This is a genomic window from Cupriavidus metallidurans CH34 (assembly GCF_000196015.1).
GTDB classification, from domain to species: Bacteria; Pseudomonadota; Gammaproteobacteria; order Burkholderiales; family Burkholderiaceae; genus Cupriavidus; species Cupriavidus metallidurans.
The window spans coordinates 1-230,686 of the sequence record NC_007974.2 but is presented as its reverse complement, the minus strand read 5'-3'; the positions used below and the strand labels follow the sequence as shown (position 1 = coordinate 230,686).

General features: G+C 64.5%; 201 protein-coding genes, 2 tRNA genes and 3 rRNA genes (1 of these 206 cut by a window edge). 90 read left to right on the top strand and 116 right to left on the bottom strand.

All coding sequences use genetic code 11. From position 1 onward, the window contains the following. From RMET_RS19175 to RMET_RS19115, 13 genes are all read right to left on the bottom strand, one after another. Nucleotides 1–263, bottom strand: the 5' portion of a protein-coding gene (locus RMET_RS19175; RefSeq protein WP_008641041.1) for a chemotaxis protein CheW. The gene continues 232 nt to the left of window position 1, outside the view; 263 of the gene's 495 nt are visible here — the first part of the coding sequence; its start codon is at nt 261–263; the stop codon falls past the left edge of the window. Between the two features lie 24 nt (nt 264–287). After that, nucleotides 288–2,303 carry a chemotaxis protein CheA gene (gene cheA / locus RMET_RS19170; protein ID WP_011518211.1) on the bottom strand — a complete coding sequence of 672 codons (2,016 nt, stop codon included), beginning with the start codon at nt 2,301–2,303 and terminating at the stop codon, nt 288–290. 60 nt (nt 2,304–2,363) lie between these two features. Beyond that, nucleotides 2,364–3,341 carry a flagellar motor protein MotB gene (gene motB / locus RMET_RS19165; protein ID WP_011518210.1) on the bottom strand — a complete coding sequence of 326 codons (978 nt, stop codon included), beginning with the start codon at nt 3,339–3,341 and terminating at the stop codon, nt 2,364–2,366. Between the two features lie 13 nt (nt 3,342–3,354). Further along, complete coding sequence (gene motA / locus RMET_RS19160; protein WP_008647547.1) at nt 3,355–4,218, bottom strand: flagellar motor stator protein MotA; 864 nt, start codon at nt 4,216–4,218, stop codon at nt 3,355–3,357. A 122-nt stretch (nt 4,219–4,340) separates the two neighbouring features. Continuing rightward, on the bottom strand, nt 4,341–4,946 hold the full coding sequence (flhC, locus tag RMET_RS19155) for a flagellar transcriptional regulator FlhC (RefSeq protein WP_011518208.1): 606 nt from the start codon (nt 4,944–4,946) through the stop codon (nt 4,341–4,343). Next, nucleotides 4,943–5,260: a flagellar transcriptional regulator FlhD gene (gene flhD / locus RMET_RS19150; protein ID WP_008647543.1), complete on the bottom strand. Its 318-nt coding sequence runs from the start codon at nt 5,258–5,260 to the stop codon at nt 4,943–4,945. The genes flhC and flhD overlap by 4 nt, the downstream gene beginning before the upstream one ends. Nucleotides 5,261–5,658: 398 nt before the next feature. Then, nucleotides 5,659–6,411 carry a DUF4088 domain-containing protein gene (locus tag RMET_RS19145; protein ID WP_011518207.1) on the bottom strand — a complete coding sequence of 251 codons (753 nt, stop codon included), beginning with the start codon at nt 6,409–6,411 and terminating at the stop codon, nt 5,659–5,661. A 108-nt stretch (nt 6,412–6,519) separates the two neighbouring features. Further along, the gene (locus tag RMET_RS19140) at nt 6,520–8,361 is read right to left on the bottom strand and encodes a methyl-accepting chemotaxis protein (protein ID WP_011518206.1); all 1,842 of its coding nucleotides are present in this window, start codon (nt 8,359–8,361) and stop codon (nt 6,520–6,522) included. 38 nt (nt 8,362–8,399) lie between these two features. Beyond that, nucleotides 8,400–10,058, bottom strand: a complete 1,659-nt coding sequence (locus tag RMET_RS19135; protein ID WP_011518205.1) for a methyl-accepting chemotaxis protein — start codon at nt 10,056–10,058, stop codon at nt 8,400–8,402. Between the two features lie 117 nt (nt 10,059–10,175). Further along, nucleotides 10,176–10,664: a chemotaxis protein CheW gene (locus tag RMET_RS19130; protein WP_017513142.1), complete on the bottom strand. Its 489-nt coding sequence runs from the start codon at nt 10,662–10,664 to the stop codon at nt 10,176–10,178. Between the two features lie 150 nt (nt 10,665–10,814). Beyond that, on the bottom strand, nt 10,815–11,198 hold the full coding sequence (locus RMET_RS19125; protein WP_011518203.1) for a response regulator: 384 nt from the start codon (nt 11,196–11,198) through the stop codon (nt 10,815–10,817). Between the two features lie 159 nt (nt 11,199–11,357). Next, nucleotides 11,358–13,340, bottom strand: a complete 1,983-nt coding sequence (locus RMET_RS19120; protein WP_011518202.1) for a putative bifunctional diguanylate cyclase/phosphodiesterase — start codon at nt 13,338–13,340, stop codon at nt 11,358–11,360. A gap of 136 nt (nt 13,341–13,476) precedes the next feature. Then, nucleotides 13,477–15,294 (bottom strand): methyl-accepting chemotaxis protein, encoded by a 1,818-nt coding sequence (locus RMET_RS19115; RefSeq protein WP_011518201.1) that lies wholly within the window; start codon nt 15,292–15,294, stop codon nt 13,477–13,479. Nucleotides 15,295–15,845: 551 nt separating this feature from the next. On the opposite strand from RMET_RS19115, the gene RMET_RS19110 reads away from it, so the two are divergent. After that, complete coding sequence (locus RMET_RS19110; RefSeq protein ID WP_011518200.1) at nt 15,846–16,154, top strand: H-NS histone family protein; 309 nt, start codon at nt 15,846–15,848, stop codon at nt 16,152–16,154. Between the two features lie 201 nt (nt 16,155–16,355). On the opposite strand, the gene galE is transcribed toward RMET_RS19110, so the two are convergent. Beyond that, a complete protein-coding gene (gene galE, locus RMET_RS19105) occupies nt 16,356–17,375 on the bottom strand; it encodes a UDP-glucose 4-epimerase GalE (protein ID WP_011518199.1) in 1,020 nt (339 codons plus the stop codon). A gap of 92 nt (nt 17,376–17,467) precedes the next feature. After that, nucleotides 17,468–18,544, bottom strand: coding sequence for a tyrosine-type recombinase/integrase (locus tag RMET_RS19100; protein WP_011518198.1), 1,077 nt, complete (start codon nt 18,542–18,544; stop codon nt 17,468–17,470). A gap of 180 nt (nt 18,545–18,724) precedes the next feature. On the opposite strand from RMET_RS19100, the gene RMET_RS19095 reads away from it, so the two are divergent. Beyond that, nucleotides 18,725–19,714 (top strand): NAD(P)H-dependent flavin oxidoreductase, encoded by a 990-nt coding sequence (locus tag RMET_RS19095; RefSeq protein WP_008645355.1) that lies wholly within the window; start codon nt 18,725–18,727, stop codon nt 19,712–19,714. 33 nt (nt 19,715–19,747) lie between these two features. Here RMET_RS19095 and RMET_RS19090 read toward each other — a convergent pair whose 3' ends face one another. Beyond that, entirely contained in the window at nt 19,748–20,317 is a 570-nt protein-coding gene (locus tag RMET_RS19090; protein WP_011518197.1) for a PadR family transcriptional regulator, read from the bottom strand. 326 nt (nt 20,318–20,643) lie between these two features. Between RMET_RS19090 and RMET_RS19085 the strand changes: the two genes are divergently transcribed. After that, nucleotides 20,644–20,853 (top strand): hypothetical protein, encoded by a 210-nt coding sequence (locus tag RMET_RS19085; RefSeq protein WP_011518196.1) that lies wholly within the window; start codon nt 20,644–20,646, stop codon nt 20,851–20,853. A gap of 196 nt (nt 20,854–21,049) precedes the next feature. On the opposite strand, the gene RMET_RS19080 is transcribed toward RMET_RS19085, so the two are convergent. The 21 genes from RMET_RS19080 to RMET_RS18980 all read right to left on the bottom strand — a co-directional run bounded on the left by RMET_RS19080 (nt 21,050) and on the right by RMET_RS18980 (nt 46,257). Further along, nucleotides 21,050–22,054: a Bug family tripartite tricarboxylate transporter substrate binding protein gene (locus RMET_RS19080; RefSeq protein WP_011518195.1), complete on the bottom strand. Its 1,005-nt coding sequence runs from the start codon at nt 22,052–22,054 to the stop codon at nt 21,050–21,052. Between the two features lie 103 nt (nt 22,055–22,157). Further along, nucleotides 22,158–22,889: an SDR family NAD(P)-dependent oxidoreductase gene (locus tag RMET_RS19075; RefSeq protein WP_008645350.1), complete on the bottom strand. Its 732-nt coding sequence runs from the start codon at nt 22,887–22,889 to the stop codon at nt 22,158–22,160. Between the two features lie 259 nt (nt 22,890–23,148). After that, on the bottom strand, nt 23,149–24,351 hold the full coding sequence (pcaF, locus tag RMET_RS19070) for a 3-oxoadipyl-CoA thiolase (RefSeq protein WP_008645349.1): 1,203 nt from the start codon (nt 24,349–24,351) through the stop codon (nt 23,149–23,151). A 28-nt stretch (nt 24,352–24,379) separates the two neighbouring features. Continuing rightward, the gene (locus RMET_RS19065; protein ID WP_008645348.1) at nt 24,380–25,027 is read right to left on the bottom strand and encodes a 3-oxoacid CoA-transferase subunit B; all 648 of its coding nucleotides are present in this window, start codon (nt 25,025–25,027) and stop codon (nt 24,380–24,382) included. Nucleotides 25,028–25,055: 28 nt separating this feature from the next. Beyond that, the gene (locus RMET_RS19060; RefSeq protein ID WP_008645347.1) at nt 25,056–25,745 is read right to left on the bottom strand and encodes a 3-oxoacid CoA-transferase subunit A; all 690 of its coding nucleotides are present in this window, start codon (nt 25,743–25,745) and stop codon (nt 25,056–25,058) included. A gap of 500 nt (nt 25,746–26,245) precedes the next feature. Beyond that, entirely contained in the window at nt 26,246–27,682 is a 1,437-nt protein-coding gene (locus RMET_RS19055) for a M20/M25/M40 family metallo-hydrolase (protein WP_011518192.1), read from the bottom strand. Nucleotides 27,683–27,926: 244 nt separating this feature from the next. Then, a complete protein-coding gene (locus tag RMET_RS19050) occupies nt 27,927–30,980 on the bottom strand; it encodes an AAA family ATPase (RefSeq protein WP_011518191.1) in 3,054 nt (1,017 codons plus the stop codon). After that, the gene (locus RMET_RS19045) at nt 30,977–32,122 is read right to left on the bottom strand and encodes an exonuclease SbcCD subunit D (RefSeq protein ID WP_011518190.1); all 1,146 of its coding nucleotides are present in this window, start codon (nt 32,120–32,122) and stop codon (nt 30,977–30,979) included. The genes RMET_RS19050 and RMET_RS19045 overlap by 4 nt, the downstream gene beginning before the upstream one ends. A gap of 96 nt (nt 32,123–32,218) precedes the next feature. Continuing rightward, entirely contained in the window at nt 32,219–33,583 is a 1,365-nt protein-coding gene (locus RMET_RS19040; RefSeq protein WP_011518189.1) for a sigma 54-interacting transcriptional regulator, read from the bottom strand. A gap of 11 nt (nt 33,584–33,594) precedes the next feature. After that, complete coding sequence (locus RMET_RS19035; protein WP_011518188.1) at nt 33,595–35,322, bottom strand: TadG family pilus assembly protein; 1,728 nt, start codon at nt 35,320–35,322, stop codon at nt 33,595–33,597. An 8-nt stretch (nt 35,323–35,330) separates the two neighbouring features. Further along, a complete protein-coding gene (locus tag RMET_RS19030) occupies nt 35,331–35,699 on the bottom strand; it encodes a DUF3613 domain-containing protein (protein WP_011518187.1) in 369 nt (122 codons plus the stop codon). Next, nucleotides 35,696–36,517 carry a tetratricopeptide repeat protein gene (locus tag RMET_RS19025; protein ID WP_011518186.1) on the bottom strand — a complete coding sequence of 274 codons (822 nt, stop codon included), beginning with the start codon at nt 36,515–36,517 and terminating at the stop codon, nt 35,696–35,698. The genes RMET_RS19030 and RMET_RS19025 overlap by 4 nt, the downstream gene beginning before the upstream one ends. Further along, on the bottom strand, nt 36,518–37,627 hold the full coding sequence (locus RMET_RS19020; protein WP_011518185.1) for a type II secretion system F family protein: 1,110 nt from the start codon (nt 37,625–37,627) through the stop codon (nt 36,518–36,520). A 9-nt stretch (nt 37,628–37,636) separates the two neighbouring features. Beyond that, on the bottom strand, nt 37,637–38,563 hold the full coding sequence (locus tag RMET_RS19015; protein ID WP_029309957.1) for a type II secretion system F family protein: 927 nt from the start codon (nt 38,561–38,563) through the stop codon (nt 37,637–37,639). After that, nucleotides 38,556–39,872, bottom strand: a complete 1,317-nt coding sequence (locus RMET_RS19010) for a CpaF family protein (protein ID WP_011518183.1) — start codon at nt 39,870–39,872, stop codon at nt 38,556–38,558. Before RMET_RS19010 ends, RMET_RS19015 begins: the two co-directional genes overlap by 8 nt. 1 nt (nt 39,873) lies before the next feature. Continuing rightward, nucleotides 39,874–41,112: a response regulator gene (locus RMET_RS19005; protein ID WP_011518182.1), complete on the bottom strand. Its 1,239-nt coding sequence runs from the start codon at nt 41,110–41,112 to the stop codon at nt 39,874–39,876. A gap of 11 nt (nt 41,113–41,123) precedes the next feature. Next, nucleotides 41,124–42,545 (bottom strand): type II and III secretion system protein family protein, encoded by a 1,422-nt coding sequence (locus tag RMET_RS19000; RefSeq protein WP_011518181.1) that lies wholly within the window; start codon nt 42,543–42,545, stop codon nt 41,124–41,126. A gap of 13 nt (nt 42,546–42,558) precedes the next feature. Beyond that, on the bottom strand, nt 42,559–43,518 hold the full coding sequence (cpaB, locus tag RMET_RS18995) for a Flp pilus assembly protein CpaB (protein WP_011518180.1): 960 nt from the start codon (nt 43,516–43,518) through the stop codon (nt 42,559–42,561). Nucleotides 43,519–43,592: 74 nt separating this feature from the next. Then, the gene (locus tag RMET_RS18990; RefSeq protein ID WP_011518179.1) at nt 43,593–44,054 is read right to left on the bottom strand and encodes a TadE family protein; all 462 of its coding nucleotides are present in this window, start codon (nt 44,052–44,054) and stop codon (nt 43,593–43,595) included. A 337-nt stretch (nt 44,055–44,391) separates the two neighbouring features. Continuing rightward, nucleotides 44,392–44,583: a Flp family type IVb pilin gene (locus RMET_RS18985; RefSeq protein ID WP_011518178.1), complete on the bottom strand. Its 192-nt coding sequence runs from the start codon at nt 44,581–44,583 to the stop codon at nt 44,392–44,394. 444 nt (nt 44,584–45,027) lie between these two features. After that, the gene (locus RMET_RS18980) at nt 45,028–46,257 is read right to left on the bottom strand and encodes a collagen-like triple helix repeat-containing protein (RefSeq protein ID WP_011518176.1); all 1,230 of its coding nucleotides are present in this window, start codon (nt 46,255–46,257) and stop codon (nt 45,028–45,030) included. 505 nt (nt 46,258–46,762) lie between these two features. On the opposite strand from RMET_RS18980, the gene RMET_RS18975 reads away from it, so the two are divergent. Both RMET_RS18975 and RMET_RS18970 read left to right on the top strand, forming a co-directional pair. After that, complete coding sequence (locus RMET_RS18975; protein WP_011518175.1) at nt 46,763–48,346, top strand: collagen-like triple helix repeat-containing protein; 1,584 nt, start codon at nt 46,763–46,765, stop codon at nt 48,344–48,346. Between the two features lie 151 nt (nt 48,347–48,497). Continuing rightward, complete coding sequence (locus RMET_RS18970; protein ID WP_011518174.1) at nt 48,498–50,174, top strand: ShlB/FhaC/HecB family hemolysin secretion/activation protein; 1,677 nt, start codon at nt 48,498–48,500, stop codon at nt 50,172–50,174. Nucleotides 50,175–50,225: 51 nt separating this feature from the next. Here RMET_RS18970 and RMET_RS18965 read toward each other — a convergent pair whose 3' ends face one another. Next, the gene (locus RMET_RS18965; RefSeq protein ID WP_008646861.1) at nt 50,226–50,432 is read right to left on the bottom strand and encodes a dodecin; all 207 of its coding nucleotides are present in this window, start codon (nt 50,430–50,432) and stop codon (nt 50,226–50,228) included. Nucleotides 50,433–50,737: 305 nt separating this feature from the next. On the opposite strand from RMET_RS18965, the gene RMET_RS18960 reads away from it, so the two are divergent. After that, complete coding sequence (locus RMET_RS18960; protein WP_011518173.1) at nt 50,738–51,157, top strand: hypothetical protein; 420 nt, start codon at nt 50,738–50,740, stop codon at nt 51,155–51,157. 187 nt (nt 51,158–51,344) lie between these two features. Next, nucleotides 51,345–52,055, top strand: coding sequence for a dienelactone hydrolase family protein (locus RMET_RS18955; RefSeq protein ID WP_011518172.1), 711 nt, complete (start codon nt 51,345–51,347; stop codon nt 52,053–52,055). 75 nt (nt 52,056–52,130) lie between these two features. On the opposite strand, the gene RMET_RS18950 is transcribed toward RMET_RS18955, so the two are convergent. Together RMET_RS18950 and RMET_RS18945 are read right to left on the bottom strand one after the other, a co-directional pair. Beyond that, nucleotides 52,131–52,871, bottom strand: coding sequence for a glycine zipper 2TM domain-containing protein (locus tag RMET_RS18950; protein WP_011518171.1), 741 nt, complete (start codon nt 52,869–52,871; stop codon nt 52,131–52,133). Between the two features lie 159 nt (nt 52,872–53,030). After that, a complete protein-coding gene (locus RMET_RS18945) occupies nt 53,031–53,498 on the bottom strand; it encodes a MarR family winged helix-turn-helix transcriptional regulator (RefSeq protein ID WP_029306904.1) in 468 nt (155 codons plus the stop codon). A 191-nt stretch (nt 53,499–53,689) separates the two neighbouring features. Between RMET_RS18945 and RMET_RS18940 the strand changes: the two genes are divergently transcribed. Next, nucleotides 53,690–54,241: a YggT family protein gene (locus RMET_RS18940; RefSeq protein ID WP_008646869.1), complete on the top strand. Its 552-nt coding sequence runs from the start codon at nt 53,690–53,692 to the stop codon at nt 54,239–54,241. Between the two features lie 212 nt (nt 54,242–54,453). Beyond that, nucleotides 54,454–54,726 (top strand): hypothetical protein, encoded by a 273-nt coding sequence (locus RMET_RS18935; RefSeq protein WP_008646871.1) that lies wholly within the window; start codon nt 54,454–54,456, stop codon nt 54,724–54,726. Nucleotides 54,727–54,797: 71 nt separating this feature from the next. Here the strand turns inward: RMET_RS18935 and RMET_RS18930 are convergent, their stop codons facing one another. Next, nucleotides 54,798–55,709: a LysR family transcriptional regulator gene (locus RMET_RS18930; protein WP_017510831.1), complete on the bottom strand. Its 912-nt coding sequence runs from the start codon at nt 55,707–55,709 to the stop codon at nt 54,798–54,800. 215 nt (nt 55,710–55,924) lie between these two features. On the opposite strand from RMET_RS18930, the gene RMET_RS18925 reads away from it, so the two are divergent. Next, nucleotides 55,925–56,746: an IclR family transcriptional regulator gene (locus RMET_RS18925; RefSeq protein ID WP_024569351.1), complete on the top strand. Its 822-nt coding sequence runs from the start codon at nt 55,925–55,927 to the stop codon at nt 56,744–56,746. A 28-nt stretch (nt 56,747–56,774) separates the two neighbouring features. Here RMET_RS18925 and RMET_RS18920 read toward each other — a convergent pair whose 3' ends face one another. The 4 genes from RMET_RS18920 to RMET_RS18905 form a co-directional block, all read right to left on the bottom strand. After that, entirely contained in the window at nt 56,775–57,050 is a 276-nt protein-coding gene (locus RMET_RS18920) for a 2Fe-2S iron-sulfur cluster-binding protein (RefSeq protein ID WP_029310185.1), read from the bottom strand. An 80-nt stretch (nt 57,051–57,130) separates the two neighbouring features. After that, the gene (locus tag RMET_RS18915; protein WP_011518165.1) at nt 57,131–57,451 is read right to left on the bottom strand and encodes a hypothetical protein; all 321 of its coding nucleotides are present in this window, start codon (nt 57,449–57,451) and stop codon (nt 57,131–57,133) included. Between the two features lie 39 nt (nt 57,452–57,490). Continuing rightward, a complete protein-coding gene (locus tag RMET_RS18910; RefSeq protein WP_008646885.1) occupies nt 57,491–57,793 on the bottom strand; it encodes a 2Fe-2S iron-sulfur cluster-binding protein in 303 nt (100 codons plus the stop codon). A gap of 52 nt (nt 57,794–57,845) precedes the next feature. Next, a complete protein-coding gene (locus RMET_RS18905; protein ID WP_011518164.1) occupies nt 57,846–59,384 on the bottom strand; it encodes a hypothetical protein in 1,539 nt (512 codons plus the stop codon). Nucleotides 59,385–59,652: 268 nt separating this feature from the next. Between RMET_RS18905 and RMET_RS18900 the strand changes: the two genes are divergently transcribed. The 7 genes from RMET_RS18900 (at nt 59,653) to RMET_RS33645 (ending at nt 65,763) form a co-directional block, all read left to right on the top strand. Further along, complete coding sequence (locus RMET_RS18900) at nt 59,653–60,582, top strand: ornithine cyclodeaminase family protein (protein WP_029310186.1); 930 nt, start codon at nt 59,653–59,655, stop codon at nt 60,580–60,582. A 149-nt stretch (nt 60,583–60,731) separates the two neighbouring features. Continuing rightward, complete coding sequence (locus RMET_RS18895) at nt 60,732–61,448, top strand: TenA family transcriptional regulator (protein ID WP_008646888.1); 717 nt, start codon at nt 60,732–60,734, stop codon at nt 61,446–61,448. A gap of 75 nt (nt 61,449–61,523) precedes the next feature. Next, entirely contained in the window at nt 61,524–62,972 is a 1,449-nt protein-coding gene (locus RMET_RS18890) for an aldehyde dehydrogenase family protein (RefSeq protein WP_011518161.1), read from the top strand. Between the two features lie 24 nt (nt 62,973–62,996). Next, nucleotides 62,997–63,476, top strand: a complete 480-nt coding sequence (locus RMET_RS18885; RefSeq protein WP_008646896.1) for a GlcG/HbpS family heme-binding protein — start codon at nt 62,997–62,999, stop codon at nt 63,474–63,476. 17 nt (nt 63,477–63,493) lie between these two features. Next, nucleotides 63,494–64,498 (top strand): 2Fe-2S iron-sulfur cluster-binding protein, encoded by a 1,005-nt coding sequence (locus RMET_RS18880; protein WP_011518160.1) that lies wholly within the window; start codon nt 63,494–63,496, stop codon nt 64,496–64,498. Nucleotides 64,499–64,630: 132 nt separating this feature from the next. Next, complete coding sequence (locus tag RMET_RS18875; RefSeq protein WP_011518159.1) at nt 64,631–65,371, top strand: GntR family transcriptional regulator; 741 nt, start codon at nt 64,631–64,633, stop codon at nt 65,369–65,371. A gap of 224 nt (nt 65,372–65,595) precedes the next feature. Beyond that, nucleotides 65,596–65,763 (top strand): hypothetical protein, encoded by a 168-nt coding sequence (locus RMET_RS33645; RefSeq protein WP_008646901.1) that lies wholly within the window; start codon nt 65,596–65,598, stop codon nt 65,761–65,763. Between the two features lie 103 nt (nt 65,764–65,866). Here the strand turns inward: RMET_RS33645 and RMET_RS18870 are convergent, their stop codons facing one another. Continuing rightward, a complete protein-coding gene (locus RMET_RS18870; protein ID WP_011518157.1) occupies nt 65,867–66,712 on the bottom strand; it encodes a phytanoyl-CoA dioxygenase family protein in 846 nt (281 codons plus the stop codon). A 253-nt stretch (nt 66,713–66,965) separates the two neighbouring features. On the opposite strand from RMET_RS18870, the gene RMET_RS18865 reads away from it, so the two are divergent. From RMET_RS18865 to RMET_RS18845, 5 genes are all read left to right on the top strand, one after another. Next, nucleotides 66,966–67,892, top strand: coding sequence for an AAA family ATPase (locus RMET_RS18865; RefSeq protein ID WP_011518156.1), 927 nt, complete (start codon nt 66,966–66,968; stop codon nt 67,890–67,892). 24 nt (nt 67,893–67,916) lie between these two features. Beyond that, nucleotides 67,917–68,930 carry a DUF58 domain-containing protein gene (locus tag RMET_RS18860; protein ID WP_041240723.1) on the top strand — a complete coding sequence of 338 codons (1,014 nt, stop codon included), beginning with the start codon at nt 67,917–67,919 and terminating at the stop codon, nt 68,928–68,930. Then, the gene (locus RMET_RS18855; protein WP_011518154.1) at nt 68,927–70,942 is read left to right on the top strand and encodes a transglutaminase TgpA family protein; all 2,016 of its coding nucleotides are present in this window, start codon (nt 68,927–68,929) and stop codon (nt 70,940–70,942) included. Before RMET_RS18860 ends, RMET_RS18855 begins: the two co-directional genes overlap by 4 nt. An 86-nt stretch (nt 70,943–71,028) precedes the next feature. Then, nucleotides 71,029–71,526: a MarR family winged helix-turn-helix transcriptional regulator gene (locus RMET_RS18850; RefSeq protein WP_008646910.1), complete on the top strand. Its 498-nt coding sequence runs from the start codon at nt 71,029–71,031 to the stop codon at nt 71,524–71,526. Continuing rightward, nucleotides 71,523–73,100 (top strand): MFS transporter, encoded by a 1,578-nt coding sequence (locus RMET_RS18845; RefSeq protein WP_011518153.1) that lies wholly within the window; start codon nt 71,523–71,525, stop codon nt 73,098–73,100. Before RMET_RS18850 ends, RMET_RS18845 begins: the two co-directional genes overlap by 4 nt. Nucleotides 73,101–73,224: 124 nt before the next feature. Here the strand turns inward: RMET_RS18845 and RMET_RS18840 are convergent, their stop codons facing one another. Both RMET_RS18840 and RMET_RS18835 read right to left on the bottom strand, forming a co-directional pair. Further along, a complete protein-coding gene (locus RMET_RS18840) occupies nt 73,225–73,548 on the bottom strand; it encodes a hypothetical protein (protein WP_011518152.1) in 324 nt (107 codons plus the stop codon). Nucleotides 73,549–73,773: 225 nt separating this feature from the next. Next, nucleotides 73,774–75,237: a DegQ family serine endoprotease gene (locus RMET_RS18835; RefSeq protein ID WP_011518151.1), complete on the bottom strand. Its 1,464-nt coding sequence runs from the start codon at nt 75,235–75,237 to the stop codon at nt 73,774–73,776. A 245-nt stretch (nt 75,238–75,482) separates the two neighbouring features. On the opposite strand from RMET_RS18835, the gene RMET_RS18830 reads away from it, so the two are divergent. Beyond that, entirely contained in the window at nt 75,483–75,971 is a 489-nt protein-coding gene (locus RMET_RS18830) for a MarR family winged helix-turn-helix transcriptional regulator (RefSeq protein ID WP_011518149.1), read from the top strand. Between the two features lie 61 nt (nt 75,972–76,032). Then, complete coding sequence (locus tag RMET_RS18825) at nt 76,033–76,455, top strand: organic hydroperoxide resistance protein (RefSeq protein ID WP_008646921.1); 423 nt, start codon at nt 76,033–76,035, stop codon at nt 76,453–76,455. 53 nt (nt 76,456–76,508) lie between these two features. Here RMET_RS18825 and RMET_RS31810 read toward each other — a convergent pair whose 3' ends face one another. The 6 genes from RMET_RS31810 to RMET_RS18800 all read right to left on the bottom strand — a co-directional run bounded on the left by RMET_RS31810 (nt 76,509) and on the right by RMET_RS18800 (nt 82,096). After that, entirely contained in the window at nt 76,509–76,805 is a 297-nt protein-coding gene (locus RMET_RS31810) for a GIY-YIG nuclease family protein (RefSeq protein ID WP_011518148.1), read from the bottom strand. Nucleotides 76,806–76,944: 139 nt separating this feature from the next. Next, nucleotides 76,945–77,058, bottom strand: a 5S ribosomal RNA gene (gene rrf, locus RMET_RS18820). A 118-nt stretch (nt 77,059–77,176) separates the two neighbouring features. Further along, nucleotides 77,177–80,055 (bottom strand): 23S ribosomal RNA (locus RMET_RS18815). A gap of 282 nt (nt 80,056–80,337) precedes the next feature. Then, nucleotides 80,338–80,413 (bottom strand) — tRNA-Ala (locus tag RMET_RS18810). Nucleotides 80,414–80,424: 11 nt separating this feature from the next. Beyond that, a tRNA-Ile gene (locus RMET_RS18805) sits at nt 80,425–80,501 on the bottom strand. Nucleotides 80,502–80,564: 63 nt separating this feature from the next. Continuing rightward, a 16S ribosomal RNA gene (locus RMET_RS18800) occupies nt 80,565–82,096 on the bottom strand. Together the 16S, 23S and 5S rRNA genes with 2 tRNA genes alongside form the textbook arrangement of a ribosomal RNA operon. 587 nt (nt 82,097–82,683) lie before the next feature. Between RMET_RS18800 and RMET_RS18795 the strand changes: the two genes are divergently transcribed. From RMET_RS18795 to RMET_RS18765, 7 genes are all read left to right on the top strand, one after another. Further along, nucleotides 82,684–83,073, top strand: coding sequence for an OsmC family protein (locus RMET_RS18795; protein WP_011518147.1), 390 nt, complete (start codon nt 82,684–82,686; stop codon nt 83,071–83,073). 386 nt (nt 83,074–83,459) lie between these two features. Beyond that, nucleotides 83,460–84,284: a hypothetical protein gene (locus tag RMET_RS18790; RefSeq protein WP_029308649.1), complete on the top strand. Its 825-nt coding sequence runs from the start codon at nt 83,460–83,462 to the stop codon at nt 84,282–84,284. Nucleotides 84,285–84,599: 315 nt separating this feature from the next. Next, the gene (locus RMET_RS18785) at nt 84,600–85,232 is read left to right on the top strand and encodes a response regulator transcription factor (RefSeq protein WP_008645493.1); all 633 of its coding nucleotides are present in this window, start codon (nt 84,600–84,602) and stop codon (nt 85,230–85,232) included. Continuing rightward, nucleotides 85,229–85,645, top strand: a complete 417-nt coding sequence (locus RMET_RS18780) for an Hpt domain-containing protein (RefSeq protein ID WP_011518144.1) — start codon at nt 85,229–85,231, stop codon at nt 85,643–85,645. Before RMET_RS18785 ends, RMET_RS18780 begins: the two co-directional genes overlap by 4 nt. A 127-nt stretch (nt 85,646–85,772) precedes the next feature. Next, nucleotides 85,773–86,747, top strand: a complete 975-nt coding sequence (locus tag RMET_RS18775; RefSeq protein ID WP_011518143.1) for a DedA family protein/thiosulfate sulfurtransferase GlpE — start codon at nt 85,773–85,775, stop codon at nt 86,745–86,747. Nucleotides 86,748–86,834: 87 nt separating this feature from the next. Beyond that, complete coding sequence (locus RMET_RS18770; RefSeq protein ID WP_011518142.1) at nt 86,835–89,642, top strand: hypothetical protein; 2,808 nt, start codon at nt 86,835–86,837, stop codon at nt 89,640–89,642. A 144-nt stretch (nt 89,643–89,786) separates the two neighbouring features. Beyond that, a complete protein-coding gene (locus RMET_RS18765) occupies nt 89,787–90,803 on the top strand; it encodes an LLM class flavin-dependent oxidoreductase (protein ID WP_035821656.1) in 1,017 nt (338 codons plus the stop codon). Between the two features lie 37 nt (nt 90,804–90,840). On the opposite strand, the gene RMET_RS18760 is transcribed toward RMET_RS18765, so the two are convergent. Beyond that, entirely contained in the window at nt 90,841–92,403 is a 1,563-nt protein-coding gene (locus RMET_RS18760) for a methyl-accepting chemotaxis protein (protein ID WP_011518140.1), read from the bottom strand. A gap of 156 nt (nt 92,404–92,559) precedes the next feature. Here RMET_RS18760 and RMET_RS18755 point away from each other — a divergent pair, with 156 nt between their 5' ends. Next, a complete protein-coding gene (locus RMET_RS18755; protein WP_011518139.1) occupies nt 92,560–93,300 on the top strand; it encodes a lipoate--protein ligase family protein in 741 nt (246 codons plus the stop codon). A 6-nt stretch (nt 93,301–93,306) separates the two neighbouring features. Here the strand turns inward: RMET_RS18755 and RMET_RS18750 are convergent, their stop codons facing one another. Next, nucleotides 93,307–93,867: a DUF3047 domain-containing protein gene (locus RMET_RS18750; RefSeq protein ID WP_029308655.1), complete on the bottom strand. Its 561-nt coding sequence runs from the start codon at nt 93,865–93,867 to the stop codon at nt 93,307–93,309. A gap of 300 nt (nt 93,868–94,167) precedes the next feature. Here RMET_RS18750 and RMET_RS18745 point away from each other — a divergent pair, with 300 nt between their 5' ends. The 4 genes from RMET_RS18745 (at nt 94,168) to RMET_RS18730 (ending at nt 98,059) form a co-directional block, all read left to right on the top strand. Next, nucleotides 94,168–94,392 carry a hypothetical protein gene (locus RMET_RS18745; protein ID WP_152560301.1) on the top strand — a complete coding sequence of 75 codons (225 nt, stop codon included), beginning with the start codon at nt 94,168–94,170 and terminating at the stop codon, nt 94,390–94,392. A gap of 184 nt (nt 94,393–94,576) precedes the next feature. Further along, nucleotides 94,577–95,494: a polysaccharide deacetylase family protein gene (locus RMET_RS18740; RefSeq protein ID WP_231138537.1), complete on the top strand. Its 918-nt coding sequence runs from the start codon at nt 94,577–94,579 to the stop codon at nt 95,492–95,494. 103 nt (nt 95,495–95,597) lie between these two features. Next, a complete protein-coding gene (gene fusA / locus RMET_RS18735) occupies nt 95,598–97,706 on the top strand; it encodes an elongation factor G (protein ID WP_008645473.1) in 2,109 nt (702 codons plus the stop codon). A gap of 101 nt (nt 97,707–97,807) precedes the next feature. Continuing rightward, a complete protein-coding gene (locus tag RMET_RS18730) occupies nt 97,808–98,059 on the top strand; it encodes a GlsB/YeaQ/YmgE family stress response membrane protein (protein WP_011518135.1) in 252 nt (83 codons plus the stop codon). A gap of 53 nt (nt 98,060–98,112) precedes the next feature. On the opposite strand, the gene RMET_RS18725 is transcribed toward RMET_RS18730, so the two are convergent. The 3 genes from RMET_RS18725 to argG form a co-directional block, all read right to left on the bottom strand. Further along, entirely contained in the window at nt 98,113–101,181 is a 3,069-nt protein-coding gene (locus tag RMET_RS18725) for a transglycosylase domain-containing protein (RefSeq protein WP_011518134.1), read from the bottom strand. 226 nt (nt 101,182–101,407) lie between these two features. Next, complete coding sequence (locus RMET_RS18720) at nt 101,408–102,433, bottom strand: aldo/keto reductase (protein WP_011518133.1); 1,026 nt, start codon at nt 102,431–102,433, stop codon at nt 101,408–101,410. Nucleotides 102,434–102,585: 152 nt separating this feature from the next. Next, nucleotides 102,586–103,911, bottom strand: a complete 1,326-nt coding sequence (argG, locus tag RMET_RS18715) for an argininosuccinate synthase (RefSeq protein WP_008645466.1) — start codon at nt 103,909–103,911, stop codon at nt 102,586–102,588. A 289-nt stretch (nt 103,912–104,200) separates the two neighbouring features. Between argG and RMET_RS18710 the strand changes: the two genes are divergently transcribed. The 3 genes from RMET_RS18710 (at nt 104,201) to RMET_RS18700 (ending at nt 105,597) form a co-directional block, all read left to right on the top strand. Next, nucleotides 104,201–104,629, top strand: coding sequence for a VOC family protein (locus RMET_RS18710; protein ID WP_008645464.1), 429 nt, complete (start codon nt 104,201–104,203; stop codon nt 104,627–104,629). 91 nt (nt 104,630–104,720) lie between these two features. After that, nucleotides 104,721–104,924, top strand: coding sequence for a SlyX family protein (locus RMET_RS18705; RefSeq protein WP_008645462.1), 204 nt, complete (start codon nt 104,721–104,723; stop codon nt 104,922–104,924). Between the two features lie 91 nt (nt 104,925–105,015). After that, nucleotides 105,016–105,597: a DUF1439 domain-containing protein gene (locus RMET_RS18700; protein ID WP_011518132.1), complete on the top strand. Its 582-nt coding sequence runs from the start codon at nt 105,016–105,018 to the stop codon at nt 105,595–105,597. Here the strand turns inward: RMET_RS18700 and RMET_RS18695 are convergent. From RMET_RS18695 to RMET_RS18685, 3 genes are all read right to left on the bottom strand, one after another. Continuing rightward, entirely contained in the window at nt 105,594–106,451 is an 858-nt protein-coding gene (locus RMET_RS18695) for a DMT family transporter (protein WP_029309837.1), read from the bottom strand. The two genes, RMET_RS18700 and RMET_RS18695, sit on opposite strands and share 4 nt — an antisense overlap. A 282-nt stretch (nt 106,452–106,733) precedes the next feature. Continuing rightward, nucleotides 106,734–107,567 (bottom strand): NAD-dependent protein deacetylase, encoded by an 834-nt coding sequence (locus RMET_RS18690; RefSeq protein WP_011518130.1) that lies wholly within the window; start codon nt 107,565–107,567, stop codon nt 106,734–106,736. Beyond that, the gene (locus tag RMET_RS18685; protein ID WP_035821166.1) at nt 107,564–107,782 is read right to left on the bottom strand and encodes an oxidoreductase-like domain-containing protein; all 219 of its coding nucleotides are present in this window, start codon (nt 107,780–107,782) and stop codon (nt 107,564–107,566) included. The genes RMET_RS18690 and RMET_RS18685 overlap by 4 nt, the downstream gene beginning before the upstream one ends. A gap of 242 nt (nt 107,783–108,024) precedes the next feature. Here RMET_RS18685 and RMET_RS18680 point away from each other — a divergent pair, with 242 nt between their 5' ends. Both RMET_RS18680 and RMET_RS18675 read left to right on the top strand, forming a co-directional pair. Beyond that, entirely contained in the window at nt 108,025–110,277 is a 2,253-nt protein-coding gene (locus RMET_RS18680) for a patatin-like phospholipase family protein (protein WP_011518128.1), read from the top strand. Between the two features lie 295 nt (nt 110,278–110,572). Beyond that, nucleotides 110,573–111,427, top strand: a complete 855-nt coding sequence (locus tag RMET_RS18675) for an IclR family transcriptional regulator domain-containing protein (RefSeq protein WP_008645453.1) — start codon at nt 110,573–110,575, stop codon at nt 111,425–111,427. A 58-nt stretch (nt 111,428–111,485) separates the two neighbouring features. Here RMET_RS18675 and RMET_RS18670 read toward each other — a convergent pair whose 3' ends face one another. Together RMET_RS18670 and RMET_RS18665 are read right to left on the bottom strand one after the other, a co-directional pair. Next, on the bottom strand, nt 111,486–112,280 hold the full coding sequence (locus tag RMET_RS18670) for a flagellar brake protein (RefSeq protein ID WP_011518126.1): 795 nt from the start codon (nt 112,278–112,280) through the stop codon (nt 111,486–111,488). Between the two features lie 246 nt (nt 112,281–112,526). Further along, nucleotides 112,527–113,387 carry a LysR substrate-binding domain-containing protein gene (locus RMET_RS18665; protein WP_011518125.1) on the bottom strand — a complete coding sequence of 287 codons (861 nt, stop codon included), beginning with the start codon at nt 113,385–113,387 and terminating at the stop codon, nt 112,527–112,529. 147 nt (nt 113,388–113,534) lie between these two features. On the opposite strand from RMET_RS18665, the gene RMET_RS18660 reads away from it, so the two are divergent. Next, on the top strand, nt 113,535–114,149 hold the full coding sequence (locus RMET_RS18660; protein WP_011518124.1) for a LysE family translocator: 615 nt from the start codon (nt 113,535–113,537) through the stop codon (nt 114,147–114,149). A 132-nt stretch (nt 114,150–114,281) separates the two neighbouring features. Here RMET_RS18660 and thpR read toward each other — a convergent pair whose 3' ends face one another. Genes thpR through RMET_RS18645 form a run of 3 tightly spaced genes read right to left on the bottom strand, consistent with a single transcriptional unit; the run spans nt 114,282 to nt 116,913 of the window. Then, on the bottom strand, nt 114,282–114,848 hold the full coding sequence (gene thpR, locus RMET_RS18655) for an RNA 2',3'-cyclic phosphodiesterase (protein WP_011518123.1): 567 nt from the start codon (nt 114,846–114,848) through the stop codon (nt 114,282–114,284). 17 nt (nt 114,849–114,865) lie between these two features. After that, a complete protein-coding gene (locus tag RMET_RS18650) occupies nt 114,866–115,414 on the bottom strand; it encodes a methylated-DNA--[protein]-cysteine S-methyltransferase (RefSeq protein ID WP_011518122.1) in 549 nt (182 codons plus the stop codon). Then, complete coding sequence (locus tag RMET_RS18645; RefSeq protein WP_011518121.1) at nt 115,411–116,913, bottom strand: DNA-3-methyladenine glycosylase 2 family protein; 1,503 nt, start codon at nt 116,911–116,913, stop codon at nt 115,411–115,413. Before RMET_RS18645 ends, RMET_RS18650 begins: the two co-directional genes overlap by 4 nt. Before the next feature lie 188 nt (nt 116,914–117,101). Between RMET_RS18645 and RMET_RS18640 the strand changes: the two genes are divergently transcribed. Together RMET_RS18640 and RMET_RS18635 are read left to right on the top strand one after the other, a co-directional pair. Then, nucleotides 117,102–119,975: a M16 family metallopeptidase gene (locus RMET_RS18640; RefSeq protein ID WP_011518120.1), complete on the top strand. Its 2,874-nt coding sequence runs from the start codon at nt 117,102–117,104 to the stop codon at nt 119,973–119,975. Nucleotides 119,976–120,080: 105 nt separating this feature from the next. Next, complete coding sequence (locus RMET_RS18635) at nt 120,081–120,452, top strand: hypothetical protein (RefSeq protein ID WP_011518118.1); 372 nt, start codon at nt 120,081–120,083, stop codon at nt 120,450–120,452. Between the two features lie 158 nt (nt 120,453–120,610). Here RMET_RS18635 and RMET_RS18630 read toward each other — a convergent pair whose 3' ends face one another. From RMET_RS18630 to RMET_RS18620, 3 genes are all read right to left on the bottom strand, one after another. Beyond that, a complete protein-coding gene (locus RMET_RS18630) occupies nt 120,611–121,186 on the bottom strand; it encodes a hypothetical protein (RefSeq protein WP_011518116.1) in 576 nt (191 codons plus the stop codon). Nucleotides 121,187–121,246: 60 nt separating this feature from the next. Then, a complete protein-coding gene (locus RMET_RS18625; protein WP_011518115.1) occupies nt 121,247–122,404 on the bottom strand; it encodes an acyl-CoA dehydrogenase family protein in 1,158 nt (385 codons plus the stop codon). Between the two features lie 126 nt (nt 122,405–122,530). Further along, nucleotides 122,531–122,854, bottom strand: a complete 324-nt coding sequence (locus RMET_RS18620; protein ID WP_011518114.1) for a hypothetical protein — start codon at nt 122,852–122,854, stop codon at nt 122,531–122,533. Nucleotides 122,855–123,251: 397 nt separating this feature from the next. On the opposite strand from RMET_RS18620, the gene RMET_RS18615 reads away from it, so the two are divergent. The 3 genes from RMET_RS18615 (at nt 123,252) to RMET_RS18605 (ending at nt 126,111) form a co-directional block, all read left to right on the top strand. Continuing rightward, nucleotides 123,252–124,565 (top strand): MFS family transporter, encoded by a 1,314-nt coding sequence (locus RMET_RS18615; RefSeq protein ID WP_011518113.1) that lies wholly within the window; start codon nt 123,252–123,254, stop codon nt 124,563–124,565. 84 nt (nt 124,566–124,649) lie between these two features. Next, entirely contained in the window at nt 124,650–125,603 is a 954-nt protein-coding gene (locus tag RMET_RS18610; protein ID WP_011518112.1) for a LysR family transcriptional regulator, read from the top strand. Between the two features lie 34 nt (nt 125,604–125,637). Beyond that, on the top strand, nt 125,638–126,111 hold the full coding sequence (locus RMET_RS18605; RefSeq protein ID WP_011518111.1) for an aminoacyl-tRNA deacylase: 474 nt from the start codon (nt 125,638–125,640) through the stop codon (nt 126,109–126,111). A gap of 18 nt (nt 126,112–126,129) precedes the next feature. Here RMET_RS18605 and eutC read toward each other — a convergent pair whose 3' ends face one another. Together eutC and RMET_RS18595 are read right to left on the bottom strand one after the other, a co-directional pair. Further along, nucleotides 126,130–126,900: an ethanolamine ammonia-lyase subunit EutC gene (gene eutC, locus RMET_RS18600; protein ID WP_011518110.1), complete on the bottom strand. Its 771-nt coding sequence runs from the start codon at nt 126,898–126,900 to the stop codon at nt 126,130–126,132. Between the two features lie 17 nt (nt 126,901–126,917). Next, entirely contained in the window at nt 126,918–128,300 is a 1,383-nt protein-coding gene (locus tag RMET_RS18595; protein ID WP_011518109.1) for an ethanolamine ammonia-lyase subunit EutB, read from the bottom strand. Between the two features lie 202 nt (nt 128,301–128,502). On the opposite strand from RMET_RS18595, the gene RMET_RS18590 reads away from it, so the two are divergent. Further along, nucleotides 128,503–129,597 carry an AI-2E family transporter gene (locus RMET_RS18590; RefSeq protein WP_011518108.1) on the top strand — a complete coding sequence of 365 codons (1,095 nt, stop codon included), beginning with the start codon at nt 128,503–128,505 and terminating at the stop codon, nt 129,595–129,597. A 71-nt stretch (nt 129,598–129,668) separates the two neighbouring features. On the opposite strand, the gene RMET_RS18585 is transcribed toward RMET_RS18590, so the two are convergent. Then, nucleotides 129,669–130,367: a FadR/GntR family transcriptional regulator gene (locus tag RMET_RS18585; protein ID WP_011518107.1), complete on the bottom strand. Its 699-nt coding sequence runs from the start codon at nt 130,365–130,367 to the stop codon at nt 129,669–129,671. Nucleotides 130,368–130,504: 137 nt separating this feature from the next. Here RMET_RS18585 and RMET_RS18580 point away from each other — a divergent pair, with 137 nt between their 5' ends. The 4 genes from RMET_RS18580 to RMET_RS18565 are packed head-to-tail and all read left to right on the top strand — an operon-like array spanning nt 130,505 to nt 135,198. Next, nucleotides 130,505–131,290, top strand: coding sequence for a (Fe-S)-binding protein (locus RMET_RS18580; protein WP_011518106.1), 786 nt, complete (start codon nt 130,505–130,507; stop codon nt 131,288–131,290). Next, nucleotides 131,287–131,997 carry a LutC/YkgG family protein gene (locus RMET_RS18575; RefSeq protein ID WP_011518105.1) on the top strand — a complete coding sequence of 237 codons (711 nt, stop codon included), beginning with the start codon at nt 131,287–131,289 and terminating at the stop codon, nt 131,995–131,997. Before RMET_RS18580 ends, RMET_RS18575 begins: the two co-directional genes overlap by 4 nt. Continuing rightward, on the top strand, nt 131,994–133,439 hold the full coding sequence (locus RMET_RS18570) for a LutB/LldF family L-lactate oxidation iron-sulfur protein (RefSeq protein WP_011518104.1): 1,446 nt from the start codon (nt 131,994–131,996) through the stop codon (nt 133,437–133,439). The genes RMET_RS18575 and RMET_RS18570 overlap by 4 nt, the downstream gene beginning before the upstream one ends. 58 nt (nt 133,440–133,497) lie before the next feature. Continuing rightward, on the top strand, nt 133,498–135,198 hold the full coding sequence (locus tag RMET_RS18565) for a lactate permease LctP family transporter (RefSeq protein WP_008646178.1): 1,701 nt from the start codon (nt 133,498–133,500) through the stop codon (nt 135,196–135,198). 74 nt (nt 135,199–135,272) lie between these two features. Here the strand turns inward: RMET_RS18565 and RMET_RS18560 are convergent, their stop codons facing one another. The 3 genes from RMET_RS18560 to RMET_RS18550 form a co-directional block, all read right to left on the bottom strand. Further along, nucleotides 135,273–136,412: a CaiB/BaiF CoA transferase family protein gene (locus tag RMET_RS18560; RefSeq protein ID WP_011518103.1), complete on the bottom strand. Its 1,140-nt coding sequence runs from the start codon at nt 136,410–136,412 to the stop codon at nt 135,273–135,275. Between the two features lie 23 nt (nt 136,413–136,435). Next, nucleotides 136,436–137,434 carry a Bug family tripartite tricarboxylate transporter substrate binding protein gene (locus tag RMET_RS18555; protein WP_029309838.1) on the bottom strand — a complete coding sequence of 333 codons (999 nt, stop codon included), beginning with the start codon at nt 137,432–137,434 and terminating at the stop codon, nt 136,436–136,438. A 109-nt stretch (nt 137,435–137,543) separates the two neighbouring features. Continuing rightward, nucleotides 137,544–139,340 carry an acyl-CoA dehydrogenase family protein gene (locus RMET_RS18550; protein ID WP_011518101.1) on the bottom strand — a complete coding sequence of 599 codons (1,797 nt, stop codon included), beginning with the start codon at nt 139,338–139,340 and terminating at the stop codon, nt 137,544–137,546. Nucleotides 139,341–139,483: 143 nt separating this feature from the next. Here RMET_RS18550 and RMET_RS18545 point away from each other — a divergent pair, with 143 nt between their 5' ends. From RMET_RS18545 to RMET_RS18530, 4 genes are all read left to right on the top strand, one after another. After that, nucleotides 139,484–140,377 carry a LysR substrate-binding domain-containing protein gene (locus RMET_RS18545; protein ID WP_011518100.1) on the top strand — a complete coding sequence of 298 codons (894 nt, stop codon included), beginning with the start codon at nt 139,484–139,486 and terminating at the stop codon, nt 140,375–140,377. A 338-nt stretch (nt 140,378–140,715) separates the two neighbouring features. Continuing rightward, entirely contained in the window at nt 140,716–141,018 is a 303-nt protein-coding gene (locus tag RMET_RS18540) for a FeoA family protein (RefSeq protein ID WP_011518099.1), read from the top strand. 23 nt (nt 141,019–141,041) lie between these two features. After that, nucleotides 141,042–142,904 (top strand): ferrous iron transport protein B, encoded by a 1,863-nt coding sequence (gene feoB / locus RMET_RS18535; RefSeq protein ID WP_011518098.1) that lies wholly within the window; start codon nt 141,042–141,044, stop codon nt 142,902–142,904. A 15-nt stretch (nt 142,905–142,919) separates the two neighbouring features. After that, nucleotides 142,920–143,240, top strand: a complete 321-nt coding sequence (locus RMET_RS18530; RefSeq protein WP_011518097.1) for a DUF6587 family protein — start codon at nt 142,920–142,922, stop codon at nt 143,238–143,240. Nucleotides 143,241–143,532: 292 nt separating this feature from the next. Here the strand turns inward: RMET_RS18530 and RMET_RS18525 are convergent, their stop codons facing one another. Continuing rightward, nucleotides 143,533–144,918, bottom strand: a complete 1,386-nt coding sequence (locus tag RMET_RS18525; protein WP_011518095.1) for a hypothetical protein — start codon at nt 144,916–144,918, stop codon at nt 143,533–143,535. A 272-nt stretch (nt 144,919–145,190) separates the two neighbouring features. Here RMET_RS18525 and RMET_RS34005 point away from each other — a divergent pair, with 272 nt between their 5' ends. The 3 genes from RMET_RS34005 to RMET_RS18515 all read left to right on the top strand — a co-directional run bounded on the left by RMET_RS34005 (nt 145,191) and on the right by RMET_RS18515 (nt 148,159). Then, a complete protein-coding gene (locus tag RMET_RS34005) occupies nt 145,191–145,340 on the top strand; it encodes a hypothetical protein (RefSeq protein ID WP_011518094.1) in 150 nt (49 codons plus the stop codon). 108 nt (nt 145,341–145,448) lie between these two features. Next, a complete protein-coding gene (gene leuA / locus RMET_RS18520; protein WP_196776433.1) occupies nt 145,449–147,146 on the top strand; it encodes a 2-isopropylmalate synthase in 1,698 nt (565 codons plus the stop codon). 350 nt (nt 147,147–147,496) lie between these two features. After that, nucleotides 147,497–148,159 carry an OmpW/AlkL family protein gene (locus tag RMET_RS18515; RefSeq protein ID WP_375198994.1) on the top strand — a complete coding sequence of 221 codons (663 nt, stop codon included), beginning with the start codon at nt 147,497–147,499 and terminating at the stop codon, nt 148,157–148,159. A 126-nt stretch (nt 148,160–148,285) separates the two neighbouring features. On the opposite strand, the gene RMET_RS18510 is transcribed toward RMET_RS18515, so the two are convergent. Continuing rightward, nucleotides 148,286–149,776 (bottom strand): AMP nucleosidase, encoded by a 1,491-nt coding sequence (locus tag RMET_RS18510; protein ID WP_011518091.1) that lies wholly within the window; start codon nt 149,774–149,776, stop codon nt 148,286–148,288. 226 nt (nt 149,777–150,002) lie between these two features. Between RMET_RS18510 and RMET_RS18505 the strand changes: the two genes are divergently transcribed. After that, nucleotides 150,003–150,392 (top strand): GNAT family N-acetyltransferase, encoded by a 390-nt coding sequence (locus RMET_RS18505; RefSeq protein ID WP_008646522.1) that lies wholly within the window; start codon nt 150,003–150,005, stop codon nt 150,390–150,392. Nucleotides 150,393–150,452: 60 nt separating this feature from the next. Here the strand turns inward: RMET_RS18505 and RMET_RS18500 are convergent, their stop codons facing one another. From RMET_RS18500 to RMET_RS18485, 4 genes are all read right to left on the bottom strand, one after another. Further along, nucleotides 150,453–151,202, bottom strand: a complete 750-nt coding sequence (locus tag RMET_RS18500) for an NADPH-dependent F420 reductase (RefSeq protein ID WP_011518090.1) — start codon at nt 151,200–151,202, stop codon at nt 150,453–150,455. Between the two features lie 119 nt (nt 151,203–151,321). Then, a complete protein-coding gene (locus RMET_RS18495; protein ID WP_011518089.1) occupies nt 151,322–152,308 on the bottom strand; it encodes a Bug family tripartite tricarboxylate transporter substrate binding protein in 987 nt (328 codons plus the stop codon). A gap of 42 nt (nt 152,309–152,350) precedes the next feature. After that, nucleotides 152,351–152,695, bottom strand: a complete 345-nt coding sequence (locus RMET_RS18490; protein WP_011518088.1) for an AtuA-related protein — start codon at nt 152,693–152,695, stop codon at nt 152,351–152,353. A 12-nt stretch (nt 152,696–152,707) separates the two neighbouring features. After that, the gene (locus RMET_RS18485; protein ID WP_029309839.1) at nt 152,708–154,069 is read right to left on the bottom strand and encodes an acyclic terpene utilization AtuA family protein; all 1,362 of its coding nucleotides are present in this window, start codon (nt 154,067–154,069) and stop codon (nt 152,708–152,710) included. A 123-nt stretch (nt 154,070–154,192) separates the two neighbouring features. Here RMET_RS18485 and RMET_RS18480 point away from each other — a divergent pair, with 123 nt between their 5' ends. After that, nucleotides 154,193–155,092 carry a LysR family transcriptional regulator gene (locus tag RMET_RS18480; protein WP_011518086.1) on the top strand — a complete coding sequence of 300 codons (900 nt, stop codon included), beginning with the start codon at nt 154,193–154,195 and terminating at the stop codon, nt 155,090–155,092. 22 nt (nt 155,093–155,114) lie between these two features. On the opposite strand, the gene RMET_RS18475 is transcribed toward RMET_RS18480, so the two are convergent. The 8 genes from RMET_RS18475 to RMET_RS33640 all read right to left on the bottom strand — a co-directional run bounded on the left by RMET_RS18475 (nt 155,115) and on the right by RMET_RS33640 (nt 163,593). Next, complete coding sequence (locus RMET_RS18475; RefSeq protein ID WP_011518085.1) at nt 155,115–155,894, bottom strand: SDR family oxidoreductase; 780 nt, start codon at nt 155,892–155,894, stop codon at nt 155,115–155,117. A 30-nt stretch (nt 155,895–155,924) separates the two neighbouring features. Next, nucleotides 155,925–157,064 carry an ABC transporter substrate-binding protein gene (locus RMET_RS18470; protein ID WP_008643458.1) on the bottom strand — a complete coding sequence of 380 codons (1,140 nt, stop codon included), beginning with the start codon at nt 157,062–157,064 and terminating at the stop codon, nt 155,925–155,927. Nucleotides 157,065–157,347: 283 nt separating this feature from the next. Continuing rightward, nucleotides 157,348–157,860, bottom strand: a complete 513-nt coding sequence (locus RMET_RS18465) for a hypothetical protein (RefSeq protein WP_008643456.1) — start codon at nt 157,858–157,860, stop codon at nt 157,348–157,350. 168 nt (nt 157,861–158,028) lie between these two features. Beyond that, nucleotides 158,029–159,501, bottom strand: a complete 1,473-nt coding sequence (locus RMET_RS18460) for an acetate kinase (RefSeq protein WP_011518084.1) — start codon at nt 159,499–159,501, stop codon at nt 158,029–158,031. 108 nt (nt 159,502–159,609) lie between these two features. Beyond that, the gene (locus tag RMET_RS18455) at nt 159,610–160,749 is read right to left on the bottom strand and encodes a flagellar biosynthesis protein FlhF (protein ID WP_011518083.1); all 1,140 of its coding nucleotides are present in this window, start codon (nt 160,747–160,749) and stop codon (nt 159,610–159,612) included. A 13-nt stretch (nt 160,750–160,762) separates the two neighbouring features. Beyond that, entirely contained in the window at nt 160,763–161,461 is a 699-nt protein-coding gene (locus tag RMET_RS18450) for a C39 family peptidase (protein ID WP_011518082.1), read from the bottom strand. Further along, on the bottom strand, nt 161,458–161,919 hold the full coding sequence (locus tag RMET_RS18445) for a hypothetical protein (protein WP_011518081.1): 462 nt from the start codon (nt 161,917–161,919) through the stop codon (nt 161,458–161,460). Before RMET_RS18445 ends, RMET_RS18450 begins: the two co-directional genes overlap by 4 nt. Before the next feature lie 192 nt (nt 161,920–162,111). Beyond that, nucleotides 162,112–163,593, bottom strand: coding sequence for a hypothetical protein (locus tag RMET_RS33640; protein ID WP_011518080.1), 1,482 nt, complete (start codon nt 163,591–163,593; stop codon nt 162,112–162,114). 699 nt (nt 163,594–164,292) lie between these two features. On the opposite strand from RMET_RS33640, the gene RMET_RS18435 reads away from it, so the two are divergent. From RMET_RS18435 to RMET_RS18420, 4 genes are all read left to right on the top strand, one after another. Beyond that, nucleotides 164,293–165,075: a GntR family transcriptional regulator gene (locus RMET_RS18435; RefSeq protein ID WP_011518079.1), complete on the top strand. Its 783-nt coding sequence runs from the start codon at nt 164,293–164,295 to the stop codon at nt 165,073–165,075. 100 nt (nt 165,076–165,175) lie between these two features. Continuing rightward, entirely contained in the window at nt 165,176–166,216 is a 1,041-nt protein-coding gene (locus tag RMET_RS18430) for a tripartite tricarboxylate transporter substrate binding protein (RefSeq protein ID WP_011518078.1), read from the top strand. Next, a complete protein-coding gene (locus RMET_RS18425) occupies nt 166,213–167,535 on the top strand; it encodes a 3-isopropylmalate dehydratase large subunit (RefSeq protein WP_011518077.1) in 1,323 nt (440 codons plus the stop codon). The genes RMET_RS18430 and RMET_RS18425 overlap by 4 nt, the downstream gene beginning before the upstream one ends. Beyond that, nucleotides 167,532–168,044: a LeuD/DmdB family oxidoreductase small subunit gene (locus tag RMET_RS18420; RefSeq protein ID WP_011518076.1), complete on the top strand. Its 513-nt coding sequence runs from the start codon at nt 167,532–167,534 to the stop codon at nt 168,042–168,044. The genes RMET_RS18425 and RMET_RS18420 overlap by 4 nt, the downstream gene beginning before the upstream one ends. 10 nt (nt 168,045–168,054) lie before the next feature. On the opposite strand, the gene RMET_RS18415 is transcribed toward RMET_RS18420, so the two are convergent. After that, complete coding sequence (locus RMET_RS18415; protein WP_011518075.1) at nt 168,055–168,837, bottom strand: phosphoribosyltransferase; 783 nt, start codon at nt 168,835–168,837, stop codon at nt 168,055–168,057. A gap of 339 nt (nt 168,838–169,176) precedes the next feature. Here RMET_RS18415 and RMET_RS34000 point away from each other — a divergent pair, with 339 nt between their 5' ends. Continuing rightward, entirely contained in the window at nt 169,177–169,341 is a 165-nt protein-coding gene (locus tag RMET_RS34000) for a hypothetical protein (protein ID WP_011518074.1), read from the top strand. Between the two features lie 78 nt (nt 169,342–169,419). Here the strand turns inward: RMET_RS34000 and cynS are convergent, their stop codons facing one another. Next, entirely contained in the window at nt 169,420–169,863 is a 444-nt protein-coding gene (gene cynS, locus RMET_RS18410) for a cyanase (protein WP_029308686.1), read from the bottom strand. Nucleotides 169,864–169,960: 97 nt separating this feature from the next. Then, nucleotides 169,961–170,101, bottom strand: a complete 141-nt coding sequence (locus tag RMET_RS33635) for a hypothetical protein (RefSeq protein ID WP_017510937.1) — start codon at nt 170,099–170,101, stop codon at nt 169,961–169,963. A 518-nt stretch (nt 170,102–170,619) separates the two neighbouring features. Here RMET_RS33635 and RMET_RS34380 point away from each other — a divergent pair. From RMET_RS34380 to RMET_RS18375, 6 genes are all read left to right on the top strand, one after another. Next, a complete protein-coding gene (locus RMET_RS34380) occupies nt 170,620–170,751 on the top strand; it encodes a hypothetical protein (RefSeq protein WP_008647799.1) in 132 nt (43 codons plus the stop codon). 62 nt (nt 170,752–170,813) lie between these two features. Next, nucleotides 170,814–171,122 (top strand): YXWGXW repeat-containing protein, encoded by a 309-nt coding sequence (locus RMET_RS18395; RefSeq protein WP_011518071.1) that lies wholly within the window; start codon nt 170,814–170,816, stop codon nt 171,120–171,122. Between the two features lie 808 nt (nt 171,123–171,930). Next, nucleotides 171,931–172,860, top strand: coding sequence for a helix-turn-helix transcriptional regulator (locus RMET_RS18390; RefSeq protein WP_011518069.1), 930 nt, complete (start codon nt 171,931–171,933; stop codon nt 172,858–172,860). 179 nt (nt 172,861–173,039) lie between these two features. Continuing rightward, nucleotides 173,040–174,245, top strand: a complete 1,206-nt coding sequence (gene gmd, locus RMET_RS18385; protein ID WP_011518068.1) for a GDP-mannose 4,6-dehydratase — start codon at nt 173,040–173,042, stop codon at nt 174,243–174,245. Further along, on the top strand, nt 174,229–175,230 hold the full coding sequence (locus tag RMET_RS18380; RefSeq protein ID WP_011518067.1) for a GDP-L-fucose synthase family protein: 1,002 nt from the start codon (nt 174,229–174,231) through the stop codon (nt 175,228–175,230). The genes gmd and RMET_RS18380 overlap by 17 nt, the downstream gene beginning before the upstream one ends. A 38-nt stretch (nt 175,231–175,268) precedes the next feature. Continuing rightward, the gene (locus tag RMET_RS18375) at nt 175,269–176,708 is read left to right on the top strand and encodes a hypothetical protein (RefSeq protein WP_011518066.1); all 1,440 of its coding nucleotides are present in this window, start codon (nt 175,269–175,271) and stop codon (nt 176,706–176,708) included. A gap of 132 nt (nt 176,709–176,840) precedes the next feature. Here RMET_RS18375 and RMET_RS18370 read toward each other — a convergent pair whose 3' ends face one another. Continuing rightward, nucleotides 176,841–178,244 carry a polysaccharide biosynthesis protein gene (locus RMET_RS18370; RefSeq protein WP_011518065.1) on the bottom strand — a complete coding sequence of 468 codons (1,404 nt, stop codon included), beginning with the start codon at nt 178,242–178,244 and terminating at the stop codon, nt 176,841–176,843. A 322-nt stretch (nt 178,245–178,566) separates the two neighbouring features. Between RMET_RS18370 and RMET_RS18365 the strand changes: the two genes are divergently transcribed. The 4 genes from RMET_RS18365 (at nt 178,567) to RMET_RS18350 (ending at nt 183,010) form a co-directional block, all read left to right on the top strand. Next, nucleotides 178,567–179,829, top strand: a complete 1,263-nt coding sequence (locus tag RMET_RS18365) for a glycosyltransferase WbuB (protein WP_011518063.1) — start codon at nt 178,567–178,569, stop codon at nt 179,827–179,829. A 142-nt stretch (nt 179,830–179,971) separates the two neighbouring features. Continuing rightward, entirely contained in the window at nt 179,972–180,592 is a 621-nt protein-coding gene (locus RMET_RS18360; protein WP_011518062.1) for a putative colanic acid biosynthesis acetyltransferase, read from the top strand. Nucleotides 180,593–180,728: 136 nt separating this feature from the next. Then, entirely contained in the window at nt 180,729–181,781 is a 1,053-nt protein-coding gene (locus tag RMET_RS18355; RefSeq protein ID WP_231138538.1) for a glycosyltransferase family 4 protein, read from the top strand. Next, nucleotides 181,778–183,010 (top strand): glycosyltransferase family 4 protein, encoded by a 1,233-nt coding sequence (locus tag RMET_RS18350; RefSeq protein ID WP_011518060.1) that lies wholly within the window; start codon nt 181,778–181,780, stop codon nt 183,008–183,010. The genes RMET_RS18355 and RMET_RS18350 overlap by 4 nt, the downstream gene beginning before the upstream one ends. 34 nt (nt 183,011–183,044) lie before the next feature. On the opposite strand, the gene RMET_RS18345 is transcribed toward RMET_RS18350, so the two are convergent. Further along, on the bottom strand, nt 183,045–183,806 hold the full coding sequence (locus tag RMET_RS18345) for a ChbG/HpnK family deacetylase (RefSeq protein ID WP_011518059.1): 762 nt from the start codon (nt 183,804–183,806) through the stop codon (nt 183,045–183,047). Between the two features lie 337 nt (nt 183,807–184,143). Here RMET_RS18345 and RMET_RS18340 point away from each other — a divergent pair, with 337 nt between their 5' ends. From RMET_RS18340 to RMET_RS18330, 3 genes are read left to right on the top strand one after another with little or no spacing between them, the layout of a single operon-like run. After that, complete coding sequence (locus tag RMET_RS18340) at nt 184,144–185,232, top strand: polysaccharide biosynthesis/export family protein (protein ID WP_008647828.1); 1,089 nt, start codon at nt 184,144–184,146, stop codon at nt 185,230–185,232. A 3-nt stretch (nt 185,233–185,235) separates the two neighbouring features. After that, nucleotides 185,236–185,730 carry a low molecular weight protein-tyrosine-phosphatase gene (locus RMET_RS18335; protein ID WP_011518058.1) on the top strand — a complete coding sequence of 165 codons (495 nt, stop codon included), beginning with the start codon at nt 185,236–185,238 and terminating at the stop codon, nt 185,728–185,730. Further along, the gene (locus tag RMET_RS18330) at nt 185,730–187,976 is read left to right on the top strand and encodes a polysaccharide biosynthesis tyrosine autokinase (RefSeq protein WP_011518057.1); all 2,247 of its coding nucleotides are present in this window, start codon (nt 185,730–185,732) and stop codon (nt 187,974–187,976) included. Before RMET_RS18335 ends, RMET_RS18330 begins: the two co-directional genes overlap by 1 nt. 81 nt (nt 187,977–188,057) lie before the next feature. Here RMET_RS18330 and RMET_RS18325 read toward each other — a convergent pair whose 3' ends face one another. Further along, nucleotides 188,058–189,260 (bottom strand): glycosyltransferase family 87 protein, encoded by a 1,203-nt coding sequence (locus RMET_RS18325; protein WP_029309703.1) that lies wholly within the window; start codon nt 189,258–189,260, stop codon nt 188,058–188,060. Between the two features lie 171 nt (nt 189,261–189,431). On the opposite strand from RMET_RS18325, the gene RMET_RS18320 reads away from it, so the two are divergent. Further along, nucleotides 189,432–190,277, top strand: a complete 846-nt coding sequence (locus RMET_RS18320) for an SDR family NAD(P)-dependent oxidoreductase (RefSeq protein WP_011518055.1) — start codon at nt 189,432–189,434, stop codon at nt 190,275–190,277. 20 nt (nt 190,278–190,297) lie between these two features. On the opposite strand, the gene RMET_RS18315 is transcribed toward RMET_RS18320, so the two are convergent. The 4 genes from RMET_RS18315 to RMET_RS18300 form a co-directional block, all read right to left on the bottom strand. Continuing rightward, the gene (locus RMET_RS18315; protein WP_011518054.1) at nt 190,298–191,908 is read right to left on the bottom strand and encodes a hypothetical protein; all 1,611 of its coding nucleotides are present in this window, start codon (nt 191,906–191,908) and stop codon (nt 190,298–190,300) included. Nucleotides 191,909–191,959: 51 nt separating this feature from the next. Further along, entirely contained in the window at nt 191,960–193,807 is a 1,848-nt protein-coding gene (locus tag RMET_RS18310) for an alpha/beta fold hydrolase (RefSeq protein ID WP_011518053.1), read from the bottom strand. Between the two features lie 107 nt (nt 193,808–193,914). Then, complete coding sequence (locus RMET_RS18305; RefSeq protein ID WP_035820283.1) at nt 193,915–196,248, bottom strand: polysaccharide biosynthesis tyrosine autokinase; 2,334 nt, start codon at nt 196,246–196,248, stop codon at nt 193,915–193,917. A gap of 70 nt (nt 196,249–196,318) precedes the next feature. Continuing rightward, nucleotides 196,319–197,815 carry a mannose-1-phosphate guanylyltransferase/mannose-6-phosphate isomerase gene (locus RMET_RS18300; RefSeq protein ID WP_011518051.1) on the bottom strand — a complete coding sequence of 499 codons (1,497 nt, stop codon included), beginning with the start codon at nt 197,813–197,815 and terminating at the stop codon, nt 196,319–196,321. A gap of 374 nt (nt 197,816–198,189) precedes the next feature. On the opposite strand from RMET_RS18300, the gene RMET_RS18295 reads away from it, so the two are divergent. Continuing rightward, complete coding sequence (locus RMET_RS18295) at nt 198,190–199,242, top strand: DUF1839 family protein (protein WP_011518050.1); 1,053 nt, start codon at nt 198,190–198,192, stop codon at nt 199,240–199,242. A gap of 80 nt (nt 199,243–199,322) precedes the next feature. On the opposite strand, the gene RMET_RS18290 is transcribed toward RMET_RS18295, so the two are convergent. The 11 genes from RMET_RS18290 to RMET_RS18240 form a co-directional block, all read right to left on the bottom strand. Further along, complete coding sequence (locus RMET_RS18290) at nt 199,323–200,051, bottom strand: Crp/Fnr family transcriptional regulator (protein ID WP_008650019.1); 729 nt, start codon at nt 200,049–200,051, stop codon at nt 199,323–199,325. A 398-nt stretch (nt 200,052–200,449) separates the two neighbouring features. Continuing rightward, entirely contained in the window at nt 200,450–203,020 is a 2,571-nt protein-coding gene (locus RMET_RS18285; RefSeq protein ID WP_011518049.1) for a glycosyl hydrolase 2 galactose-binding domain-containing protein, read from the bottom strand. Continuing rightward, nucleotides 203,017–204,000 carry a DUF1839 family protein gene (locus tag RMET_RS18280; RefSeq protein ID WP_011518048.1) on the bottom strand — a complete coding sequence of 328 codons (984 nt, stop codon included), beginning with the start codon at nt 203,998–204,000 and terminating at the stop codon, nt 203,017–203,019. The genes RMET_RS18285 and RMET_RS18280 overlap by 4 nt, the downstream gene beginning before the upstream one ends. Next, on the bottom strand, nt 204,001–204,966 hold the full coding sequence (locus RMET_RS18275) for an amino acid--[acyl-carrier-protein] ligase (RefSeq protein WP_011518047.1): 966 nt from the start codon (nt 204,964–204,966) through the stop codon (nt 204,001–204,003). A gap of 11 nt (nt 204,967–204,977) precedes the next feature. Continuing rightward, a complete protein-coding gene (locus RMET_RS18270) occupies nt 204,978–206,180 on the bottom strand; it encodes an acyl-CoA dehydrogenase family protein (protein WP_011518046.1) in 1,203 nt (400 codons plus the stop codon). Continuing rightward, nucleotides 206,177–206,428 (bottom strand): acyl carrier protein, encoded by a 252-nt coding sequence (locus tag RMET_RS18265; protein ID WP_008650026.1) that lies wholly within the window; start codon nt 206,426–206,428, stop codon nt 206,177–206,179. The genes RMET_RS18270 and RMET_RS18265 overlap by 4 nt, the downstream gene beginning before the upstream one ends. 125 nt (nt 206,429–206,553) lie before the next feature. Beyond that, nucleotides 206,554–207,960, bottom strand: a complete 1,407-nt coding sequence (locus RMET_RS18260) for an undecaprenyl-phosphate glucose phosphotransferase (RefSeq protein WP_011518045.1) — start codon at nt 207,958–207,960, stop codon at nt 206,554–206,556. A 112-nt stretch (nt 207,961–208,072) separates the two neighbouring features. Beyond that, nucleotides 208,073–208,753 carry a phosphatase PAP2 family protein gene (locus tag RMET_RS18255; RefSeq protein ID WP_011518043.1) on the bottom strand — a complete coding sequence of 227 codons (681 nt, stop codon included), beginning with the start codon at nt 208,751–208,753 and terminating at the stop codon, nt 208,073–208,075. Nucleotides 208,754–209,106: 353 nt separating this feature from the next. Next, nucleotides 209,107–209,385, bottom strand: coding sequence for a hypothetical protein (locus tag RMET_RS18250; protein ID WP_011518042.1), 279 nt, complete (start codon nt 209,383–209,385; stop codon nt 209,107–209,109). Nucleotides 209,386–209,480: 95 nt separating this feature from the next. Further along, nucleotides 209,481–210,074, bottom strand: a complete 594-nt coding sequence (locus RMET_RS18245) for a response regulator transcription factor (protein WP_011518041.1) — start codon at nt 210,072–210,074, stop codon at nt 209,481–209,483. Between the two features lie 154 nt (nt 210,075–210,228). Continuing rightward, nucleotides 210,229–211,059, bottom strand: a complete 831-nt coding sequence (locus tag RMET_RS18240) for a helix-turn-helix transcriptional regulator (protein WP_011518040.1) — start codon at nt 211,057–211,059, stop codon at nt 210,229–210,231. Nucleotides 211,060–211,704: 645 nt separating this feature from the next. On the opposite strand from RMET_RS18240, the gene RMET_RS18235 reads away from it, so the two are divergent. Both RMET_RS18235 and pstS read left to right on the top strand, forming a co-directional pair. Beyond that, a complete protein-coding gene (locus RMET_RS18235; RefSeq protein ID WP_035820294.1) occupies nt 211,705–212,517 on the top strand; it encodes a DUF1653 domain-containing protein in 813 nt (270 codons plus the stop codon). A 176-nt stretch (nt 212,518–212,693) separates the two neighbouring features. Then, nucleotides 212,694–213,695, top strand: a complete 1,002-nt coding sequence (pstS, locus tag RMET_RS18230; protein ID WP_011518038.1) for a phosphate ABC transporter substrate-binding protein PstS — start codon at nt 212,694–212,696, stop codon at nt 213,693–213,695. 185 nt (nt 213,696–213,880) lie between these two features. Here the strand turns inward: pstS and RMET_RS18225 are convergent, their stop codons facing one another. Then, nucleotides 213,881–214,558, bottom strand: a complete 678-nt coding sequence (locus RMET_RS18225; RefSeq protein WP_008646397.1) for a hydrolase — start codon at nt 214,556–214,558, stop codon at nt 213,881–213,883. 413 nt (nt 214,559–214,971) lie between these two features. Between RMET_RS18225 and RMET_RS18220 the strand changes: the two genes are divergently transcribed. From RMET_RS18220 to RMET_RS18200, 5 genes are all read left to right on the top strand, one after another. After that, nucleotides 214,972–216,528 carry an acyl-CoA synthetase gene (locus tag RMET_RS18220; protein WP_011518037.1) on the top strand — a complete coding sequence of 519 codons (1,557 nt, stop codon included), beginning with the start codon at nt 214,972–214,974 and terminating at the stop codon, nt 216,526–216,528. Between the two features lie 67 nt (nt 216,529–216,595). After that, a complete protein-coding gene (locus RMET_RS18215) occupies nt 216,596–217,780 on the top strand; it encodes a lipid-transfer protein (RefSeq protein ID WP_011518036.1) in 1,185 nt (394 codons plus the stop codon). 65 nt (nt 217,781–217,845) lie between these two features. After that, the gene (locus RMET_RS18210; protein ID WP_029309705.1) at nt 217,846–218,673 is read left to right on the top strand and encodes an SDR family NAD(P)-dependent oxidoreductase; all 828 of its coding nucleotides are present in this window, start codon (nt 217,846–217,848) and stop codon (nt 218,671–218,673) included. Between the two features lie 16 nt (nt 218,674–218,689). After that, nucleotides 218,690–219,682 carry a Bug family tripartite tricarboxylate transporter substrate binding protein gene (locus RMET_RS18205; protein ID WP_011518034.1) on the top strand — a complete coding sequence of 331 codons (993 nt, stop codon included), beginning with the start codon at nt 218,690–218,692 and terminating at the stop codon, nt 219,680–219,682. Nucleotides 219,683–219,727: 45 nt separating this feature from the next. Then, complete coding sequence (locus RMET_RS18200; RefSeq protein WP_011518033.1) at nt 219,728–220,615, top strand: TauD/TfdA dioxygenase family protein; 888 nt, start codon at nt 219,728–219,730, stop codon at nt 220,613–220,615. 62 nt (nt 220,616–220,677) lie between these two features. Here the strand turns inward: RMET_RS18200 and RMET_RS18195 are convergent, their stop codons facing one another. Beyond that, nucleotides 220,678–223,422, bottom strand: a complete 2,745-nt coding sequence (locus RMET_RS18195) for a LuxR C-terminal-related transcriptional regulator (protein ID WP_011518032.1) — start codon at nt 223,420–223,422, stop codon at nt 220,678–220,680. A gap of 1,170 nt (nt 223,423–224,592) precedes the next feature. Between RMET_RS18195 and RMET_RS18190 the strand changes: the two genes are divergently transcribed. Then, nucleotides 224,593–226,173 carry a phage integrase family protein gene (locus RMET_RS18190; RefSeq protein ID WP_011518031.1) on the top strand — a complete coding sequence of 527 codons (1,581 nt, stop codon included), beginning with the start codon at nt 224,593–224,595 and terminating at the stop codon, nt 226,171–226,173. A 67-nt stretch (nt 226,174–226,240) separates the two neighbouring features. On the opposite strand, the gene RMET_RS18185 is transcribed toward RMET_RS18190, so the two are convergent. Continuing rightward, the gene (locus tag RMET_RS18185; RefSeq protein ID WP_011518030.1) at nt 226,241–227,257 is read right to left on the bottom strand and encodes a ParB/RepB/Spo0J family partition protein; all 1,017 of its coding nucleotides are present in this window, start codon (nt 227,255–227,257) and stop codon (nt 226,241–226,243) included. A gap of 5 nt (nt 227,258–227,262) precedes the next feature. Further along, nucleotides 227,263–227,919, bottom strand: a complete 657-nt coding sequence (locus tag RMET_RS18180; RefSeq protein ID WP_008646379.1) for an AAA family ATPase — start codon at nt 227,917–227,919, stop codon at nt 227,263–227,265. A 421-nt stretch (nt 227,920–228,340) separates the two neighbouring features. Here RMET_RS18180 and RMET_RS18175 point away from each other — a divergent pair, with 421 nt between their 5' ends. Next, nucleotides 228,341–228,544, top strand: coding sequence for a cold-shock protein (locus tag RMET_RS18175; RefSeq protein WP_006159056.1), 204 nt, complete (start codon nt 228,341–228,343; stop codon nt 228,542–228,544). Between the two features lie 102 nt (nt 228,545–228,646). Here RMET_RS18175 and RMET_RS18170 read toward each other — a convergent pair whose 3' ends face one another. Beyond that, the gene (locus tag RMET_RS18170) at nt 228,647–229,741 is read right to left on the bottom strand and encodes a replication protein RepA (RefSeq protein ID WP_011518029.1); all 1,095 of its coding nucleotides are present in this window, start codon (nt 229,739–229,741) and stop codon (nt 228,647–228,649) included. Nucleotides 229,742–230,686: the final 945 nt, after the last annotated feature.

The following is a 230,686-nucleotide window of genomic DNA, read 5'->3' as shown; positions in this document are numbered from 1 at the left end:
ACCACGGTCTGGTGGTCATAGCGCACGTTGCCGAGCTTGAACTTCAGGCGCAGGTCGACGATCGGCACGATCACGCCGCGCAGGTTGGTCACGCCCTTGAGGAAGTCTGGCGCGTTGGCGATGCGCGTCACCGTCTCGTAGCTGCGGATCTCCTGCACTTTGAGGATGTCGATGCCATATTCTTCCGTCCCCAGCGTGAAGACCAGGTACTCCTGACCCGAGGCTTCGCTGCCCTGGGTATCGATATGTCCGATGCCGGCCATGTCCGTTCTCCTTGCTGTCGATTACTACGCGGCCATCGGGGCCTGGCGGCGCACACCGGTGCGCTGCAGCGCGCCGACGTCCACGATCAGGGCCACGCTGCCGTCACCGAGGATGGTGGCGGCGGAAATGCACGGCACCTTGCGATAGTTGGTCTCGAGGTTCTTGAGCACCACCTGGTGCTGCCCGATCAACTGGTCCACCAGCAGCGCGAAGCGCTTGCCTTCGGCCGCCAGGATCACGGCGATACCCTGCGTGGGCTCCTGCACCGCGTTGGCCACGTTGAAGACCTTGTGCAGTTCCAGCAGCGGCAGGTATTCGCCGCGCACGTTCATCACCCGCTCGCCGTTGGCGGCGGTGTGCACGTCGTCGGCCAACGGCTGCAGCGACTCCATCACGCAGTTCAGCGGCAGGATGAAGGTTTCTTCGCCAGTGCGTACCGACATGCCGTCCAGAATCGCCAGCGTCAGCGGCAGCACGATGCGGGTGGTGGTGCCCAGCCCGGCGCGCGAGCTGATTTCCACGTGGCCGCCCATCTCCTGGATGTTCCGCTTGACCACGTCCATGCCAACGCCCCGGCCGGAGACATCGGTAATGACTTCGGCCGTGGAGAAGCCCGGCGCGAAGATGAGCTGCCAGACTTCGTCGTCGGGCATGCTCTCGGAGACCGGCAGGCCGTTCTGCATCGCCTTGGCCAGGATGCGCTCGCGGTTCAGGCCGGCGCCGTCATCGCTCACCTCGATGACGATGTTGCCACCCGCGTGCTGCGCGGAGAGGATCAGTTGTCCGGTCGGCTCCTTGCCGGCGGCGATACGCTTCTCTGGTGTTTCGATGCCGTGGTCGAGACTGTTTCGTACCAGATGGGTCAGCGGATCGATGATCCGCTCGATCAGGCCCTTGTCCAGTTCCGTTGCCTTGCCGAACGTGACCAGATCGATCTGCTTGCCGAGCTTGCCCATCATGTCGCGCACCAGACGCGGGAAGCGCGAGAACACGTAGTCCATCGGCATCATGCGGATGGACATCACCGCTTCCTGCAGATCGCGCGCGTTGCGCTCGAGCTGGCCCATGCCGGAGAACAGGCGGTCGAACAGCACCGGGTCCAGCGACGACGCGGTCTGCGCCAGCATCGACTGCGTGATGACCAGTTCGCCCACGAGGTTGATGATCTGGTCGACCTTCTCGGTCGGCACGCGGATCGAACCGGCATCCGGACTGTGCGCGGCGGCGGGCTTGGCCTTTTCTTTCTCCTTGGCAGCCACCGGTGCGGCGGCGGGCGCGACAGGCGCGACGGCTGCCGGCGCGGCTACGGGCGCGGGCGTCGGCGCACCGACCGGTGCCGCCGGTGCCTCACCTGGCGTTACCGTTTCCACGGCGATCTGCTTCTCGTCGATCACAAAGCAGCAGACCGCGATGATGTCGTCGGGGCTGCACTGGCTGTTCAGCCAGATGATCAGGTCGCCGTCCGATTCCTGTTGACCGGTGATCTCGCCCAGGTTGGCAAGCTCCTCGCGCAGCAGGGCCTGGTCGGCGGCCGATACCTTGATCAGGCTCACCTTGAGATTGCCGCCAGCCGGTGCGGCAGCGGGCGCGGATGCAGCCACTGGCGCCGGTGTGGCGGCAGGCGCGGGTGCCGCCTCGCCGCTGGCTTCCTGGGCCAGTTGCTGCAGCACGGCGCAAATGCGCGCCAGCGTTTCCGGATCGGGTTCGGTGCCGTTACGGTAGGCGTTGAGCTGATCGTGCAACACGTCCTTGGTTTCCAGAAAGGTGTCGATGATGACGCGCGAGAGAGCTAGTTCCCTCCGACGCGTGCGGTCCAGCAGATTCTCGAAGATGTGCGTGGTTTCGGTCAGCGCCGTGAAGCCGAACGTCGCGGCGCCGCCCTTGATCGAATGCGCGGCACGGAAGATCGCGTTGAGCGCTTCCGCATCGGGGGATTCGATATCCACCTCGAGCAGCAGCTGCTCCATTTGTACGAGCAGTTCCTCCGCCTCCTCGAAGAAGGTCTGGTAGAACTGCGTGATATCGATATCGACAGACATGGTCGTCCTGACTCGCTAGATTGCCCTGGAAGATGCGCCGCCCTGTTCAGGCGACACGCGTCATTCCCCCTTGCCCTTGCCTTTGCTTTCGCCCGCGCCGGCAGCCGAGGCGCTCCCCAGCTGCGCCTGCACGTCCTGTGCCGCCTGGCCCTTCTGAGCCTGCACGGTGACATCGGCGGCGCTGGCGTTCTCGGCCTCGAACTGGGCCTGGGCGCGCTGGTTGAGCACGACGATGCTGATACGGCGATTCACCGGTGCCAGCGGATCGTTCTTCTCCAGCGGCATCGTATCCGCCAGACCCAGCACGCGTAGCAGCTTGCCTTCCTCCATGCCGCCTGCAACCAGTTCCTGCCGTGACGCATTGGCGCGGTCAGCAGACAGTTCCCAGTTGCTGTAGGCACGCTGGCCCATCATGTATTTGGCCGAGTCGGTATGTCCGGAAAGACTGACCTTGTTCGGCAGCTCGTTGAGCACCGGGCCGATCTCACGCAGGATCGTGCGCATGTACGGCTCGACCGCCGCGCTGCCGGTGCGGAACATCGGACGGTTCTGCGTATCGAGAATCTGGATGCGCAGACCTTCGCTGGTGATGTCGAGCAGCAACTGCGGGCGGAACTGGCGCAGTACCGGGTTGTTTTCGATGATCTGTTCCAGACGCTTCTTCAGGCCGCGCAGCCGTTCGCTCTCGATCTGGTCGCGGCGGCGCTGGGCATCCGCTGCCGGATCGTTGGTCTGCGCCTTCATGATCTCGCCATCCTTGGCCGTCACGTCCTTGCCGCCGCCAGGAATCACGCTCGTCGAAAGGCTGCTCTTGTCGCCGCCGGCAATCGCCACCTTGAGCGGCGTGCGGAAATACTCGGCCACGCCGACGAGGACCTTTGGCGATGAGGAACTCAGCAGCCACAGCACCAGGAAGAGCGCCATCATGGCCGTCATGAAGTCGGCGTAGGCGATCTTCCAGCTATGGTTGCCATGCGGCTTGGCATGTGATTTCGCCTTCTTGATGACGATCGGACGCAGGTCCTGGGCGCTGCTCATGACTGCTCTCCCGTCAGGTCAGGCTCTTGACTTCGCGGACGTGGTCGTCGAGCTCGAGGAACGACGGACGTACCGTGGAGTACAGCACCTTGCGGCCGAACTCCACCGCCACCAGCGGTGCGTAACCATTGAGCGACGCCAGCAGCGTGACCTTGATGCATTCGTACATCTTGATGCTCTCGGACACCTGGTGTTCGACACGCGACGCCAGCGGCGACACGAAGCCGTAGGCCAGCAGAATGCCCAGGAACGTGCCGACCATCGCGTTGGCGATCAGCGCGCCGAGTTCGGCCGGAGGCAGGTCCGCGGAAGCCAGCGCGTGCACCACGCCCATCACCGCGGCCACGATGCCGAAGGCGGGCAGGCCGTCGCCGACGCGCGAGAGCGCATGGGCCGGAATCTCGGCTTCATGACGGACGGTTTCGATTTCGTGGTCCATGAGCGCCTCGATCTCGAACGCGTTCATGTTGCCGTTGACCATCATGCGCAGATAGTCAGTCAGGAATTCCATCATCTTGGCGTCGGCCAGGATGCGCGGGTACTGACTGAAGACACTGCTCGATGCCGGATCGGCGATTTCCTTTTCGAGGAACAGGATGCCCTCGCGACGTGCCTTGGACAGCAGCACGTACAGCAGCGCCATCACGTCCAGGTACAGTTCCTTCTTGTACTTGGAGCCCTTCAGCAGCGAGGGCATTGCCTTCATCGTGGCCTTGATGGCCTTGCCGCTGTTGGAGCTGATGAATGCGCCAACCGCGGCACCGCCGATGATGATGAGCTCCGCCGGTTGATAAAGCGCGCCCATGTGGCCGCCGGTGAGGGCGTAACCGCCCAGCACCGCCACGACTACGACGACATAGCCAAGAACTACAAGCACGATCGGATCCCCGTCTGAAAAACACGCGTCAGGCACGCATCGGGGGCATCCCGCGCGGGCGAGAGGGGTCACCGCTCACCAACCCAGGGCCCACCTCCTGCGCGGACGTTGGGCCAGATGGATCAGGCTTCGGTCTGCGCGGCTGCGGCGTCCTTCGAGAGCTTCTTCACCTTTCCGGCGCGCGACGGCGGACGGCACAGGCTGCACACGAAGTTCGTGTGCGGCTCATAAGCGTGCGTGACGAACTGTCCACCGCAACACGTGCACGAGGAAAGCTGCAGCATGTTGCTCTCGAAAAACCTTACTAACGTCCAGGCACGGGTGAAACTTAAGACGATTTCGCCACCGAGCAACGAGACGTGCTCGAGATACAGGCGATAGGCCGCCACGACCGCGCGAATGCCAGACGTCTCGCCTTCCTGCACCATGAACTGGTACGCGGAAAAGAACAGCGACGAATGGATGTTCGGCAGCCAGGTAGTAAACCAGTCCGTGGAGAACGGGAGCATGCCCTTGGGCGGCGACGCGCCTCGGAGCTCCTTGTACAGGCGGATCAACCGGTCGCGCGAGAGCGTGGTCTCGGCTTCAAGCACCTGCAGTCGCGCGCCCAGGCCGATCAGCTCGATGGCGAGCTGCGTCTGGTTCGCGTCCTGCAGGACGCTCTTGCGGTTGGGGATGGGGGTGGCCGCAAAGCTGCGGGCTGGCGAGGCCTGGAGGAGCGCGGTCAATTGAGCGACTCCACAGGTTGCCGGGCCAGCAGGATAGCAGCGTGGATCTGCTGCATATCGTGGCTCTTGGCCGTGTGTGTGAGAGTGGAAAGCAGCGCGTGATCGTCGAAGCGGAAACGGCACAGCACCATATTCGATGCTGCCAGCTTGACGAGTTGCGCCGAGGTCAGTTTGGCGAGGATCTCAGCAATTTCCTTGCTGACGCCGAGCCTGAACATGGCTTCCACCTGGTTTTCGCGCACCAGTCGTTGCGCGAGCAGAAGATAGGCGAGATTGACCTCCCGGATCTCCTGGAGAACTTCACTGCTTTCCAATTTTTCCCCGCTACCAAAAAAACCCTCGACCGCTTGTCCGGCGCTTACCGGCAGATGCTGCTTGCCGGCGACCAGATCGATAAGTTGCGTGTGCGATGGGTACGACGTACTACGAAAGTGACTGCGCCTGGTAACACCGCTTCTCTGAAACGTTACAGATGTTACAGAGTGTAAGTGAAACTGTTACGTTTATATCGGCTTTCCGCCTCGTATGCCAATCCCTACTTGAGTTGGGGGGAGACAAATGTCGTACAGATCAGACAAAGGCCGCGAATTTTGTAACAGGCTTAAGAACTGACTTCTGATTTACATCAATATTGTTACAGCCGCGAACCGAATAGACACTCTAGTTTTGCGCAGCACACGTCACTGACTGACTGATCGACTGCCGAATTCCACTATTGACGAACAAGCGCGCCTTGACTAAAGACGCGCCGCAACCACGCTGCCAAGCGGGCAAATACATCGTCGGGCGCCTCCCTGAACAAATGCGGACACGCGCGTTCCACCTGTTCCAGCACGCGAGCAGCCTCTTCGGCGCCGATGGAGCCGTACTCCAGCGCCAGGCCCAGCAAGACGCGCAACTCTCCAACCTTGCTGCGCCCCAGCGCTTCGCTCTGCTCCGTCTGCAATCCGTACATGACGTCGTACGCGCGCTGCCGAAGACCATCGGCAACCCGCCACGCAGGCGTCTTCATGCGTTCTTCCAATGTGCGAATATCGACGGCGCTGGCCGATATCTGCGCGGCCAGCGCTTCCGTGAAGGCGGCGTCAGCGCCCGCCTCGGAGAGAATCTGCGTGGCCCACTGGCGCGCGTGCTCGACGCGTTGCTGCGGCGTCCAATCGGGCTGCACGGCCAGGCCAAAGCCGAAGCGTTGCGCATCGCGCATCAACGCGGCCAGCGCATTGGGTAATTGCTTGTCGAAGACCTTCTTGGCCCATCCATATTCGCCACTGGCCAGCAGGCGCATCACGGCGCGCTCGGTCAGCGGACCATCCTGCTGCATCAGTCGTGCACGCAGGAAGTCATCGAACGCGGGTGGGATGAACTGGGCATCGAGGCCCGTGGAGACCTTTACGAAGGCATCGAAGTCCGCGCGCAGCCGCGCAGAGGCTTCGGCCGACAGGGACAGGCTGATGTCGGTGTTCATGGTGTCGTTGGACGAAAAAGCGCCCCGGCGCTGGCTGGCTCGATGCCTGGCGCCGGGACGTGCGTCACCCTTCCTTGCGGTGCCGCCAAGCGGCTACCGGAAGTCCGGTCAGAAGGCGCTCCAGTCGCCGTTGTCGGAGGCGCTGATCGTCGTGCTCGCTGAAATTGCCGGGCGCTTCAACTGGCTATCGGCAGCTTCGACCGATTCCTCAACAGCGGCGGCGGCACCCGATGTGGCGGCAAGCGCAGTGCCCGCGGCCTTGGCAGCCGTCTTCCTGACCGGGCGCGCCGGGGCAGGCAGGCGCTTCGCGCCCGACGGCCGGGCGGCCGGGCGCACTGCGGGAGCCGGGGCAGCCAGTGCCGGCACGGCGTCATCACCGTGGGACAGGCGGAAGCCCGACACCGACGCCATCAGGCGGCTGGCCTGATCCTGGAGCGAACCTGCGGCAGCGGCGGCCTGCTCGACCAGCGCCGCGTTCTGCTGGGTGACTTCGTCCATCTGCGACACGGCCTGGTTGACCTGCTCGATGCCCGAACTCTGCTCGGCCGAAGCGGCGCTGATCTCGCCCATGATGTCGGTCACGCGCTTCACGGCCTGCACGATCTCGTCCATCGTCGTGCCGGCCTGCGACACCAGTGCGGCGCCGGTGTCCACCTGCGCCACGGAGTTGTCGATCAGCGTCTTGATTTCCTTCGCGGCGTTGGCGCTGCGTTGCGCCAGGCTGCGCACCTCGCCGGCCACCACGGCAAAGCCACGGCCCTGCTCGCCCGCCCGCGCGGCTTCCACGGCGGCATTCAGCGCCAGGATGTTGGTCTGGAACGCGATGCCCTCGATCACGCCGATGATGTCGACGATCTTGCGCGACGCGTCGTTAATCTCGCCCATCGTCTGGACCACGCGGCCCACCACCTCGCCGCCACGGACAGCCGTCTCCGACGCATTGGCGGCCAGCCCGCTGGCCTGACGCGCGTTATCGGCGTTCTGGCGCACGGTGCTGGTCAGCTGCGCCATGCTCGAGGCTGTTTCCTCGAGCGATGCTGCCTGCTGTTCCGTGCGTTGCGAAAGGTCGTTGTTGCCGGCTGCGATCTCGCTCGATGCCGAGCCGATCGATTCGGCGGACACCTTGAAGTCACGCACCATCCGCGAGAGTTGCTGCTGCATCTGGTCCATGGCATGCAGCAGGCTGGTCCGGTCGCCGGCACGCAGGTTCACGGCGTCCGAAAAGTCGCCCTCCGCGATGCGGGCCGCGATGGCCGCGGCATAGCCCGGCTCGCCACCGAGCTGGCGCGAAAGCTGGCGTGCCAGGAAGCCACCCAGCAGCACCGACACCGCCAGGCCGCCCAGCACCAGCGCCAGCATCAGCACGCGCGAGTGGTTGTAGACGCTGGTCGATTCATCCATGTTGGCCTTGGCGCGCTCGTCGCGGCGCTTCACTATCTTGAGCAGAAGGTCTTCAAGTGCGCGGCTGTCCTTGATCAGTTCGGCGCTCTCAGTGAACACGATGCTTTCAAACTGCGAGGTGTCCAGCGGCTGCTTGCCGATCAGCTCGACGTACTTCTGCATCCGTTCCCGGAACGGCGGCAGCAACGTCTCGTACTGTTTGAACAGCGCCTGGCCTTGCGGTGTCGTGAAGGAATCCCTAGCCGACTTGACGCGGGTCTCCAGCGTGCTTAGCGACTTCTCGATCTGCTCCCGCTCGGTAGCGCGCTCGCCCATCGTCGACGCGGACAGCAGCGCGATCTGCGCGCGGCTGGCATAGACCAGGTTGATGTTGCCGTCCTGGACGGCCTTGAGCGCCTGCAGGTCGCTGTTGTAGATCTTGCCGGTCCATTCCGTCATGCGCCCCATGTTGACGACACCGAGCAAGCCAATGATGGCGCCGATGACGGATACAACCAGGAAGCCAGCAATCAGCCTGGTTGTCACGCGTAGTTGATTGAACCACTGCATAGAACTACCCCCTCCTTCCATTTGAATAGACCCGAAGCTCAGGCGTTGACCAGCCCGGCTTCTTTCCCCGTTTCACCCATCGTCGCCACCTGTCGCTTGCGCGGCGGCCGAACCTCGGCCTGCATACTCACGCGGAACGTGGAGATCGACTCCCGCAGGCGCTCGGCCTGTTCTTCGAGCGAGCCCGCCGCGGCAGCGGCCTGCTCCACCAGCGCAGCGTTCTGCTGCGTCACATCGTCCATCTGCGTCACCGCCTCATTCACCTGCTCGATGCCTGCGCTCTGTTCCGCCGATGCCGAACTGATCTCACCCATGATGTCGGTCACGCGCTTCACGGCCTGCACGATCTCGTCCATCGTGGCGCCAGCCTGACTCACCTGTTCCGCGCCGCTTTCCACGCGCGCCACGGTATTGCCAATCAGCCCCTTGATCTCCTTGGCCGCATTGGCGCTGCGCTGCGCCAGGCTGCGCACCTCGCCGGCCACCACCGCGAATCCGCGGCCCTGCTCGGCCGCGCGCGCCGCTTCCACCGCCGCGTTCAGCGCCAGGATGTTGGTCTGGAACGCGATGCCCTCGATCACGCCGATGATGTCGACGATCTTGCGCGAGGCCTCGTTGATCTCGTCCATCGTCTGGACCACGCGCCCCACCGCCTCACCGCCGCGCACGGCCGTCTCGGAGGCATCGGCCGCCAGCCGCGTGGCCTGGTGCGCGTTGTCGGCGTTCTGCCGGACCGTGCTGGTCAGCTGCTCCATGCTCGAAGCCGTTTCCTCGAGCGACGCCGCCTGCTGCTCGGTACGCTGCGAGAGATCGTTGTTGCCGGCGGCCACCTGGTGCGTGGCCGCCGAGATGCTGGCCATGCCGCCCTGGATATCGTTGACCACCGACTGCAGGCTGCGCTGCATCGTGCGCATGGCACGCGACAGTTCGCCGACTTCGTCGGCTGACCGGTGTTCGAAGTTGCTCGTCAGATCGCCCGCGCCCATACGCAGCGCGAAGTCCAGCATCTCGCGCACCGGGCGCTCGACACGCGACACCAGCATCGAACCCGCCATGAACGAGGAGAGCACCGCGAATCCAAATGCGCCCCACAGCCACGGCCAGAGTTGCGCGGCCTGCTCCTCTGCCAGCCAGTGCACGCCGGCGATAGCCGCCAGGAACCACACCAGCCCCGCAAGCTGGGCCCAGAGGATGCGTCGCTTCAGGGTAATCCGCGTCACGCGGCCAACCAGACCTGCCAGGCCAGTACGCACCACGGCGCCATCGCGAATCGCCAGGCCGCCGGCCCGGTTCTCGCGGAAGCGCCGATATGCGGCGTCGGCCGCGCCGATCTGTTCGCGGCTGGCCATCGAGCGCACCGACGTATAGCCGACGACGCGGTCGCCGACGCGTGTCGGCGTGACCGTGGCCTGCACCCAGTAGTGATCGCCGTTCTTGCAGCGATTCTTCACAACGCCCACCCATGACTTGCCCGCCTGCAGCGAATCCCAGAGATCGGCAAAGGCCTCGGGCGGCATGTCGGGATGTCGCACGAGATTGTGGGCAGCGCCAAGCAGCTCGTCGGACGTGAATCCGCTCACCTCGACGAACGTCCGATTGGCGAACGTGATACGACCCTTGAGGTCGGTTCGCGAGATCAGGTAGACGTCCGGGGGAAGCGGATGCTCCCGCTGGGTGACTGGCTGGTTGTTGCGCATGGCTTTGACTGCTTTGGGGGCGTTGACCGCGGTGTGCGGCGGCCCACGCCACGCCCGGCAGGACGCGCGTGGGGCGAGATACGACCCGGCGCGGAGCGCTCGGGCCGCTCGCGCCGCTCAGGCGGCGCCAGCCGCGGCTTCGATGGCCGCGAGATCGTCGACGTTCATCAACTTTTCGATGTCCGCCAGGATCAGCATGCGGCCCTCGAGCGAGCCGATGCCACGGATATAGTCGGTTTCGACGCCGCCCGACAGGGTCGGTGCCTGCTTGATCTGGGCCGGGGCCAGCGTCAGCACGTCCGACACGCCATCGACCACGATGCCGGTGGTCCGCTCATGGATGTCGACGATGATCACGACGGTGTACTGGTCGTAGCTGATCTGGGCCTGATTGAACTTGATGCGCAGGTCGATGATCGGGACGATCGTGCCGCGCAGGTTGATCACGCCCTTCAGGTACGCGGGAGCATTGGCGATCTGCGTCACCGTTTCGTAGCCGCGAATCTCCTGAACTTTCAGGATGTCGATACCGTACTCTTCACGACCGAGCCGGAACGCCAGGAATTCCTCTCCCGAACCGTCCGTCCTGTTGATGCTGATGTTCATGGTTGCCCCCGCTGGCATGGTTGATCGTTGCCGGGCTGGCGTGCCCTTGCCGTTACCGCGCATGGCGGCCCCTGAAACCGGGCATCGAATATGGCCCTCTAGTAATTACGGCAGGCAGCGGGGTGAATGAAGGGCGACTTTGCGTGAAACTCACCCTACGTTGGGAGGGCCCAGCAGCGCGTCGACCGACGCCATGAGTTCATCGGGGTCGAACGGCTTGGCCAGGAACCCCGATGCGCCGGCCTCACGGGCGCGTTCGAGGATGGCATCGTCATGCTCCGTCGACAGCATCAGCATCGGCACCGTGGCGTAGTCCGGCATAGCGCGCAACGCGCGGATCAGGGACAGGCCATCCATGACCGGCATGACCTGATCGGTCACCAGCATGTCGAAGTTGCCCTCCCGCGCGACCTCATACGCCTCCTTGCCGTCGGACGCCTCGGTCACCCCATAGCCGCCGGCACGCAGACAGGCGCTGGTCATCCGGCGCAGGGATGGTGAATCATCGACGACAAGAATGCTCAGGAGAGACATCGGGGACTCCGGGTTCGGGTGAGTCCGCCAATGGCACGGCCAAGACCGCCGGCGGCGGACGGGCCGGCTTGGGCGACCGCAATACGCGCGGCACGCCCTTTCATTGGCATATCGGCGCGATGGAACCGTTCTTTAGTGCCGATTCGCGAAGCGTGCCTTCTAGACCGCCAGCGGCCGTGCCGCGTGCAATACGTCGGCAAACCCGGGCGAGTCGAGCGGAACGGCCAGCAGGTAGCCCTGCACTTCGTCGCAGCCCATGCCGTGCAGGATTTCCAGTTGCGAGGCCGATTCGACACCCTCCGCCACCACCTTCATCCGCAGCTCGTGCGCCAGCGCCACCATCGAGCCGACGATGGCGCGACCCTGCGGGTCGGCATCGAGCCCGCCGATCAGCGTGCGATCGATCTTGAGGGTGCCCACGCGCAGTCGTTTCAGATAACCAAGGCTCGAGTAGCCGCTACCGAAATCGTCGAGCGCCACCTGGATGCCGAGCGATTGCAGCTCCGCCAGCGTTTCCAGCGACTTGGCGATGTCCTTCATCGCGGCGGTCTCGGTGATCTCCAGCGTGATCGCAGAAGGCGGGATGTCGTGCTGGTGGATATGTTCGAGCAGATAGCGCGGAAAGTTGCGGCTCGCGAAACGCGTCCCGGACACGTTGATCGCTACCGGCACCACCGGCAGCCCAGCGTCCTGCCAGCTTCGCACCTGCCCGCAGACCCGCGAGATCACCCAGTCGTCGAGCTTGTCGATCTGGCCCGACTGCTCGGCCACCATGATGAATTCGACCGGACTGACCGCACCCAGCGTGGGATGTCGCCAGCGGCAGAGCGCTTCGGCACCCACCACCTGGCGCGTCTTCACGTCGAACTTCGGCTGGAACATCAACGACAGGCCGTCGTCCTGAATGGCGGGCCAAAGGTCGCGCCGGATCACGCGCGTGCGGCGCGCGCGCTCCCCCGCGGCCGAGTTGAACACGCGCACCTGGTTCGAACCGCTTTCGCGCGCCTCCGACAGACTCACGCGCGCTGCCTGCATCAACCCTTCGGATGTAGCCGCATCGCGGGGATAAATCGCGATCCCGATGTTCACGCCGATCTGCATCTGCAGGCCGCGTGCCGCGACGAACTCGGCCAGAGACCCGAGCACGCGAGAGCCCAGGTCATGCGCGCGGCTGTGGTGCACCAGATTGGGCACGCCAACGGCGAACTCGTCGCGCGCCAGCCGTGCCAGGAAGTCGTGCGGCTCCAGCGCGGCCTGGGCGAGCGCGCCCGCGTCCTGTGCCAGGATGTCATCGGCACGAACCTCGAAAACTTCGTCGACCTCGCGATAGTCGGCAATATGGATCAGCAGCACCGCGCATCCCGTCTCTGCCAGGCGCGCATGGGCGATGCTTTGATCGAGCCAGCGGGCGAAGGCGGTGCGGTCTGGCAGGTCGGTGCTGACGCTGTACTCGCCGACCGGTGACAGGCCACTGCCGGAAGGCCGGATCGTCAGGCCGGGAATGCGGCCCGGCCCGCGGCGCGAAACACGTCCGTCACCGGCCCGAAGCATAGGCATCGTGGCATGGTCATCGGCGACATCGTCGTGCATTGCCAGCTCGGCCTGCCCCTGGAGCCATCCGCGCGCCTGGGCGCGATGCATGGCGAACATCGCCACGCACAGCAATGCGATCCCGCAGGCCAGGAAGCTGGCTTCCGAAAAGTCGGCCGTGTCGATACAGGCGCGCGCCGTCATGACGGTGCCGCCACAGGCACGCCCCAGCCGCGCGCCGGCCACGGCGACCAGACCGGCGCCAGCCAGCATCGCGGCGGCAACCGCCACGCGCCAGCCACGCGCGCCCTGTCGCAGCCACTGAAGCGGCGGCCCGAACAGATGCGACGCAGCCAGGCTGGCCGCCAGCGTGGCGGCAAACGTGGCTGCCATCCGCGCGCCATCGTTGGCGGCGGTCAGCGTGCCGGATGCCAGTGTCACCCAAAGGGGCATACCGAGCATCCCGTGCGACATCAGCGCGGCCGGCCACGTCATCGACCACATGGCCTTGCGCCCGGGCCCGCCTTCGGTTTTGGCCGCGCGCACGCCCACTGCCGCGGCAATGCCGAGCAGGGCTGCGAGCAGCAGGAGGCTGGAACTCGTGGCGATCATGGGGGCGACAAGAATGGAAGATACTGGGGCACCGAAAGCGCCATGATGCGTGCCTGGCGCGCGCCCCGCATCATGGCACTTCGCAAATGCCTCGTAAATCTAGCGTCGATGTGTCCTTGCTGGTTGACCGCGTTGATCAGAAGGTTGCCCAGTCGTCGTCGGCCGTGGCTGCCGCGGCCGGCTGGCTCGCCGACGGGCGCAATGGCCGGCTTTCGGCTGACATGCGCGCCACGGGCGAACGGCGGTTGGGCGGGAGCATTGCGGGCGGCGACGCGCGTTCGGCGCTGCGTGCCATTGCCGGTGCGCTTGCCGGTGCAGTTGCTGGTGCGCTTGTCGGCGACGTCGCCAGCGAATGCACGGCACGCTGCGCGCCGGCATTGGCGCGCGCGTTGCCGCCATCGGAAACCAGCGTGAACACCGACACCACACCCTTGAGCTTTTGTGCCTGCTCTTCCAGCGCACCGGCCGCTGCCGCCGCTTCTTCCACCAGAGCCGCGTTCTGCTGCGTGACCTGGTCCATCTGCGCCACGGCCTGGTTGACCTGCTCGATGCCGGTGGTCTGCTCCTGCGACGCGGCGCTGATTTCGTTCATGATGTCCGTCACGCGGCGCACGGCATGAACGATCTCGCCCATGGTCTGACCCGCTTCAGCAACAAGCCGGGTGCCGCTTTCCACGCGCTGGCCGGATTCGTTGATCAACGACTCGATCTCCTTCGCTGCATTGGCGCTGCGCTGCGCGAGGCTGCGCACCTCGCCCGCCACGACCGCGAAACCGCGTCCCTGCTCGCCGGCGCGCGCGGCTTCCACCGCCGCATTCAGCGCCAGGATGTTGGTCTGGAATGCGATGCCCTCGATCACGCCAATGATGTCGACCACCTTGCGCGAGGCGCCGTTGATCTCGTTCATGGTGTCCACCACGCGGCCGACCACGTCGCCACCTTTCATGGCGATTTCCGAAGCCTCGCCGGCCAGAGCGCCGGCCTGGCGCGCGTTGTCGGCATTCTGTCGCACGACGGTGGTCAGTTCTTCCATGCTGGCCGCGGTCTGCTCGAGCGATGCGGCCTGTTCCTCGGTACGCTGCGAGAGATCCGTGTTGCCAGCAGAGATCTGCTGCGTGGCCGACGCCATCGAATCGGTGCCGCCGCGAACTTCGGCGACGATGCCCGCGATGCTCTCCTGCATGGTGGCCAGCGCCTGCATCATGCGACCGATCTCGTTCTTCGACATGCTGGAGATACGCGATGTCAGGTCGCCGCGCGTCATGCGCTCGAACACGTCGAGCGCTTCCTGTACCGGGCGGACGATGGCGCGGTGAAGCATCACGGTAGCGAATACGGCAACCAGGATGCCGAGCGCGATCAGCGCCAGCGACATCGCGCGAGTCGTCTCATAGCGCGACTGCGCGCCTTCGAAGTTGGCCTTGCCGGTATCGAACTGGAATTTCTCGAGCTTCTCGTGCGCGGCGGACATGCCGCGCTGCAGGTCTGGCAGCACATCGCGCGCCAGACGCAGCGCCTCGTCATGGTTGCCGGCCACCATGGCCTGCTCAAGTGGCTTGACGCCGGTCTCGAAGAACGCCTGCCGCTTGGCCGCCAGTTCGCCGGCCAGCGCCTTTTCATCGTCGTTCTGAGGCAGCGACATATAGGTCTTCCAACCCTTGTCGGATGACTCGATGAAGACATTGGCGCGGTCGACGTGCTTCTTCAGATCATCGTTCTCGCTCCCCCGCATCACACCGCGATCGAGCGCCAGGCGCAGGCGGGTGGTGCCGAGCATCGCCTCGGACAACGCCTGTGACGACGCCAACTGGTTGGAGTACGTCTCCTTGAGCGCGCCATTGGATTGAGAAATACCTAGCAGACCGGCGCCGCCGACCAGCAGGAGGTTCGCCGTAAGCAAGGCCATTGCGCCCCGTAAAAGGGTCTTGATCTGGATATTCTGGTGAAAAGACATGATGTGCTGATCATTGGGGGATAACCCGAAGACACCCCTGCTCCGGTCCCGGCGGAGCGATACCGCGCGTCGCCCCGCTCAGGCTTCGATAACGGCCATCCCGTGAGCTTCCTTGAGGCGCCAGCCCTGAACATCGACGAAATGCCGACTACGCCACGTGAGATCAATCAGAATTATCTCGTGACATCTTCGGCACTTACTTTCAAATAGCTTTCAAATGATAAATGTGAAATCTCGCCGCACGTGCCTGATTCAGTGCCTGCTGAATTGCCCGTCCAGGCACGATTGGCCAGGAATATCGGAGCCATTGAATAGAGCACTGCCTTTGGTGCCGTAGATTTACGGGTTTTAGTGTGGCATGTGGCTTGCGCTGGCGGCGCCGGAGATCATCGCGCGGACCACATGCCAACCCGAAAGTTCAGGGATTATTCTGATTTGGGACTTTTCGCAGATTTCTCTGAAATTAAAGTCAGGGGATTTGCAGCGGCGAGATACGCCGTTATAATTCCCCTCGTCAATTCACGGACCAACACTAAAACCCGAGGATACAAATGGCGACCTATCAGGAAATCGTTCAGAAAATCAGCGAACTGCAGAAGCAGGCCGAAGAGATCAAGGCACGCGAGCAAGCCTCGGTGATCGCCGATATTCGCGAGAAAATCGAACAATATGGCCTGACCGCCGAAGACCTCGGATTTGGTGGCAAGGCCGTGGCCGGCAAGAAGGCCGTCAGCCGCAAGGTGCCGGTTCGTTACCGTGACAGCGCCGGCAATACCTGGACGGGCCGTGGCAAGCGCCCGGGCTGGCTGACCCAGGCACTGGCCAATGGCAAGTCGATGGAAGATTTCCTGATCCGCTGAGCAACCCAGCCGATCGGCAGATAAAAAGAAACCGGGCGCTATGCCCGGTTTCTTTTTTGCCACGTGTCCATCAGGGCAGTCGCCGCTAAGAAGTGCTATCAAGATGAAGCGAAGCGGTTCTGGCTAGACGCGCGGCCGCAGACAGTACAAGTAGACCGGCCAAGGCCGCGCAACGACGCCAGAATCATTTTGATAGCGCCGCTAAGCCGTGAACCCCACCGGGTTCAACGACTGCCAGCGCCAGGAGTCCTCGCACATGCGGTCGAGGTCGTGGCGGGCGCTCCAGCCAAGCAGCGTGCGGGCAATACCCGGATCGGCATAGCATTCCGCGATATCGCCGGGGCGACGCGCGACGATTTCGTAGGGTATCGGCCGCCCGCTGGCTCGTTCGTAGGCCTTCACAACTTCCAGAACACTATATCCACGGCCCGTGCCAAGATTCACGGTCATGCCGCGCGAGTTCTTGCCAAGGTAGGCCAGCGCTGCCACATGGCCATCGGCCAGATCGCTGACATGGATATAGTCGCGCACCCCGGTGCCATCGGGCGTCGGATAGTCACCGCCATACACACTCAGCTTTTCGCGCCGCCCGGCGGCCACCTGCGCCACATAGGGCATCAGATTGTTCGGAATGCCGCCCGGATCCTCGCCAATCGTTCCGCTCTCATGTGCGCCTACCGGGTTGAAATAACGCAGGAAGGCGATTTTCCATTCCGGATCGGAAATTTCCAGATCACGCAGGATCTGCTCCCCCATCAGTTTGGTCTGGCCGTACGGATTGGTGGCCGATAGAGGGAAATTCTCGAGAATCGGCATCGCATGGGGATTGCCGTACACCGTGGCCGAGGAACTGAACACCAATTGCCGGACACCCGCCGACTGCATCGCCGAGCACAGTGTGATCAAACCCTCAAGGTTGTTTCCGTAATACTCGAGCGGTTTACTGACCGACTCTCCCACCGCTTTCAGGGCGGCGAAATGGATGGCGCCGTTGATCTTGTGCTCGGCCAACAGCCGGTCCAGCAGTGCGCGGTCGCGCACGTCGCCTTCCACAAAATGCGGTGTCGTGCCAGTAATCTTCGCCAGCCGGTTCACGACCTCGGCGCTGCTATTGCAGAGATTATCGAGCCCGATCACGTTGTAGCCTGCTTCATGCAACGCCACCCATGTGTGGGAGGCGATATATCCGGTCGCGCCGGTCAGCAATAGGGTCTCAGCCATGGAAATCTTCAAGGATCTGGATTGGGTTCACGTCGCTCGCTCACCGAGTGGGCTGCCATCATAACCGTGCGTCTTTACGGCTGCGATATGTATCATGCGCCGCTTCCACCATTCGGGCGCGAAAGCGGCCTGCCCATGACCGGAAGCCCGGTGCGGGCCTGCCACGCTTCATAAGCTGCCCGCAGCCGCCAGCCAGACTCCATATCGCGCATCCCCAGCAACTGGGCCACCGCCGCCGGCGGCGTTCCTGCATCGAAGTGCATGGCGCCGCAGGTATTCCGCAGTGTCTGGGGCGACGCCCGTTCGCTGCGGCCCGCCAGCACGCCGGCCTCTTCGAGCAGGATCTCGACGCGGCGATACACCGATGCCGCGTGCATGGCACGGCCGTTGGTCATGGCCGGGAACACGAGATCGCCTAATGTCTCCGCTGCCGCCCGCGTCTCCAGCCAGCGGCGCAGCGGTGCATGGACAAACCCGAACAAGGGGACGGTGTACGCCCGCCCGTTGTCCGTCCGGACCATGCGAATCGCCATCGCGCCGCCACCCAAACCTTCGATCGCCTCCACGCGCAGCGCCCGCGCCTCCGCCACCTTGAGTCCGCCACCCAGCAGGACCGCGAGAAGCGCGACATCGCGGGCGCGTTTCCATTGCTTTGGCGAAATGGCCTGGCTGTCCGGGCGGGCGGCCTCGGCAACCGGCTCGGGCGCCGGTGCCAGGATGCGGGCCACCAGCAGGTCGCGCTCGCCAGGTAACAGAAAGGCGGTCGGATCGTTCTCGCCGTCGGCGAGATGCGACTTGACGGCCTGGCTGGCGGGGTTGTGCAGATTCTGCTGCAACTGGGACAGATGATGGAAAACGCGTTCGATCAGCCGCGCGTAACGGTAGCGGTGACGCTTGTGCAGATTCTGGGCATCCAGGAACGCGCCGATCTGTGCGGCCGACCACGTCAGCGGTGTTAGTCCTTGCTCACCTGACCAGCGCAGCAGCTTGCCCCACATCGCCCGATAGACCACGGCGGTGCCGTGGCGAAAACCGTGTCGCGCAAGCCAGCCGTCGAAGGCGCGGTCCGGGTGCTTTCGCCAAGCGTCGAGGTCAGCATCGAACAGATCGCCGGAGGTGGCCGGTGTCTCGCCGTCCGCCGTAACGAAATCGGCACTTGCCTGGGTCATGACCAACGCTCTCCCGCTCTGAGTATGCAAAGCAACGTCCTCATTGTAGACAAAGGGCCACTGGATCCCGCGATCGTAGCCCTCCGGCAGTTGCACATGGGAGTCATCGCGTGATACCTTGGCACCCACTATGCAACCAGTTGCATAAATTCAACTCAACCGCTGAACGAGAGATCCGTCATGGCCCTTCCCGCCCTGCTGCAGAACCTGTCGCTACCGGCTGTCTGCTCGCCGCTGTTCATCATTTCCAATCCCGATCTCGTCATCGCCCAGTGCAAGGCCGGCGTGGTCGGATCGTTCCCCGCGCTGAATGCGCGGCCGGCGGAAAAGCTGGAGGAATGGCTGGACCGGATCACCACCGAACTCGGCGAGCACAACGCCAAGCACCCCGACCGCCCGGCCGCGCCGTTCGCGGTCAACCAGATCGTGCACAAGTCCAATGACCGGCTCGAGCACGACCTGGAAATGTGCGTGCGCTACAAGGTGCCCATCGTCATCACCTCGCTGGGCGCGCGTGTCGAAGTCAACGAGGCCGTGCACTCCTACGGTGGCATCGTGCTGCACGACGTGATCAACAACACGTTCGCACGCAAGGCCATCGAGAAGGGCGCAGACGGGCTGATCGCCGTTGCTGCTGGCGCGGGCGGCCACGCCGGCACGCTGTCGCCGTTCGCGCTGCTGCATGAGATCCGCGAATGGTTCGACGGTCCCTTGCTGCTGTCGGGCGCGATTGCCAGCGGCGATGCCGTGCTGGCCGCTCAGGCTGCGGGCGCCGATCTGGGCTATATCGGCTCGGCCTTCATCGCCACGCTCGAAGCCAATGCTCAGGATGCGTACAAGCAGATGATCGTCGACAGCTCCGCCGACGATATCGTCTACTCGAACCTGTTCACGGGCGTGCACGGCAACTACCTGCGCGAGAGCATCGTCCGCGCAGGTCTGGACCCGGCAGCGCTGCCGACCTCGGATGCGTCGAAGATGAATTTCGGATCGGGCAGCGCCAAGGCCTGGAAGGACATCTGGGGCGCTGGCCAAGGTGTCGGCGCCATCAAGCGTGTGGTGCCGGCCGCCGAGCTGGTGCGCCGCTTCGTGGAAGAGTACGCGCTCGCACGCCGCCGTCTGGGCCTGGCTGCGCCGGCCGGCGCGGCACGTGCCGTGGATCTGGCCTGAAGTTTGTAGCCTGAAGACTGACGACGCCCGTCGTCAGTCCTTGACGCCACTGCCCGTGGCAGTGAGCAGCGGTAGCAGCGACCTGCCCCATGCGAGCCAGCTTTCCTGAAACTGGATGCCGCGCTGGAGCAATGCGTACTGGATCTGCTGCCGGCGATCGAGCGTGCCGGAGAAATCCTTGCGCTCGATCCCCCGGTATGTTTCCAGCCGCGCCTCGTGCAATGCAATCAGTCGCCCCATCTCCTTGTCCAGGCCTAGCGGCCCGATCGCGGCATCGGCACGCAGCTTGACCAGGATCTCCTCGCGCTGGTCCAGCCCCTGAACGGGCGCAAGCACCCATCGCACCAGTTCGTCGTGCCCGGCGGGCAACACCCGGTAGACCTTCTTGCGGCCCTTCTTCTCCGCCCCGTCTCCGTCGACGGTGACTTCCGGCTCGTCCGAGGCAATCCAGCCCAATTCGGCCATCCGCCCCAGCTCCCGATAGATCTGCTGGTGAGTGGCGTGCCAGAAATAACCGATCGACTTGTCGAACCGGCGCGCGAGATCGTAGCCCGAGGATGGCTTTTCGATCAGGGATATCAGGAGAGCGTGTTGGGTGGACATTCGGCCGATAGGTGCGACGGGATCGCTGGCATGGATGATGCTGACCAAGTTCAGTGAAATGGTCAGGTGGCGCTATGGTAACGCGCAAGTCACGTCACGTCATGCCGATATCCACTGACATGCGCGCATCGAAACCAGTCATGTGCAAGTGACGGCACAAATACTTGCATTCATGACAATTTAGTCAATTATTACGATACTGATGTAAAAAAATCGAAATGGCATTTCCCGATAATCTGCAATACATTCCAGACATTGCCACCCCGCATGCGCGTGCCCTTCTACCGGCCCAACGTTCCGCGCCATGCGCTACCCGGGAGTTGTCCATGAACGCAAGACCGGATGCGACCGCCGGCACAGCCGCAGCCGAGGCGACGAAGCCTGTCACCCGCACGCGCGCCGGAACGGCGCCGTTCTATTACCGGCTCCCCGATACCCCGGAGGGCCATCACATCAAGGAATACGCCAGCGGCCTGCGGCAACTGGTGCGTTTCGTGGGTGTGGAAGAACAGGTCGTCAAGTACAGCCTGAGCTGATGCCTTTACTGCGGTGAGAATGCAGCCACCGCAAGTCTGTCGATTGTCTCCTCCTGTCCGCCAAGGACCTGGGATTCAGCCCGCGACGAACGTCGCGGGCTTTTCTTTTCTGAAGAGGATTCCCACCAAAAAAAAACCGGCCAGCAGGCGCGATACCTGCTGGCCGGTCTTCGGCGACCTGGGTCGATCCGGGAGATCAGTCCACGGTCGCGCCAGAAGCCTTCACCACCTTGGCCCACTTGGCGGCCTCGGACTTCATGAAGGCAGCCAGTTCAGCCGGCTTTTCCGGATGCGGTTCGGCACCCTGCTCGGCCATCTGCTTCTTCACTTCCGGCATGGCAAGAATCTTCACCACTTCGGCGTTCAGGCGATCGACGACGGCCTGCGGCGTGCCGCCCGTGGCGTACAGCGCGAACCACGACGTGGCTTCATAGCCGGGCACGCCCGACTCGGCCACGGTCGGCACGTTCGGCAGAGCCGGCGAGCGCTTGGCCGAGGTCACGGCGATGGCGCGCAACTTGCCGGCCTTCACGTGCGGGTACGACGACGGCATGTTGTCGAACATCAGGCCGATCTGGTTACCCAGCAGGTCGTTCACGGCCGGAGCGCTACCCTTGTACGGGATGTGCTGGATGTGCAGGCCCGTCATCGAGTTGAACAGTTCACCCGACAGGTGCATCGACGAACCGCTGCCCGACGAGCCATACGACAGCTTGTCCGGGTTGGCCTTCACGTAGGCGATCAGTTCCTTGATGTTGTTGACCGGCACCTTCGGGTTCACCACGACGATGTTCGGCACCATGGCCACGCGCGTGATCGGCGCGAAGTCCTTGACCGGGTCGTACGGCAGCTTCGAGTACAGCGACTGGTTGATCGCGTGCGTGCCGATGGTGCCCATGAACAGCGTGTAGCCATCGCCCGGCGCCTTCGCGGCCAGCGATGCGCCGATGTTGCCGCCCGCGCCCGGACGGTTGTCGATCACGACGGGCTGGCCGAGCGCCTTGCCCAGTTGCAGGCCGACGATGCGGGCCAGGATATCGGTGGTGCCACCTGCCGAGAACGGCACGATCATGGTGATCGGCTTGGTCGGATAGGTGCCCTGCGCTTGGGCGCCGGTCATGGCGGCAACACCAGTTGCCAGTGCCACGCCTACGGCCAGCAGGCGTCTGCGCGCCTTCGACGTTTGCTTGGTGATACTCATCTTGTGCTCCAGGAGTGATGCACGTCCGCTAGCCATCTGGCTTACTGCGGACGTAATGCTTTGAACCGCTATTCCGCCCCGTGCCTGGGGGGCGGGCACTTTCTTATACGGGTGCCACACCCAGCGTGGTTCCGCCGCAGACGTACAGGACCTGTCCCGTCACGAAACCATTCTCGGGTGCAAGGAAGAACAGCGAGGCACGCGCCACGTCTTCCGGCGTTCCCATGCGTTTCACGGCGATGCTTGCGAGAATGCGCCGTGTCTGTTCGCTGCCCTCCGGATTACTCCGGCGGAACAGCTCGGTGGCGATGGGACCCGGTGCCACGGCGTTGACGGTGATGCCGTCGCCGCCCAGCTCCATCGCCAGCGTTCGGGTCATGCCAACCAGCCCAGCCTTGGCAGCGGAATACACCACGCGTTCGGGCTTGCCCAGCGCCGCGCGCGAAGCCATGTTGACGATGCGGCCAAACCCCGCCGCGCGCATCGCGGGCAGGCAGGCCTGTGTCAGCAGCATCGTGGCCTGCAGGGTCAGGCCCACGACGTAATCGAGATCTTCCGCCGTGGCCGTGTCAGCCGTGCCGGGGCGCGTGGCGCCGGCATTGTTGACGAGCCGCGTCACGGCGAACTGAGACGTCACCTGCTCCGCCACCGCGCGCGTGGCATCGGCATTGGTCAGATCGGCCTGGAAAAAGGTCATGTTCGGGTGCGACCACGTCGGCGCTGCATAGTCGACGTTGATGACACGCGTCACACCATCGGCGAGCAGCATTTCCGCAATGGCTCGGCCGATTCCGGAACTGGCGCCAGTGACCAGGGTGGCAACAGGAAGGGACATCTCGGTACTCCGCACCGGCACGCAAGCGGCCGGTCAAATCAGAAAAAATGCGGCGAAGCCGGCGAGCCCGTCGGCCTGGCCGCGATGCTCTACCTCGTTGGGGAAGAGACACCACTGAAACTTCCCGCATGAATTAACGACGGGAAGCAAGGGAAACTGAAACTTCTACTGTTTTGCTTCGGTAACTCCTCTCTCCCACCTGCGCGGGAGAGAGGAGCGCATGACCACTGGCATCGGCCGGTAGCCATGCATCAAGCCATCAAACGCGCTCGATCACCATGGCGATGCCCTGGCCCACGCCGATGCACATCGTGCACAGCGCGAAGCGGCCACCAGTGCGCTCCAGCTGGTACATCGCGGTCGTCACCAGACGCGCGCCGCTCATGCCGAGCGGGTGGCCCAGTGCGATGGCGCCGCCGTTCGGGTTCACACGCTTGTCGTCGTCGGCGATGCCCAGTTGACGCAGTACGGCCAGGCCTTGCGCGGCGAACGCTTCGTTCAGTTCGATCACGTCGATCTGGTCCAGCGTCATGCCCAGTTGCTTCATCAGCTTCTGCGTGGCCGGCGCCGGGCCGATACCCATCACGCGCGGTGCCACACCAGCCGTTGCCATGCCAACGATGCGGGCACGCGGCTTCAGGCCGTGCTGCTTCAGGCCCGCTTCGCTGGCCAGCAGCAGCGCGCACGCGCCATCGTTCACGCCCGAGGCGTTACCGGCGGTCACCGTGCCGTCCGGACGCACCACGCCGCGCAGCTTGGCCAGCGCTTCCATGCTCGTGGCACGCGGATGTTCGTCGCGGTCGACCACGATGGCGTCGCCCTTCTTCTGCGGAATCGTCACCGGGGTGATTTCCTGCGCCAGCGTGCCGTCGGCTTGCGCGCGCGATGCCTTCTCCTGGCTGCGCAGCGCCATCAGATCCTGGTCTTCACGGCCGATCTTGTAGTCGGTCGCCACGTTCTCGGCGGTCTCGGGCATCGAGTCCACGCCGTAGGCGGCGCGCATCGCCGGGTTGATGAAACGCCAGCCGATGGTCGTGTCGAAGATCTGCGCGTCACGCGAGAAGGCCGAGGTGGCCTTGCCCATGACGAACGGGGCGCGGCTCATGCTTTCCACGCCGCCGGAAATCATCAGGTTGGCTTCACCAGCCTTGATGGCGCGGGCGGCGGTGCCGGTGGCGTCCATGCCCGAACCGCACAGGCGGTTGATCGTCGCGCCGGGAACGGCGTCCGGCAGGCCAGCCAGCAGGGCCGACATGCGCGCAACGTTGCGGTTGTCTTCACCGGCCTGGTTGGCGTTGCCAAAGATCACGTCGTCGATCGCCGACCAGTCCACGCTGGCGTTACGGGCCATCAGGGCCTTCAGGGGCACGGCGCCCAGGTCGTCCGCGCGCACGCCGGACAGGCTGCCGGCGTAACGGCCGATGGGGGTACGGATGGCGTCAACGATGAATGCTTCGCTCATGTTCTGTCTCGCTCGTCTTGGTGGTTGGTCAGGCGGCTACGGCCTGCTTGAGAGGCACGCCGGTCAGGCGTTGCAGTTCGTCGAACGACAGGCCGTCCACGAGGTCGCGGGCAACCAGGCCGTCCGGCGTCACATCGATCGTGGCCAGGTCCGTGTAGACACGCGTGACGCAGCCGATGCCGGTCAGCGGATAGGTGCACTGGGACACGATCTTGCTTTCGCCCTGCTTGGTCAGGTGCTCCATCATCACGAACACCTGCTTGGCGCCGATAGCCAGGTCCATCGCACCGCCCACGGCGGGGATGGCGCCCGGTGCGCCGGTATGCCAGTTGGCCAGGTCACCCTTCTCCGATACCTGGAACGCGCCCAGCACGCAGAAGTCGAGGTGGCCGCCACGCATCATCGCGAACGAATCGGCGTGGTGGAAATACGAGCCACCCGGCTTGATCGTCACCGGCTGCTTGCCAGCGTTGATCAGGTCGCCGTCTTCCTCGCCCGGCGCGGGAGCGGGGCCCATGCCGAGCAGGCCGTTCTCGCTGTGCAGCAGGATTTCACGGTCGGCCGGCAGTTGATTGCCGACCAGGGTGGGCAGGCCGATGCCGAGGTTCACCACGGCACCGTCCGGAATGTCTTTGGCCACGCGGGCGGCCATTTGGTCGCGGGTCAGGCGTTGCATGTGTTTCTCCTTCTTCGCTCGATTCGGATCAGGCCGCGCTGGCCGGCTTGGCGGCGCTTGCAACCTTGACCACGCGCTTGACGAACAGACCCGGCGTGATGATGTGCTCGGGGTCGAGTTCGCCCAGTTCCACTACGTTGCTGACCTGCACGATCGGGCACTTGGCAGCCATGGCCATGATCGGGCCGAAGTTGCGGGCGGTCTTGCGATAGACCAGATTGCCCCAGCGGTCGGCGGTCTCGGCCTTGATCAGCGCGAAGTCAGCGTGGATCGGCTTTTCGAACACATAGCCCTGGCCGTCGATGATGCGCGTTTCCTTGCCTTCGGCCAGCGGCGTGCCGTAGGCCGTGCGCGTGAAGAAACCGCCGATGCCGGCGCCGGCCGCGCGGATGCGCTCGGCCAGATTGCCCTGGGGCACGAGTTCCAGCTCGATTTCACCGGCATGGAACAGCGAGTCGAATACGTAGGAGTCCGCCTGGCGCGGGAACGAGCAAATGATCTTGCGGACACGCTTGGCCTTGAGCAGCGCTGCCAGGCCCGTGTCGCCATTGCCGGCGTTGTTGTTGACGATGGTCAGGTCGCGCGCGCCCTGGGCGATCAGCGCGTCGATCAGCTCCGCCGGCATGCCGGCCAGGCCGAAACCGCCAATCAGGATCGTGGCGCCATCGTGGATGTCGGCCATTGCCGATTCCACCGAGTCATATAGCTTGTTGATCACTTGCGTTCCAGTATGGAAGGGTCCGGCGCGCATACCGGGACCGGCCGCAAAGGGGCGCGGCACGCAAAGCTGTCTCCGGCAGTGGCTGGACGGGCGTCCTGTCTGATGTCCCCGCGCTCCGTGCGCGGTGGTCCGTCAAGGACAGTCCAACAATCTTGCAGTTGTTTTGTCAGCCATCTTGCTGCGGCTTCATGCAGATGCTTGCTGCGAATACCAGCGAACGTCAGTAATTTCCTGCCTTGTTCACCGGATTCCCATAGAGTTCGCGATACGAACTCCAATTCGCAGAATGAACAAAGGTTACACCTGTCGCCAAAACAGGGTCAAGGCGGGGGGCCACGTCTCGGGCGATAATCGGCCAGCCCGCCGGGCAGCGTCATACACGACCAGAGGCGGGCTAAAACAGGCTTGAACCAAAGGTACGGTGGGCGATGCACAGCTACCACGCATGGTAGTGCGCAACGCCCGCCGATGCCTTGCGGAATCGCAGTTTTACGAAATTATTCCGACAACCGCTTCACCAGACGGTAGAGAAACTCGCGGCCATCGTACAGGCGCGCAATCTCGATGCGCTCGTCCAGACCATGCGCGCGCATGTCCGACGGTTCGGTGAACAGGCCGGAAACGCCGTACATCCGGATACCGGCATTGCGCATGAAGCGGCTGTCGGTTGCGCCCGTGCTCATGGCCGGAATCACCGGCACATCCCACATCTGCTTGGTCAGCGCGTCGACTTCCTTCATCAGCGCGCCGTCTAGCGGAGAGGCCGGGCTGGCCAGCGGCTTGTTGATGTATCGCACGCTGATCTTGTCGTTACCGAGGGCCGACTTGAGCTGGCGGTCGATGTCGGCCGGATCGTCATGCGGCAGGATGCGACAGTTGACGATGGCCTTGGCTGATTGCGGCAGCGCGTTCTCGGCGTGCCCCGCATTGACCATGGTCGCCACACAGGTGGTGCGAAGCTGTGCGTTGTAGAACGGAATGGCCGACAGCCGGTCGATCGCCGCCTGGCTCGGACGGCCCGTGCCAACCTCGCGCATGTCCTCGGCAAGCTGCCCCTTCGCCAGCGGAGCGCTGCGCGCGAAGTAGGTCTGCGTCACGTCGGCCATCTTGACCGGGAACTGGTACGCACCCAGGCGGCTCAGCGCCTCGGACATCGCGTACACAGGATTGGACTTGGTCGGCACCGAGCTATGCCCGCCCACGTCGCGCACTTCCAGTTCGTAGGTCGTGTACATCTTCTCGGCCACCTGAACGCGGTGCAGCACCGGCTTGCCGTCGCGCAGCTCGCCGCCGCCGCCCTCGTTGATGCCGAACTCGGCCTTCAGCAGTTCAGGCTTGTTCTTCACCAGCCAGTCGGCGCCATTGCTGGGCACGTCGCCGCGCTCCTCGTCGGACGTGAGCGCCAGGATGATGTCGCGCGACGGCTTGAAGCCTTCCTGCTTCAACTGCCCCAGCACCGACACGAACGCCGACGCCATCGCCTTGTCGTCGATGGAGCCACGCGCGGTGAAGTAGCCATTGGTCTCCTGAAGCTGGAAGGGGTCGGTCTTCCAGTCCTCGCGCTTGGCCTCCACGACGTCGATATGCGCCAGCAGCAGAACCGGCTGCCTGGCGCCGGTGCCCTTGAAGCGCATCACCAGATTGCCCTTGCGCGGAAACGGCTCGAACACCTGGATATCCGACGCGGAGAAGCCTGCCTCCACCAGTCGCTTCTCCATCGCGCGCGCCGCCTGGGCACTGTCCCCGGCCGAATGCGTCGTGTTGATCTCGACCAGTTCCTTGTAGATATCGTGAAAACGCTGCTGGTCGGGCGTGAGCGTGGCGGGGGGCGCCTTGCTGGCGGGCAGGCTCTGGGCAACGGCCCCTGCGGCGCAGGTCACGAGCACGGCGGCCACCAGGGCACGAACAGCTTCTGGACGACGATGGATACGCACGACACCTCCGAATATTCGTTATGGGATCGAGCAGGAAGGAAAAAGGCCAGACGGATTCGTCGCAGCCTCCCCTCCCTCGAAGTTCCGATAGGCGGAACTACATTTTATTAAGTGCTCGCCGAATATTCTAGGCACGTGGCGTCCGCGTCGCGATTTGGGGTATCTCCCAAGTGGCGCGCGCGTGGAATTGCGCTCGCGCGCCTTCCACGGCGCGCTCCGGCGCCGAGGGCCCGGGGCTCAGGGTTCAGGGCAGGCGCAACACGGCTTGACTGCCCGCCACGCCGGGCCGGACCTCAAGCCGCACGTCGATCCGCTCGCGCAGTTCGGTTACGTGCGAGATGATGCCGACCAGCCGTCCGGCCTGCTGAAGATCGAGCAGCGTGCGAATCGCGAAGTCGAGACTTTCCGGATCGAGCGTGCCGAAGCCTTCGTCAACGAACAGCGTATCGAGCTGGATGCCACCGGCACGCGACTGCACCACATCGGCCAGACCCAGCGCCAGCGACAGTGACGCCAGGAAGCCTTCGCCGCCGGACAGCGTATTGGCCGGGCGCGTGCCGCCGGTATCGTGGTCGAACACTTCGAGGTCAAGGCCACCGGCCACGCGCTGATCGCCCTGCTCTCGCACACGTTGCAGCGCGTAGCGACCCCGGCTCATGCGCAACAGCCGTAGCGACGCAGCTTCCAGCACCTCGTCGAGCAACGTGGCCAGCACGAAACGCTGGAACGTCATGCGGCGCGGATTATTGCCGTTCGCCACTTCCGACAGGCGGCCGAGCACTGCGTAGCGCGTCTCGACGTCGCGTCCTTCGGCGGCCAGCGAATCGAGCAAGCCCTTGCACTGCAACAGCGCATCGCGCACCGCGGCCAGTTCGCTGCGCTGCCGGATCGCCGCTTCAAGCTGAACAGCCGCCGCATCGCGTGCCGCGAGCAATGCAGGCATGTCCGGCGTCTGCAACGCCTGACCGATTTCCGCCGTGCGTTGGCGCCATTCCGCGGCGCGAGCCAGATCGACATCGAACGCACGCACGGCGTCGTCAAGCACGCGCGTGGCATCGTCAGCCAGGGATGCGGCGCGGTAGTCGTCCGCTCCGGCGAATCCGGCGGTGGCAAGTGCCTCCACAAAGGCGGCTTCGCGTTGCGCGGCCCGCTCCTCGGCACGAGTAGTGGCTTCGCGCGCGGCGGCCAGTGCCGCATTCGCACCGGCCAGCAGTGCCACCGCATCGCGCTCGGCGCCCTGGGCCGCCTGCAATGCGGCCTCCAGTGCGCCGGCTTCGCGCTGCGCGGCTTCGAGCGATGCGGTCACGACGTCAGGGTCACGCGAATCCTCGGGCACCTGCGCACTCGCGGCACGCCACTCGCCATCTTGCTGAGCGTGCTCATGCATCGCCGTGCGCAATGCGCCTTCGGCCGCCTGCACTGCGGCTTCGGCAGACTCCTGCGCCTGACGCGCCTGTATGGTCTGGGCCGCGAGCCGTTCCGCGCGGGTTGCCGCAGCCTCGGCCTTCGCGCCGCTGGCGGTCAGCGTCTGGATTTCCTGATCTAACGCCTGCACGCCCGCGTCGGACACATCGCCCGCGCCTTCGCGCAGATCCGCCAGACGCACCTGACATTGGGCGACGTTTGCCTCGGCCTTTTGTCGCACGGCCTGCGCGTCGGCCAACGCCTCGTCGGCATGTTGCAAGACGGCTCGCGTGGTATCGAGGTCCTCGTCGGTCACCAGCGCCAGCGTCTGCTGCGCCAGCGCAGGGTGGTCCTTGCCACCACAGACGGGGCAAGGTTCGCCACGCTTCACGCCAGCGGCAAGGCGTGCCGCCTGGCCAAAGCGCCAGTCCGATTCCGCCTGACGCATTGCGACGCGCGCGGTATCGCGCGTCTGCGTCGCCCGGCTGGCGCCGGCTTCCGCAGCGGCAAGCGATTCGCGCAAAGGCCCAAGTTCGGCATCGAGTTGCCGGCAACGTGCCACCCGCGTCGCGCGTTCGCGCGCCAGTCCAAGCTGAAGCTGCAGGGCCTGCGCATTTGCGCCGTCGCGCCGCGCAAGCTCCAGCTCGCCTTCCAGCGTCTTCGCCGCCGCCACGGCGGCATCGCGCGCCTTCGCCTTGGCGGTAAGCGCCACCTGGGCAGCGGCCAGTCCGGTACTCGCCAGCGCCACGCCGTTGCGCAGCACGCCAAGCCTGCGTGCCTGCGGGAGAATTGCTTCCAGTTTCGCCACGGTGCGTTGCGCGGCCAAACGCGCTTCGCCACGCGCCTGTTCCGCGCGCAGCGCACCTGTTGCGATATCGGCGGCCCGGCTGGCGCTTGCCACGCGTGTCCCGGCGGCGGCATTCGCGGCGAGTGCGGCCGTCTGATCCTGTCTGGCAACCTCAAGCAGTTGCGCAACCGGCGTCACCTGCGCCGCGCGTCGCGCGGCCTGCAGGCGAGCGCGGTCCGTGTCGACCGCCGGCACGCGGGCCGACAGCACGGCATAGGCGCCCTCCGCCTCTTTCCAGGCCTTGATCTGCGTGCTCTCCAGCTCGCCCTTGCGCAAGGACGCCTGCGCCGCTTCGCTACCCGCACGCGCCAGCGCTTCGCGCCGTTCCAGCTCGGTCAACGTCTCCCGATGCGCGGCGATACGTTCGTCAAGCGCCAGCTCGGAGGGCAACTGATACTGTTCCAGCAAGGTCTTGCGTCGTACCGAGATCTCCTCGGCTTCGCGGCGAATGCTCGCGGCCTGCTCCTTGAGCAGTTCCTCGACGCGGCGGTAGAGCTCGGTCTGGAACAGACGCTCGAGGATCGACTGCCGCGCCTTCGAGTCCGCCGTCAGCAATTCGCGGAAACGTCCCTGCGGCAGCACGATCACCTGCCGGAACTGCGCGCTGTCGAAGCCGAGCAGGACTCGCACCGCGTCGGTCACACGGACCGGCTGGCTGGCGTGGCTTTTCCACTCACCGTCCACCTGGGCATCGAGCTGCGCCTTCGCAGTCTCCTTGACGAAGCCGCCGGCCGCACGCGGGCTCGGGCGGTCCTGCGTCGGAGAACGCGTCACGCGATAGCGTGTCGCCCCAAGCGAGAACTCCAAGGTGACCTCGGTCCGCAGGGCTGGGTCCGCATTGGCGCTGCGCATGTCCTGCGCGCTGCGCTCGCCACCTGATGTATCGCCATAGAGCGCGAAGCAGATGGCATCGAGCAGCGTGGTCTTGCCTGCGCCCGTGGGGCCGTGGATCAGGAAGAACGCCTGGTCGCCGAGCCGCGTGAAGTCAATCGTCTCCGTGGCGGCGAACGGGCCGAAGGCCTGCAGTTTCAGGTAAAGCGGTTTCATGCCGACTCCCTTTCCGATGCCTGCATGACTGCCAATAGATCGTCGAGCGCGCGGCGCTGATCATCGTCGAGGTCTGTGTCAGCCACCTCGCGGAAAAAATTCGCAAACAGGCTGGCCGTATCCAGTTCCCGCAGCTTGCGCCCCGCTTCCCCGGCCTGCCCGCTGCGCGCCAGCACCGCGCGCTCGATCGCCAGTGCGTTCGGATAGACCTGGCGCAGTCGCGCCATCGGGTCCAGCAACGCGCCCGCGTCGGTCAGCACCGCATGGACGTAGTCGTCCCGGTGCGGGTCGGTGGCGCCCGCCTCAAGCAAGCCGGCCAGCGTGCCGGTCAGCACGCGCAGTTCGCGCAACGGTCGCAGCGGTATCGCCTCGATCCGGACGCCACCCTCGGCGTCAACATCGATCAGCGATACCGTCTTGATGTGTTCGGTTTCCGACAGCGAATACTTGAGCAGCGACCCCGAATAGTGAATCCTAGCGCCGATGGATTGCGGACGATGCAGATGTCCCAATGCCACGAAATCGAAGCCGTGGAACACGTCCGCGGCCACGGCACCGCTACCGCCCACGCTCAGCGGGCGCTCCGATTCGCTGACCGCGCCGCCCACCACGAAAGCATGGGCCACGGCCACAGAACGGACGCCTGCGGGATGCGTGGCGCGGACGGCGTCGAGCTGGGCGTTCAATGCGGCTTCGTGCGTCGGCAAGTCGGTGCCGAGCGCGTCGCGCACCGCCGCCGGTTCGGCATAGGGCAAGGCGTAGATGCGCACCTCGCCGTGCGCATCGTGCAGCGTCACGCAGGACGTTTCCGGACCGGTGCGCCCCGCCACGTGCAGACCCCGCGCGGCCAGCAGGCGCGCGCCGAAACCGAGGCGTTGGGCGCTGTCGTGATTGCCTGCGATCATCACCACGGGTACGCCCGCATCCACCACGATACGCGCCAGCACATCGTCGAGCAGCGCCACGGCCTCCGGCGGCGGCACCGCGCGGTCGTACACGTCGCCGGCAATCAGCACGGCGTCGGGGCGCAGATCGCGCACCAGCGCGACGAACTGGTCGAGCACATGAGACTGATCCTCGATCAGGCTACGGGCGTGGAAGAGCCGACCAAGATGCCAGTCGGCGGTGTGGAGAAAACGCAATTCGGGTCCTTCGGCACAGTGGCGCCAAGAGCACGGCAGATACCGTGCGGTCCCGCATCATAACGTCGCGGCCACCAAACGGTACGCGGACACCACTCAGACCGGCTCCGCCTCGCTGTCCTCGATCTGGAACTTGCGCATTTTTTCCCACAGCACCTTGCGGCTGATGCCGAGGCACGTTGCCGTGTCCTGGCGTCGCCAGCTGTTGGCATCGAGCGCGGCAATGATGCGGCGGCGCTCCTCCGCGTCGCCGCGCGGGTCGGCCCGCTCGGTGCCATCGAACGCGCCGGGGCGCAGCGAGCGAAACAGCGGCCGGATGCGCGCCTCGTCCCATTCGCCGCGCTGCTGGACCGTGATGCCGATGCGTTCGGCCAGGTTGCGCAGTTCGCGCACGTTACCGACGAAGAACGCGGAGCCCACGGCGCCCTTGAGCCAGTCTGGCATCGGCGGCAGCGCATCGTAGGCGGCGGCGCCGATCATGTGGCGCATGAACGATTGCAGCAGACCGATCTTGTCCGCAGGGCCACGGTCCTCCAGGCTGGGCAGCCGCAGTTCGATCACGGCCAGCCGGAAGTACAAATCCGCGCGGAAGCGGCCCTGCGTCACGGCTTCGCGCAGATCCTTGTTGGTGGCGGCCACCAGCCGGAAGTCCAGCTTGACCGCCATGGCGGAGCCGAGCCGCGTCACCGCGTTCTCCTCCAGCACGCGCAGCAGCTTGACCTGCTGGAACAGCGGCAAGTCGCCGATCTCATCAAGGAACAGCGTGCCGCCGGTGGCCTGCTCGAAGAAGCCACGATGTGCGAACATCGCGCCGGTGAACGCGCCCTTGGCGTGACCGAAGAACTGCGACTCGAACAGCCCATCGGGAATCGCGCCGCAGTTGACCGCCACGAACGGTCCCTTGCCATACGTCGCGTTGCGATCGTGAAAGAGCCGCGCGATGCGTTCCTTCCCCGCGCCGGTCTCGCCATAGAGCATCACGTTGCTGTCGAAGTTGGCGAAGGTATCGACCTGCTCCAGCAGCGACTGCATTGCCGCAGACCCGGCGACGAGATCGGCCACATCCGGGCGAGCCTCGGCGGCCGCCATCAATTGCGGCATCAGCTTGGCTATCTGCGTGCGCAGATCGGCGCCGGTGAAATCGTGGGGCAGGATGTAGGCGTACTCGGGCGGGAACCGACCGGGATCGCTCTCGCGGTCGGGCGCGCCGACCCAGATCACCGGCATGCCGTGCGCGGCTTCCCAATCCAGCGTGAACTTGGCGGAGCCGATCGCCGACGCACTGATGACGGCGATGCTGGGCTTGACCCGTGGTTCGGCCGGCAGCGCATCGAGCGCGCCTGCGCGAACGACTTCGGCGCCCAGTGGCGTCAGAAAGCGCGCGACGCGATCGGCGATCTCGTACTTGCCTTCCCACACATAGACTTCAAGGCTCTCGTAGGCCCACCGGTCTGCTTTCATGATCGTTCAGTTCAGTACACGAGTTCCGTGTTGTTGCAGTCGACGCCGTTGAGCCACAAGTCGGCGTTGGCAAGGCTGATGCCGAGCAGGCTCGTCAAGGTATTGACGAGCTGGTTGATCAGCGTGAGCAATGGATTCAGCACCTGTTGCAGCAGCCAGCCCGGGGAAATGCTCAGTAGTTGAAGTTGCAGCAGGCTGACATCGAGCGTTGGATTGAGGCCGTTGATCACGTTGGTCACGGTATCGCCGATCACTGTGCTCGACGATGCAGCCACGTAACCACCCGGTGCGAGTACGAAGCTGTTGCCTGCACCAGCCAGTCCGGACTGCGAGATCGGCTGTCCGATCATCTTCGCATCGGCAATGGGGAACAGTCCGACCGCCGACAACTGGACGTCGGCGATGGTAAGTGGGCCGCCGGAACAGCCGGTGCCGCCGGGGTTGCCCAGGCATGCCATCACGGCGTTGGTGGACACATTGACCGTCGCCCGCCGGTCCGGAACGGCAGCCGCGCACTGGATATGCGTCAGATCTCCCTTGGCCTGCGCGATCTGCAGCCACAACGGCAGATTCAGATTGACGTTGGCCACTACCAGCGGCACAGAGACCTGCGCGGCCAGTTTCAGGCCAAGCTGCGCGGTCGTCGCAGTGGTCTTCCACGTTCCATCCGGATACTGCTTGGCCGGCCCCACGGCCACCTTCGGCGGCTGGATGATGTACATCGAGCCGCCGATCGATCCAAGCGCGGTCTTCACGTTGAGCGTACTCAGATCCACCGCGCTCGTCCCGCGCGCGACATAGGCGGCCGTGGTCAGCAACGTTGCCACATTGAGCGCCGCCTCCGCCGCAGACGAAGCCGCCGGTGTCAGCACGCCCAGGTCGAGCATCTGGCCCAGCGTCACCTTGGTGCCAATGCCATTCAGGCCAAGCTGTGTCGTGGGGCTGCCAAGCGCCGCGTTGAGCAGCGCCGACTGCCCCGCCGCACCCAGCACCAGCGCGTAGAAGTCCTGGATCGAGAGCGAAGTGTTCAGCAACTGATCGACTGTGCCCACACCTGCCCGCAAACGCAACTGCTCGAGCGTCACGTTCGCGCCTACCAGTCCACTCCAGTCCGCCACGGACAGATTGACCGAGTTGCCCAGCAGCAGCCCCAGCAGGCCGTTACCCGACGAGAGCCTGAGCAGGCCGCTGCCGAGCGTGAACGACGCGGCGGGCGGACTCGCGGCGGCAATCGCCTCGGCGTGTAGCTGCCGCGACTGGCCCCCCTGGAACATGAACAGCAGCGGTACCGTCAACGTGGCCTGCACGCGCACCGCATTGGCCGACACCGTTGTGGCCGGATAGCCCGGATCGAAGTGCCGCGTGCTGTCGCCATTGGCAGGGTTGGCGGGGTCCCACAACCCAAGGCACGTCCGCACGCCGTCCGCCGCGCCAGCCACTGCCGTGGTGCAATCATTCGCCACGGCCTTGGTGTAGCCGTTCTGGGCTGCGGCGGACGTCACGCTTGACAGCACGTTGGCATTGGTCGTCGCCTGATCATCAGCGCTCTTCAATTGCTGCGCGCCAGAAAGCGCCGCCACGTCCACCAGCTTCTGCAACTGCCGCTGCGTGTAGAACACGAAGCCGACGTCGAGCGACACCAGCGCCGCGACGCCAATGGCGGCAATCAGCAGCGCAGCCATCAGACTGACGGTGCCGCGCTGGCGTGGGTGGATCGAGCCGGACGTGACGTGACGCATCGCGGTGCCTACTGCCCCACCGGCGCAGGGCTGCCCGTGCTGCCACGCAATGCGCTACCGGTCGACTGGCTACTGAAGAATTCGGGCAACGGATACTGGAAGCTGCGCATATAGCGGGCATAGCCGATGGCCGCCTCTTCACCGGTCATCGACTGCTGCGGCCCGGCCTGCGAGCCATTGCGCTGAACCTCGAGCAGCATCCGCGTGGTGTCCCCTACCGGCACGTCGTTCGGGTGAAACGTCGGGGACGGTGGCGGCTCGACGGCTTGCGTCGATTGCGCAGCTTGCGCCCCGGCGGCCCCGGCGGCCCCCAACAGCATCGCGGAAATTGCCACCGCGCACGCAGCGTCTGTCAGTCTGGAACGATTCCTCGTCATGGTTTGACTCCTGCGTTGAGCGCCACGGCCTGCGCGCCACGCGGCGCGGTCTTGTCGCGGACCTGCGCGGCCCGACTGACGCGATCCGCCTCCTTGCGGATGGCCGCTCGCGTCGGCTCCTGCATCGCGGCACGCTGCATCATGGCGTTGGCTTCGGCGCGCTTGCCGGATGCCCACAGCCACACCACCGCATTGCTGATCAACCGCGGATTGGCGGCATCCAGTTCCAGCGCCTGCATCACCGGCACGCGGGCATCCTGCAGCGCACCGCCTCGCATCAGTGCGTAGCCAAGATCGCTCGAGTACTGCGGGTTCACCGGCTCCATCGACACCGCCTGGCGCAGTTCACCGGCGGCACGCATAAAGTCTCCCTGTCTGCCGAGCACAAGCCCAATGCCGTGATGCGCCCGCGCGGCGCGATCGGTCCCGAGCAGATCACGGTACGCCTGCAGGGCCGCATCGTCCTGACCGGTCTCACGCAGGGCATCGGCCCGCATCGCCAGCAGCGATGGATTGCTGCCGAACTTCTGCTGGAAGGCATCGATATGCGCCAGCGACGCGAAGTACATGCCCTCTGTCTGCATCCGGTTGATCAGCCCCAGGTAAACGGACTGATCGTTGTATTCGGCGCGGGCCTCCTTGTCACGCAGCTTCGCCAGTTCGATCTGCGCATCGGCCTGCTGCGCCATCACCTCCGCTGTGTTCGGCGTGGACGCGCATCCGGACAGTAGCAGCGCGGCTGCCAGCGGCATGGCCAGTGACGCTGGCAAGAGGGTCCGGGGCGACCAGCGCGACCAGGGCGACATCACGGTCTTCATTCAACTGCCTCCATTCATCTGCGCCAACATGCGCATCACACCCAGGAACCCCGGGCCTGCCGTCAGGATCAGCAACACGGGCAGCAGGCTGACCACCATCACACCGGTCATCTTGACCGTCAGCCTGCCGATCTTGTCCTTCATGCGCGCCTTGCGCGCGATCTGCAGGCGCTCGCCGAACTGGCGCAACGGCTCCTGTACCGCGCCGCCGTGGCGGTCCACCTGCGTCAGCAAGGTGATCAGGCCCTTCAGATCTTCATCGTCGAACAGCTTGCCGATGCGCAGCAGCGTCTGCTCGCGCGAGCGGCCCGACGCGAACTGCTGGTTGGAGCGCTGCAGCTCGGGGCCAAGCACCTGCAGCATGCTGCCGAACTCGGTCACGATGATTTGCAGGCTCTGGTCGATCGACAATCCCACGCCCTGCAGCAGGCGCAGCATGTCGATCAGGATCGGAAGCTCGTCGGCCACGCTGCGCAGCCGTTGAGCCGCGCGCCGCCGCAACAGGGTCTTCGCCAGCAGGAAGCCGCCTGCGAACGCTGCAAACGCCCACGCCAGGGCGCCGGCTAGCGAAACGTCGAGCTTCCACGCGAACGCCAGCGCCGCCAGGATGCCCGGCACCAGCAGGCGCAACGCACCGAATACGGCGCGTGGCCTGACGCCGTAGAAACCGCACTGCTCCAGCAACTGCTGCTCCTCGGCACTCACCGCGGCCTTGCCCAGGCGCGATTCGAGCCAGTGCTGGTTAAAGCGTTCGCTGATGCGCCCGCCAAGCTGCGCGCCGATCGATCCGCGCCGCGTGTCGGCGACACCCGGCGCCGGGCTCGCACCCTGCGTCGCGGCCGTGGCCGCTGCCGTGGCGGCGGCTACTGCTGCGGCGCGTGGCGACATCTGCTGGGCCGGTTGCGTCGCCGGTGCGGCACCGGCCTGCGTGGCGCCAGCCTGCGCGGCGGCACCCGCGGCCCGCTGGGTGGCCTGCCGCACCAGCGCCTCGTCGATCGTGCGCGCGGCGGCGCGCCGCTGCCGCCATTGCTGCATCAGCGGCCACGCCAGCAGGATCATCGCCACCGCGCCGACAAGCAGGCTGATCGAGATCAGTGTGAACACGTCCATGGCGGGCCTCTAGATCGACCGGGCAAGCCGGTAGAGCAGGAACGCGCCTGCCACCTCTAGCCCGGCCGCCGTCAGCAGCATCGCGCGGCCGCCCGGGTCACGCCACATCAGCAGGATGTAGCCCGCATTGAAAACGAACATGCCGCCACCCACGATTAGCGGCAACAGGCCCAGCACCCACGCCGACATACGTGTCTCCGCCGAGAGCGCCATCAGCTCGCGTTGCGCCTCTTCACGATCGCGCATGAAGGTGGCGGTGCGTTCCATCACCACGTCGGCGCGGCCGCCATAGCGCTGCGAGAGCCGCAGCACCGACGACACGATCACGAGTTCGTCAAGGTCGTAGGCCCGGCCCATCTGCAACACGGCCTGATCGAGTTCCTTGCCCGCGCGCTGCAAGTGAATCACCTGCACCAGGCACTGGCGCAGCGGCGGTTCGGTGTTGGCCACCGAGTTCTGGAAAGCGGCTGGCACGCTGCTGCCGATGGTCATCAGCCGCACCACGCCATCGAGAAAGCCTGGCAACTGGCGCAGCATCTTTTCCTTGATCCGGCGGATACGCAGCCAAACGAAGAAGCACAGCAGCGTCAGCACCATGACCAGCATGGCCCCCGCGCCGATGCCGCCACCCGCGATGGCGCCACCCAGCACGGCCAGCACCATCGGCACGCCCACGACCAGATACGTGCGGCGCGTGGGCTTCAGGTCCGCCCGCCGCATCAGGTCGTCCCAGCGTCGGCGCAGATCGCGCGTGGCCGATTGCGGCGTGGGGTCGCTGACCGTTGCGTAGCGCGCGCGTACCTGCTCCGTCTGCGCGGTCAGGTGCGCGCGGGCGTCCTCTGCGCGCGACCGGCTTCGTGCGGCAGCGAGCATCAGCAGGCCCAGCCCCACCATGATCATGGCGAGTGCGGCAATGAAAAGGCTGGCGCTAGAGATCAAAGCGGTCATCCAGCGAGAAGTTGGCCGGCCGCATCCGCGCCAGCTTGGGCGAATGCGGCAGGATGCCAAGCGACTGCCAGCGGTCGCTTTCAGTGCCATCCGGGTTCTGCACCGGTTCGTGCCGGTAAAGCTCCTGCGTGGAAATGATGTTGTCGCCCAGTCCGGTCACTTCCGTGATCGACAGGATGCGACGCCGGCCATTCGACAGCCGGCCGATCTGCACGATGAAGTCGATCGCATTGGCGATCTGGCGGCGCAGGCTGACTTCGCTGCCCTGGAAGCCCGCGAACCCGGCCAGCATCTCCAGCCGGTACAGGCATTCGCGCGGGCTGCTGGCGTGGATCGTGCCCATCGAGCCGTCGTGGCCCGTGCTCATCGCCTGCAGCATTTCCAGCACTTCGCCGCCGCGCACTTCGCCCACGATGATGCGGTCCGGACGCATCCGCAGGCTGTTGCGCAGCAGGTCGCGGATCGTCACCGTGCCGGTACCTTCGAAGCCGCCGGGACGGCTCTCCAGCCGGACCACGTGCGGGTGATTGAGCGCCAGTTCGGCCGTGTCCTCGATCGTAATCACACGCTCGGTGGACGGGATGAAGGTGGCCAGTGCGTTGAGCAGCGACGTCTTGCCTGAACTGGTGCCACCGCTCACAAGGATGTTGCAGCGCGCGCGCACGGCGGCGTCAAGCAGCTCGGTAATCTCCGGGCTCATCGTGCCGAGTGTCTGCAGATCGAGCGGCGTCAGCGGATCCTTGCGGAATTTCCGGATCGAGACGACCGGACCTTCCAGCGCCAGCGGCGGGATGATCACGTTGATACGGCCGCCGTCTGGCAGGCGCGCATCGACCATCGGATTCGATTCGTCCAGGCGGCGGCCAATCGGCGCCAGGATCCGCCGCACGATGCGCAGCAAGTGCCCGCCATCGGCAAACCGCACCGGAATCCGCTCCAGCACGCCGTGGCGTGACACGTAGACGTCCATGTGGCCGTTGACGAGAATATCTTCCACCGCCGGATCGTTGAGCAGATCCTCGATCGGCCCAAAGCCCGCCAGCTCGTTGGTCAGCGCCTCGGAAATCTGGCGCAGCTCGGCCTCGTTGATCGGAATGCGGCGCAGGCGCGTGAAACTCTCCAGTTCCAGATCGACAAAACGCTGGATGGCCGCGCGCGACCAGCGCCCGAACTCGGCGCCAAGCTCCTCGATGCGCGTCAGCAGGTGTTCGTGCGCGGCCTCCTTGATATTGTGGAACTCCTGCGAAACAGGAAACGGGGCAGCAGCGTTGTCCGAGAATTCGATCGCGTCGGTCATGTCAGTTTCCTACCCTTGCGGCGCGCACCGGGCGCAGCACCTGGGGCAACTTTTCCTTGATCCGGGCCAGGACACTGCGCTCGGGCACTTGCCCTTCGCGGAATCCCAGTCGTTCCAACAGCGCGCCGATAGCGCGCACATAGGGGTCCGCCGGTGATTGGTCAGCCAGCACGACGCCACGATTTCCTGCCTGCAGAAGTGCGGCCCGTCGTTCAGGCAGCACGCCCACCGAGGCCACGCCGATCCGATCGGCGATCTGTTCCGCATCGACCCCGAGTTCGGCGTCGAAGCGCGATACCAGCAGATGCAGGTCATCGCGCTCGACCTCGCGCTTCTTCAGCTCCTGCAGCAGTTCTGCCGCGGAGACGATCGCACCGACGCTCTGCTCGGCCACCAGCACCACGGTATCGGCAGCCTTGACGATCTGCGCCATGAACTCGGCGTTCGAGAACCCGCCAAGGTCCACCACCTGGAGATCGAAGAACTCGCGCAGCCGGTCCAGCAGCGCCATGGCCTCGGAAAACGAGATGTCGCGCATCTCGGCCAGACTGGCCGGCAGCGGCAGCACCGACATGCCATTGGTGTGCCGCACGATGGCGGTATCGACGAACACCTGGTCAAAGCGCCGCAGGTTGCGCACCGCTTCGACAAAATGGAACTCGGGTGAGACGTTGGAGTAGAGGGCACCGTCCCGCGCGGGCAATCCCAGATCGAGCAGCAACACCTCGGCCTGCGCGCCGCGACGTACGGCCGCCGCAAGATTCACGGCCAGGCTGGTGACGCCCACGCCCGGACGCGCGCCAAGCAGCGCGACGATCTTGCCGTCGCGCCGCGTTGCCGCGACCGGCCGCACCTGCACGCGCGGCACCATCAACTGGCGGGCCACGGACGCCGCATGGTCGGGTGCGCCGCCCAGGTCAATGAAGTCGCGCACGCCGGCACGCAAGGCGGCGAGCAACGCCTCGGGCTCGCCTGCGTGGCCCACCGCGACGAGCGGCAACTGCGGAAACAGCCGCGCGATCTGCTCGGCCAGCCGCGCCGAGTCGATCGCGCGCGACTGCGTGAAATCGAGCAATACCAGGCCGGGCCGCAATGTGCCGATCTTCTCGACGAAGGAATCCTGCGAATCGGCGTCGGCGACCAGCGTGCCAACGGCGCCCAGCGCGTGGCCCAGCCAGTGCCGGACGTCCTCGCGCGTGGTGTTGAGCAGGAAATGATCCACAGATGTGTTTCGCTCCATCGTTGGTCCGCCTATCTCGAGAACCCTGGCAGGCTCTGGTCCGCGTACTCGCCCAGCATGTAGCGGCCCCAGACGTTGGGATTGGCGCTGGTGCGGCCGTCCTGGGACGCGCCGGCCGCTGCGGGCGAATCCTTGGCCAGGGGCTTGATCAGGTGCGGCGTGACCACGATCATCAGTTCGCGGTCTTCCTGATGGAAGTTCAGGTTCTTGAAGAAGCTGCCGATCACCGGCAGATCGCCCAGGAACGGGACCTTGCTGACATTGCTGACCGTGTTGCGGCTCACCAGGCCGCCGATCACGAAGCTCTCGCCGTCACCGAGTTCGATCGTGGTGTCGGCGCGCCGCGTGACGATGGCCGGCACCGTGGCGCCGTTCAGCACGATGCCACGCGAAGGATCGAGATCGCTGGCCTCGGGCGCCACCTTGAGCGCGATGCGCTCGCGCGACATCACCGTCGGCGATACCGTGAGCCCGATACCGAACGGCTTGTACTGGATCGTCGTGGTCCCCAGCGCCTGCGGCACCGGAATCGGAATTTCTCCGCCAGCCAGGAAGCTCGCGCTCTGCCCCGACAACGCCACCAGGCTCGGCTCGGCCAGCACACGGACGAGACCGTTGGCTTCCATCAGGCTCAGGTTGGCGAAGATGCCCTTCGACACCGATCCGGCGATCAGGTTGAAAGCGCTGCTGATTGGCGACACCGAGTCCACGACCGTGCCAACGCCCGGCGTGAACGTGGCCTTGGTCAGCGACGACGGGCTGAAGGTACCGAATGCGAAGCCGCCGTTGTCGCGATAGAAGTTCAGGCCGATTTCCTTGAGAACGGTCTTGCTGATCTCCACCACCTTGACGTCGACCTGCACAGTGCCAGAGACCGGCACCGTCGAGCGGTCAACCACAACGCCTGCCCTCTTGCCATCGGCACTGGAGACGGCGGCGCGCGCCGCCATCAGCGTACGCGCGGCGGCTGGGGCATCCGGAGACTCGCCGCTGATCGACGCCCCGGCGGACGAGAGATCAACGCTGGCGCCGCCGGGATCGGGCCGCACCGCATCCACACGCACCGTGTAGCTGACCGGCGCAACATCGCGGCTCCAGATCTTGAGGTCGGTGACGCCGGGCTTGCGGGCCACCACGAGCACAGTGGATGGACCACCCCGATGCTTGAGCAGCAGTGCATCGGCCACCTCGGGGTTACCCACCGCCACGCGCTCCAGCGCCTGTCCGGGCCGGATTTCCTGTTGCGCACCGGCTAGCAGGCGCAACGTGCGCGAGCCTGCGGTGTCGAAGGAACCTGTCGGCGGCGACATTGCTTGTGTCGCTGCTTGTGTCGCTGCTTGTGCATCCGTTTGCGATATCGGCGCCGCGGCCAGCGCCAGCATCGTCAGCGCGACCAGTCGCGCCAGAACACGGTGATTCAACTTTTTCGGCATACCGTGTCGTCCGTTATTCAATCGCTCGCTTGCCGGCGCGGATCATTTCCACGCCGTTACCTTCGTTCTGGGGATCGCGCCGTGCGGTGGCGACCATCCCCGGGAGTCCCGTGGGAAGCGCGGCAGGCCGCATCGCTGGCGCGGGCGTTTGGGGCGCACGCGGTTCACCGACCAGCCCCGCGAGGCTCACGCCCGCCACAGCCTTGTCCACCGGCGCGCGCTGGGCTTCGGGTGGCACGCCCGCGCGGGCCTGCAGCACCCCCGGTGGGTCCGCGAACATGCCGTCGCTGGGCATCGCCTCGTCAGTCGGATTGCGCAGCGCGAGCATCAGGCGGCCGGCCTGCTGCGCCATGACCAGCGTGCCAACCTGCTCCAGCGGCACCGACAGCACCGCCGTTTTCGCGCCTTCACGGCGCGCCATCATCTGCTCGCCCTGCTGCTTCGGCGCTTCATTCACCGCACCGGTGCCGTACGCCAGCACCCGCAGGCGAGACAACAACATCCGCGTCTGGCTTTGCGGAATCTCCTGGCTATCGCGCCGCAGGACCACGAAGACGTCGACAAAGTCGCCAGGCTGTACCTGATTGCCGACGCCGATCACTTCGTCCACGGCCACTGCCATCGCGCGCGCGCCGTCCGGAATCTGACGCGCCAGCCCGGCCAGCAACTGGCTTTCAAGTACCGGCACGTTGGCGCCGAGGTTGACCAGCGGCACCTGGCCGGCAACACGTGCGACGTCCTGATAGGCGCCACCCGGATCGATCGGCAACTGCAGGACCTGGAGCGCGTCCGCCGGCAGCGGCTTGCCTGCTGGCACCGCGCGCGTGGTCACCACCACGGCGTGCGTGGCCACCACGCCCTGCGCGGGTGCCGGCGCGGCGGTGTGGCGTGCCGCCTGCAGCGCCAGCAATGCCAGCAGACCGGCGAGCACGAGCAGGACAATCGCCACGATCCGTATCTGTTTGCTGCTCATGCCAAGCCTTGTCTCGGGTTGCGTCGATGGATGAAATGCGGGCCGTCGTTCATGGGGATGTCAGATCTCGAGGCTCAGATGTCGGGAGATAGCTGGACCATCGCCGAACCAGTCAGCACAGCCGGCACCGGCACCATTGGCACCGATGGCAGGATCGATCGGGTTGGCAGGCTCAGCGTCACCTGCACGCACTGCGTGCCGGACGGGGACGCGCATGTCACGGGCTGGGCGACGTTCGCGGACGAGATCAGCGAGGACATCGACGTCGGCAGCATCGCGCGCGCGGTCTGCGCGGCGGCAGCAACGCGAAGATCAAGCGTGGAGGCGGTGGTGCCCCCGGTCGAGGTGAGCGGATAACGCAAGGCAGCCCGCGCGCCTTCTTCGGCCGCGAGCGTCAGCGCCTGCTGCAAGACGAACACCGTGCCGTAGTACGTGATACCCAGTACGAGCGTCAGGAACAACGGTGCAACGATGGCGAACTCGAGCGCCGCGATGCCCTTCGCGCGACGCCCGTCCGCTTTCCCCCTTAAGTGCATGCTTCACCCGGTATTTTCTGCACGCCAGCATGCCGGCGCCACGGGGCCACAGGACCAGTACCGGCATGACTGCGGGCACCGGCCGCGGCCGTTCTTCTTGTGCTGCATTGCGCGACTTGGCACCACTCCTGCTACTTTTCCCCAGCCGTCCATGTACGACTCGCGGCCAGTGCGGCGCTACCACTTCATCCTCGTTAGAGGCCAGGCACCGAACCGCGCCGTCAGGGTGCAAGCGTCCCACCGCGGCCAGCATTCACGCTGGCACGGTATATCCATGCGATTCGGTAAGTCGGGTTCCGCTGATCAACCGGCCAGCGGCAGCAAGGACGTTATTGCGTCAGGGACCAACCGCGGCGAACCACGTTGTTACCTTGGTAGCAAGATTCGAGAAACCGGTGCCGAGATTTTGACCGAGGTTGGTAACCCCGGCGACGATGGCTACGGCGATCAGACCCGCGATCAGGCCGTATTCGATGGCAGTCGCTCCGCGTTGCGCTTTGCGAAAGAGGGACGCTTTTACTTGACGCATGATCTCACTCCCGATGAGAAAATTTTCCGTACACGGAACCCAGCGATACCCCGGTCCTGACGTGATGCCATCGATGATTTCTCCGTGGCAATTCTATTTTCCGATCGCTGGTACAGCCTTTATAAGATATGGAATGTCTCATCCATACCCCCCATTTGGGCTAGATATGAATCAGCATAATGTGGGACATACGTTTGAAACAACATTGCCAGATTCTCATGCTTTGGGATGAGGAATCTCCAATTGTTGAATGAAGGGCAATAAAACCGGCACCGCCGTGCCGCATCCTGCACGCCGACATGCGGGACGCGGCACGGCGCGCAATAAAAGGATGCGCCGCGCGGGGTAAAGACGACAGCGCACCGTAAAGATGTCGGCCGGTTGTCAGGGAAAATCCTGAATCCATCTCGCCGAATTAGAGGACTTTCCCGATTCGTTGCGCGATCAGCGTTGCGTCAGTCCGCCGAGCAGGTTCGTGACTGGCGCGAGCGGATTCTGGCTGCCGCTGCCGGACGCCGCGCCACCCGTCGCACCAGTCAACCCGCCGGTCAGGCCGCTGACCAGGCCCGTCACGGGAGCCAGCGGATTGGCGCCCGCCGCACCACCAGCCCCACCCGCTGCACCCGCCACGCTGCCCACAACGGGCAGGTTGCTGATCGGAAGGCTACCCAGCAGGCCGCTGACCGGATTGGCGCTCGCGGAGCCAGGCGCGCTGGCCACATTGGCAACCGGCAAGCTGTTGATCGGCAGGCTGCTGAGCAGGCTGCCCAGCGGATTGGCGCCCGCGCCACTGCCCGTGCCGTGCAGCAGACCGCCTGCCACCGCGACGGTCTTGCCGGTCTCGGTCACCACGCCGCCAAGCGGAGAGACGATCGGCGTATTGGTGTTGGTAATCATGCTGCCGGCACTGGCCACCGTGTTGCCCACGGTCACCAGCAGGTTGTTGACCGGCGCGCCCAGACCAGTTGCGCCACCGACGGTCTGCGTGGCATTGGCGAGTTGCGTGGTCAGCGGCACGATGACCTTGCTGGTGCTACCTGTCAGCTCCGCCACGGCGCCTGTCGACAAGGCCGTGCCGAGCTGATTGCCGGCGCCCATCACGGCGCTGCCCACGCTCTGCACCACGCCGCCGACAGGCGTGGTAACTGGCGCGAGTGGGGCAAGCTGGCCGGTGCCCACGGCTTGCACCAGGTCTCCCGCGCTAACCACCGTCTTGCCAGTCTGCGTCACAACGTTGCCAGTGTTGGCCACGGTGACACCAACCGGATTGTCGACGGCACCCATCTTTCCGAGCCCATTGGCAACGCCGGCGCCGAGCGTGGCAACCGTTGCCCCGGCATTGATCACCACATCGCCGGTGGCGTTCTTTGCGCCGGTGGGTACCAGCGGAACGTTCGTGTCCTTGATTTGCTGGCCGATCTGGCTCACCGCGTTGCCAGCCGCCGTCACCGTATTGCCGGTGCCTTCCACCACCTTGGCGGTCGGCATCGTCGAGGCGGTGGGCGTGGGGGTCGGCGTCGGGGTCGGTCCGGCCGGCGTGGACGGCGATGGGCTTGCGCCGCTGCCCGAACCGCCCGACGAACAGCCGGCCAGCAGGGCGAGCGCGGCAGCGCAAGCCAGTGCCACGACATTCGTGGAATAACGGGGACGCTGCAATTGGCTCGTGGTCTTCATGTTTTGATCTCCTCTGGTGGACGTGTGCGAAACGCAACTCGCGCGCTTTGGCAGGGCCTGTTGCGCAAGCCGTGTGCCAGGGTCAATCGCATGTTCGATACGAACACTGGATAACCACGGCGCGATGCCCGGAACCCGTTACGCTGAGCGGCTTTCCGACGCGACGACGTGCACGGTTTCCGCCTCAGGCGACACGTCACACCACGCCATCGGCGCGTTACGAAAGCGCCGCGCGTTACGTAACGCGTAACGCCTCGCCCACTTCCCACAACCACCGTCCGCTTGATGCGGGCGTTTGATCGGCTACCCGCAAACCCTTGTCAGACGTGCGTTTGCGGGCAGCACCCCTGCTTCCGTTGGACTCCTGTCCGCCCGTGGTCCTCGATTGGCACACCGCTTGCGCATACATCGGCAGCCACGGCACGCCACACATCTCGACGCTCGACCGACGAGCGTGCACGTGAACTTCGACGGGTAAGAGAAAAGACAAAAAGGGGAACAGGTCATGCGCCAACAACAAGACTTCAAGAAGCGGATCGTCATCACGGCAGTACTGGGGGCACTGTTCGCGCTGGGCGGCTGCGCCAGCGGCAGCGGTTCCACTTCGATGGGGACCAGCGGCTCGGGCGGATCGGGTGGCACCGCGGGCACGTCGGCGGGCACTGGTAGCAGCGGCACCAATGGCGGGGCGGGTGGGTCTGGCAGCACTGGTGGTTCCGGCACGGACCTGGGCAGCAACGGCACAGGTGGAAACGGCAGCAACAACGGTGGCAACAACAACAACAACAACAACGGCGGTGGCACCACCGCCGCGCTGACGCCGACCAGCGCGATCGTCAGCAACGCGGGCTCGGTCGCAGACGGCGCCGGCAAGACGGTCAGTGGTCTCGGCGACGCCATCAGCAACGCGAACGTGCCGGGCCTGCCATCGCAGACGCAGGCCGGTCTGGGTGGCGTGGTGACATCGGTTGGCAATGCCGTCAGCACGCTGGCCAACGGCGTGCAGTCCGGCCTCGGCAACATCCCCAACGCCACCAACCCCGTGGGCACGACCGTGGCCAGCACCGGTGGCGTGGTGAGCCAACTCGGCAATGCGGTAACGAATGCGGGCAGCGCGGTCAGCGGCCTTGGCACCGGACCGCTCGCGCCGCTGGCTGCGCTGACCACGCCGCTCGGCGGCGTGGTGTCGCAAGTGGGCGGCACCGTCAGCAACGTTGGCACCCAGCTCGGCACGGCGCTGTCGATCGGTCCCGTCGAGCAACTGACCGGCGGCGTCAGCAAGATCATCGTGCCGCTCACGTCGACGCTGACCAACGGCACGCAGACGCTGGGCGCGGCGACGGGTCTGGGCCAGCCGGTCAACAACTTGCTGGCGACGGTGGGCGGCGCGCTGGCTGTAGCGGGCACCACGCTGACCAACACCAATACGCCTGTGGTCTCGGGCGTGGGTGGCGTGGTTACCGGCGTGGGCAATACGGTGGCTTCGGTTGGCGGCGTCGTGAACGGACCTGCGGGCGGCAGCGTCACCAATCCACTGGCGCCCGTTACCGGGCTCGTCAGCGGCCTCACCGGTGGTCTGAGCGGCGCGACCGGGGGCAGCGCCAGCCCGCTGGCCCCTGTGACGGGTCTCGTCAGCGGTCTGACGGGCGGACTGACCAGCGCAGCCGGCGGCGGCACCAGCCCGCTCGCGCCCGTTACCGGTCTCGTCAGCGGCGTGACCGGCGGACTGACCAGCGCAGCCGGCGGCGGCACCAGCCCGCTCGCGCCCGTTACTGGTCTCGTCAGCGGCGTGACTGGCGGCCTGACCAGTGCAGCCGGTGGCGGCGGCAGCCCGCTGGCGCCGGTGACGGGCCTGGTCAGCGGCGTCACCGGTGGACTGACCGGCGGCAATAGCGCCGGCACCACGGCCAGCCCGCTGGCCCCGGTCACCGGCATCGTTGCCGGCCTCACTGGTGGCAACGCGCCCGCCAGCACCAGTGGCACGACGACGGGCGGCACCAAGGCCGCCAATCCGCTGGCACCCGTCACGGGCCTCGTCGGCGGACTGGTCAGTGGCCTGACCGGCGCGCTGGGTGGCACCAGGCACTGACCTCCGCAGCAACCGAATCAAGCGAATCAACCAAATCAACTGAAGCAAAAAGCGTCGCGGCCACCGATGGGCGGCAGGGAGAGCGGCATCCCTACCGTCCGCGGCACGCGGCGTCATAGCCGCAAAGCTGTCTTGATCAAGGGGTATTACCATGCGTACACGCAAGCGTGTTGCCGCATTGCTGATTGGCATCGGCGCCATTCATAGCGGCCTGTCTCATGCCGAACGGAGCCCGGTCCAGGGCGACCCGACCCAGACTCTCCCGACCATCGCGCCGAGCAAGCCAGCGCAGAGCAATGTCACCGTGCAGGTGGAACGGCCCGATGCGGCCATGCAGAATCTGCTCGCCTCGCGCCTGACGCCGAAGCATTTCAAGATCGAAGGCGCGAAAACGCTGCCGTTCGAACAGATCGCCGCCAAGTTCTCACCGCTGGCTAACCGCGAGATCAGCGTGGCCGAACTGCTGCAGGCCGCGGAATCTGTCACCCAGATGTACAAGGACGCGGGATACCCGCTGTCGTTCGCGTTTGTGCCCGCGCAGTCGTTCGAGAACGGCGACGTGCTGATCACCGTGGTGGAAGGCTACGTGGCCAACGTCACGGTCCGCGGCAAGCCTGGCCCAGCCGAGGGCCGCCTGCGCAAGATCGCGCAGCAACTGATGCGCGACCGCCCGCTGCGGCAGGAGAGCTTCGAGCACTACGTCAACGTGCTGTCACAACAGCCGGGCATGCAGATCAACGCCACAGTGCAGCCGCCCACCACCACCGATGGCGCGTGCGAGATGGTGCTCGAGGCCAAGCGCAAGCCGTTCACGTTCGGCACCGGTGTGGAGTGGATGTCGCCGGGCCTGCGCGCCATCGCCACGGCCACCACCAACAGCCTCACGCCGCTCGGCGAGCAGCTCTCGTTCACGACGCTTTTCCCGAAGGGCCACAACGACGAGGAGTACTACGCGCTCAACTACGCCCAGCCGATCGGCACCGAGGGCATGCTGGCCAAGGTGACGGCGTCGCACTATCGCGGCGTGCCCGAGAACACGTCACTGGCGCCCATCGGCTTCGAATCGCGCTATGTCAACGACTCCAAGCGTCTCGGCGGCACGCTGAGCTACCCCGTGATCCTCAACAACCGCCATGCGCTCACGCTGACCGGCGGCTTCTACGCGAATAACCAGTTCGAGCGCTACACGCAGGCGGTGCAGCCGGGCGCGGGCCGGCAGATCGAGTTGTCGACCGATGTGCGCGTGGCCAGCGCGGAGGCGTCGTACCTGCAGCGCGGCCAGGGTTTCACGCGCAACGCCACGCTGGGCTTCTACAAGGGCTTCGACGGGCTCGGGGCAAGCCGCCAGAACAACATCAACGACCTGAGCTTCTTCCGCACCCGGTTGCTCGTGTCGCAGGCCAACGACCTGCCCTACGGATTTGGCACATCGATTTCCGCGGCAGGCCAGTACAGCGGCAACCGATTGGCATCGAGCGAGCAGATCAGCTTCGGCGGCCGCTTCTTCGGCCTGGGCTATCCCGCCGGCGAAGTGGCTGGAGACAAGGGCTGGGGGGCTTCCGCCGAAATCAACCGGATGTTCGCGGTGGACTACACCTACCTGAAGACGCTGCAGCCATTCATCGTCACCGACTACGCGCGCGTGTTCTCCAACAGCGTGTCGCTGTCGCACCGGACGCTGCAATCGGTCGCCATCGGCCTGCGGTTCTCCGACCGTCGCTACTACACGATGGATATCTCGGTGGCGCAGCCCGTGGGCGACAAGCCGACCAACGCGAGCCATCGTTCGCCGCGTTTCAACCTGCTCTGGTCGTACCAGTTCGACTGACGGGTGGCCGGCGCGGCGGAACAGGGGTCTGCGCCATGCCGCCGGCCCCGTTCAGTTCACGCGGAACCCGATCTTGAGCGTCACCTGAAAGTGCGCGACCTTGCCATCCTGCACATGTCCGCGCGTTTCCACGACCTCGAACCAGTCGATGTTCTTGATGGACTCCGAGGCCTTTGCCAGCGCATTGCGAATGGCGGCATCGCTGCCGTCCGCCGACGACCCGACGATCTCGACCAGCTTGTAGGTGTGGTTGGACATGATCCGTCTCCTGTTGTGCATGGGTGAGTGTGACTGTGACCCGGCAAATGCTGCGCGGCTTCATGCGCGGCACGCGTCATATCCTTTCATGATAGGCACGCGCCTGCACTCTCCCCAAATCCCGTCTGGCCTGTCCGGCATCAGGATCAGCCAAACACTGACATTCCCGGCGTGCGTACGGGTATGTACTTGAGACGAGTAACCTCGGATGCGCGACGGGCCATCAGCTCGGCCCCGGAGTGCGAAAGTTCAACACGTGTCTCCATCATCGTCATCGCATCCGCTTTACCTGGCAGGAGGAAGCGATGAGAACAGAACAGATTGCCATGCGCCAGCGCGCGCGCAACTTGTGCGCGGTTGGCGTCGCTGTGATGTCACTGGGTGCCGCCATGGCGGCGCGTGCGGACATCACGAGTTCGACGTCAGGGCCGATCACCTATGTCTGCGGCGGGGTTGCCGCGGACGAGCAGGCCGAAATGCGCAGCGAGGCCCGCAACTACGACATGGGTCTGCTGTTCACACAAGGCGGACGGGGCGAGTACCTGTCCGACGTGAACGTCAAGCTGATGAAGAACGGCAAGGAAGTGGCCGAGTTCCGGTCCACCGGGCCGCGCTGCCTGATCCGTGGGCCGCGTGCGTCCTATCAGGTGGTGGCGACCTATGAAGGCATGTCGAAGCACGCCACGTTGAGTCCGGGCGAGAAGAACGTCCAGATGCGCTGGTAAGCCACACGGGCACATATGAGGCCCGGCTGTCGCCCGGCCAATGCCGGCATCCGTCCCCCGGATGCCGGTTTTTTTGCGCGGACCCGTACCCATGTAGCGCGTGGTCCGCTGCACGATTACCTTACCGGTGGCAAACTTGCGCCCTGGTTCCTCACCCTCTGAACACTTCACCCCGGAGTTTCCGACCATGACCACCAATAGCCGCTGGATTCGTATCGATACCCCCGATGGCAGCTTCGACGCCTATCTGAGCCTGCCGCCAGCAGGCAAGCAGCCGGGCAACCCGGGCATCGTGCTGATCCAGGAGATCTTCGGCGTCAACGAACACATCCGCTCCGTGGCGGACCAGTACGCGGCCGACGGCTACGTGGTGCTGGCGCCGGACGTGTTCTGGCGCACGGCGCCGCGCGTGGAACTTGGCTACTCGGGCAAGGACTGGGAAGAGGCCATGAAGCTGCGCCAGGCCGTGAACCTGGAGGAGGCCGTATCCGACATCGGTGCGACGGCCAAGGCGCTGCGCGCGGAAATCGGCGCCAGCGGTAAGGTGGCGGCAGTGGGTTACTGTTTTGGCGGGCTGCTGTCGTACATGGCGGCCGCGCGTGGCATGGTCGATGCGGCGGTGCCGTACTACGGCGGCGGTATCCAGAACAACCTCAAGGAAGCAGAAGCGCTCAACGTCCCGGTGCAGTTCCACTATGGCGCGCTCGACGCCCACATCAAGCCCGAGGACGTCGAACGTGTGCGTCAGGCTGTGGCGGGCAAGCGCGGTGTCGAGGTCTTCGTCTATGACCAGGCCGACCACGGCTTCAACTGCTGGGCGCGTGGCTCGTACCACCAGCGTTCGGCGGCGCTCGCGCATGGCCGCGCGCTGACGTTCCTGACTAACGCGCTGTCCTGACGCTTCAATGCAGCCGCCGTTCCGCTGCGCAGTACGTCTTCGACGGTTTCAACTGCTGCAGCGGGCCCGGCGCGCTCAATACGGCATCGCCACACCGTTCTGAATCTTGACGCGATCGCCCGTGCGCAGGTTGTAGGGGCTGTTCTGCGTCACGGTCACGTAGACGTTGTCGTTGGTGCGCACGCGCACGCGGAAAGCCGCCGGCGTGGTGCCGGAGCGCTTCTCCACTTCATTGCCGGCCAGCGCGCCGGCCACCGCGCCACCGATCGTTGCGACGGTATTCCCGCGGCCGCCGCCCACCTGGTGACCCAGCAGACCACCCACCACACCGCCGATCACGGCGCCGGCACCGCTCGTGTCGGCCGGCTGGCCGGCCAGTTGCTCGATCGACTCCACCCATCCATAACGCACGGCGTACTGGTCGTTGTAGCCGTTGTTATAGCCGCTGTCGTAGTTGCCACCCTGCGGCGCGGAAGGCTGCGACGGGTAGGCGTACTGGTCATAGGTCTGTTGTTGCGGGTAGGCCTGCTGCTGGGGATAGCCTTGCTGCTGAGGATATCCCTGCTGTTGAGGGTAGCCTTGCTGCTGCGGATAGGTGGGGTAGCCACCGCTGACCTGCGTGCCGCTGCCACCATAGCCAGCGTTGCCATACGTGGCGCCACCGTATGCGGTGCTGCCGTAGGAGCCGGACGAGCCGTAGGAGCCGCCATAGCCCGACCCGTAGCCATCGCCATAGCCGCCATATGGCGCGGCGCAGCCAGCCAGGGCGCTCGCGGCGAGCGCGGCCAACACAACCGGACGGAACGGGAAAGACATGATGAAGGCTCCTGCGTCGATGCGCGTATTGGTATTGCGCGGGAGTCTAGTGCCGCCGTCCGGCCGCAGGTGTCACCGGAGATTGTGATGGGTAACCGCCTGTAACCGCATCATCGCCTTATCGCGTTATCGCGTCATCGCCTCCAGGCGGGAGGTTGATCAGATGCGCTCGGCGCCGTCGTCGTTGAACGCCGTGATACGCGCCACGCGGAACGTGTTGCGCAGTGATTCCAGTTCGGTGCGATGCAGTGCCGCCAGGCGGTTCAGGCAACGCTCGCCCTTGGCCAGCAGATGAATCTGCACCACGCGGCGATCATCGGGATTGACCTTGCGGCTGACCAGTCCGGCGGCCTCGCACCGGTTGACCAGCGCCACCACGCCATGCTGCTTGGCCTGCAGGCGTTCGGCCAGTTCGCCCACCGAGGCCCAGTTCTTGTCCGGGCATCCGCGGATATGCAGCATCAACAGGTACTGCTGGACGGTCACGCCTTCGGCGCGCGCGGCCTCCTCCGAGAAACGCAGGAAGCGGCGCAACTGGTAGCGAAAATCGGAGAGTGCTTCGAAGTCCTGCTTGTGCAGCACGGCGGTTTCTTCGGAGGCCCTGGCTTGGGCAGACTTGCGTGGCATGGATGTCGGATCAGCGAGAGCGTTGGTGGACCGGCCGCCCATTATAGGAGGTGCGCCCGCAGGCGCCGCCGTGCGCTGGCACGCATTGCCCGGCAATCCCGCCCGTACTTCGACGCTTTGGGTCCCGGCGCGGTATGGCAGAATCTGTGCGGTTGCCGACACCCTATAACCGCAAAACGGAAATCCGCCCGATGTTCACGGAAATCATCCTGTTCCTGCTCGATACTGTTTTCACGCTCTTTGGCATGGCATTGCTGCTGCGCCTGTGGATGCAACTGTCCCGGCTGCCTTCGCGCAATCCTGTGTCCCAGGGCGTGTTCCAGGTGACGGACTGGATCGTCCGCCCCCTGCGCCGCATCATTCCTGGCCTGGGTGGCATCGACTGGGCCACCGTCTTCGCGGCCTATCTGACCGCCGTGGCGTTCCTGCTCTGCCGCGCGCTGGTGCTCGGCGCCGATCCGCTCGGATTCCTGCCGGTGATCCTGGCGCTGGGCGTGCTCAGCATGCTCAAGTGGGGCATCAGCATGGTGATGTGGGTGACGCTGCTGATGGCGGTGCTGTCGTGGGTGAATCCCAACTCGCCGCTGGCCGCGCCGATCTGGCATCTGACCGCCCCGCTGCTGCGCCCGATCCAGCGCGTGGTGCCGCGCCTGGGTGGCTTCGACATCTCTCCGCTGATCCTGTTCGTGATCGCCCAGATCCTGCTGATGGTGATCGCCAACGTCAGCCGCGGAGTGGCCTGAACGGCATTTAAAATGCGGTAGCGCACCGGATGACGCAAGTGTCCGGCGCGCCACGCTACCACAGACAGGAACCATAGGGAAAACCCTTATTGTCCAAATCGTTGGACAGTCTGTCGAGGATTCTCCCTTTTTCCTGTGCGTGCTGAAGCCTACATTACAGGCACCGCGGAACCCACCGCGATCACTGCCAAAAATAGTAGGAAAGCACAACCATGAAGACCCTCGCACTCTCCCTGCTTTGCGCCATCGGCCTGTCTGTCGGCGCCACCGCCGCTCAAGCATCGGAGTTCAATTCGGATCTGGCCCGCCTGGACGGAAGCATCGCCCGCAAGGTCGACCCGTACCTGGATGGCGCCCGTGGCGTCACCGAAAAGCGTGACGTGTACACGGAAGGCGCGCGCGGCGTGACCGAAAAGCGCGACGTCTACACCGAAGGCGCGCGTGGCGTGACCGAAAAGCGCGACGTCTACAGCGAAGGCGCCTGAGCCTCGCCTGCCTGATCCAGGCAAGTCAGACGGGGCGCTCCCCCTGCCCCGTCAGCAGTACACAGCGCAAGTTACTGCCCGAGATCATCGAGATCGGCCCCCATCATCGATTCAATCGCTTCCATGAATGCGCGCACCTTGCGCGGCTGCAAGCGACGGTCGGGCAGTAACGCAAAGACCCTCAGCGGTGGCAAAGGCCAGTCGGGCATCATCCGCACCAGCCTGCCCTGCGCAATCTCCGCCTCCGCTGTTGCCATCGGCACACGCGCGATTCCGATTCCAGCCAGCGCTGCCTGCATGCGCAGCTCGGCGTTATAGGTCTGCATTCGCGGACGAATCGGCACGGAGATACGTTCCCCATCCCGCGAGAACTCCCACACCGAGACGCCAGGCGTGGCCAACGTCGGCATGTGCGACAGATCTTCCGGCTGCATCTGCGCCGGCAGGCTGGCCGCCAGCGACGGTGCCGCCACGAGGCCCCTTTCTATATGCCAGATGCGTCGGGCGATGGTGCCTGAATCCGGCAGGTCGGTATCCACCGTGACGAAGGCGATGTCGAAGCCTTCGCGGATCGGATCGACCAGGCCCTGGGAGATCTCCACGGTGATGTCGAGCGCGGGGTGCGCCGCCAGTGTCCGACAGATCACACCGCCGAGTTGCTGGGCGCCGAACTCATAAGGCGTGGCGATGCGCAACATCCCCTGCACGCGCTCCTCGCGAGCCAGGGTCTCCTGCCGGATCTCGCGCAGTCGCGCGAACAGCGGCGCGACGTCGCGATAGACCGCGCCGCCAGCGTCGGTCAGCCGCATCCGTCGCGTGGTGCGCTCCAGCAGCTTGGCGCCGATGGCCGTTTCCAGTCGGGCCACTGCCGCCGAGACGCGCGACTTCGGGCAATCGAGTGCCGCGGCTGCCGCCGTGAAAGTGCCCTGCTCGATCACGCAGCAGAATGCCTCCCAATCGTTCCACTGAATTGTTTCGTTCACCGGACCCTGTTTCCTTTGCTGACCCTTGTTGTCCCGACTATCTGTCCACCATTGTGCGGACGCACATTATGCGATAGACAGATATGTCTCGTCAGCGTGCCCGGGCACCCCGGTACCGGCCGTAAATGCGTCAGACTGGCAAAGCCGGCGCATTTCCTCTACCCTTTCGGCCTTTCCGAGCCAATTCCGGCGCATCGACGCCGATGTTCCGATCGATGGCGAACCCAGCCGATACCGCAACGTCCCGCGCGCCCGTAGCCGGCGCCACCGAAAAGCCAAGCGACAGCTACGTGCAGTCCTTCGCACGCGGCCTGTCGGTGATTCGCGCCTTCAATGCCAGCCACCCCGCGCAAACGCTGACCGAGATCGCCCAGGCCAGTGGCCTGACGCGCGCCGGCGCGCGACGCATCCTGCTCACGCTGGTGGGGCTCGGCTATGTGCAGAACGACGGCCGGCTGTTCCGGCTCACGCCAAAGATCCTCGATCTCGGCTTCGCCTATCTGACGTCGATGCCGTTCTGGAATCTGGCCGAGCCGATCATGGAGGCGCTGTCGCAGTCGGTCCATGAAAGCTGCTCGATCTCGGTGCTGGACGGCACGGAAATCGTCTATGTGCTGCGCGTGCCCGCACGCAAGATCATGACGATCAACCTGTCGATCGGCAGCCGCCTGCCGGCCTACTGTTCGTCGATGGGACGCGTGCTGCTGTCGGGACTGGATCAGGAAGAACTCGATCGCGTGCTGCACGCGTCGGACCTGCGGCCGCGCACGCGCCGCACCGTGACCGATATCGGCGAATTGAAGACGCTGATTGGCGAGATTCGCGAGCGCGGCTGGGCGCAGAACGACCAGGAGTTGGAGGAGGGGCTGGTTTCGCTGTCCGCCCCGATCCGGAATCGCGGCGGTCAGGTCATCGCCGCGATCAACATCAGCGGCCAGGCCAATCGCACGAGCGCGCAAGAGATGGTGGAGCGCTTCCTGCCGCCGCTGCTGGAAGCAGCGGGCAAGATTTCAGCGATGGTGGGGCTGCGTACCTGAGGGCCAGGGCGGGGCCCGCCCCCGGCGGTTACCAGGAAACCGCGATATCCCCCTTCACGAACGTCTGGCAAGCCATGCGATAGCCAGCGCGCAGATCGTCGTCGCTGAGATGCTTGCGCTCTTTCGGCTTGACCGCGTCGGTGTGTTCCAGCCCGCGTTCGATGCGGCACTTGCAGGTGCCGCAGATCCCCCCTCCGCACTTGAACGGAATGCCGCCCTGCTCGCGCAGGGACACGCGCAGCAGATTGCTGTTCTCCGGCGCGTTGACGGTCTTTTCGCCGTTGGTCACGAACGTGATTTCGATCGTCCGGGGCTTGGGCGGGGTATCGGTATCGGGCACGGCGGCGCCGGCGTCGATGTCGCCGATGTCAGTCTGGGCCTGCATCATTGCTTCCTTAGGGATAGGTCCATGCTGCCGAAGTGCGCCAGCGATTGCAGCGCGGTGCGGGCAGCGTCGAGCGTGTCGAAGCGCTCGAGGAATTTCGTCGGCACGTGATTGACGACCTCGGCGGATTTGTCCGCCTCGTCGATGACACGCACCTTCAACGGGTGTTGGGTATCGGATAGCTCGGCAATCACGAACGTGGCGGTGCAGCGCCCGTAGAACAGGTACTCCCACGTCTCCACGGGTTCCACGCCGGGTACGGCCTCGGTGCGGAACTGGCCCGGTTTGCTGGTCAGGATCACGTACATGGCTTGGTTCATCCGCTGGTTCCCTCGGTCATTGCTCGTTCATGCCAACCGTCAGGCGGCCAGTTCTTCCTGCTCGAGCTCGATGTCGTGCGTGAGCCAGATCTGGCAGGTCAGCCGGAAGCCCTGATCGAGCCGGTCGCCGAGCTGCTTCTTCTCCTTCCAGTTCGGCGGAGGCAGATGCTCCGCGCCGGACAGCACGCGGCACGCGCATTTCGAGCACTTGCCCATGCCGCATTCGTAGCGCAGGTTCGGATAGGGAAACTGCTTGATGCCCGCGCGCACCACGAGGTTGGTTTCTGGCTTGACCTCGTCCACGAAGACCTGGCCGTTCTTGTGAAAGACAACTTTCGGCATAGCTCTGCTTTCCGCAATCAGTAAATGGGCAGTTGGGATGTCCGCCACGCGCTCAATGCCAGATCAGCATCGCGCAGATGGTGGAGACGAACAGGCCGGCCAGCACCGGCAGCAGCAGCGCCCGCACGGCATCCAGTACGGGCACGCGCGCAAATCCGGCCACGGCGATCAGGGACGACCACGCGATCAGCGTGCCGCCACCGGTCCAGACCGCGCCCATCTGGCCGACGGCCGCCAGCGTGGCCGAGTCGAAGCCGACCACGGGACCAAGCGCGCCGGCCAGCGTGCCGGTCAGCGGCAGTCCGGCAAAGCCCGATCCGTCGATGCCGGTGATCATGCCGACCAGAAGCACTCCGAACGCCACCAGCACGTGGTTGTCGGGAATCATGTGCTGGTAGGCCTGGATCAGTTCGAACAGCAGGCTCGGCGCGCGGCCAGTGTCGACGCCGAGAATCTGCGCGGCGGTCTCGCCCGCGCCAACGAAGAAGAAGCCCGCGATCGGCAGCACCGAGCCCATTGCCTTGAACGCGAAGACGAAGCCATCGGTGATGTGCTCCGGGCACGTGTCGAGCATCTTGCGCGGGCCTTCGGCGGCCAGCGTCGCCAGCATCATCAGCACTGCAGCCACGCCACCCACCAGCGCAGCGGCCGCACCGCCCTTGAGATCGACCATGCCCGAGGAAATCTTCGGCAGCACCATCAGCGTCACAACGCAGGCAAAGGCCAGCGGCGTCAGCACGGCGAAGAACTTCGACCACTTCACGCGGCGCTGGGCCACCATCGCCAGGCTGCGTTCGATATTGGCGTCGGTGTCCAGCGGCTCCTCGTGCGAGGTGCCGCGTGCGATCTCGGCCTTGTCAAAGGTGCCGGTGGCTTCCACTGCGGTGTCCACACCGGTGGCGCGCGCCTGCCAGCGGTCGAGCAACGCGCCGCTGGCGGGAACGATATGACGGCGCATCGACAGGTAGGCCAGCGTGAGCGCGATGCCGCCCGTGATGATCGACAGGATCAGCGCGCGATCCGCCACCACTGCCGCACTGACCGCCGCGCCAGCCGCCTTGGCGCTGATGCCAGGCGCCACGCCAATCACGTAGTCCGATGACAGCGCCATGCCCTGACCGGCAATCGCAATGGCCATGGCCCCCGCCAGCGGCGGCAGCCCGGCGGCAATCGCGGCCGGCAGCAGGATGGCGGAAACCAGCGGCACAGCCGGCGTCGGCCAGAAGAACAGCGAGATCACGTAGGTGATGCCCGCCAGGATGAAATAGGCGCTATGGCCGTTCTTCATCACCACGCGGAACGGCTCGACCATCCGGACATCGGATCGCAATGACTTCAGCGCGTTGAGCAGCGCCGTCATGAAGGCAATCACCAGGAAGATATTGAACAGTTCCTTCGCCGCGACCAGGCTCGCGGAAAAGATGCCGCCCAGTGCCGTGACCGGACTGCCGGTAATGGCCAGTATCACGAGGAACGTGCCGACGATCGACGGCACCACGACGTTGGCACGCATGATCATGGTCAGCACGATCACGGCCACGCCTAGCAAATACACCCAATGTGCCAGGCCGATCTCTACGGTTTGATGCATGAGGCTCCCCTGCTATGGAGGCCCTTGTGGGGGCGGATATGAATTTCTATTTTCACTACGAGTTGTATACTATATTCCGCATATCCTCTGACACAAGCAGAAATTACCACGCCTAGGGAAATCCCCAAAAAAGGGGCGGATTTCCGCTCCAGCGCACGGAATGTGCGCATTTGGCACCAGGTCGGCGCGCGCGAATTTCGTGAAAAGGGACTAGCGCTTTTTGAAGCATTGTGTAGACTGTATACCGAAATACAAACAAGACGCCCCTATGCTCCATATCACCGACACCCTGATCGATCGCCACGTCACGGCCGCCGATGCGCAGGCCGCGATGCTCGACGCCTTCCGCAGCTTTGGCCGCGGGCAGGCCGCCATGCAGGAACGCATCCGCACGGAGGCCGGCGGTGTGAAGCTTTCGACGCTGGGCGCGGTAATCCCGGATCAGCAGGTAGCCGGCGCCAAGGTTTACACGACGATCGCCGGTCAGTTCTCCTTTGTCATCCTGCTGTTTTCGACGGTTGACGGACGCCCGCTGGCTTCGTTCGACGCTGGCGCCATCACGCGGCTGCGCACTGCGGCCTGCACCGTGTTGGCCGCAAAGCGGTTGGCGCGCTCCGATGCGCAAACCCTGGCGCTCTTCGGCGCAGGCACGCAGGGCGTGCAGCACGCATTGCAACTGTCGGCCGCGCTGCCGTTCCAGCGCATCCTGATCTGTGATCCGTATGCCGATGCCGAGGCCGCCACGCGCCTGTCTGCCCAATGCGGCGTTTCCGTGTCATTCGCGCAAGCCGAGGAAGCGGTCGCTGCGGCCGACATCATCGTCACAGCCTCACGCTCGACCACGCCACTGTTCCCTGGCGCCATCGTCAAGCCGGGCACGTTTATCGCGGCGATCGGGTCGAGCCTGCCGCACACACGCGAGTTGGACGATGTAGCGCTGTCGCGCGCCGCTGCAGTGGTCGTCGAATGGCGCCCGCAGTCGCTGCGGGAGGCCGGCGACCTGGTGCTCGCCGACAAGGCAGTGCTACCGGACGAAAAGATCGTGGAACTGGCCGATGTACTGCTCGACACCGCGCCCACGCGCAAGCATGCCGACGACATCCTGATCTACAAGTCGGTCGGCGTGGGACTCGAGGATGTCGCGCTGGCCGGTATTGCCTATCAACGCATCACCGCCGCCCAAGCCGCGGCTGCCTGAACCCATTCCGATGAACCTGCCGCCGTGTGCGGCATTTTTGTCGGCCCAACAAAAGTGTAGGAAGTATACAAACCCGAAAACGCCGCGACACCGCTCAGCGAGCCGTGGTGACCAACCCCAACCGACCTCGTCAAAACAGGAGCCCCAACATGGCCGAACTGATGAACCGTGAAGAATTCCGCACCGCGCTCGAGAACGCGATCAAGGGCAAGAGCGCCAACCAGGCCCCCTTCAGCAAGGCCTGGGCCAGCGGCGAACTGAGCCGCGAGCATCTGGCGCGCTGGGCAGAGAACCACTATCACTATGTCGGCCCGTTCGCGGACTACCTGGGCTACATCTACGCCCGCACGCCCGATCACATGACCGAGGCCAAGGACTTCCTGCTGGCCAATATGTACGAGGAAGAGATCGGCGGCGACCGCCATACCGATCTGCTGATCCGCTTTGCCGAAGCCTGCGGCACCACGCGCGAACGTGTGGTGAGCCCGGACAACATGTCGCCGACCACGCGCGGCCTGCAAAGCTGGTGCTACGCCGTGGCCATGCGCGAAGATCCGGTGGTGGCCGTGGCTGGTCTGGTGGTGGGCCTGGAATCGCAAGTGCCGTCGATCTATCGCAAGCAAACGCCGACGCTGCGCGAGAAGTATGGCTTCACCGACGAGGAAGTCGAGTTCTTCGACCTCCACATCGTGTCCGACGAGATCCACGGTGAGCGCGGCTACCAGATCGTGCTGGAGCACGCCAACACGCCCGAGTTGCAGCAACGCTGCCTGAAGATCTGCGAAATCGGCGCCCAGATGCGCCTGCTGTACACGACGGCGCTCTATTACGACTACGTCGACACCAAGGCACAAGCCGCAGCCTGAGTTGCGCGAGCAGTACGCCCCGGACGCGCGCGAGCCGCGTCCGGTGTCCCGATCCCAGTTCAAGGCCCCCGCAAGATGACCGAGACGTACCGCAACTACATCGATGGCGAATGGTGCGACAGCGCCAGCGGCCGTACCGTCGATAACGTCAACCCTGCCGACACGCGTGACATCGTCAGCCGCCACGCCGCGTCCGACGCGCGCGACGCCGCCGCTGCAGTGGCCGCTGCCGCAGCCGCGTTCGACGGGTGGAAAAAGACCCCGATCGGCAAGCGCGCGAAGATCCTCAACGATGCCGCCGCGCATCTGGAAGCCAACGCCGACACCATCGCCACCGAACTGACCCGCGAGGAAGGCAAGGCGCTGAACCTGGCGCGCGACGAGGTCATGCGCTCTGCGCAGACCCTGCGCTTCTATGCCGTGGAGGGTCAGACGTTCAGCGGCGAAAGCTATCCGAACGATGATCCCGACATGCTCGTCTACAGCCTGCGCGAACCGCTGGGTGTGGTGACGGTGATCTCGCCCTGGAACTTCCCCGTGTCGATCCCGGCGCGCAAGATCGCGCCCGCGCTGATCACGGGCAACACCGTGGTGTTCAAACCCTCGTCCGACGCGCCGCTGTCCGGCTACCGGCTGGCCGAAGCATTCGTCCGCGCCGGCATTCCGAAAGGCGTGCTGAACTTCCTGACCGGCAGCGCCGCCGAAGTGGGCCCGACCATCGTGGAATCGCGCGAGGTCCGCGCGGTCTCGTTCACCGGGTCGACCTCCGCCGGCGAGCAGATTCACAAGTCCGTGCCGATGACCACGCGCACGCAGATGGAACTCGGCGGCAAGAATCCGCTGATCGTCATGGAAGACGCCGATCTCGATCGCGCGGTGGACCTGGCAGTCAAGGGCGGCCTGTCGCTGTCGGGCCAGGCGTGCACGGGCACCAGCCGCATCCTGGTGATGCGCGACGTGAAGCAGGCATTCACCGAGAAGCTGGTGGCCAAGGTCAAGGCGCTGAAAATTGGCAGCGGCATGACGGCGGGGATGGACCTCGGCCCGCTGGCCACGCGCAAGCAACTGGAAACGGTGCTGAGCTACATCGCCATCGGCAAGCAGGAAGCGACCTTGCTGTGTGGTGGTGAACAGCTGTCCGACGGCGATTTCGCGCACGGCTACTACGTTGCGCCGACCGTGTTCACCGACGTGACCCAGTCGATGCGCATTGCCCGCGAGGAAATCTTCGGGCCGGTGCTGGCGATCATCGAAGTCGACAGTTACGCGGACGCCATCGCCCAGGCGAACGACACCGAGTACGGTCTGTCCGCCGCCATCGCCACGCGCAATCCGCGCTACATGCACGACTTCACGCGCGATATCGAATCGGGCACGGTCAAGATCAACCGCACCACCACGGGCAACCTGGTCAACGCGCCATTTGGCGGTCTCAAGCGCTCGAGCACCTCGACATTCCGCGAATCGGGACGCGCTGGCCTCGAGTTTTATACGCAGATCAAGACCGTCTACCAAGGCATTTGAGAAGGCACCTGAAGGATTACGAACATGAAGAAAGCCATCAAGCTCGAGTTGAAGGAAGCCCGCCACATGGTGGCCGCGGCCATTCGCAAGGCCGAGGAAATCGGCGTGCTGGAATCCATCTGCATCGTCGACGACGGCGGCTACCCACTGCTGCTAGAACGCATGGACGGCGCCCGCATCACCGGACCGCAGATCGCCTGGAACAAGGCCTTCACGGCCGCCGGCCACAAGCGTTCGACCCACCTGTTCAATACGCCGCCCAACGGCCCCGCGCTGCCCGGCAATGAGGCCTTCGGCATCCAGTGGAGCTTCGACGGCAAGTTTGCCGTGTTCGTGGGCGGCTACCCGATCGTGGTCAATGGCGAGGTGATCGGCGGCGTGGGCCTGTCCGGCGGTAACGGCGAGCAAGACACCGCGTGCGGCGTGGCCGCGCTCGAAGCGTTGCGCGACCTGCTGGCGGCGGAAGACCTGACCGTGCTGGCCCAGGCCGATATCAAGAAGTAATCAGGGAAGGAGTCGTCATGTCCTATCGGGTCGAGATTGCGGAAACGCAGCAGGTTTTCATGGTGGCGCCCGGCGAGTCCGTGCTCGATGCCGCCCTGCGCTGCGGCGTCAACCTGGCGCACGAATGCACCTTCGGCGGCTGTGGCACGTGCCGCGTGCGCGTGGTCGACGGTGCCGTGACCTATGAAGAATTCCCGATGGGACTGACGGAGGAAGAGGACGCAGCCGGCTTCGCGCTGGCCTGCCAGGCCCGGCCCGCCGGCGACCTCGTCATCAGCACCGCGCGCGCGGCGGAACCCGCGATTCCGGCGCGGCGTACCACCGCGACGGTTCAGGCCATCACCTCGCTCGGACCCGATGTGCTGCATCTGCGGCTCGCGTTGTCCGACGACGAGGCGTTCGCGTTCGAACCGGGCCAGTACATGAAGATCCTGCTCGAGGACGGCAGCCATCGCAGCTTCTCGATGGCATCGGCCCCGAACGGGAACACGGTGGACTTTCACGTACGGCAGATCGCGGGCGGACGCTTCACCACGGGCCAGCTTCCGCAACTACGGCCGGGCGACAAGCTCGACGTCGAAGTCCCGCACGGCAGCTTCAGCCTGCGCAAGGAAGACTACCGGCCGCTGCTGATGGTGGCCACCGGCACCGGGCTCGCGCCGATCAAGAGCATGCTCGAGGCACTGATGGATGATCCCGACTGTCCTCCCGTATGGCTCTACTGGGGGATGCGCTCGGCAGCGGATCTCTATCTCCATGACGAGATTGCCCGGTGGGGCGAGCGGCTCTACGATTTCCAGTACGTGCCGGTGCTGTCACGCGCGGACGATACCTGGCAGGGTCGGCGCGGCTACGTGCACGACGCGGTGGCGGCCGATATCGGCGACTTGTCCGAACACGCGATCTATCTGTGCGGCTCTCCGAACATGATCCACGACGCCAAACAGACATTCATGGTGCTGGGCGCGCAGGCGCCATTCATCTATTCCGACGGATTCACGTTCCAGCACGCGCCGGGCTGACGCCGGCGCGAGAACGCGCATCTCAATGTCTACCCTATGTCTGCACTCAGGGGGTGACGGTATACAATAGCGGCATTCACGCCGTGGCCCAGCGCAGCGGCGTCCACCGAATTCCGACGGCCGATCCCGACCATGAACGACGCCACTGCCAGTGCCTACAGCCAGATTCCGGATGCCCCGGCTGCCAGCCTTGGTGCCCAGCATTCCCCGCTTTTCGCGCTTGTCACCGATACGCTGCGCCAGCGCATTCTGGGCGGCCAGTACGAACCCGGCGAGCGGTTGGTGGAAAACACGCTGTCGCTGGAGCTGGGGGTATCGCGCATTCCCGTGCGCGAGGCACTGCGCGCGCTGGCGGCCGAAGGCCTGGTGCACATCGAGCCACGCCGTGGCGCCTCGGTGGCGCGGCTGTCACCCAATATCGCCCGCGAGATGGTGGAGGTGCGCGCCACGCTGGAAGGCCTCAATGCCAAGCTGGCCGCCCAGCGCCGCGACCCGGCATTGATCCAGGAACTCGAAAAGGTGTTGAAGGAAGGCAATGACGCTGTCGACAGCGGTCAGACCCAGCGCTTTGTCGAGTTGAATTCGCGCTTCCACGAGGTACTTGGCACCATTGCCGCAAACAGCGTGCTGCAGGAAATGATGCGATCGCTGCGCGAACGCACGGCGCTGCTGTTCGCCCCGGCGAACCTGACCCGCGCGCGCACCAACTGGGACGAACACGCGCAAATCCTTCAGGCAGTGATTGCCGGCGACGCCGACCTGGCATCCCTGCTGGCCACGCGGCATGTCTACAGCGCGGCCAAGGCCGTCGAGGCCATGAATCCCGACGCGACGGCAGCATCCGCATCCGCGGATGCCAACAAGGCGGCCTGACGACCTTCCCCCGCTTTTTCGGCTTTTCCGGCCTCTTCCGCCTCTCCCGCTTCTTCCCGAGTTACCCAATCCGTGGATCGGTCCGGTGCATCTCGCACCGGTGCCGGGCTGTCCGGCATTCCCATCGTGGCAAGCAATACCATGGTGCGCACCACGAAATGGCGCACTGCACCAATTTTGTGTATACTGTAGTCTGATGTTAACCACAATTGGGAATGACCATCATGCAATACCCGGATGCTTCGTATTTCGACCGTCCGGTGGGCGAGCAGCTCTTGAGCCACTTCGCACGCCGTGACGCCGTTCGGCACACCACGCCGTTGCTGCCGTTCCGATTCGCTGACGTGCTGGCGCTGTTCCGCGGCACGAACGCCCACCGCAAGACCGTCTGAGCGCACCGCGCACCCAAATAAAAACCGCCCCGAGGGGCGGTTTTTATTTGTCGGCGATTCGGCCGTGATGTGGATGATGCGCCCCAGAGCGCATCGGGGCACATCAGAGCGTCGTAGGCGGCAACTCCACACTGCCGAATTCGGCCGACCGCGTGCCGGCAACCGGCCGATTGCTCGCCCCAAAATACGCGAACGCCACCGACAGCTTGACCGCCTCGGAATCATTGCGACCCGCGGCATGGAATAGCCGGCTGTCGAACATCAATACGTCGCCACGATGCAGCGCCAGCGGCATGGTGCCCTTGAGCAACTGCTGGCTGGCAGGATGCGCCTCGATCAGGAACTCCGCCGGATCCAGCTGCGCGGGGTCGAGCTTCGCGCGGTGCGAGCCTGGAATGACGCGCAGCACGCCATTGCGCTCGTCCTCGTCACCCAGGGCCAGCCACACCGTGATCAGGTCGTTTTTGACGAACGACCAGTAACGGGTATCGCGATGCCAGCCGGTCTGGCTGCCGTAGTGCGGATGCTTGGTCATCACGCAGTTGTGATGGGCCAGCGTGAGGCGGGCCGGCTCGCCAAGCAGTGCCTCGACCGTGGCCACCACAGCCGGATCGCTGGCCCAGCGGCGGAACACCTCGTCGCGACCATAGGCCTGACGCAAGCGTCGCACCGTATGCCCGCCTGCCGATTCGCGCGTGGCCGGCGCCCCCGGATAACCCAGATCGGCCTCGAACTCGACCGGCGGCACCGCAGCGGCCAGTTGCTGCCGCGTCACCGCCTCCAGCGCCGCGCAAGTGGCTTCGCTCGCGAACTTGCGCAGCACGATATAGCCACCCGCGTGGAATTCGCGTGCCAGACTGGCCAGCGCGGCCTGATCAGCGAGCGGGGCGGAAGAATCAAAGTCGAGGGAAGCGGACGCGCCAGACGCGTGGTGTTGCGGGGCAGTCATTGCAGCGGAGGAGAAAATTCTGAAAGTGGCAAGTCGCCAACAAGGTCGATGATGCCAGAAGCCGCGAAATCCGGCGCGGGCTGGCGCCCGATTTCGAGAATTCGCCACGGGATCGCCATGCTTTCATGGCCCCCCAGCGTGCGGAAACCCACTGTCCGATGCGACCCGTGCGCCGCTACAATGGCCGGACCCTTGCACGGCCGACGGCAAGAATCCGGCCACTGCCTCCAACCCGACCCCAAAGAGCGCCATCGTGACTGCCCGACCCAAGATCGCCGCTTCGCTGACAGAGGTGCAAACCCAGCTGGGTCGTATCGTGCTGGGCAAACCGCGCCAGGTCAGGCTCGCCCTGGCCTGCATTCTGGCTGGCGGTCACCTGCTGCTGGAGGACGTGCCCGGGGTCGGCAAGACCACGCTGGCGCATGCGCTGGCCCGCACGCTCGGGCTGCATTATCAGCGGGTGCAATTCACGAGCGACCTGCTGCCCGCCGATCTGGTTGGCGTGTCGATCTTCAAGCGCGAGACCGGGGAGTTCCATTTTCATCACGGCCCCGTGTTCGCGCAGGTCGTGCTGGCCGACGAGATCAACCGTGCGCCACCCAAGACCCAGAGCGCGCTGCTCGAAGCCATGGCCGAGCGGCAGGTCACGCATGACGGCATCACCGAGACACTGTCGGCCCCATTCTTCGTCATTGCCACCCAGAATCCGCTCGAGCAGATCGGCACCCATCCACTGCCGGAATCGCAACTCGACCGCTTCACGATGCGGATATCGCTTGGCTATCCCGACGCCGCGTTCGAACGCGTGCTGTATCTCGGCGGCGCGATCAAGGACGAGGCGGAGGCGGTCATGGACGCCGATCAGGTGGTGGCCCTGCAGACCGCCGTGGAGAAGGTCTATGCCAGCCCGGCACTGGTGGACTACGTGCTTGCGCTGGTACAGGCCACGCGTGTCGAATCGAGCTTCGTGACCGGGCTTTCCCCGCGTGCCGGACTCGCATTGCTGGCCTGCGCGCGCGCCTGGGCATTGCTCGATCAGCGCGAGATGGTCTTGCCGGAGGACGTCCAGGCCGTGTTCGAGCCAGTGGCCGCGCACCGGCTTCTGCCCGCGGGCCAGGTCGCGCTGAACCAGGGCACCGATACACTGGCTCGCCTGCTGGCCAGCGTCGCAATTCCCTGAGGCCATCGGACACCCCCCCGCCCCATGACCACGCGGCCAGCCCTTCCCGCGCCCGATCACCTTGGCCCGACGCCGGGACGCTTCTCCGTGTGGTTGCGCCGCAAGCGCGCGCCCGTCAACGGTGTTGTCACGCTCGACCGCCGGCATCTGTACATCCTGCCTACACGCGGCGGCATCGGGTTTTCGGTGCTGCTGGCCACCATGCTGCTGACATCGCTGAACTATGCGATCAGCCTCGGCTTCGCGCTGACATTCCTGCTGGCCGGCATCGGCATGGGCTGCATGTGGATGGCTTACCGCAATCTGCTCGATCTGCGCGTGTCCGCCGGACCTGTCACACCGGCATTCGTCGGTGAGTGCGCGATTTTCACCTTGCACGTCGACAACCAGGATGCCGCCGCGCGAATTGGCATCGAGGCACGCACGCCGCTATCCGGTGCCGATACAGAAACGGCCGCCCTCACCCTCGACGGCGTTTCCAGTGGCACGTTGCCGGTGCGACTCTCCGCCATCCGGCGCGGACGACTGGTGTTGCCACGCGTCACGCTTTCCAGCCGGTTTCCATTCGGCCTCTTCCGCGTCTGGAGCTATGCCGACCTGGGACTTGCCACCGTCGTCTATCCCGCGCCGGAAGCCAGCCCGCCTCCGCTACCCCGGCACCCTCAATCCGACGATGCCGACGACGGCGCGGCCAGCTTCGCGGCTGACGACGGGATCGATCAGTTGCGCAGGTACCGGCCCGGCGATCCATTGCATCGCATCGCCTGGAAACACAGCGCGCGCACCGGAAAATGGCTGACCCGCTCGGGACACACACCGCAGCAGCCGAGTTGCTGGATCGACTGGAATACCCTGCCGCCGGCCATGGACACGGAAGCGCGTCTGTCCCGCCTGTGTGCCTGGGTGTTGATGGCGGGTGAGGTATCGGAAATCGGGTTACGCCTGCCCGGCGTCGAGATCACGCCGGGCCGCGGTTCCGCCCACGTACGTGCATGCCTGGAAGCCCTGGCACTCTGGCCGGAGCGGCGCGCACGATGAGCAAGAAGGCAAAGACCGTCGCGGTCCGGCCCCTCGGCCATCAGGAACAGGGGATGCTGATCGGCCAGCTTGCGCTGGTGCTGGCGCCGCAGGCGCGCACCCTGCCTGTGTCGGTCAGCCTGCTGCTGGTGCTGCTGCTGGCATGGCGCTGGATGCTATGGAAGCGGCGCGCGCCATTGCCCTCCAAACTGACAGTGGGCCTGGCCGCAATACTGGTGCTGGTAGTGGCTGGCGCGCTGGTCTGGCAGTCCGGCGGCAATCTGGGACGCGAACTCTGCATCGCGCTACTGGCGGCCTTCGTGGTGCTCAAGCTGATGGAAACCCGTGCGCTGGGCGATGCCACGCTCATCACGCAGCTTTCGTTCTACCTGCTGCTCACGCTCTACCTTGCCGATCAGCCATTCTGGCTGGCGCTCTACAGCATGGCGATCGGTGCATGGGTCCTCCGCAACTGGCTGCTGTTGCACCACCCCGAAGCGCGAGGCCGACTGGCGATCTGGCCGTTGCTCGGGCGCATGGCGATGTTCGGGCTACCGTGGGCGGTGTTCCTGTTCGTGCTGTTCCCGCGCCTCGACCATCCCTTGTGGCGCCTGCCGCAATCGGAGCCAATCGGTCGCACTGGCATCAGCGACACGATGAAGCCCGGCAGTATCGGCAAATTGATCCGTTCGCCCGACGTCGCGTTCCGCGTCGACTTCGTCGGAGAGGCACCATCACCCGCCTCGCTTTACTGGCGCGCTTTCGTGCTCTGGGATTACGACGGCGAGACCTGGCGGCCGGCCCGGTCCCGTTCGGTGCGTCCGGCCGACGGGCTGCGCGACGATATCGGTGACAGCGACTTTGCAGGTTCGGCGGCACCAGGCGCGCACGAGTACAACATCACGCTCGAGCCGACGCAGGCGTCGTGGCTATACGTGCTCGATCGTGGCCAGGCCATCTCGTCGAGCCTCAATGCGCAGGTTTCCACCGATAACGAGTTCTTTGCGAACCTCCCCGTCGACCGGCCGTTGCGCTATCGCGCCCGATCCGTATTTGGGGCGGCACCCGAGCCGCTGACCCAGCGCACGCTCCGACGAGCCCTGACGCTACCGGAAGGCAATCCACGCAGCCGCGAACTGGCTGCACGGTGGGCCAACGAGTATCCGGATCCGTGGCAGCGTGTGCAGGCGGCCCTCCGGCTCTTCGCTGCGGCGCCGTTCGCCTACACGCTGTCTCCACCGCCCCTTGACCAGGATCAGGTCGACAGCTTTCTGTTCGAAACGCACCGAGGCTTCTGCGAGCACTATGCCAGCGGCTTTGTGTTCCTGATGCGGGCAGCCGGCGTGCCGGCGCGTGTGGTGGCTGGCTATCAGGGTGGAGACTTGAACCCGGTCGGACGCCACTATGTGATTCGGCAATCCGATGCCCATGCCTGGGCGGAGGTCTGGATCGCACAGCGTGGTTGGGTCCGCGTGGACCCAACTGGTGCCGTCGCACCCAGCCGGGTCGAGCAGGGCGTCGACGCGGCGCTGGCTGGCGACGAAATCCCGGCGTTACGTGACCTGCGGGCACCGGGCTGGCTGCGTGATCTGCGCTGGGGTCTCGATGGTCTCAGCTATACGTGGCAACGCTGGGTATTGCAGTACGACCGTGTCCAGCAAGGAAAACTGATGGAGCAGGCTGGGCTGGCGGGCAAGTTGCCGTCGGTGCTGGTCGGCGGGCTGGCCGCCTTGAGTCTGCTCGCACTGTTGCCGCTCTGGCTGCGGCGCCGGCATGCCGATCCGGTCCAGGCACTCTATGACCGCTTCTGTGGGCTGCTGGCGCGGCACGGCTGCGTACGTGATACCTCAGAAGGGCCGCGGGACTACAGCGCTCGCGCCTGTGCAGCGCTACCTCGCGCGGCGTCCGCGGTGCAGGCGTTCACCAACGGCTACGTGGCATGGCGCTACGGTGCCCCAACGACGCAGCAGCAGACCGAAGTCATTGTCCGGCTGCGCACATCACTGCGCGAACTGTCGAAGGCACTGCGGTAATCAGTCCTTTCACGCTTCACCTTGCCAAAGGTCTGCACGCGACATATAGTTTCATCCGTAACTATTACAGATGAAATCATACAGTCATGTCATTCGAGCGTCGCATTGATCGCTTTTGCGCGGAGTATCCGGAAGCGCCCCGTGACCTGATCCTGGCATCGCGGCTATTGCTGAGGTCGGCACGGCTGCTGCGCCAGCATATCGAACGGGCGCTCGCCGTACATGATCTCGACCTGAACCAGTACCTCGTCATCAGCATGCTGGGGATCGACGCCATGGAACCGACCATGCCGTCCGAGCTGGGACTGACGATCGATGCCACGCGCACTCAGATGACCCGCCTCATCGACGGGCTCGAGACGCGCGGACTGGTCCAGCGCAAGGCTTCGCAGCACGACCGGCGCAGCCTCGAGCTCATCCTCACCCCCGCCGCCCACGACTTGCTCAAGCGTGCCGCACCGACAGTCCATGCCGCCTACGCCGAAGCTTGGGCCCCCATCGGCAAGACCGGTCTGGCAGCCGTCACGCGCGATCTCGGTCGGCTACATCAGCATCTGGCTGCGCTGGGAGCAAACGCATCGTGACCGCGCAGGCAGACCCGTGGCATCGGCTGCGCGCCCGCATGAGGTGGCTGCGCCTGCTCAGCCACCAGCAGCGGCAGACGTTGCTCATGATCTTGCTGGGCCTGGCTACAGGCGTCGAGTTTCTCGAGAACATCATGTTCGTGTTCGCGTCGAGCCATATCATCGGCGGGATCGACGCGGACCCGCGCAGCTTCGCGCTGGTCCAGGCCGCCTATGCCGTCGGGAGCATGCTGATGATCCTGACGCAGCATTGGCTCGCGCGGCGATTCGGATATCGCTACTACCTGACCGGGTCACTCCTGCTGTTCATGGCGGGCACGCTCGCGGCCGCTACCAGCACCGGACTGACGCAAATGGTGGGCGCCCGCTTCGTGCAGGGCGTTGGCGGCGGCGCGCTGTTCACGAGCTGCCGGATCCTGGTGAACATGATGTTCAGCCAGACCGACCGGGTGCGGGCTTCGCGCATCTTCATGCTTGGCATCTTCAGCGCTTCGGCGCTGGGCCCCGCCTTCGCCGCGGAGCTGGTCGATCGAGGCGTCTGGCAGGACGTCTTCTATGGCGTGCTGCCGTTTGCGGCACTTGCCACGATAGGCGCCTGGCTGTTGCTCCCGGACGCGGAAGCCCGCGATGACGTGGAAGGACCCGGGCTCGGTCCACTGCTGCTGTTCGGGGTCGCGATCGTCGCACTGCAGGCAACGTTGACGGAAGCCCGTTTCGACGTGTTCTCGCATCCGATACGCATTGCGCTGATCGCCGCGCTCGCGCTGACGCTGCTAACTGTCTTTCTGTGGCAGCAGTGGCACCACGAAAAGCCCGTGTTGCACCTGCGTGCGCTGTACCAGCCCGTCTTCCTGACCGGCCTGGCCATGTACTTCGTCTATTACATGATCAGCAACCTCGCCGCCTATGTGTTCCCGATCTACGCGGAGCAAGCGCTGCGGTTTCCGCTTGCCACCACCGGCTGGCTGAACACGTTCGCCGCGACGATCAGTCTGGTCGGCATCTGGGTGTACCAGCGCGTGGCGCGCAAGCTGAAACACAAGAAGCCGCTGATGACGACGGGGTTGCTGCTGATGGCTGGGGCGATGACGTGGTTCTCCTTCATGCCGCCAGACGTCGGCCCCCCAGCGCTCATCGTCGGGCTGATCGGCAAGGGGCTCTTCGGCGTGATGGTCATCATTCCGATCGCGGGCCTGACATTCGGCTCACTGGCCGGCGATGACTTCGCGCATGGGTATCGCAGCAAGAACCTGATTCGCCAGATCGCCAGTTCGTTTGCATCGGCGCTAGGTGCTGTCCTGCTGCAGAACCGGCAGTTCGCAGTGCATACGAGCCTGGTGCACGCCCTGGGGCAGCGGCCAGCCGAAACGGAGCAATGGATGCATACCGTGCAGGCTGCGCTGGTAGCACGCGGATTCGAGCCGGGCCAGGCCCATGCAGGTGCGCTCGCACAACTTGCTGCCCTGGTGGATCAACAGGCGCGGTTGATTGCCTGCGAGGATCTCTATCGATTGATTGCCGTGCTAGCCATGGCGGCTGCGGTCTTCATGCTAGTACAGCGTCGGCTCGACTAGTCAGGGAATGTGCCTTGCTTAGGCAGGAAAGGCGGGAGGGGTACTGCGTTTGCGCTGGCGACAGCGCGGCAATGGCGGCGGATCGCCATCACATCGATCAGGCGTGCGCAGGTTGCGCTCGCCCTTAGAACAACGACAACTGGCGCATGCCAAAGCCTACCGTTTCTTCCACTCGGGCACGCGCATGGGCCAGCGAGCCTTCTGCACCGGAGTAGTTGCCGGCTGCCCAGTGGTAGACCACGGGGAGATCGCCACGGTCGGACAAGCGGACTTCACCAAGTTTGTCGCCGCGTTCGTTGCGATAGTAGTGTGAGCGATAGCCCCGTTCCCAGTGCGGAGGAGCTTCTTTCTTGCGCCGACGCGGTGTCGGCTTCGTGACGGCTGGCGCAAGCCGCCGTGCCAGGTCAGTAGCCGGCGAGGTGGGGGCGCGGGCGAAATCCAACTGCATAGACTTCCTTCTTCTGTCGATTCAGCAAGAACCAGAAGTGGTGATCGCAATATCACCACACGCTTCATGCATCGCAGTCGAGATCATACCCGTTCAAACACGGTTTTGGTGTGTTTTGTCTCCCGGAAATCCGCTTCTGGCAAGGGTTTGCGGGACGTATACCCGTTTACGGTATACGTCCCGTATACGTGTTGCGAGGACCGTAAACCACTTCCTCGCACTCGCTCAGCCGAGGTCGAGCGGGATGAAAATCCGCGCATCGTCACGCTGTACCAGCAGTGCCACCTGCTTGCCAGACTTGGACACCAGCGTTCGCAGTTGCTCGGCGGAAGAGATCGGCGTGCCGTTCAGTGAGAGAATGACATCGCCCGGCTGGATACCTACTCGCGCAGCGGGTCCCGTCACGTCTTCGACCACGAGGCCGCCGTCTATGCCACTGTCGCGCTTCTCCGCAGGCGTCAGCTGACGAACCGCAAGACCCAGGCGTCCGCCGTCCTGACCACCGTTACCCTTCTGAGCCAGGGCGTCTTCCTTCACCGCCCCGACCTGGACCGTCAGCGTCATCGGTTGCCCCTTGCGGATGACCTTGAGCTTCGTCTCAGTGCCCGGCTTGAGGTCGGCCACATGCTCGGGCAGATCACCGGAATGATCGATGACGTCATCGCCGAGCTGCACGATCACGTCGCCAGCCTTCACACCACCTTTCGCCGCGGGGCTGTCCGGTTCCACCGAATTAACCAGCGCACCCGCAGGCTTCGGCAAGTTGAACGACTGCGCAAGCGCCTGGTTCACTTCCTGAACCGAGATACCGAGACGGCCGCGCGTGACCTTGCCATGGGCTACGAGTTGCTCCTCGACCTTGGTCGCTACGTTGATCGGGATGGCAAACGAGAGGCCCTGATAGCCACCAGTCTGGCTGTAGATCTGCGAGTTGATGCCGATCACTTCGCCGCGCTGATTAAACAGCGGACCGCCGGAATTGCCGGGATTCACCGCAACGTCGGTCTGGATGAACGGCACGTAGGTGTCATCGGGCAGCGAACGCGATTTGGCACTGACGATACCGGCAGTGACCGTGTTCTCGAAGCCGTACGGGGACCCAATGGCGAGCACCGGCTCGCCAACGCGGGTTTTCGACGGGTCGCCCAGCCGGACCGTGGGGAGATTCTTTGCATCGATGCGAATCACCGCGATGTCAGTCTGCGGATCGCTGCCTAACACCTTGGCCTTGAACTCGCGGCGGTCTGTGAGCTTCACCGTGACTTCGGTAGCGTTGTCGACCACGTGCGCATTCGTCAGGATCAGACCGTCCTGGCTAACGATGAATCCCGAGCCTAGTCCACGCACCAGCTGCGGCTGCGCATTCTGCGGCCCCTGGAACTGCGGGCCGAATCGCTTGAAGAACTGGAACAGCGGGTCATCCGGATCGACGCCCTGCGGCACTTGTGCCGAAGTACGCTGGGCGCGCGCGGTCACGCTGATGTTCACGACGGCTGGGCCATATTGATCCACGATGCTCGAGAAATCCGTTGGCGTGGCGACTGCAATCGGTCCTGCGCTTGCGGTGACCGGGGTCTGTGCGGCGTATCCCGGGGTGATCGCATCCTTCTGCAGATACGCGTAGCCGCCGGCAAGGGCAGCCAAGGCAGCGACACCGACAGCAGAGCGGGCGAGAGTCTGACGAATCATGGTGCTTTCCTTTCTCGATGGTCCATAGCGCCGACGGTTTTCTTGGCGCGACGGAATCATGGTAAGCAGCCACACTTAAGCCAGACTTAAAGAACCAGATCAGATCACGGTCTGGTTAGACTCACGCCACGAGTGCATCTTTGATTGCTTTTCCTCATCAAGGCTTGTGCACGCGCGTCGCCCATCTAATCTCTATAGGTTCGATGCAAATTTTATATTGCGAACAATTTAATTGTGTATAAGATATGTTCATGCGCGATACGACAACTCCCTCTCGAACTGAAGCATCAAGCAACGACTGGCTCTTGCTAGACCAACAGTTGTGCTTTGCCCTGTATTCGACTTCGTTGGCGATGACCAAGATCTACAAACCGCTTCTAAGTGAGCTTGGGCTTACATACCCACAGTACCTGGTCATGCTTGTGCTCTGGGAAAGCAACACGCTGACGGTCTCGGAACTAGGCACACGGCTGACACTCGATTCAGGCACCTTGACTCCGCTGCTCAAACGGCTCGAGTCAGCAGGATTAGTAGCACGCGAACGAGATGCCAAGGATGAGCGTCGTGTCCTTGTAAACCTGACGGATGCAGGCCGGAGGCTTCGCGCCTCGGCAGCCGACATTCCGGAGAAATTGCTGTGTGCGACGCAATGCTCGATCTCCGAGATTCAGTCTTTGACGTCGCGTCTTCATGCACTGCGGTCCACACTGGAAAGCGCACGGACCGATGATTGACCGGCAAAAGCCGGGACCTTTGACTAGCCCGCCCCCGCTGGGCAAAACCTGGAGTGTTCAAATGAAACTCGAAAAAGTCCTCTACACCGCTCACGCATCCGCAACCGGTGGCCGCGACGGCCGAGCCGAAAGCTCGGATGGCCAGTTGAACGTCAAGCTGGCAGTGCCGAAGGAAATGGGCGGCAGTGGCAACGGCATGAATCCAGAGCAACTGTTTGCGGCTGGATACTCGGCCTGTTTCCTGGGCGCAATCCGCTTTGTGGCAGGGCAACAAAAAATTGCGATCTCGCCTGACGCGAAGATCGAAGGCGCGGTCGGTATCGGCCAGATTCCCCAGGGATTCGGCATTCAGGCCGAACTGAAGATCTCTCTACCGGGCCTGGATAAGGAAGCCGCGCAGAAGCTGGTGGAAGCGGCCCACCAAGTGTGCCCGTACTCGAACGCCACCCGTGGCAACATCGACGTGACGCTGATCGTGGTTTGACGCTCGATCACGTGTGAAGAAAGAAAAAGCCGGCATTTTGCCGGCTTTTTCTTTTATGGATACGTTGTCCGGAGTTGGCTGCAGAAGTCGCGTTTCTGCGCCGCACTCATACGTTTTGTTCGTATCTCGGCCTTTAGGGCCTCCGATTTCGTCGAAAACTCAAGCCATCCAAGCAACCTCAGCGGCCGGCGAGAACGCGTGTACTTTGCGCCAGTTCCGGCGCGATGCTGAGCATATCGACGCTGAACGTCGGTGGTAATACCTGTATAAATGGATTCGCCTTCGCACTCGAGCAAATAGAGAAACCAAGTTGGTTCTTCGGTGGGTGCGGGCTCAATCTCGGAAGTCATGGCGGCAGATCATACGTTTGGGTGCCTGCCGTGGCAACGGTCTGGAGAGTTGCGGAGAGGGCTTCAACACCGCGCAAACAAACCGCGCCGGCAAAAGCAAAACCCCCAGCTTATGGGGCTGGGGGTTTTGGGTATAAGAGCCTGGCGATGACCTACTTTCACACGGGTAGTCCGCACTATCATCGGCGCGAAGTCGTTTCACGGTCCTGTTCGGGATGGGAAGGAGTGGTTCCAACTTGCTATGGTCACCAGGCATGAGGGGTTGCCGGGCTGACCCGAGGTCAGCGCGGCGAATCTGGGTGTAGTAAAGATTGGGTTGTGTTGCACACCTGGGCACAAGGCGCACTCACCAGGTAAAACACACTGGTTATAGGATCAAGCCTTACGGGCAATTAGTACTGGTTAGCTTAACGCATTACTGCGCTTCCACACCCAGCCTATCAACGTCCTGGTCTCGAACGACCCTTCAAGGAGGTCAAGCCTCCAGGGAATCCTCATCTTCAGGCGAGTTTCCCGCTTAGATGCTTTCAGCGGTTATCTCTTCCGTACATAGCTACCCTGCGATGCCTCTGGCGAGACAACAGGTACACCAGCGGTACGTCCACTCCGGTCCTCTCGTACTAGGAGCAGCCCCCGTCAAGATTCCAACGCCCACGGCAGATAGGGACCAAACTGTCTCACGACGTTTTAAACCCAGCTCACGTACCTCTTTAAATGGCGAACAGCCATACCCTTGGGACCGGCTACAGCCCCAGGATGAGATGAGCCGACATCGAGGTGCCAAACACCGCCGTCGATATGAACTCTTGGGCGGTATCAGCCTGTTATCCCCAGAGTACCTTTTATCCGTTGAGCGATGGCCCTTCCATTCAGAACCACCGGATCACTATGTCCTGCTTTCGCACCTGCTCGACTTGTCGGTCTCGCAGTTAAGCACGCTTTTGCCATTGCACTTTAGGTACGATGTCCGACCGTACCAAGCGTACCTTCGAACTCCTCCGTTACACTTTGGGAGGAGACCGCCCCAGTCAAACTGCCTACCATGCACTGTCCCCGACCCGGATTCACGGGCCAAGGTTAGAACCTCAAACAAACCAGGGTGGTATTTCAAGGACGGCTCCACGTGAACTAGCGTCCACGCTTCAAAGCCTCCCACCTATCCTACACAGATCGGTTCAAAGTCCAATGCAAAGCTACAGTAAAGGTTCATGGGGTCTTTCCGTCTAGCCGCGGGGAGATTGCATCATCACAAACACTTCAACTTCGCTGAGTCTCGGGAGGAGACAGTGTGGCCATCGTTACGCCATTCGTGCAGGTCGGAACTTACCCGACAAGGAATTTCGCTACCTTAGGACCGTTATAGTTACGGCCGCCGTTTACCGGGACTTCAATCAAGAGCTTGTACCCCATCATTTAATCTTCCGGCACCGGGCAGGCGTCACACCCTATACGTCCACTTTCGTGTTTGCAGAGTGCTGTGTTTTTATTAAACAGTCGCAGCCACCATTTTATTGCAACCCCTTCACCCTCCTGGCGCAGGCCAGTCAAGCTACAAGGGCGTACCTTATCCCGAAGTTACGGTACCAATTTGCCGAGTTCCTTCTCCCGAGTTCTCTCAAGCGCCTTAGAATACTCATCTCGCCCACCTGTGTCGGTTTGCGGTACGGTCTCGTATGACTGAAGCTTAGAGGCTTTTCTTGGAACCACTTCCAATTGCTTCGCAGCACTAGGCCGCTCGCCCCACATCCTTGAATTCCGCGCCCGGATTTGCCTAAGCGCCTTCTCCAATGCAGGGACCGGGACTTCCAACACCCGGACAACCTTCCGCGATCCGTCCCCCCATCGCATCATACGACGGTGCAGGAATATTAACCTGCTTCCCATCAGCTACGCATCTCTGCCTCGCCTTAGGGGCCGACTCACCCTACGCCGATGAACGTTGCGTAGGAAACCTTGGGCTTACGGCGAGGGGGCCTTTCACCCCCTTTATCGCTACTCATGTCAGCATTCGCACTTCTGATACCTCCAGCATCCTTTACAAGACACCTTCACAGGCTTACAGAACGCTCTCCTACCACGCACTTGCGTGCGTCCGCAGCTTCGGTGACTGGCTTAGCCCCGTTACATCTTCCGCGCAGGACGACTCGATCAGTGAGCTATTACGCTTTCTTTAAAGGGTGGCTGCTTCTAAGCCAACCTCCTGACTGTTTTAGCCTTCCCACTTCGTTTCCCACTTAGCCAATCTTTGGGACCTTAGCTGGCGGTCTGGGTTGTTTCCCTCTTGACACCGGACGTTAGCACCCGATGTCTGTCTCCCGTGATTGCACTCTTCGGTATTCGGAGTTTGCTATGGCGGGGTAATCAGCAATAGACCCCCCAACCATGACAGTGCTCTACCCCCGAAGGTGAGACACGAGGCACTACCTAAATAGTTTTCGGAGAGAACCAGCTATTTCCAGATTTGTTTAGCCTTTCACCCCTATCCACAGCTCATCCCCTAACTTTTCAACGTTAGTGGGTTCGGTCCTCCAGTACGTGTTACCGCACCTTCAACCTGGCCATGGATAGATCATCTGGTTTCGGGTCTACACCCAGCGACTCAACGCCCTATTCGGACTCGCTTTCGCTACGCCTTCCCTAATCGGTTAAGCTTGCCACTGAATGTAAGTCGCTGACCCATTATACAAAAGGTACGCCGTCACCCGTTTCCAGGCTCCGACTGTTTGTATGCATGCGGTTTCAGGATCTATTTCACTCCCCTCCCGGGGTTCTTTTCGCCTTTCCCTCACGGTACTGGTTCACTATCGGTCGATTACGAGTATTTAGCCTTGGAGGATGGTCCCCCCATCTTCAGACAGGATTTCACGTGTCCCGCCCTACTTGTCGTACACCTAGTTCCACAACGCTGTTTTCGCATACAGGGCTATCACCTGCTATGGCCGGGCTTTCCATCCCGTTCTGCTAACAATGCTGCTAAAGAGTACAAGGCTCTTCCCATTTCGTTCGCCACTACTTTGGGAATCTCGGTTGATTTCTGTTCCTGCAGCTACTTAGATGTTTCAGTTCGCCGCGTTCGCTTCCCTGACCTATGTATTCAGTCAGGGATGACCCATTCGGGCCGGGTTTCCCCATTCGGACATCTCCGGATCAAAGCTCGTTTGCCAGCTCCCCGAAGCTTTTCGCAGGCTACCGCGTCCTTCATCGCCTGTAATCGCCAAGGCATCCACCACATGCACTTGTTCGCTTGACCCTATAACGAGTGTGTCTCTCGGACACGACCGCCATAGGTCTGAGTTCTCGCGTTTGTGCCGTATTCCAAGTCATCTTTCGATCACTTTAAATACTTTTTGGTTGATACAATCACAACCCGGTATCGCGTTTGTACTACAGCGTCTCATCAACGCTCGCGACACCTTTACTACATCCCATATTGTTAAAGAACAGCCAGGCTTAACGCCTGTTGGCAACAGCCAAAGACAAACACTCAGGCGCCTCGCCTGAATTCTTGTCTTTGACTACAACCCCAAGGTACTGGTGGAGGATGACGGGATCGAACCGACGACCCCCTGCTTGCAAAGCAGGTGCTCTCCCAGCTGAGCTAATCCCCCGCGCGATAACTTGGTGGGTCTGGTAGGACTTGAACCTACGACCCCCGCCTTATCAAGACGGTGCTCTAACCACCTGAGCTACAGACCCTTGGCTGTAACAGCAAACAAACCGATAAGTGTGAACGCTTGACTTGTGAACACAAGCCTCTAGAAAGGAGGTGATCCAGCCGCACCTTCCGATACGGCTACCTTGTTACGACTTCACCCCAGTCATGAACCCTGCCGTGGTAATCGCCCTCCTTGCGGTTAGGCTAACTACTTCTGGCAAAACCCACTCCCATGGTGTGACGGGCGGTGTGTACAAGACCCGGGAACGTATTCACCGCGGCATGCTGATCCGCGATTACTAGCGATTCCAGCTTCACGTAGTCGAGTTGCAGACTACGATCCGGACTACGATGCGTTTTCTGGGATTAGCTCCCCCTCGCGGGTTGGCAACCCTCTGTACGCACCATTGTATGACGTGTGAAGCCCTACCCATAAGGGCCATGAGGACTTGACGTCATCCCCACCTTCCTCCGGTTTGTCACCGGCAGTCTCTCTAGAGTGCTCTTGCGTAGCAACTAGAGACAAGGGTTGCGCTCGTTGCGGGACTTAACCCAACATCTCACGACACGAGCTGACGACAGCCATGCAGCACCTGTGTCCACTTTCCCTTTCGGGCACCTAATGCATCTCTGCTTCGTTAGTGGCATGTCAAGGGTAGGTAAGGTTTTTCGCGTTGCATCGAATTAATCCACATCATCCACCGCTTGTGCGGGTCCCCGTCAATTCCTTTGAGTTTTAATCTTGCGACCGTACTCCCCAGGCGGTCAACTTCACGCGTTAGCTACGTTACTGAGAAAATGAATCCCCAACAACTAGTTGACATCGTTTAGGGCGTGGACTACCAGGGTATCTAATCCTGTTTGCTCCCCACGCTTTCGTGCATGAGCGTCAGTCACGTCCCAGGGGGCTGCCTTCGCCATCGGTATTCCTCCACATCTCTACGCATTTCACTGCTACACGTGGAATTCTACCCCCCTCTGACGCACTCTAGCCTTGCAGTCACAAGCGCAATTCCCAGGTTAAGCCCGGGGATTTCACGCCTGTCTTACAAAACCGCCTGCGCACGCTTTACGCCCAGTAATTCCGATTAACGCTCGCACCCTACGTATTACCGCGGCTGCTGGCACGTAGTTAGCCGGTGCTTATTCTTCCGGTACCGTCATCCACGCCAGGTATTAACCAGCGCGATTTCTTTCCGGACAAAAGTGCTTTACAACCCGAAGGCCTTCTTCACACACGCGGCATTGCTGGATCAGGGTTGCCCCCATTGTCCAAAATTCCCCACTGCTGCCTCCCGTAGGAGTCTGGGCCGTGTCTCAGTCCCAGTGTGGCTGATCGTCCTCTCAGACCAGCTACTGATCGTCGCCTTGGTGGGCCTTTACCCCACCAACTAGCTAATCAGACATCGGCCGCTCCTGCTGCGTGAGGCCTTGCGGTCCCCCACTTTCACCCTCAGGTCGTATGCGGTATTAGCTAATCTTTCGACTAGTTATCCCCCACAACAGGGTACGTTCCGATGTATTACTCACCCGTTCGCCACTCGCCGCCAGACCGAAGTCCGCGCTGCCGTTCGACTTGCATGTGTAAGGCATGCCGCCAGCGTTCAATCTGAGCCAGGATCAAACTCTTCAGTTCAATCTCTGTGTGGTGCCGAAGCACCTCGCTCTTTCGAGCGGTCGCTCACTCTCAGAAAACTGACTGGCCAGGCTCCGAAGAACCCAACCAACATGTTTTACTGTGCGAGCACTGATAACTTTTGAAGCATCACAGCGACCGAAGTCACCGTGGCGTTCGCCATCAAGCGCCCACACTTATCGGTTGTTTGATTGTTAAAGAACCTCAGCGCCCGGCTTTGCCGGTTCGCTGTCGCTGCCTCGCTGACGTTGCCGTCATTTCGTTGCAGCGGAGAAACGAGATTATGCAGAGCATTCAGCGTTTCGTCAACAGTTTTTGCAGAACTTTTTTCTGCCGGTCAGCGCTGCATCCCTTCGCAACTCCAACCCACTGCCGCCCCGCAACCCTTGTCGCTGCTGCGTTTGCAGTGCGTTTCGTGTTGCGAGGGGGCGAATAGTACGGGACACCCACAGGGTTGGCAAGCACTTTGTCATAAAAGTTTTATGCAATGATAAAAGCGCCGTTTTAATCACTCAATGGGGCGTGATCAACCCTGTATAGAATCTGTGCATCGGCCTCCCCTGGCCCTCTTTCAAAAGGAAGCATCCATGACTATTGAAGCGACGTGGCTGGCAAACTCCGGTGCGAGCTTGTGTGACCTAAGCAATGGCACGGCCCATTGGAAGGCGGATCTCGACGCACCGGCCGGCGATGCGACCCTTCCCAATCCTCATGACCTGCTGGATTCCGCCCTGGCTGCCTGCACCACCCTCACCCTGCAGATCTACGCAAAGCGGAGGAACTACGACCTGCAGGAAGTTCGCGTGACGGTTTCGCATGAAGAGGCGCCCGGCACCTACAAACTGGTGCGACGCCTTGAACTCCAGGGCAATCTTGATGAGAAGGCCCGGGAGGATCTGCTGCGCGTCGCCAACAAGTGTCCGGTTCACAAGGTACTCTCCTCCCAGATCTCGATCGACACCACGCTCGCAGGCTGACACATCTCCGGCGTCTTGATTTAATGAATGATAATCGTTATCATTCATCCCCTCGGGTTCAGACACGCCCGAGTCAGCAAATGGGTTCCCGGACACTTCCCGTGTCCGGCCTTTTTCGCTATCCAGCCATTCTTCCCCTTCGTCATCACCCTGCCCTACTAGGTCGGCAACGTTGCCTGGCAGCGCGACACGCACTTGTCGTCCACTGACCTTGCACCGTCGTTGGGCGCGTTCGCTCGCTTTGTGCGCTGCCCCACGCAGCCAGTGTTGCTACGGGTCGTAGACGCCACCCTACCGCTTTGTCGGCCTGGGGCATCGGCTTACCATGAAGCCAAAAAAGAACATTGGCAGCACGAAGCAAGGAATGCATCAGGAGCGGGGACACCTTGGCGAATTACATTGAAGAGTATTGCGCGCGCATCCGGCAGGGCGGCGCGCGAGGTCTTGCGGAAAAACCCGTCGTCATCGGCCAGGACAACATCTACGCGATGCATTACGTGCCGTACGAGTACTGGAACAACAGTGCGCGGCTCGTGATCGTCAGTACCACGCCCGGGCATACGCATGTCCGGCTTGCAGCAACTGTCACAGAAGAACTGCTGCAAACCCATGCGCCGGGACCACAGATCCAGCGTGAGAACAAGCGCCGCGTGGAGTTGGGCGGGCGGATGGTGCGCCCCAACCTCATACGAATGCTCGACCACTTTCACGTGCCGGCACTGATCAGCCAGCCAGATGCCACGTCCCTGTGGGAAGAGGCGGGCTTCGATTCGATCCAGCCGCTGGCGTTGCTGCCCCACGCCACGACGCGCCGCGGGCTGGCTTTCGACGGTCCGCTGGATGAACTGCTTGACACACCGATGCTGCGTGACGTGTTCCAGCGGGAGTTTCTGGACCGGCTCCCGCAATATCCCCGGGACGCCCTCTACATCGGACTTGGGCGCACGGCATGGTCCGGACTCGAACACGCCGTCCGAGCGGGGCTGCTCCGCCAGCAACAACTGCTGGGCATGATGCCCGTCCCCACACGGGCCGGCAGCATGGTGCGCTACTTCCTGCGCGAGGTCCGGGAAGCCGATCTTTCCCCCAACGATCCGGTCCGGCATCGCATTGCCTGGCTCGATGCCGCCCATCGGGAAATGGAAGCTGGCGTGGAACGGTTGCGCACCGAATCGATACCTTCGGCACAACCTCGCCGGCTCACCGCCTGACCCTGCAACCGAAGTGACCCAGACCCCACGTCGGTAGGGATCAACCCACGCGTCCCACGCCGATATTCCCTCTTGAGGAATCTGACCTCCTCGCATTCCCGATTGGCGGCCCCCGTTTGAGTGCGGAGGGCCGCGATTTTTTTGTGCCGTCGGACTGCCGGCTTCGGCCAGTCGCAAATCCGACACCTTCCATGGAAAATTCCTACACGAACTGCGGAATCGTCGCATTACCGGAGCACTAACGTCTCCCTATACTGCCCCGTCATGTAGTGACCGCCCCATTGAATGGTCGGGCTACCACCAAGGCAGCAAGGCATGGCAAGCATTCTTATCGTCGACGACCACCCAGCGCTACGGCTGGCGCTGCGTACCCAGCTTTCACAACTGCTGGGCGTGACAACCCTTCTGGAGGCCGATAACGGGCAAGGCGCGCTCAACCTGGTCCGGCAGCACAGGCCAGACCTTGTCCTGCTGGATCTCGACATCCCCCGCATGAGCGGCCTGGATGCCGTGCCACGCATACGTGCCCTCCACCCCGCCGTCCGCATCCTGGTACTTTCCGCGCAAGACCCCATCCCGTTCGCAGCACGTGCCTACCACGCCGGCGCACAAGGCTTCGTGAGCAAGACGCAAAACATGGACGCCATCCTCCGATGCGTCGAAAGCGTGCTTGGGGGCTTCACCGTATTCCCGAACAACAACCCTCGCGACAACCCGCGCGAAAGCCGCGTCGTGGGCGACAGCGAAGGACTGAGCAAGCTGACGGACAAGGAAGTGGAAATCCTGCGGATGCTGACCCGGGGCATGAGCAACAAGGCCATCGGCAAGGCGCTGTTCATCAGCAACAAGACGGTAAGCAGCTACAAGACCCGCGTGATGAAAAAGCTGGCTGCGGATTCACTGGTGGACCTGATCGACTTTGCCCGCCGCTGCCGGCTGATTCCATGACGTCCTCCGGCACCCCCTCCGTGCTAACCACCGAGGAATGCCAGGCGTTCGGCCCGGCGCTGGCAAGCGCCGCGCGCGAGGACCCCACCGTGTACCAACTGCTACTGACCCGCCTGATCGACGCCAACCATGGCGATCTCACCGATCTGCGTCGAGCCGCCAAGCTGCGTGACTGGGCTGGCGTGCACCGGAGCATTCATCGCCTCAAGGGCAGTGCGGCGCTGGCCCGATGTCCGACGCTGGTCGCGGCCGGCAAGTCCATCGAGTCTGCGGCGAAGTATCGCAAGGCCGCCGTCGTGAACGCCCTGCTGCCGCGCTACGTCGCCATCGTCACCGAATTCAACGACCGATTGCGCGATTTGCGCAGTAACAGGCGCTCCGCGCCAGGTGGCGGCTTCGTTCAAGGAATTTGATCAAGCCGTCCATCAGGCACGCGTGCAAGTGCCCTGACACGCTGGCAAACTGTGAACCTGCTCCGGCCGCGCCCCCAAGTCATGTCTGCCGCCGGGAGCCTCAACAGTTTAGGCGGGAGACCTTGTCGTGGGTGATTTACAGAGCTTGCTCGATGGTCACGGGCTGATGCTCGTGTTTCTCAATGTACTGGCCGAACAGGCCGGGCTGCCGATTCCTGCCTACCCCATGCTGTTCGTGGCGGGCGCATTGTCGATGCAACCGAACGGCCCCTCGATCGGCACGGTACTGTTCGCCGTGATTGCCGCCTGTCTGATCGCCGACACCGCCTGGTACTTCGCCGGAAAGCGGCTGGGTCAGCCAATGCTGCGCACGATCTGCCGCGTCTCGATCTCACCGGACACCTGCATCCGGCAGACCCAGTCGCTATACCTGCGCGTGGGCCCCCGGTCGCTGATCTTCGCCAAGCTGCTGCCTGGCGCCGGCGCGCTCTCCACGTCGATGGCCGGCATGACCGCCACGCCGTTCCTGACCTTCATCTTCTATGACGCGCTCGGCGCACTGGTATGGGCGGGCGCCGCACTGGTCGCCGGCATGGTCTTCAGCGATTTCGTCGATACGATCCTGGCCGCCTTCAGCGCCTTCGGCCATATCGCCCTCATGGTGGTGCTCGGCGCATTCGCGCTGTTCATCGCCTGGCGATTCTGGATGCGCTGGCGCCTGCTGCGCCGGTCCGGCCTGATTCCGCGCATGACGGTCATGGAATTCGAGCAGCGCCGGGCGGCAGGAGACAAGCCGGTCGTCGTCATCGATGTGCGCGCCCATGGCGCCGCCCCCATCGAGCGCATTCCCGGCTCGATCGTGATGGAAATCAAGGGCCCCTTCGACACGTTGTCCGGCCATGACGCCAGTTCCGACTTCGTGGTTTATTGCGCATGTCCACACGAGATGTCGGCTGCCGTCCTGGCCGAACGCCTGCGCACGGCCGGGTATCCGAACACTTGGGCGCTGGCCGGGGGATTCGACGAATGGAAGCGGCTGCAAGGCACTTCAGGCCTGCCAACCGCCACGCCAGACGCGCCACAGCAGATCATCGCGCACTAGACCCGGCGCCGGAGGCTCCACGCCGCCCTTTCGGTTCCCCTGTCGCTTCCTATACTTGGCCCAAGCCGTTTGTGCACGGAGGGTGACATGCCGGGCGAAGACCATGGTTGGGAAGAGGAAGCCGCGCGCGTGGCCCACCGCCGTCGCGCGCTCGATATTCCCGAGGTAGCAGGAACCGACGGACGCAACCGCGCGCTGGCGCTTTCCGGGGGCGGCATTCGCAGCGCCACGTTCTGCCTGGGCGTGATGCAGGCGCTGGCCGAAGCGCCTGCGCCGGATGCCACCCCGAATGCCACCCCCGAAGCCACCCCCGAAGCCACCCCCGAAGCCACCCCCGAAGCCACCCCCAATACCAGCTCCACACCGGCCGACACCCCGGGCACGCGCTCGCTGCTGGCCCAGTTCGACTACCTTTCGACGGTCAGCGGCGGCGGCTACATCGGATCGTTCTTCACCAGCCTGTTCGTGCCGGGCCGTCTGCGCCGTGGCACCAGTCCGCTTCAGGCCGCGCAGGACGCCTATCGCACGCTGCAGTACGAGCCACCGGGCCGTATCCGAACGGGAGATGTCTACAGCGACGCCCCGGGCCGGGCCGCCGTAGCATGGCTACGCGAGAACGGCCGCTATCTCACCCCGACTGGTGCTGGCGACAACCTGTACGCGGCGGCAGTCATCGTCCGCAACTGGATGGCGATGCAATACGTCATCGGCAGTGCGTTGCTGGTACTGCTGGCCGCCTTGGCATTGGGCCTCCACAAGGCCACCGGGACCTGGCCCGGCTTGTGGCAGGGCGAGATGGACCTCCTGCATGACGCACGCCAGGCCATCAACGACGGCGACCTGGGAATCTGGTGGAGCTCCTACCTCTGGATGCCGGTGGCATCCACCGTGCTGTTCGTGCTACCACCCGGCATCGCGTACTGGCTCGTCTATCCCACATCCGACAATCCGCAGCAGCCGGTGCGTGCGCTCAACGGCGCCGTCCTGCTCACGATGCTTCTCGGCGCGCTGTTCCTTGCGGCATCGCTATGGTTCCAGACGATTGAACCGAACATGCGCGTTGCCTACGCCTGTTTCGTGATCGGCCTGCTGGCGTGGCTCGGTGTGGCCGCCTGCCTGGTCATGCTGATGCCCGCGCCACGCACAGTCACCAACTACCGTGTGCGCGCCACGCGGGTACTGCGTGGCGCGATGGGGTTCACGGCGATGCTGGCCGCGCTGGGCCTGGCCGACACGGTCGCCCGCACGTGCTACCTCTACAGCTTCATGGCGGCGCACCCATGGGCCGCGATCGGCCCGGCCGGCGCGCTCGGCGGCCTGGTGTGGCTGGTCCGCTACGGGGCGACGCTATTCGACGACGGCAAGCAGGGCGCCACGGATTCGGTCTGGCGCTCGCTGCTATCCCGGCTGCCCGTGTCGCTGCTCGCGGGATTGGTCGCCGCACTGGTCGCGCTGCTCGTCTTCGTGCTGTGGTCCTGGATCGTGCTCTGGGTGCGCTGGGACGGCGGCGAGCCCGTCGACTGGCATGTGTTCGGCAAGGCGTGGACCACCGCCGCGCTCGCCACGCTGACGTTGCTGGCGTTGTGCATGGCGATCGTGGTGGGACGCTTCGCGGGCTTCCTGAACTTGTCCACGCTGCAGTCGTTCTACGCGGCCCGCCTGACGCGGGCTTACCTCGGTGCGTCCAACGGCAATCGATTCAGCACCCCCGCGACGGACCGCGCGGCACGCCAGCGCTTCAGCGTGGCCGAGCCCGCGCCGGATGATGCGCTCAGCCTCAACGACTACTACGACCCCCGCGTTCTGGCCCCGCTGCACCTGATCAACGTGACGATGAACCAGACGGTGGACCCCGCGGAGCAGCTCGTTCAACGCGACCGCAAGGGCAAGCCGCTCTGCATCGGCCCTGGACCCGCGCTGGTGCAACCGGGCAATGCCCAGCAGCTTCCCGCCGACGCCTACGTACGCTTCACGGTCGACGGGCAACTCTGCTGCGCGAAATCGCAGCAGCCCGCCGGCGCCGCTACACGTTCGATCGAGATGGCGCAGGCGCGTACCGTCGGCGACTGGATCGCGATCTCTGGCGCCGCGATCTCCACGGGCCTCGGGCGCGCCACGACGCTGGGCACGTCGCTACTGCTCGGGCTGGCCAATCTGCGGCTGGGGATCTGGTGGCCGTCGAACATGGCCGAAGGCGGATCGTGCGCAGTACCGTCGGCCATGCGCCGCCCCGATATCGAACAGCGACTGCATCCGGCGTTGGGCGTGATCACAGGTCTGTTCCGCACGCAGTACTACCTTGCGTGCGAACTGGCCGCGCGCTTCCACGGCACACGGCGACGCTGGCAGTACCTGTCGGACGGCGGGCACTTCGAGAACACCGCCATCTACGAACTGCTGCGCCCCGAGCGCCGTGTCGGCCTGATCGTCGTCTGTGACTGCGGTTGCGACGGGGATTACCGCTTTGGCGATCTTGCCAATCTGATCCGGCTGGCGCGCATCGACTTCGGGCTTGAGATCGTTGTCGATCAGGCGGCGCCGGACGACGCCGTTCTGGGCCCGGTATTCGGCACCCCAGACGACTTGGCCGCCAATGCCCCACCCGAGTCCCGGGACAAGGTCGCCATCCTGCTCAACGTCCATATCGCCGGCCAGGCGGGGGCACCCGACAGCGCGCCGATCACACGCATCGTGCTGCTCAAGCCTCGCCTGACGCCATCGGCGCCAGCGGACGTGCGGCAGTACGGCGCAATGCACCCGGCATTCCCGCAGGAAGGCACGGCCGACCAGTTCTTCGATGAAGCGCAGTGGGAAAGCTATCGTGCGCTCGGCGTGGCCATTGGTCGGCGCATTGCCAGCGGTGCCGTCGCGTCGCGCTTGTTCAGCCACGTGTGATTCGGCCGGGTGTAACGGTGGCCCCACGGCCGTCATGGCTACTTTGCCGCCGCCAGCACGATCTGGCCGGTGTGACTACCATAGCCCGTCCCTGATTCAAGACCTCGCGTGGCATGCGTCGCGCGAGGCATGCAAGCTTTCCCCATGACTCCCTATTCCCTGCTCGACCTCTCGCCCATCATCGAAGGCAGCGACGCCACCCAGGCCATGCGCAACACGCTGAGCCTGGCGCAGCACGCGGAACGTCTTGGCTATCGGCGCTTCTGGCTGGCCGAACACCACAACATGCCGGGCATTGCCAGTGCCGCCACGGCGGTGCTGATCGGGTACGTCGCCAACGGCACCTCGACGATCCGGGTCGGCTCCGGTGGCATCATGCTGCCCAACCATTCCCCGCTGGTGGTGGCCGAACAGTTCGGCACGCTGGCCTCACTCTATCCGGGCCGGATCGACCTCGGGCTGGGCCGCGCCCCCGGCACCGACCAGGCCACGGCACGCGCGCTGCGCCGAACCCTGAGCCACGACTCGGCCGACTCGTTCCCGCAGGATGTGGAAGAACTGCAAGCGTACTTTGATGAGGTGCGACCCGGCCAGCGCGTGCGCGCCGTGCCGGGCGCGGGGCTCAAGGTGCCGCTGTGGCTCCTCGGTTCCAGCCTTTTCGGCGCGCAGCTAGCAGCGGCGATGGGCCTGCCTTTCGCGTTTGCTTCGCACTTTGCCCCGGGCTTCATGCGGCAGGCGGTAGACCTGTATCGCCGCACCTTCCGCCCGTCGGAGCAGCTCGATCGTCCGCACGTGATGCTTGGCCTCAACGTGTTCGCCGCCGAGACCGATGCCGAGGCGCGTCGCCTGTTCAGTTCGCTGCAGCAGCAGTTTCTGGCGCTGGTTCGCGGCACGCCGGGACAGCTCAAGCCGCCGGTCGACGATATCGAGCGTCTGTGGGATGCCAGCGAAGCGGAGCATATCCGCCGGTCCCTCGCCTGCTCGGTCGTGGGAGACCCGGCAACGGTACGCGAGGGCATCCAGCGTTTCGTGGACGATCTGCGGCCGGACGAGCTGATGCTGACCGGCCAGATCTACGACCATGCCGCGCGGCTGCGATCGTTCGAGATCGCAGCCGATGCCATGCGCGCGCTACAGCCCGCATCATCGCAGACGGCGTGATGACGGGAAGTCGTCGATAACAGGAAGGCCAGCAGGTTCAGACCGTTGCCAGCCGGAACGCCGACACCGCACGCATCATCGACTGCGCCTGCTCGGCCAGCGATTGCGCGGCAGCGGCCGCTTCTTCCACAAGCGCGGCATTCTGCTGCGTGACGGAGTCCATCTGCGTCACGGCCTGGCCCACCTGCTCGATGCCGGTGCTCTGCTCGGCCGACGCGGCGCTGATCTCGCCCATGATGTCGGTGACGCGTCTGACCGCGCCAACCACCTCCTGCATTGTGGCGCCGGCCTTGGCCACCAGTGTCGAACCGGTGTCGACCTGCGCCACCGAGTTGTCGATCAGCGTCTTGATCTCCTTCGCCGCATTGGCGCTGCGTTGGGCGAGACTACGCACCTCACCCGCCACCACCGCGAACCCGCGTCCTTGTTCACCGGCGCGCGCGGCTTCCACCGCAGCGTTCAGCGCCAGGATATTGGTCTGGAATGCGATGCCCTCGATCACGCCGATGATGTCGACGATCTTGCGCGAGGCCTGGTTGATCTCGCCCATCGTGCTCACCACTTCGCTGACCACCTCGCCGCCACGGTTGGCGATCTCCGACGCGTTGACGGCCAGCGCGCTGGCCTGCCGCGCATTGTCGGCGTTCTGGCGCACGATGCCGGTCAGTTCCTCCATGCTCGATGCGGTCTGCTCGAGCGCGGCGGCCTGCTGTTCAGTCCGTTGCGAGAGATCGTTGTTGCCAGCCGAGATCTGATGCGTGGCGCTGGCGATGGCGCCGGCCGCGCCGCGGATATCGCCCAGCGTTGCGGCAAGTCGCTCCTGCATCTGCTGCATGGCGGCCAGCACGCTGCGATCGTCGTCACCGCGCACCTGCAGCGGCACGGTCAGGTCGCCGCCCGCGATACGCGTCACTGATTCCACGGCGTAGGCCGGCTCGCCACCAAGACTGCGCTGGACCGTCCGCATGATCATGCCCATCACGGCCGCAATCAGCGCTCCGATCAGCAAGGTACTGGCGATCGCGTTGATCAGGTTGGCGCGGAAGGCATCCTCGATGTCGACCAGGAACACGCCCGTGGCGACGAACCAGTCCCAGTCCGCCACGTAGCGCCCGTAGGTCAGCTTGCGCTTCGGCGTTTCGGTGCCGGGCAGGCGGCCCCGGTAGGTCGAAAAGCCAGCGTCCTCGCCGGTGGTGCGGCGCGCGCCTTCGATAATCGCGCGGTAGACGTACACCCCGTCGGGGTCCTTGAAGTCGCCGACCATATTGCCTTCGGTCTGCGGCAGGCCCGGGTTCAGCACCACCTGCGGCTTGGAATCGACAATGAACAGGTAGCCGTTCTGGCCGAAGCGCATCGCGCGCAGCGCGTCCTTGGCGGCGGCCTGGGCGTCCTCTTTCGACATCACGCCCTTGGCGGCGCGTTCAGCGTACAGCTTGACGATGCCCTCGCCGGTGGTCACAAGCGATTGCAGCGCGTCGCGCCGCTCGGCCATCATCACGGACCGCGCGTGGAAGGCATTCCATGTACCGAGCGCAAGCAGCAGCAACCACATGACGGCAAGCGCCGCCCAGAGTTTGGTATTGAGGGTAAGTCGATTCATGATCCGGCAGGGGGGTTACCTGAGACCTCGTGAATATCGGCACACCGCGGCAAAACCCTTAGTCCGCCCCTGGTCGGGGGTCACGCCACTGGCGCCACGCACCGCCTGCGTGGAGAATGCGTTATCCGCCACGCGAGCGCCCGACGCCTAGCTGCCATGACGTTCACCTTTGTCGAATCTGATCCAACCGAGACCGATCCGCTGCAGGGTGAGCTGGCCCTGCTGGAACACGCGATCAGCACCGGCCCGGTGGCGCAACTCTGGGAGGCGCCGCTCTCGCTCGTCATCCCGCGCAGCTACCTGCGCCAACCGGGTATCGAGGAGGCGCGGGCCCAGTTCGCGGCCCAGGGTTGCCCGGTCTGGCTGCGCATGTCCGGCGGCGGGCTGGTGCCGCAGGGTCCGGGCATCCTCAATGTCAGCCTGGCCTACGCTGTACCCCGGGGCGTGGCGACGTGGATGGAACCGGTCTACCTCCATCTGTGCGAAGTCATCGCCCAAGGGCTGCGCGAGGTCGGCGTGGAAACCCATTGGCAGGCCGTGGAAGGTTCGTTCTGTGACGGCCGCTTCAACCTGGCATGGGGTCCCGGCGATAGCGCCCGCAAGATCGCAGGCACAGCGCAGTACTGGCGCCGCGCCCCAAGCGCGGTGCAGACACCCGACGGTCAGCGGCATCTGGTGCTGGCCCATGCCATCCTGCTCGTGGATGCGGACCCGGTCGAAATCAACGCCCGCGCCAATGCGTTCGAAGCGGCCATCCATAGCGGCCGTCACTACGATCCGGCCAAGGTGGTCAGCGTGCACGAGGCGTCGGGTATCGACGATGCCACCGGCCTGACCGAAACTGTGAAGACGTCGATCCGGAACGCCATCGCGCGCTCGACAGCGCCCGGGCAATAAGCCCCGCTAGTTCTGCGGCGAGAACCTGATATCGCCGTACCAGGCGCGTGCCACGCCGCCCGTGTTGTCGGTATCGGTCAGGATGCCGTAGCCGGTCAGCTTGCCGGGCTTCTCATGAAAGACTTTCTCGAAATCGGCGACGACATTGCGGCGCAGGCTCTGCCATTTGCCCGCCTCGTTACCAACCACGATCATCTGCACCCGGCTGGAATGGGGATTCTCGATGACGGTACCGGGCGCGGCGCTGTTGGTCCAGATGTACATCAACGTGGCGTAAGGCAGACTCTCGCCCAGGGCATGGGCCGCGAACATCTCTGCGCGATCGCCAATCGACAGGCTGTCGACCTGACCGCCGAAGAAGAACACGAGCCGTGCGGGCGAGTCCTCGCGGTCGGCCACGCGATTGTCGGCATTCTGGATCGGCGCGGCCACCTTCCAGCGCCACGAGACGACCGGTGTCTTGTTCAGATCGAAGTCGCCCTCGTGTACCAGCCCGGATGCCGAGCCGCTGGCATCGGCTTCGAGCACCGTGGTACCTTGGTCCGCCACCAGCACATAGCTGGTCATCTTTTTTCCGGGCAAGACCGGCCTGTTCTGCCATCCGCTCGGCAGCCCGCTGCCGGGCCGGGCCGTTGAGAATACAACCCCCGGCTCCACCGTCTGCGCGCGTACCGGCACGCAGTGGAGAACGGTTGGCAGCAGACAGGCCGCCAGCCCCAACAGCCGGGCTTTGGTGAGGATAGACGGCATAGTGACCGTTGATGTCGGGATGCGTTGGACGAGGATGACACGAGCATTCTAGGTGCCTGCCGTGATCGCTGTCGACGCGGCGTCGAAAACAAGAACGCGGGAACGGGAAAGGTCGGTATGGATCTGGTTGTCGGCATCATTGGCTGGCTCTGCGTCGAACTCGTTTTTTATGGCCTGTTCTATGCGATCGGCTGGAGCTTCATCAAGATGGTCACGCTGGGGCGCCACCCGGGCCCATGGCGGGGAGCGGAAGGTTTCGTCGACGCCGAACTCGTGGCATTCGCCGGCATCGTTGTCACGTTGGTCGTGGTCCTGGTCGCCTGGAAATACCTGGCGCCCTGATGCGTCGACGCTGCGCCATCCGCCAATGTGACACTAAAAGATCACATTGACAGTTGCTTACAACTGCGCGTCCGCGCGGTCATGCCGGGGTGATAAGGTGCACCGTCGCGCGGGCCAGCCGGTACCGGCTGGCTGCCACGTATCCTGAGATCCCTTGCCACACCCTAGATTTCGTTCGCTCCACGTGCCTTCATCCGTCCTGATGCGTCGCCTGACGCTCGCCGCAATCGCCACGGTCACCGTGATCGCCGCGCTGGTCGTGCCCCCCGCCCTGGCCGAGGGGACCGTCACGGCGGCGGACGCCGACCAGCCGGCAGCGCTGACCAAGGCCCCGGACGCCGCCCAGGCGCTCGCGCCCGTGCGCTTCCTGCTAACGTTCGACGACGGGCCCGATAGCGGCCCCGACGGCAGCACGCCCGTGATCCTTCGCCAGCTTGCCAACAATCCGATTGCGCCCGGCATCAAGGCCGTCTTCTTCGTCCAGACCGCGCACCGGCGCCGTGGCGGTAGCCCGGAGGGGCAGGCGCAGATGCGCGACACCTGCGCGGCAGGCCACCTGCTGGCCGTGCACAGCGGCCTGCCCGAAGGGCACGTCCCGCACACCCGGCTGACGCCGGAAAAGCTCGCCGACTCGCTGCGCTCTGGTGAGGCCGACATCGTCGCGCAGTGCGGCCACGTCGCCCCCGTGGTGCGGCCGCCCGACTGGGCCCATAACGACGCCACCGAGGCCGTCTATCACCAGCTCGGTCTGGACATGCTGATGGCCGACGCCAACGCGCGCGACGGCAAGATCTACGGCTGGCATATCAGCCTGCGCCGGCGCTCGCACATGGTCAGCGAGCTCGAACGGGTTGGCCGCGCCATGACCACGCACCGGCTCGAACCCGTGGACGGCGTGGTGCCGGTGATCGTTGCTTTTCACGACACCAATGACTTCACGGCGTCGCACATGACCGATTACCTGCAGATCCTGGTCGATGCGGCGCGCGAAAACGGTTTGCCGCTGGCCGATCCGCCGTTCTATACCGATACAGGCGCCGCCGAACAAGCCGCCGTCGCCCGTGCCAAGGCAGGGCTGTACGCACGCGAAAGCTGGCCCTGATCCGGTACATGGTCGGCTTGCCCTTGTGTGAAGCGGGGACATACGGAATCGTCCCGGAAGTGCTACGCTAGTTGCCCGTGGTGCCCTTACCAGGAGAAACACCGTGCCCCGCAAGACCCCCATCGAACGCTACCGAAATATCGGCATCAGTGCGCACATCGACGCTGGCAAGACGACGACGACGGAGCGCATCCTCTTCTACACCGGCGTGAACCACAAGCTGGGCGAGGTGCACGACGGCGCGGCCACCATGGACTGGATGGAGCAGGAGCAGGAGCGCGGCATCACCATCACGTCCGCCGCCACCACGGCGTTCTGGAAAGGCATGGCCAACAACTATCCGGAACACCGCATCAACATCATCGACACGCCCGGACACGTGGACTTCACCATCGAGGTGGAACGCTCGATGCGCGTGCTTGATGGCGCCTGCATGGTCTATGACGCCGTGGGCGGCGTGCAGCCGCAATCGGAAACCGTCTGGCGTCAGGCCAACAAGTACAGCGTGCCGCGCATCGCGTTCGTCAACAAGATGGATCGCGTGGGCGCGGACTTCTTCCGCGTGCGCACGCAGATTGCCGACCGCCTCAAGGGCAATGCCGTGCCGATCCAGATCCCCGTTGGCGCCGAGGACCACTTCAAGGGTGTGGTCGATCTGGTCAAGATGCGCGCGATCGTCTGGGACGACGACAGCCAGGGCGTCCGGTTCGAATACACCGATATCCCGCCCGAACTCGTTGCCACCGCGAAGGAATGGCACGACAAGATGGTTGAGGCCGCGGCCGAAGCCAGCGAGGAGCTGCTCGAGCGTTACCTGAGCGGCGAGCCGCTGTCCGAGGAAGAGATCAAGACCGGCCTGCGCAAGCGCACGGTGGCCGGCGAAATCGTGCCGATGCTCTGCGGCAGCGCGTTCAAGAACAAGGGCGTGCAGGCGATGCTCGACGCCGTGATCGACTACCTGCCCTCCCCGGTGGACGTGCCCGCCATCCTGGGGCATACCGAGGACGACAAGGAAGCCGAGCGCCACCCGAGCGACGACGAGCCGTTTTCCGCGCTGGCGTTCAAGATCATGACCGACCCGTTCGTCGGTCAGCTGATCTTCTTCCGCGTCTATTCCGGTGTGGTCAATTCCGGCGACACGGTCTACAACCCGGTAAAGGGCAAGCGCGAGCGCCTGGGCCGCATCCTGCAGATGCACGCCAACGTGCGCAACGAGATCAAGGAAGTGCGTGCGGGCGACATCGCTGCGGCGGTGGGGCTCAAGGAAGCCACCACGGGCGACACGCTGTGCGACCCGGACAAGGTCATCATCCTCGAACGCATGAGCTTCCCGGAGCCCGTGATTTCGCAGGCCGTGGAACCGAAGACCAAGGCCGACCAGGAAAAGATGGGCATCGCCCTGAACCGGCTGGCGCAGGAAGATCCTTCGTTCCGCGTGGCGACCGACGAGGAGTCCGGCCAGACGATCATTTCCGGCATGGGCGAACTGCATCTGGAAATCCTGGTCGACCGCATGAAGCGCGAGTTCGGCGTGGAGGCATCGGTCGGCAAGCCGCAAGTGGCGTATCGTGAAACGATCAAGGGCAAGGCCCGTGACGTCGAAGGCAAGTTCATCAAGCAGTCGGGCGGCCGTGGACAGTATGGTCACGTGGTGCTCGATGTGGAACCGATGCCGCAGGGCGGCGGCTACGAGTTCGTCGATGCCATCAAGGGTGGCGTGGTGCCGCGCGAGTTCATCCCCGCGGTGGACAAGGGCATCCGCGAAACGCTGGAGACGGGGGTGCTGGCCGGTTACCCGGTGGTCGACGTGAAGGCCACGCTGGTGTTCGGCTCGTACCACGACGTCGACTCGAACGAGAACGCGTTCCGCATGGCCGGCTCGATGGCGTTCAAGGAAGGGATGCGGCGCGCCAAGCCGGTGCTACTGGAACCGATGATGGCCGTGGAGGTGGAAACACCCGAGGAATTCACGGGCAACGTGATGGGTGATTTGTCATCGCGGCGCGGCATGGTGCATGGTATGGAGGACATCGCCGGCGGTGGCGGCAAGATTGTGCGCGCCGAAGTGCCGCTGGCGACGATGTTCGGCTATTCGACGTCGCTGCGTTCGCTGACCCAGGGCCGTGCCACGTTCACGATGGAATTCAAGCATTACGCCGAGGCACCGGCCAACGTGGCGGAAGCGGTGATCAACGCGCGCAAGGTTGGATAAGTCGCGCAGCAGGGCCGACAAACCCGGGGATTTGGACCTGTCCGCTTCCCCAGCCGTAACCGCCGGCCCACCGGCGGCCTTCGCACTTTCAGGAGCGCATCATGATGGCATTTCTTGGCACCGTGTTCGTTGGCCTGATCGTCGGTTTGATTGCTAGAGCGATCAAGCCCGGCGACGACAAGATGGGTTGGATCATGACGATCGTCCTCGGCATTCTGGGGTCGGTGGCGGCGGGTTACGTGGGACGCGCCCTTGGCATGTATCAGCCCGGGCAACCGGCCGGCTGGATTGCCTCGGTGATCGGCGCCATCGTTCTGTTGGCGATCTACGATATGGTCCGGCGCAAAGCCTGAGCCCTGCGCCCTGCGCCATAAACCCGCGGCGATCCCGGAACGGCCGGGATCGCTCAGTTCTCGCAGCGGAGCAGTGTCGCGTCGCTGCCGGGCGCGACCATCGCCGTGATCTGCGGCGCCAGCGAGCGCAGCACCCGCAATGACAATGCGCTGGTGAACGAGTAACGCGCGGCGTAGGGCTCCCGCACGTGAATCGTCACGGTGCCGAAATAGCGATCACCGAGCAGGAACACGAACGTCGCCGAGCGGCTGACCGAGCGCGACGAGATCACGCGGCCACCCGGGCCATAGGTCTGGAAGCGTTGGTCGCCGGTGCCGGTCTTGCCGGCAATGATCAATGGCGCCCCCACCGCCTGCCCCTTCCGATTCAATGGCACGAACGCACCGCTGATGGACTTGGCGGTGCCGTTCTGCACGACATCGAGCATGGATCGCCGCACCAGCATGGCGATCTCCGGCACGATCAGCGGCTTGCCGGGCGCCGGTTGCAGCCGGTAGGCGCTTGCGTAGGGCGTGTCCGACGCGAAGGCCAGCGCGCGCACCGCCGAGGGCTGGGCGTCCACCCCGTTGGCCAGGATGATCCCCGCCAGTTCGGCCAGCGCGGCAGGCCGGTCACCCGATGCGCCGATCGCCGTGCCGTAGGACGGCGTGAGCGAATCGAACGGATAGCCCAGCCGTTGCCAGCGCGTGGCGATCTTCCCAAAGGCCTCGCGTTCCAGCAGCGTGCGAATGCGGCCATCCTGACCGAGCTTGCTGCGCGTCTTGAACAACCATGCATAGACAGTCTGGCGATCGGGCGCGCTCGCCTTCAGGATCTCCTTCAGCGTCGCATCCGGATGCGTGCCCAAATACTCGACCATCCACAGTTCCAGCGGGTGGATGCGCGACAGGTAGCCCCGATCGTTGAGGTTGAACTTGTCGTGGCCGTACTTCACATACAGCGCCTGCAGGTCCTCGTCCGACAGCGTCTCCTTCTGCTTCGGCATCCACTGGCGCAGCGTGCGCGCGTATGTCTCGAAATCGGTGTTTGGCCGCGCGCTCAGTAACGTGACGGACAGCCGCACGGCCGCCAGATGCGGCGTCGGCTGCTTGACCCGGCCGAGCAGCACCTTGAGCCGCTCGTCGTTGTCCTTGCCGCGATAACGCTGGTAGAACGCGGTCATGAACGCCGTACCTTCTTCGTCGGCAAACTGCTCGAGATAAGCGCGACGGCCGGGCGCGTAGCGGTCCTCGAGCAAATCACGTGCGTCAGGGTGCGCCTGGTAAACCTCATAACGCACGATGTCCCGCATCATCCGCACGAACACCAGGTTGACCGAATGCTGGAAACCCACGCGCACTGTCATCTGGTGCTCGCCTTCCCATTTCTCAAAGTTCGAGAAGCTCTGCATGCCACCGCCGGTAAAGAACGCCTCTCCGGCGCTGCCCGAATACTTGCGCTCCATCGCGGCATCGAGCATCGTGGCCAGCCGACGGTCAGCCGGGGATTTCGCGGCGATCAGGTAGTCGACCGCCCAGCGTGTCAGCACATCCTGGCGCGGCACCTGGAGCGCGGTCAGCTCGGCGCGGCTTATGTCCACGTAGCGATCATGCAGTTCGCTGATGATCTCGAGATACGTCACCAGCGTGCGCAGCTTGGCGGTCGACCCGAGATTGAGCCGCGCCCCGGCGTTGATGTCGAACGGCTGGTCAACATTGTCAGTCTGCACGCGCACCACGCTCGCATTGCCAACGCGCTCGAACAGCGTGAAGCTGGCCACGAGACGCGATGGGTCATCGCCTTCGCGTAGCAGGTTCTTGCCATACAGGCCCATCTCGTGCGCGACGCCCTTGTCACGCATCCGCAGCAGCGTATCGGTAACCAGGCGCTGTGCCTCGCGATTGATGGTGCTGTCGACGGTCAGGTCCAGCCGGTCCAGGTCATAGCGGCTGTTGATGCCGATCATGTGCGAGACATCGTTGCTGACCTGGTTGACGGCCTTGCGCGTGACCCACGGCTCGGCGTCCGGGCGTGGCGGCGGTGGGGCCTTGTCCAACGACTGCTCCAGCGCCGCGTCTCTCAACTCCGGCGTGATGACGTTGTTCGCAGCCAGCAGGCGCAGGTAGCTACCTGTCAGCGCATCGAGGTTCGTGTCATCGCGCCGCAGGTGATACGACGGACGCCGCTGCGAGATGATCAGTGACAACGCACGCTTGTAAGCCTGCGCTTCGCGTGGCGTGGGGTCACGCGGATTCATCTGCTGCAGCGCGGCGTTGAACTCGCTGAAATCTTCGCCGTACCAGACGTAAAGCGCGTCGCCGATACCGTTGATCTCGCCGTGGCCAACTCGCGCCGACAGCGGCACGGTATTCAGATAGTCCAGCACGACGTTCTCGCGCACGCGCTGCGTGTCGGGTCCGTCATGGTAGGCGCGCAGTGAAGCGGAGGCCATCTGCCGGAACTTCTCGGAGACCGACTGCGTTTTTCCCTTCGGGGAATGCCGGTACTTCTCGATCTGTGTGGCCAGCGTGCTGCCGCCGGGGGTGTCGTGGTGCCGGTCAGCGAACTTGATGCCCTGGTCGAGTACCGCACGCGACAGCCGGCGCCAATCCAGCGCCGGATTCATCATCGGATACTCGGGATTGAGCAGGTTCTGGTTCTCCACATAGAGCAGCGAGGAGATCAGCACCTTCGGAATCGACTCGAAGTTGTCATATTGGCGCTGCGGGTAGCGCGCGAATGCCAGCGTCAACGCGTTGCAGTCGCGCACTAGCAGACCGGCCTGGTTCTTCTCGCGATAGGGCGGAAAGATGCCGTTGTCCATCAGTCGCACCATGTCGGGCGACATGCGCGCCTGGGAACTGGTCACGTAACCTTGCTTGAGCAGACGCTCGCCAAACTCACCCAGGCGCTCGTAGCCGAGTCGCTCGTCGTAGGGGCCGGAGTGTGGATAGCGGATGCTGTCGCTGGGGCCGGGCTCGATGGAGTACGTCAACGACTGGCCCAGCCGGCTCATGTACCGAGCCTGCCATTGCGAGGTGCGAACCTCATTCGCGACGAGGCTCACAACGATGTAGGTGCCGCCGCATGCGGCGACCGTCATCCCGACGAGAATCCAGCCACGACGTGACACGTTTCGCATCCGGTTGCGCCGGGCCTGCCGTCTCGGCGGGCGTCACCGGCTCATAGCCTCACGCAAGTCGGCCGTCATTTGACGGCCGTGCGTGCTTTTATATTACGCCCAACCGCAGCGGTTTGCCGCAGGGAAGTTGGCTGGCGCACATGGGTGTCAGCCTTCGTGCACTGGGCGCAACAGGCAGCTTGGGAATCACACCCGGAATGGGGATGCGGGAGGCTACGTGTGGCTGCTAGGCGGCAGCGACGGGACGTCCGCCAAACGGGTATCCCGGGTCGTTGTACCCGTGCGTCGACGCATGTCCGCGCGGCACCAGGCCGTCGACCATGGCTTCTTCCGCCGGGGTGATCGCCGCGGCCACCGCGCCAAAGTAATCCTCGAATTGCGCCAGCGTACGCGGGCCAGCGATCACCGAACTGATGATCGGGTTGGCAAGCACCCACGCGGTGGCGAATTGGCCCGGCGTCAGTCCACGACCCTCGGCATGGCTCTTGAGCGTCTGCGCGATGACCAGCGATTCCTCGCGGAATTCGGTTTCCATGATGCGCCTGTCCGCGCGGCCGGCGCGCGTTTCCGCACCGGGTGCCTGGCCGGGTAGATACTTGCCGGTCAGGACACCACGCGCGATCGGGCTGTAGGGCACCACGCCCAGGCCGAAGTGCTGGCAGGCGGGCAGGATCTCGACTTCGGGCACCCGGTTCAGCAGGTTGTAATACGGCTGACAGGCAACCGGACGCGGCACACCGAGCCGGTCGCACAGCGCGGCGATTTCCGCGATGCGCCAGCCCCGGAAATTCGACACGGCCCAGTAGCGGATCTTGCCGGCCCGGATCAGGTCACCCATCGCACGCACGGGCTCTTCGAGATTGGCGCCGGCGAAATCGCGATGCAGGTACAGGATGTCGATGTAGTCGGTGGCCAGACGGGTCAGGCTGTCTTCCACCGAACGCATGATCCACGTGCGCGAGTAGTTCGACTGGTTCGGGCCACTACCCATCGCGTTACCGAGCTTGGTCGCCAGCACCCAGTCGTGGCGACTGCCGGCCAGCAACCGTCCTACCATCTGTTCGGATGCCCCCTTGCTGTACACGTCGGCGGTGTCGATAAAGTTCACACCGTGCTCACGCGCGCTGGCGACGATGCGGGCGGCCTCGGCCTCGTCGGTCTGATCGGCGAACATCATCGTGCCCAGGCACAGGGTCGAGACGTTCAGGTTGCTGGCGCCAAGGCGGCGGTATTGCATGGCGAAATCTGGCATGGTGGATTCCTGAATAGGACGAGCGGGGAGGACTTCACGCATTGTGCCGCGTTGCGGTAGAGCTTGCAGGGCGCCAGATGTCTGCCGGGCGGCGGCGAAAAAAAAGCGGCACGATCGCTCGTGCCGCTTTTCCGTCCGGAAACGTGCCTTGCTCAGTCTTCGAGCTTTGGCAGCGCCGCGCTGGTCTGGTTCGACAGCAGGCCGGACTTGGCGTACGTCTGCAGCTTCTCGCGCGTGTCGACGATGTCGAGCGTACGCATCGTGAGTTGGCCAATACGGTCCAGCGGCGTGAACATCGACTCGCCCTTTTCCATCGTCAGGCGCTCGGGCTTGTACGTCAGGTTCGGCGACGTCGTGTTCAGGATCGAGTAGTCGTTACCGCGACGCAGTTCGATCGTCACCTCGCCGGTCACGGCGCCAGCCACCCAGCGCTGGGCGGTTTCGCGCAGCATGATGGCTTGCGGATCGAACCAGCGGCCCTGGTACAGCAGGCGGCCCAGACGGCGGCCGTTGTCGCGGTACTGCTCGATGGTGTCTTCGTTGTGGATACCGGTGATCAGGCGCTCGTAAGCGATGAACAGCAGCGCCAGGCCCGGGGCTTCGTAGATGCCGCGGCTCTTGGCTTCGATGATGCGGTTCTCGATCTGGTCGCTCATGCCCAGGCCATGACGGCCACCGATGACATTGGCTTCCATGAGCAGGTCGACGGCATTGGCGAACGTCTTGCCATTCAGCGCCACCGGCTGGCCTTCCTCGAAGCGCACGGTCACTTCCTCGCGCTTCACTTCGACGTCATCGCGCCAGAACTGCACGCCCATGATCGGCTGGACGATGCGGATGCCGGAATCCAGGTGCTCCAGATCCTTGGCCTCGTGCGTGGCGCCGAGCATGTTCGAATCGGTCGAGTACGCCTTTTCCGCCGACATCTTGTAGGCATGGCCGTGCTGGCGCATGAACTCGGACATTTCGGCGCGGCCACCCAGTTCGTCGATGAACTGCTGGTCCAGCCACGGCTTGTAGATCTGCAGACCCGGGTTGGTCAGCAGGCCGTAGCGGTAGAAGCGCTCGATGTCGTTGCCCTTGAACGTGCTGCCGTCGCCCCAGATGTTGACGCCGTCTTCCTTCATGGCCGCCACCAGCATCGTGCCGGTCACGGCACGGCCGATCGGGGTCGTGTTGAAGTAGGTCACGCCGGCGGTCGAGATATGGAACGCGCCGCATTGCAGCGCGGCGATACCTTCGGCCACCAGTTGGGTGCGGCAATCCACCAGACGGGCGGCCTCGGCGCCGTACGCCATGGCGCGGCGGGGGATGTCGTCGTAATCCGGTTCGTCGGGCTGGCCCAGGTTCGCCGTGTAGGCGTAGGGAATGGCGCCCTTCTGGCGCATCCAGAGGAGCGCGGCGCTGGTATCGAGTCCGCCCGAGAAGGCGATTCCGACGCGCTGGCCGGAAGGAATGTGCTGCAGGATGGTAGTCATCGCCAGAAAACCAGGTGAATTTGTCGGCTCTTGGGGCGCCCCCGCACGATCGCGTCATGCGGCGAGCCGGTCCGGCGCCCGAAACTCGTAACCGTGAATTGTGACATGGCCCGGCGTCAGCGCCAAACGGCAACGGTGAAACAAGCCTTTCGCGACCCGTCATATCTGTCCCCGAAAATAGATGTGGACATCCCCCGGACTCTCGCCTAATCTTTGTGGACGCCGTACACAAGTACCGGTTCAGCCCCCCGCCCGGCCGTATTGGGCGCCCAATCCACAGGAGTTATCGATGTCCTCGAAAGTCCAGCCGTATCTGTTTTTCGATGGTCGCGCTGAGGAAGCGGCCGAGTTCTACAAGACCGCCCTGGGCGCGCAGGTTGGCGCCATGCTGCGCTACCGCGATGGCCCCAAGGATGCCGGTCCCGGCTGTGGTCCGGCCGTCATCAACCAAGACAAGATCATGCATATGGCGCTGCAAATCGGCGATGCCGTGATCATGGGGTCCGACGGGGAGGCCAAGGGCAAGACCGAGTTCAAGGGCTTCGGCCTTTCGCTGAACGTGGCCAATGCCGCCGAGTGCGACAAGACGATGGAAAAGCTCGCCGAGGGTGGCCAGATCAACATGCCGCCGTCGCAGACGTTCTTCAGTGAGCGCTTTGGCATGGTCACCGACAAGTTCGGCGTGATGTGGATGGTGATCGCCGGGCCCAAGGAATAACCTGGGCCACTGGGCCACTGATCATCGTTGCCGTTCTCCGGCTGGCCGTACCGTACAGTCCCGTACAATGCGCGGCCAACCGGAGAACACCATGGAATCCCGCCTGACCGATCTGGAGATCAAGGTCGCCTTCCAGGAAGACCTGATCGAGACGCTGAATCTCGCCGTCGCCCGCCAACAGCAGCAGATCGATCTGTTGCAGGCGCAGTTTCGCGCGCTGTACCAACAAGTGCGCGCCAGCGCACCCATGGCTGCCGAGTCCGATCCGCAGCACGAAATCCCGCCGCACTACTGAAACCTGTCGATGGCCCGCACCGGCATCACATGTCGGAACGATCACCGCGCGGCACGGGTCTGACTGCGTAACTTTGATTCGCATCCCGGCCATGTCCCGTACCCTGATCAACCGCCTGTCCCACGCGCGCCGCCCGTTGCTGGCCCTGGCCATTGTCGCGGCGGCGCTGGGCACTGCCCACGCCGGCTACAACGTCTGGACTGGCGAATACACGTTCACCAAGGACGAGTTGCAAAGCGCGGTGGACAAGCGCTTCCCGGCCACGCTGCGCTATGGCGAACTGGTCAGCGTGCGGCTTTCGAACCCGCGCCTCGTGCTCGACGAGGCCGGCAACCGCATCACCACCCGGGTGGACGCGGCGCTCTCGAACACGGTAATCCCGTCCCCGCCGGTCAACGGCTCGCTGGCGCTGAACAGCGGCGTCCGCTACGACGCCACGCGCCGCGCGGTGCTGCTGGACAACCCGACGGTGCAGGACGTGGAGGTGCAAGGCATGAGCCAGTACCGCGAGCAACTCAACGCCATTGGCGCCGTGGTCGCCCAGCAACTGCTGAAGGACTATCCCCTGTACACGTTCAAACCCGAAGAACTCCGCTTCAACGGCAAGGACGTCGAGCCGGGCGCCATCACCGTGGCGCCCGACGGCATCCGCGTGCAGGTCAACCTGCGCTAGCGTCCCGCGCGAAACGCCAGCGCCAGCCCCACCGGAATGGCAATCATGCCGACCAGCGCAAGCGGCGCGGGCCGGTTGCTCAGCGCGACGAAGTCCAGCAGAACGGTCACAGGCGGCACCAGATAGAACAGGCTGGTCACGTTGACCAGGTTACCGGCCTGGATCAGCCGGTAGAACAGCAGCGTCGCCACCACCGAAATCACGATCCCCATCCAGAGCAGCGGGAAAAAGAAGCCCGGCACGTGCTCGAACCGGAACGGCTGGAACGGCACGCACAGCAGGCACATCGCCAGCGCCACCGTGTACTGCAGCGGCAGGATCTCCACTGCGGCCTGCCGGATGCCTTTCTGCCCGATGGCGCCTACCGTCATGCACGCGAGCGCGGCCAGAGCAGCACCCCAGCCAGCCATCGAGAACCTTGCGGCCATCAGGCTATCGGCCACGATCGTCACCAGCCCGGCCAGCGCCAGCGTCAGACCCGCCAGCCGCGCTACCGACACGCGCCGCTCCATCCAGAGCAAAGTCAGGATTGGCTGCACGCCCAGCACGGTAGCCAGCACGCCTGGCGTCATGCCGAAATCCAGTGCCAGCAGGTAGCTGATCGAGTAACCGCCGATCATCAGCGCGCCCGTCACCGCCACACGCACACGCGTACCGGGTGCTGGCAGCATGCACCGGCGTGCCACGCCGATGGCGGCGAGCAGGGGCAGCGCGATGACGAACCGCAACGTGAGAAACGCAAATGGCGAGGCATGGGAAAGTCCCACGCGGCTGAAGATCGCGCCTCCACTCCAGAGCAGCACAAACAAAGGGGTTGCGCCATACACGGCAAGCGCGTGCATGGACGTGCGCATGGCGGATGCGTCCGCCATGACGTCCTTTTCGGAATTCATAAATTGTCCTGTCAGAAACCACGCAGGCTCCGGCGCGTGCCGCGCGCGATGCGCGAGCACGTCTTCGTCAGCGATACCGGAGACGTCAGTCGGCTGGAATCAGCCGCGCGGCGGCGCGCAGGGGGGCGCCGTGACAGAAACAGGGGTCATGAGATGACTGGTTGGGGGGCACCCGAAGATATCGGGCAATGCGTCGATCCTAGCGGCGGGCGCCGCCGTGGTCAATCGGTGGTCAGTCGGTAGTCAATCGCCGGCCAGCCCGATCCCGCTCGCCAGCGCAGACAGTGTGGGCCCGATCGGCGCGGATACCTTGAGTGTCAGCAGCGGATCGGCGCGCGTGGTGCCAAGGTTCAGCGCGGCGATCGGCAAACCTAGCTCGTTCGCCCACAGGCAGAAGCGATAGCCCGAAAACACCGTCAGCGACGACCCGACCACCAGCACGGCATCGGAGCTGGCGAGTGCCGCCCGGCCGGTATCGACGCGCTCGCGCGGCACCGACTCGCCAAAAAACACCACATCTGGCTTGAGCACGCCCTCGCATCGCTCGCAAACCGGCACCGCGAAATTGTCGAACAACGGCGACTCCAGATGCGCGTCGCCGTCCGCGGCGGGCAATGCCGTCATGTCACGAAAATCGGGATTGTGTTGCCAGAGCCAGTGCTGCAGCTCCGCGCGCGGGTAGCGCGTGGCGCACGACAGGCATACGACCTGCCTGATGCTGCCGTGCAACTCGACGACATCGCGGCTGCCCGCCTGCTGGTGCAGTCCGTCCACGTTCTGGGTAACCAGCGCCGACACGCGCCCGGCATCGCCAAGCCGCGCCACCACGCGATGGCTGACATTCGGGTGTGCCCCCGCCGCCACCGGCCAACCGACCATGCTGCGCGCCCAGTAGCGCTGCCGTGCCGCGTGACCGCTCATGAACGCGCTGATGGTCATCGGCGCCGAGCGTTGCCAGCGGCCTTGTTCGTCGCGATAGCCCGGAATGCCGGAGTCCGTGCTGATGCCGGCGCCGGTCAGGACGAACAGGCGCCGATGCCGTTCAACGAAGTCCTGAAGCGCGGCGGAATGGTTCACGAATGCGTTGCGGCGTTATCGCGAGCGGCCTGGCGAGCGGCCTGGCGCGCCTCCCATGCCCGCAGTTCCTGGCGATAGCGCTCCATCTCGTCGTTGTAGAAATCGAAGACGCATGGATCGCAGCCGCTGCCGCAGCACTCGTTGTCGCCGGGTCTTTCGGGCGGCGCGGGTTTTGGATCGTCGGGGGGCGCGTGGAAATGTTCTGCGGAAGACACGGAAGACACGGAAGACACGGAAGACACGGAAGACACAATGGAATCAGGTACGGCGCCAGTATATGCCGCATCGGCTATCCCGCGCCGGAGCGGACAGAAGCCGACATGCGTGGCCGCCGATCTGAATGGTTCCGGCGCGCGTGATGAATTGTTTTGATCTTGGCGCATGGCATACGCCACATGCGGACCACACTGCTAGTGTTGAAGGTCGCGGCAATGTCCTTCGCCGCCCCCTCTTCTTCATGTCATCTGCGATGCGCCACGCCTCTGCCCTTCTTCGCTGCGCCGCATGGTTGGCAGTGCTGTGTTCGGGCGCGATAGCCGGCCCGTCGGCACTGGCGGCCGAGCCCGCCGCGGCATCGGCGCCGCAGGGCCGGCCGAAGATCTGCCTGGTGCTTTCGGGCGGCGGCGCGCGTGGCGCGGCCCATATTGGCGTGCTCAAGGTGCTCGAGGAACTGCGCGTGCCGATCGATTGCATCGCCGGCACCAGCATGGGATCGATCGTCGGCGGCGCGTACGCGACCGGCATGAGCACGTCGGACATGGAGAAACTCGTCGGCGGGCTGACGACGGGAACGATCTTCAATGAGCGCCCGCCCCGTCAGGATCTGGCCATTCGCCGCAAGATCGACGACCACACGAACCTTTTCACGCCCGAGATCGGCGTGCGCTCGGACGGCCTGCTTTTGCCCAAGGGTGCCGTCTCGGGCGTGCAGCTCGAAACCGTATTGCGGCAGCTCGCCAATGCTCCCGGCTATCGCAACTTCGACACACTGCCGATTCCGTATCGGGCAGTCGCCACGGATCTGGTCGCAGGTACGCCGGTGGTGTTCAGCCAGGGCGAACTGGCCAACGTGATGCGGGCAAGCATGTCGGTGCCGGGCGCGGTAGCGCCCACCGAGTATGAAGGCAAGCTGCTGGTCGATGGCGGCCTGACCGACAACCTGCCCGTCGACGTGGCGCGGGCGATGGGCGCGGACATCATCATCGCCGTCAATCTCGGCACACCGCTGATGAAGCGCGAAGAGCTGACCTCGATCATCGGGGTAACCGGACAGATGCTCAACATCCTGACCGAGCAGAACGTGCGCACATCGCTGGCCTCCTTGAGGCCCACCGACATCCTCATCAAGCCCGAATTGGGGGATTTCTCGGCAGGTGATTTCGACCACCTGCCCAAGACGATCCCGATCGGCGAGGCCGCCGCACGGAAAGAGGCGAGCCGGCTGTCCGAGCTGTCGATCCCGCCGGCACAATACGCCCAACTGCGCGCGCGACAGGTGGCGCTGCCGCCGCCCGACGTGCGGCCCGTCGACGAAATCCGCTTTGCGCCGATGGAACGTGTAAATCCGGAGTTCGCGGCCGCCACGATGGAGACCAAGCCCGGTGAGCCGATCACGCAGGCCACTCTCGATCGCGACATGCGCCGCCTGTTCGGCACCGGCGACTTCGAGCATGTGAACTATCGCTTCCTGGAGGAACCGGGCAAGCGCGTGCTTTCGGTCGATGCGATCGAGAAATCCTACGGCCCCGACTATCTGCGCTTCGGTCTCGGGCTGAGCACCGACTTCCGCGGCGATGCCTACTTCAACCTGCTGGCCAGCTACCGCCGCACGTGGCTGAACTCGCTCGGGGCGGAGTGGCGAACCGATGCGCAGGTGGGTCAGACTTCGAGCCTGATCAGCGAGTTCTACCAGCCGCTCGATACGCGCCAGCTTTTCTTCGTGGCGCCACGTATCGAACTGGAGCGGCGGCCAGTCAATGTCTTCAGCGGCAGCACCAGACTGGCCCAGTACGATCTGCGCCGCACCGACTTCGCATTCGACATCGGCAGCCAGATCACCAAGTACGGCGAGGCCCGGCTTGGCGTGGTCGTTGGAGAGCAGAATGCTTCGCTATCCACCGGCCCCGCGTATCTGAGTCCCGGCCCTGGCCGCGTCAACCGGCGCGCCATCGAAGGCCGGCTGGTCGCGGATCAGCTCGACAACCTCAACTTCCCGCGCTTCGGGTACGGCGGCACGCTGAACGTCTACGCCTCGCAGGGTGGCATGGGCGCGACCGATACCTATACCAAGGGCGATATCTCAGGCGCGTGGGCATACTCGATCGGCAATAACACGCTCAGTTTGGCGTTCAAGGCCGGCAGCAATATCGGCGGCCCCGCCCTGCCGAAGTACGACCTGTTCCAATGGGGTGGCTTCCTGCAGCAGTCGGGGTACAGCACGGGGCAACTCATCGGCGGCAATTTGCAGTTCGCGCGGATGGTCTACTACAACAAGCTGATCCACCAGACGTTCTTCGACGGCGTCTACGCCGGCTTCTCGCTTGAGGCCGGGCGCGTCGGCGCGCCGCTGGTGCCGGGTAGTCCAACCGGGCTGCTGAAGTCGATGGCGGCATTCCTGGGCATCGACAGCCCGGTCGGGCCGCTTTACCTCGGCTATGGCCGGGCGACGGGCGGCAGCTATGCGTTCTACCTGTTCCTGGGCAAGCCTTGAAGATGCCTTTTGAGGAAGCCTTGAGCAATCCTGAAGCCGCCGCGAACAGCCCCTGAGCGGCCGATGCGCCGCCCGGCGCCGGCTGCCAGTGCACTCCCCCCTCCTTAGTTGTATTTAATGTCTCTGTACCCCTACCTATACTCGATTCGTCGTCAGGACCCCCGTCTTGACCGACACCCCCTTCCCCGTCGCCGTCCCGACCGGCGACATTTTTTTGTCCAGAAGGCGGCAATCAGCGCTCTGGGGCGTTAAGATGCGCGATTATCGAACGCTCCCCCGCACCGTTTTATCCGCCATGGACGCTCCGAGCCCCAGCCCCATCAGTCTCAAACCGGCGCAAGCCGACACCGTGCGCGCTGCCAAGCCGCCCGCCGACATCCTCGGCAGCTTTGCCGGCGATCCCAACTTCATGCTCTCGCTAGCGCGCGGATTGACCGTGCTCGAGGCATTCTCCGAACGCAAGCGCCCACTGACTATTTCTCAGGTGGCACAGCGCACGCAGTTGTCGCGCGCTTCGGTCCGCCGCTGCCTCTACACGCTGGAACAGCTTGGCTACGTCAGCCAGCAGGACGGCCACTTCGCGCTGCGTCCGCGCGTGCTGCACCTTGGCCACGCATTTTTCTCGTCGAGTGCGATCGTCTCTCTGGCGCAGCCCGTTCTGGATAGCCTCAGCGCGCGCGTGCACGAGACCTCGGCGCTCGCCATCCTCGACGGCACCGACATCCTGTATCTGGTTCGCTCGGAAGTGCAGCGCGTGCTGACGCACTCGCTCGGCATGGGCAGCCGCCTGCCGGCCTATTGCACGTCCACCGGCCGCCTGTTGCTGGCCCATCAGCCGCAACCGATCCTGGAGGCGTTCTTCGACCATGCTGAACTGCGCCCGCGCACGCTGCTGACCAAGATCTCGCGTCCTGAGCTCGAGGCAGCCTTCCAGCGCGCCCGCGACATGGACTATGTGCTGATCGACGAGGAACTGGAGCCGGGATTGCGCGCAATCGCCGTGCCAGTGCGGTCGCAGGCCGGCGTGGTGCTGGCGGCCATCAGCGTCAGCGTGAAGGCCAACAAGGTGTCGGAAGGGGAAATGATTGCGCGGCTGCTCGGCCCCATGCGGGAGGCGGCAGCCGCGATCGGCAAGATGATTGGCAACTAAGCGGAAACTGAGCGGAAGCTAAGCGGAAACTGAGCCGCTTTCCGCTTGCGCCGGGGTGTCAGCCCCGGTGCGCCAGTTCGAGCTGGAACACCAGGCGCTGCAGGAAGTTTTCCATGCGGCCGTCCGGGTTCAGGAACGCGCATCCGTAGTGGTGCACGGTGTTGTCGTCGAAGCCCACCAGCCAATGACCCACCACCTGCATGTCGAGCTCCAGTCGGCCGAGTTCGGCAAAGTCCAGCAGGCAGCGCTTGATCACGGTGCCCACGGGCAACTGGTCAGCGCCCACCGCGCGCGAGCGCAAACCCACCCCTGACAACGACAAGTCAGCAATATCGAGCTGCAGCGCCTGCTTTTCCGTCTCGGGAATTCGCAGTTCGCAGCGGTAGCCCTTGGTCAGCAACGTGCGCGCGCGAAAATGGCGGCGGCGCTGGAAGTGGTACAGCTTTTCGGGAAAATCGGCGATGAACGCGGGACCGCCTTCGAAGCGCGTGGCGCCCGGCGTGCCAACGATAAAGTTGACCGGCACTCCGCGCAGCAGGCCGGAAAAGGCGTTCTGCTCGGACGACATCAATGCCTGACGCTCACCATCGGCACGGCACCAATCGAAAATGAAGGTCTTGTTGGCCGGATCGACATGCAGGATCGACGTCACGATCTCGGAGCCGCCCTTCGAGCGCACATTCAGCAGGCACTTCTGCCAGGCCATATCGCGCAGCACGGTGCCGATCTGTGAGCTGTGCGTCAACCGGTAGCGTTCATCCGACTGGGCCGCAGCGTCCCGCTCGTCGGCCTCGCCATCGACCTGGGACTGTGATTGGGCCAGCTTGGACCCGATGGGTTCTTGAAGACTCATGGAGATACGCTACATCGAAAGGGTTGCGCCACAACGCACCCTTTTGGGGGGCGGGAACTGGAAAGCGGTGACAGCTCGCGGCGACCAGCCGCCGCATGGTAAGCGCCACCCGAAGGTGGCGCAAGCACCTGCCATATGCTTCGGCAAAATACGACGTAACTTTAGCGACAGACTTCCGAGGGGTGGCGCACGTAACGCTTCTTCCACTTCGCGACGCACTCGAATGGCGATAACGGCGCCACCTTGCTATGCCTGTGAAGATGCGTTTGCCTCGGCATGGAGCCAGTCGAACAACGCCAGCCGGCGCGAGTCATGCTCGAACGGCACAGGCGAAAGCAGATGGTACGCCGAGCCATCGGCCACGAAGCCCCGGGGTGCGGCCATGCGACCGTCGGACAACTCGTCATAGGCCATCAGCTCCGAAGCAATCGCCCAGCCCAGCCCGGCGGACGCGGCCTGCAGGCTTAGATAAAAGTGCTCGTACCAGACGTCCGTGCTGCCAGTGAGTACATACCCCGCGCTACGCGCCCAGCGCTGCCAGGCATCGGGTCTAGTGCGCGTATGCAGCCAGGGCATTGCATCGAGCCCGTGATCTGCCAGATCCGGCCGGCAAACCGGCCCCACCCGCTCGGGCGTCACCTCCCGCGTGTGCCAGCGCGTATCGAACGGGAAATCATTGCGACGCAATGCCACGTCGACACCGCTACGCGCAAAGTCGATCGCGCCGCCAGCAGCCATCAGATGCAACGGGATATCGGGATGCCGAGCGGAAAACCGTGCCAACCGAGGAATCAGCCAGCGCATGGCGATGGTTGGCTCGCATGACAACACCAGCGCGGTGTTCGCAGCGGGCTTGCGGATGCGCTCGACCGCCGCCGCAAGCAAGTCCATCGACTGCGTGGCCGCGGACTGGAGAGTGCGGCCAGCCTCGGTCAGAAAGACCGCGCGATTACGCCGTTCGAACAGGCTCACGCCGAGTTCGGCTTCAAGCTGGCGGATCTGCCGACTGATCGCGCCGTGGGTCAGGTGCAACTCGTCGGCCGCGCGGGCGAAGTTCTGGTGACGCGCGGCGGCTTCGAAGAAGCGAATCCAGCCGAGCCAGTGCATCGATGGCATGCCAATCAGTCAGTTTTTCTCACGGAATATGGCGAGTATATATTGTTTGCCGTACCCGTTTCTGCGAATAAAAATGGCATATGTCGTGCCATCGAATACACGGCTTACGCAACGAAAACTGACTGAAATACCACAACAATGACCCCACTCGCCGAACTGCTGGCCGTCGCGGCCATCACCCTTCTTGCCGTCATCAGCCCTGGCCCGGACTTCGCCATGGTCACGCGCAACAGCTACCTGTTTGGCCGCCGCACCGGGCTGCTTTGCGCGCTGGGCATCGCGCTCGGCGTGCAGGTACACGTCGCCTACACCATGTTCGGCGTGTCACTGCTGGTGCGCCACGCGCACGGGCTGCTCTCGATCATCAAGCTGGCTGGTGCGGCCTACTTGATCTGGATCGGCATTCAGACACTACGCAATCGCAAGGCGTTGGACGTCGACGCCGATGGGGCACCCGCCGTTTCGGGACTGGTGGCGTTTCGCATGGGTTTCCTGACCAATGCGCTCAACCCGAAGACCACACTGTTCGTGGTCAGCACGTACTCGCAGGTCGTCAACGCGCACACGCCCGCCGCCGTGCAGTTTGGCTATGGATTGTTCATGTCGGCCACGCATTGGGTCTGGTTTAGCATCGTCGCGTGGTGTTTCGGCTCGAAGTCGCTGCGTGCCACGATGCTGCGATACCAACGACAGCTCGATGTCATCATCGGGACTGCCCTATTCGGGCTGGGCGTGGCACTTGGCGTCAGGTAGCCCACCGCATTGAGCAAGCCATCCAGATACTGCATGCAACATGCGTTACAGCCGTTACATGGCAGATCTGAAGCCAACACTCAGAGCGGCTGTCCGGGCGATCACCGGCCGAGCGGCACGGCGTGACAGGTGTCAGCGTTGGGGGCAGCGGTCTGGACCGTTCGCGACAAGTGGATAGACGGCCCGCGCCACATGCCGCGCGCCCTGTCGGTCAAGCACGCTCTCGAACAGGACGAACCGGTCGATCGTGCAGGCAGGCAGCGACAGTGCCCGACGGGCCGCCAGCCAGTCCCGCAGTACATGCTCCGGCACCTCAGGCCGGCAACGTGCCAGGGTCAAATGTGGCCAGAAGCGGCGGCGCTCGGGTGGAATCCCTTCGCGCTCCAGCGCGGCGGTGATGGCGTCGACCAACGCCTGCATCGGCGCCGACGCCTCCAGCCCGGCCCAGAGTATGGCGCCCTGGCGGCCACGAAAGCGGCCGACACCCTTCACCTGCAACACCACGGACGGCGCAGCTACCTCGGACAACACCCGTTCAATCCGCACCGCCGTGGGGTCATCCTGCTCGCCCAGAAAGCGCAGGGTCAGGTGCAACTGCGCGGCCATCGTCGGCCGAATGCCGTGCTGTGCGGGAACGATGCGCAGCAGGTCGGCCACCAGCGCGGCGGGAGGCTGGATGGCGACGAACAGACGCGCCACGCGCGCTCCCGCCTTCGTCAGTCCAGGGCAAGGGCGGCCTGACCCAGCGCCGTGGCTTGCAACTGGCCCGGATAAAGCACGCCCTCCAGCGTCAGCAGCGCACGCTTGCGGTCCACGCCGCCCGCGTAGCCGGTCAGGTCGCCGGACGCGCCAAGCACGCGATGACACGGAACGATGATCGACAAGGGATTGCGCCCCACGGCACCGCCCACCGCCCGCGAATGGCTTGGCGGCAAGCCGAGCCCCGCGCCGAGTTGTCCGTAGGTCGAAGTCTCACCAAATTCGATATCGCACAGCGCTTGCCAGATCCGCTGCTGGAACGCGCTGCCAACCAGCCGGAACGGGACGGAGAATCCATGCAATGCCCCGTCGAAGTAGGCGCCGAGTTCCATCGCGGCCTGCTCCAGCACGCGCGCATCCGCTGCGGGCATCGCCGAGACGGGAGTGGGACGCGCCAGCCCGGGGTAGTACTTCTGGCCGGCAAAGAACACGCCGGTCAACGCGCCGCCATCGGCACGCAACAGCATGTCGCCCAGCGGGCTGTCGATGATGTGATGGCTGCTCATGCCGCCTGCTCCTCGATATCGCTACCCTGAAGCTTCAGCGCTTCGTAGCGGTGCCAGAGATGGATTGCCGCATAGGCGCGCCACGGCGCCCATCCGGCGGTCTTCGCCTGCATCCCGCGAACCGTATCGACGCCCAGCACCTTGCGCAGCGCATAGTCGGTGCCCGGAAATGCGTCAGGCCAGCCTAACGCGCGCATTGCGACGTATTGCGCCGTCCAGTCTCCGATGCCATCGATGGCACGCAATTGCGCCACGGTCACCTCAGGTGGCGCGTGGGGATCGAGATCGATTTCATGGGCAGCCACGCTGCGGGCCAACGCACGAATCGTCCGGGTCTTCGCGGCGGTCACGCCAGCCGCCCGATATGCCTCGTCGGGCAATGCAGCCAGAGCCTGCGCGGTCGGGAAGGCGTGAGTCAGCGGCGCCTGGCCGGCAGGCGTGGTCAGTCCCGCCTGGGCCGCTTCCGGCAACGGCTCGCCGGCCACCTGCGCCAGCCGAGCCAGAATGCGCCGCGCCTGCACCACCGGAATCACCTGACCGACGATCGCGCGCACCCCGATCTCGAATCCGTCGAACGCGCCGGGCAGGCGCATTCCAGGCGTCCGCGCAGCCAGTTCGCCCAGGTGGGCATCGACGATGTCGGGGCGACAGCCCAAATCGCATAACCGCCGGACCTTGCCCAATGCCTGCGGAATCACGGGCGCCAACGCGCCGGACAACGTGATGCGCAGCACCGCGCGCCGCGCCACATGCTCGAGCCGCACGCAGCCCGCATGACACCGGCCACCCGCTTCGATCGACAACGTGCGCGAGTACACCTCGCCATCACATTGTTCGATGCCGTCGACGGCACGCACGGCCAGAAATCCGAGCAGCGCCCCCCACGCCATCGGCGGCCGGTAGCCGAGCTCGAACACGAGCCGGTCCGCCATGCCATCTGCGGCGCGCTTGCGCATCGCCAGCGGCGTCAGGCCATAGCGTTCCTTGAGCACGTCGTTGAACCGCCGCACGCTGCCAAAGCCGGCTGCCAGCGCCACCTCGGTGACGGGCAGCGCGGTGTCTGTCAGCAGGCGCTTGGCCAGCAGTAGCTTTTGCGTCTGGGCGTACTCATGCACCGACACGCCGAACTCGGCATCGAACAGGCGGCGCAGGTGACGCTCGGTCACACCGATCCGCGCGGCCAGCTGGGCCACGCCCGCGCCGGCCATGAAGCCTTCGTCGATCAACGTGGCGGCCGCCTGCGCCAGCCGGCCGGAGATGTCCGCCAGCCCATGCCCCGGCGCCAATTCCGGGCGACAACGCAGACAAGGCCTGAAGCCGTGTTTCTCCGCGGCGGCGGCGGTCTCGTAGAACGTGCAGTTCTCGCGCTTGGGCGTGCGCACGGCGCAAATCGGCCGGCAGTACACGCCCGTCGACGACACCCCGACGAAGAAGCGTCCGTCGAAGCGCCGGTCATGCGAGGCCACGGCCTTGTAGCAGGTGTCAGGATCGAGTTCCATGCCATGCATCCTACGCCTTTACGACATGACAAACCCGCTGGAATCGGACATTCGCCTCGGGCCCGGATGCCGCCGGCGGTCACGATTGTTGGCCCCGAATCTGAAAGTGTGCCGGCACGCGGTTCGCGTGTCGTCCATCCGGCTAGAATCCTTGCAGACGGCCAACCGGCGCCGTCTACGGAGAATTCATGCGTCGTCTTGTCACCAGTTTTGCCGCCAGCTTCGTCACCGGCGCGGCTTGCTTCATTTTGGCGGGCCTGAGCGCCCTGCCCGTGCCCGCCTTCGCCGCGCGGCCGAGCAGTGTCGCGCCCCCGCCACCCGCAGCGCCGGTCATCCGCGCGGAGCGCGTGGCCGCCGTGGAAGGCATCACCGAGTACCGGCTGCCGAACGGCCTCCGGATCCTGCTCGCCCCCGACGACGCCCAGCCGACCACCACGGTGAACATGACCTACCTCGTGGGCAGCCGGCACGAGAACTACGGCGAAACCGGCATGGCGCACCTGCTCGAGCACCTGATGTTCAAGGGCACGCCGTCATTGCCGGGCCGGACGATTCCCACCGAGTTCGCCCGGCGCGGCATGCAGTTCAACGGCACGACGGCGCAGGACCGCACCAACTATTTCGAGACCTTTGCTGCCAGCGACGACAACCTCGACTGGGCGCTCCGGATGGAAGCGGACCGCATGGTCAACAGCTTCATCTCGCGCGCCGACCTCGACAAGGAAATGACGGTCGTGCGCAACGAGATGGAGATCGGTGAGAACAATCCGATGCGGATGCTGCAACAGCAGATGTACGCGGCGGCCTATCGGTGGCACAACTACGCCAAGGCGCCAATCGGCGCGCGCAGCGATGTGGAGCGTGTCGGCATCCAGAACCTGCAGGCGTTCTATCGACGCTACTACCAGCCCGACAACGCAGTGCTGGTGGTAGCCGGGCAGTTCGATCCGGTGCGTGCGCTGTCACGGATCGAGCAGGCGTTCGGGCCGATTCCGCGGCCCACGCGCGTGCTCCCGACCGAGCACACCGTGGAACCGCCGCAGGAAGGCGCCCGGGAACTGACGCTGACGCGCCCCGGGGACAGCAGCATCGTGGCCGCGATGTATCACGTCGCGCCTGGCGCGCACCCCGACACCACGGCCCTCGCGCTGCTGACGGTCATCCTCGCCGACACGCCGGGAGGGCGGCTCGAGCATGCGCTGGTGGACACGCGCAAGGCGGCATGGCAGATGTCGATGTTCGACGCGATGAAGGATCCCGGCGTGATCCTGTTCGCGGCAGGGACAGGCAAGGACCGGCCCATCGAGCCGGTGCGCGCGGCGCTGCTTGCGGAAATCGAAGGACTGGCCGCAAAGCCAGTCACCCAGGACGAACTGGATCGCGCCCGCGTGCGGATGCGTAACGCGTACGAGAAGATTCTCAACGATCCGGCGCGCTATGGCGTGGCGCTGTCCGAATCCATTGCAAAGGGCGACTGGCGCCTGCTCTTTATCGCGCGCGACCGCGTGGAAACCACCACGCTGGAAGACGTACAGCGCGTGGCGGAGAACTACCTGCGCCAGACGAACCGCACGGTCGGCGAGTTCCTGCCCGGAGACAAACCCCAGCTTGCGACCATTCCGCAGTCGCCCGACGTGGCCGCGCTGGTACGCGACTACGCCGGCAAGGCTGTCGCGCAGGCCGTGCCCACGTTCGACCCAAGCCCGGCCAACATTGACGCCCACACGGTGCGCCAGACGCTTCCAAACGGGATGGAGCTTGCGCTGCTATCCAAGCCCACGCGCGGCGAAGCGGTCAATGGCACGCTGGTCCTGCATCTGGGCAATACCCAGTCGCTGCAAGGGAAAACAGCGATTGGCTCGCTGACGGCCGGAATGCTCGACCGTGGCGCGGGCGTGTTCAGCCGCCAGCAGATTGCGGATCGGTTCGAGGCGCTCAAGGCCAATGTATCGATCTCGGGCAGTTCGGAGCGGCTGACGGTACGGTTCGAGACGCACCGTGCCTACCTGCCCGACCTGTTGGACCTGTTGCGAACGGTGCTGCGCATGCCGACATTCCCGTCGGCCGAACTGGAAACCCTGCGCGCCAGCAGTATCGCGGGGGTAGACAGCCAGCGTCGCCAGCCCAACGCGCTGGCACCGAACGCCCTCGGGCGCCATGGCAACCCATATCCGGCCGAAGATCCACGCTACACGCCAACCTTCGACGAAAGCGTGGCCAGCCTCAGGGGCGTGACGCAGGCCGATCTGCGCGAGTTCCATGCGCAGTTCTACGGCGCCGACCACGCGCAGCTTGCGATCGTCGGTGACTTCGATGCCGCCGACGCCGCGAAGCAGATCCAGTTCCTGTTCGGCGACTGGCGGGCCCAGGTACCGTTCGAACGCGTGGATCGCCCGTTCATCGCCATTCCGGCGGCCAGCTTCACACTCGACACGCCTGGCAAGGCCAACGCTGTGTACCTGGCATCGCAACCCGTCGATCTGCTCAACGACTCGCCGGACTACCCGCTGATGCTGATCGCAGCCAGAGTGCTCGGCGGCACCGGTATGCGCAGCCGGTTGGCCGATCGGTTGCGGCAGCAGGAAGGCATCAGCTATGGCGTCTCGAGCTCGCTGTCGATTGGCGCACTCGACCGCGCAGGACGCTTTGCCTTATGGGCCGTCTACGCACCGCAGAACCAGACGCGCCTGCGCGACGCGGTGGGTCAAGAGATGCAACGCTTTGTGCGCGATGGCATCACATCCGTCGAGTTGTCGGAAGCCGTCAGCGGGCTGCTGCAACAGGGCCTGATCAGTCGCACAAGGGATGGCCTTCTGGCTGGGGCGCTGGCGAATCAGCTTTACCTTGGACGCACCATGGCCCATACGGCCGAAGTGGAGGCTCGCATCAGCAAGGCCACGCCGGAGGCGGTCAATGACGCGATCCGGCGTTACCTGAGTCCGGATACGTTGACGCAGGCATTTGCCGGAGACTTCGGCTCGGGTGCAGGCACCCCGGCAGCAACGGCGGCGGAACCCGCCACCGCGCCGGCAGCCGCCCCAGCGGAACCGGCCAGACCATGATCCGGCAATGCAGCGGGATATGTCGGAAACGTCATGCCCAAAGCCTTGAGACCTGACGACAATCACTGTATATTTATACAGTGATTGTTCAGACTAGAGGTATGGATGTCGATCGTGCGAGCTGGCAGCAAGGCAGAAGCGCTCAGGCTTCTGGCCTCTGAGCGGATGCTTGCGCTTGAGCTGGATTACGAGACCGGATGGCAGGACGCCGTCGAACTCGGACGGCTCGGAGAGAAGCGCGGTATCAAGGTGCAGTACCGCGGACAGGAGAGCATCGCTGTCCGCTCCCATGACGCCCTGATCGAAGGGCTTGGCAAACCCAAGACAACGTTCCGGCAACGCAATCTGTATTGCCAGTTCGATCTCGGCACGATGGCCGGCCAGCATCTTCTGGAGCTCGAGGCCAAGGCGAGCCGCCTCGGCGACTACATCCTGGCGGGGCACCTTCTACGCGATGTGGACGGCGTGTGGGCGTGACAGGTTGAGACCGGCGCCGGCGGTAGTTGTGGTGATGGTGGCAATGGCGTTGCCGGCGATTTCCCCAGTTACAACAAGGATGGCGGCATCGTGCACCGTTGCCGCATCCGACAGCGCAATCGCAAAGGCTGTTGCTACTGCTATTACTACGGCCGGTGTTATTGCCAGACGCGCATCGCGCCGGCCCAGCGGGCGGCTGCGGAGGTGTGCATCATCGCGCGATCCGCTTCGTTGGCCGACTGGGACTCGACTGCCGCGCCGTCGATGGCCGTGCAGCACAACACGCCGGTCACCAGTGTCTTGATATTCCCGCGTCCGGTGCTGGCCAGCGCGGCCAGACGGTCATAGCCGTCCAGCACGATCAGGTGGTCGCCGTCGCGTGGATGCATCTCGAGCGTGTACAGGTGATCGCACTCGCATTGCATCCTGCCGCCCGATACCGCGACGACGATCGCGCTGGGAAGCGCCAGACCGCTGTCGCGTACCGAGTTCAGCAACCGGTCCAGATGGGCTTGCGCGCGATAGTCGCGCGCCGAATGCGACGGTTCCGGGCCGCGGCTCAGCGACATCAGTTCGTCCGGGGATACGACCAGCGTGTAAGCCTGCAGCGTCGTGCGATACGTCGCCACCACGGCACGAAGCCGGTGCACTGCGTGGAGATCGTCCTGGGACACCTTTGACTGCTGCCCCGCCGTGACCGGCCCTTGCGAGGCCGTTACCTGGAACCTGCTCATCCTGTCTCCTATCCCCTCAGGCCCATCTGGCCTGATCGTTCCGGCTTTCTTGAGCCTTGCTCAGTCGCGCAGCAGTTGCTTGGCGATGATGAGCTGCTGGATCTGCGTCGTGCCTTCATAGAGGCGCAGCAGACGCACGTCGCGGTAGAAGCGCTCGGCCTTGTATTCGGCGATATAACCCGCACCACCGTGGATCTGCACCGCGCGGTCCGCTACGCGGCCCACCATCTCGGTACAGAACATCTTCGTGCACGATGCCAGCATGCTGACTTCCGGATCGCTCTTGCCAGCCGGCTTCGCATCATAACGCTGTGCGCAATCGCGCACCATCGACAGGCCCGCATAGAGTTCGGCCTGGCTGTCGGCCAGCATCCCCTGGATCAGTTGGAAATCGCCGATCGGCTTGCCGAACTGCTTGCGCTCCTTCGCATACGCCACGGCGTCGGTAATCAGCCGGTGCGCCATGCCGCAGGCCAGCGCCGAGATGTGCAGGCGGCCACGGTCCAGCACCTTCATCGCCGTCTTGAAACCCACGCCCGGAACGCCGCCGATGATGTTGGCGGCCGGCACGCGCACGTTTTCCAGCACCACGTCGCACGTCTTGGTACCGCGCTGGCCCATCTTCTTGTCCGGCTTGCCCAGTGAGATGCCCGGGGTATCGGCCGGCACGATGAACGACGAAATGCCCGACGCGCCTTGGCCACCCGTGCGTGCCATTAGCGTGAACGCCCCCGCGCGCGGCGCGTTGGTGATGAACCGCTTGGTACCGTTGATCACGTAGTGGTCGCCGTCGAGGTCGGCGCGCGTTTGCAGCGAGGCGGCGTCGGAGCCGGCGTTCGGCTCGGTCAGCGCGAACGAGATGATCAGTTCGCCGCTGGCGATCTTCGGCAGATAGGTCTGCTTCTGTTCCTCGGTGCCGTCCATCAGGATGCCCTGCGAGCCGATACCCACGTTAGTGCCGAACACCGAGCGGAAGGCAAAAGCAGTGTGGCCCAAGTCGTAGACCACATCGCATTCCTGCGACATCGACAGGCCGATGCCACCATAGCTCTCGGGAATCGAGATGCCGAACAGGCCCATTTCCTTCATGTCGGCCACGATATCGGCCGGCACATCGTCAATCTCTTCGAGCGTGTCCTCGGCCGGCTTCAGGCGATCGTCGATAAAACGCTGCACCGAAGCGCGCAGCAAGGAAAAGGATTCGGCGTCGAGGGCCATGGCAATCTCCGGTGATTCAGATGCGATAACGAAGGCGAACAATGGTACGCGGACTACCGAATTTGACAATCCACTGCGACTTGGACAGAACCGAAAGTATTTTTTGACAATAAGCCAGATTGCAGATTATCGATCACATTTCTTTTTGGCGAGGGTTTCGCGGGTGTAGCCGTAGCCCACGCGCAATTGATGCTCGACAGCATCGGCCTGGTCCAGGCAGGAGAACACGAGATCGTCCTTGAACTTCTGCGTGACGCCCTTGAGCCGTGGGGCCTCATAAGAAATCTCCCGCGCGCGGCAGCGCAGGAACAGCAGCGTTTCCTCCGACGCCGAACGCAGCTGCGACTGATCGACGCGCTGGCATTGCACGAGGTCGGGTTCTGCCTGCGCGATCAATGGCATGAGCAACAACTGCGGTAGCAGAATCAGCAGATAACGCAAAACTGGCATTGGCAGGCTTCGGAAAAGATCGGCAAAGACTTGGATAAGGGGGCTGGGGCGCAATCCGCAAGCATCATTGCGCAGCGTGAAGCGTCATGCAAGCCATACGGTCACGTGAGACGCTAGCCAGCCAAATTCCGCGCCAGCCCACAGCAGCATTTGCAGAAACACTATTCACCGGCAAAGACAATGTTCCGCGAACCCAGCGCGGGCCGGGCCCTTCCGAATATGGCTGGCAACCATCTGCGCACTTCTGCTGTGCAGTCTTCGTTTTACGAGTTACGCTAAGTAAGCACACGGGCCCCAGTGTGCGACGTCGCTCCCGCCACGAACCGCCTGGCCTCGTCGCCCATTGCGCCCGCCCCCATCCGGCGGCAAGCCCCACCGCCAAGAATCAGAAGGTCCTATGACAGACACCGCCTCTTCCGTCACCACCGGTACGGCACCCTCCCCAGAAGAAGTCAAAAAACGCATCTTCGCGATTGTTGCCGCGTCGTCCGGCAATCTGGTGGAATGGTTCGACTTTTATGTCTATGCGTTCAGCGCGATCTATTTCGCGTCATCGTTCTTCCCCAAAGCCGACCCCACCGCGCAGCTCCTGAACACCGCCGGGGTGTTCGCGGCCGGCTTCCTGATGCGGCCGATCGGCGGATGGCTATTCGGCCGCATTGCCGATCGCACCGGCCGCAAGCACTCGATGGTGATCTCGGTCACGATGATGTGCTTCGGCTCGCTGATGATCGCCTGCCTGCCGACCTATGCCGCGATCGGCAACCTGGCGCCAGCGCTTCTGCTGCTGGCCCGGCTGCTGCAGGGCCTCTCGGTCGGTGGCGAGTACGGCACTACCGCCACGTACATGAGCGAAGTGGCGCTCAAGGGCCGGCGCGGCTTCTTCTCATCGTTCCAGTACGTGACCCTGATCGGCGGTCAGCTGCTGGCCGTACTGGTGATCGTGATCCTGGAGCAGTTGCTGACCGAGGCCGAACTGAAGGCCTGGGGCTGGCGCATCCCGTTCGTGGTTGGCGCGGTCACCGCGGTGGTGGCCCTGCTGCTGCGCCGCACGCTGCATGAAACGACCACCGCCCAGTCGCGCAACAGCAAAGGCGCCGGCACCGTGGGCGAGCTCTTCCGCCACCACAAGGCCGCGTTCTTCACGGTGCTCGGGTACACGGCCGGCGGCTCGCTGATCTTCTACACGTTCACCACGTACATGCAGAAGTACCTGGTCAACACGGCCGGCATGCCGATCAAGACGGCCAGCTACGTGATGACAGGCTGCCTGTTCCTGTACATGTGCATGCAGCCGCTGTTCGGCATGTTGTCGGACCGCATCGGTCGCCGCAACAACATGCTGATGTTCGGCGCGCTGGGCGCAGTCGCCACAGTGCCGATCCTGACCGCGCTCAAGACCGTCAGCAGCCCCGAGATGGCGCTGTTGCTGATCTGCGTGGCGCTGGCCATCGTCAGCTTCTACACGTCGATCAGCGGCATCGTGAAGGCCGAGATGTTCCCGCCGGAAGTGCGTGCGCTGGGCGTCGGCCTGGCATACGCGGTCGCCAACGCCATTTTTGGCGGCTCGGCCGAATATGTGGCGCTGGGCCTGAAATCGATCGGGCACGAGAGCGCGTTCTACTGGTATGTCACCGCGATGATGGTGGTGGCGTTCCTGGTCAGCCTGCGCCTGCCGCGCCAGGCCAAGTACCTGCATCACGAGCACTGACCGGCCACCCGCCGCAGTCATGGCAAACTGAGGGGCCTTCGGGCCCCTTTTTATTTGCACGCGCCCTTCGCTCTCCTCCCCGCCATGGATCTCAACGCCCTGCGCCTGTTCGTCGATATCGTCGACGCTGGCAATCTCAGCGCCGCCGCGCGCAAGCTCAAGATGACGCGCGCCAACGTCAGCTACCACCTCAAGGCTCTGGAGGAGGAACTCGGCGTGCAACTGCTGCGCCGGACGACCCGGCACGTGGAACCGACGCCGGTGGGCGCCGGACTGTACGAGCACGGCAAAAACATCCTGGGCGAAGTGGCTGCGGCCAACGCGCTGATCAGCAGCATGGGCAAGAGCCTCCAGGGCCATGTGCGGCTGTCGGTACCCACCGGTCTGGGTCACACGATGATCTCGCCGCTGCTGGTGCGCTTCAAGCAGCGCTATCCCGATATCACGCTCGACGTCGTCTTTGACAACCGCATCCACAACCTCGTCTCCGAGGATGTGGAAGTGGCGTTGCGCATCATCTCCACGCCTCCCGACTCGGTCGTTGCCACCGAAATCGGCGGGGTGGACTGGCTGCTTTGCGCCGCGCCGTCGTATCTGGCCGGACGCACGCCGCCCGCGCACCTTGCCGACCTGACGACCCATGCGATCGTGTGCGCGTCGCCGATCGGGCAGAAACTCAAGGTGTCAGGCACGCGCGACGGCACCGCCGACCGCGAACAGGTGGTACTGGAGCCAACCCTGAGCTCCGAGAACTTCGCGTTCCTCAAGGAGGCCGTGGTCGGCGGGCTCGGCATCGGCATTTTTCCGCTCTATGCGGTGGACAAGGAACTGGCCAGCGGCGCGCTGGAATCGCTGCTCGGCGACTATCAGATCAGCGCGTTCGGCAGCAAGCTGTACATGCTGACCATGCCCAATCGCTACCAGACCATGGCAACGCGCTACCTGCTTACGTTCCTGAGAACAGAGCTGCAGGCGATCTGGCCGCGCATTCGTGCCGGCGGTGCCGACAGTGCCTATAGTGAGAACACTCAGGACTAAACTGCGCGTGGCTCGCGTAGGAAGGAAGGCAATCATGGCAATGGCAGGCACTCTGGCTGGCCGGCTCAGCCGTATGAACAGCCAGTTCGACATCATTCGTCATCCTTACAGCCTCAGCAGCATGGCCACTGCGCAGGCTGCCCATGTACCAGGAAACCGTCTGGCCAAAACGCTGTTGCTCGAGGACGAAGGCGGCTATGTGGCGGTTGTGATTCCTTCGAGTCACCATCTGCAGATGTCAACCATCTGCGAGATGACCGGCCGCAAGCTCGTGCTCGCGCACGAGGATGAGATCCGCGAAGTGTTCAAGGACTGCGACCTTGGCGCCATCCCGCCTTGCGCGATGTCGTACGGCATGCAGACCTACGTGGACGAAAGCCTGTTCGACGAACCGGAAGTCTGGTTCGAGGCCGGCGACCACATGGAACTCGTGCACATGCAACGCGATCAGTTCATGACGCTGATGAGCGATGCGGAAAGCGGCAAGTTCTCGCACCGCATGATGTAGCACCCTTCCCTTATGTCTTCAGGGGGGCGACAGTGCCGCCGACACGGCGGCGCTGTCGTCTTTCAGGTCCACGCCGGACCGACCGAGCGCGACCGCCCCTTGCATCAGGAACACCAGCCTGTCCGCCGCCTGCGCATAAGACAGTCCTTCGGGCCGCACGTTGGAGATGCAGTTGCGCTGGGCATCCGTGCGCCCCACACGGGGGTCGAATGTCAGGTAGATCCCAAGGCTATCCGGCGAACTGAGCCCCGGACGCTCGCCAATCAGCATCACCACCTGCCGCGCACCAAGGCGCTCGCCAATCTCGTCGCCCAACGCCACCCGCGATTGCCGCGCGACCACCACCGGTCCAACCCGCCAGTCATGCAGACGCGCCAGCACGGCCTGCAGCAGCGGCACCGCGTGGCGCTGCGCGGCCAGTGCGGAAAGCCCGTCGGCGATCACGAAGACGACATCGTATGGCTGCGCCGATGGAACGAGTCGCGCGCGGCTCTCGGCATCGAGACTTCGGCCCAGGTCAGGGCGACGCAGGTACTGGTCGCGATCCGCCGCTGCGCCATGCGCGTGCAGCACGTGCAGCGCATCCAGGCCGGCATCGCGCAGCGCGGTTTCCAACGCCGCCACATCGAGCGCCAGATGCACGGCATCACGCGCCTGTGCATGGGCCAGGCCAAACGCCAGGATCGACGCGGTCTTCTGCGCGTGACCGGTGCGGCCGATGGCGATGCGGGCGCGTGTGAACTGGCGCAAGCGCGCCCACGGGTCTTCGGGGTTCGCTGGCGTCGACATGGTGTTCCTCCTCCCGTTCAAAGCGTGTCCGCCATGGTCAGCAGCGCCTGGCGCGTGCCAGGCTCCAGCAACCGCCCGCCCGCGTCGACAATGCCCATCTTGCGCAGCCACGCCTCGAACTCCGGCGCGGGCCGCAGGCCAAGGACTTCGCGCAGGTACAGCGCGTCATGAAACGACGTGCTCTGGTAGTTCAGCATGATGTCGTCGGCGCCGGGCACGCCCATGATGAAGTTGATGCCCGCCACGCCAAACAGCGTCAGCAGGTTGTCCATGTCGTCCTGATCGGCCTCGGCGTGGTTCGTGTAACAGACGTCGCAGCCCATCGGCACGCCCAGCAGCTTGCCGCAGAAGTGGTCCTCAAGCCCGGCCCGGATGATCTGCTTGCCGTCGTAGAGATACTCGGGACCGATGAACCCCACCACGGTATTGACCAGCAACGGCTCGAACCGGCGCGCCACCGCATACGCGCGCGCCTCCATGGTCTGCTGATCCACACCATGGTGGGCGTTGGCGGAAAGCGCGCTGCCCTGGCCGGTCTCGAAATACATCACGTTGTGCCCCACCGTGCCGCGCCGCAGCGACAACGCCGCCTGCCGTGCCTCTTCGAGCAGCGCCAGAGAGATGCCGAACGCTGCATTGGCCGCCTGGCTGCCAGCCACCGACTGGAACACCAAATCGACCGGCGCGCCCAGCTCCATCACGCGCAAGGTGTTGGTGACGTGAGTCAGCACGCAAGACTGGGTGGGTATCTCGTAGCGGATGCGAATGTCATCCAGAAGCTTCAGCAACGTGGTGATCGCCCCAAGGTTGTCGCTGGCCGGGTTGATGCCGATGGTGGCATCGCCGCAGCCGAACAGCAGCCCGTCGATGATCGATGCGGCGATGCCGCGCGGGTCGTCGGTCGGATGGTTCGGCTGCAGCCGCACGGATAGGCGCCCGGGCAGCCCGATGGTGTTGCGGAAGGCGGTGACCACCGCGCATTTGCGCGCCACGGCCACCAGGTCCTGGTTGCGCATGAGCTTGCTCACGGCCGCCGCCATCTCGGGGGTGACGCCTGGCGCCACCCGCGCCAGCGTGGCCGTATCGGTGTCGTGCCGCAGCAGCCAGTCCCGGAACTCCCCGACGGTCAGGCTGGCAAGCGCCGCGAACGCCTGCGCGTCGTGGCTGTCCACGATCAGCCGGGTGACCTCGTCGGCCTCGTAAGGAACCAGCGGCTCCGCAAGGCAATGCGCCAGCGGCATGTCCGCCAGCGCCATACGCGCCGCCATCCGCTCTTCTTCGCTGGCGGCGGCGATACCCGCGAGGGCGTCGCCCGACCGGGCCGGACTGGCCTTGGCCAGCAGCGTGCGCAGATCGTCAAAGACGTGTCGGCGTACGCCGACGGTATGCGTGAAGGCCATGCAAGTGGTCTCCTGAAGGGCTGCCACGGAACTTCAATATAGGCCAGTGCTGCAAATATCACGCCCGGGCAACCGTCCGCACGATTTGTCCCGTTATCAGCTTGTCTCGTCATCCTGTCTTGCCATTGTTACGCCCGGCATCGACAATCGTGGCGATTGCTTCCTTGCTTCATTTCCGCAACGCCCCGCTCTCAGCCGAGATATGCCGCAGTTGGACAACGAATTGGACACCGAACAGACCGAAGACCGCGCCGGAACCGGCAGCACCGAACAGCCTGACCAAACCCGGCCCCTGACTCCCGCCGCCTGGTTCAGCGTCAAGACCGTGTCGTACGTGTTGACCGCCGGGGCCCTGCTGCTGGTGATGCACGCCAACCTGGTGTCCGCCCTGCTCGCCGGCCTGCTGCTCTACTCTCTGGTGGATGTGCTGGCGCCACGGCTGATGCGACTGCATTCGCGCCGCGACGCCATCGCCGTGGCGATCCTGTCCACCATCATCCTGCTGGTGCTGACCGGCAGCATCTGGGCGCTCATCCGTTTTATCAGCGGCGACGGCAATACGCTGGACCGGCTGCTCGACCATTCCGCCGACATCATCGACCGCTCTCGCGCCCAGTTGCCAGCCTGGCTGAGCGACTACCTGCCCAACGGGGTCGACGAACTCGCCACGACCCTGATCTCGGCATTGCGCGAGCACGCGCAGATGGCGCAGCGGCTCGGCGCCGATATCCTGCGCACGCTGGTCCATATCCTCGTCGGCCTCATCATCGGCGCGATGATCGCGCTGTACCGCGCCATTTCCCGCCCGAATCGTCGCCCGCTAGCCCTGGCCCTGGTGGACCGGGCCCGCACGCTGCAGACTGCGTTCTCGCAGTTCATCTTCGCGCAGATCCAGATCTCGCTCGTCAACACAATCCTGACCGCGATCTACCTGCTGGTGCTGCTGCCCCTGTTCCACCAGCACCTGCCGCTCTCCAAGACGCTGGTGGCCATCACGTTTATCGCCGGACTGCTGCCGGTGCTGGGCAACCTGATCTCGAATACGGCCATTGTCATCGCCTCGCTTTCGGTCTCGCTGCCGATCGCGGTGGTGTCGCTGCTGTTCCTGGTGTTGATCCACAAGCTCGAGTACTTCCTCAACGCGCGAATCATCGGCGCGCGTATACACGCCGCCGCATGGGAACTGCTGACAGTGATGCTGGTGATGGAAACGCTCTACGGCATCCCCGGCGTGATCGCGGGACCGATCTTCTATGCCTACGTAAAGCGCGAACTGAGCACGGCCGGGCTTGTGTAGGCGCTCAGCCAAGTGCTTGATTTCATTGCTTTGTCGTACGCAGAAATTGGTACGACCAATATGCGGGAAGACTAGTCGACCTTGCTCCGCACGAAGTCGATGTGCGTCTGCATCGCCGTGCGGGCTTCTTCCGGCCGGCGCGCCAGAATCGCCTCGCAAAGCGTGCGGTGCTGCCGCAGCAGCAGGTCCGACGACTCATCGTCGGCCTCGCGCAGCCCGGTGCCGTTGATCGTGATGTGCTCGCGCAACATGCCAATCACGCTGGTATGCAGATGCAGGAACATCGTGTTGTGCGAAGCCTGCGCGATGGCGTCGTGCAGCTTCGCATCCGCATCGGCCTCGGCGCGCTTGTCATCGGTCATGCGCGAGCGCTCCAGTTCCTTGAGCAGCGCGCGTATACGCTTCAGATCCGCTGCATCGGCACGCAACGCCGCGAAGTAGGCGGTGGCGCCTTCCAGCACCCGGCGGAACTCCAGAATGTCATCGCGCAGCGCCGGGTGATCGGCCACGAGCTGGCCCCAGGGCGAGGCGATGCCCGTGCGCAACTGATCGGTGACGTATACGCCCGCGCCGCGTCGGCTTTGCAGCAGGTTGCGCGCCGCCAGGCGCTGGATCGCCTCGCGGATCGTGTTGCGCGCCACCCCAAACTGCTCCGCCAGAACACGCTCCGCAGGCAGCCGCGTGCCGACGGGCCAGGTGCCGTCCAGCAGCGCGGTCTCCATCCTGCGCATGATGTCTTCCACGCGGTTGCGTGCGTTGCCTGCCCCCATCCCTCATCCCTTGAAATCCGGTCGTTCCGGCAACTGGTCCAACCAATTTGTGCTCCGGCGCGAGAGCGGGAATTATGCGCCCAAAAATGTCGCAGCGCCTTGCCGGGCAGGTTGCGCCGCCATCCGGAGACTGACAAATGGAATCCAGGCAGTACCCCACCACCGCGCCACAGCAGGTGTACCTGTTCGGCACGTGCCTCGTTGATCTCTTCGTTCCGCAGGCCGGTCTGGATGCCGTGCGATTGCTCGAGCGCGAAGGCCTGACCGTTCACTTTCCACGCGGACAAAGCTGCTGCGGCCAGCCGGCGTACAGCAGCGGCAACCCCGAGCAGGCTCGCAAGGTCGCCCGTGCGCAGCTGGACCTGTTCCGGGAACCCTGGCCGATCATCGTGCCGTCCGGCTCGTGCGCCGGCATGATGCGTCATCACTGGCCTACGCTGTTCGCCGACGACCCCAGCGACCCTGACGCCGCTGCACTGGCCCGTGACATTGCCTCCCGCGTCTACGAACTCGCAGAATTCCTGCTCAATGTGCTTCATGTGCGCTTCGACGCCACGCCCGCCGACGCGCCGCACGAGCGCGTGGTGCTGCATACGTCCTGCGCGGCACGCCGGGAAATGGGCACCCGCGCCCACGGCGTGGCGTTGCTGGACGCGCTACCCGGGGTGACACGCGTCGAGCATGAGCACGAGTCCGAATGCTGCGGCTTCGGCGGCACGTTCTCGCTCAAGCACGCCGATATCTCCGGCGCGATGGTGCGCGACAAGGTGGCCTCCGCCTGCGCCACCGGGTGCGACCGACTCGTCTCCGCCGATTGCGGCTGCCTGCTCAATATCGGCCATGCGGCCGCCCACACCGGCGCGCCGCTGCCGGTCGAGCATCTGGCTTCGTTCCTGTGGCGCCGCACTGGAGGTGCCGAATGACGACGATGAGCGCGCGCGAGCGCATGATCGGGCGGCTGCGTGCCGCCGCGCCCGCTTCCGGTGCGACGCTGAGCGGAGACACCCAGAAACTGGACCGGCGGATCGACGACCATTTCGATAGCCGCCGTGGTCAGGCACCATCGATCGACGCGATGGTCGCCTCGATGCAGGCCGCCTTGACTGCCTCCCACGCCGACGTGATCTGCACCGACGCGGCAAGCTGGCCCGCATGGGTCGCGCGGCGGCTGGCGGACGAAGGCGTGCGCCGACTGCTGCTCGACCGCGATCGCCCCGAAGGCGCCGCACTTGCGCGGGCGCTGCCATCCAGCATCGACACCGTAACGTTCGATCGTCCGCTGGAAGCATGGAAAGCGGAACTGTTCGATACCGTCGATGCCGGCTTCACCGTGGCCCGCTCCGGGCTGGCCGCTACCGGCACGCTGGTGCTGGCGCCCGATGCCGGATCGCCACGCACGATGTCGCTGGTGCCGCCCACGCATATCGCACTGGTCTACGCATCGGCGCTGCACCCCGACCTTCATGCCGCCGCGCGAGCCGAGCGCTGGTTGGACGGCATGCCGACCAATCTGGTGATGGTCTCCGGCCCGTCCAAGACCTCTGACATCCAGCAAACGCTGGCCTACGGCGCGCACGGCCCACGCAGGCTGTGGGTCGTGATCGTGACCGACGGAGAAGCCGCGCGATGAGCCAGCAACCCCTGCATTTCGTTCCCACCGAGGACTTTCGCGCCCGCGCGCGCGCCGCGCTCGACGATCCCAAGCTGCGCAAGAGCTTTCGCGGCGCTATGGACTTCCTCCAGCAGAAGCGGGCCGTGCAGTTCCCCGACGGTGACGAACTCGAGCACCTGCGCGACCTCGGCGAAGCCATCCGCCAGCACGCGCTGGCCAATCTGCCCGACCTGCTGGTCGAACTCGAAGGCAATCTGACCGCAGCCGGCGTGCAGGTCCACTGGGCCGAGACCGCCGATGAAGCCAACGCGATCATCCTGCGGATCGCCCAGGGCCACGCCGCCCGGCGCGTGATCAAGGGCAAGTCGATGGCCAGCGAGGAGATGGAACTCAACCATTACCTGGCCGAGCGCGGCATCGACTGCATCGAATCGGACATGGGCGAGTACATCGTCCAGCTGGCCGGCGAGAAGCCATCGCACATCGTGATGCCGGCGATCCACAAGACCAAGGCCGATATCGCGACGCTGTTCGAGCAACACATCCCCGATACGCCGTACACGGAAGACGTGGATGCGCTGATCCAGACCGGCCGCCGCGCGCTGCGCCAGGCGTTCGTCGAGGCCGATATCGGCCTGTCCGGCGTCAACTTCGCGGCGGCGGACACCGGCACGCTGTGGCTGGTGGAGAACGAGGGCAACGGCCGTCTTTCCACCACGGTGCCCGACGTGCATATCGCCGTCATGGGGATGGAGAAGGTGGTGGCGAAGCTGTCGCACATCGTGCCGCTCTCCAGCCTGCTGACGCGTTCCGCGACCGGGCAGCCCATCACCACCTACTTCAACCTGATCTCGAGCCCACGCAAGCCGCATGAGCAGGACGGTCCGCGCGAAGTCCATCTGGTGCTGCTCGACAACGGCCGCAGCCAGGCATACGCCGACGAGCAGCTACGCGCCACGCTGCAGTGCATTCGCTGCGGCGCGTGCATGAACCACTGCCCGGTCTACACGCGCATCGGCGGTCATGCCTACGGCACGACTTATCCGGGACCGATCGGCAAGATCATCTCGCCCCACCTGCTCGGCCTCGACGCCACGGCCGATCTGGCAACGGCATCGAGCCTGTGTGGCGCGTGCGGCGAGGTCTGTCCCGTGCGCATTCCGATTCCGCAGCTGCTGGTGCGATTGCGCACTGAGGCGAACCGCAACCCCGACGAGGCCGTGCCGCACCCGCTCAAGGGCCAAGGCGCGAAGTTCAGTCGCCGCGAGCACCTGGTGTGGCGCTTCTGGAGCGGCGCGTTCGCCCATCCCACCACGTACCGCCTGTTCCGCTGGGCCGCCACGCGGCTGCGAGCGCTGACGCCATCGCGGCAAATGGGCTGGACGCAGCATCGCAAGCCACTGACGCCGGCGCCAAAGAGCCTTTCCGACCTGCTCGACGCACGCAACCAGCCCGAGTAGCGGCATCGCGCGGCATCCCACCAAAAGAACTCAGACAAACCACCAAGGAGACTTCCAGATGCAACCCTGGACCCAGATCTATACGCCGCTGGGCAGCCTCTGGCTGTCCGCGCTCGCGGCGGCGATACCCATCCTGTTTTTCTTCGTCGCACTCGCGGTACTGCGCATGAAGGGCCATGTGGCGGCGGCCGTCACGCTGGCACTGGCGCTGGCTGTGGCGATCTTCGCGTACGGGATGCCCGCGCAGCAGGCATTTGCCGCGGCCGGCTTCGGCTTTGCCTATGGCCTGTGGCCAATCGCGTGGATCATCGTCACCGCGGTGTTCCTCTACAAGATCGTGGTCAAGACCGGGCAGTTCGACGTCATCCGCGCGTCGGTGCTGTCGATCACCGATGACCAGCGCCTGCAGATGCTGCTGATCGGCTTTGCCTTCGGGGCGTTCCTGGAAGGTGCGGCGGGCTTCGGCGCACCGGTGGCGATTACCGCCGCGCTGCTGGTCGGGCTCGGGTTCAACCCGCTCTATGCGGCCGGGCTCTGCCTGATCGCGAACACCGCGCCGGTGGCGTTTGGCGCGATGGGCATTCCGATCATCGTGGCCGGACAGGTCACGGGCATCGACCCGATGCATATCGGCGCGATGGCGGGCCGCCAATTGCCGCTGCTGTCGCTGGCCGTGCCGTTCTGGCTGGTGTTCATGATGGATGGCGCCAAGGGCGTGCGCGAGACCTGGCCCGCTGCGCTGGTCGTCGGTGGCAGCTTCGCCGTCACGCAGTACTTCACGTCGAACCACATCGGGCCCGAGCTGCCGGACATCACGTCGGCACTGGTCAGTCTGATCTCGCTCGCCGCGTTCCTGCGTGTGTGGCAACCGCGCTCGGCATCGCAAGCGGCTGGTGGCACGGTTGCGGCCGGCGGCACTGTGGCGATGGCCGGGTTCGGTGGCGGTATGGGTGCGCCCGCGAGCCGCAAAGCATCGCCCTACACGTTCGGCCAGACCGTGCGCGCATGGGCGCCGTTCGGCATCCTGACCGCCATCGTCACGGTCTGGAGCCTGGCACCGTTCAAGGCACTGTTCGCCGGCAACGGCGCGCTGGCGGGAACGGTACTGAAGTTCAAGGTGCCGATGCTCGACCAGCTCGTGATCAAGAGCGCCCCGATCGTGGCATCGCCCAAGCCCTATGAGGCCGTGCTGAAGCTCGACCTGCTGTCGGCCGTCGGTACCGCGATCCTGCTGACCGCCATCATCTCGGCAGTGCTGCTGCGCATGAAGCCGAGCGATGCCATCACCACCTTCAAGGAAACGCTGCTGGAACTGCGCCGCCCGATCGCCTCGATCGGTCTGGTACTGGCGTTCGCGTTCGTCGCCAACTACTCCGGTATGTCATCGACGCTGGCGCTGCTGCTGGCCGGAACCGGCGCGGCGTTCCCGTTCTTCTCGCCGCTGCTGGGCTGGCTGGGGGTGTTCCTGACCGGCTCGGATACGTCGTCGAACGCGCTGTTCTGCTCGCTGCAGCATACGACCGCGCATCAGATCGGCGTATCGGACACGCTGCTGGTGGCCGCCAACACCACGGGCGGCGTGACCGGCAAGATGATCTCGCCGCAATCGATCGCGGTGGCTTGCGCGGCGACGGGTCTGGTCGGCAAGGAGTCAGAACTGTTCCGCTTCACCGTGAAGCACAGCCTGCTGTTCGCGGCGATCGTGGGTGTGATCACGATGATCCAGGCGTACTGGCTGACGGGGATGATTCCGGGGTAGGAAGCGGTGAGGGTGTTTTTGCCCCCCCTCTCCCGCCGGGAGAGGGGGGCGCATACCAACGGTTGGCACCCAACTCAATCGTTCGCCGCCTCGCGCGGCAGGAACTGGTTGCCTTCGGTCAGCGGTGCATACCGGTACGTCGCCGGCGTGCGGCTCAGTTTGACCGGAGCGCCCAGGCCCTTGTAACCGCCGGGCATCTCCACCACCATCTCGCGATGGGCGGTATGCGGATGCGTCAGTGCATCGGGCACCGACAACACCGGTGCGCACGGTACACCGGCCGCAGACAGTTCGTCGGCCAGCGCCTTGCCGTCCCACGTGGCCAGCTTCGATTCCAGCGTGCCCTTCAATTGCGCCCGATTGACCGAGCGCGCGCCTGCCGTTGCAAAGCGTTCGTCGTCGGCCAGCTCCGCCACGCCGAGGTACTCGCACAGGATGCGGAATTGCCGGTCGTTACCGACGGCAAGGAAGATCGGATCGGTCGCGGTGGCCACCGTGTCGTACGGGTAGATGTTCGGATGCGCGTTACCGGTGCGCCCGGGCGTCTTGCCACTCATGAACCAGTTGGCCGCATGGGGATGCAGCAGCGACAGGCCCGAGTCATATAGCGCCGATTCCACGAACTGCCCACGGCCGCTGCGTTCGCGCTCCTGCAATGCCAGCAGCACGCCCAGCGCGGCGTTCAGACCAGTGACCATGTCCACCACGGGCAAACCAACGCGCAGCGGTTCTCGGTCGGCCTCGCCGTTGATGCTCATGATGCCGGCCATCGCCTGGATCGCCGCGTCATAACCCGGCAGTCCACCCAGCGGACCATCGGCGCCGAAGCCCGACACGCGGCAATGCACGAGCCGGGGGAAGCGCTGCGACAGCACATCGAAACCAAGGCCCCATTTCTCGAGCGTGCCGGTCTTGAAGTTCTCGATCAGCACGTCGGCATCGGCCAGCAGCGTCAGCAAGACTTCGCGGTCGGTGTCGGCCGTCAGGTCCAGCTTCATGATGCGCTTGTTGCGATTGAGGCCGAAGTAGTACGACGCCACGCCATCGCGGAACGGCGGCCCCCAGGTGCGTGTGTCATCGCCCTGCGGAGGCTCGATCTTGAGTACGTCCGCGCCGTGATCGCCGAGGATCTGGCCGCAAAGCGGGCCGCCCAGAATGCGCGACAGATCGACTACGCGAATGCCTGCCAGCGCGCCGGGTGTGAGTGGCGTCATGTCTCCTCCTGTTCTTGTCATGATCAGTCGAGCTGCGCGCCCGACTTCTGCACCACGGAACGCCATTTGCCGACTTCCGACTTCACGAAGCCACCAAGCTGCTCTGGCGTGGTGGCCGGCGCGAACTCCAGCCCCTGTGCCAGCAGCGTCTTGCGCACGTCTGGCTGTGCCAACGCATCGGCAAATGCGTGATTGAGCTTGCGGATGACTTCCGGTGGCGTACCTGCAGGTGCTACCACTCCGAAGAATACCGAAACATCGAAGCCGGCAACACCCTGTTCCGCCACGGTGGGCACATCGGGCAATGCCTGCGAACGCCCTTTCGTGGTCACCCCGAGCGCACGCACCTTGCCGCTCTTGATGAACGGCAGCGCGGTCAGCACATCGGTGAACGTCATGCTGACCTGCCCACCCAGCAGATCATTGAGCGCCGGGCCGGTGCCCTTGTATGGCACATGCTGGAAGTCGGTGCCGGCCAGGTTGTTGAACAGCACGCCGGCCAGGTGCGACGATGCGCCATTGCCCGACGACGCATAGGACAGCTTGCCCGGATGCGCCTTGCTGTACGCGATCAGCTCTTGCACGTTCTTCGCGGGCACGCTCGGATTTACCACCAGCGCATTGGGCAGTTGGCCGATCTGGATCACCGGCGCGAAGCTCTTGACCGGGTCGTAGTTGATCTTGCGATACAGGCTGACGTTGATGGCCAGCGGCGCCGACGTGCCGAACATCAGCGTGTAGCCATCGGGCTCGGCACGCGCGACGACTTCCGCGCCGATATTGCCGCCCGCACCCGCGCGGTTCTCCACGACCACTGGCTGGCCAAGGCTGTTCTTCAACGCAGCGGCCAGCGTGCGGGCCATCGCGTCGGTGGGTCCGCCGGGCGGATAGGTCACCACCAGCATGATGGGCTTGCTCGGGAATTCCTTCTGCGCGAAGGCCGGCGTGGTGGTAAGCGTGAACGTGCAGGCGACCAACGAGGTCAGCGCGGCAAGGGCCGCGCGGCGGTGCCATTGGGGCATGATGTGTTGTCTCCGGTAAAGCTTTTTATGTTTGGAATGCGCGCCGCGGGCGCGCGAGGTGCGCCGTTGCGGGCGCACCGTACTGCCTGGGTGTTCTCTGGGTGAGCCGTCAGAACACGTTGATCTGGTCCACGGGCCCCGCCGCGCGCACCACGCCATCGGCGGGCGGCTCCACGGTTTCGGCCAGCCACTCGGGCTCGACGCCGCCGCCGAGCGGATCCTGCGGCAGCACGCGATGCACCAGCACCAACTGCGCCAGCCGCATCCGGCGAACCGAACCGATCTGGCCGGCTTCCCATGCCATGGCGACGGCACTGGTCACGTGATACAGCGCGGAAGCCGCCTGACGCGCCAGCACGTCGCCATCGGCCCCGGCTTCTGCCGCACGGGTCGCCAGCGCGACGGTGTTGGCCAGGGCCAGATCGAACGTGGCGCGCGCGGTGGCGTGCATCGGCGTATCGCCAAGCAGCGCCTGCAGGTGTGCCTGCAACACGGGCAGCGAGCCCTCGCGGCGAATTGCGCGCAGCACGTCGAGTGCGACGATATTGCTCGTGCCTTCCCAGATCGAACCGAGATGCGCGTCGCGCACGAGGCGCGGGTCGCTCCATTCCTCGATGTAGCCGCAGCCGCCGCGGATCTCCATCGCATCACCCGTGACCTTGCGTGCGTCTCGGCAGGCGCGGAACTTGATCAGCGGTGTCAGGATGCGCATCAGCGGATAGGCGTCGGCATCGCCCGCGTCGGCACGGCGCAGGGCTTCGGCAGTCTGGAACACCATCGTGCGCGCCTGCTCCGTGGGCAGCGTCAGCTTCAGCAACTGGCGACGCATCAGCGGCATGTCCGCCAGGCGCTTGCCGAACGCGCGGCGCTCGCGGGCGATGAACTGGCCCTCGGTCAACGCCCGGCGCATCAGGCCGGCCGCGCGCACGCCGTTGGACAGGCGCGAGTTGTTGATCATGTCGGCCATCTGCACGAAACCACGGCCCAGTTCGCCAACCATGTAGGCGTGCGCGCCCTCCAGCCGGATCTCGCCGCTAGCCATCGAGCGTGTGCCGAGCTTGTCCTTGAGACGGATGATGCGGAAGTGGTTGGCGCTGCCATCCGCCAGCGTGCGCGGCAACAGGAACAGCGAGACGCCCTTGATACCGGCAACGGCCGAACCGTCGGCTTCCTCCACCCGCGCCAACACCATCGCCAGCGCGGCATCGGGATTCGAGCAGAACCACTTGTCGCCCACCAGACGCCAGCCACCCTCGGCGTTGCCGTCGCGAATCGCACGGGTGGTCGTGGCGGCGACGTCAGAGCCTGCCCCCTGTTCGGTCATGAACATCGCGCCCTGGTAAAGGTCGTCGAACACCTGCGTGGTCAGGTTCGGCAGGAAGCGGTCGACCAGCGCCGGATCGCCGAACTTGCGCAGCGTGCGCGTCAGCGAATCGGTCATCGACAGCGGGCAGCACAGGCCGAATTCGGCCTGCACGAACAGGTAGGTCAGTGCGTACTTCGCGGCAGGGGGCATTGGCTTGTCCCAGCCGAGCACGCCGCCGCGATGCGACGCCGCAGCCAGCCCGAATTCCGAGAACGCCACGCGCTCCAGTTCCACGTAGGACGGATGCTTATGGATGCGCTGGGCATCCAGGCCGGTGCGGATGCGGTGCGACAGCGTGGGCGGCGCGTGATCGGCCTCGTTGGCCAGTTCGTCGAGCACGCCGCCGGCCAGCGCGCCCATGCGCTCGAGGTGCGGCAGCAGGTGGTTGAACAGGTCAGCAGGCAGGTAGAGCGGCAGCAGCGCGCGCAGGTCCGGATCGGCCGTGAACAGACTCGCGCCATGGCGATCTGGCACCGGATGCGCGGCAACTTCGGGGTACGCGGTGGTGGACGCGGCTGGGCGCGCGGCGCTGGTCGGCATGAATCGTCTCCTGGAAGTCCCCGTCCTGGACACGATGCCTGTCGGGCGGCTGTCGGGCGGGATGGTTTGCGTCCATTATTCAAACCCCAACGATTCGTGTCTAATTCTAAAATTGGCTCGATCAATACAAATTTTGTATCGCCATGGAATTCCGACATCTGCGCTACTTCCTTGTGCTCGCCGAGGAACTTCATTTCGGGCGCGCCGCACGGCGACTGTCGATTTCGCAGCCGCCGCTATCGCTCAATATCCAGCAACTCGAAGCCTCGGTCGGCGCCCGGCTGTTCGAGCGTGACAGCCGTGGCGTGCGCCTGACCGCGGCCGGACGCGCGTTTCGGGAATCGGCCATGGCACTACTGGCGCAGGCCGAGGAAGCCCGGCTACTGGCGCGGGAGATCGAGGCCGGCGCGGTGGGACGGCTGCGGGTCGGCTTCGTGGGGTCGATGCTCTATCGTGGGCTGCCCCAGCGCCTGAAGGAGTTCCAGGCGCGCTATCCCGGCATCCACGTGGCCCTGACAGAGCTGAACTCACAAGAGCAGATTGATGCACTTTTGCACGGTGAACTCGATGCGGGCTTTGTCCACACCAGCCGCGTGCCGGATGAGCTGGCCACCACGCTGGCGCACCGCGAACCGTTCGTCTGCTGCATGCCAGCCAAGCATCCGCTTGGCCAACAGAATACGGTAGCGCTCACTGACTTACGCGGCGAGCCATTCGTCCTGTTCTCCCGCAAGGCGTCGCCCGACTACTACAGCCGCATTTTCGATATGTGCGCCGCGCACGGCTTCTATCCCCAGATTCGCCATGAGGTGCGGCACTGGCTGTCCGTGGTGTCGTTGGTGTCACAGGGGATGGGGATTGCCGTGGTGCCAGCTGCGATGGCACGCTCCGGCATGGCAGGCGCCGCGTTTCGGCCACTTGCGGATGCGACCGTGCCTTCGGAGGTGTATTGCGTGTGGAAGCAGGCGCCGGATCACCCGGCACGCGACCATTTCGTCGAAATGGTCAGGCTGGCCGCCAGCGTGGCCGACATCTAGACACTCGGCAAGAAGGCGCCAGGAATACGCCAAAAGAAGAAGCCACTGGCCGAAGCCAGTGGCTTGAGAAGTACGCGTGGAACGGGGTGTTCAGCGTGCTTGCAGCTTAGCCCCGAGGCGACTTCGCAACCAATACCGCAATTGTGTTATTCGGAACATAAGGGGGGTTTACCGGGGGCAAATCGTCGTCGATTTCCCAATATGCGATGCGCGGTAAACCACCGTCAAAGCGCCAAACGGCTACGAATGCTATACAATCGAGAACGATTTCTATTTACGTAGCCGGCAGGTTCCGAGCCTGCCGCGCGGCGCTGATCGCGCCCCTGGACTGGAAGCATATGCGGTTGTCTGAACTGCCCCGGCGCACTGCCGCCGTTGTGAAATCCGTGGATGACGAATTCACGCATGATCCCATTGCGCGCCGTCTGCGCGACCTGGGCTTCGTGCCCGGCGAGACCGTGCAGATCATCGCGTTCGGACCGTTCGGCAAGGATCCGCTCGTTGCCCAGGTTGGCTACTCGCGATTCGCGTTGCGCCGCTCGGAAGCCGCCCGCATCACCGTGGAAGTGGCCAGCGCCACCGTGACCAGCATCGCGCCAGCCGGCGAAACCGAAGCGCCGCCATCGCAGCGCATCGCGTAACCGGCCTGCCTCTTCGCACTCACATGTCAGTCGCACAGAATCCCACCGCCGCCCTGCGCATTGCGCTGGTAGGCAATCCCAACTGCGGCAAGACCGCACTGTTCAATCGTCTCACCGGCAGCCGCCAGAAGGTGGCCAACTACGCGGGCGTCACCGTCGAACGCAAGGAAGGCCAGTTTGTGTCTCCGGGCGGGCGCACGGTTCGCATCCTCGACCTGCCGGGCGCCTACAGCCTGGACTCCGCCAGCCTGGATGAAGCCATCACGCGCGAGGTCTGCCTGGGCCAGCGCCCGGGCGAGACACGCCCGGACCTGATCGTGTCCGTGGTGGCCGCCACCAATCTGCGCCTGCACCTGCGCTTCGTGCTGGAACTGCGCCGCCTTGGGGTGCCGATGGTGGTGGTGCTGAACATGAGCGATGCCGCCGAACGGCGCGGCATCAAGATCGATCGCGAAGCGCTGTCGCGTGAACTTGGCGTGCCAGTGGTGCAAACCGTCGCGGTCAAGCACGATGGCGCTGCATCGCTGATCAAGCTGTTCGACGACACGCTGCCACCGGCGCCACAGGCCCAGCCGCTCGATAGCGTGTCGGAGCTCGATACGCACGCCGAGGTCAAGCGGCTGCTCGACGTCGCCGTCAATATGCCCACGCGCACCGCGCAGTTCGAGGACAAGCTCGACGTCGTGGTGCTGCACCCGGTTTTCGGCCTGGCGATTCTGGCGGTGTTGCTGTTCTTCATGTTCCAGGCCGTGTTCTCGTGGGCCACGCCGTTGATGGACGGCATCGAGGCCGGCGTGCACTGGTTCGGCGAGCTGGTCGGCACGACGATGCCCGACGGGATGCTCAAGAGCCTGATCGTGGACGGCATCATCGCGGGCGTTGGCAGCGTGATCGTGTTCCTGCCGCAGATCCTGTTCCTGTTCCTGTTTATCCTGACGCTCGAGGAATCGGGCTACCTGCCGCGCGCGGCGTTTCTGCTTGACCGCCTGATGATGAGCGCGGGCCTGTCCGGCCGCTCGTTCATTCCCCTGCTCTCCAGCTTCGCCTGCGCGATTCCGGGGATCATGGCCACGCGCACGATCCAGGACCCGCGCGACCGGCTGACGACCATTCTCGTGGCGCCGCTGATGACCTGCTCGGCACGCCTGCCTGTCTACGCGCTGCTGATCGCCGCATTCATCCCGGAACGCACGGTGGCCGGATTGTTCAACCTGCAGGGCCTGGTGCTCTTCGTGCTCTACGTGGCCGGCATCGTCAGCGCGCTGCTGGTGGCATACGTGCTCAAGTGGTTCCGCCGCGACCACACCGAGCATCCGCTGCTGATGGAATTGCCGGCGTATCGCGTGCCGAATCCGCGCGACATCGCCATTGGCCTGTGGGAACGCGCCCGCATCTTCCTGTCACGTGTCGGCCGCGTGATCCTGACGATGACGGTGCTGCTGTGGTTCCTGGCGACGTTCCCGTCACCGCCCGAAGGCGCCACCATGCCCGCGATCGACTATAGCTTTGCGGGGATGATCGGGCGCGCGCTCGAACATGTCTTCGCCCCGATCGGCTTTAACTGGCAGATCTGTATCGCCCTGGTGCCCGGCATGGCTGCCCGCGAAGTCGCCGTGGGCGCGCTGGGTACGGTCTACGCGCTGTCCGGCAGCGACGACGCCGTGGCCACGCAGCTCGCACCGATGATTGCCGCTCAGTGGCCGCTGGCCACCGCGCTGTCGCTGCTGGCGTGGTACGTCTTCGCGCCGCAGTGCATCTCCACGCTCGCCGTGATCCGTCGCGAAACCAACTCCTGGAAGGTGATGGCCGCCTCCGTCGCCTACCTGGGCGGGCTGGCCTACCTCGCGTCGTTCATCACGTACCGCGTGGCGTTGATGTTCAGTTGAACGGGCACAAAGACCATGACGTTCTATCAAGCCTTTGAAACGCTGGTGGTTCCGCTGATCGTGCTGGCCTGCGCCGTGCACGTGGTGGGCCGCTACATGCCGCGCACGCGCGAGCGCGTGAAAGCGAGCCTGGCCGCGGGGCTGGGCGGAGCATCGGCCAGCGGCTGGCGTGGCTGGGTCGCGCGACGACTCGCGCCGCGCGAGGCCGCCGGTTGCGCCACGGGGTGCGATACGAACAGTGGATGCAGCACCTGCGGATCCAATACCTCGACCAAGTCGACGGAGTCAGGCGGCGCCAGCAACGAGCATATCGTCCGCTTCGTACGCAAATCCTGACGACGGGATCGACGGATGATGCCTGACGACGGCGACCTGAAAGGGTCGCCGTTTTCATTTGCGGGGACGCGAGTCACGCTCGCAGAAATGGGTACGCTTTGGTCCGTGCGCACCCCTCTCCCACGACGCAGGCGAGGGGTTGGGGGAGTGGGCGTGCAGGCTCTGCCTGCCGCCTTGTCGCAATTTGAGGCGCTATTCCCTCTCACCCGGCCCCTCTCCCGCAAGCGGGAAAGGGGGGCAAACCAAGGAGGCAAGCGTACGCAGAAACGGGTACGCACCTCGCAGGAGTGCGTTACTGTGCCGTGCCCGGAATCGTGATCGACAACGGCATGGCCTCCACCCCGGCCGTGCACGTCGCCGTGACCGAGAAGGGGCCAGCCGCCGTCGGCAGGATCGACGCCGAGTTGGGCGCAAGCACCGACTGCGCGACCACGATGTTGCTGCTCGTTGTCGACCACGCCCAGCTCGTCCCGCAACCGGTGATGCCCTCATCCACACCACGATGCATCAGTTGCACCGCGACAGTCGCGCCAGCCAGGCGGTTCACCACCAATGGCTGTGGACCGTTGTAGACCAGCGCCCACGTTGGTTGCTCCGTGACAAACAGCGTGGCGCGCGGCTTTGCGCTCAGCGTCAAGCTGCTGGCCATCTCCGAAAGAATGCTCTGCAGCGGCGACGCGCCGTTCGGCCGACCGGTGCTGACCGTGGTGAGACGCGTCGAGGAATCCGGCAACACGAGCAACGATGGCGATGTGGTCGTAAAGGTCCACAGGCCGGTGAAATCCGGGGTCGAATCGTTTCCATCGCTACGCACCACCTGTGAGAGGTACGTCTGCGGGAAGCCGTTGAGCACGTTCAGCGCATTGATCTGCGAGCCGTTCTGCGACAGCACGAGCCGGAAGCTCGACACCCCGGTCGGGAACACCGACACCGGGAAAGCGCCGGTCAGGGTGCTGCCATCCGGCGCCGTGACCTGGACGCTGACCACCGACAGCGCGACGGTGCTGCCCCCATTGACGCCAAGCAGCACGCCGACATTGGCCACGCCTGCGGCCTGCACCGCCGACGTGGTGCTGCGCCAGGTCCATCCGGTGGCGCTGGCGGAGCGATCCGCGCCGTCGCTGTCGATCAGGGATGCCGTCACGCGCAGGGTCTGTCCGTCCGTCATCGAAAGCGATGGGTACGGCAGCGCAAGGCTGTACGTCCTGCTGCCCGGCGCAACCACCGTAATCGTCGTCGATGCCTGTGGCAGCACGGTCGTCGCATTATTGGCGCCGGTCACGGTCGCCACCACGCTGATGTTGGCGATACCCAGACCCACGCCGGTCACCACCGCGCCGCCCGGTACCGATGCGTTCGCCACGACGGCGATGGAGGAGTTGATGGTCGACCAGGCAAATGTGGTCGAACCGGTAACGTCATTGCCAAGATTGTCAACGACTGACGCAGTCAGCGGCATCGTGTCGCCTACCGCGACCTTGCCGGAGGTCTGGTTCAACACCAGCGTATAGGACGTCGCCACCGCGCCGGAGCCGCCGCTGCCGGCGCTACCGCCACTGCCCGCGCCGCCGGATGGCGCCGATCCCGAGCCCGAACTACCGCCTCCGCCGCCGCATGCCACCATCAGCATGGCGATCGCCGCACAGGCGAGCCATGTGGTCCACGTACGTGTCCGCATGATGATCCCCTCTTGTAGTTTTGGGCCCGTTCCCAGAATCAGACTAGGCGCGATGCGGCGGATGCAATACCGGCCAGAGGATTGAGTGCGAACCAACACAAGGGGCGCGTTTCATCCCTTTGTCGTAAGACGCAACGGCCATGACGGCTCCAAATCGCACCGATGCAGGGCACATCCAGGCGGATCCGCGCCCGATTCCAGGTTGACGCCAGCCCGTGTTCTGCACTACGCTCCTTGAGTCGCGCAACCGCTGTGACACATTTCCCAGCACGATGACCGCTACCGCACTCAACCTCCGCCACGCCGCCGATGCCTCGCGCATCGATGCCGCCGTGCGCGCGTGCGTCGCGGGCCTGCTGTCGTGCCGCGCCCTGGGCGCTTCCTCGCTACTGCTAAGCCTACCGATCGGTTGCCGGGCCTAGAGCCCTGTGGCAGTTCGGCAGCCTTTCGCCACCGTTTTTCCGTCCGTTTTCCGTTTTTGACGCATTCGTCGCATCTTCCCTTAGCGAGGAAGGAGATTTCCCATGCCCATGTTGCAGGATCCATCCACCAAATATCGCCCCGCCACCACCGTCGACTTGCATGACCGAACCTGGCCGTCGCGCCAGATCACCCGCGCGCCGCGCTGGATGAGCACCGATCTGCGCGACGGCAACCAGGCGCTGATCGAACCGATGAACAGCGCGCGCAAGCTGCGATTCTTCGAGCAACTCGTCAAGATCGGGCTCAAGGAAATCGAAGTGGCATTCCCCTCTGCATCGCAGACCGATTTCGATTTCGTGCGGATGCTGATCGAGGAAGATCGCATCCCCGAGGACGTCAACATCGTCGTGCTGACCCAGGCACGCGATGACCTGATCCGCCGCACGGTGGAGTCCGTGCGCGGCGCCAGGCGCGCGACGGTGCATCTCTACAACCCGATCGCGCCCGCATGGCGCCGCATCGTGTTCAATGCATCGCGCGAGGAGATCAAGGAAGTGGCCGTCTCCGGCACGCGCCTGATCCGTGAACTGACCGATGCCATGCCGGACACCGCATGGACCTACGAGTACTCGCCCGAAACCTTCAGCCTGGCCGAACTCGACTTCTCGCTCGAAGTATCGGACGCGGTGTCGGCCGTGTGGGAGCCCGATGCCAACCGACCGATGGTTCTGAATCTTCCGACCACAGTGGAATGCAGCACCACCAACGTGTTCGCGGACCAGGTCGAATGGATGCATCGCCGTCTGGCGCGGCGCGAGCACATCGTGCTGTCGGTGCATCCGCACAACGATCGTGGCACTGCCGTGGCCGCGGCGGAACTGGCCGTGATGGCCGGTGCCGATCGCGTGGAAGGCTGTCTGTTCGGCAACGGCGAGCGCACCGGCAATGTGGATCTGGTCACGCTGGCGCTGAACCTGTACACACAGGGCGTGGACCCGCAACTGGACTTCTCCGATATCGACGAAGTGCGCCAGTGCGTCGAGCACTGCAATCAGTTGCCTGTGCACCCGCGTCATCCGTACGTGGGCGATCTGGTCTTCACGGCATTCTCGGGTTCCCATCAGGACGCGATCCGCAAGGGATTCGCCCAGCAGAAGGACGACGCGATCTGGGAAGTGCCTTACCTGCCGATCGATCCGGCCGATCTCGGCCGCAGCTATGACGCGGTGATCCGTGTGAACAGCCAGTCCGGCAAGGGCGGCATGGCCTATCTGCTCGAACAGATGCACGGCATCTACATGCCGCGCCGCCTGCAGATCGAGTTCAGTCGGGCGGTGCAAGCCATGACCGATGAAACCGGGCTCGAGGCCAGTGCCGCGGATCTCTACGCACTGTTCCGCCGCGAGTATCTCGACGTCGAGGCGCCACTGCGCTACGTATCGCATCGCATGGTATCGGCCAGCGACGCCGCCGCGGAAGTGGAGATCGATATCGTGCGCGATGGTCGTCCGATGCGCATGCGTGGCACGGGCAATGGTCCGATCGATGCGGCAGTGGATGCGTTCACGCGCGGCCTGGGCGTGGCGGTGCGTGTGATGGACTATCACGAGCACGCCATGACCACCGGCGCCGATGCCAACGCGGCTTGCTATGTGGAAGTGCGCGTCGCGGGCTCGATCACGGGCTTCGGCGCGGGCGTCGATCCCAGTATCGTCACAGCGTCACTGAAGGCCGTGGTCTCCGGTATCAATCGCCATCTGCAAACCCGCGACATGTCGGAAGCCGTGGAGGCCAGGGCGGCCTGATGACTGGCGGATGCCCTGCATCCGAGAAAACCGGTGTGCCCTCCCCCCAGAGGGCACACCGCGAAAGACGTCCTCTCGGACGCCCACGACATGCGCGGTGCACAACCACGTGCGCACAGCGTACGGCGGAGGCCGCGTGGGCGCCACGAATCATTCCGCATGTGGTTAGAAGCCCTGTCCGCACAAGCTTGATCGCGGTTTGCACAAAGCTGTAGCGATCTGTCGCGCACAGGCGACGATCAATCCCCCTTTCAATAACAGGGTGATTCTTGCTTGTGCTATGTCAAGGTCTGCAAGGGAACCAAGGGACACACTGGGCGCACATTTTCAATGTCCAGTGCTTTCAGACCATGACCACTACCCTCTCTCCCCGCCGCAAGACCCTTGTTTCCTCCATCTGCATGGCGCTGACCGCCGCCACGATCGGCGCGCTCTCGGCACCGGCCGTGGCCGCCGACGAACAGCAGAGCAACTGGATGATCCGCCTGCGCGGCACGTTCCTGAACATGGACAACAAGTCCGACCCGGTTGGCGGTGTGGGCGCATCTGATCGGATCAGCGTCAACAACAAGTGGATTCCGGAACTGGACGTTACCTACTTCATCGTGCCGAACATTGCCGCTGAACTGGTGCTGACGATCCCGCAAAAGCAGGATGTCCGTCTGGATGGCGCGAAGATCGGCACGTTCAGCCACCTGCCACCGAGCCTGCTGCTGCAGTACCACTTCATTCCGAATGGCACCTTCCGTCCCTATGTTGGCGCTGGTGTGAACGTGACGCGAATCTGGGGCGCGGACATCGCCGGCAACACGCTCGGCCTGGACCGCTGGAGCGTGGGCCCGGCCCTGCAGGTCGGCATGGACTACAAGGTAACCAAGAACTGGTTCCTCAACGTCGACGTCAAGAAGATCTGGATCTCGAGCAACGTCTACGCGAATGGAACAGGCCAGAAGGTATCGAACGTGCAGCTCAATCCGTGGCTGTTCAGCGCCGGTGTCGGCTATCGCTTCTAAGCGGCGATTTTTCTCCTCCTTGTCAAACGGCTGAGCTCGCGACGGCTCACTCCGATTCCAGGCGCGCGGTGATACCGCGCGCTTTTTTTCGTTCAGGAAGACAAGGAGGAAGGTGTCTTAGGTGTCTTATCTGAATGCAGGCTCGTCGAAGCTGCGCAGCTTTCGCGAGTGCAGTTGTTCGACGCCGTTCTCACGCAGTATGCGGATCGCCTCCAGCCCGATGGTCATGTGCTGGCTCACACGCTGACGGTAGAACGCATTCGCCATGCCGCGCAGCTTGAGTTCGCCGTGTAGCGGCTTGTCCGATACGCACAGGAGCGTGCCGTAGGGCACACGCAGTCGGAAGCCATTGGCGGCCACTGCGGCGCTCTCCATGTCGATGGCGATTGCGCGTGACTGGTTGAAGCGCGCGTAGAGCGACTTCGATTTCAGTTCCCAGTTGCGATCGTCGGTTGACACCACCGTGCCTGTGCGCATCCGTGTCTTCATCTCGGTACCGGACAATCCCGTCACACGCGCCACTGCTTCCTGCAATGCCACCTGGATCTCGGCGATCGGCGGCACCGGCACCCAGGGCGGCAGGTCGTGGTCGAGCACGTGGTCGTCGCGCACATACGCATGCGCCAGCACGTAGTCACCAAGCTGCTGCGAGCGGCGCAGCCCGCCGCAGTGGCCCACCATCAGCCAGCAATGTGGGCGCAGCACGGCGAGGTGGTCCGTCATCGTCTTCGCGTTGGAAGGCCCCACGCCGATGTTGACCAGCGTGACACCCAGCCCATCCTCGCGCACGAGGTGGTAGGCCGGCATCTGCGGCAATGCGCGTGGACGTGTCGCGTCATCCGGCTCCTGCTCGCCGAGTTGCTGGATCACGTCGCCGGGCTCGACAAAGCGCACATAGCCATCGCCACCGTCACCGGCCATCAGCGAACGGCCCAGTGTCACGAACTCGTCGACGTAACGTTGATAGTTTGTGAACAGCACGAAACGCTGGAAATGCTGCGGCGCGGTACCCGTGTAGTGATAAAGCCGCTGCAGTGCCAGATCCACACGCTCCGCAGAAAACAGCGACAGCGGCCAGGCTTCGCCCGGAGTGGGCTCATACGTGCCATTGGCGATCGAGTCATCAATGCGGCTCAGTTCCGGCAGCACGAATGACGCCTCGAGTTCACGCGCCTGCGTGTAGCTGATATCGGTGGTCGATGCTTCGATCACGAACGGCAGCGGGATCGGTCGGCGCGAAAGCCCTACCACCACCGGCACGCGGTGATAACGCATCAGGCGCTCGATCTGGTCGCGGTAGTAGTCGCACAGCAGGTCCGGCCGCGTCACCGTGGTGCCATAGACCCCGGGATAGGCCACCGTGCCCCAGGAAGGCCGGCTGTCGGTGACCATCGTCTCGAGATTGACCGAGATGCCCAGGTATGGATAGCACGCGTGCGCGGCCGACGGCAGCGGCTTGCCCTGGGCAAACGCGTCAAATCGCGCGCGCACGGCGGCCACTGAGCTGTCATAGATCTCGCGGATACGCGCCAGCGCGCTATCTGCGTCGTTGAACTCGGCAAGCTGATCTGCCGGGTGGGCGGAGGAGAAGATCGTGGCATTCATGGCAGGCATCATACCGCTAGCCCAAGGGACACGACAGGGCCCCGCGCAGGCCCTCGTGCGGCACCGAACGCGGGGGCTTAACGGACAAAGTTGTTTGACGCAGCCGTGTTCGCTTAGCTACACTCTGTCGCCAAAACGCGCGAACCATACGCGCGCCCGTGGCGGAAGGCACTGGCGTACCCCCACTTTCGTGGGAGTAAGGCGTGCGTGCCCAAGTACCAGGCTGGAGGAATCGTCAATGGAAATCCGCAACCCGTTGCCCGCAGATATCGAGGCAGCCCGGCGTCTGCTTGCCGCCAATGGTTGGGAACAACAGGTCAGCAATCCCGAACGGTTCGCGCAGCTCATCGCCAACTCGCAACGCGTCGCAGTGGCGGTGGAGGGCGGCGAGGTCATCGGCTTCGCGCGCGCGCTCTGCGACGACATCGCGAACGGCTATATCTCGATGGTTGCCGTAGCGCCACAGCATCGTCGCCGCGGTGTCGGCCGCGCACTGCTGCGGCATGTCATGGGCAACGATCCGGATATCACCTGGGTTCTACGCGCGGCGCGCTCGTCGGAAGCCGCATTCTTCGGCCAACTCGGGTTCACGCCGTCGATGGTGGCGATGGAGTGGCGGCGCCGCTGAGCAAGCCCGCCACAAGGTCTCACTCATCAGGTCTCACAGCAGGCATCACGGGCTCAGGCATCACGGCGCGGAATTTTGCGCCATGGCACGACGGAATTCCGCTTCCGTGCCCTCCATGTGGAACAACTTGCCTCCCGGCGCGAAGCGGTCGGCGCTGGACAGGCCTCCCACCACCACGGGCTGAAAGCCCGCATCGCGTACCAGCCTGCCGGCAATGATCAGCGCGCCGGCATCGTTCCCCGCCATCGGCACCGCCATCAACGGCCCCTTGCGATTGCTCTCACGCGCGAAGGACCCCGCGCTCGTGAAATTGAAGACACGCACGACGCGCGCGCCTGGCAGGTATTTGGCGGTGGTCACCCCGATGCCATTGGCTTTGACCTCCTCGACGATCGCCCCATCGCGCGGCGCGACAGCGTTGGTGGCGTCGAGCACGATCTTGCCCTTCCAGTCATGCTGGCTGCCCAGTTCGGGCAACGCGCCGTAAGGCACGGCAAGGAGGACGACATTGGAAAACGCGAGGGCCTGGTCCACGGTCCCGGCCTGTGCCAGCGATCCCAGTTTCTCGACCAACGGCTTGAGTTCTTCGGGATGGCGCGACGAGAACATCACCGGATGCCCCACACCCACCCAGATACCCCCGATCGTGCCGCCGATGTGGCCGGCACCGATGACGCCGATCTTCGATCTCGGCTTGCCGCGTAGTGACTGTGCCGACGCCGGCAACGCCACGGTGCCCAACGCCGCGGACGCCACCCCGATCAGGAAACCGCGCCGCTCACTCCGAAACCCCTTGCCTGTCTGGCTCATGACACGCTCCAGTCGTTCCGATCCAGACACTCTAGGCGAAATCACGGCACGTGGCGGGGCAAGTTGTCACGGGAACGCCTTGCCAGCGCAAAGCGTACCCGTTTCTGCGTGAAGCGAACTTACTCGGGCTGGATGTTTGCCGCCTTGATGATGCGGCCCCATTTCGCCGATTCCTGCGCCTGGAACTTCGCCAGTTCGGCCGGCGAACTTGTGAACACGTCGGTACCGGTCGACTGGTAGAAGGTGGCGGCCGTCTCGCTCCTGGCGGCCTTGACCAGCATCTGGTTCAGCTTGCCGACCACTGCGGGCGGCGTGCCGGCCGGCGCATAGGCCGCGAACCAGTAGCTCATCTCGTAGCCCTTCACGCCAGCCTCGTCGATCGTCGGCACATCAGGCGCCAGCGGCGAACGCGCCTTGCCAGAGACACCCAGCGCGCGCAGCTTGCCGCTCTTCACCTGCGGCAGCCCCGTCGCCGTGTCGGTGATCATCATCTGGATCTGGTTGCCGAGCAAGTCGGTGATCGCCAGCGGGTTGCTCTTGTACGGCACATGCAGCAGTTCCACGTGCGCCATCTGCTGGAACAGCTCGCCGGCAATGCGCGACGAAGAACTGCCGCTGCCGAAGCTGAGTTTGCCCGGCTCCTTCTTTGCCAGCGCGATGAACTCGCCCACGGTCTTGGCCGGTACCTGCGGATTGACCACCATGATCTGGCCGCCACGGCCCAGCGCCGTCAGCGGCGCATAGTCCTTGACCGGGTCGTACGGCAGCTTCTTGAACAGATGCTCATTGGCTGCGTGCGTCGTGTTGGTGGTGATCAGCACCGTATAGCCATCGGGGGCGGCCTTCGCCACGTCGCCGGCGGCGATGAAGCCATTCGCGCCCGGCTTGTTGTCGACCACCACGGTCACCTTCGCTTCCTGCGTCACGGCCTGGCCCACGGCGCGCGCGAGCTGGTCCGTCGCGCTACCGGCCGCGAAGGGCACGACAAAGCGGATCGGCTTGTCGGGAAATTCGGCCCACGCACTGCCGGCCGGCAAGGCCAGGCACGTGAACGTAGCGAAAGCGAGTAGGGCTGCGGGGGCCTGCGGCCTGCGAAACGCGGACATCTGTGTCTCCTCCAGTTGTTTTGTGATGGAACAGCTTGGCAATCATGAAGCGCCGCCGGCAAACCGCGGCGGCAAGGGAATCGGCATGTCCAGCAGCAGAAACGCCAGCGCCTTGCCGTGTGTATCGAGATTGAGCGCATCGTTGACGCCGCCATCGAGCGCGCCATCAATGACGAAGTTCATCGCGTGGATCGACGGCACCAGATAGCGTTTCACGGCCCCGGGGTGCCGATGCGCAAACAACGCGCGCACCGCATCTTCGGTCACGTGCGCGACGAGGTGATCGAAATCGCGGGCATCGTAGGCAATCACGCTGATGTTGGAGCGGTCGCCCTTGTCGCCGGTGCGGCCGTGAGCAAACCGGTAGAGCTTTGTGGTTACGGTCATGGCAGGCTCCGGTCAGGACAACAGGGTATGGCGCGGCGCCACGGCGGAGCGTGGCGCCAGACACGACATCGCGTTAAGGCGCGCACGCAATGCCGTGCGCACGCCACCACCGCCCGCGGGGCCGCATGTGTAGAGCGCATTGACCTCGCGCAGCAGCGCCTGGGCCACCGCCTTGTCCTCGTGCGCCAGCGCCGCGCGCAGGCGCACATCGCGCGCCTCGGCCTCATGCGGCTGCGGCCGCGCCAGCATCTCGCCGGCGTCATCGGCAAACACGCTCAGGACGCCGATCAGGTCGAAGCGGATTGGCACGTCGAAACCGAGCCCCTTCATGCGTTTGCCAAGGATGTCGGCAGCCAGTCGCGCACGCGCCGCCGCATTGGGGCCTGCATACGAGATCTCGCCCTCGGCAATCCACCCGCCCTGGTAGAACAGGTTGACCTTGAGCGTGTCCGGACGCGCATGGCCTCGGATATTGCGGACAGCTACGCGATCCGGACCGACCTGCGCGACCGTCACCTCGCCGATATCGGCGACCACGTCGGGGGTCAGGTAGGCGCAGGGGTCGTGCACCTCGTACAGAAGTTGTTCCTTCACGGTGCGCAGGTCCACGCAGCCGCCGGTGCCAGCCGCCTTGAAGATCTCGATGCCACCATCGGCATCGAGCCGTGCGATCGGAAAACCGACGGCGTGTACATCGGGCACGTCCTTCATGCCCGGATCGGCAAAATAGCCGCCGCTGACCTGCGCGCCGCATTCGAGCAGATGGCCGGCCATCGTCGCAGCAGCCAGGCGATTCCAGTCATCCCAGGCCCAGCCGAAGTGCGCCATCGCCGGACCCACGGCCAGCGCGGGATCGGCCACGCGGCCGCACACCACCACCTGCGCGCCGTCGCGCAGCGCATCAGCAATGCCCTGCGCGCCGATGTAGGCGTTGGCGCAGACGAAACGCGCCTCCGGGAAAGTGTCGCCGACGATACCGCGCAGCAGCGCCCGACCTTCGTCGTGCGACAGGTCATCACCCTCCACGACGGCCACACGCGGCACCGGCAGACCCAACTCCACCGCCAGCTCGCCGATACGGCGGGCCGCCGCACGCGGATTGGCCGCGCCGAAGTTGCCGACGATCGGAATGTCGTTGACCAGGCACAAACCGAGGACCGGCGTCAGGAGCTGGTCCAGCAGAGGTTCGTAGCCATGCTCGGGATCGTCGCGACGTGCCAGTTGCGCAAGTGCCAACGTGCGTTCGGCCAGCGTTTCGAAGATCAGCGCGGCAGGTCCGCCCGCGGCAATCAGCGTGCGCACCACTGGCAGGGCGGCGTCGGTGCGGTCACCGGAAAATCCGGCGCCGGAGCCGATCAGCAAGGGGACAGTCATGGCGTTTCCGAAACTCGAAGAAAAGGACGGCGAACCCATTCTAGGTCTCGCAGGCTCTCACTAACAAACGGATGATTTGGATTAATCTATCGATAATGCCGATAAATCTCCACTACCCGAACCATGCTGTCGAACCTGTCGGTCAAGCACCTGCGCGCTTTCGTTGCGCTGGCCACCCATCGCAATTTCACGCGCGCGGCGCAGGCGTGCCACCTGTCCCAATCGGCATTCAGCGCGTTGATCCAGACGCTCGAGGAACAGGCGGGCTGCCGGCTTTTCGAACGCACCACACGACATGTGGACCTGAGCACCGACGGGCGCCGATTCGAGGAGATGGCGCGTCGGCTGCTGGGCGATTTCGAAGCGGCCTTCGATGATCTGCGCGACCATGCCGAGCGCCGCAAGGGTCGCGTGGCGATCGCTGCGCTACCGTCGCTCGCGGGCGGCGACCTGCCGCCGTTGCTGGCCAGCTTCCACCAGCAATATCCCGGTATCGCGCTCGAACTGCACGACCAGCTCGCCGACGGCTGCATCGAGTTTGTGCGACGTGGACAGGCCGACTTCGCGCTGGCGCCCGCGCCGGCCCAGGACGCCGACCTGCGCGTCGAAGCGCTGGTGCGCGATAGTTTCCATCTGGTCTGCCCGGCCGATCACCCGCTGGCCGGGAAGCGGCGCGTTACGCCACAAGCCCTGGCCGGACTGCCATTTATCCAGCTGTCGCGCACCAGCAGCGTAAGGCAGCACCTCGATGCAGCACTGCATCCACTCAAGCTGAACGGGGTCATGGAAGTCGAGCACCTGGCTACCGTGGCGGCGCTCGTCGAGGCGGGTCTGGGCGTGTCGGTCGTGCCAGCGCTGGCGCTATTCCAGTTCCGGCGCGAAGGGCTGGCCATCCGGCCCATGCAAATGCCCACGCTGGTGCGCGACATCTGCGTGGTACGGCTCAAGGATCGGGGCGATTCGGCGGCGGCAACCGCGATGCTGGATTGCCTGCGCGCGCATTACCGGAGCGGCAGGCGCTAGAGCTAGACCTGGAGGATTGGGCTCAGAAGTGGCCGAGGTAGCCGCCATCGACGGCCAGCACCTGCCCTGTCACGTACGATGCCGCCGGCGAAGCCAGGAACACCACCGCGCCCGCCACCTCTTCCGGTTGGCCCCAGCGGCCCAGTGAGGTCCGGTTGCGCAGCCACTCTGCCACGGTCTTGTCGGCCACCATCGTCTGATTTGGCTCGGTAGCGAAGTATCCCGGCGCAATGGCGTTGACGGTAATGCCCTGGCGGCCCAGATCAGCGGCCATCGCACGCGTCAGCGCATCGAGTCCGCCCTTGGTGGCGGGATAGAGCACGTCATTGGCGCGCGCCACCTGGCCAGCGATCGACGTGACATTGACGATCCGTCCATACCCGCCACGCTGCATCCATTGCGCCGCATGACGGCACAACGCATAGGGCGCGACGAGGTTGGTCTCCAGCATCTGCCGCAGGTCGGCCGCATCGAGGTGGGCCATCGAATTGCGATTACGCGCGCCGGCATTATTGACGAGGATGTCGAGCCGCCCGTGACAGGCGACGATGTCGTCGAACGCCGCGGCCACGGCGGCTTCATCGGTGATGTCGAGAACGAGCGCCTCGGCGCCTAGGCCGTTGGCCCGCAGTTGCGCGACGGCTTCGTCCACGCGCGCGGCGTTGCGCGCGCAGATCAGGACGTGCGCGCCAGCGGCGGCCAGGCCGGCGGCAATCGCCTGGCCAAGGCCCTGCGCACCGCCCGTGACCAGTGCCACGCGGCCGGTGAGCGAGAAGGGATGGGCTGTGGATGCATTTTCCATGCGGGGAAATATACCGCAGCCCCCCGGTCTTCAGCGAATCAGCTTGCCGGTCGACGAGACGATCGACATTTCCACGAACGAGGAACCAGTGTGGCGCGTCGGACTATAGCTGATCAGGATGCCGCCGAGATCGTAGTCGCGCAGGCCTTCAAGCGCCGCCACGAGCTTCTCGCGTGTGGGCTCAGGTCCCGCGCGGCGCAACCCCTCGACCAGCACCTTTGCCGACATGAAGCCCTCCATGCCCGCATTGCTCGGCTCCACCTTCTGCGCCTTGGCCAGGCCGCGATATTCGCTGGCAACGCTCATCTGGCTCGAGTTCATGCCCGGCACCACCTGCGTGATGATCAAGCCCCGGGCATCGTCGCCCAGTTCCTTGATGAACGAATCGGCTGCGTTGTTGGACAGCGTGACGAACTGCGCCTGGCTACCGGCCTTCTTCATCTCGTGGATGATTCGGGCAGCCTCCGAGCCCGAACCGATCACCATCACGGCCTGCGGATCGGCCTTGTTTACGCTGGCCACACCCTGGCTGATATCCCCCATCGGGCGATTGAACGACGCCGCGCCAGCTGGCTGCACGCCACGTGCCTGCAAGGCCGTGTTGAACCCCTCGAAGACGTCCTGCCCGAATCCGTCGTTGGCGTAGAAGATCGCGATCCGGTTCATGCCGGATGTGGCCAGATGATTGATCGCCCTGGCCACTTCATCCTGGTATTTCGCGCGCACGTTGAACACGTAGCGATTGACCGGTCGATGCAGCGTGATGGCCCCGGTCAGCGGCGCCACCAGCGGCACCTTCTCCGCGCCGATGATCGGCAGGATGCTCTCGTTCTGCGGCGTGCCACGCACCATGAACAGCGCGAAGACCTTGTCGTCGGCAATCAGCTTGCGCACATTGCCGGGCGTGCGTTTGGCATCGAAGCCGTCGTCATAGGTCAGCAGTTCGATGCGCCGGCCCGCAACGCCGCCGCTGGCATTGACCGCATTGAGATAGACCTGGGCACCGGCGATCTGCTCCTTGACCGAGCCCGCCACCGGGCCGGTGACGCCGGCCGACTGGCCGATGCGGATGGTGTTCTTGGTGATGCCAGGTTCCGCGTGTGCCGCGATGGGCGCGACAAACCCGAGCGTGGCGGCAAATATGCCGCACGCGAACTGCCTTGCGTTCATTGTTGACCCCTCCAGTAGCGCTGGTGTGTTTGATTTTTAAGCGCGCCGCGCAACTGCGGCGGCATGGGGACGGTAACCCAATGGGTGGCAATGAGCAAACAAAGCGGCGGATAGGGCGGAATTTGGCGCAGAAAGTGCGGTGAAGTGTTGCTGCGGCATCACACCGGAAACCTGAAGACTCCGGTACCGGTTTCAGGTGTGGCCGCAGCATGGCGCGTGATGGGACACACGCCGGGGCGCGCCACGACGGGCGCGCGAAGGGAGAGGCCTGGCCCTGCTTCGATCAGGGGAAGGCCGGTACAGCAGGATCCAGGCCGGCGAAGGACGCTTCGGGGTGCGCCTTCTGCAGCAGCGCCTCGACTTCTTCAACACGGCCGCGCGGCACATCCACCATCAGCAGCAGTTTGCCTGCCTCGATGTCCTTCTCGAACGACCGTAGTCGACTGTTCGGCGCCGAGCTGCCGATCATGCTCGCGGCCCACGCGCCAAACACGGCGCCCAGCACGGCGAGCACGCCGACCAGGCCCCATTGCGGAGAGTCGCTGACGATCGGGAACATCGCCACCACCACACCGGCCACGATACCGACACCACCGCCAACCATCAGACCCATTTCCGCAGCGTGAACGATGTCCGAAGTCTGGAACAGGTTTGCCTCGTGCAGACCCGTCATGTCGGCGCCATCGCGTCCCACGAAATGGATGTGGCTATTCTCGATGCGAGCCAGCAGCAGGTCGTCCATGGTACGGCGCGCGCTCGCCAGGTCGGGCAACAACCAGAAGATCCGTTTGCGCATGACTAGCCTCCTCTGTCAGGCCGCCCCGTACTCTGATGATCCGTCTTCGGGACGGGTTAGTAGCTGTTCTACTCTCTCCACGAAGCCTGCGCAAGGTACCGAATGGATGACGGGAAGTGGGGTGCCAAACGGAGAATTTCGCGCGTCACTTCGCCTGTGCGAACGCCATCAGAATGTGATCGGTAGACGCACCGTCACCGTCAGATCCGGTGTGTCTCGCGTCAGGCCCGCGCCCACCGAAAGGTTCAGTGTGTACCGGTTGTTGAAGCGATAGGAGTAGCCCACGAGCAGCGTGCCCTGCGTGATGCGCACGGAGCCTGGGACGGTCTGCCCGTTCTGCTTGGTCGGCCAGATGATGCTCTGGTCGTAGCCGATACTGAACGACGCGTGCTCGTTGAGCGACAGGCCCATGCCAAAGTTGAACTCGAAGATGTCTCCCGGTGCGATCTTGCCGAGGAATTCCTGCTGGCCGTTCAGCACGGTGCGATAGATGTTGTCACGCGCGAAGTTGTGCAGGTAGCTGAAGGTACCAAAGAACACCGCCGGATCGGTCGGCAACAGCCACGTGACGCCCGGCTGGATTGCCTGGAAGCCGGTGCCGGTCGGCATGCCCAGCGGCAACCCGGTGCCGGTAGTGTTGCTGACACAACGGGTCACGCAATCGGTCACCACCTCGAACGGATCCTTGCCGGTGTTCGACTTGTAGCGCAGCCAGCCGATGAAGTACGGCATCTTCTCGTTGCCGTAGTTGAGCTGGTAGCGCAACGTCGCCTCAACGTCGCCCAGGCCGCTGCCGCTCGCATTGAAGGCGTTGTCGACGGCGGTGCCGGTGAAGATTTCGCGGCTGACGGTATCGCTGCTCGAATGCACGTACGGCACCTTGGCTTCGATCTCGAGACGCTTGGTAATGCCGTAGCGGAAGGCCATGGACGTGATGTACGTCGACGTCTTGATCTCGCGCACGTCGATCAGGCCGATCAGCAGCGCGGGAATCACCGTGTAGCCGACCAGTACCGCGCGGTCACTCGACGAGTAGCCGTACTGGAAGCTCGGTTCGATCACGATCTTGCCCTGGGGCGTGAGTACGCCAGGCTGGTCGAAGATTGGCGCGATCTCTGGTGGACGCGTATCGCGCTCCGGCGGCCTGCCCACCGGTTGTTCGGGACCCGCGGCGGACTCGCCTTGCTGGTCGCCCTGCGCGGCCTGGCCCTGCTGCACGTTCTGTGGCGCCACGGCCTGCGGCGGCGCGTCGGATGGCGCCTGTTGGGCCTGTACGCCTTGCTGGGCCGTGCTGTTGATCTGTGTGGCGCTGGCGCCCGCGGCGGCCGCGGCGGCATTGGTCGCCATGTTGCTCGGCGTCACGCCGGTGCCTACCCCGGCCTGGCCACCACGTTTGCGCGCCAGCGATTCGCTATCCACCGTGCTGCGCAGTTCGCGGATCGTGGCCTCCTGTTCGGCCAGCGCCCGTTTCATCGCCTCCAGCTGCTTCGCCTGTTCGGTCAGTTCCTTCTGCAGCGTTTCGAGCTTGGCGGCCGCCGGCGGCCCATCGTCGGGCGGAGTCTGCGCATGAGCCATGCCGCCAAGCAGGCACATCGTAGAGCAACTGGCAAGACCAATGCCCTGCAGCGAGCGCTTCTTCATGACGTCTACCTCCCCCGAGGACGGCGGGCAAAAACGCTAAGGCCCGCTACCAGTTCGTCGATGTCTTCCTTTCCACGACCAAAGTTTCCTGCGACTGCCTTATTGCTGTTACTTCATGCCGGCCATTGTTGGAATGACGCTGTTCAGCGCGGTGTTTGCCATTTGCGCGCGGAATGCCGCCAGCGTGTTCACGCTGGCGTTGATCGTCATCAGGCTCTGGATATTCTGGTTGTTGAGGGTATTCTGGATAACCGTGGCCGGCATGTTCGCTACCGAACCTACGTTCGCGGTGTTGGCCGCGCCGTTCTGTATCACCGTGAGCAGGCCGTTGGTGACGACCGTGCCCGCCGCCGCGACGGCGGTCGCGGCCTGTTGTTGCGCTACGCCGGCGGCGCCCGTTGCCTGGGCGATCCCGCCGCTTGCTGCTGCAGTCGAAGTGGACGCCGCGACACCGGCAGCGCCTTGCGCGCTGGCTGCCGCGCCATTCGCTGCCGTGGTCGCGGATTGTCCCGCCTGACCGGCCTGACCCGTTGCAGCCTGCGCGGCAGCAATCGCCGCGCTCGCTATGCTGTTGGCGCCGGTCACGGCAACAGTCACCGGCGCCAGGGCCTGTGCGAGTTGCGCGGCCTGTGCCGAGGTGATGCTGCTGATGTTGGGAATCGTGATGCTCGTGGCCACGGCCAGCGCGCCATTGACGAAGACGGCGCGGTCAATACCGAAGCCAACCTGCAAACCGGCGACATCGAAACCGCCACGCGATTCTTCAAGCCGCGCCTGCGCGACCGGCTTCCACCTGGCCATGCCGTCGCGTGCTTCGGCCACCTGCGCAGCGGGCTCCCGCGTGGCCATTGTCATGGCAGCCACGAGCGTGTCCCCGATGGGGTGATGCCGCGCAACGGACGCCTTGTCCACCGGTTCTACTCCCCGCGCAGGCGCTTCGGCGATCGACTCGACAGCTTTCCCGGACACGTTCTCCGCGACGTTGTCCGCAACGATGGGGTCTGCGGCACGCGCCGCCGCAGTGATTGGATCTTCGGATAGCGCCGACAGCTGTGTCGGCGTCGGCATTGCAGGCAGGTCGATGGCGACTGGAGTCGCCACGCCCGCGGTATCGGCTGACTCGGGTGCCAAGGTCTCGACACCGGCGTGGGCATTGCCCGCGCAGGCCAGCCCCGCGCCAAGCAGCACGGCCGCGGTTGTCGACCTGGCCGTGCATCTTGGTGCGGGTGAAATGGTTGTCTGGACCATGATGTTCCTCAGCTCAGAAATCGGCGGGGCCATGCTTTGGCATGACGGTGAAGAACAGACTGTCTCGCGGAACTCCCATCCAGTAAGGGCCCGACGGCGCCACGCGCCAGTCGGCTGCCAGGTTGAATCGCGCGCGGTCCGTGCGATTGTGGATAACGAACAGCAACTGGCTGTCCCAGATCTTTTCGAAGTGATCGCGCTCGATGGAGCGGGTGCCGCGCGCGGGGTCACCGATCAGCACGCGGTCGCCCTTGATCCCCTTGATCACGACGAAGTGGTGATAACCGTTCTCGACGATCAGCACGATCGCCGGAATCTGCGCTTCCTCGAGCTTCGATAGCGGCAACTCGTAGCCGTCGGCCAGGAACCCGCGCGACTCGAGGAACCGCTTCATGTCAAGCAGGGAGAATCCTTCCGAGCGGATCTTGGCCTGATCGCCGTTGACATACATGTTGGCGAAGACCGTCTCTTCATTGACGGGGAATCCGTACTGAAAGGTCAGTAGCGTGGCCACGGCGGCCGAGCCGCAGCTGAAGTCGTATTGCTGTCGGATGGTCGTGCGGAAGCGCGCTTCGCGCAGGCTGGTCACGGGCACTGTGTAAGAGTTGCCCTGATCGCCCGGAATGCGAATGGTATCGGCGCGGGCTTCGGCGATGCCACCCAGCGCCACCGCCAGCGTGGCGGCTGCCAACAGCAGGCTGCGCATGATCATTTGAACTGGACGTTGAGGATGGTCGCGTTCTGGATCAGTACGTTGTTGCCCGAATTCTGGATCACGGTCGGCAAACCCGCGGCATTGGCGAACGAACCGTCCGAGACATAGTTGCTGCCCGACAGCGTGTTGATGGCAGCGTTGCCGCCCACGGTGCCGTTCAGGCGCATGTCGTTGACGACCAGTTCAGCGCCACCGCGCACGTCATCGAGCTTGCTGCTCGCGACCGCATTGGCTGTCGTGCCGAAAATATTCAACTTGGGGGCAGCATCCGGCGTTACCGCCGTCACGCTTGCCGCCGCGCCCGCCACAACAGTGGCTGCGCCTGTATCACTGCTTGCCACCGCGACGGCCGTGGCGGATGCCTCGGCGACGGGGGGCCCCGCAATAGCCTGCGCAAACGGCCAGGCCAGGATGGCTGTCGACATTGCCAGGACAGCTCGGCGATGCAATCGCATGGTGCGTCTCCTCATGCCCCGAGGCACGGCCCCCCATCCGGGCCGCCAGCGTCGGAAGCGATTTCGGACCTACAGGCGTCTGATGCGGCAGAGCGGTCGACAAACAATGCCGTCGGCACGCACTGCCCCATCCGATTCAACCCTGCGGGTGCTGTACCGTTCCGTGCGGAACGGTACAGACGCTCGAAGGACTTACTTGCCGACTGCCAGGTTCGCCTGGACGTTGACGCTTTGTTGCACCAGCGACGACATGCCGCTGTTCTGGTTGGCCATCATGATGCCGGCTGCGGACTGGCCGACGCTGGACATCATGTTCGACATGTTGAAGGTGCCTGCATCGACATAGTTGGTGCCGCCGTTGCCGCCAGCGCCGCCAACCGCACCGTTGCCGGTACCACCCGTGCCGCCCATGCCCACGCCACCAGCACCGCCAGCGCCAGACGAAGCGCCAACCGCGCCATTGCCTGCCGTTGCGCTGCCATTCGACGCCATGCTGCTTGCGCTGCCGTTAGTGGCTGCACCGCCAGCGCCACCGTTGCCGGCAACACTGTTCTGCGCACCACCGGCGCCGCCGGTCGAAGTCGCGGCGCCACCAGTTGCCGCGCCGGCAGTCGAGGTGTTGGCGCCGCCAGCACCGCCAGAACCAGTGCCTGCGCCGCCTGCGGCAGCTGCCGTAGCCGCACCGCCTGCACCACCTGCACCGCCCGTGCCGCTACCCGCGCCACCAGTGCCCGAAGCAGTACCACCGGTGCCATTGCCACCCGCTCCGGAAGTAGCCGAGCTGTTGCCGGCATTGCCATGGACCTTGCCGAGCGCGGACCCAGCAGCGCTGTCGCCGCCCAGGCCACCGCTGGCGCCCAGAGCACCGCCACCGCTACCCTTGGCATTGCCGCCGTCGCCACCGAAGCCGCCCAGGGCGCCGGCACCTGCGGCTCCGCCACTGCCCTTGCCCGAGCCGCCGAAGCCGCCTACGCCAAGGCTCGCCGTGAGCGCGCCGCCACCGTTGCTCTTGGCGTTGCCGCCATCGCCAGCCCAGCCAACGGCCTTGCCGCCTGCCGCGCCATCGCCAGCGGTTGCGCTGCCATTGGAGGCATAACCCGCCTTGGCGCTGCCATTGATTGCCGAGCCGCCGCTGCCGCCGCCGCCACCAGCGCCGCTAGCGCCACCCGAACCACCCGAGCCGCCCTTGCCGTCGCCGCCATAACCGGCGCCACCCTTGCCACCCGCGCCACCATTGGCGGTGCCATTGTTGGTGGCAACGTTACCGATGTTGTGGATGTAGTTGCCGGTCACATAGCCTTCAAGCTTGCTGATGGCCAGCGCCTTGCTGGAGTTGAACGAGTTGGTGAAGTTGGCGGTAGCCGTACTGCCATTGGCCGCAGCGGCATTGCCATAGCCGTGCATGTCCTGATCGGTGTGATTCTTGGAGTTGGTGTTGGTGTTGGTGGTGTTCTTCGTCTTGTTGGTGGTCGACGAGGAAGAGTTTCCATTAGCCTGGAGAGCCGTCGAATTTTCATTCGCAGATGCACCAGCACCGCTCTGCGTGGATGTTGCCGTCGCATTCTGGGTATTGGTGGTGCCGGTCTTTTCGTTGTTGTTCGTCGGGTTTGCCAGCGCCTGGCCACCTATGCCAAAAGCCAGCGCAATCGCCGACGCAAGTAATGTCTTGTTCATACGTTGCTCCCAGGAGAATTTCACATTGCGGCTCAGCCTCCGGCCACCGCTCATACAGCCAGAACGCCGGCTGGAGGTTCAGGTCCCGCACGGTTGCTGGACCAGCCTTCCCCTGCGCATATTCAGTGCCAGCACGCATGGCGCGCGGCGCATCCCGTTGAAATACAAAGGCTGGCGCGGAATTCCCTGGGAACTTTTTCCGTTTGTTGTGCGCCGCACATTCACCAGGAACCTGTGCATGGGAGTAGACATGTCACAGCGGTGTGACACCGATTTTGGCCGTCAGGCGAACCGGCCCGGCACGTCCGAAAAAAATGCCAGAAATTCAATGTGTTATGACCGTACGAGCGACACGCTGAAGACGGCAACCCGCGTAACGGCGGTGAAACAGCGATGCCACCGCCCCCCAACCATCCCCCCCCAAGGTGCCGGCAAGCCTGACTAGTCAGTGTCGGCTTCGTCATGCTGCAAGCGCGTGAAACCGGGCCGCGCGGACATATGACTACGCCCCGGTGCGCAGGAATCGCCGCTGCACACCGTCTTTTCTTGCGGCTGGCGGACGTTCGATGCCGTCTCGCAACACATATGGTCGCGGATTGTGCTTCGCACGCCGCGAGTGCGTTTGATGCTGGCCGCCATGTCTGATTTAAAGTACATTACACGCGTCTAGGACTTGTCAGCGCTTACGCAAGGGAAACCATGAGTGAAGCCGTCGTTCCCCTGTATCACCAGATTTACGTGGTGCTCCGCCAGCAGATCGTGGAAGGCCGCTTCGGCCAGGGCCCGCTGCCAGGCGAAATCGACCTTGCCAAGCAATTTCACGCTTCGCGCGTGACGATGCGGCGCGTGTTCGACCGCCTGGTTCAGGAAGGCCTGGTCCGCCGCCATCGCGGACTCGGGACGTTCGTGAACCCGCATCCAGTCAGGCCGCAGGTCACCGAGGAACGCGCCACGAGCCTGCTCGGCGCCATCATCGACATGGGCGAGAAGACCGCGGTCAAGGTCATCTCGATCGACGAGGTGCACGCCACCCCTGAAGTCGCGGAAGCGCTGCAGATCCAGGTGGGCGATCCCGTGGTCAAGATCGTGCGCGTGCGTCACTACCGCAACCGCCCTCTGTCCCACATCACGGTCTACCTGCCGATCGACCTGGGCCGCTCACTGACCCGCAAGGATCTGGAAAACACGCCGATGCTGCGCCTGCTGGAAGCCGCCGGTGTGGAGCTGGGCCGCGCGTCGCAAGTGCTGACGGCCCGCCTGGCCGACGTGGTCGTGGCCCCGCTGCTCGACGTGCCCGTTGGCGGCGCGCTGCTGGCCGTGCGCCGCGTGGTGCTCGACAAGAACGGGCGTCCGGTGCAACTGCTGATGGGCCAGTATCGACCCGACCGCTACGAGTACCGCATGGAACTGTCGCCAATGGGCGGCGGGGACAGCGCCAACGTGTGGGTGGAGAACGAAACCCGCACGGGCCTGCGCGACTGACCTGCGGGCGAGGCCGGAACCCACTCCTCGTACCGGCCTCGCGACGAATCAGAATCGGGCGATACTGCGCACTCCACATCACAACCGAGGAGCTTTCGTCATGCCAGTCGTTCGCCCGGGCGAGCATCAGCCTGCCTGCAAGTCTGCCCTGCAATCCGCCAGCAGCCAGCGGCGCGCATCCTGTGCAGCGCTGCTCGCGCTGGCCGCGTGGTGCATCGCGCCTTCCGCACAGGCCGCGCAAGCTGCGATCGCTGGCGGCAAGCCTATCCGCATCCTCGTAGGCGCGCCCGCGGGCGGTACCACCGACACGCTGGCACGCACGATCGCCCAAGAAATGTCGCAGACGCTGGACCAGCCCGTGGTGGTCGAGAACCGCCCCGGCGCAGGCGGCAATATCGCTGCCGACATGGTGGCCAAGAGCCCGGCCGACGGCACTACGCTGCTGATGAGCTTCACCAGCCATACGATCAACGCGACGCTGTACAAGAAGCTGCCGTTCGATCCGATCCAGGACTTCACGCCGATCACGCTCGTGGCCACCGTGCCCAGCGTGCTGGTGGCACGGCCCAACCTGCCCGCCAACAACATCCCCGAACTGATCCGTCTGGCCAAGTCCGAGCCGGGCAAGCTGAACTTCGGCATCGGCGCGGTGGGATCGTCGGTGCATCTGGCCGGTGACATGTTCAAGATGATGACGGGCACGTATATCGTCAACATCCCGTACAAGGGCACCACGCCCGCCATCACGGATCTGCTCGCGGGGCAGGTTGACCTGATGTTCGCCAGCACGATCAACGTGGCGCAGCACGTCAAGGCCGGCAAGCTCAAGGTGCTCGGCGTGACCAGCCCGACGCCGCTGCCGCAGTTTCCGGGTGCGCAGCCGATTGGCGCCACCGTGAAGGGTTTCGAGTCCAGCGCGTGGTTCGGCCTGTTCGGCCCGGCCAATCTGCCGCCGGAGATCACACAGGCACTGTATCAGGCCGCACGCCACGGGCTCGAGCAGCCCGCAGTGCGCAAGCGCCTGGAAACCGATGGCGCGCAGCCCAGTGCCATGCCGCCGGAGGCGTTCGCGAATTTCGTGAAGCAGGACGTCAAGCGCTGGGCCACGGTGGTGAAGTATTCAGGAGCCAAGCCCGAATGACCCTGCCGCACGGCAAGACCGCGGTCGACCCCAGCCAACTGCCCGCCACACTCGCCCAGAAACTGGTCGCTCGTGCGGCAGGTGTGTCGCATGTCACGCCGGGATCGGTGGTGATGTGCAAGGTCGACCTGGCCATGTCGCACGACTCGAGCGGACCGCGCCGCGTGGCGCCGCTGCTGCGCGAACTCGGCGCAAAGGTCTGGGATCCGTCCCGCTTCGTGGTGGTCACCGACCACTACGTGCCTGCGGCCGACCCCGAAGCCGAATCGATTCTGCGCTTCACGCGCGACTGGGTGCGTGAAGCGGGCATTCAGAACTTCATCGACAACGAAGGCATCTGCCACGTGGTGCTGCCCGAGCGCGGCCATATCCTGCCCGGACGCTTCATCGTCGGCGGCGACAGCCACAGCCCCACGGGCGGCGCTTTTGGCGCGTACATGTTCGGTATCGGCGCCACGGAAATGGCCGGTGTGCTGGCCACGGGGGAGATCTGGCTGCGTGTGCCGAACACGATCCGGGTCGAGTGGCAGGGGACGCTGTCGGACGGCGTTTGCGCCAAGGACATCATGCTGTTCCTGTGCGCCACGCTGGGTATGGCGGGTGGCCGCTACGAAGTGATCGAATACACCGGGAGCACGGTAAAGACGCTGTCGATGCAGGAGCGCATGACGCTCACGAACATGAGCACCGAACTCGGCGCGCAAACGGCGCTGATCGCGCCGGATGCCACGACGATGGCATGGCTTGCCGATGCCGGCGTCGATGCCGCCACGCTCGCCGCGATCGAACCGCGCCAGTGGCGCAGCGATGCCGACGCACCGGTACTGGCCACACATCGCTTCGATGCCGGCACGCTGGTACCGCAGGTAGCCGCGCCGCATTCGCCGGCCAACAGCGGCCCGGTCGACCAGGCCGCCGGCGCGCCGATCGAGATCGCCTATCTGGGCGCCTGCACCGGCGCCAAGCTCGAAGACCTGCGCATGGCCGCGCGCGTGCTGCGCGGGCGCAAGGTGGCACCGGGCGTGTCGTTGAAGGTCGCGCCGGCCTCGCTGCGCGACCAGCAACAAGCGGCCACCGAAGGGACGCTCGGCGTGCTGATGGATGCCGGCGCGGAGCTGCTGCCGAACGCGTGCAATGCGTGCGCCGGCTACGGCGCCACACGCTTTCCGGCCGGCAGCCGCGCCATCGCCTCGACCGCGCGCAACTTCCCCGGCCGCATGGGCGATGCAGGTAGCGCCGTATGGCTGGCATCGCCCATGACCGTGGCTGCCAGCGCCGCCACCGGCTGCATCACTGACCCACGCACGTTACTGGCATGACCCCGGCTCCGGATTTCCACCCCCCGCCCTCTGGCCGCATCTGGCGCTTCGGCGAAAACGTCGATACCGACGCGATGGCGCCGGGCCGATTCATGAAGGACGGGCTCGATGTGCTGGCAAGCCACTGCCTGGAAAACCTGCGGCCGGAGTTTCCGGGCGCGGTCAAACCCGGCGACGTCATCGTGGCGGGCAGCAACTTCGGCATGGGGTCTTCGCGTGAGCAGGCAGCCCAGGCATTGAAGCATCTTGGCGTGGCGGCCGTGCTGGCGTCGTCGTTCGCCGGGCTGTTTTATCGCAACGCGATCAACATTGGGCTGCCGGTGCTGGTGTGCGCGGATACGGCCGCATTGGCCGACGGAGCGCGAGCCACGTTCTTCCTCGATGCGGCCGAGATCAGGCTCTGCGATGGCCGGCGCGTATCCTGCGAACCGGTGCCCGATTTCCTGCGCGCGCTGTTGCACGCGGGCGGGCTGGTGCCGCACCTCAAAGCCCGCCTCAATAAAGTCTGAGACCCTGGTGTCAGTGGGCAGCCGGCCCGTTGCTGAGGTGTCCTGACTCACCACCTCCTGACACACCACCATTGCGCGACCAGGCACCATGCGTGGCCAGGGGCGGTGCGACGGCAGCGGCCTCGCGCAGCAGCGACAGCGCCTCGTCATCCGAGGTCTGCGTGAAATCGAGATAGAACGCGCCGACCGCGCCAAAGTTTTCGGGGATATTCAGGCAGACCACGCGATCCGCCACGGCGCGGAGCGTGTCGAGGCCATCCACGGATCCCACCGGCACCGCCGCCACGACCTCCGCGGCACCCGCCATGCGCACGGCATCGAGCGCCGCACGCATCGTCGCGCCGGTAGCCACGCCATCATCGACAACGATCACGCGCCGGCCCGCCATCGCGGTAACGGGGTGCCCCTGGCGATACCGCTGCTGTCGACGGCAGATCTCGCCAAGCTGACGGCCGCGTTCCGCATCGAACGCGCCAGACTCCAGCGCGCGGCGTGCCCACGGGTCGTCGTTGACGACCGTATGCGGCCCGCTGCCACCGGCATCGCCCTCGACCACGGCACCAAGCGCCAGTTCCGGATAGCCGGGCGCGCCAATCTTGCGCACGAGCAGCACATCAAGTGTCGCGTCGAGCATGCGTGCGACTTCGTAGGCAACGGGAACGCCACCGCGTGGCAAGGCCAGCACAAGTGCCGGATCGCCATCATGTGACCGGGAATAGCCAAGCGCGGCCAGATGACGACCGAGGTACTGGCCCGCCTCGCGGCGGTTGGCAAAACATGGCGGAAGACTCATGACGGGCTCCCCCAGGCTGGCAGGAAAGATGGGTTGCAAACCGCGCCGGGCGCGGCTCCACAGCCACTATAGTCCTGGCCGAACAGCCCGGCGGCGCTTTGTTCACGCTGTCTTTGCGACACGACAAACCCACAACATATGCAGGGCCGTTGTTGTGATGAAAGCGCTTGATGTGCGGTGCATATCCGCGATTGATGGTGGAACTGGAACAGTCTTTTCGGGCGGATGCCGCTGATTCCTCCGCCAGGCTTGGGTAGGATGCACTGCGTGACGGCAATCCCGTCCGGTTCCTTGACACGCGGTGCCCAGGCGGCCCGCCCTGAATGAGTGAGCGTTACCGTGAATCCGCAACAGATCTCCCGCACCAACGACGAGGCCAAGCAACCGGAGGCCGACCTCGACATCCCCTTCGGCTCGCTCGACGCGGCCGCCATGGCCGAGCTGCCGTACACGTTCCGGCAAACCGGCACGTGCACGCGCTACTACCAGGAGTTCTTCGGCTGAGTATGGGAATGGCGGCGGGCCGGATGCAACCGGCCGCCGCGAACGCCCATCTGGCGCCTGTAGCCCCTTCCTCCGCCGTCAGTAGGTCTTGTACGGCAGGAACTTGCCGGACATCTCGATGCGAACGCGATCGCCGTTGGGATCGGGTTCGCGCTGCAGGTCCATGCGGAAGTCGATGGCACTCATGATCCCGTCGCCGAATTCCTCGTGAATCAATGCCTTGAAGGTCGTGCCGTAGACGCTGATCAGTTCGTAGAAGCGATAGATCAGCGGGTCCGTGGGCACCTGCGTGGGTAGCGAGCCCTTGTAGGGCACGGCACGCAGCCACGGTTCGGCCTCGGCGGGAAGCCCGAAGATCTCCATCACGGCGCGCGCACCGGCTTCATCGAAGGCCATCTGGCCCAGGCAGGCCGCGGTCGTCCATTCCTTGCTCTTGCCGACACGTTCGGCTACATCGGCCCATCGAATGCCACGCAGCACCTTGGCTTCGATAATCAGGTCGGTCACGTCACTACGATTCATGGTCTCTCCGTTCGTCATGGATGAATGCGGAGAGGACGTGAACACCGGCGCGCCTGTGCTCGCCCCTGCCCTTGCTCGCCTATGGCTATGCCTATGGCTATGGCACCTGGGTGCGATCGATGACCGCCACGGCATCCGCGCCATCGACGCCGCCGTGGGCACGGGCGAATTGCGGCACGGTAAGCGGGCTCAGACCTTCAAGCGCCTGCAAGACCAGCACGATGAGCATGACCGGCATGACGTCCTCCCTCGGGATTACGGCGAACTCATTGGCGCAAACTTCATGCCACCGGGCCAGCGGCATCCGCGCCCTGCATTTGACGCATCGTGGGGCAATCCGGGCACTGGCCGCCGCCACGGACACGCATTGCGCACCATGTCCGGGCACCCGCCGATTCCGGCTCAACCAGCGAAAGCGTACCCGTTTCTGCGTCCAACGTGGGGAACGTCTCCTGCGATGACAGGGGTCCTCCGATACCGCAACCGAGCCCCTCGCATCGGAAAATCTTTGCACGACTCATTTCCGATGTAACGCCACATTATTTGGCGCGCCATCGCGCGTGCATGTCCGAGCGTTCGCGTCACATTCCTCCAAACCCTTGCCAGTCAAGGGGTGGCGGGTTATCTGTCAGGTCAGAAAACAAGCGGTCGGCGCGTTGCGGCGTGAGAGACCGTCTTACAAGTGCAACCGCGCAAGAGAAGAGACCGTCGCTAGAGTGAAGCCGTGTTCAACGCGAACCGGATATGGAGCCCCGAATGAAACGCGCACTCACCCTGGCCTTGCTGCTCGTCACCACCAGTGCCCTGCTTTCCGCGTGCATCGTGGTGCCGCCGCGCGGACCGCATTACCACTACGACCACTATGACCGCTATGGCGGCCGCTACTGAGCCCGCTGGGCCCGGATGCAACCGACACCGGTTTCCGACTCAACGCTAGCCAAGGAGACATCATGAAACGCCAGCTACTGCTCGCCGCCGCCGTGCTTGCCACCGGCAGCGTCTTCGGACTGATTTCGCCGGGCGCCCAGGCGCACGACAACTACTATCGAAGCCCACCGCCGCCCCCGCGCCACGAGGTTCGCCCCGCGCCACGGCCCGGCCATGTCTGGGTACCAGGCCACTATGACCACGCTCGAGACAACTACGCCTGGCGCGGCGGCTACTGGCAATCGGCACGGCCCGGCTACCGCTACGTGCCGGAGCGCTGGGAGCGTGGTCCGCACGGGTGGTACAAGCGCCCGGGCTACTGGGGCCGATAAGGGGCCGATAAGTCGCACGGACGAATGGCTCCGCCAGGTGGGCGCGATCGGTAAACGGTAGCCTGGCGTTGGTCGGGGCATGGGCATGTGACCCCGACCAACGCCAGATTTGCCAGCCGATCAGGCTCGCCGAGGGTGGTTGGAACCCGGGAGACGGACGGCCGACAGGCAATCTTTTATCTCCTACTGAAGTGGGGTACATCCCTCATCCATTTGAACTAGTGCGACTCCCATTCCGCGTCAACCCGATGTCCGGATATATGGCATAAATGCCCTTTTTCATGGGTTTCATCAGTGTGTCAGCCAGCACGATATTCGTTAATGCCACACCCCCCAACCGGGTGAATAATTGATAATTGTCAGACCACTTTCATTCAAATCGGTTGCATCGATGAAACATTCTCGGGAATCACTGTATCAAGCGTGAAACCCTTGTGACAGCACGTCCAGCAAGGCTTAGCGGGCAGGCGCGCCACCAAATGAATGAATCTGGAGACGGATTATGAGGCGGACTTCATTCCATCCCGACACCGCCTCTAATCCAGCCGCTTGCAATCAGATCAACCAGCCCATAAGATGAATTTAAGTTCGATTTTGGAGCGAGATTTTCTTTCGGGTTTGGGTTCGGGTCATACTTCCGGTCGCGCGGACAAGTCCATCCTGACAAATGGACAAAGACTGACACGGAAGCACGGGGTTGGCGCAGTTTCGCGGCACCGCCATTGGGGCGGCTGTCTGTCCTGACGCAGCAATGATTCCCGCAAGCAAAGCATCCCGCAGCTCACCCATGAACGGGGAGTGAAGAAGAATGAACGCCTTGCTTATCGAGGAGCATCCATTGCTCCGGCTCGGGCTGCTGCAGATGCTCGAGACCATTCAGGAATTCGGCCACGTACTTGCATTGTCGCCAGCTGACGTTGCCCGAACTGAAGTACCTCATCGGAATGCCGAACTGCTGGTCTTTGGCATGCCCGGCGACCAGGCCTATGGATGGGCGCAACTCGAACAGGCGCGCGAGCGTCTGGCGCCTCAACGCATCCTGGTGCTGGCCGACGCCTTGCCGCTGCACGTGCCGAACGCGGAGGCCGCGCGCGGCATCTGCGGATGCCTGCCGAAGTCCACATCGCTGCCCGTGATCGAGGCCGCCATCCGGCTGACCATCTCTAGCGTGCAGGGCCTGATGCTCGCAAGCGAGGTCTGCGCGACGCCATCGGCATCGCGCTCGGCCATGCATGCCACGCAATCGCTGGCATCGGCTGCGCCATTGCCGTTGCCACCGGCCATGCAGGAGCCGCTTTCGCCCGGCGCTTGCGCCAGCGTCCTGCGCACCACCGTTGCCGTGCGCGACCTCACGAGTCTGCGCCCGGGCCAGCCGATCAGTTCGTCGGCTGCCCCGTTGTCGCCGATGGTCGAGGAGGAGCCTGGCTACGACGAAGCAGAGATGCTGCAGATCACGCCGCGCCAGTACGAAGTGCTGGTGCTGCTGGCACGCGGGTATCCGATCAAAACCGTCAGCCGGATGCTCAATATCTCGGTGGCCACCGTGAAGAGCCACGCCTGCACGCTTTATCAGCGCCTCAAGGTTCGTAACAAGGGAGAAGCCGTGTATGCGGCATTGCAGCGCGGCGCAACACTTGAGTGGGTCCATGGCGACGAACACTCGGCTCGCGACGGCGGTGTGCGGCGCGTGATCGCCCGCGGCCCCGACGCACAGTACGACAGCAGCTTGCCTGCCTGACTCTCCGGATCTCCCGGACCCCTGCCATGCGGGCGCCTTCCTCGGAAGGCGCCCTTTTTCATTGGGCACGGCACATTGGGCACGTCACGCCCGGGCGCTGCCACTGTGTGGGGTAGCAGACAGTGGCTTCAGGACACCCCCCCTACAGTCCGCGTATTGCTAACCAAAATGTGACTGTCATGGGCGTAAACGAACTGGATAACCTCTTCGACGCGGCCGACAAGCCCGGCGATGCATCGACGCCACGCGGCGCCAATGGCCGGCGCCGGGCACTGATCACCGGCATCACCGGCCAGGACGGTTCGTACCTGTGCGAATACCTGCTCGACAAGGGATACGAAGTCCACGGCATCAAGCGGCGCAGTTCGCTGTTCAATACCGAGCGTATCGATCATCTGTACGAGGACCCGCAAGCACCGGACCGCAGGTTGATCCTCCATCACGGCGACATGACCGATACGGCGAGCCTCGTGCGCGTCGTGCAACAGTCCCGCCCCGACGAGGTCTACAACCTCGCGGCGCAGAGCCACGTGCAGGTGTCCTTCGAGGAGCCCGAGTACACCGCCAACACCGACGCCGTCGGCACGCTGCGCCTGCTCGAGGCGATGCGGATTCTCGGCATGGAGCAAAGCACGCGTTTCTACCAGGCATCCACGTCCGAACTGTATGGACTGGTGCAGGAGATTCCGCAGAAGGAAACCACGCCGTTCTATCCGCGCAGCCCGTATGCCGTGGCCAAGCTCTACGCCTACTGGATCACCGTGAACTACCGTGAAGCCTATGGCATGTACGCGTGCAACGGCATCCTGTTCAATCACGAAAGCCCCGTGCGCGGCGAGACGTTCGTCACCCGCAAGATCACACGCGCCATCGCGCGCATCGCGCTGGGCCTGCAGGAAGTGCTCTATCTTGGCAACCTGTCCGCGCTGCGCGACTGGGGCCATGCGCGCGACTACGTCGAGATGCAGTGGCTGATGCTGCAGCAGGAAACGCCGCGTGATTTCGTCATCGCCACGGGCGAGCAACACAGCGTGCGCGAGTTCGTCACGCTCTCCGCGCAGAAGCTCGGGCTAACGGTCACCTTCGAGGGCAGCGGCGTCGACGAGGTCGGCATCATTTCTCATATCGACACCTCACGCCGCGAGTTGTCCTCCCGCTGCAAGGTCGGCGACGTGATCGTGCGCGTGGACCCGCGCTACTTCCGCCCGACCGAAGTCGAGACGCTGCTGGGCGACCCGACGCAGGCACGTGAGCAACTGGGCTGGTCCCCACGCATCACGTTCGACGAACTAGTGCACGAAATGATCGAAGCGGACTTCGTGGCCGCGCGGCGTGACGCGCTGGTCAAGATGGCCGGCTTCAGAACCTATGACTACCATGAGTGACGCACGCCCGAGAGTGTTCGTGGCCGGCCATCGCGGCATGGTCGGTTCCGCGATCGTGCGCGCGCTGGCCGCGCGTGGCGACGTGGAACTGGTCCTGCGCACCCACCGCGAACTGGATCTGACCGAACAGCGGGACGTGCGCCATTTCTTCGCCACCGAACGGATCTCCCAGGTCTACCTGGCGGCCGCGCGCGTGGGCGGCATCCATGCCAATAACGTCTATCCCGCCGAGTTCATCCAGCAGAACCTGACGATCGCGGCCAACGTGATTCACGAAGCCTGGCGCGGCGGTGTCGAGCAGTTGCTGTTCCTGGGTTCGAGTTGCATCTATCCGAAGTTCGCGTCGCAGCCCATCCAGGAATCGGCGTTGCTGACCGGCGCGCTCGAGCCCACCAACGCGCCATACGCGATCGCCAAGATCGCCGGCATGATGATGTGCGACAGCTACAACCGCCAATACGGCGTCGACTACCGGAGCGTGATGCCCACGAACCTCTATGGTCCGGGCGACAACTACCATCCCGAGAACAGCCACGTCATCCCGGCATTGATCCGACGCATCCACGAGGCCAGGCTGGCGGATGCGCCGGAGGTCGCCGTGTGGGGCTCCGGTGCGCCGATGCGCGAATTCCTTCACGCCGACGACCTCGCCCACGCCTGCCTGCATGTGATGGACCTGCCCCAGGCATCGTACCGGGCGCATACGCAGGGCGCCGGATTCCTGAACGTCGGGAGCGGCGAAGAAGTCTCGATTCGACAGCTGGCGCTGCTGATCGCGCGCGTGGTCGGCTATCGCGGCAACATCGCGTTCGACCCGACGCGCCCAGACGGCACGCCACGCAAGATGCTCGACTGCGGCCTTATCAACGCAACCGGCTGGCAGCCGCAGGTGTCGCTGGAATCCGGCCTGCGATCGACCTACCAGGAGGCGCTTTCGAGCGGACGGCTCAGCGTCGAGCCGGAAGCGCTGGCCACGCCAACCTAGCGGTTCGAACGAAGCCAAGCGACTCCCGGGAGACCAACATGCGTCTGCAGCGCAACTTCGTATGGGACACCCTGCTGGCGGCGACGCTGTTGCTGATCGTCGGCTACTGCCATGCGATATCGCATATGGACTCGCCGATGCTGCTGCTGTCGACCCTGATGCTGACCGCGATGGTCATCATCCACTGGTTGCTGCACGTGCGGGAACGCGTCCCATCGCTGGCGAACTCTAGCGTGCTGCTCTTCGAGACGCTGTTTCTCGTCGTAGCCCCCTCCGTGCAGCGCGCCTATTACGAATGGCATATGGTCAACACGGCCACGCTCGAGGAAAGCCTGGCGGTGAGCACCAACCTGCTCTGCACGCTGTTCGTGATGACCTACGTTGCCACGCGGTACTACATGCAGCGGCGCGACCAGCATCGGTCGCGCACACGTCGGCCACGTCCGCCCACGTTCGTGCACACGCTGCGCCTGAACGCGCCGCGCACGTTCGTGCTGCTGGGCGTGGCGGCAGTCGCCGCAATGCTGTCCTGGCAGACCATCGACCTGCGCGCGCAGTCTGAAGTGATTGAAGCCACGCCGCAGTACCTTCTGGTGCAGAAGTACCTCTGCTTCATGCCGGTGCCGATGCTGCTGATGCTGGTCAACGTGAAGGGGCGCAAGCTGCTGCGCCAGCCGTTCTGGCTGCTGGTCACGCTGTTCGTGCTGGCCTGTGTGCTGATCACGCAGAATCCGCTGATCGAGAAGCGCAACGCCATCGGGCCGATCTACCTGAGCCTGTTGCTGATGCTGATGCCGTGGTTCTCCCGCACGCCTCGCCGCCTGGTGTCGACGCTCGTGCTTCTGACCGGCGTCTTCTTTCCGTTGCTGTCGATCTTCACGCACACCGACCTGTCGGCATGGCAGCCTTCGGAGATCCTCGATCCGTGGCTGTATTTCTCGCACTTCCTTGATCTGCACTACGACGCCTGGGCCAACATCGCCACGGTCATCGAGATGGTGAACCGCGACGGCCTGAGCTATGGCCACCAGCTGGCGGGCAGCCTGCTTTTCTTCGTGCCACACACGCTTTGGGAAACCAAACCGCTCGCCACAGGCATCGAGATCGGCCAGTTCCTGATGGCGTACTACAAGCTCGATTTCGACAACCTGTCGGCGCCGCTGATCGCGGAGGCCTACATCGATTTCTTCGCATTTGGCGTGATCGCCTACGCAATTGCCCTGGCGTTTATCGTGCGGCTGCTGGACAAGCTCTGCCGTAGCGGCGGCATCATGGCGCTGCCCGCCGGTATCTATTTCTCGATCTTCCTGATCTTCGCGCTGCGCGGCGCACTGATGATTGCCATGGCCTACGGCAGCGGCGCCTTGATGGCGTTCCTCACCATCGGCTGGTTCGTTTCCGGCAAGCGCAGGCTCCATACCCGGCGCTCCCGCAATGTTCGCCCGCTAGGCCCCACGCCGGTCCGTCCGGCCATCTAGTCGATTCGCTTCGATTGCGTTTGCAGGACCCGCCAGCATCTACGTCGGCGAAATCGAAGCGAACCCAGGCGGGTCCCTCCCCTCGCATTGCCCATGCCACGCTCCGGCACTGCCGGAGCGTCAGCCAACGTCTCAGTGCTGCGCATCCAGCGAGCCCCGGCTCAGTCGCACGATGGCCTGCGTCGGCATCATCCAGAGAGCGGTCATGGCATTGGCCGCGATCAGCGCCTCCACCACATGCGGGAAGCTGACCGCATCGGCGAAGTACAGGATGGTGCAGAGCACGCCTGCAGCCAGAAACTCGGCCATTCCGATGTTCCCCAGGCTGACGAACGCCTTCGCGCCCATCAGTACCGGAGTGCTCGCCGCCGAGGTTACCAGCAGGGCAAAGTAGACCGCGCACAGCGTTGCCAGCTTGTTGGAGATCGGGTATTCACCGGCCGTCCACAGCGACACCGCCGCGCCACCAACGAATGCCGCGCCAATGATGGCCAGCAGCCCATAGGCCACATAGCACGTGGCCAGCTTGCGATAGATCCTGATCACCCACTGCCAGTCGCCCGCCAGCATGTTGCGGTGAATGATCGGCCAGAGCGGCTGGTTGATCATGTAGACAAAGCTATGCAGCAGCAGGTTGGCGCGAAAGAGCAAGGCGAGCAGCGCGGCATCGCGCGGCATGTCGGTTTCGTAGCACAGCAGCACCGCGCCCTGCTGCAGGAAAACCACAGCCAGTTGCGCCTGCAGGAGCGACCAGGAATTGCGTGCCAGTTCGCGCGCGAACGCCTTGCCAGGAAACGCATGAGGCCATCCGGCGCGTACCACCACGCCGATCATGTTCACCACGCGGATCAGGATGAAACCGGCCTGGCTGGCCACGAACAGCAACGTCACATCGACATGTTCCTCGCCGGGCGGGCGGAAATAGGTCACCAGCAGGATGAACACGACATTCAGAATGCTGCCCGCCGCGGTGATCAGGTTGTTCACATGCTGACGATGCTGCCCCTGGTTCACCGCCTCGCCCACGGACAGAACGGTCAGCATCGCATAGCAGACCAGCGCCGCGGTGAAGAGACTGTAGTGTCTGGCGGAGAACAGGTTGATGCCGCTTTGTTCGAGTACTGGCCGCAGGACCAGCACCAGCACGATCAGCGACGCGAAGATCGCCGACAGCCCCACCCACGACACCGTCAGAACACCTGCCAGTTGCCCGCGCCGCCGATCGTCGGCAGCGATGGAAGTGACGGTCGGCCAGATACCGATCGCCACCAGCGACAGCCATGCCGTCACGCCGAAGTAGACCATCATCGCGCTGAAATCGTCGGTGTCCAGCACCCGGGCGAAGAGCGGAATGCTGACGGCCTGCAAGCCGATGCTGCAAACCTTCGACACCATCGAGCTTGCCACGGCCAGGCGCAACGCCCGCTTGGCCTCGCTGGCCCGCTCCGCGGCCGCGCCGTACTGCCCGCCTTGCGCGGCCGCCGCCATCCCGGTTTCGGTTTCACCCTCCAGCAACTCCCCCTTGATGGTCGTCACACATACCTCCAGATGGCCAGGCTTCAGATTGATGTTCGCCGATGCCGCTCATGGCATCGGCTTGGAAAATGGGGACGCGCGGACACGCACGATGCAGGACCGCCCGGCATTGGAGCCTAGTCCCCTGACCCATCGGCTTCTGTTCGCTCGCGCACAACCGTGCCAGGCGCTGGCGCGTGCGTGCGGAGGCGAACGTTCCCTTCCGGCGACTCTCCCTACACTTCGCACGTGAATGAGCCGCCTTGTCGCACTGACCAACGGTGGATCCCGAATGGATACCTCCACCCTGACCAGCCCGGGGTGGCAGTACTGAAGTAGACCGATGAAAATCCTGCTTTATTGCCTCAACTACGCGCCGGAACTGACTGGTATCGGCAAGTACACCGGAGAGCAGGCCGAATGGCTTGCCGCGCGCGGGCACCAGGTGCGCGTGATCACGGCGCCGCCCTATTACCCTGCCTGGAAGATCGACCGGGCATACCGGGGCCTGCGCTACCGGCGCGAGATGCGCCACGCCGTCGACGTCATGCGCGCGCCGCTGTGGGTGCCCGAGCGTCCGTCCGGCGTGAAGCGACTGCTGCATCTCGCGTCGTTCGCCGTCACCAGTCTTGGATGGCTGGCACGCCAAGTGGCATGGCGCCCCGACGTGGTGTTCACCGTCGAGCCGCCATTGTTCTGCAGCCCCGCGACGCTGTTGTTCGCCCGGCTCACCGGCGCGAAGGCATGGCTGCATATCCAGGACTACGAGGTCGATGCCGCCTTCAAGCTGGGGCTGCTCAAGGGCGGCCTGCCGCAACGCATGGCGAGTACGTTCGAGCGCTTCATCATGCGGCGCTATGACCATGTGTCATCGATCTCGCACACGATGGTGGCACTGGCACGCCAGAAAGGCGTGGACGCCACGCGCGTGTCCATGCTGCCCAACTGGGTAGATCTGGCGGCACTGGCGCGCCGAGGCGACGCGGATTTCCGCGCACGCCTTGGAATACCGGCGAACGCCGTCGTGGCGCTGTATTCCGGCACCATCGGCACCAAGCAGGGCATCGAGATCCTGGCCGACGCGGCGCGGCACCTGTGCTCGCGCGATGACCTTCATTTCATCATCTGCGGCGCGGGCGCCGGAGTGCCGGCATTGCGCACGCAATGCGAAGGCCTGGCACGCGTGCATTTCCTCCCGCTGCAATCGGCCGAAGACTTCCCGGCGCTGCTCGATTGCGCCGACATCCACCTGATGCCCCAGCGGGCCGACGCCGCCGACCTCGTGCTGCCGTCCAAGCTCACGAACATGCTCGCCAGCGGCAAACCCGTGGTGGCCACTGCTGCACCGGACACCGAGCTGGGCAAGCTGGTCATTCAGTTCGGCTCGCTGGTCGAACCCGGCAACAGCGTGGCAATGGCCGATGCCATCGCGGCGCTGGCCGACGATCCGCCGCGCCGTCAGGCACTCGGGTCGGCCGGAAAGGCGTGGGCAGCCGCCCATCTCGACCGGGACGCCGTGCTGGCGGAATTCGAGCGAACGTTGCTGCGATTGCGTGCCCCACGTGGCGTGGCCGATCAGGCCGCCGCCGACCTCGCCGGGAAATAAGGCCGGGCACACGTCATGTGACCGCTTTGTGGTCTGGCGTACGGTACGTACGCCAGCGCGGGGCCATGATGAAACCATCGTCACCGGCCTGACCGGGAACAAGGCTCGGGCTGGTTCCAGCCCGGCATTAGGAGCCTGCTGTATGTTTCAGGACCTGTCGACTTTCCGCATGCCACCCGGCTTCCGTGGCCGCTCCGCCGTTGTCGTGCAACTGTGGTGGTGTGTCCAGAGCCTGTTCTTTCATCACTCTCCGCATTTCGCCAACGGATTCCGCTGCTGGCTGTTGCGCCGCTTTGGCGCCCGCGTGGGCCATCACGTCGTCATCCGGCCCAGCGTCCGCATCACCTATCCGTGGAAGGTCAGCATCGGCGACTACGCGTGGATCGGTGACGGCGCCGAGCTGTACAGCCTGGCCGAGATCGAGATCGGCAATCACGCGGTGGTATCCCAGTTCAGCTACCTGTGCGGCGGCGACCATGACTACCGCAGCAGCGACTTCGCCATCCGGGGACGCCCTATCCGCATCGCGGACGAGGCGTGGGTGGCCAGTCACACCTTTATCGCGCCGGGCGTCAGCATCGGCAAAGGGGCCGTAATCGGCGCCCGCAGCGCGGTATTCACCGACATGCCTGCCGGCATGCTCTGCGTGGGCAGTCCTTGCCGGCCGTTGCGGCCGCGCCTGGACACCGCCTCGCAGAACCAGACGCGTCCGCATTCGCAGGCGGCCGCGCCATCAGAACTAGATTCCGCTCAAGTCAACTAGATAACGGGAACGCGGAAACCAAACAGGGAACTCATGGCTGCCAATGATCGACATCTATCACAACATCCTATGGCCTAGGTACAAGGGAGCCGTATTCAGCGAAGCTTTCTCTCACGCACACAAAGCCGGGCATAAGGTGCGCTTCTTCCATATCTCGTCCACGGGATACGGGCGCACGGCCTACAGCGGCGTCGACACCAGTTATCACCGGTACCCGTACGAGATTCTTTTCGATGAACCGTACGAGGCGATTCCGACGTGGAAGATGTCGCTGCGGCTCATGCGCGAGGTCTGGCGTTCGAAGAACCGTCTGATCCTGATGCCTGGCTACCATCGCGTGGAGTTCTGGGCAATGCTGGTAGCGTGCATGTTGAGTGGCAAGCGTCGTGCCGTGTTCTGCGATTCCACCATCCAGGACCAGGCCGACCATCCGATGAAGCGGCGGCTGAAGCGGTTCTTCTTCAGCCGGTGCGATGGCGTGTTCGTCTACGGCCGACGCTCCGCCGAGTATGCGATCGCGATGGGTGCCGACCCCACGAAAGTCATCTGCCATTGTCAGGCCGCCGCGCTGCCGCACTCGTACAACGCTGCCGAAGCCAACCGAATACGTATCGCCAACGCACCGCCAGCGGAGGCGCCACGTTTCCTGTTCGCGGGCCTGGTATGCCGCGCCAAGGGCATCGAGGATCTGCTCCGGGCGTTCGTGGAAGTGCGCAGGCAATTGCCGGCCGCCACGCTGGTACTGGCGGGACCGGTCGTCGCGGCCGACCAGTTGCCGGAACTGGCCCGTTCACTGGGCCTTGGCGATGCCGCGCAGTTCCTGGGCGCCATGGATATCGATCAACTGGCGCAGCAGTACTCGCGCGCGACGTGCCTGGTACTGCCGAGCCACACGGAAGCCTGGGGCCTGGTCGTGAACGAAGCGCTCAACTATGGCTGCCCGGCAGTGGTCAGCGATTGCTGCGGTTGCATCCCCGAACTGATCAAGGAAGGCCGCACGGGCCATACGTTCGTCACGCGCGACGTCGACGATCTGGCGCGCGTGCTGTTGAAGGCGACCAGCAGCTTCGCCGACGTCCAGGCCACCATGCGGAACTGCGTTGATGTGGTGCGAAAGTACACGCCTGCCCGCGCCGGCCGATCCATCATCAAAGGCTGCCAGAAGATACTGAAGAGGGCCCGAACATGACGATACCCAACACCCTCGGTCCCATCGCCCGGCAGCCAGTCGACGATGACATCCCGCCATCGCCGGCGCAGTCTCTCGCGCAGGCTGGCGCACCATCAACAGTTGCGCGGCCAGTGCTGTTCCTCGGGCCGCTTCCGCCGCCACATCACGGCTTCTCCGCGTCGAACCAACGCATGGTGGACCAGATTCGCCAGCACGCGCCAGTCGTGGTGCTGGACGTCGCGCCACGGGCGTCCGGCCGGTTCGGCGGCCGGCTTGGCGGTTTACAGGCGCTAGGCAATCGCGCACGGCAACTCTGGCGCATGGTCCGGCTCGTGACGAACCGCAAGCCCGGCAACCGGCCGCATACGCTGTACATGGGGCTCTCGGGCGGCCTTGGCCAACTGCTCGACGCGCCTTTCGTGGCACTGGCGCACTGGTCTGGCATGGACATCTACTTCCATCATCACAGCTTCGCGTACATCAACCGGCCCACGTGGTACACGCGCCTGATCCTGCGTTGCGCGCCGCGCGGCAGGCATCTGACGCTGTGCGACCGGATGCGCGCGGAGCTGGCCCGCCTCTACCGGCTGACCCCGGACCGTGTCCAGGTACTGTCCAACCTGAGCCTCATCGACCTGCCTGCAACGACATCGACAGAGGCACCGGCTCGCCGGCATTCGGAAGCGATCAACGTCGGCTTCCTGTCGAACATCACCGCCGCCAAGGGCATCTTCACATTCCTGGAGGTAGTGCGACTGGCGCAGGAGATCGGCATCCCGGTTTGCGCCCGGATCGCAGGGCCAGTGGCACGCCATATCCGCGCGAGGTTCGACACGGAACTGGCCCGCACGCCCTGCACGCGCTACCTCGGTCCGATTCATGGCACGGAGAAGGAGGCGTTCTTCCAGGATATCGACGTGCTGATGTTCCCGACGACCTATCACAACGAAGCAGCCCCGCTGATCGTGCTTGAAGCGCACAGCCATGGTGTGCCCGTCGTTGCGCATGACCGTGGCTGTATCGGGTCCATGATCGACGAGCGCAATGGCGTGCTGGTGCCGGCCGACGCGGACTTTGCCGAAGCCGCCATCGCTTACCTGCGGAACATGATGCTCGCGCACTCGCAGGCCGAATCGCAGGCCGAATCGAAACGTGCGGCGCTGCTCGCCGACTTCCAGGCTCAGCGCGGACGCGCCGAGGCCGTTCTGGCGCGCGCGGTGGCGGATATCAGCCACTGCCCCGACTGACCGGGGCAGCGGCAAGGGCGAGTCAGATTACCGGTCAGATGTCGTGATAGCGCATCAACACGACCCCGGCCTGCCTGAACGCGGTGGCAAGGGGCGTCGGATGCATCAGCGGCTCGCCCTCCTCCCGGCGCCATGGCTCGGCGAATCCCGGGTGCACCGACATCTCGGTCACGCCTTCCGGCAGCATCGCCGGCAACCGCAGCGCCCATCCCTGCTGACGCGTATCCGCGCCCACGTAGAAGTCCGGGCTGCGCAGGCCGTTGAAGTGGCGCAGCAGCATCACGTTCATCGCGCCGCGCATGTGGTTCTTCAGGAAGTAGCAGTTCTGCGGCGGCCGGACACGCTCGATGCCGGCGCGCAGCATTTCGTCGCGCAGCACCCGCATGACGGCGGGGTACTTGTGCAGATGGCCATGCCCATCGACGTGCGACACGTTCACGCCGTGATCGCGCAGCTCGTCAAGCTGGAGCCGGAACTCGCGCCGGATATCGGCGGCATCGATCAGGCCCGCCATCGCGCGGGCGCGCTGGATCTTCGGCGGGAACAGCGAGCCGTCCTTGCGGCACAGCGTGGAGGACGCGCCATGCGGGCGCCGCCCTTCCACGATATTGAAGTGCAGCCCGAACGAGAACCGGCTGTGATTGTCTCGCGCGTACTGGCACGCGTGTGCTGTCGCCGGGCTGCCCGCCAGGATCGTCGCGCTGGTCAGCAGCCCAGCGTCGAAGCAGGCAACGGTGGCCTGAAACGTATCGTCGTCATAGCCGAAATCGTCGGCGTTGATGATCACGCCCTTCATGCTTCCCCCTCCTTGTTTTTGGTGCGGCAAGAATGCGCCGACGGGCCGGATGCGCGGCCAGTGGTGCGAACGATACGCGGCACGTCAAGGGGCCTTCCGTGCGCCGCGCAACACATCGGCGCGACAAGGGCCATTGGGGCAGTCCTTCGGACGTCAATGTGGTGAAACGCACCGATAGCGCACATTGCAGGCTCCTACGATGCACGTAAATGCGCGGGACTGCGATGTCCGCGCTCGTTTCAACGACTGCGGAGAGGATGCCGTGAAGAGATGCCCTGACCACGCCACCTGCAGGCAGGATGCCGGATCGTTTCATGCGCTGGGAGCCACGCTTGCCATGGCCTGCGCGGCGCTGCTGCTGAGCGCGTGCGCGGTGTCTCCGGGGATGCAGTTCAGCTCCAGTGCGCCGGTCAATGCGGTGAGCCCGAACGCGATGCCTGATGTCACACCCATCACGCTCGACCTCGTGCACGAACAGCAGGCGCACTCCAAGCCGACCAATGCCGGCGTGGAGGACCTGTACGGCACACCAACGCCTTATCGTATCGGCCCTGGCGACATCATCTCGGTCGTGGTCTGGGACCACCCCGAACTCGTGTTCCCGACGCAGACGTACAGCATCGGCGCGGCCTTCGAGATCCCGACGTCGAGCGGCGGCTCCAACATGCCTGGCTACGTGGTCAGCCCCGCGGGCGATATCCAGTTTCCGTACGCCGGGGTGATGCGCGTGGCGGGCAAGACCGCCAACGAAGTGCGCGACGAGATGGCGCGCATCCTGTCGCGCGTGGTGCGTGACCCGCAGATGACCGTGCGCGTGCTCGGCTTCCGCAGCCAGCGCGTCTACGTGGATGGGGAGGTCAAGACCCCGGGGATGCTGGCCATCGACGATGCGCCAATGACACTGGTCGAGGCGCTGAACCGCGCCGGCGGCGTGCTTAACCTGACCGGCGACAACAGCCGCGTCCGTGTCACACGTGGTGAACGCAGCTGGTACGTCAACATTCCGGCACTGCTGGCCAAGGGCACAGACCCCGCGCGGATTCTGCTGCAATCGGGCGACATCGTTCGCGTGGAGCAACGCGAAGACAGCAAGATCTTCGTGACAGGCGAGGTGGTTAAGCCCTCGTCGCTGCTGATGCGTAACGGCCGCATGACGCTGAACGAAGCGCTGGGCGATGCCGGTGGCGTGAATCCGTCGTCGGCCAACGCCGAACAGATCTTCGTGATTCGCCGGGCCACCGACGGCAAGCCGAAGGTGTACCACCTCGACGGCACCTCGCCGGTGGCACTGGCCATCGCCGAGAGCTTCGAGCTCGAACCCAAGGACGTGGTCTACGTGGATGCGCGTGACCTCGTGCGCTGGAGCCGTGTGATGACGCTGCTGATCCAGCCGGTCGTCGGCACGGCCACCATTGTCAAGCCATAAGACATGGAAGTCATGAGAGAGGGAAAGGAAGCCGCATTCATCCGGTCGATCCTCGTGGTGTGTATCGGCAACCGGTGCCGCAGCCCGATGGCGGCGGCACTGCTTGGCCGCGCGCTGCCGCAGTGCCGCGTGCTGTCGGCGGGCCTGGCACCCCCGGTAGGCGCCGCGGCCGATCCGCGCGCGGTGCGCCTGCTGGCGGTGGAGGGCAGCGATCTGACCGACCACCGCGCGCGCGCCGTGAGCGCCGCGCTCGTCGCCGGCGCGGACCTCGTGCTGGTCATGGATGAAGAGCAACGCGACGCGCTGGAGGACATGTACCCCCAGGCGCGCGGCAAGACCTATCGCCTGTGCGAACAGGAACAAACCGACGTGCCAGATCCGTTCAGCGGATCGATGAGCATGTTCGTCATCGCGCTTGGGCTGATCAAGATGGGGGTTGAATCCTGGTCGGCAAGAATTCATGCGGCAGAACCGGCACACCGCCACGGAGGGGCATGATGAGTAACGTAAGGCATTTCCGAGAGCCCTCGCCAGAGCCATGGGAGGAAAGCGACAACGCCGTCGACATGACGTCCTATGTCGATGTGCTGATTCGCTATCGCTGGACCTTCCTCGTCGTCGCGGGGACGATCCTCGGCGTCGGCCTGTTGTACGCGCTGATGGCCCGCCCGATCTACCGCGCCGACATCATGGTCCAGGTGGAGGAATCCAACCCGACCAATAACGCGAGCAAGCTGATCGCCAGCATTTCGCCGGGGCTCGACGTGAAACCGGCAGCCACGGCTGAGATGGAACTGCTGCGCTCACGCGCGGTGGTGGGCAAGGCAGTGGAAACGCTGCGTCTCGACATCGACGCCAAGCCACGCTATTTCCCGCTTATCGGCGCATCGATCGCCAGCTACAACAAGGAGCTGTCGAAGCCGGGGCTGTTCGGCTTTGGCGGGTTCGCCTGGGGCAGCGAATCGATCGTAGTCGACCGGCTCGACGTGCCCGAACAGATGGAAGACCGCCGCATGGTCGTGACCGCGCTGGGCGACGGCAAGTACCGGCTCGAGTTCGCCAGCAGCGAGAAATCCGCCGAAGGCACGGTCGGCCAGCCGCTGACGGTGGCCACCGACAGCGGCACCGTCTCGATCGACATCAGTCAGATGGACGCACGCGCCGGCACTCAGTTCCGCGTGCGCCGCGTGCCACGCGCCACCGCCATCGCCAACCTGCAGGACCAGTTGATGATCGGCGAGCGCGGCAAGCAGAGCGGCGTGATCGGCGTGGCGCTGGAGGACACATCGGCCGTCACCGCCGCCGCCATCCTGAATGAGATCGCCAGCGAGTACGTGGACCAGAACCTGCGCCGCAAGGCCGCGGAAGCCGAGAAGTCGGTGAACTTCCTCGAAAGCCAGCTGCCGCAGCTCAAGCAGCAGATGGAAACCTCCGAGGCGCGCTACAACGCGATGCGCAACCAGCGCGGCACGATCGACCTCAGCGAGGAATCGAAGCTGATCCTGGCGCAGTCGGTGCAGATCCAGGGCAAGCTGCAGGAACTGCGTCAGAAGCGCCAGGAACTGATCGTGCGCTTCACCGCGAATCACCCCACGATCGAAATCCTGGATAGCCAGATCGCAGGCCTGACCGCGCAGCTCAACGGCGTCTCCGGCAAGATCCAGAAGCTGCCGGACGTGGAACAGGACGTGGTGCGCCTGATGCGCGATGTGAAGGTCAACACGGAGCTTTACCAGTCCTTGCTCAATGACGTGCAGCAACTGCGGCTGCTGAAGGCCAGCAAGGTCGGCACGGCACGCCTGATCGACGCCGCCGACGTGCCGATCAAGCCGGTACGTCCAAACCGGATGCTGGTCACGGGCGTATCGGTGGCGATGGCTGTCGTCATGGGACTGCTCGCGGTCGGGGTGCGCCGCGTCTTCGATGGCGGCATCACCGACGCCGAAGAGATCGAGACGCAATGCGGCATGACCGTCTACGCCACGATTCCCATGAGTCCGAACCAGGCCCGCCTGGCACGCAACAAGGAGAGCGGCGGCGATGTGCTGGCACTCGACCAGCCGGACGATCCGGCCATCGAAAGCCTGCGTGCGTTCCGCACGGCATTGCAGTTCGCGCTGCTCTCCGCGCAGCGCAACAACGTCGTGGTCTTCACGGGCCCGTCGCCCGAGGCCGGCAAGTCGTTTGTCAGCGTCAACTTCGCTGTGGTCGCGGCCGCCGCCGGGCGCAAGGTGATTCTGGTCGACAGCGACCTGCGCCGTGGTCTGCTCAACGAGCGCTTCAATGTGTCGCGCAAACCCGGCCTGACCGAGGCTCTGACCGGCACGCGGCTCGACCAGGTCATCCAGCACGACGTGGCGCCCGGTGTGGACTTCATCGCTACCGGCGCGGAGCCGCCGCTTGCGGCAGACCTGCTGCAGAGCCCCGGCATGGACACTCTGCTCGCAGAGCTGCGTTCACGCTATGACCTCGTGCTGATCGACACGCCTCCGGTTCTGGCGGCATCCGATGCCGGTATCCTGGCGCCGAAGGCCGGCGCGGTGTTCATGGTGGCTCGCGCTGACAAGACCACGACCGCCGAACTTACCGCCGCACGCCGCCTGGTCGAGCAGACAGGTGGCGAGATCAAGGGCGTGCTGTTCAATGGGCTCAAGATCGAAGGACGCTGGTACCGCTCGCATTACCACTTCGGCAAGTACCGCTACCTGAACCGCTACGGCCACGATCACGCCAAGCAGGCGTGAACCACGCCAGGAAAGACAAGGCCGCTTCTTCGGAAGCGGCCTTGTCTTTTCGCTCATCGCTACGCGCCTGCTGGCGCATCGTCATGGCTGATAAGCGGGCGCGACCGCTGTCATCGCCAGATGCCGCCGGACCAGCATGACGAGCAAGGCGATCATGACGATGGGAAGCACGTTGAGATACTGGTGCAGATACGCGGATAGCAGCGCCTGAGCCGGCGCCACCCAGGCCAAGGCGAAGACGATCCATTCCAGGGGCGACAGCGGCAACCTGTTGCCATCGCGCAGAAGAAAGGCCATCGGCAAGATAAGCCAGGCCAGGTCGTAGAACATGACGTAGGGTTGCAGCAGCAACGTGGCAAGGATGAACGAGGCCGCCCGTAGCTCGAATCTGGCGCGCTGCGCCCAGAGGAACGCCATCGCAAGAACCGCCGGTGCTGCGACGAGGCCGTGCAACAGGTAGGCGCCGTTGACAGAGAGGCCGATGCTACGGCCCAGCGCGAAAGCGGTTGGCATCCCCGGCCACATCATGTTGCCGCCTTGCTCCACCGCCAGCGTGCCGAATTGCGGCAGGAACGCTGCAAACGCGCGCCATGCGTCCTGCCCGAGCAGCACGACGCTGGCGCCAACGAAAACGGCAGTGCAAAGCGCCGAGACGCCAAACACCTTCCAATGCCTGCCGCAGATGAGCGCCAGCGGAAACAGGATGCCGAATTGCGGCTTGATCGCCAGCACGGCGATGCATACCCCCGCAAGCGCCGCCTCGACTTCGAGCAGTGCCAGCGCCGCGCCGGCAGCAGCGAGCGTGAACAGGGAGTTTTGACCAAGCCCGATGGCAATGGCAGCCCCCGGGAACGCCAGCAGCAGCGACAGATACCCACGGTCGATACCGCGACAGATGCGCAGCAGCACGGCGCCATAGACGAGCAGGCCGAGCACTGAATACAGGATCAGCGCCGCACCAAAGGGCAGTTGCCCCAACGGCAAGACCACCAGCAGGAACGTGGGCGGATACGGCCATGCCGAATAGTCGCTGAGCCCCAAGGCGCGTTCCATGGGCAGCATCCACTCCGGCGAGAATACCGAGGCCGCCCCATGTTCCACGGCAACCTTTGCGGCGGACCAGAAGATCGCGAAGTCGATGCCGAGCATGGGGGCCGATTGGTCCCCGAGAATGTAGAACCGGATGATCCATATCCCCAGGACCAGAATCTGGATCGTGAGTGCCACCCCGGCGTAGACCGTCAGGCGGCGCACGCCCGGGCGCTTCTCATGCATCGACGACATGGGCTCCCTCCTGAATGATCTTTCGCGGAGTCTACCTCTTCAATCCTCAAATATCGTGCAGGCACTCCCCGATGCGGGGGCGTGTTTTCCCTGACGTCGGTCGAAATGGGCTGGTGACCAGCGCGCCCTGCTCCATAATCTGGGCACAAATCATATAGGGGAGACAAGTCGATGACGCAATCCAATCAGGACAACCGCGGCGCGAAGATGCAACTCCAGGGCAAGGTCGCCGTCGTCACCGGCGCCGGCAGCGGGATCGGCCGCGCCGTGGCACAGGCGCTGGCGCAGCGCGGCTGTCATCTGGCGCTTGCGGACCGCAATCAGGAAGGGCTCGCCGAGACCGCCGCGCTGCCGGAACTGAACAGCGTGAAAGTCAGTCTCCACACCCTTGACGTGGCCGACCGCGACGCGGTGGCGGCCTTTCCGCAAACGGTGCTGGCCCACCACGATCGCATCGATCTCCTCGTCAACAATGCCGGTGTGGCGCTGGCCGGCAGCTTTGAACAGGTCAGCGAGACTGACTTCGATTGGGTCATGGCGATCAACTTCCATGGCGTGGTGCGCATGACGCGGGCCTTCCTCCCATTGCTGCATCGCAGCGACGACGCCCGCATCGTCAACATCTCCAGCCTGTTCGGCCTGATCTCGCCGCCGGGGCAGAGTGCCTACTCGGCCAGCAAGTTCGCCGTGCGCGGGTTCTCCAATGCACTGCGCCATGAACTGGCCGACAGCCGCGTTGGCGTCACCGTCGTCCACCCCGGCGGCATTGCCACATCAATCGCCCGGAATGCGCGCGTGTCCGCGGACATTCCGCAAGCGCAAATGCAGGAGCGCCTCGCGAACTCGCAGAAGATGCTGCGGATGCCGCCGCCGAAGGCGGCCGACATCATCGTGCGCGGTATCGAGAAGCGTAGCGCCCGCGTGCTGGTCGGCTCGGACGCGGTCGTGATGTCGTGGCTCGAAAGACTGTTCCCGGTACGCTACTGGAACCTGCTCGCCCGTCGCGCCAAGCTTTGAACGCGGCGGCTGATCGCCGCCTAGCCGATGTATTCGATCAGTGCCACAACCTCTGTGCCCGGGTCCGACCCGGGCGTGAGGGTCAGCGTGCAGCGCTGCCGCGTGTTGCAGCGGAAAGGCAGCCGTTCCTCGGCCGGCCCGCTTGCCTTGAATACGGACAGTTTGGTGGCATCGCCGCTCACGATGGCGTAGCTCCCCCTGTCGCCCGCGGTATCGAAGACGACGCGCGTGACGACCGCATTGAGCGGCAGGATCGCCGTCGGCATGGACCCACGCTGGCCACGCGCCACCCTGAGTGCCATGACCTTGGTCCTGACGGCGGCCGATGCGGCCACGTGCCAGCCAATCTCGGCATCGGCATACACGTTCGCCGCCCCCTTGCCACGGCAGCCTTCCAGCGTCACCACGCGGCGATTGCCAGCGAGGTTGTTGGCCTCCGAGAACATCAATGCTTCGTCGGGATAGGTGTAGTTCACGAAATCGCAGTTGCGATAGACCGCCCGCCCCTGCGCAGCCGGCGTGTTGCCCGAGACATACTGGTGGCGTCCCATGATCTGGCAATTGTCGAACACGACTTGCGCGCCCGCCGTGTTGCCCGGTGAAAACACTGCGGAAACGGTATCGGCCGCAAACGGGCGAAACCCCTGCGAGCCGAAATCGCATTCCCGAAAGCCGATATTGCCCTGCTCCCATTCGCACAGCATCAGGCCGGCGTTGCGCGACTTCTGCTCCACTCGCAAACCGTGGGCCTTGAACGAGCAGACACCCATTGCATGGTTGTTGCCGCGCAGATTGAACAGGTACGTCTGTGTCGACGGCTCGTAGCCGCTCACATCGCAGTCGGTCAGCTTGATATGGCCGCCTCGGCGCATGTCGATCCATGGGCTGGAGCACCAGTACCGGCAATGCTCGAACCAGTAGTTCAGGAACTGGTCTGACGTGTTTTTCTCGCCCACGTGCAGGAACGAATCCCACGTGCCGGCCCAGGTGCAGCGCCAGAACTTCCACTCGCTATTGCAGTTGTCACCGGTCAGGTCAACGCCGTAGCGCCACGTTCCGGTGAACATGCAATCGTCGAAGGCATAGTCCTGCGCGCCGCCGGAACTCACGCTCGTGATCAGGTCGCTCCTGGCGTCCATGCCATGGAATTGCAGGTTGCGCAGCCGCACGCCCAGCGCCTTGTCCTGGTTGTTGAACAACGCCCCCGAGCCGTCGCGGCCCGGCTTGTAGAGGATGACAACGGTGCCCGGCGGGCCATCGCCCTCGATCGTGAAGCCGCATGTGCGGCTGGGAAACTGCCTGGCATTGAACAGCACGCCGGGCCTGGTCAGCAGATAGGTGCCGCGAGGCACGACGATTCGCGCGCCGCCGATGTTGTTCGGGTTCTCGCCGAATGCCGGCGCATGCACCTGGCCGGCTACGGCTTGCAGCGCTGCGCGGAAAGCCTCATCCGAAGGCGACTTTCCGGTGCCGTCCAGCCCCGGAAAGTCGGCAACGGACACCACCTTCTCCGCGGCGTCTGACTTCGGGTTGGCTGGAGCACCCAGATCGCGCGCACCGGCGGCGGTGGCCACGCCCGCGCCGGTCAGGGCGCCAAGCGTTGCCAGAAAACTGCGTCGAAGATTGGGCATCGATGAGTTCCCGTTCCTGTTTGGGAAGCGTTGGTGCCTGCCCCGCGCGGTCTACGCCGCGCGCTGGGTCACTGGCGTGAACGATATGGCTGCCTCGGGCGTATCCGACGTCTCGGAGCTGTCCATCGACATCCACCGGAGATGCTCGATCAGTTGCTCGGCGAAGGCCTGTCGGCTCGCGTCGAGGAACAGTGAATGATCGAGCAGCGGCAAGGTGCGGAACTGGACATTGCGCAATCCCTGGATAGCCTCCAGGTGCTTGCCCAGGCCCAGTCGCAGTTCATGCAAACCCACGTCCGTGGCGCCATACAGGAACATCGTCGGCACGCCACGCCGGTCCAGTTCCCGCACGGCGGCAGCGGCGAACTCGGGCATGGTCTGCTGCACGTCGTTACGCCGCATCCGCCCGCCGACAGCGGACACGCGGTCGTGCACACGCTGCCGTACCCTGCGCAACGTTGCCGACAAGAGGCGGCGCGCGTTGATCTCGCCACGGAACAGCCGTTGCCAGGTTTCCCATTGCCGTGCCGCGGCCAGGTAGACACGCATCGAACGCAGGTGGTCGCCCACCGCCGCATCATCGGCCTCGTCCCAGCGAAACTTCACCAGGTTCACCAGCAGCAGCCCGCTGACGCCCGGGTTGCTCAGCGCGGCATACAGGCCCATGAATGCGCCGGAGCAAACGCCGGCAACCACGACGTCGCCAAAGCCGCGCGCGCGTGCCCAATCCACGGCGGCAGCAAGGTCCGCGCGGGGCTTCATCGAATAGATCGCCGACACGCTCATCTTGCACGCCGGGGCAGGGCTGTCGCCCAGGGCCGATACGTCCAGCCGCAGTGCCGCCGTGCCTGCGCGTGCCAGTTGCCGCGAGACGTCCACGAACATGCGGCCGTCTCCGATGTGATGATTGCCGCCGGTGTTCGGAAAGATCACGACCGTGTTTGCCTGTCTGGCGTTGGCATTGGCCTCTGCGGGCACGCAGAGGATGCCGAACATCCGTGCTTCGTCCAGCCACACCGGGTGTTCCACGACACCGTCCATGCCCTCGCCCACCAGCGCGTCGCCAGCGCTGTTGGCGCTGTTGGCACTGTCAGGTGCGGCCTCCGCGCTGGCCGACACTTCAGGCTGGCGGGCCGTGCCTGCTTTCACCCAGTCGGCTACGTGCTTCCAGGCCTCCACGGGCACATCCGCGAACTCGGTCGAACGCATCATCTCCGGATACTCGGCGAACGGCGCCATGTCGACGTCAACGCCAGCCTCGCCAAGTTTCAGGGCCATCGCCGCAACTGGCGATGCCGCATCCGGCCATGCATCGAGCAGCAACACGCGACGGGCGGGCACGACGTCATCGAGCCGCATCGCCTGGATGGCGGCGATGGTCGCGGCGGACAAGCGGAAGCTGAGCACGTCCTGCTCGCCGGCAGGCGTGGGCGGTACCTCGAGTTCGGGAATCATGCTGTTGCGCCAGCCCGCATGCAACGCGCGAAGCTCCCGCAGATACAAGCGGCCGTTGACGACGGGGGCCAGCATGACCACGCCGCTGACTTCCCGCCCGCGCGCGGCGGCAAGCGCGGCGAGCGATGCCCCCAGGCGAAGCCCGCACAGCACCACCCGGGTGACGTGCGTCTCGCGGCGTAGCGCCAGGACGGCCGCCGCGATATCCGCCAGCGCGCCGCCGAACATGTCCGCGCCGGGCTCCAGATCGGCGGAATCTCCTGTGCCACGGTAGTCGAAGCGCAGCACCGGCACACCAGACATCGCCAGCGCATCGGCCAGATGCCGCCACGCGCGATGGGACCACAGCATCTCGTGGCCCTGCGGCGCGCACATCACCACACCCGTGTCGCCCCCAGCCTCATGCAACCACCCCGCGCAGCCTTCGAACACGACCCGTCTCATGGGTCCTCCCGTTGCAATGGACGGGGTGCCCACGCCAGCCCGCCTCCGCGATGTCGCCCAGACCGGCGTCCGCAGAAACGGGTACGCACCCCGCCGGGCCAGGCCCGTCAGCTCGTTGTTGTCTTGTCTTCCACGGCAGGGACGTGGGCAATCTGCCGGACCGCTGGCATGACCGTGGGCATGCCGAGATAGGGATTCATGGTGCCGAAGCCGACGCGGTTGCTGCGCTTCGGCATCACGCCGTTGAGAATGCCGCCCGAGAGACTGGCCCCGGCGCGGGTCAGGCGCTTGATGGTTTCCTCGACCTGCGACGGCAGCGTCGAATCGGCCCGCAGCACGAGCAACGTCGCGCCCACGACATTGGCGACGAGCATGGCATCCGCCACCGCCAGAACGGGCGGGGTATCGATCAGGACGAGGTCGAAGCGCTCCGCACCAGCACGCAGGCAATCCGCAAAGGCAGGACGCATAAGCAGTTCCGACGGGTTCGTAGGCGGCGCGCCGGCAGGCAGGATCGACAGCCCATTGACGACGGTTGGCCGTGCCGCGTCGACCAGCGTGGCGCGGCCGGCCAGCACTTCGGCCATACCCGGACCCGCCGGCTGGCCGAACCAGCTCGACACCCGCCCTCGGCGCAGGTCGGCATCGACGAGCAACACGCGCTGGCCCGCTTCGGCGAACAGCACAGCCAGGTTGACCGAGACAAACGTCTTGCCCGCCCCTGCGGTGGGGCTGGTCACGGCCACCACCTTGTTGCTGCCCTCGCGACGCAGGAAATGCAGTGCCGCGCGCACGCTGCGCAGGCCCTCCACGGCCATCGAATGCGGCGCGTTGCGGGCCAGCAGGTATTGATCATGCAAACCCCAATGACCCGGCTCGGCATCGCCGGCCCCATGCGGCAACGCCTGCGCGACCTGGCGCCCGGGCTCCGGCGCCTGCAGCGCCAGCATTGTCCCGATATCCTGGTCCTTCGCCGTCAGCAGCCGCTCCAGTTCCACCTGTTCGCGGCTGTACGCGACATCCCCGAGCATGGCCAGGCCAAGCGTCTCCTCGGCATCATTGGCGGTGGCCACGGCCGGCTTCATGCGCTGGCGCACCGAGACCACGCACATCGCCAGGCAGATGCCCAGCAACCCGCCGCCCATCGTGAGCGGCGCGGTGCCCACGCCGATTGGCGAGACCGGTGTCAGCGCGATGTCGACCACGCGGGTCTGCCGGGTGCTGTCGAGCTTGGCCAGCGAGAGCTGTTCGAGCCGGTTGCGCAAGGACATGTACATGTCCTCGGCCACCTTGACGTCACGCGTCAGGGCCACGGACTCGCGCTCGGAGACCGACAGCGTCTGCATCCGGGTATCCAGCTCCTTGCGGTCCCGCGTGAGCTGCTGGATCTGGCTGTCCATCGTTCGTACTTCGTTCGACTCTTCCGTAAAGCGCTGCAGCAGCTTGGTGCGGTCGAGCTTGAGCTGGGCGATCTGCTTCTGGTAATCGATGCTGCTGTTCAGGTACGACTGGGCGTCCTGGCTCGGCTGCATCGATCCCGTGCGCGAGCGGTAGCGCGTGAGCGCCGCCTCGGCGCGTTCGAGCTCGTCCTTGACACGCGGCAGTTCGCCGCTCAGGAAGGCCAGCGTGGAGGCTGCCTCGTCGCGGCGCGTCTCGGCCTGTCCGGTAATGTAGGAATCGGCGATGCCGTTGATCAGCGCGGCTACCGCGGTGCGGTCACTGCTCTGCCACGCGATGCGTACCGTGCTGGTATCGCTGCCATCGCTGCCGATGCGCAGTTCACGCGCCACGGTATCGATCGTCTGCGCCGTGTCGTGCCGTGTGACAGTGAATCGCGTGCCCGCGCGCGCGTCGATGCGCGACACCAGGATGGACACGCCATTCTCTTCGACACGGCTGCCGATCTTGCCATCGGTCACGAGCTCGCCGTCGAGCGTCAGGCGATAGGCATCCCCAGGCAACACTTCGAGCGTCATTGGCACGTTGAGCAGGCGCTCCGGCACGTCCAGGGTGCGGATGTCGACCCGCTCGCCGCCCCACGCGTAACCGAGCCGCTCCGGCCACGGTCCCCGGAGCTTGCCCGCCTGCGCGAAGTGCGCGGCCACGCCGCCCAGCAATGGCGCGCGCAGCGGCTCGACGGAGATGTACAGGCGCAGGCGCTCCACCACCGGGCCGACCACGGCGCGGCTGCGCAGCATCCCCACGTCGAACGGTTCGGTGCGCTGCGTGGTGCCCGAGCCGTCACCCTTCTGATAGATCTGCACGAGCGTGTGGGCATCGTAGAGATTGGGACGGGAAATGCCGATCATCGCGGCAATCGTGGCACCAATGACGCCAGCCGCGACAATCCAGCCAGCATGGTCCATCCATGCGCGCAAATGGCGCCCCCCCTTGCGCGTGGCGCTGCTCCCTGGCGCCGGCATCGCGCCGGCAGATGACATGGTGCTCACGTAATACTCCCCTGACGCCTGGCTGGCTCCCGGTGGCCATGGCGCACCGGAGGCTGCGGGACTACTTGCGTCCGTAGTTGTCCTCGACTCTGACGATGTCGTCCTCCCCCAGATACGCGCCCGACTGCACCTCGATGATTTCCAGCGGCGTCTTGCCGGGATTCTCGAGTCGATGCAGCGTGCCGATCGGGATATAGGTCGACTGGTTTTCGGTAAGAATGCTGGTGGTCTCGCCGCAGGTCACCCGCGCGGTGCCGCGCACGACGACCCAATGCTCCGCGCGGTGGTAGTGCATCTGCAGGGAAAGGCTCGCGCCGGGCTCGACGACGATCCGCTTGACCTGGAAGCGGTCGCCATGGTCGATGGAGTCGTAGCATCCCCACGGCCGGTGTACCTTGCGGTGATTGACGATCTCCGCGCCATGCTCCTGGCGCAGCCGCTGCACCACGTTCTTGACGTCCTGCACGTGGTGCTTGTCGACCACAAGCACCGCATCGGCGGTTTCCACCACCACCACGTCCTGCACGCCCACGCACGCGATCAGCCGGCCCTCCGAATGGGCCAGGCACGAACTCGCGCCGTCGAACAACACGCGGCCACGGCCAGCATTGCCGGCGTTGTCCTTCGTGGCGATATCCCAGATGGCCGCCCACGAGCCCACGTCCGACCATCCGGCATCCATCGGCACGAGCATGCCGGGGATACCGCGCAGCCCGTCGAGCTTTTCCATCACCGCGTAGTCGATCGAATCCGACGGGCAAGTGTCGAACGCCTCTTGTCCGATCCGGAATACATCATCCTTGCCGCTTTCACTGGGCTGGCCCGTCTCGTAGGCCGCGCAGCAACGGGCGTGCATCTCTGGCTGGAGCTGCATCACGGCCTTGAGCCATACCGATGCCAGCACGACAAAGATGCCGCAGTTCCACCAGTACTCGCCCGAGTCGACGTAGTGCTGCGCAAGTTCCAGGTGTGGCTTCTCGACGAACCGCTCGATCAGGAACCCGCCCGGCGGCACCGGCACGGCGGCGCGGATGTAGCCGAAGCCTGTTTCCGGCGCGGTGGGACGCACGCCCAGCGTGACGATCGCGCCGCGCTCCGCGTGCAGTACAGCGGCGGCAATGGCATCACGGAAGGCATCGCTATCGGTCACGCTGTGATCAGCCGGCGTGGCCACCAGCACGGCATCGCCACCTTCGCCAGCCGAAGCCATCGCGTGCAGCGCAGCCATGGTCAGCGCGGGCGCGGTATTGCGGCCGCACGGCTCCGAAACGACACGCGCGCGCTTGCCCTTGCGCTTGAGCATGTCGGCGACCATGAAGCGATGCTCTTCGCCGCATACGACGATCTGCGGCGCCTCGACACCGGCCGGACGGCCAGTGCGCGCGGCAACGCCTTCCAGGCGGGCCGCCGTGGCTTCCAGCAACGTATCGTTGGCCACCAGGTTGAGCAGCTGTTTGGGATACTGCTCACGCGACAGCGGCCAGAGCCGCGTGCCGGCGCCGCCCGCAAGGATGACTGGCTGAATCACTGGCCGCTTCACAGGCTGGATCACAGGCATGGAGGTTGCCCGTCCCGGCGCCAACACCGCTGGCGCCTCTACCTGCGCCTGCACCATGACAGGTGGCAGGATCTTCCTCTCCCGGCTTCGCACTCTCATCATGCCCCCGCCTCTACGCAGAAATAGGTTCGCAAGATAGTTCCGGACCGCTGTCCGGACGGATGCCGCCAGTGTAGAAATTCAGCCCGCGCCATCTCTGTTCGATTCCGCACACGCTCGCCGGCGGGGCCGTGCGGCAAGACCGCGCATCTTGCCGTTCTGTGGCCCAGCGTACCGATGCGCGCGCGCGTTGTCGCTGCAATAGCGCTGATTGCGCCCTTGCCGGCCACGGCGGGCAAAGCACAACAGGCATTCGAACCTTGCGGAGAATCGACATGGAGCGCGGTACTGAAACTGTCCTGGGGACGCTCGCGGGGTGCGGCGGCGGAGCGGACTCTGCGGCAGCTATCGCCCCCGCGAACACGCGGCCGGGCGGCCTGCACGGCGAAGACGCGATCTGGCAGGAAACCAACTGCTACATGGACCTGTGGATCGAACTGCTCTACGGCTGGGGACTGGACCCGCGCGCCGCGCTGGCGTTCACGGTTACCCAGGACTTCGAAGGCGACCACTTCACGTTCTTCAAATATCCGCAGGCCGATATCGAGCAGCTTTACGGCACGGTCGTGCAGGAGATGGCCGTCTACGACACGCTGGAGGCACACGTCGCCGAACAGGTCGGACGCGGCCATACCGTGCTGGTCGAAGTCGACAGCTATTACCTGCCCGATACCCGCGCCACGGCGTACCGTCGCGGGCACGTGAAGACCACGATCGCCGTCGACCGCATCGACACGGCGGCCCAGCGGCTCTCGTACTACCACAGCGTGGGCTACTACACCGCCGAGGGCGAGGACTATCGCGGGTTGCTGCGGCTCGATCCTGCCCTGCGCGACAACGGGGACGTGCTGTTTCCGTACGCCGAATGCGCCAAGCGCGTGCGGACGCCGCTGCAGGGCGCGGCGTTGGCGAATGCCGTGGCCGTGCAGATGCGCCGGCATCTGGGCCGGCGTCCGGCGCACAACCCCGTATCGCGCTGGCGCGAGGCGTTCGGCGATCAGGTCGGCAACGTGTTGGCCCGTGGCGATGCTTATTTTCATCACTATGGATTCAACCTGCCGCGCCAACTCGGCGCGAACTTCGAGATGCTGGGCCACTGCCTGACCTGGCTCGGCGAGCACGGCTATCGCGTGCCGGCATCGGCGATCCGTGGCGCGGCGACGATCGCGTCGGAGTGCAAGGTATTGCAGTTCCGGCTCGCGCGCGCCGTGGCGCGTGGCCGCCCAGACCTGTGCGCGGAGACACTGGACACGCTGGAGGCCGCCCACTCGGAGGTCATCGACGGGCTGCTGCAATCGTTCGGCAGCATCGATCCGGCGCATTCCTGAACCCCTTGTCGTGAAAGAGGGCCGACACGCCTGGCGCGGCGGCCCTCTCCCCTGCTCCATCCCCATCCCGAGGCGATGTATCAGGCGTGCACGTCGGCCAGCGCGGGCAGCAGGCGGTCGTACTCGCGCTTGACCAGCTTGTAGCACTCGCATGAGTGCTTCTCCAGGCCGCAGCGGTCCAGCACGGTGATATGGCCGCGGCTATGGTGGATCAGTCCAAGGTCCTCGAGCTTGCCGGCGGCTTCGGTCACACCTTCGCGGCGCACGCCGAGCATGTTGGCGATGACCTGCTGCGTGATCACCAGTTCATTGGTACTCATGCGGTCGATGGCCAGCAGCAACCAGCGGCAAAGCTGCTTGTTGAGCGAGTGGTGGCGGTTGCACGCTGCGGTCTGCGCAATCTGCGTCAACACAGCCTGCACATAGAGCAGCGTCACGCGCTGCAGCGCGGGCAGCTGGCCCAGTTCCGAACGCAGCACACGGGCCGGAATCCGGTACGCGAAACCCGGGCTGCGCACTTCCACGCGACTCGGCATCGTGTCGCCACCGGTCACCACTGGAATGCCCACCAGCCCCTCGTTGCCGACGGCCGCGAATTCGACGGTAGCGCCGTCTTCCAGCAGTGACAGCAGCGAGACCACCGACGTGGTCGGAAAATAGACGTGGACGATTCGCTGACCCGAGTCGGTCAGCAGTTCGCCGGCACGCAGGCGAACCAGCTCGAAGTGCCTCGACAACGCCTCCCATTCATGGCGCGGCAATGCGTTGAGCAAGTGATTGACATGCAAGTCCGACCGATGCGTGATCATTTCTAATTCCTCCTTCTGATCCCGAAGCGGCTTCGGAACGCATCCCGCGCCAATCCAAGCGCCCAGGATACGTGACCCGGTTTCGCCGCTCCACCCGTATTCGATTGATGGCGCAAGCCGGCAGCCCTGGGGCCGCCACCCGTTTTCTCCGCCGGGGTTCGACCCCGACTGGCTGTGTTGTTGCTGGCTCTATTAAGTGCTATGCCGCACAGAACCGACAGTAGGCGAACGGTTGGGTCGGCCAGTCATGCTTTGGTAGGTTGGATGGAGGAAAACGGTGGAGGTGCAAGGTGTACGCATAGGCATCACCCGCGCGGGGCGCAGCCGGTGCCAGATGCGCCCGCCGCGCCAGCGTTGGGCTGGCGGGAAAGGTTGAAGTGGGATGAAGGAGGTTGAGATCAGCCGTCGTAGCTGACCGGGCGGGAAGCATTGAGTGCCGAAACTTCGCCCGAAGGGATGGCGCTGGCGCCGCTGGTGACGCCAGCGTCATGCATCAGGCGGATGCGCCGCGTTTCACCCGGGCCAAGGTGGAACCAGTCGGTCTCAGGCTGCATGGCATGGTCCACGATATGAACCCATCGCGCGAAGCGCCGCGTGCCCACCGTGAGCCACCATTGGTCGCCTTCGCGCGCCACGCTGGCCTGCAGCCCCGGCTCGCGCAGCGCGGCGGCGCGGCGATCGGGGAGGTACACCGACTGACTGAGCGGCGGACCGGGTGGCTGATTGAGCAACCCGTTGTCCTCATCCATTGTGTGTAGCGTGGCAATGACCACGTCGTGCGCAGGCGGGCCAAACCGGTAGGCGTAGGTGAAATCGAAGAAATGATCGAACATCTCCGCCGCGCCCAGCCTGCGTGTCTCGCGTGGTGCCAATGTGAGCGTTTGCTCCGCCCGTGCCGCCACCGCCTCGCCATCGCGCAGGCAGCGCAGTGTCAAACATACGGTGCGAGGCGTGGCGGATTCGTTGATCACGTGCGCGTGCAGACCATTCAACCCTTCATCCGTCAGGATGACCTGCAGCGGCTGCCATACCTGGCGCAACGCATGCCATGCGGACTTCGGCCTCGCGCGCGCATCGACGATGCCCCATCCGGCGCCTGGCACCAGATCCTGCAACTGCCACACCAGTCCGCCCTGGCACGTGGACCCCGCACGGCGCCATTCGCCGAAGACCTCCGTCATGATCTCGGCCACTACCGCGCGCGACAGCGCCAGGTATCGTTCCGGTTGCTCGTAGCGCAGCCGGGGTGGATCGACATCGAACAGATCGCGCAGATAGAAATCGCGGATGTCCTCGAAGTCCCACGCCGCGCCCGCGTCGCGCGGTACACGTGCCTTCCAGCGGGGATCATGCAGCGGTTGGAACAGGCCCGCCTCGGAAAGTGTGCGCCCGCACGGCACGTTCGCAAAGGCCAGGCATTCCGAGGTGAAACGGACGTTGGCCATCCGCGCATCGGACAACGGGCGCTGATAGGCGCCCACGCCGTAGTAGTGACTGACACCCGTATCGGGCTGGAACGGCCACGCGCCCTCGCTCGGCGAATTACGCACGTAGATCACGTCGGGTCGATGCTCGCGTACGAGCGACGGAATCAGTTCGTCGAACAAGGGCTGGCGCCACACGTTGCGCGGCGTTCCCATCATCGCGGCCTGCTGTTCCGCCTCGCTGCCGCCGCACAGCACCGCCAGACTGGCGTGCGCCCGCGTGGACGTCAGCCACTGCGCCACTTCGCCCGCGGCATCGGCCATCAGCGCCGGGCTGGCGCTGGACTCGCTGCCATAGTCGAAGTTGGCGAACATGAAGTCCTGCCAGACCATCAGGCCGAGCGCATCGCACTGGCGATAGAACGCCTCTCCCGGATAGCAGGTGACGCCACTGACGCGAACCATATTGGCCCCGGCATCGCGCGCGAGTTGCAGCCAGCGTGCCACGGACGCGTCCGTATCCGCCAGCCCCGGAAGATCGTGACTCGACACACAGGCGCCACGGCAGAACACGCGCTCGCCATTGACGCGCAGCGCGAACGCGCCGTCGTCGCCGGAGCGGTCCTCGGTAATCGTGCGGAAGCCAGTATGCCCACACGCGATCCCAAGCGCGCCGATACTCGCCTCGACGCGGTACAGGGCGGGTTCACCATGCGTATGCGGCCACCAGCGCTGCGCCTGCGCCACGCGCAGCGTGCCCGCAAGCGTATGCCCGCCGACGCGGCGCAGTTCGCCTTGCCACACTGCGTGGTCGGGGCCGATGGCCGCGAACGTTCCCTGCTCTGGCGCCGGACCCGGAAAGTGCAACTGAAGCACCACGACGCCGTCATCACCATCCAGATGACTCGACAACTCGGCGCGCACGCCGTGTGTGACATCGGCGCCCATCGGGTCGAGCAGTTCGATGTCGCGCCATGGCCCCACCGCATGAACGGGCGGGCACCAGCCGGGCATATGACCAAGCAGCGTGGTGCGTACCGCACGCAGCGTCGGCGGCACGATCATGCGCGGCTTCCAACGCACCGGCCCGCGCTGCGTGCGCAGCCACGGGTGCATCGCGCGGAAGCAAAGGTGCAGCACGTTGTCGCCGGCCAGTTCCACTTCCACCTGGTGGGCGGTGAACATGTGCCGCACGGTCAGCACCTTCGTGCCGTTGAACCAGACCTCGGCCAATGTCGCCAGACCATTGAAGCGCAGCAGCCGGCGTCCGTCGCCCTGGAATCGAAGCTTGTACCAGTAGTCATGCTGATGCAGTGGCGGCGGCGCAGCCTCATCCCAGCGGCCTGCGGCACGCAAGGCGCTCGCGACGGTACCCGGCACCGGTGCCGGCAGCCAGTGACCGCCATCATCGAGCTCGCCCGGATGCGCGACCGCGTTCGCGAAGGTTTCCAGCAGGGTCCAGTCGCCTTCAAGCCGCGCATCGCCCACGGCTACACCCGGGCGCAATACCGGCAGCAGAGCCGGCTCCGGATCGCGCGCAGTCATGAGACGGTCTCCCCGAAGCACGCGGCCAATGCCGGCACGGTGCCCTGGTAAGCTGCCTCGAGCTGTGCCAGGCAATCCTGGCATCCGTCGGGCTTGTGGCTGATCACGGCGCGCATCAGGCGGAACTGCATCACCATAGCTTCCGACGCCATCGTGTAGCAGGCTTCGGCCACCGTATCTGGCACCACCTTTCCGTTCATCACGAGCCAGCGCACGTAGCGGCCCATCAGCTCGAAATTGGCGCCGAGCTGGCGCAGCACGCTCGCGGCGTAGATCTGGAAGTTGGGCTCGCCGCGCGACATCAGTTGCTCGAGGTGTGCCGGAAATGCCTCGCGGAAAGCCTTGATCGGATTCTGGCGCGGACGGCGGGCCAGATGGCTGCGCAGCAGGTCCATCGACGCCCGCAGCAAGGCATCCTCCGCCTGCGCGGCAAAGCGGCGGCGCACAACCTCCGCCTGCGGAAACGACGCGGCGCCCCAGGAAGACTCACCATCAAGGCTGCGAAAGATCGACACGTAGTCGTCGCCGCTCGCGGTGTGATAGCCGTCGTGATGGTAGTAGCCCACGGCCGTGGCCTCGGGCACCAGCACGTCGATCGCAATGCAGGACCGCGCGTGCTGCCGACGATATGCGCCGGGCGACTGCGGCAGTTGATAGTTATCGACCTCGAGCAGCACCACGTTGCCGCGATTGGTCTGCGCGGCCACATGCGTTTCGAGTCTGCCGTAGGTCGACAATTCGTCCTTGACGATGCCGTAGAGCAGCTCGAGGTCCGCTGACGGAATATTCAGCGATGTGAACTGGTCACCCTCGAAATCGAGGGTGACCGTAAATGGCAATGCGGCGATGGGCTCCAGCTCCCATCCATGCAACAACTCGATCCAGAGATCGATGTGGCGGTTGGCATGCGACCACACGGGGTTACCCCCGTGCAGCGCATAGGCTCCGCCGCGCGTGCGCACCTTGCCATCACCGTACATTTAGATGCCTCCCAGCGTTTCCCTTACTGCCTGAGGCCACCTGGCTGGGTCAAGTCCATGGTGCTTCAGGAGCGCCAGCACCAGCCGTTCGATACCGAAACCGACGCAACCCGTGTGGGCGACGCCACCGTCGTGCAGTCCGATATGCCAGAGCGCGCCGAAGTGATCCATGTGGTAATTGAAGCTCATGCAGGCCGTCGGCGGCGCGCCGTCGTTCACCGGGATCAGCAGTTCGAACTTGAGTTTCAGCTCGCGCTGGCTGTCGGCCACGATCTTGCCGCCGCGCCCGAAGAACGGGTCATTGGCCACGTCGACTTCCACCGGAAGCTGCAGGGCCCGACCGAACGCCAGCCCACGCTCCATCCACAACTCGCGGAACGCCACGATCCGCTCGGGGGACCCCAGGCAAACGTACTCGCGCTGCCGGAATAACTGCATCCGGGTAGGCTCCAGCGACGGTTCGTGCCGATAGCAGTACGACATCACGTCGACGATCTTGCCCTCGGCGGGCAGCGGGCCGCGCTTGCCGATGACGGGATAGATCGGGTAGCAGGCGGCGGGCGTCATCACCACGCCCGTGAACTGCTGCTGATCGGTCCAGTCCTGCTTGTCCTCGAGCCGCGCCAGCAGTTGTCGATGCCCGCGATCGTCGCCGCAGAAGCTGTGGATCGTGCCGGCAAGCTGCGGAAAGCTCTTGAGGTACTCGCTGGTTTCGAAATCATCCTTGCCGATCGCTGGCGGGAAGCGCAGCACTTCGGCGTTCTGGTCCGCGCCGATCCGCGTGAACGCGGCATTCAGGCCGTCGGCGATGCCTTCGAACACGGCACTGCGGCCGTAGAGGCCACGCACGCCAGTCTGGATCAGCAGCCCCGCTGCCAGCAGCGATTCGAGGAACGTTGGCGGTTGCGCGGCCATTGGGTCCGCGCCACCTGCCGGACGTGCCTCGGTAAGAGTGTGTGCATCCATGGATGCCTCCTTCAGGAACGATCGGCCAGCAGCAGGTTCGCTGTATTGGTCTGAATGCGATCGTTGTTGATCATCAGCGGCGCCGACCACAGATCGCGCAGGTGGCGTCCCAGGCTGAATGGCGTGCCATGCTTGTAGCCCGCCATCCCGCACACCAGCAGCGCCTGCTGCACGACTTCCAGTGCCATCGTCGACATCGCCGTCTTCAGACCGTTCATCTCGGCCGCCAGCGCGAATGCGGCGGATACCGAAGCGCCCGCATGGCGGCTGCGCTGATGCGCCAGCGCCAGATCCACGCGGCCTTCCATCATCTGCAGCAGGCTGACGGCTTCGGACACACGCGATGCGGACGGCGGCAACTGGCCCGGACGCGCGCGTGCCTGTCCCTGGAAGAAGGTCTTGGCGCGCGATACGGCATCGCTGGCGATGCCGAGCCACAGCGAGCTCCAAAGAATGTGGGAGACCGGTGTCATGGTGGCGTCAGCGATCTCGCCGAACGGCACCGGCAGCACCTGATCCACCTGGCCGGTGGCTTCCAGCCGGAAGCCATTGCTGCAGGTGCCGCGCATGCCGAGCGTGTCCCACGCATTCAGGCCTTGCAGCGTGTAGTCGGACTTCAGCGCGCAGACCAGCACCTGATCGGACGGCGAGGCATCCGCATTGCGGCGCGCGGTAATCAGGATGCCGTCGGCGTGGGCGCCATAGGAAATCGTCGGCGCCATCTTCAGCAGGTGGAAGCGGTCGCCATCCACGTTGACGGCGCAGCCGCTGCTACGCAGCGCGCCACCGATCGCCTCTTCGGACGTGGCGGACGCCAGCAGCAATTGCTCGCTGGCGATGCGTGCCAGCAGGTGCTGATGCCACGGACTGCCGGTGCCGTGATCGAGCAGGCACGCCACCTGGATCTGGTGCATCGCATAGATCATGCCGGTGGACGCACAGGTCTCGCCCAGCACCTTGCAGATCGCGGCCACCGTGGCCAGCGATGCGCCGCTGCCGCCGAGCACGGCCGGCACCATCGCGCCGAGCAGACCCTGGTCGCGCAGGACTTCGAACGCTTCGTGCGGAAAACGCGCTTCCTGGTCCACGGCGTCGGCAAAGCGCTGCGCGACCATTGCGGCCTCGCGCGCGGCGGCCAGCAATGCATCGCTGGCCATCGCGCCGCCAGCGTCGGGGTTGGCGTGCGCCAGCGTAACCTTCGCTCCGGTGTTCATGCTGCCTCCTGCTGCTGGCGAATGGCTTCCACCGCGGCCGCCAGCGAGTCAACGCTGCGGAATAGCTGGCGCGTCAGCATCTGATCCGGGATCTCGATATCGAACGCGTTTTCCAGCGCCAACATCACATGCACGGTGGCCAGGGACGAGAGTCCCGCCGCGTAGAGATCGTCGTTGTCAGCCAGGGTGGCCAGCGGTACATCTAGCCGGGCCACTTCGCCCAGAATATTGCGGATGGTTGCTTTCATTCGTAGTCTCCGATTGCGTTGACGGGCTCCATTCCATGGGTTTTGCGTGGTCGTTTCGGTGCGATTTCGCACCAAACCGAGCGCGCGGCGGCGTCTACCCCTCAGTGGGTCTCTTTATTGTTGGTTCAGTAAGCCGTGGTGCCGGTCCAGCCATGCAGCGCGGTGCGCAGGATGATCCGAAGGTCGAGCTGGAACGACCAGTGCTGGATGTAGTAGATGTCGAACTCGATGCGCTTGCGCATCTTCTCGACCGTGTCCGTCTGGCCACGCAGACCGTTGATCTGGGCCCAGCCGGTGATGCCGGGCTTCACGCGGTGGCGCAGCATGTAGCGGTCGATCAGTTCCTTGTAGAGCTCGTTATGCTCCATCGCGTGCGGACGCGGGCCGACCACTGACATCTCGCCGCGCAGCACGTTGATGAACTGCGGCAACTCGTCGAGGCTGGTCCGGCGCAGGAACGCGCCGACGCGGGTCACGCGCGGATCACCGCGCACGGCCTGGGTCACGCCACCGCCGTCCTGGTGCTGGCGCATGGTGCGGAACTTGTACACGTTGAAAGGCTGGCCGTCGATGCCCAGGCGCTGCTGCCGGAACAGCACGGGACCGGGCGACGACAGCTTGACCATCGCGGCTATCAGCAACAGCAACGGGCTCAGGCAGACCAGCACACCGAGCGAGAACACGCGATCGAAGCTGGCCTTGACCACGCCCGTGATGCCCGAGACGGGCGGACTGTTCAGGTCGATGACGGGCAGACCCATGAACTCGCTGAAGCGGTGGCCCAGCAGCTCGACGGACGACACGTCGGGCACCCAGCGGATGTCGATCATCTCATTGCGGAACTGGCGCACCACGCCGGACAGATCGCGGCAAGCGGCCATCGGCAGCGTCAGCCAGATCTCGCGCACGCCATGGTCGCGCACGAAGCCGCTGACTTCCTCGATCTGGCGCAGCGGGGTCACGTCGTACGGAATCGCGTCGGACTCCTCGTCATACACGCCCACGACGCGATAGCCGGCATCGCGGAAGTGTTGCACGCGATCGTACATTTCGCGGCCCAGCGGGCCGTAGCCGAAGATCAGCACGCGCTTGGCGTTGATGCCCTGCTGGCGCACGTTGGCCAGCATCCGGAACATCACGACCCGCGACAGCGCCAGCATCACGCCCGTGCCAATGAACCAGCCCATCGACCAGACGCGTGAGACCGCCCCGATCTGGTGGATCAGGAACGCACCGAGCAGGCCGGAGATGAACACCAAGGTCCATGCGGCGGCAATGCGCAACCCCAGCACGGCGCGACTGCGGCCGCGCCATGATTCGTAGATGCCGAAGGCAGGAAAGATCAGCAGCGCGCCGAGCGCGCACAGCATCGTCAGGAACCCGTTGACGGGTGCCGCGCTCCTGATGCCGTCATGGAAATACAGCGCGCCCATGGCGATGCCGCATACCGCGATCAGTACCGCATCACCGAGTCGATAGAGATAGTGAAGTGCAGAGTGCCGCTCGGCGGCAACATTCCATTCCGACGCCATGACCGCCCCAAAGCCCTCGCGGGAAACCAAGTGCAGTCATGGTTGCGCACGTATGGCGCGTCGTCTGTTGGCAGGCGCACAAACCCCTCGAGCGCCTGCGACCTGGATGGCGTCAGCAGGCGCAACGCCGGGTCGCGCAATCCGGCCGTGCGGCGACGTTGATCTGGCAGACGCGGCAGTCCGCTTGCCAGGCCCACTCGCCACGCTCGTACGGGCGGTCACGGCCAGAAAGAAAGGTGGCGATGCCCTGCACCCAGATGTGCGTCACGCCCGCCACGCCACTCACCGGCAGCACGAGCACTGTGGCCAGCACACCGGATGCCAGCAGCATCGCAACCGGGCCGTGCGGCACCTCGTGACGCATGATGAATGGCAGGCTGACGCAGAAGCCGAGCGCCAGTCCGCTCACCACCTCGGACATCGAATGCGCGTGCAGCGCGAGCCGGGACATGCCGACGGCAAGTGCCAGCAACACGCCGGCCACGGCGGCCAGCAGGCTCAGGGTTCGATAGCGTGACGGCACGGCAAGGCATGCGAACACGGGCAGGATCGACGCAGCCATCATCGCGTGGCCGGAGAAGCCCGTGAAGTTGAGCGCGGCGCTGCCGATGCCCCAGCCCATGAAGGCGAGCTTCGACACCAGCACGAGGCAGGCCGTCAGCGAGAACGCGATCAGCCAGTGCCGCGCGACGGCGTTGGCGCCATGCCACCGCAGCCACGCATACAGGAAGACGGCGCACGGCAGCAGAAAGGCCGATTCACCGAAGAAGGAAACGAGTTGCCAACGACTCATGACACGCGGACCTCGTACGGTTCAACGTACGGATTGCCAATTGCTTGGGATGCCGCAGCGTAGCAGTCCATATCCATCCCCTCTGTGCGCAAGGGCACGCCAGGGTCTCCATCCCGAAGCATGAGATGGGCGACGCTCTCCGCCCCCGAGGATGAGATGCCGCGCAGGCGCGCGCGTCACCCTGAGTCTTCTGGTTGATGGAGTGTCGCCGCGCGATTCGATATGTTCGTAAGTAATGGGCGTTCGCGCACGCGAGCGTCCATTTCAAAGCCCGCATGGTCCCCCGGTCGGCGGGCTTCTTTTTTGGCGCGACGATCGGCGTGACCGTGGGGCGTAGCGCCCCGCGACCGGGTTCAGGACATTTCGTGGTGAGCGCCGTCGGTGATGCGCGCCAGCGCGACGATCATGGCGCGTGCGGCATCGATGTGCCGGCCGGCCTCGCGCTCGCCGATCTCGACTGCCGCGATGATCGCAGCCTCCTCGGTGGCAAAGTTCCGTCCGTGCAGCTCTCCCCGATACAACAACGGCCCGCCTACGATGGCGAGCCGTATCTCATAGCAACATGCCCACTTGCCCCGGCCCTCGCGCACGGCGAAACCATGCACGGCCAGGATATCCAGACTGCGATCCATACGACCCCCTTCTTCCCCCGTGCGGCCGGCCTGTCATCTCACCGGCTTCTGATCACGAGCACATCCAGCATAGTCGCATCGACGCGCGCCTGCCTTCATCCGATCGCAGGAGATCCCTCTGGATATACCCTTGTGTGGGGTGGTAGTACCGGCGTGGACGAGATATCCGCCAGGGTTGCTGGCGGCGGCACGGGCCTCACGTGCGACATCGCCAACGCTTCGCGGGGGAAGCATTGCCCGCCCGCCCATACCAGCGCGGCGGCAGCGCACACAAGGTCCACCGGCGCGGGCACAGCCTGGCAACCGCCGGCGCCGAGCTTCGCGGCGTGGCCGATCAGCGCGGCATCGAGCGCATCGGACAGGACAAGCCAGCGGCGCGGCGCCAGCTGCGCGTGCACGCGGTCGAGCAGTTCGTGGGGGTCATCCTCGGCGCTGCAATCGACCACGACCAGATCCACACCGCCGGGTGGCAAGGGTTCGGCTTCATCGGGATTGTCGATCGTGTGCTGCGACACGCGCGCTGTGGCGCCGTTGGGCAACCATTCCGGGCAATGCCATCGCACCGGCTGCGGTACGTCCTGCAACTCCATGCGCCGCGCGAGGATGCGGCACATCATTTCGTTTCTGGCGATCAGGTAGGTCGTCATCGAAGTACTAATGAGCATCTCGTCGGCATCGTCGCGCAGCATGTTGCGCTGGCGGGATGCCCGGTATGCGGTGGTCGGCTCATTTCAAGGTAGCAACGACCACCTGCGGCCGCCTCATGCTTTTGGATGAGGGCAGGCCGGCGAAAGGCGGAAACTGGACGATCCGAGGGCGCGCGCCCGGTGCGGCAACCGGTGCTCAGGCTGCCTCGCAAGCGTGCTGCGCGCTCAGGGATGACATCGGGATATGGGTCGGCCGGGCCGGCGTCGGGCCGGGCCAGTTCAACGATGCGCCGCGCTGGAGCGCGACGTACACGGCCTCGCCCTTGTTGCGCACATGCAGGCGCTGATAGAGCGTGCAGGCGTGGGTCTTCGCCGTGGCCACCGAGATATTGAGCAGGCGGCTGACCGTCTTGATCGGATAGCCACGCGCCAGCAGGGCCAGCACTTCGTACTGGCGCTCGGTGATGTTGAGCAGGTGCGCGCCAACTGCCGGCGTTTCGGTCGGCACCGCGTGGGTGTCCGCGTGCGCGGGCGCTGCGGCGTCGGCGCCGTGCAGCGGCACTACGACTGGCGTGGCAACGAGTCTCGACAACTCCGCGGGCACGGCGTCCGCGAGCGGTTCGTGGACACGATTGGCAGGTGCATGCGACGGGAAACACTCGCCGCCGGCCAGCACGAGCCGGATAGCGGCTTCCAGCGCCTCGGAAGAACAGGTCTTGGCCAGCAGACCGCGCACCTTCTCGGGCAGGCCGCCTTCCGGCATCGGCGCCGGCAGATGATCGGCAAGCACCAGCACGCGCAGCGGCTGCAGACGCAGACACAACTCGGCCAGTATCGGCCAGCCCGCGCCACTGTCGGCGGGCATCCCGATAATCAGCAGATCGGCATGATGCACCCACGGCTCGGGGGCGTGCAGCGTGGTGGGGTCGAGGTCGACGAGATCGCCGGGGACGTGCGCCTGAGACAAAAGGTGGTGCAGTCCGAGACGCAACAAGGGGTGTGGCTCGAACAAGAGGATGGTGGCCATGACTGCTCACTTCTTCTTGGCGCGCCGCACGAAGCGTTCGCTTCTGCAACGCGCTGATTGGAGGCGCTCCACTTGTAGCGTGGCTGCACTTCCATACGATCGGGTATAGCCTCCTGAGCCTACAGCAGCTTCCCGTCCTGGCCCGCCGCCGTCAAACTGGCCCTCCCTTGGAGGATGCCTGACCGCCCCGTTTGCGCATGTAGCGCATTAGATCCTTCTGAATACTGATTCAAACTAAATCTAATTCTGATGTTCAGCATAGGAAGGGCACTGAGTGAATGCAAGGTGATGGTGCGGCGCAGCGGGTTTCTCCGTAGGAGGACGCAGGGAGCCATTGCAGGATCTGTAGCGACGATTTGCGCACATAGCAATGGGCGTGTGAATCTCCGCTGTGCGGCGCACAAGAGCCCGCCTGCGACGACGGCAAGTGACGCTGCGGTAACGCCCGGATTCAAACCGGAGGCCCATAATGGCGGCCTCGATTCACGGACACGGTTCGCACGCCACGCGCTGCGCTGCTCCGACTCAATAACTACAGGGGGCCCCTTGGCCGCTACCGAAAATACTGGCTCGCAATCACAGCCACAATCGCAATCGCCTGCCGACCTCACGGCTCTGCCCGACAACCCGGACCTGGTACCGGGCATGCCATATCGCCACTACAAGGGTGGCGCCTATCTCGTGACCGGGGTTGGCCGTTTCGAAGCCGACATGACACCGGTCGTGGTGTACGAATCCATGCGTGACCGCTCGCTGCTCTGGGTACGACACGCCGACGTGTTCACCGAGCCCGTCTCGACCGCGACGGGCGACGTCGCCAGATTCGCGCCGCACTGGGCACCGGCCTTGTCGTGTCTGGACTTCCTGCCACGCAAGACGGTCCTTCAGGTACTGGCCTTGTACGATGCGCCGTACCGCAAATACCATGACCGGCGACACGTGCTGGAGATGTTCGAGCAAGCCCACGCACTCGGCATCGCACTCAATCCTGCGCAAGCGCTGGCCGTCCTGTTTCATGACGCCGTGTACGTCCCGGGCTTCGAGCACAACGAAGCGGCCTCGGCGGCCTTGCTCGACACCATGGTCGAGGACGTGAACGCCGACGTGATTCACCTTGCAAGGCAGATCATTCTCGACACCCGCACGCATGAAGCAAGCGTGCCCGACGCCGCAACGGTCCTGGATCTCGATCTCCTCCGTCTGGCCGCCGACGATGATGTCTTCGACGCGCATGGGCTAGCCGTATTCGATGAGAACCGCGGCTTGCTGGCGAGCAGGGTCCAACTTTCCGGCGAGGCGCTGTATCACGCATTCATGGTTCGCCGCGCGGCATTCCTCGGGGCACTGGCGCAACGGCCGAAACTGTTTTTGACGACGGCATTCGCCGAATTCGAAGGTCCGGCTCGTCGCAATATCGCAAGAGTTCTTGCAAGCTTCGGGCAAGCGAAAGCCAACTGATGCAGGGCTGCGAAGACCATCTCCGGACCTGCCCCGGAGATGTGTCTGAAATATGACTGTCATCGAAATCGCACCAAAGTCGCCCCAAATGACAGATGTCATGCAAACGTCCGGCCATCTGCTAACCTGAATCTCCAGAAGCCGGTTTCGTGCAGCCTGAAGAAGGACCAATAATCATGGGCAGACACATCGCGGCGCTGGCGCTGCTATTCGCCGCGGTCAGTGCATTTGCCGGAGATGTCACTGGGGCTGGTTCCACATTCGTCTACCCGCTGATGGCGAAATGGGCGGCCACGTATTACGCCAGGACAGGCCGGCAGATCGATTACCAACCCATCGGCTCAGGCAACGGCATCCGGCAGATCAAGGCGGCAAGCATCACGTTCGGCACCACGGACATGCCGCTCAAACCCGAAGAGCTCGAGCGCGCAGGACTGGCCCAGTTTCCCATCGCGGTAGGCGGCGTCGTGCCGGTGATCAACCTGCAGGGCATTGGCGCGGGGCAGATCCACATGACGGGCGCGCTGCTGGCCGATATCTATCGCGGCAAGATCGCCAACTGGAACGATGCGGCCATTGCGTCGGCCAATCCCGGCGTGCAGTTTCCCGACCTGAAGATCACGGTGGTCCATCGCAGCGACGGCTCGGGCACCACGTTCAACTGGACCGACTACCTTTCCAAGGTCAGCCCCGAATGGAAGGCGGCAGTCGGGGCAGGCACCACGGTGCGTTGGCCCATCGGGATGAACGCGAGCGGCAATGAGGGCGTATCGCTCTATATCCACAATATTCGCGGCGCGATCGGCTATGTGGAACTGACCTACGCGCTGCAGAAGAGCCTGCCCTATGCGTTGGTCCAGAACCGCGATGGTCTCTACGTGAAGCCTTCGCGCGAATCGTTCAGCGCCGCGGTGACGGCCGTGGAATGGAACCCGCGGCTCGACTTCTATCAGGTGCTGACCAATGCGCCGGGCCCGAACGCGTGGCCGATCACGGGCACGGTCTTCGTGCTGATGCAGCGTTCCGCCGCGCACCCGTCGAATACGAAGGATGCGCTGGCGTTCTTTCAGTGGGCGCTTGCCGAAGGGCAATCCGATGCGTCGGCCGAGCACTACGTGGCACTGCCGCCGGAACTGGTGAAGCAGGTGATCGCGTACTGGGCGGAGACCTTCAAGTAGCGTCGATCAGAACGCGTACGCGGCGCACAGATTTACGACGTTGGTCTCGTGGCCGCGCACCATGCCGAGCGCCTTTGCCACATCGACGTGCAGCACGCCCGGAACCTGCCTTGAACTTGCTTTGAAGTTACCTTGAGGCGCGATGCCGGCATGACCGCTATGGCCATGCCATGCCGATCAACCGATCAACGCGAGGAATCCAGCGCCTCGCCGTTCTTCTGCACGTCCTGCGCCTTCAGGTAGCTCTCGATCAGCAACTGATACGCGGGGAAGATCTTCGTGTAGATCTCGGCCCACTGCTGGGCATCGTCACGGTTCCAGGTGCGCTGCAGTTCGGACGCCACCGCGGCGGTATCCATCGGCACCACGCCTGCCTGCACCACGCGGGCCAGCGTAATTTCCTGCGCCATCTTCGAGTACGTGCCCGAGGCATCGACCACGGCAAAGACCTTGTAGCCGTCGGCAACCGCGCTGATGGACGGGAACGCCATGCACACGCTGGTGATGGTGCCGGCGATGATCAGTGTCTTCTTGCCCGTGGCCTTCACGGCGGCGACGAACTCAGGGTTGTCCCACGCATTGATCTCGCCCTTGCGCGCAACGTACTTCGCGTGCGGCGCGTTCTCATGGATCTCGGGGATCAGCGGGCCGTTGGGGCCTTGCGGCACCGAAGCCGTGGTAATCACTGGCAGCTTGCTCAGCGTGGCCATTTTCGCCAGCGCGGCGGCACGTTGGCGCAGCTCGGGCATCGGCATGTCACCGACGGTCTGGAACAGACCGCTCTGGTGGTCGATCAGCAGCATGGCCGTATCAGCCGGATCGATCACGGGACGGGCGCCGTTGAAGTTGGCGGGTTGGGTCATGGTGAAGCTCCTTCTTCATAAGGTGGTGGCACGCCACCGTAAGGGGAGAGGGCCCGCCGCCGGGACGATGGCGGGTCGATGACGACAGCTTAGTTTTGGAACACTGATGGCGGTAGATTGCTAAGTTGCACATCAGAGTCCTATCTCATGAACAATGGTGCCCGGGACGCTTGTCCGCCTGCTTCGCCTGATGCCGGGATCGAATATCTGGCCCAGCGCTTCGGCGCAATGCAGGAGGCGTAGACCCGGCATCGCGCCGGATCGCGTGTAGTTCGAACGAACTACACGCACGGGGGGACGAGATTCCTCCCTTCGACGGTCGCCCGTGGGCGACATGCTGTCTACAGTCGGTCTCATCAACAGGCGCGGCCATCGCCGCCCGATATCGAGACCGATTGCAAGCCGGAGACAGCATGTACCTGACCCAGGGCCTACACCGTCGTGTGCAGCAGACGCCCGACCACGTCGCCACGATATTCAGAAGCCGCCGGCGTACCTATCGTGAGTTCTCCGAGCGTGTCTCGCGCCTCGCCGGCGCCTTGCAGCAACTCGGCATGAACCCAGGCGACCGCGTCAGCATGCTGTCCCTGAACTCGGACCGCTATCTCGAATACGCAATGAGCGTGTGGTGGGGCGGTGGCGTCCTCAATCCAGTCAACACGCGCTGGAGCGTGCCGGAAATCGTCTATTCGCTCGATGACTGCGATACCGGCATCCTGATCGTCGACGATCATTTTCTGGCCATGGCCGAGCCGATTCGCGCCACGGCGAAGCGGGCACCGATTTTGATTCATGCGGGCGACGGCGCGCCGCCGGCAGGAATGCTGGGATTCGAGGCCCTGCTCGCAGACGCGAGCCCTGTACCGGACGCCATGCGCGGCGGCGAGGATCTGGCCTCGATCATGTACACGGGCGGCACCACCGGCAAGCCGAAGGGTGTCATGCAGTCGCACCTGAACCTGTGGTCGTCGTCGATCTCGCGCCTCGCCCAGTTCCCGCTGGACGAAGCGACGATCACGCTCCACGCGGCACCGCTGTTCCATACGGCGGCGATGGCCAAGGCAGTGGGTGTGTTCGTCATCGGCGGCACGCACACGATGGTCCCGACGTTCGATCCGGCCGAGGTGCTGGAAACGCTCGAACGCGAGCGCGTCAACGACATCATGCTCGTGCCCACGATGCTGCAGGCGATCCTGGCGTGCCCGGACTTCGCCAGACGCGATGTCAGCAGCCTGAAGCGCATCAACTATGGCGCGTCACCGATCAACGGCGCGGTGCTCGATGCGGCGCTGGCCGCCATGCCGAATGTCGAGTTCTCGCACGCCTATGGGCTGACCGAAGCGTCGCCGGTGGTATCGGTCAATCCGCCTGCCAACCACGGCCCGGTGGGCCGCGCCAGCGGGCTGTACCGGTCGGCGGGCCGCCCCGGCTTCGGTGTGTTCGTCAAGGTCGTCGACCCGAACGGCGATGAAGTCCCACGCAACACGATCGGCGAGATCATCGTGCGCGGCCCCAACATCATGCAGGGATACTGGAACAAGCCGGAGGAAACGCGGCAGGCACTGCGCAACGGCTGGCTGCATACGGGCGACGGCGCATACATGGACGATGCCGGCTATCTGTTCATCGTCGATCGCATCAAGGACATGATCGTCACCGGCGGCGAGAACGTCTATTCGGCCGAGGTCGAGAACGCGCTGGCCCAACATCCGGCAGTCCATTCCTGCGCGGTCATTGGCGTGCCGCACGAGCGCTGGGGCGAAGCGGTTCACGCGGTGGTGGTGCTCAGACCCGGCTTGCAGGCTGGCGAGGACGAATTGCGCACGCATTGCCGCGCGCTCATCGCCAGCTACAAGTGCCCCAAGAGCGTGGAGTTCCGCACCGAGCTGCCGCTCTCCGCAGCGGGCAAGATCCTCAAGCGCGACCTGCGCACGCGCTACTGGCAGGACCAGCCGCGGCAGGTCAGCTGAACCAATCGGGTCGATAGCGAACGACCCCACACCTATCTCCTCGTCACAAAAAAAGAAGGAAAGCGCAATGACCAACAAAGTGGTGGTAGCCGGTGTCGGCATGATTCCCTTTACCAAGCCGGGCGCGAGCGACGACTACGGCGTGATGGGCGCGCGCGCCGCGAAAGCCGCGCTCGCCGACGCTGGCATCGACTACGCGCTGGTGCAGCAGGCCTACGTAGGCTACGTGTTCGGCGATTCGACGTCGGGACAGACGGCGATCTACGGTGTCGGCCTGACCGGCATTCCGGTCATCAACGTCAACAACAACTGCGCCACGGGATCGACGGCGTTGTATCTGGCCCGGCAGGCCGTGGAGAGTGGCGCGGTGGAATGCGCGATCGCGCTCGGCTTCGAACAGATGGTGCCCGGCGCGCTGAAGGGCGCGTACACGGACCGCCCCGGCCCGATGGAGCGCTTCGCCCGTGTGATGAACGACGTCCAGGGCTTCGACGAACAGGCGCCGCGCGCGGCGCAGTTCTTCGGCGGTGCCGGCCGTGCCTACATGAAGGAATTCGGCATTCGGCCCGAGACCTTCGCGCGTATCTCCGTGAAAGCCCGCCAGCACGCGGCGCGTAATCCGTTCGCCGTATTCCGCAACACCGTCACGCTGGAAGATGTGATGACCTCCCCGAAGGTGTTCGATCCGCTGACGCGTCTGCAGTGCTGTCCGCCCACCTGCGGCGCGGCCGCCGCGATCCTGTGCACCGAGGCGTTCGCGCGCAAGCATGGGCTCGACACGCGCGTGGCCATCGCGGCGCAGGCCATGACCACCGACCGCAACAGCACCTTCGATGAAGGCGACATGCGCAAGGTGGTCGGCTACGACATGACGCACGCGGCGGCCACCCAGGTCTACGAACGCGCAGGCATCGGGCCCGGCGACGTCGACGTGGTGGAACTGCACGACTGCTTCACCGCGAACGAACTGATCACCTACGAAGGGCTGGGCCTGACGCCCGAAGGCACCGCCGAGAAGTTCATCCTCGACGGCGACAACACGTACGGTGGCCGCGTGGTGACCAACCCCTCGGGCGGCCTGCTGTCCAAGGGCCACCCGCTCGGCGCCACGGGACTCGCACAGTGCGCGGAACTGGTCTGGCAACTGCGCGGCGAAGCAGGCGACCGGCAGGTAGCCGGCGCGCGCCTGGCACTGCAGCACAACCTGGGTCTGGGCGGCGCGTGCGTGGTCACGCTGTACCAGCGCCAGTGAAGGCCCGCCGAGTATCGACACACAGCACTGAAAACAAGACGACTAGAACGAAGGAGACACGAAGCATGAGCAAACTGACCAACAAGGTAGCGATCGTATCGGGCTCCGGCCGGGGCATCGGCCGCGAGATCGCGCTGAAGCTGGCAAGCGAAGGGGCGGCGGTTGTCGTCAACGATCTTGACGCGGAACCGGCCGAGGCCGTGGTCCGCGAGATCACCACGATGGGCGGCCGGGCCGTAGCCTGCGTGGGCAGCGTGACCGAGGCCGACTTCGGCACGCGCTTCGTGGGTACCGCATTGCAGACTTTTGGCGGGCTCGACATCATCGTCAACAACGCCGGCTATACGTGGGACAACGTGATCCAGAAAATGACCGACGACCAGTGGTCGGCCATCATGGATGTGCACGTCACTGCGCCGTTCCGCATTCTGCGCGCTGCGGCGGACTACTTCCGCGAGACCTCGAAGCAGGAAGCCGAGCAAGGCCGCGAAGTATTCCGCAAGGTGGTGAACATCTCCTCGGCCTCGGGCGTGATAGGCAATGCCGGCCAAGCCAACTATTCGGCGGGCAAGGCTGCCATCAACGGCCTGACCAAGGCGCTGGCCAAGGAGTGGGGACGCTACAAGGTCAACGTCAACAGCGTCGCGTTCGGCCTGATCAAGACGCGCCTGACCGAGGCCGTAGCAGGCGAAGGCCATGCCACCATCGACATCGCTGGCAATGAAATCAAGGTGGGCGTGAATCCGCAGCTCATGAAGAACATCGAGGCCACGATTCCGCTGGGCCGTGGCGGCACGCCCGCCGAAGCCGCCGGCTCCGTCTACCTGCTTTGCATTCCGGAATCCAACTACATCACGGGTCAGGTGCTTGTGGTGGGTGGCGGCCGTCCCTGAACGGAAGGAGACCGAGATGGATAACGCAAGACGCCGCGCGCTGCGCCGGCTAGGCTGGGGCATGGCGGGCGTGGCCGGCATGCAGATTGCGCTGCCCAGCCGTGCAACGCCGACATATCCCTCCCGCGCCGTGCGGCTGATCATGCCGTACGCAGCCGGGGGTACCGGCGATGTGGTGGCGCGTCTGATTGCCGAGGGGCTGGCCAAGACCTGGCAGCGCCCCGTGGTGGTGGACAACAAGCCTGGCGCGGGCGGCATGATCGGCGCCGATCTGGTCGCCAAGTCCGAGCCAGACGGCTACACGCTGCTGATGGCGCTGACGGGGCTCGTGCAGGCGCCATCGCTGTATGGCAAAGCCGCCTACAACCCGGTGCGCGATTTTGCGCCGATCTCGGAACTGGCTACGTCCCATCTGGCACTGGTCGTGCAGCAGGATTTTCCGGCACGCACCGCGAAGGAGTTCGCGGAGCACGTGGCGCGCCAGGGACAGCCGCTACCCTATGGCACCTATGGCCTCGGTTCGAGCGGTCATCTGCAGATGGAAATCTTCGCTCGCGCCACTGGCATCTCGCTGGTGCACGTGCCGTACAAGGGCGAGGGTCCGCTGGTCAACGATCTGCTCGGCCGGCAGATCCCCGCTGGCGTGGTTGGCGCGGTCACGGCACGTCAGTACGCGCAGGCTGGCAAGTTGCGCCCGCTTGCCGTGGCCGGCGGGAGCCGTTCGCCACTGCTGCCCGATGTGCCGACGTTCCGGGAGTCCGGCTACGCCGGGCTGGAGCGACAGGGCTGGATCGGCCTTTTCGCGCCGGCAAATACGCCCCGCGATGTGGTCGACAAGATCAGTCGCGATGTGAATCGCGTGATCGTGTCCGATGCGCTGCGCGCGCGGCTGGTGGACATGGGCATCATCGTCAAGGGCAGCACGCCATCGGCATTCGCGGACGTCGTCAAGGCCGAGCAGGAATACTGGGCCGACGCGATCCGCGCGGCCAACATCCGGCTCGAGTAAGCCGGTATCCCCACACGCTCCACTCACTCAACCACCGGAGACAACATGAACGCTCGCGAGCAAACGGCTGCCGAACAGATTGCAGCCCCGTTCTCGATCACCCCCGTGACGCCCGTCATCGGCGCGGAGATCGGCGATATCGATCTGCGCGAAACGCTGGACGATCCTACCTATCAGGCACTGCGCCAGGCACTGGTGCGCCACAAGGTCCTGTTCTTCCGCGATCAGGACATTACGCCCGCGCAGCACGTGGCGCTTGCCCGGCGCTTTGGCGAACTCGAGGTCCATCCGGTCTTTCCACATCACCCCGACCATCCCGAGCTGGTGCTGCTGGGCGGGAACAAGGATACGAAGGGGCGCGAGAACATCTATCACTCGGACGTCTCATGGCGTGCCGTGCCGTCGATGGGATCGATGTTGCGCTGCGTGGAATGTCCGCCGATGGGCGGCGACACGATCTGGGTCAACATGGCCCAGGCGTATGCCGGACTGCCGGACGATGTGAAGGCGCGAATCGAGGGCCTCGAGGCGGTGCATGACCTGATGCCGGGGTTCGGCGCGCGCATGTCGGCCGAGGAGCGCCTTGTCAACCGCGAGAAGTTCCCGCCCGCCACGCATCCGGTGGTGCGCACTCATCCTGAAAGCGGCGAGAAGATCCTCTACGTCAACGAAGGCTTCGTGACGCACCTGGCCAACTATGGCGCGCACATCCAGTATCGCGTGGGGGCGGATTTCCGCCTGGGCGAGCTCGACCTGCTGCAGTACCTCTATCGGCAGGCCACGGTGCCCGAATATCAGGTCCGGATGAAGTGGCGACCCAACACCATCGCGTTCTGGGACAACCGCTCCACCCAGCACTACGCGGTGCAGGACTACTTCCCCGCTGTGCGTCGCATGATGCGTGCGACGATCATCGGCGAGCGTCCAGTCTGAGGCCGCGCTCACTGGCACGGCGCGCCCGTGAGCGCATCATGGTGGCGCAGCGCCGCCGGTGGCTATCGAAGCAGTCCAAGACTACGCCCGATGGCGACGGCTTCCGTGCGGCTCTGCGCGCCGAGCTTGGCGTTGATCTTGCGCAGGTGAGACTTGATCGTCAGCTCCGACACGAACATTTTCTCGGCGATCACGCGATTGCGATGGCCTGCGGCAAGCATCTGCAGGACTTCCTGCTCGCGGGTCGTCAAAGGCTCCGCGATGGCAGCGCCGCGCGCCTTGTTCACTTCCTCGCCGGCCACGGCCAATGGCGTCGGAATCTGCGCAAGCACTGTGCGGACGAACTGAAGGTCGATGCCGGCGCGTACGATCTCCGCTTCACGCGCGTCGGCCCATCGCCTTAGCAGATCCGCCAGACGATCGCCTTCGTCCACGAACGTCCGTACGAGCCCTTCATGACTGGCGAGCCGCATGGCCTCGGTCAACGGCTCGAACGCTTCGGACTGCCTGCCCGCGCCATCGAGCGCCATGGCCAGCAGAAGCCGGAGCTTCAGTGCACGCCAGTGCCGCTGGCGTTGGGTGGCAACCGCGATGGCATCGGCCAGTTCTGACGCGGTCTGTTCATGCTCGCCATGCGCGATCGCGAGTCTCCAGCCGATCGAGTCCGGGAAGTCGATGTCGTTCGCATGGCCATAGCTGTCACTCGCGGCCCAGTCGGCGTGCAGTTCGGCGCTGCGCAACGCCTGATCGGCGGCATCGAGCCGGCCTTCGATCGTGGCAACGCGCACGCGCTCCAGCCAGGCCGAACAGATGGCGCGCGGCAACTGAATGCCGCGGCCGATCTCCTCAAGCTCCGCCAGCATACGCAGCCAGCGGTCGCGGTCGCCGCCCAGCAGCGCCAACCGCGCCGAGAGAATGAACCCGGCAATCATGGCGTCCGGCGGCGCGTAGCCCTTGCAGTAGGGCATCGCTTCGGCCAGCACGCGTGCGCAATCCTCGAGAGCGTTCGCCTCATAGAGGGCTGTGGCCCATGCCGGAAGGAAGGCGTGTCTGAGACTGCTCACCTCGCTAGGGCTCCAGCCTCGCTCGGCGACGGCGCGGAACCGCGCAAGTGCATTGCTGAGTCGGCCCTGCACCAGATCGATGACGCCTTCGAGAGAATCCGCGATGCCGCGCTGGAATCCTGTCCGCACATCGTTCGCACCCGGCATCAGGCGCGACAGCACACGGCGCGCGTCCTCGTACCGATGACTGGCCACCAGCGAAAACGCCTGCGAGTTGACCACGCTGGCGTACCGGAAGGGCGCGTCCGGGGGAATCCGCTCCAGATGCGCCAGGCCGGCGGCCAGACACGCTTCGATCTGGTCGGTCATCGCCAGCAGCACACATCGCAGCGTCTCGACCTCGAAGGCAATCTTCGCCTGCTGGTCGGCGGGAACATCCGCCGCAAGCAACGCCGCCATCGTCTGCATCGCTTCCGAATAGCGGCGATTGAGCAACAGGACCCAGGCATAGGCCAGACCCATGCGATGGGGGTCCGCGAGCAAGCGCTTGCGGTCGATGCGGTCGAGCCATCGCGCCAGCAGTCGCACGCGGCCCGCCTGGAACAGGGCTGGTGTATGGATGGCGATCAGCGGCAGCGCCTCATCGTCAAGTCCGGCTTGCAGCAGGTGCTCGATCGCCGGGACGGGACGATCCTCCGACAGGTACCAGCGCGATGCCGCCACATGCAGCGCGCGCGCCTTGTCCGGATAGGTCACTTGCAGCCGATGCTGCAGGAAGCTGGCGAAGAGGCTGTGATAGCGATACCACTGATGCTCGCCATCGAGCGGCGTAATGAACAGGTTGTTCCGCTCCAGGAAGCTCAGCATTTCGCGGCTGTCGTGCCGTCCGGTCACGGCATCGCACAGTGGCGCCGACAGTTGGCCAAGCAGACTGGTCTGTAGCAGGAAGTCGCGGCAGGATTCGCTTTGCCCCATCAGGATGTCTTCCGCCAGATACTCGGCCAGCTCGATATTGGTACCCGAGAACGAGCGGACGAACGCCGCATGATTGGGATGTCCGCGCAGCGAGAGCGTGGCCAGGTAGACGGCTGCCGCCCAGCCCTCGGTGCAGCGCCATAGCGTGGCGATCTCGCCGTCCGGCAGCGGCAGCCCGCACTTGTCCCGGATGAAGCTGGCGGCCTCTTCCGCGCTGAAGCGCAATGCGGCCGGGTTGATATCCAGAAGCTGGCCCCTTGCGCGAAGTCCACCAAGGCCGAGGTCTGGCGTGGCGCGCGTGCCGATGACCAGCACACCCTGCGGCGACAGCACTCTGACCAGTTGCTGCAGATATTCGGTGATCGCGTCATTCTGGATGACTTCGAGATCGTCGAGCAGGATGGCGAATGGGTGCGCATAGGAGGCCGCGATCTCGATGATCTCGTGCGCGATGGTTTCGCCAGCAATGGTGTCGGAGCGTTCGTCGCGCTGATGGCGGGTCAAGCCCGGCAGCCTGAGCAAGCCCGTGTGGAGATGCAGAAGAAAACGCTGCAGGTCATTGTCGGCGGCATCGCATCGCAACCACACGCAGGCTCGCTGGCCGGCCTGGCACCGTTCCAGGTACTGCTGCATCAGTGTGGTCTTGCCGAAGCCGGCTGCGGCGCGGACCAGGATCAGGCGGGCCGAGGCGGCGTCCACCATCACGTCGACAAGGCGCGAGCGGACCAGATGATTCGGCAAGGCGCGGGGCGGCACAAGCTTGGAGGCAACCAGTCCCCGCCGCTGCGTGTCACTGTCACCGGGCTTGCGGCTGGTCGCTGCGCTCATTGCTCCTTCCCTCACCATGCGTGGCGTGGGGCGTTCGCCATGGGTTATCTCCGTTTGATCTTTTCTGGCGGCACTTGCGGCACGCTTGTGTCCCGCGGCTGTGATCTGGTCGTCGCCATTTGAAAAGCTGCCGCAGATTCTGCCATGTCGACGGCACGACCGAGATTCTCCCATCGCGGCACGAGGCTGTCGTGGTTCTTTCGAACTAGCGGGACCGATGACATATGGCTGCCGGCCAGATCATTCGAGACGCTGATAGTGTTTGGGAGGCTGCGGGCGACTATGCGCCGCAATGATTGCGATCTTCTCGTATTGCGCTCTGGAATTTCTTCCAGTGAATATCGCCAATTTTTGCTGTTTTCCTCAAATGCGCGGGCAACGGCCTCTGCGGTATACGCACGGCACGTATACACCATATATGGTGGCCAGGTGGCGCGTAAACCGTACCAATGGGGCGTCCGCGCACGAAGCGTACCCAACGCTGCGTATGTTTTTCTTTAATAATCAATGCCAAATTGAATTACACGATTTCTGGAAATTCCGCCCGTTTGGGTGCCTGAGAAGCCAGATTGCGATGGGGGTGACGACGCGGAATCCGCCCATTGGCCTTCATCAAGGTGCGTGCGACACGACAAGAAGCCGCTTGGGCGCGTGGAGAACGGCATCGGGCGGTTTGATTTGGTGATCTTTCTGGAGAGACCCATCATTCCTTCTATGAATTCTGAAAATGATGCACCTTCGGTGACATGCAGTCGGCGGACGCGACATCAAGGCGTCGATGCTGTGGCCGCAGCAGTTGGCCCTGCGCGGGCGTTGCCGTCTGGGGGTGTGTTGCCCTGCCCTGGCCGCCGTGCAGTCGTCCAGGCTTATGCCAGCGCTTCACCGGGGGGCCTAGACCGGGATGACGTCACTGTGCGGGGCCCGATTTGCCGACAGGCGGGCCAGAAATCGGTATTCGATCCGCCACTCAGCAAGATCAGGAGTTCACTATGCTTCAGGCAAAAAATAATTTACATTGCACTTTGTGATGCAGAACAGGCCGGATGAAACAGGAGACTGGATAATCCTGTTGTAATTCAGTCACTTATGTGCGGATGGCCAATGTCGGCGTTCGCGCACGCCGGACGAAATCCCAAGCGCACAAAGTGCATTCAGAGGCCATAGACCCCCATGCCTGACGATCGAGATACGCTGGCCGCCACGAAACTGACGCGAACGGAATTTGCCGTCGTGCGGGCGTACGCCCAGGGCATGAAGCCCCTTGAGATCGCCAACCGGTACCTGCAGGACCCCGACGACGACGACGATCTGACCGAGCACCAGGCCATACAACGCATCCTGGCGCTGCGCGATCGGTTGGTCCAGTTCGCTTTGCAGCATGATCGCCCCGATATAGCGGAGATGTTCGAGGCGCTGCGCGGGCGCTCCGACGCCGGCATGACTCGCCGGGTAGATGCGCTGACTTCGATCGAACAGTTGGGCCAGGGGCGCCCACTTCCGGGGCATCAGGTCTCCCTCTGGTTCGGCCCCAGCCTGTCTCGACGACTGATGGCAGCCGGCATCCGGACGATCGCCGACATGACCGACCTGGCCAATCGAAAAGGCAGCGGCTGGTGGCGTCATGTGCCGCGTATCGGGCGACATTCTGCGGAGATCATCGTCCGCTGGCTTGCCACGCAATCCGCCCAGACGGCGCTCAAGGTCAGTCCGCATGTGCTCGCATCGGCACAAATAGTGGATCGTAAAGCACTTTATGCGAGGCCATTGGGACGAGGTATGGCATTCCCTGTTCCGCTTGAACTGATGCGTGCACCGGAAACATTTGCTCCCTGGGCGATGGCGCTGGGGGAAGAACTCAAAGACGTTCAAGGATGGGTGGCAGCACGGGCGAGCTCTCCAAACACCTGGAAGAGCTACCGTCGCGAGGCCGAGCGGTTTCTGCTCTGGGCTGCCGGGCAAGGTAAGTCATTACGTGCCATGGCTGCCGATGACCTGGATGCGTATCGGGCGTTCCTTGCCAATCCGGAGCCTTCATCATTCTGGTGTGGCCCGGCCGGTCCGCGTGACAAGGCGCACTGGCGGCCATTCGAAGGGCCATTGCGTACCAGTTCCTGCGAGGCGGCGATGCGGGTGATCAGCGCGCTGTTGCGGGCATTGCGCAAGGGAGATCCGGCCAGGTTGGCGCGGAGCGGCGTGGTCGATGATGGGACTGCCACCGTGCAGGCATCCTCCAAACCGGCGACGTTACCCCGCGAGACGATCGAATCATTCCTGGCCTGGCTGAGTGCCAGCCCGTCTTCACCACGGCAGCGTGCCGCGTTGGCGGCAGCGCTACTGCTCGCTCGTCACGGAATCCGGATCGTCGAACTGGCTTCGTTTCGCCTGGTTCATTTTTCCTACTCACCGTCTGCGGCGCCCCCTACGGGCCGGCTGCTGCTCGAAGCAAAGAGTACGGCGAGGCGTGGCGAGATCGTCCTGGATCAGGATGCGTGGTCCGCCCTGTCGGCCCATTGGACGGACCGACAACTGGCGTGGGATACGTTGAGTGAGGGATGGGATCCTGATGCCGCGTTGCTGGCGCCGATCGAGTACCCGTCGACAGCTCGGGGGCGAGCCAAGCAATCGATAGCGACGGCAGGTTACTCGGCCAGTGGCTTGGAGCAATTGCTCCGGGCAAGCTGGAGACGTTTTGCCGAGACGCACGACGTCGACGTGGAAGCCTTCACGCCGAGGCAGTTGCGGTTGGGGTGATTGCGATCCAATAGAGCAGTTTCGTCACCCGATTGGATCGCAATGGATCCTCATGGTTGGAAGATGCTCAGATCAGCGTCTTGTCCAACCCGAAGCGGGCCTTGAGGACGTCCAGCAGGTCTTCCCGGGCACTGCGGTCGGTGAGTTGAACATCAAGCATGACACGGCCGGAGTCCCACTCTTTGATCGTCCCGAGTAGCTGGCCCGATTCTGTCCGAATCTTGTACTGGCGGCTGATCTCCTTGACCTTGCGGGACTTCCCTTCCTGGGCCTGCTTGCGAATCGCTTCGACCTCGCGGCTGGACATGCCGTCGTTCATGATGCGCGTGGCCAGATCGCGCGTGCGGTCTTCGCCGGCAACCTTGCAGTACAGCGTCAGCTCGTAGCCGGTAGCAATCCCGATCGCGCTCGGACGTTCGCGCATAACCGCCAGAACGGACTCGGGCAGCTTGAGCAAGGCCAGTGTCTTGTTGACGGTGCCGGCCGACATTCCGGTCAGTTCGCAGATTTCGTCCTCCTTCTGAACCTTGCCCTCATCGAGCAACTGGCGCCAGGCGATCGCGTTGTCGAGTGCGGACTGGTCCGACCGCTGCTCGTTGAGCAGGAAGGAAAGGCGATAGAAATCGAGATCGCTCAGGTCGGTCTCGATGAAGCATTCCATCTCGAGCTTGCCCGCTGACGCCAGTGCGCGCTTGCGGTAGTGACCGTCGATCAGGATGTAGTGGCCGGGACGGGTCGGGTCGGACGCAGCCAGACCCGGCGTCTTTTGACCATGCGTGGCAATCGACGCCGCGCGCTCCTGCACAACCGCCGGATCGTAGATGCGGCGGGCATTGAAGGGGTTGTCATGCAGCTGGGCGATGGGAATCTTTATCAGCGTCCGCCCTTCGATCACGCTCTCATCACTTTCAGCGCTGAAAGTCGATTGCGGCGGGATTGCGCGCGCCGACTGCAACAGCCCATTTGGATGCTGGGAAATGGCCGCCTCCGCACGCGCGAACCGGTCGATCGCGTCGCTGCGGGTCTTTTCTGCGGCCATGCCGGCGAGCATCCCCGCCTTGAGACTCTTCAATTTCGTTGCCATAGGTATTACTCAATCAGGGACAAGATTTCGTCCACCATCATGTCGACTTCCTGCACGGCCTCGCGTGCTCCCGGCACGCCATGCACCGTGCAGCCAATGGCTTGGCACTCTCGAAAGGCCGATCGCGAACCGACCATTGCGTTCAACAGCGGAACATCGCCGTCATCACCGAGGATCTCGATGGCCTGACGCGCAATAGACACGCGGCGCTGGACCATGTTCGCCATCACACGGATCTGAAGCGTTTCATTCTGTACCTGGGCGTGCTGCGCCAATGTTTTGGCGGCAACGGCTGCCCAGAGGTCTGGCGGCGACGGCACGACCGGGATGATTGCCAGATCGGAGATCAGCAAGGCGCTCGATGGGGCTGCAGAATGGACGGCAGGCGGGCAATCGACAAGGATGTAGTCGTAATCGTTGACGAACTTGCGCACTTCCCGGTGCATGGCGCCTCCCGATGGAGCCAATCCGATCACTGAGGCCGGAAATGGGCGTTCGTCGCTAGCTTGCGCAGCCCAGCGCGTAGCAGTGCCTTGCTCATCCATATCCACCAACAGCGACCGGGCACCGCGGAGTCCAAGCGTGCCAGCGATATGCATACTGACTGTGGTCTTGCCGCAGCCGCCCTTTTGGTTGAAAACGGTGATGATCTTTGCTGCCACTACGGCCTCACTTTCAGCGCTGAAAGCGCGAATGATGGTATTCAGTTAAGGCGTCACTTTAGCCAAATAGACATTCCGCTACAACCCGTTTTTCAAAAATTGAAAATTTGAAATCTGATCGAGAGCGTAAAGGCGTTACAGGGCGATCGCAAGCGAGAGATGGCCCGCCAAGCAATGGAAATCCGCCTGAATTGCCTGCGCAGATCGCTTCTTCTTGAAAAGCGGTACGGAATCCGCCTAAAGTAGGGGTAGTGCGCTCTACGGCGCACATGACACCGCAACACATTGTGGTTATGATGCCTGCTACAGTCGAGTCAAGTCGTGTCAACCTCGTCGGCTTCCGTTCGGTTTCTACGAGAATTCAACATGCTTGAGCGGTTGTTTGCGCTGTGTAACGAACTTGCTTCGAAAGGAAATTCTTATGGCAACCGGTACGGTCAAGTGGTTCAACGAGACCAAGGGTTTCGGCTTCATTACTCCGGATGACGGTGGTGCAGATCTGTTTGCTCACTTCTCGGAAATCCAGGGCAGCGGCTTCAAGACGCTGAAGGACGGTCAACGCGTGACGTTCGAAGTGAAGCAAGGCCCGAAGGGTCTGCAGGCATCTGCAATCAAGCCTGCGTAAGCTGGACCACCACCAGCGCCGGCGTATCGCGTCAGTGACTCGTCCGGCAGCAAAAAAGGCAAGCGTAACGCTTGCCTTTTTTGTTTCGCCCTGCCAAGGGGATCAGGAAAGCTTGCGGACGCTCGTTCGGGATGGCTGCAGGATCAGTGCCTTCGAAGAATCGGCATCTACCTTCGCACCAGGATAGACCACGAGCACATCCTTGAGCGCCTTACGGAACAGCGCCCGGAACTTGCGCTCGCTCTCCGTTTCCGTACCGAACTGCATCTGCAAGGCTTCCCAGGGAATCTCGGTGCGCCGCTGAATCGTGAAGAAGCGATACGTCAGCCACGAATACACGTCCAACGCGAAAGGCGACTGCTTGAGTGCCTTGAGCGCACGCATATCCACGGGTACCGGGCGGTTGACCAACTCGTTGAAAAACGGCTCGGACAACACCACGAAGCTCTCGAACATCGAGCCTTGCCCTGGCTGCATCGGATCCCACCATGTCGACAGCTGATCCGCCAGCAAGTAGCCAACGCGATCGATCGATAGCGGTTCATGATTCGGCGCCTGATTCGGCACAGGCACCGACTTGTTCTGCACGATCGCAATCGTCGCGGAGAACAACCGAATCATCTGCTGGCGTACCAGCGTCATCGTCCCACGCTTGCCCCCCGTGGCCATCGGGATGCCCAGGTTGTACATGAACTCGGACAGCGAGTTGCCAAGGGAAATACGTCGATCCTCGACGGTTCCAGTGAACTCGCCTCGCTTCTTCTTGGCCATGATCTCCTTGCCGATCCAGGCCAGCATCAAGCGCGGATAGGACCCGTAAGGGTAGCCAAGGGATACAGTTTCCGAGACGAGCTTCTGCCGGCCGTTCGTAGCCCGCTCGGAGCGCTGCTGCGTGAAATAGCCAGGCTGGATCATCAACGAGATGTTGCCACTAGTGCGCGTCCACACCGGCGGCGCACCCTTTGGGGCGCGATAGGGCAACGTTACCTGTACGCTGGCACGGCTCAGAAAGCCTACTTCACCGCTTTGCCATGCGTCCTCGCGTTCCATGGCCTGAGCCTCGTCGAACAGGCGCTGGAATTTTTCGGATGGGACAAGGCCGTTCTCGTTTCCGGGAACGATGATACGGGATGGCTCGTTGTCCCCTACCAGGACGGAGCGATCCTCGTCGATGGCCATTGAGCGTTTGATCGGCATATTGACGGGCTTCGAATTACCCGCCTTTGTACGCGATCACGTAAACGTTGTCACGCAGAAACGGGTACGTATACGTATTTCCCATGCCTTCGTGCTGGCTAACGGGTTTCAGGTGCCGGGTATCCGGCTAGTGGCGAGATGGCAGGTCGACGGTGGGCAATCCCGAAGGGTTGTCCACGGTTGCCTGCTCATCCACTACAAGTAAACGATACCGATACGGGTTAACTACTCGTAAACCGTATACGGTGTGACTCGAGCCCTGATTACAAAAGAGAATTTGACCCTACTTGTACCCGTTTCTGCGAGTAAACGTACCTGATTCTGCGAACGGCCGAACCCGAATCTGCGACAAACCGAACCCGTTTCAGCGCAATCGCCGAACCGGATTCTGCGTGGATAAGTCACTGATCCCACAGGGTTTTCCACAGCAGGAAAGCACCAAAGCGTACCCGTTTCTGCGCCGAAGCCTCGGGGGCCGTCGATATGACACGCACTCTTGCGTCCGAAAGGGTGTTGTCCACGCAGAATCGGGTACGCAAACGGCTTGTCAGCATCGCGAACCTGCCCTAGGCGTACCCGATTCTGCGTCCGTATCGGCCGATAGCGAACCTGTTTCTGCGCTGAGCCCCAATCGGCACGCAAAAACACCAAAGCGTACCTATTTCTGCGGCGTACCCAATTCTGCGAGTGGGGCCGAAATCACCCGCACAAGCGCATCGCGTACCCATTTCTGCGTACGCGAATGTCATACGTAAGGACGCTGGCGTACCTATTTCTGCGAGCCGAGGTAACGTATACGGTCAGCTTCACGGGCATGCGGTACGTATACATCGGGCTTATTAAAAAGCTAGTGCACACTTCGCACGTATACGTTCAGAGTGGCTTATTGCGTTGCGTACCTGTTTCTGCGGCGCGCCTCCGTATACATACGAGACTAAAGACAAA

Coding starts and splice junctions, on each gene's coding strand:
- RMET_RS18485 (WP_029309839.1), bottom strand. CDS start 154,069: ATGACTGTCCCCTTGCTGATCGGCTCCGGCGCCGGATTTTCCGGTGAC.
- RMET_RS18675 (WP_008645453.1), top strand. CDS start 110,573: ATGGACGCTCCGAGCCCCAGCCCCATCAGTCTCAAACCGGCGCAAGCC.
- RMET_RS18245 (WP_011518041.1), bottom strand. CDS start 210,074: ATGCTGCGCGACGATGCCGACGAGATGCTCATTAGTACTTCGATGACG.
- motB (WP_011518210.1), bottom strand. CDS start 3,341: ATGAGCAGCGCCCAGGACCTGCGTCCGATCGTCATCAAGAAGGCGAAA.
- RMET_RS18545 (WP_011518100.1), top strand. CDS start 139,484: ATGGAATTCCGACATCTGCGCTACTTCCTTGTGCTCGCCGAGGAACTT.
- RMET_RS18710 (WP_008645464.1), top strand. CDS start 104,201: ATGTCCTCGAAAGTCCAGCCGTATCTGTTTTTCGATGGTCGCGCTGAG.
- RMET_RS18475 (WP_011518085.1), bottom strand. CDS start 155,894: ATGGAAAATGCATCCACAGCCCATCCCTTCTCGCTCACCGGCCGCGTG.
- RMET_RS18615 (WP_011518113.1), top strand. CDS start 123,252: ATGACAGACACCGCCTCTTCCGTCACCACCGGTACGGCACCCTCCCCA.
- RMET_RS18880 (WP_011518160.1), top strand. CDS start 63,494: ATGTCCTATCGGGTCGAGATTGCGGAAACGCAGCAGGTTTTCATGGTG.
- RMET_RS18700 (WP_011518132.1), top strand. CDS start 105,016: ATGTCCCGTACCCTGATCAACCGCCTGTCCCACGCGCGCCGCCCGTTG.
- RMET_RS18730 (WP_011518135.1), top strand. CDS start 97,808: ATGATGGCATTTCTTGGCACCGTGTTCGTTGGCCTGATCGTCGGTTTG.
- RMET_RS18610 (WP_011518112.1), top strand. CDS start 124,650: ATGGATCTCAACGCCCTGCGCCTGTTCGTCGATATCGTCGACGCTGGC.
- RMET_RS19090 (WP_011518197.1), bottom strand. CDS start 20,317: ATGTCCACCCAACACGCTCTCCTGATATCCCTGATCGAAAAGCCATCC.
- RMET_RS18745 (WP_152560301.1), top strand. CDS start 94,168: ATGGATCTGGTTGTCGGCATCATTGGCTGGCTCTGCGTCGAACTCGTT.
- RMET_RS18190 (WP_011518031.1), top strand. CDS start 224,593: ATGCCTGACGATCGAGATACGCTGGCCGCCACGAAACTGACGCGAACG.
- eutC (WP_011518110.1), bottom strand. CDS start 126,900: ATGTCGACGCCAGCGAACCCCGAAGACCCGTGGGCGCGCTTGCGCCAG.
- RMET_RS18945 (WP_029306904.1), bottom strand. CDS start 53,498: ATGCCACGCAAGTCTGCCCAAGCCAGGGCCTCCGAAGAAACCGCCGTG.
- RMET_RS18390 (WP_011518069.1), top strand. CDS start 171,931: ATGAACGCCTTGCTTATCGAGGAGCATCCATTGCTCCGGCTCGGGCTG.
- RMET_RS18350 (WP_011518060.1), top strand. CDS start 181,778: ATGACGATACCCAACACCCTCGGTCCCATCGCCCGGCAGCCAGTCGAC.
- RMET_RS18330 (WP_011518057.1), top strand. CDS start 185,730: ATGAGTAACGTAAGGCATTTCCGAGAGCCCTCGCCAGAGCCATGGGAG.
- RMET_RS18225 (WP_008646397.1), bottom strand. CDS start 214,558: ATGACCCAACCCGCCAACTTCAACGGCGCCCGTCCCGTGATCGATCCG.
- RMET_RS18310 (WP_011518053.1), bottom strand. CDS start 193,807: ATGAGACGGGTCGTGTTCGAAGGCTGCGCGGGGTGGTTGCATGAGGCT.
- RMET_RS18185 (WP_011518030.1), bottom strand. CDS start 227,257: ATGGCAACGAAATTGAAGAGTCTCAAGGCGGGGATGCTCGCCGGCATG.
- RMET_RS18395 (WP_011518071.1), top strand. CDS start 170,814: ATGAAACGCCAGCTACTGCTCGCCGCCGCCGTGCTTGCCACCGGCAGC.
- galE (WP_011518199.1), bottom strand. CDS start 17,375: ATGGCTGAGACCCTATTGCTGACCGGCGCGACCGGATATATCGCCTCC.
- RMET_RS18725 (WP_011518134.1), bottom strand. CDS start 101,181: ATGCGAAACGTGTCACGTCGTGGCTGGATTCTCGTCGGGATGACGGTC.
- RMET_RS18595 (WP_011518109.1), bottom strand. CDS start 128,300: ATGGCCTTCACGCATACCGTCGGCGTACGCCGACACGTCTTTGACGAT.
- RMET_RS18835 (WP_011518151.1), bottom strand. CDS start 75,237: ATGATTCGTCAGACTCTCGCCCGCTCTGCTGTCGGTGTCGCTGCCTTG.
- RMET_RS19065 (WP_008645348.1), bottom strand. CDS start 25,027: ATGCAACGCCTGACCCGCGACCAAATGGCCGCCCGCGTGGCCAAAGAC.
- feoB (WP_011518098.1), top strand. CDS start 141,042: ATGTCAGTCGCACAGAATCCCACCGCCGCCCTGCGCATTGCGCTGGTA.
- RMET_RS18200 (WP_011518033.1), top strand. CDS start 219,728: ATGAACGCTCGCGAGCAAACGGCTGCCGAACAGATTGCAGCCCCGTTC.
- RMET_RS18975 (WP_011518175.1), top strand. CDS start 46,763: ATGCGCCAACAACAAGACTTCAAGAAGCGGATCGTCATCACGGCAGTA.
- RMET_RS33640 (WP_011518080.1), bottom strand. CDS start 163,593: ATGAACAAGACATTACTTGCGTCGGCGATTGCGCTGGCTTTTGGCATA.
- RMET_RS19025 (WP_011518186.1), bottom strand. CDS start 36,517: ATGAAGACCGTGATGTCGCCCTGGTCGCGCTGGTCGCCCCGGACCCTC.
- RMET_RS18980 (WP_011518176.1), bottom strand. CDS start 46,257: ATGAAGACCACGAGCCAATTGCAGCGTCCCCGTTATTCCACGAATGTC.
- RMET_RS18950 (WP_011518171.1), bottom strand. CDS start 52,871: ATGTCTTTCCCGTTCCGTCCGGTTGTGTTGGCCGCGCTCGCCGCGAGC.
- RMET_RS18435 (WP_011518079.1), top strand. CDS start 164,293: ATGAGTGAAGCCGTCGTTCCCCTGTATCACCAGATTTACGTGGTGCTC.
- RMET_RS19140 (WP_011518206.1), bottom strand. CDS start 8,361: ATGCAGTGGTTCAATCAACTACGCGTGACAACCAGGCTGATTGCTGGC.
- RMET_RS18280 (WP_011518048.1), bottom strand. CDS start 204,000: ATGTACGGTGATGGCAAGGTGCGCACGCGCGGCGGAGCCTATGCGCTG.
- RMET_RS33635 (WP_017510937.1), bottom strand. CDS start 170,101: ATGCCGGTCATGCTCATCGTGCTGGTCTTGCAGGCGCTTGAAGGTCTG.
- RMET_RS19005 (WP_011518182.1), bottom strand. CDS start 41,112: ATGGAGCGAAACACATCTGTGGATCATTTCCTGCTCAACACCACGCGC.
- RMET_RS18895 (WP_008646888.1), top strand. CDS start 60,732: ATGGCCGAACTGATGAACCGTGAAGAATTCCGCACCGCGCTCGAGAAC.
- RMET_RS18555 (WP_029309838.1), bottom strand. CDS start 137,434: ATGCCCCAATGGCACCGCCGCGCGGCCCTTGCCGCGCTGACCTCGTTG.
- RMET_RS18305 (WP_035820283.1), bottom strand. CDS start 196,248: ATGTCATCTGCCGGCGCGATGCCGGCGCCAGGGAGCAGCGCCACGCGC.
- RMET_RS18965 (WP_008646861.1), bottom strand. CDS start 50,432: ATGTCCAACCACACCTACAAGCTGGTCGAGATCGTCGGGTCGTCGGCG.
- RMET_RS18340 (WP_008647828.1), top strand. CDS start 184,144: ATGGCCTGCGCGGCGCTGCTGCTGAGCGCGTGCGCGGTGTCTCCGGGG.
- RMET_RS18970 (WP_011518174.1), top strand. CDS start 48,498: ATGCGTACACGCAAGCGTGTTGCCGCATTGCTGATTGGCATCGGCGCC.
- RMET_RS19030 (WP_011518187.1), bottom strand. CDS start 35,699: ATGACGAGGAATCGTTCCAGACTGACAGACGCTGCGTGCGCGGTGGCA.
- RMET_RS18195 (WP_011518032.1), bottom strand. CDS start 223,422: ATGAGCGCAGCGACCAGCCGCAAGCCCGGTGACAGTGACACGCAGCGG.
- leuA (WP_196776433.1), top strand. CDS start 145,449: ATGTTGCAGGATCCATCCACCAAATATCGCCCCGCCACCACCGTCGAC.
- RMET_RS18665 (WP_011518125.1), bottom strand. CDS start 113,387: ATGCACTGGCTCGGCTGGATTCGCTTCTTCGAAGCCGCCGCGCGTCAC.
- RMET_RS19050 (WP_011518191.1), bottom strand. CDS start 30,980: ATGAAACCGCTTTACCTGAAACTGCAGGCCTTCGGCCCGTTCGCCGCC.
- RMET_RS18220 (WP_011518037.1), top strand. CDS start 214,972: ATGTACCTGACCCAGGGCCTACACCGTCGTGTGCAGCAGACGCCCGAC.
- RMET_RS18460 (WP_011518084.1), bottom strand. CDS start 159,501: ATGAAGAAGCGCTCGCTGCAGGGCATTGGTCTTGCCAGTTGCTCTACG.
- RMET_RS18415 (WP_011518075.1), bottom strand. CDS start 168,837: ATGAGTCTTCCGCCATGTTTTGCCAACCGCCGCGAGGCGGGCCAGTAC.
- RMET_RS34005 (WP_011518094.1), top strand. CDS start 145,191: ATGACCGCTACCGCACTCAACCTCCGCCACGCCGCCGATGCCTCGCGC.
- RMET_RS18870 (WP_011518157.1), bottom strand. CDS start 66,712: ATGACTGCCCCGCAACACCACGCGTCTGGCGCGTCCGCTTCCCTCGAC.
- RMET_RS18255 (WP_011518043.1), bottom strand. CDS start 208,753: ATGAGTCGTTGGCAACTCGTTTCCTTCTTCGGTGAATCGGCCTTTCTG.
- RMET_RS18470 (WP_008643458.1), bottom strand. CDS start 157,064: ATGAACGCAAGGCAGTTCGCGTGCGGCATATTTGCCGCCACGCTCGGG.
- RMET_RS18510 (WP_011518091.1), bottom strand. CDS start 149,776: ATGATGCCTGCCATGAATGCCACGATCTTCTCCTCCGCCCACCCGGCA.
- RMET_RS18910 (WP_008646885.1), bottom strand. CDS start 57,793: ATGCCGAAAGTTGTCTTTCACAAGAACGGCCAGGTCTTCGTGGACGAG.
- RMET_RS18240 (WP_011518040.1), bottom strand. CDS start 211,059: ATGGCCACCATCCTCTTGTTCGAGCCACACCCCTTGTTGCGTCTCGGA.
- RMET_RS19100 (WP_011518198.1), bottom strand. CDS start 18,544: ATGACCCAGGCAAGTGCCGATTTCGTTACGGCGGACGGCGAGACACCG.
- argG (WP_008645466.1), bottom strand. CDS start 103,911: ATGACTACCATCCTGCAGCACATTCCTTCCGGCCAGCGCGTCGGAATC.
- RMET_RS18450 (WP_011518082.1), bottom strand. CDS start 161,461: ATGATCATGCGCAGCCTGCTGTTGGCAGCCGCCACGCTGGCGGTGGCG.
- RMET_RS19130 (WP_017513142.1), bottom strand. CDS start 10,664: ATGAACATCAGCATCAACAGGACGGACGGTTCGGGAGAGGAATTCCTG.
- RMET_RS18960 (WP_011518173.1), top strand. CDS start 50,738: ATGAGAACAGAACAGATTGCCATGCGCCAGCGCGCGCGCAACTTGTGC.
- RMET_RS18905 (WP_011518164.1), bottom strand. CDS start 59,384: ATGCATCAAACCGTAGAGATCGGCCTGGCACATTGGGTGTATTTGCTA.
- RMET_RS18770 (WP_011518142.1), top strand. CDS start 86,835: ATGCCGGGCGAAGACCATGGTTGGGAAGAGGAAGCCGCGCGCGTGGCC.
- RMET_RS18785 (WP_008645493.1), top strand. CDS start 84,600: ATGGCAAGCATTCTTATCGTCGACGACCACCCAGCGCTACGGCTGGCG.
- RMET_RS18235 (WP_035820294.1), top strand. CDS start 211,705: ATGCCATATCGCCACTACAAGGGTGGCGCCTATCTCGTGACCGGGGTT.
- RMET_RS18570 (WP_011518104.1), top strand. CDS start 131,994: ATGAGCCAGCAACCCCTGCATTTCGTTCCCACCGAGGACTTTCGCGCC.
- cheA (WP_011518211.1), bottom strand. CDS start 2,303: ATGTCTGTCGATATCGATATCACGCAGTTCTACCAGACCTTCTTCGAG.
- RMET_RS18635 (WP_011518118.1), top strand. CDS start 120,081: ATGTCGATCGTGCGAGCTGGCAGCAAGGCAGAAGCGCTCAGGCTTCTG.
- RMET_RS18640 (WP_011518120.1), top strand. CDS start 117,102: ATGCGTCGTCTTGTCACCAGTTTTGCCGCCAGCTTCGTCACCGGCGCG.
- RMET_RS18455 (WP_011518083.1), bottom strand. CDS start 160,749: ATGGTCCAGACAACCATTTCACCCGCACCAAGATGCACGGCCAGGTCG.
- RMET_RS18360 (WP_011518062.1), top strand. CDS start 179,972: ATGTTTCAGGACCTGTCGACTTTCCGCATGCCACCCGGCTTCCGTGGC.
- RMET_RS18420 (WP_011518076.1), top strand. CDS start 167,532: ATGACCCCGGCTCCGGATTTCCACCCCCCGCCCTCTGGCCGCATCTGG.
- RMET_RS18170 (WP_011518029.1), bottom strand. CDS start 229,741: ATGCCGATCAAACGCTCAATGGCCATCGACGAGGATCGCTCCGTCCTG.
- RMET_RS19075 (WP_008645350.1), bottom strand. CDS start 22,889: ATGTCCCTTCCTGTTGCCACCCTGGTCACTGGCGCCAGTTCCGGAATC.
- RMET_RS18575 (WP_011518105.1), top strand. CDS start 131,287: ATGACGACGATGAGCGCGCGCGAGCGCATGATCGGGCGGCTGCGTGCC.
- RMET_RS18540 (WP_011518099.1), top strand. CDS start 140,716: ATGCGGTTGTCTGAACTGCCCCGGCGCACTGCCGCCGTTGTGAAATCC.
- RMET_RS18680 (WP_011518128.1), top strand. CDS start 108,025: ATGTCATCTGCGATGCGCCACGCCTCTGCCCTTCTTCGCTGCGCCGCA.
- RMET_RS19125 (WP_011518203.1), bottom strand. CDS start 11,198: ATGTCTCTCCTGAGCATTCTTGTCGTCGATGATTCACCATCCCTGCGC.
- RMET_RS18765 (WP_035821656.1), top strand. CDS start 89,787: ATGACTCCCTATTCCCTGCTCGACCTCTCGCCCATCATCGAAGGCAGC.
- RMET_RS18875 (WP_011518159.1), top strand. CDS start 64,631: ATGAACGACGCCACTGCCAGTGCCTACAGCCAGATTCCGGATGCCCCG.
- RMET_RS18630 (WP_011518116.1), bottom strand. CDS start 121,186: ATGAGCAGGTTCCAGGTAACGGCCTCGCAAGGGCCGGTCACGGCGGGG.
- pcaF (WP_008645349.1), bottom strand. CDS start 24,351: ATGAGCGAAGCATTCATCGTTGACGCCATCCGTACCCCCATCGGCCGT.
- RMET_RS18620 (WP_011518114.1), bottom strand. CDS start 122,854: ATGCCAGTTTTGCGTTATCTGCTGATTCTGCTACCGCAGTTGTTGCTC.
- RMET_RS18935 (WP_008646871.1), top strand. CDS start 54,454: ATGAAGACCCTCGCACTCTCCCTGCTTTGCGCCATCGGCCTGTCTGTC.
- RMET_RS18720 (WP_011518133.1), bottom strand. CDS start 102,433: ATGCCAGATTTCGCCATGCAATACCGCCGCCTTGGCGCCAGCAACCTG.
- gmd (WP_011518068.1), top strand. CDS start 173,040: ATGGGCGTAAACGAACTGGATAACCTCTTCGACGCGGCCGACAAGCCC.
- RMET_RS18990 (WP_011518179.1), bottom strand. CDS start 44,054: ATGCACTTAAGGGGGAAAGCGGACGGGCGTCGCGCGAAGGGCATCGCG.
- RMET_RS18605 (WP_011518111.1), top strand. CDS start 125,638: ATGGCAATGGCAGGCACTCTGGCTGGCCGGCTCAGCCGTATGAACAGC.
- RMET_RS18860 (WP_041240723.1), top strand. CDS start 67,917: ATGACCACGCGGCCAGCCCTTCCCGCGCCCGATCACCTTGGCCCGACG.
- RMET_RS18445 (WP_011518081.1), bottom strand. CDS start 161,919: ATGCGATTGCATCGCCGAGCTGTCCTGGCAATGTCGACAGCCATCCTG.
- RMET_RS18885 (WP_008646896.1), top strand. CDS start 62,997: ATGAAGAAAGCCATCAAGCTCGAGTTGAAGGAAGCCCGCCACATGGTG.
- RMET_RS18375 (WP_011518066.1), top strand. CDS start 175,269: ATGCGTCTGCAGCGCAACTTCGTATGGGACACCCTGCTGGCGGCGACG.
- RMET_RS18215 (WP_011518036.1), top strand. CDS start 216,596: ATGACCAACAAAGTGGTGGTAGCCGGTGTCGGCATGATTCCCTTTACC.
- RMET_RS18565 (WP_008646178.1), top strand. CDS start 133,498: ATGCAACCCTGGACCCAGATCTATACGCCGCTGGGCAGCCTCTGGCTG.
- RMET_RS18955 (WP_011518172.1), top strand. CDS start 51,345: ATGACCACCAATAGCCGCTGGATTCGTATCGATACCCCCGATGGCAGC.
- RMET_RS18325 (WP_029309703.1), bottom strand. CDS start 189,260: ATGTCGTCGATGCATGAGAAGCGCCCGGGCGTGCGCCGCCTGACGGTC.
- RMET_RS18345 (WP_011518059.1), bottom strand. CDS start 183,806: ATGAAGGGCGTGATCATCAACGCCGACGATTTCGGCTATGACGACGAT.
- RMET_RS18210 (WP_029309705.1), top strand. CDS start 217,846: ATGAGCAAACTGACCAACAAGGTAGCGATCGTATCGGGCTCCGGCCGG.
- RMET_RS19000 (WP_011518181.1), bottom strand. CDS start 42,545: ATGCCGAAAAAGTTGAATCACCGTGTTCTGGCGCGACTGGTCGCGCTG.
- RMET_RS18985 (WP_011518178.1), bottom strand. CDS start 44,583: ATGCGTCAAGTAAAAGCGTCCCTCTTTCGCAAAGCGCAACGCGGAGCG.
- RMET_RS19095 (WP_008645355.1), top strand. CDS start 18,725: ATGGCCCTTCCCGCCCTGCTGCAGAACCTGTCGCTACCGGCTGTCTGC.
- RMET_RS18490 (WP_011518088.1), bottom strand. CDS start 152,695: ATGACCGTAACCACAAAGCTCTACCGGTTTGCTCACGGCCGCACCGGC.
- RMET_RS19040 (WP_011518189.1), bottom strand. CDS start 33,583: ATGAAAGCAGACCGGTGGGCCTACGAGAGCCTTGAAGTCTATGTGTGG.
- RMET_RS18580 (WP_011518106.1), top strand. CDS start 130,505: ATGGAATCCAGGCAGTACCCCACCACCGCGCCACAGCAGGTGTACCTG.
- RMET_RS18670 (WP_011518126.1), bottom strand. CDS start 112,280: ATGAGTCTTCAAGAACCCATCGGGTCCAAGCTGGCCCAATCACAGTCC.
- RMET_RS18525 (WP_011518095.1), bottom strand. CDS start 144,918: ATGCGGACACGTACGTGGACCACATGGCTCGCCTGTGCGGCGATCGCC.
- RMET_RS18940 (WP_008646869.1), top strand. CDS start 53,690: ATGTTCACGGAAATCATCCTGTTCCTGCTCGATACTGTTTTCACGCTC.
- RMET_RS34380 (WP_008647799.1), top strand. CDS start 170,620: ATGAAACGCGCACTCACCCTGGCCTTGCTGCTCGTCACCACCAGTGCC.
- RMET_RS18645 (WP_011518121.1), bottom strand. CDS start 116,913: ATGGAACTCGATCCTGACACCTGCTACAAGGCCGTGGCCTCGCATGAC.
- RMET_RS18760 (WP_011518140.1), bottom strand. CDS start 92,403: ATGAATCGACTTACCCTCAATACCAAACTCTGGGCGGCGCTTGCCGTC.
- RMET_RS18550 (WP_011518101.1), bottom strand. CDS start 139,340: ATGCCGACCAGCGCCGCGCGCCCAGCCGCGTCCACCACCGCGTACCCC.
- RMET_RS18495 (WP_011518089.1), bottom strand. CDS start 152,308: ATGTCCGCGTTTCGCAGGCCGCAGGCCCCCGCAGCCCTACTCGCTTTC.
- RMET_RS31810 (WP_011518148.1), bottom strand. CDS start 76,805: ATGACTTCCGAGATTGAGCCCGCACCCACCGAAGAACCAACTTGGTTT.
- RMET_RS18500 (WP_011518090.1), bottom strand. CDS start 151,202: ATGAGCCAGACAGGCAAGGGGTTTCGGAGTGAGCGGCGCGGTTTCCTG.
- RMET_RS19035 (WP_011518188.1), bottom strand. CDS start 35,322: ATGCGTCACGTCACGTCCGGCTCGATCCACCCACGCCAGCGCGGCACC.
- RMET_RS18530 (WP_011518097.1), top strand. CDS start 142,920: ATGACGTTCTATCAAGCCTTTGAAACGCTGGTGGTTCCGCTGATCGTG.
- RMET_RS18825 (WP_008646921.1), top strand. CDS start 76,033: ATGAAACTCGAAAAAGTCCTCTACACCGCTCACGCATCCGCAACCGGT.
- RMET_RS18780 (WP_011518144.1), top strand. CDS start 85,229: ATGACGTCCTCCGGCACCCCCTCCGTGCTAACCACCGAGGAATGCCAG.
- RMET_RS18425 (WP_011518077.1), top strand. CDS start 166,213: ATGACCCTGCCGCACGGCAAGACCGCGGTCGACCCCAGCCAACTGCCC.
- RMET_RS18590 (WP_011518108.1), top strand. CDS start 128,503: ATGCCGCAGTTGGACAACGAATTGGACACCGAACAGACCGAAGACCGC.
- RMET_RS18755 (WP_011518139.1), top strand. CDS start 92,560: ATGACGTTCACCTTTGTCGAATCTGATCCAACCGAGACCGATCCGCTG.
- RMET_RS18465 (WP_008643456.1), bottom strand. CDS start 157,860: ATGCGCAAACGGATCTTCTGGTTGTTGCCCGACCTGGCGAGCGCGCGC.
- RMET_RS19020 (WP_011518185.1), bottom strand. CDS start 37,627: ATGGACGTGTTCACACTGATCTCGATCAGCCTGCTTGTCGGCGCGGTG.
- RMET_RS19010 (WP_011518183.1), bottom strand. CDS start 39,872: ATGACCGACGCGATCGAATTCTCGGACAACGCTGCTGCCCCGTTTCCT.
- RMET_RS18365 (WP_011518063.1), top strand. CDS start 178,567: ATGAAAATCCTGCTTTATTGCCTCAACTACGCGCCGGAACTGACTGGT.
- RMET_RS18830 (WP_011518149.1), top strand. CDS start 75,483: ATGTTCATGCGCGATACGACAACTCCCTCTCGAACTGAAGCATCAAGC.
- RMET_RS18625 (WP_011518115.1), bottom strand. CDS start 122,404: ATGGCCCTCGACGCCGAATCCTTTTCCTTGCTGCGCGCTTCGGTGCAG.
- RMET_RS18480 (WP_011518086.1), top strand. CDS start 154,193: ATGCTGTCGAACCTGTCGGTCAAGCACCTGCGCGCTTTCGTTGCGCTG.
- RMET_RS18660 (WP_011518124.1), top strand. CDS start 113,535: ATGACCCCACTCGCCGAACTGCTGGCCGTCGCGGCCATCACCCTTCTT.
- RMET_RS18515 (WP_375198994.1), top strand. CDS start 147,497: ATGACCACTACCCTCTCTCCCCGCCGCAAGACCCTTGTTTCCTCCATC.
- RMET_RS18840 (WP_011518152.1), bottom strand. CDS start 73,548: ATGCAGTTGGATTTCGCCCGCGCCCCCACCTCGCCGGCTACTGACCTG.
- RMET_RS18335 (WP_011518058.1), top strand. CDS start 185,236: ATGGAAGTCATGAGAGAGGGAAAGGAAGCCGCATTCATCCGGTCGATC.
- RMET_RS18175 (WP_006159056.1), top strand. CDS start 228,341: ATGGCAACCGGTACGGTCAAGTGGTTCAACGAGACCAAGGGTTTCGGC.
- RMET_RS18285 (WP_011518049.1), bottom strand. CDS start 203,020: ATGACTGCGCGCGATCCGGAGCCGGCTCTGCTGCCGGTATTGCGCCCG.
- RMET_RS33645 (WP_008646901.1), top strand. CDS start 65,596: ATGCAATACCCGGATGCTTCGTATTTCGACCGTCCGGTGGGCGAGCAG.
- RMET_RS18260 (WP_011518045.1), bottom strand. CDS start 207,960: ATGGCGTCGGAATGGAATGTTGCCGCCGAGCGGCACTCTGCACTTCAC.
- RMET_RS18585 (WP_011518107.1), bottom strand. CDS start 130,367: ATGGGGGCAGGCAACGCACGCAACCGCGTGGAAGACATCATGCGCAGG.
- RMET_RS19115 (WP_011518201.1), bottom strand. CDS start 15,294: ATGTCTTTTCACCAGAATATCCAGATCAAGACCCTTTTACGGGGCGCA.
- RMET_RS18320 (WP_011518055.1), top strand. CDS start 189,432: ATGACGCAATCCAATCAGGACAACCGCGGCGCGAAGATGCAACTCCAG.
- RMET_RS18505 (WP_008646522.1), top strand. CDS start 150,003: ATGGAAATCCGCAACCCGTTGCCCGCAGATATCGAGGCAGCCCGGCGT.
- RMET_RS18925 (WP_024569351.1), top strand. CDS start 55,925: ATGGCGAACCCAGCCGATACCGCAACGTCCCGCGCGCCCGTAGCCGGC.
- RMET_RS18380 (WP_011518067.1), top strand. CDS start 174,229: ATGACTACCATGAGTGACGCACGCCCGAGAGTGTTCGTGGCCGGCCAT.
- RMET_RS18850 (WP_008646910.1), top strand. CDS start 71,029: ATGTCATTCGAGCGTCGCATTGATCGCTTTTGCGCGGAGTATCCGGAA.
- RMET_RS18750 (WP_029308655.1), bottom strand. CDS start 93,867: ATGACCAGCTATGTGCTGGTGGCGGACCAAGGTACCACGGTGCTCGAA.
- RMET_RS18290 (WP_008650019.1), bottom strand. CDS start 200,051: ATGATCACGCATCGGTCGGACTTGCATGTCAATCACTTGCTCAACGCA.
- RMET_RS18695 (WP_029309837.1), bottom strand. CDS start 106,451: ATGCGCACGTCCATGCACGCGCTTGCCGTGTATGGCGCAACCCCTTTG.
- RMET_RS19085 (WP_011518196.1), top strand. CDS start 20,644: ATGAACGCAAGACCGGATGCGACCGCCGGCACAGCCGCAGCCGAGGCG.
- RMET_RS19120 (WP_011518202.1), bottom strand. CDS start 13,340: ATGATCGCCACGAGTTCCAGCCTCCTGCTGCTCGCAGCCCTGCTCGGC.
- RMET_RS19145 (WP_011518207.1), bottom strand. CDS start 6,411: ATGAACACCGACATCAGCCTGTCCCTGTCGGCCGAAGCCTCTGCGCGG.
- RMET_RS18855 (WP_011518154.1), top strand. CDS start 68,927: ATGAGCAAGAAGGCAAAGACCGTCGCGGTCCGGCCCCTCGGCCATCAG.
- RMET_RS19080 (WP_011518195.1), bottom strand. CDS start 22,054: ATGAGTATCACCAAGCAAACGTCGAAGGCGCGCAGACGCCTGCTGGCC.
- RMET_RS18900 (WP_029310186.1), top strand. CDS start 59,653: ATGCTCCATATCACCGACACCCTGATCGATCGCCACGTCACGGCCGCC.
- cpaB (WP_011518180.1), bottom strand. CDS start 43,518: ATGAGCAGCAAACAGATACGGATCGTGGCGATTGTCCTGCTCGTGCTC.
- RMET_RS18270 (WP_011518046.1), bottom strand. CDS start 206,180: ATGAACACCGGAGCGAAGGTTACGCTGGCGCACGCCAACCCCGACGCT.
- RMET_RS18430 (WP_011518078.1), top strand. CDS start 165,176: ATGCCAGTCGTTCGCCCGGGCGAGCATCAGCCTGCCTGCAAGTCTGCC.
- RMET_RS18560 (WP_011518103.1), bottom strand. CDS start 136,412: ATGACGCCACTCACACCCGGCGCGCTGGCAGGCATTCGCGTAGTCGAT.
- pstS (WP_011518038.1), top strand. CDS start 212,694: ATGGGCAGACACATCGCGGCGCTGGCGCTGCTATTCGCCGCGGTCAGT.
- RMET_RS18250 (WP_011518042.1), bottom strand. CDS start 209,385: ATGGATCGCAGTCTGGATATCCTGGCCGTGCATGGTTTCGCCGTGCGC.
- cynS (WP_029308686.1), bottom strand. CDS start 169,863: ATGAATCGTAGTGACGTGACCGACCTGATTATCGAAGCCAAGGTGCTG.
- RMET_RS18890 (WP_011518161.1), top strand. CDS start 61,524: ATGACCGAGACGTACCGCAACTACATCGATGGCGAATGGTGCGACAGC.
- RMET_RS18915 (WP_011518165.1), bottom strand. CDS start 57,451: ATGAACCAAGCCATGTACGTGATCCTGACCAGCAAACCGGGCCAGTTC.
- RMET_RS18300 (WP_011518051.1), bottom strand. CDS start 197,815: ATGCCTGTGATCCAGCCTGTGAAGCGGCCAGTGATTCAGCCAGTCATC.
- RMET_RS19110 (WP_011518200.1), top strand. CDS start 15,846: ATGGCGACCTATCAGGAAATCGTTCAGAAAATCAGCGAACTGCAGAAG.
- RMET_RS18295 (WP_011518050.1), top strand. CDS start 198,190: ATGGAGCGCGGTACTGAAACTGTCCTGGGGACGCTCGCGGGGTGCGGC.
- RMET_RS18205 (WP_011518034.1), top strand. CDS start 218,690: ATGGATAACGCAAGACGCCGCGCGCTGCGCCGGCTAGGCTGGGGCATG.
- RMET_RS18275 (WP_011518047.1), bottom strand. CDS start 204,966: ATGGATGCACACACTCTTACCGAGGCACGTCCGGCAGGTGGCGCGGAC.
- RMET_RS18795 (WP_011518147.1), top strand. CDS start 82,684: ATGACTATTGAAGCGACGTGGCTGGCAAACTCCGGTGCGAGCTTGTGT.
- RMET_RS19135 (WP_011518205.1), bottom strand. CDS start 10,058: ATGCGCAACAACCAGCCAGTCACCCAGCGGGAGCATCCGCTTCCCCCG.
- RMET_RS18315 (WP_011518054.1), bottom strand. CDS start 191,908: ATGCCCAATCTTCGACGCAGTTTTCTGGCAACGCTTGGCGCCCTGACC.
- RMET_RS18265 (WP_008650026.1), bottom strand. CDS start 206,428: ATGAAAGCAACCATCCGCAATATTCTGGGCGAAGTGGCCCGGCTAGAT.
- RMET_RS18705 (WP_008645462.1), top strand. CDS start 104,721: ATGGAATCCCGCCTGACCGATCTGGAGATCAAGGTCGCCTTCCAGGAA.
- RMET_RS18650 (WP_011518122.1), bottom strand. CDS start 115,414: ATGAGCAGCCATCACATCATCGACAGCCCGCTGGGCGACATGCTGTTG.